The organism is Staphylococcus equorum (genome assembly GCF_001747895.1).
Lineage (GTDB): Bacteria > Bacillota > Bacilli > Staphylococcales > Staphylococcaceae > Staphylococcus > Staphylococcus equorum_A.
Map to the genome: position 1 here is coordinate 1 of NZ_LNNB01000009.1, position 230686 is coordinate 230686.

General features: G+C 32.8%; 219 protein-coding genes, 1 other RNA gene, 2 pseudogenes, 2 riboswitches and 3 other annotated features (1 of these 227 cut by a window edge). Of the genes and pseudogenes, 196 read left to right on the forward strand and 26 right to left on the reverse strand.

Going from position 1 to position 230686, the window contains the following annotated elements:
- Positions 1 to 84 precede the first annotated feature (84 nt).
- Together AST02_RS14490 and AST02_RS01895 are read left to right on the forward strand one after the other, a co-directional pair.
- Positions 85 to 443 (forward strand): annotated as a pseudogene (locus AST02_RS14490) (IS5/IS1182 family transposase); the annotation flags it as partial.
- A 91-nt stretch (positions 444 to 534) separates the two neighbouring features.
- Positions 535 to 1362 (forward strand): YtnP family quorum-quenching lactonase, encoded by an 828-nt coding sequence (locus AST02_RS01895; RefSeq protein ID WP_069816470.1) that lies wholly within the window; start codon positions 535 to 537, stop codon positions 1360 to 1362.
- Between the two features lie 161 nt (positions 1363 to 1523).
- Here the strand turns inward: AST02_RS01895 and AST02_RS01900 are convergent, their stop codons facing one another.
- Positions 1524 to 1844 carry a hypothetical protein gene (locus AST02_RS01900; RefSeq protein ID WP_046465591.1) on the reverse strand — a complete coding sequence of 107 codons (321 nt, stop codon included), beginning with the start codon at positions 1842 to 1844 and terminating at the stop codon, positions 1524 to 1526.
- Between the two features lie 115 nt (positions 1845 to 1959).
- On the opposite strand from AST02_RS01900, the gene AST02_RS01905 reads away from it, so the two are divergent.
- The 10 genes from AST02_RS01905 (at position 1960) to ccpA (ending at position 15398) form a co-directional block, all read left to right on the forward strand.
- The gene (locus AST02_RS01905) at positions 1960 to 3003 is read left to right on the forward strand and encodes a M42 family metallopeptidase (protein WP_370736901.1); all 1044 of its coding nucleotides are present in this window, start codon (positions 1960 to 1962) and stop codon (positions 3001 to 3003) included.
- Positions 3004 to 3022: 19 nt separating this feature from the next.
- On the forward strand, positions 3023 to 3331 hold the full coding sequence (locus tag AST02_RS01910) for a thioredoxin family protein (protein ID WP_069815346.1): 309 nt from the start codon (positions 3023 to 3025) through the stop codon (positions 3329 to 3331).
- Positions 3332 to 3460: 129 nt separating this feature from the next.
- Positions 3461 to 4324, forward strand: coding sequence for a DUF1444 domain-containing protein (locus AST02_RS01915; RefSeq protein ID WP_046465588.1), 864 nt, complete (start codon positions 3461 to 3463; stop codon positions 4322 to 4324).
- A 13-nt stretch (positions 4325 to 4337) separates the two neighbouring features.
- Positions 4338 to 4937, forward strand: coding sequence for a YtpR family tRNA-binding protein (gene ytpR / locus AST02_RS01920; RefSeq protein ID WP_069815347.1), 600 nt, complete (start codon positions 4338 to 4340; stop codon positions 4935 to 4937).
- A gap of 17 nt (positions 4938 to 4954) precedes the next feature.
- Complete coding sequence (locus tag AST02_RS01925) at positions 4955 to 8725, forward strand: DNA translocase FtsK (RefSeq protein WP_069815349.1); 3771 nt, start codon at positions 4955 to 4957, stop codon at positions 8723 to 8725.
- Positions 8726 to 8747: 22 nt separating this feature from the next.
- The gene (murC, locus tag AST02_RS01930; protein ID WP_046465585.1) at positions 8748 to 10061 is read left to right on the forward strand and encodes a UDP-N-acetylmuramate--L-alanine ligase; all 1314 of its coding nucleotides are present in this window, start codon (positions 8748 to 8750) and stop codon (positions 10059 to 10061) included.
- A 70-nt stretch (positions 10062 to 10131) separates the two neighbouring features.
- On the forward strand, positions 10132 to 10626 hold the full coding sequence (locus AST02_RS01935) for a DUF948 domain-containing protein (protein WP_046465584.1): 495 nt from the start codon (positions 10132 to 10134) through the stop codon (positions 10624 to 10626).
- A gap of 81 nt (positions 10627 to 10707) precedes the next feature.
- Positions 10708 to 12207, forward strand: a complete 1500-nt coding sequence (locus AST02_RS01940; RefSeq protein WP_069815350.1) for a hypothetical protein — start codon at positions 10708 to 10710, stop codon at positions 12205 to 12207.
- 695 nt (positions 12208 to 12902) lie between these two features.
- Positions 12903 to 13994 (forward strand): bifunctional 3-deoxy-7-phosphoheptulonate synthase/chorismate mutase, encoded by a 1092-nt coding sequence (locus AST02_RS01945; RefSeq protein ID WP_002507320.1) that lies wholly within the window; start codon positions 12903 to 12905, stop codon positions 13992 to 13994.
- Positions 13995 to 14408: 414 nt separating this feature from the next.
- Positions 14409 to 15398 (forward strand): catabolite control protein A, encoded by a 990-nt coding sequence (ccpA, locus tag AST02_RS01950; RefSeq protein WP_069815352.1) that lies wholly within the window; start codon positions 14409 to 14411, stop codon positions 15396 to 15398.
- Positions 15399 to 15543: 145 nt separating this feature from the next.
- Here the strand turns inward: ccpA and AST02_RS01955 are convergent, their stop codons facing one another.
- The gene (locus tag AST02_RS01955) at positions 15544 to 16698 is read right to left on the reverse strand and encodes an acetoin utilization protein AcuC (protein ID WP_069815354.1); all 1155 of its coding nucleotides are present in this window, start codon (positions 16696 to 16698) and stop codon (positions 15544 to 15546) included.
- Between the two features lie 13 nt (positions 16699 to 16711).
- On the reverse strand, positions 16712 to 17344 hold the full coding sequence (locus AST02_RS01960) for an acetoin dehydrogenase (RefSeq protein WP_069815356.1): 633 nt from the start codon (positions 17342 to 17344) through the stop codon (positions 16712 to 16714).
- Between the two features lie 182 nt (positions 17345 to 17526).
- Here AST02_RS01960 and acsA point away from each other — a divergent pair, with 182 nt between their 5' ends.
- A complete protein-coding gene (gene acsA, locus AST02_RS01965) occupies positions 17527 to 19236 on the forward strand; it encodes an acetate--CoA ligase (RefSeq protein WP_046465579.1) in 1710 nt (569 codons plus the stop codon).
- A gap of 367 nt (positions 19237 to 19603) precedes the next feature.
- On the forward strand, positions 19604 to 21271 hold the full coding sequence (locus tag AST02_RS01970; RefSeq protein ID WP_069815358.1) for a formate--tetrahydrofolate ligase: 1668 nt from the start codon (positions 19604 to 19606) through the stop codon (positions 21269 to 21271).
- Positions 21272 to 21386: 115 nt separating this feature from the next.
- On the opposite strand, the gene AST02_RS01975 is transcribed toward AST02_RS01970, so the two are convergent.
- On the reverse strand, positions 21387 to 22298 hold the full coding sequence (locus AST02_RS01975) for a biosynthetic peptidoglycan transglycosylase (protein ID WP_069815360.1): 912 nt from the start codon (positions 22296 to 22298) through the stop codon (positions 21387 to 21389).
- Between the two features lie 413 nt (positions 22299 to 22711).
- Here AST02_RS01975 and tyrS point away from each other — a divergent pair, with 413 nt between their 5' ends.
- Positions 22712 to 23974, forward strand: a complete 1263-nt coding sequence (gene tyrS / locus AST02_RS01980) for a tyrosine--tRNA ligase (RefSeq protein ID WP_069815362.1) — start codon at positions 22712 to 22714, stop codon at positions 23972 to 23974.
- A gap of 336 nt (positions 23975 to 24310) precedes the next feature.
- Here the strand turns inward: tyrS and AST02_RS01985 are convergent, their stop codons facing one another.
- Entirely contained in the window at positions 24311 to 25609 is a 1299-nt protein-coding gene (locus tag AST02_RS01985; RefSeq protein WP_046465576.1) for a S1C family serine protease, read from the reverse strand.
- Positions 25610 to 25776: 167 nt separating this feature from the next.
- Here AST02_RS01985 and AST02_RS01990 point away from each other — a divergent pair, with 167 nt between their 5' ends.
- The 3 genes from AST02_RS01990 to AST02_RS02000 all read left to right on the forward strand — a co-directional run bounded on the left by AST02_RS01990 (position 25777) and on the right by AST02_RS02000 (position 29404).
- Positions 25777 to 26397: a lysophospholipid acyltransferase family protein gene (locus AST02_RS01990; RefSeq protein ID WP_069816471.1), complete on the forward strand. Its 621-nt coding sequence runs from the start codon at positions 25777 to 25779 to the stop codon at positions 26395 to 26397.
- Between the two features lie 178 nt (positions 26398 to 26575).
- Positions 26576 to 28075, forward strand: a complete 1500-nt coding sequence (nagE, locus tag AST02_RS01995) for an N-acetylglucosamine-specific PTS transporter subunit IIBC (RefSeq protein WP_069815365.1) — start codon at positions 26576 to 26578, stop codon at positions 28073 to 28075.
- A 207-nt stretch (positions 28076 to 28282) separates the two neighbouring features.
- Positions 28283 to 29404, forward strand: coding sequence for an HAD family hydrolase (locus AST02_RS02000; protein ID WP_069815367.1), 1122 nt, complete (start codon positions 28283 to 28285; stop codon positions 29402 to 29404).
- Positions 29405 to 29518: 114 nt separating this feature from the next.
- On the opposite strand, the gene serA is transcribed toward AST02_RS02000, so the two are convergent.
- From serA to AST02_RS02015, 3 genes are all read right to left on the reverse strand, one after another.
- Entirely contained in the window at positions 29519 to 31135 is a 1617-nt protein-coding gene (serA, locus tag AST02_RS02005; protein ID WP_069815368.1) for a phosphoglycerate dehydrogenase, read from the reverse strand.
- Positions 31128 to 32288, reverse strand: coding sequence for a pyridoxal-phosphate-dependent aminotransferase family protein (locus AST02_RS02010; protein WP_069815369.1), 1161 nt, complete (start codon positions 32286 to 32288; stop codon positions 31128 to 31130). Before AST02_RS02010 ends, serA begins: the two co-directional genes overlap by 8 nt.
- 163 nt (positions 32289 to 32451) lie before the next feature.
- The gene (locus AST02_RS02015) at positions 32452 to 32892 is read right to left on the reverse strand and encodes an SACOL1771 family peroxiredoxin (RefSeq protein WP_046465571.1); all 441 of its coding nucleotides are present in this window, start codon (positions 32890 to 32892) and stop codon (positions 32452 to 32454) included.
- Positions 32893 to 32971: 79 nt separating this feature from the next.
- On the opposite strand from AST02_RS02015, the pseudogene AST02_RS02020 reads away from it, so the two are divergent.
- Positions 32972 to 33711: pseudogene (locus AST02_RS02020) on the forward strand (glycerophosphodiester phosphodiesterase).
- Between the two features lie 81 nt (positions 33712 to 33792).
- On the opposite strand, the gene AST02_RS02025 reads toward AST02_RS02020, so the two are convergent.
- The 3 genes from AST02_RS02025 to AST02_RS02035 all read right to left on the reverse strand — a co-directional run bounded on the left by AST02_RS02025 (position 33793) and on the right by AST02_RS02035 (position 35833).
- Entirely contained in the window at positions 33793 to 34320 is a 528-nt protein-coding gene (locus AST02_RS02025) for a GNAT family N-acetyltransferase (RefSeq protein WP_002507336.1), read from the reverse strand.
- Between the two features lie 189 nt (positions 34321 to 34509).
- Positions 34510 to 35112, reverse strand: coding sequence for a 30S ribosomal protein S4 (gene rpsD, locus AST02_RS02030; protein WP_002507337.1), 603 nt, complete (start codon positions 35110 to 35112; stop codon positions 34510 to 34512).
- Between the two features lie 256 nt (positions 35113 to 35368).
- Positions 35369 to 35833 (reverse strand): GAF domain-containing protein, encoded by a 465-nt coding sequence (locus AST02_RS02035; protein ID WP_046465569.1) that lies wholly within the window; start codon positions 35831 to 35833, stop codon positions 35369 to 35371.
- A gap of 229 nt (positions 35834 to 36062) precedes the next feature.
- On the opposite strand from AST02_RS02035, the gene ezrA reads away from it, so the two are divergent.
- The 9 genes from ezrA to AST02_RS02080 all read left to right on the forward strand — a co-directional run bounded on the left by ezrA (position 36063) and on the right by AST02_RS02080 (position 46094).
- Entirely contained in the window at positions 36063 to 37754 is a 1692-nt protein-coding gene (ezrA, locus tag AST02_RS02040; protein ID WP_069815370.1) for a septation ring formation regulator EzrA, read from the forward strand.
- A 226-nt stretch (positions 37755 to 37980) separates the two neighbouring features.
- Complete coding sequence (locus tag AST02_RS02045) at positions 37981 to 39117, forward strand: cysteine desulfurase family protein (protein ID WP_046465567.1); 1137 nt, start codon at positions 37981 to 37983, stop codon at positions 39115 to 39117.
- The gene (thiI, locus tag AST02_RS02050) at positions 39114 to 40337 is read left to right on the forward strand and encodes a tRNA uracil 4-sulfurtransferase ThiI (protein WP_069815372.1); all 1224 of its coding nucleotides are present in this window, start codon (positions 39114 to 39116) and stop codon (positions 40335 to 40337) included. The genes AST02_RS02045 and thiI overlap by 4 nt, the downstream gene beginning before the upstream one ends.
- A 119-nt stretch (positions 40338 to 40456) precedes the next feature.
- Positions 40457 to 41230 carry a sulfite exporter TauE/SafE family protein gene (locus tag AST02_RS02055; protein WP_069815374.1) on the forward strand — a complete coding sequence of 258 codons (774 nt, stop codon included), beginning with the start codon at positions 40457 to 40459 and terminating at the stop codon, positions 41228 to 41230.
- Between the two features lie 333 nt (positions 41231 to 41563).
- On the forward strand, positions 41564 to 42556 hold the full coding sequence (gene sppA, locus AST02_RS02060) for a signal peptide peptidase SppA (RefSeq protein WP_069815376.1): 993 nt from the start codon (positions 41564 to 41566) through the stop codon (positions 42554 to 42556).
- A gap of 8 nt (positions 42557 to 42564) precedes the next feature.
- Positions 42565 to 43107 carry an RDD family protein gene (locus AST02_RS02065; protein WP_046465563.1) on the forward strand — a complete coding sequence of 181 codons (543 nt, stop codon included), beginning with the start codon at positions 42565 to 42567 and terminating at the stop codon, positions 43105 to 43107.
- Between the two features lie 89 nt (positions 43108 to 43196).
- Positions 43197 to 43691 carry a thiol peroxidase gene (gene tpx, locus AST02_RS02070; RefSeq protein ID WP_069815379.1) on the forward strand — a complete coding sequence of 165 codons (495 nt, stop codon included), beginning with the start codon at positions 43197 to 43199 and terminating at the stop codon, positions 43689 to 43691.
- Positions 43692 to 43860: 169 nt separating this feature from the next.
- A complete protein-coding gene (locus AST02_RS02075) occupies positions 43861 to 44808 on the forward strand; it encodes a class I SAM-dependent methyltransferase (protein ID WP_069815381.1) in 948 nt (315 codons plus the stop codon).
- Positions 44809 to 44894: 86 nt separating this feature from the next.
- Complete coding sequence (locus tag AST02_RS02080; RefSeq protein WP_046465560.1) at positions 44895 to 46094, forward strand: acetate kinase; 1200 nt, start codon at positions 44895 to 44897, stop codon at positions 46092 to 46094.
- Positions 46095 to 46227: 133 nt separating this feature from the next.
- Here the strand turns inward: AST02_RS02080 and AST02_RS02085 are convergent, their stop codons facing one another.
- Together AST02_RS02085 and AST02_RS02090 are read right to left on the reverse strand one after the other, a co-directional pair.
- Complete coding sequence (locus AST02_RS02085; RefSeq protein WP_069815383.1) at positions 46228 to 47400, reverse strand: esterase-like activity of phytase family protein; 1173 nt, start codon at positions 47398 to 47400, stop codon at positions 46228 to 46230.
- Positions 47401 to 47662: 262 nt separating this feature from the next.
- Positions 47663 to 48166 (reverse strand): universal stress protein, encoded by a 504-nt coding sequence (locus tag AST02_RS02090; protein ID WP_046465558.1) that lies wholly within the window; start codon positions 48164 to 48166, stop codon positions 47663 to 47665.
- 141 nt (positions 48167 to 48307) lie between these two features.
- Between AST02_RS02090 and ald the strand changes: the two genes are divergently transcribed.
- Positions 48308 to 49423 carry an alanine dehydrogenase gene (gene ald / locus AST02_RS02095; protein ID WP_069815384.1) on the forward strand — a complete coding sequence of 372 codons (1116 nt, stop codon included), beginning with the start codon at positions 48308 to 48310 and terminating at the stop codon, positions 49421 to 49423.
- A 324-nt stretch (positions 49424 to 49747) separates the two neighbouring features.
- Here the strand turns inward: ald and AST02_RS02100 are convergent, their stop codons facing one another.
- The gene (locus AST02_RS02100; RefSeq protein WP_069815385.1) at positions 49748 to 50377 is read right to left on the reverse strand and encodes a copper homeostasis protein CutC; all 630 of its coding nucleotides are present in this window, start codon (positions 50375 to 50377) and stop codon (positions 49748 to 49750) included.
- Entirely contained in the window at positions 50374 to 51426 is a 1053-nt protein-coding gene (locus tag AST02_RS02105) for a M24 family metallopeptidase (RefSeq protein WP_046465555.1), read from the reverse strand. Before AST02_RS02105 ends, AST02_RS02100 begins: the two co-directional genes overlap by 4 nt.
- 207 nt (positions 51427 to 51633) lie before the next feature.
- Between AST02_RS02105 and AST02_RS02110 the strand changes: the two genes are divergently transcribed.
- The gene (locus tag AST02_RS02110; RefSeq protein ID WP_069815387.1) at positions 51634 to 52323 is read left to right on the forward strand and encodes a metal-dependent hydrolase; all 690 of its coding nucleotides are present in this window, start codon (positions 51634 to 51636) and stop codon (positions 52321 to 52323) included.
- 219 nt (positions 52324 to 52542) lie between these two features.
- On the opposite strand, the gene AST02_RS02115 is transcribed toward AST02_RS02110, so the two are convergent.
- Positions 52543 to 52956 (reverse strand): universal stress protein, encoded by a 414-nt coding sequence (locus AST02_RS02115; RefSeq protein WP_069815389.1) that lies wholly within the window; start codon positions 52954 to 52956, stop codon positions 52543 to 52545.
- A 228-nt stretch (positions 52957 to 53184) separates the two neighbouring features.
- Here AST02_RS02115 and AST02_RS02120 point away from each other — a divergent pair, with 228 nt between their 5' ends.
- The 8 genes from AST02_RS02120 to pyk all read left to right on the forward strand — a co-directional run bounded on the left by AST02_RS02120 (position 53185) and on the right by pyk (position 65135).
- On the forward strand, positions 53185 to 54477 hold the full coding sequence (locus AST02_RS02120; protein WP_021339078.1) for a DRTGG domain-containing protein: 1293 nt from the start codon (positions 53185 to 53187) through the stop codon (positions 54475 to 54477).
- 36 nt (positions 54478 to 54513) lie between these two features.
- On the forward strand, positions 54514 to 55449 hold the full coding sequence (locus tag AST02_RS02125) for a DHH family phosphoesterase (protein WP_069815390.1): 936 nt from the start codon (positions 54514 to 54516) through the stop codon (positions 55447 to 55449).
- Positions 55450 to 55470: 21 nt separating this feature from the next.
- Complete coding sequence (locus tag AST02_RS02130) at positions 55471 to 58674, forward strand: DNA polymerase III subunit alpha (protein ID WP_069815391.1); 3204 nt, start codon at positions 55471 to 55473, stop codon at positions 58672 to 58674.
- A 255-nt stretch (positions 58675 to 58929) separates the two neighbouring features.
- Entirely contained in the window at positions 58930 to 60162 is a 1233-nt protein-coding gene (locus AST02_RS02135; protein ID WP_069815392.1) for an NAD(P)-dependent malic enzyme, read from the forward strand.
- Positions 60163 to 60242: 80 nt separating this feature from the next.
- On the forward strand, positions 60243 to 61109 hold the full coding sequence (accD, locus tag AST02_RS02140; protein WP_046465549.1) for an acetyl-CoA carboxylase, carboxyltransferase subunit beta: 867 nt from the start codon (positions 60243 to 60245) through the stop codon (positions 61107 to 61109).
- Positions 61102 to 62046: an acetyl-CoA carboxylase carboxyltransferase subunit alpha gene (locus tag AST02_RS02145; RefSeq protein ID WP_069815393.1), complete on the forward strand. Its 945-nt coding sequence runs from the start codon at positions 61102 to 61104 to the stop codon at positions 62044 to 62046. Before accD ends, AST02_RS02145 begins: the two co-directional genes overlap by 8 nt.
- Positions 62047 to 62385: 339 nt before the next feature.
- The gene (pfkA, locus tag AST02_RS02150) at positions 62386 to 63354 is read left to right on the forward strand and encodes a 6-phosphofructokinase (protein ID WP_046465547.1); all 969 of its coding nucleotides are present in this window, start codon (positions 62386 to 62388) and stop codon (positions 63352 to 63354) included.
- Positions 63355 to 63374: 20 nt separating this feature from the next.
- Complete coding sequence (gene pyk, locus AST02_RS02155) at positions 63375 to 65135, forward strand: pyruvate kinase (protein WP_046465546.1); 1761 nt, start codon at positions 63375 to 63377, stop codon at positions 65133 to 65135.
- Positions 65136 to 65361: 226 nt separating this feature from the next.
- Here the strand turns inward: pyk and AST02_RS02160 are convergent, their stop codons facing one another.
- Complete coding sequence (locus AST02_RS02160) at positions 65362 to 66726, reverse strand: amino acid permease (RefSeq protein ID WP_069815394.1); 1365 nt, start codon at positions 66724 to 66726, stop codon at positions 65362 to 65364.
- A gap of 356 nt (positions 66727 to 67082) precedes the next feature.
- Here AST02_RS02160 and AST02_RS02165 point away from each other — a divergent pair, with 356 nt between their 5' ends.
- The 28 genes from AST02_RS02165 (at position 67083) to AST02_RS02300 (ending at position 99877) form a co-directional block, all read left to right on the forward strand.
- Complete coding sequence (locus AST02_RS02165) at positions 67083 to 68201, forward strand: citrate synthase (protein ID WP_069815396.1); 1119 nt, start codon at positions 67083 to 67085, stop codon at positions 68199 to 68201.
- A 105-nt stretch (positions 68202 to 68306) separates the two neighbouring features.
- Positions 68307 to 69575: an NADP-dependent isocitrate dehydrogenase gene (icd, locus tag AST02_RS02170; RefSeq protein ID WP_046465543.1), complete on the forward strand. Its 1269-nt coding sequence runs from the start codon at positions 68307 to 68309 to the stop codon at positions 69573 to 69575.
- A 469-nt stretch (positions 69576 to 70044) separates the two neighbouring features.
- Positions 70045 to 70755, forward strand: coding sequence for a response regulator transcription factor (locus AST02_RS02175; RefSeq protein ID WP_046465542.1), 711 nt, complete (start codon positions 70045 to 70047; stop codon positions 70753 to 70755).
- The gene (gene pnpS / locus AST02_RS02180; protein ID WP_069815398.1) at positions 70755 to 72449 is read left to right on the forward strand and encodes a two-component system histidine kinase PnpS; all 1695 of its coding nucleotides are present in this window, start codon (positions 70755 to 70757) and stop codon (positions 72447 to 72449) included. Before AST02_RS02175 ends, pnpS begins: the two co-directional genes overlap by 1 nt.
- A 179-nt stretch (positions 72450 to 72628) precedes the next feature.
- Positions 72629 to 75259, forward strand: a complete 2631-nt coding sequence (gene polA, locus AST02_RS02185; RefSeq protein ID WP_069815400.1) for a DNA polymerase I — start codon at positions 72629 to 72631, stop codon at positions 75257 to 75259.
- A gap of 15 nt (positions 75260 to 75274) precedes the next feature.
- Complete coding sequence (gene mutM / locus AST02_RS02190) at positions 75275 to 76147, forward strand: bifunctional DNA-formamidopyrimidine glycosylase/DNA-(apurinic or apyrimidinic site) lyase (RefSeq protein ID WP_069815402.1); 873 nt, start codon at positions 75275 to 75277, stop codon at positions 76145 to 76147.
- Positions 76148 to 76162: 15 nt separating this feature from the next.
- Positions 76163 to 76786, forward strand: a complete 624-nt coding sequence (gene coaE / locus AST02_RS02195) for a dephospho-CoA kinase (RefSeq protein ID WP_046465538.1) — start codon at positions 76163 to 76165, stop codon at positions 76784 to 76786.
- A gap of 289 nt (positions 76787 to 77075) precedes the next feature.
- Positions 77076 to 78101, forward strand: coding sequence for a type I glyceraldehyde-3-phosphate dehydrogenase (gene gap, locus AST02_RS02200; RefSeq protein ID WP_046465537.1), 1026 nt, complete (start codon positions 77076 to 77078; stop codon positions 78099 to 78101).
- Between the two features lie 394 nt (positions 78102 to 78495).
- Positions 78496 to 78966 carry a transcriptional regulator NrdR gene (gene nrdR, locus AST02_RS02205; protein WP_002507372.1) on the forward strand — a complete coding sequence of 157 codons (471 nt, stop codon included), beginning with the start codon at positions 78496 to 78498 and terminating at the stop codon, positions 78964 to 78966.
- Positions 78967 to 80373 carry a replication initiation and membrane attachment family protein gene (locus tag AST02_RS02210; protein ID WP_069815404.1) on the forward strand — a complete coding sequence of 469 codons (1407 nt, stop codon included), beginning with the start codon at positions 78967 to 78969 and terminating at the stop codon, positions 80371 to 80373.
- Entirely contained in the window at positions 80374 to 81297 is a 924-nt protein-coding gene (gene dnaI, locus AST02_RS02215; RefSeq protein ID WP_046465535.1) for a primosomal protein DnaI, read from the forward strand.
- A 353-nt stretch (positions 81298 to 81650) separates the two neighbouring features.
- A complete protein-coding gene (thrS, locus tag AST02_RS02220; protein ID WP_069815406.1) occupies positions 81651 to 83588 on the forward strand; it encodes a threonine--tRNA ligase in 1938 nt (645 codons plus the stop codon).
- Positions 83589 to 83659: 71 nt separating this feature from the next.
- Positions 83660 to 83832: riboswitch (Lysine riboswitch) on the forward strand.
- A gap of 217 nt (positions 83833 to 84049) precedes the next feature.
- Positions 84050 to 85534, forward strand: coding sequence for an amino acid permease (locus AST02_RS02225; protein WP_069815408.1), 1485 nt, complete (start codon positions 84050 to 84052; stop codon positions 85532 to 85534).
- Positions 85535 to 85595: 61 nt separating this feature from the next.
- Positions 85596 to 85724 (forward strand) — a sequence feature (ribosomal protein L20 leader region).
- A gap of 22 nt (positions 85725 to 85746) precedes the next feature.
- The gene (gene infC / locus AST02_RS02230) at positions 85747 to 86274 is read left to right on the forward strand and encodes a translation initiation factor IF-3 (protein ID WP_002507377.1); all 528 of its coding nucleotides are present in this window, start codon (positions 85747 to 85749) and stop codon (positions 86272 to 86274) included.
- Between the two features lie 26 nt (positions 86275 to 86300).
- Positions 86301 to 86501 (forward strand): 50S ribosomal protein L35, encoded by a 201-nt coding sequence (gene rpmI, locus AST02_RS02235; protein ID WP_002507378.1) that lies wholly within the window; start codon positions 86301 to 86303, stop codon positions 86499 to 86501.
- A gap of 50 nt (positions 86502 to 86551) precedes the next feature.
- Positions 86552 to 86908 (forward strand): 50S ribosomal protein L20, encoded by a 357-nt coding sequence (gene rplT / locus AST02_RS02240; protein WP_002507379.1) that lies wholly within the window; start codon positions 86552 to 86554, stop codon positions 86906 to 86908.
- Positions 86909 to 87027: 119 nt separating this feature from the next.
- On the forward strand, positions 87028 to 87639 hold the full coding sequence (locus AST02_RS02245; RefSeq protein ID WP_046465532.1) for an NUDIX domain-containing protein: 612 nt from the start codon (positions 87028 to 87030) through the stop codon (positions 87637 to 87639).
- Between the two features lie 12 nt (positions 87640 to 87651).
- On the forward strand, positions 87652 to 88575 hold the full coding sequence (locus AST02_RS02250) for a hypothetical protein (RefSeq protein WP_069815410.1): 924 nt from the start codon (positions 87652 to 87654) through the stop codon (positions 88573 to 88575).
- Between the two features lie 171 nt (positions 88576 to 88746).
- Complete coding sequence (gene tig / locus AST02_RS02255) at positions 88747 to 90057, forward strand: trigger factor (RefSeq protein ID WP_046465530.1); 1311 nt, start codon at positions 88747 to 88749, stop codon at positions 90055 to 90057.
- A gap of 188 nt (positions 90058 to 90245) precedes the next feature.
- Positions 90246 to 91508: an ATP-dependent Clp protease ATP-binding subunit ClpX gene (gene clpX, locus AST02_RS02260; protein ID WP_046465529.1), complete on the forward strand. Its 1263-nt coding sequence runs from the start codon at positions 90246 to 90248 to the stop codon at positions 91506 to 91508.
- Between the two features lie 300 nt (positions 91509 to 91808).
- Positions 91809 to 92396 (forward strand): ribosome biogenesis GTP-binding protein YihA/YsxC, encoded by a 588-nt coding sequence (gene yihA / locus AST02_RS02265; protein WP_046465528.1) that lies wholly within the window; start codon positions 91809 to 91811, stop codon positions 92394 to 92396.
- A gap of 171 nt (positions 92397 to 92567) precedes the next feature.
- Complete coding sequence (gene hemA, locus AST02_RS02270) at positions 92568 to 93899, forward strand: glutamyl-tRNA reductase (protein WP_046465527.1); 1332 nt, start codon at positions 92568 to 92570, stop codon at positions 93897 to 93899.
- Positions 93900 to 93920: 21 nt separating this feature from the next.
- Positions 93921 to 94757, forward strand: a complete 837-nt coding sequence (ccsA, locus tag AST02_RS02275; protein ID WP_002507386.1) for a cytochrome c biogenesis protein — start codon at positions 93921 to 93923, stop codon at positions 94755 to 94757.
- A gap of 56 nt (positions 94758 to 94813) precedes the next feature.
- A complete protein-coding gene (hemC, locus tag AST02_RS02280) occupies positions 94814 to 95740 on the forward strand; it encodes a hydroxymethylbilane synthase (RefSeq protein ID WP_046465526.1) in 927 nt (308 codons plus the stop codon).
- Between the two features lie 18 nt (positions 95741 to 95758).
- Positions 95759 to 96445 (forward strand): uroporphyrinogen-III synthase, encoded by a 687-nt coding sequence (locus AST02_RS02285; protein ID WP_046465525.1) that lies wholly within the window; start codon positions 95759 to 95761, stop codon positions 96443 to 96445.
- Complete coding sequence (gene hemB / locus AST02_RS02290; protein ID WP_069815412.1) at positions 96435 to 97412, forward strand: porphobilinogen synthase; 978 nt, start codon at positions 96435 to 96437, stop codon at positions 97410 to 97412. Before AST02_RS02285 ends, hemB begins: the two co-directional genes overlap by 11 nt.
- A 14-nt stretch (positions 97413 to 97426) precedes the next feature.
- Positions 97427 to 98710, forward strand: a complete 1284-nt coding sequence (gene hemL, locus AST02_RS02295) for a glutamate-1-semialdehyde 2,1-aminomutase (RefSeq protein WP_069815414.1) — start codon at positions 97427 to 97429, stop codon at positions 98708 to 98710.
- 96 nt (positions 98711 to 98806) lie between these two features.
- Positions 98807 to 99877, forward strand: coding sequence for an AbrB family transcriptional regulator (locus tag AST02_RS02300; RefSeq protein ID WP_069815416.1), 1071 nt, complete (start codon positions 98807 to 98809; stop codon positions 99875 to 99877).
- A gap of 606 nt (positions 99878 to 100483) precedes the next feature.
- On the opposite strand, the gene AST02_RS02305 is transcribed toward AST02_RS02300, so the two are convergent.
- Positions 100484 to 101062, reverse strand: a complete 579-nt coding sequence (locus AST02_RS02305) for a DNA-3-methyladenine glycosylase I (RefSeq protein ID WP_069815418.1) — start codon at positions 101060 to 101062, stop codon at positions 100484 to 100486.
- Between the two features lie 59 nt (positions 101063 to 101121).
- Positions 101122 to 101363: a binding site (T-box leader), on the forward strand.
- Between the two features lie 42 nt (positions 101364 to 101405).
- Between AST02_RS02305 and AST02_RS02310 the strand changes: the two genes are divergently transcribed.
- From AST02_RS02310 to AST02_RS02350, 9 genes are all read left to right on the forward strand, one after another.
- Positions 101406 to 104036 carry a valine--tRNA ligase gene (locus AST02_RS02310; RefSeq protein ID WP_069815421.1) on the forward strand — a complete coding sequence of 877 codons (2631 nt, stop codon included), beginning with the start codon at positions 101406 to 101408 and terminating at the stop codon, positions 104034 to 104036.
- 11 nt (positions 104037 to 104047) lie between these two features.
- Positions 104048 to 105310: a bifunctional folylpolyglutamate synthase/dihydrofolate synthase gene (locus AST02_RS02315; RefSeq protein WP_046465519.1), complete on the forward strand. Its 1263-nt coding sequence runs from the start codon at positions 104048 to 104050 to the stop codon at positions 105308 to 105310.
- Positions 105311 to 105628: 318 nt separating this feature from the next.
- Positions 105629 to 106447: a squalene/phytoene synthase family protein gene (locus tag AST02_RS02320; protein WP_069815423.1), complete on the forward strand. Its 819-nt coding sequence runs from the start codon at positions 105629 to 105631 to the stop codon at positions 106445 to 106447.
- 312 nt (positions 106448 to 106759) lie between these two features.
- Positions 106760 to 107464: a prepilin peptidase gene (locus AST02_RS02325; RefSeq protein ID WP_069815424.1), complete on the forward strand. Its 705-nt coding sequence runs from the start codon at positions 106760 to 106762 to the stop codon at positions 107462 to 107464.
- Entirely contained in the window at positions 107461 to 108138 is a 678-nt protein-coding gene (gene radC, locus AST02_RS02330; protein ID WP_069815427.1) for a RadC family protein, read from the forward strand. The genes AST02_RS02325 and radC overlap by 4 nt, the downstream gene beginning before the upstream one ends.
- A 204-nt stretch (positions 108139 to 108342) precedes the next feature.
- The gene (locus AST02_RS02335) at positions 108343 to 109338 is read left to right on the forward strand and encodes a glycoside hydrolase family 43 protein (protein WP_069815429.1); all 996 of its coding nucleotides are present in this window, start codon (positions 108343 to 108345) and stop codon (positions 109336 to 109338) included.
- Positions 109331 to 110590 (forward strand): oligosaccharide MFS transporter, encoded by a 1260-nt coding sequence (locus AST02_RS02340; RefSeq protein ID WP_069815431.1) that lies wholly within the window; start codon positions 109331 to 109333, stop codon positions 110588 to 110590. Before AST02_RS02335 ends, AST02_RS02340 begins: the two co-directional genes overlap by 8 nt.
- Positions 110591 to 110861: 271 nt before the next feature.
- Positions 110862 to 111710, forward strand: a complete 849-nt coding sequence (locus AST02_RS02345; protein WP_069815433.1) for an aldo/keto reductase — start codon at positions 110862 to 110864, stop codon at positions 111708 to 111710.
- Between the two features lie 150 nt (positions 111711 to 111860).
- Positions 111861 to 112142 (forward strand): hypothetical protein, encoded by a 282-nt coding sequence (locus AST02_RS02350; protein WP_046465512.1) that lies wholly within the window; start codon positions 111861 to 111863, stop codon positions 112140 to 112142.
- A gap of 139 nt (positions 112143 to 112281) precedes the next feature.
- Here the strand turns inward: AST02_RS02350 and AST02_RS14020 are convergent, their stop codons facing one another.
- The gene (locus AST02_RS14020) at positions 112282 to 112461 is read right to left on the reverse strand and encodes a hypothetical protein (RefSeq protein ID WP_071561853.1); all 180 of its coding nucleotides are present in this window, start codon (positions 112459 to 112461) and stop codon (positions 112282 to 112284) included.
- Positions 112462 to 112608: 147 nt separating this feature from the next.
- On the opposite strand from AST02_RS14020, the gene AST02_RS02355 reads away from it, so the two are divergent.
- The 24 genes from AST02_RS02355 to AST02_RS02465 all read left to right on the forward strand — a co-directional run bounded on the left by AST02_RS02355 (position 112609) and on the right by AST02_RS02465 (position 136418).
- Positions 112609 to 113067, forward strand: coding sequence for a DUF4930 family protein (locus AST02_RS02355; RefSeq protein ID WP_069815435.1), 459 nt, complete (start codon positions 112609 to 112611; stop codon positions 113065 to 113067).
- A gap of 70 nt (positions 113068 to 113137) precedes the next feature.
- On the forward strand, positions 113138 to 113296 hold the full coding sequence (locus tag AST02_RS14180; RefSeq protein WP_141714362.1) for a hypothetical protein: 159 nt from the start codon (positions 113138 to 113140) through the stop codon (positions 113294 to 113296).
- 422 nt (positions 113297 to 113718) lie between these two features.
- Positions 113719 to 114561: a rod shape-determining protein MreC gene (mreC, locus tag AST02_RS02360; protein ID WP_046465510.1), complete on the forward strand. Its 843-nt coding sequence runs from the start codon at positions 113719 to 113721 to the stop codon at positions 114559 to 114561.
- The gene (mreD, locus tag AST02_RS02365) at positions 114561 to 115085 is read left to right on the forward strand and encodes a rod shape-determining protein MreD (protein ID WP_069815437.1); all 525 of its coding nucleotides are present in this window, start codon (positions 114561 to 114563) and stop codon (positions 115083 to 115085) included. Before mreC ends, mreD begins: the two co-directional genes overlap by 1 nt.
- 29 nt (positions 115086 to 115114) lie before the next feature.
- Positions 115115 to 115188, forward strand: a sequence feature (ribosomal protein L21 leader region).
- Between the two features lie 13 nt (positions 115189 to 115201).
- A complete protein-coding gene (gene rplU, locus AST02_RS02370; protein ID WP_046465508.1) occupies positions 115202 to 115510 on the forward strand; it encodes a 50S ribosomal protein L21 in 309 nt (102 codons plus the stop codon).
- Between the two features lie 2 nt (positions 115511 to 115512).
- On the forward strand, positions 115513 to 115833 hold the full coding sequence (locus tag AST02_RS02375) for a ribosomal-processing cysteine protease Prp (RefSeq protein ID WP_002507408.1): 321 nt from the start codon (positions 115513 to 115515) through the stop codon (positions 115831 to 115833).
- Between the two features lie 11 nt (positions 115834 to 115844).
- Positions 115845 to 116129 (forward strand): 50S ribosomal protein L27, encoded by a 285-nt coding sequence (rpmA, locus tag AST02_RS02380; RefSeq protein WP_002507409.1) that lies wholly within the window; start codon positions 115845 to 115847, stop codon positions 116127 to 116129.
- 131 nt (positions 116130 to 116260) lie between these two features.
- Positions 116261 to 117556: a GTPase ObgE gene (gene obgE / locus AST02_RS02385; protein WP_069815439.1), complete on the forward strand. Its 1296-nt coding sequence runs from the start codon at positions 116261 to 116263 to the stop codon at positions 117554 to 117556.
- Between the two features lie 11 nt (positions 117557 to 117567).
- Positions 117568 to 118023, forward strand: coding sequence for an ACT domain-containing protein (locus AST02_RS02390; protein ID WP_040762881.1), 456 nt, complete (start codon positions 117568 to 117570; stop codon positions 118021 to 118023).
- Between the two features lie 12 nt (positions 118024 to 118035).
- A complete protein-coding gene (ruvA, locus tag AST02_RS02395) occupies positions 118036 to 118638 on the forward strand; it encodes a Holliday junction branch migration protein RuvA (protein ID WP_002507412.1) in 603 nt (200 codons plus the stop codon).
- Positions 118639 to 118669: 31 nt separating this feature from the next.
- Positions 118670 to 119671: a Holliday junction branch migration DNA helicase RuvB gene (ruvB, locus tag AST02_RS02400; RefSeq protein ID WP_046465505.1), complete on the forward strand. Its 1002-nt coding sequence runs from the start codon at positions 118670 to 118672 to the stop codon at positions 119669 to 119671.
- Between the two features lie 2 nt (positions 119672 to 119673).
- Entirely contained in the window at positions 119674 to 120699 is a 1026-nt protein-coding gene (gene queA / locus AST02_RS02405) for a tRNA preQ1(34) S-adenosylmethionine ribosyltransferase-isomerase QueA (RefSeq protein WP_069815440.1), read from the forward strand.
- Between the two features lie 20 nt (positions 120700 to 120719).
- Positions 120720 to 121859, forward strand: a complete 1140-nt coding sequence (gene tgt / locus AST02_RS02410; RefSeq protein ID WP_069815442.1) for a tRNA guanosine(34) transglycosylase Tgt — start codon at positions 120720 to 120722, stop codon at positions 121857 to 121859.
- 18 nt (positions 121860 to 121877) lie between these two features.
- Positions 121878 to 122138 (forward strand): preprotein translocase subunit YajC, encoded by a 261-nt coding sequence (gene yajC / locus AST02_RS02415; protein ID WP_069815444.1) that lies wholly within the window; start codon positions 121878 to 121880, stop codon positions 122136 to 122138.
- Positions 122139 to 122499: 361 nt separating this feature from the next.
- Entirely contained in the window at positions 122500 to 124776 is a 2277-nt protein-coding gene (secDF, locus tag AST02_RS02420; protein ID WP_069815446.1) for a protein translocase subunit SecDF, read from the forward strand.
- A 320-nt stretch (positions 124777 to 125096) separates the two neighbouring features.
- Positions 125097 to 127376 (forward strand): single-stranded-DNA-specific exonuclease RecJ, encoded by a 2280-nt coding sequence (gene recJ / locus AST02_RS02425; RefSeq protein ID WP_069815447.1) that lies wholly within the window; start codon positions 125097 to 125099, stop codon positions 127374 to 127376.
- Between the two features lie 12 nt (positions 127377 to 127388).
- Complete coding sequence (locus AST02_RS02430) at positions 127389 to 127907, forward strand: adenine phosphoribosyltransferase (RefSeq protein WP_021339119.1); 519 nt, start codon at positions 127389 to 127391, stop codon at positions 127905 to 127907.
- Between the two features lie 426 nt (positions 127908 to 128333).
- Entirely contained in the window at positions 128334 to 130523 is a 2190-nt protein-coding gene (locus AST02_RS02435; protein WP_069815449.1) for a RelA/SpoT family protein, read from the forward strand.
- Between the two features lie 13 nt (positions 130524 to 130536).
- Positions 130537 to 130989 (forward strand): D-aminoacyl-tRNA deacylase, encoded by a 453-nt coding sequence (gene dtd, locus AST02_RS02440; RefSeq protein WP_069815450.1) that lies wholly within the window; start codon positions 130537 to 130539, stop codon positions 130987 to 130989.
- Positions 130986 to 131858 (forward strand): N-acetylmuramoyl-L-alanine amidase, encoded by an 873-nt coding sequence (locus AST02_RS02445; protein WP_046465497.1) that lies wholly within the window; start codon positions 130986 to 130988, stop codon positions 131856 to 131858. Before dtd ends, AST02_RS02445 begins: the two co-directional genes overlap by 4 nt.
- A gap of 330 nt (positions 131859 to 132188) precedes the next feature.
- Positions 132189 to 133451: a histidine--tRNA ligase gene (hisS, locus tag AST02_RS02450; protein WP_069815452.1), complete on the forward strand. Its 1263-nt coding sequence runs from the start codon at positions 132189 to 132191 to the stop codon at positions 133449 to 133451.
- An 11-nt stretch (positions 133452 to 133462) separates the two neighbouring features.
- A complete protein-coding gene (gene aspS / locus AST02_RS02455; protein WP_069815454.1) occupies positions 133463 to 135229 on the forward strand; it encodes an aspartate--tRNA ligase in 1767 nt (588 codons plus the stop codon).
- Between the two features lie 63 nt (positions 135230 to 135292).
- A non-coding RNA gene (ssrS, locus tag AST02_RS02460) (6S RNA) lies at positions 135293 to 135482 on the forward strand.
- A 165-nt stretch (positions 135483 to 135647) separates the two neighbouring features.
- Positions 135648 to 136418 carry a tRNA threonylcarbamoyladenosine dehydratase gene (locus tag AST02_RS02465; RefSeq protein WP_046465494.1) on the forward strand — a complete coding sequence of 257 codons (771 nt, stop codon included), beginning with the start codon at positions 135648 to 135650 and terminating at the stop codon, positions 136416 to 136418.
- 90 nt (positions 136419 to 136508) lie between these two features.
- Here AST02_RS02465 and AST02_RS02470 read toward each other — a convergent pair whose 3' ends face one another.
- Entirely contained in the window at positions 136509 to 137786 is a 1278-nt protein-coding gene (locus AST02_RS02470) for a replication-associated recombination protein A (RefSeq protein WP_046465493.1), read from the reverse strand.
- An 86-nt stretch (positions 137787 to 137872) separates the two neighbouring features.
- Here AST02_RS02470 and cymR point away from each other — a divergent pair, with 86 nt between their 5' ends.
- The 3 genes from cymR (at position 137873) to AST02_RS14275 (ending at position 138811) form a co-directional block, all read left to right on the forward strand.
- Positions 137873 to 138292: a cysteine metabolism transcriptional regulator CymR gene (cymR, locus tag AST02_RS02475; protein ID WP_002507427.1), complete on the forward strand. Its 420-nt coding sequence runs from the start codon at positions 137873 to 137875 to the stop codon at positions 138290 to 138292.
- Positions 138293 to 138428: 136 nt separating this feature from the next.
- Entirely contained in the window at positions 138429 to 138611 is a 183-nt protein-coding gene (locus tag AST02_RS02480; protein WP_046465492.1) for a CsbD family protein, read from the forward strand.
- Positions 138612 to 138646: 35 nt separating this feature from the next.
- A complete protein-coding gene (locus AST02_RS14275; RefSeq protein ID WP_176721511.1) occupies positions 138647 to 138811 on the forward strand; it encodes a hypothetical protein in 165 nt (54 codons plus the stop codon).
- An 87-nt stretch (positions 138812 to 138898) separates the two neighbouring features.
- Here AST02_RS14275 and AST02_RS02485 read toward each other — a convergent pair whose 3' ends face one another.
- Positions 138899 to 139897 (reverse strand): LLM class flavin-dependent oxidoreductase, encoded by a 999-nt coding sequence (locus AST02_RS02485; RefSeq protein ID WP_046465491.1) that lies wholly within the window; start codon positions 139895 to 139897, stop codon positions 138899 to 138901.
- A 302-nt stretch (positions 139898 to 140199) separates the two neighbouring features.
- On the opposite strand from AST02_RS02485, the gene AST02_RS14495 reads away from it, so the two are divergent.
- The 34 genes from AST02_RS14495 to holA all read left to right on the forward strand — a co-directional run bounded on the left by AST02_RS14495 (position 140200) and on the right by holA (position 172201).
- Positions 140200 to 140547, forward strand: coding sequence for an ATP-binding cassette domain-containing protein (locus tag AST02_RS14495; RefSeq protein WP_069815457.1), 348 nt, complete (start codon positions 140200 to 140202; stop codon positions 140545 to 140547).
- Between the two features lie 11 nt (positions 140548 to 140558).
- Positions 140559 to 141857: a ribosomal protection-like ABC-F family protein gene (gene abc-f / locus AST02_RS02495; protein ID WP_370736927.1), complete on the forward strand. Its 1299-nt coding sequence runs from the start codon at positions 140559 to 140561 to the stop codon at positions 141855 to 141857.
- A gap of 60 nt (positions 141858 to 141917) precedes the next feature.
- Positions 141918 to 143060 carry a cysteine desulfurase family protein gene (locus AST02_RS02500; protein ID WP_046465490.1) on the forward strand — a complete coding sequence of 381 codons (1143 nt, stop codon included), beginning with the start codon at positions 141918 to 141920 and terminating at the stop codon, positions 143058 to 143060.
- Positions 143061 to 144173, forward strand: coding sequence for a tRNA 2-thiouridine(34) synthase MnmA (gene mnmA / locus AST02_RS02505; RefSeq protein ID WP_069815461.1), 1113 nt, complete (start codon positions 143061 to 143063; stop codon positions 144171 to 144173).
- Positions 144174 to 144297: 124 nt separating this feature from the next.
- Entirely contained in the window at positions 144298 to 144963 is a 666-nt protein-coding gene (locus AST02_RS02510) for a tetratricopeptide repeat protein (RefSeq protein ID WP_069815463.1), read from the forward strand.
- Between the two features lie 3 nt (positions 144964 to 144966).
- Positions 144967 to 147363, forward strand: coding sequence for an SF1B family DNA helicase RecD2 (gene recD2 / locus AST02_RS02515; protein ID WP_069815465.1), 2397 nt, complete (start codon positions 144967 to 144969; stop codon positions 147361 to 147363).
- Between the two features lie 353 nt (positions 147364 to 147716).
- Positions 147717 to 150347 (forward strand): alanine--tRNA ligase, encoded by a 2631-nt coding sequence (gene alaS, locus AST02_RS02520; RefSeq protein ID WP_069815467.1) that lies wholly within the window; start codon positions 147717 to 147719, stop codon positions 150345 to 150347.
- Positions 150348 to 150415: 68 nt separating this feature from the next.
- Positions 150416 to 150676, forward strand: coding sequence for an IreB family regulatory phosphoprotein (locus AST02_RS02525; protein ID WP_046465485.1), 261 nt, complete (start codon positions 150416 to 150418; stop codon positions 150674 to 150676).
- Between the two features lie 3 nt (positions 150677 to 150679).
- A complete protein-coding gene (gene ruvX, locus AST02_RS02530; RefSeq protein ID WP_002507439.1) occupies positions 150680 to 151108 on the forward strand; it encodes a Holliday junction resolvase RuvX in 429 nt (142 codons plus the stop codon).
- A 16-nt stretch (positions 151109 to 151124) separates the two neighbouring features.
- On the forward strand, positions 151125 to 151457 hold the full coding sequence (locus AST02_RS02535) for a DUF1292 domain-containing protein (protein ID WP_069815469.1): 333 nt from the start codon (positions 151125 to 151127) through the stop codon (positions 151455 to 151457).
- 447 nt (positions 151458 to 151904) lie between these two features.
- On the forward strand, positions 151905 to 152546 hold the full coding sequence (locus AST02_RS02540) for an O-methyltransferase (RefSeq protein ID WP_069815471.1): 642 nt from the start codon (positions 151905 to 151907) through the stop codon (positions 152544 to 152546).
- Positions 152543 to 153466: a peptidase U32 family protein gene (locus AST02_RS02545; protein WP_046465482.1), complete on the forward strand. Its 924-nt coding sequence runs from the start codon at positions 152543 to 152545 to the stop codon at positions 153464 to 153466. Before AST02_RS02540 ends, AST02_RS02545 begins: the two co-directional genes overlap by 4 nt.
- Before the next feature lie 13 nt (positions 153467 to 153479).
- Positions 153480 to 154748: a peptidase U32 family protein gene (locus AST02_RS02550; protein ID WP_046465481.1), complete on the forward strand. Its 1269-nt coding sequence runs from the start codon at positions 153480 to 153482 to the stop codon at positions 154746 to 154748.
- Entirely contained in the window at positions 154748 to 155371 is a 624-nt protein-coding gene (udk, locus tag AST02_RS02555) for a uridine kinase (RefSeq protein WP_057512344.1), read from the forward strand. Before AST02_RS02550 ends, udk begins: the two co-directional genes overlap by 1 nt.
- A gap of 27 nt (positions 155372 to 155398) precedes the next feature.
- On the forward strand, positions 155399 to 155875 hold the full coding sequence (gene greA, locus AST02_RS02560; RefSeq protein WP_046465479.1) for a transcription elongation factor GreA: 477 nt from the start codon (positions 155399 to 155401) through the stop codon (positions 155873 to 155875).
- A gap of 296 nt (positions 155876 to 156171) precedes the next feature.
- Positions 156172 to 156894 (forward strand): 5-oxoprolinase subunit PxpB, encoded by a 723-nt coding sequence (gene pxpB, locus AST02_RS02565; protein WP_080947907.1) that lies wholly within the window; start codon positions 156172 to 156174, stop codon positions 156892 to 156894.
- Position 156895: 1 nt separating this feature from the next.
- Positions 156896 to 157906, forward strand: coding sequence for a biotin-dependent carboxyltransferase family protein (locus tag AST02_RS02570; protein WP_046465478.1), 1011 nt, complete (start codon positions 156896 to 156898; stop codon positions 157904 to 157906).
- Positions 157903 to 158355: an acetyl-CoA carboxylase biotin carboxyl carrier protein gene (locus AST02_RS02575; RefSeq protein ID WP_046465477.1), complete on the forward strand. Its 453-nt coding sequence runs from the start codon at positions 157903 to 157905 to the stop codon at positions 158353 to 158355. The genes AST02_RS02570 and AST02_RS02575 overlap by 4 nt, the downstream gene beginning before the upstream one ends.
- Positions 158356 to 158377: 22 nt before the next feature.
- The gene (locus AST02_RS02580; RefSeq protein ID WP_069815472.1) at positions 158378 to 159736 is read left to right on the forward strand and encodes an acetyl-CoA carboxylase biotin carboxylase subunit; all 1359 of its coding nucleotides are present in this window, start codon (positions 158378 to 158380) and stop codon (positions 159734 to 159736) included.
- On the forward strand, positions 159736 to 160494 hold the full coding sequence (gene pxpA, locus AST02_RS02585) for a 5-oxoprolinase subunit PxpA (protein ID WP_069815473.1): 759 nt from the start codon (positions 159736 to 159738) through the stop codon (positions 160492 to 160494). Before AST02_RS02580 ends, pxpA begins: the two co-directional genes overlap by 1 nt.
- 3 nt (positions 160495 to 160497) lie before the next feature.
- The gene (locus tag AST02_RS02590; protein WP_069815474.1) at positions 160498 to 161730 is read left to right on the forward strand and encodes an NRAMP family divalent metal transporter; all 1233 of its coding nucleotides are present in this window, start codon (positions 160498 to 160500) and stop codon (positions 161728 to 161730) included.
- Between the two features lie 228 nt (positions 161731 to 161958).
- Positions 161959 to 162645 carry a 5'-methylthioadenosine/S-adenosylhomocysteine nucleosidase gene (mtnN, locus tag AST02_RS02595; protein WP_046465473.1) on the forward strand — a complete coding sequence of 229 codons (687 nt, stop codon included), beginning with the start codon at positions 161959 to 161961 and terminating at the stop codon, positions 162643 to 162645.
- A gap of 17 nt (positions 162646 to 162662) precedes the next feature.
- Positions 162663 to 163190 carry a YqeG family HAD IIIA-type phosphatase gene (locus AST02_RS02600; protein WP_046465472.1) on the forward strand — a complete coding sequence of 176 codons (528 nt, stop codon included), beginning with the start codon at positions 162663 to 162665 and terminating at the stop codon, positions 163188 to 163190.
- Positions 163191 to 164291 carry a ribosome biogenesis GTPase YqeH gene (gene yqeH, locus AST02_RS02605; RefSeq protein ID WP_046465471.1) on the forward strand — a complete coding sequence of 367 codons (1101 nt, stop codon included), beginning with the start codon at positions 163191 to 163193 and terminating at the stop codon, positions 164289 to 164291.
- A gap of 12 nt (positions 164292 to 164303) precedes the next feature.
- Entirely contained in the window at positions 164304 to 165101 is a 798-nt protein-coding gene (gene aroE, locus AST02_RS02610) for a shikimate dehydrogenase (protein ID WP_069815475.1), read from the forward strand.
- 12 nt (positions 165102 to 165113) lie between these two features.
- Positions 165114 to 165404: a ribosome assembly RNA-binding protein YhbY gene (yhbY, locus tag AST02_RS02615; RefSeq protein WP_002507455.1), complete on the forward strand. Its 291-nt coding sequence runs from the start codon at positions 165114 to 165116 to the stop codon at positions 165402 to 165404.
- The gene (nadD, locus tag AST02_RS02620; protein ID WP_046465469.1) at positions 165404 to 165976 is read left to right on the forward strand and encodes a nicotinate (nicotinamide) nucleotide adenylyltransferase; all 573 of its coding nucleotides are present in this window, start codon (positions 165404 to 165406) and stop codon (positions 165974 to 165976) included. Before yhbY ends, nadD begins: the two co-directional genes overlap by 1 nt.
- On the forward strand, positions 165966 to 166550 hold the full coding sequence (gene yqeK / locus AST02_RS02625; RefSeq protein WP_046465468.1) for a bis(5'-nucleosyl)-tetraphosphatase (symmetrical) YqeK: 585 nt from the start codon (positions 165966 to 165968) through the stop codon (positions 166548 to 166550). The genes nadD and yqeK overlap by 11 nt, the downstream gene beginning before the upstream one ends.
- Positions 166551 to 166904: a ribosome silencing factor gene (gene rsfS, locus AST02_RS02630; RefSeq protein ID WP_046465467.1), complete on the forward strand. Its 354-nt coding sequence runs from the start codon at positions 166551 to 166553 to the stop codon at positions 166902 to 166904.
- 2 nt (positions 166905 to 166906) lie between these two features.
- Entirely contained in the window at positions 166907 to 167623 is a 717-nt protein-coding gene (locus AST02_RS02635) for a class I SAM-dependent DNA methyltransferase (RefSeq protein ID WP_069815477.1), read from the forward strand.
- A gap of 50 nt (positions 167624 to 167673) precedes the next feature.
- Entirely contained in the window at positions 167674 to 168393 is a 720-nt protein-coding gene (locus tag AST02_RS02640; protein ID WP_069815479.1) for a helix-hairpin-helix domain-containing protein, read from the forward strand.
- Between the two features lie 85 nt (positions 168394 to 168478).
- On the forward strand, positions 168479 to 168940 hold the full coding sequence (locus tag AST02_RS02645; RefSeq protein WP_046465464.1) for a ComE operon protein 2: 462 nt from the start codon (positions 168479 to 168481) through the stop codon (positions 168938 to 168940).
- Positions 168941 to 169186: 246 nt separating this feature from the next.
- Positions 169187 to 171154 (forward strand): DNA internalization-related competence protein ComEC/Rec2, encoded by a 1968-nt coding sequence (locus tag AST02_RS02650; RefSeq protein WP_256092375.1) that lies wholly within the window; start codon positions 169187 to 169189, stop codon positions 171152 to 171154.
- 72 nt (positions 171155 to 171226) lie between these two features.
- On the forward strand, positions 171227 to 172201 hold the full coding sequence (gene holA / locus AST02_RS02655; protein WP_069815481.1) for a DNA polymerase III subunit delta: 975 nt from the start codon (positions 171227 to 171229) through the stop codon (positions 172199 to 172201).
- 164 nt (positions 172202 to 172365) lie between these two features.
- Here holA and rpsT read toward each other — a convergent pair whose 3' ends face one another.
- Complete coding sequence (rpsT, locus tag AST02_RS02660) at positions 172366 to 172617, reverse strand: 30S ribosomal protein S20 (protein WP_002507464.1); 252 nt, start codon at positions 172615 to 172617, stop codon at positions 172366 to 172368.
- A 321-nt stretch (positions 172618 to 172938) separates the two neighbouring features.
- Here rpsT and lepA point away from each other — a divergent pair, with 321 nt between their 5' ends.
- The 18 genes from lepA to recO all read left to right on the forward strand — a co-directional run bounded on the left by lepA (position 172939) and on the right by recO (position 189890).
- A complete protein-coding gene (gene lepA, locus AST02_RS02665) occupies positions 172939 to 174762 on the forward strand; it encodes a translation elongation factor 4 (RefSeq protein WP_046465462.1) in 1824 nt (607 codons plus the stop codon).
- 98 nt (positions 174763 to 174860) lie between these two features.
- Complete coding sequence (gene hemW / locus AST02_RS02670) at positions 174861 to 175985, forward strand: radical SAM family heme chaperone HemW (protein ID WP_069815483.1); 1125 nt, start codon at positions 174861 to 174863, stop codon at positions 175983 to 175985.
- Positions 175986 to 176084: 99 nt separating this feature from the next.
- Positions 176085 to 177065: a heat-inducible transcriptional repressor HrcA gene (hrcA, locus tag AST02_RS02675; RefSeq protein WP_046465460.1), complete on the forward strand. Its 981-nt coding sequence runs from the start codon at positions 176085 to 176087 to the stop codon at positions 177063 to 177065.
- Positions 177066 to 177091: 26 nt separating this feature from the next.
- Entirely contained in the window at positions 177092 to 177706 is a 615-nt protein-coding gene (grpE, locus tag AST02_RS02680; RefSeq protein WP_046465459.1) for a nucleotide exchange factor GrpE, read from the forward strand.
- Positions 177707 to 177761: 55 nt separating this feature from the next.
- The gene (gene dnaK / locus AST02_RS02685) at positions 177762 to 179606 is read left to right on the forward strand and encodes a molecular chaperone DnaK (protein WP_046465458.1); all 1845 of its coding nucleotides are present in this window, start codon (positions 177762 to 177764) and stop codon (positions 179604 to 179606) included.
- Positions 179607 to 179752: 146 nt separating this feature from the next.
- Positions 179753 to 180889 carry a molecular chaperone DnaJ gene (gene dnaJ / locus AST02_RS02690; RefSeq protein WP_046465457.1) on the forward strand — a complete coding sequence of 379 codons (1137 nt, stop codon included), beginning with the start codon at positions 179753 to 179755 and terminating at the stop codon, positions 180887 to 180889.
- Positions 180890 to 180892: 3 nt separating this feature from the next.
- Positions 180893 to 181831: a 50S ribosomal protein L11 methyltransferase gene (prmA, locus tag AST02_RS02695; RefSeq protein WP_069815485.1), complete on the forward strand. Its 939-nt coding sequence runs from the start codon at positions 180893 to 180895 to the stop codon at positions 181829 to 181831.
- 2 nt (positions 181832 to 181833) lie between these two features.
- Complete coding sequence (locus AST02_RS02700; protein ID WP_046465455.1) at positions 181834 to 182586, forward strand: 16S rRNA (uracil(1498)-N(3))-methyltransferase; 753 nt, start codon at positions 181834 to 181836, stop codon at positions 182584 to 182586.
- Positions 182587 to 182773: 187 nt separating this feature from the next.
- Positions 182774 to 182944: a 30S ribosomal protein S21 gene (gene rpsU / locus AST02_RS02705; RefSeq protein WP_002507473.1), complete on the forward strand. Its 171-nt coding sequence runs from the start codon at positions 182774 to 182776 to the stop codon at positions 182942 to 182944.
- Between the two features lie 261 nt (positions 182945 to 183205).
- Complete coding sequence (locus AST02_RS02710; RefSeq protein ID WP_370736894.1) at positions 183206 to 183898, forward strand: NfeD family protein; 693 nt, start codon at positions 183206 to 183208, stop codon at positions 183896 to 183898.
- A gap of 12 nt (positions 183899 to 183910) precedes the next feature.
- On the forward strand, positions 183911 to 184894 hold the full coding sequence (gene floA / locus AST02_RS02715) for a flotillin-like protein FloA (protein ID WP_046465453.1): 984 nt from the start codon (positions 183911 to 183913) through the stop codon (positions 184892 to 184894).
- A 14-nt stretch (positions 184895 to 184908) separates the two neighbouring features.
- Entirely contained in the window at positions 184909 to 185580 is a 672-nt protein-coding gene (locus AST02_RS02720) for a hypothetical protein (RefSeq protein ID WP_069815487.1), read from the forward strand.
- Positions 185581 to 185933: 353 nt separating this feature from the next.
- Positions 185934 to 186881, forward strand: a complete 948-nt coding sequence (locus tag AST02_RS02725; protein ID WP_046465451.1) for a PhoH family protein — start codon at positions 185934 to 185936, stop codon at positions 186879 to 186881.
- Positions 186882 to 187343 carry an rRNA maturation RNase YbeY gene (gene ybeY / locus AST02_RS02730; protein ID WP_046465450.1) on the forward strand — a complete coding sequence of 154 codons (462 nt, stop codon included), beginning with the start codon at positions 186882 to 186884 and terminating at the stop codon, positions 187341 to 187343.
- Between the two features lie 8 nt (positions 187344 to 187351).
- On the forward strand, positions 187352 to 187687 hold the full coding sequence (locus AST02_RS02735) for a diacylglycerol kinase family protein (protein ID WP_069815488.1): 336 nt from the start codon (positions 187352 to 187354) through the stop codon (positions 187685 to 187687).
- 119 nt (positions 187688 to 187806) lie between these two features.
- Complete coding sequence (cdd, locus tag AST02_RS02740; protein ID WP_069815490.1) at positions 187807 to 188211, forward strand: cytidine deaminase; 405 nt, start codon at positions 187807 to 187809, stop codon at positions 188209 to 188211.
- The gene (gene era / locus AST02_RS02745) at positions 188211 to 189110 is read left to right on the forward strand and encodes a GTPase Era (RefSeq protein WP_002507481.1); all 900 of its coding nucleotides are present in this window, start codon (positions 188211 to 188213) and stop codon (positions 189108 to 189110) included. Before cdd ends, era begins: the two co-directional genes overlap by 1 nt.
- Positions 189111 to 189131: 21 nt before the next feature.
- The gene (gene recO / locus AST02_RS02750; RefSeq protein WP_069815492.1) at positions 189132 to 189890 is read left to right on the forward strand and encodes a DNA repair protein RecO; all 759 of its coding nucleotides are present in this window, start codon (positions 189132 to 189134) and stop codon (positions 189888 to 189890) included.
- A 200-nt stretch (positions 189891 to 190090) separates the two neighbouring features.
- On the opposite strand, the gene AST02_RS02755 is transcribed toward recO, so the two are convergent.
- Positions 190091 to 191482 carry a glycine--tRNA ligase gene (locus AST02_RS02755; RefSeq protein WP_069815493.1) on the reverse strand — a complete coding sequence of 464 codons (1392 nt, stop codon included), beginning with the start codon at positions 191480 to 191482 and terminating at the stop codon, positions 190091 to 190093.
- 347 nt (positions 191483 to 191829) lie between these two features.
- Here AST02_RS02755 and AST02_RS02760 point away from each other — a divergent pair, with 347 nt between their 5' ends.
- The 31 genes from AST02_RS02760 (at position 191830) to gcvPB (ending at position 220354) form a co-directional block, all read left to right on the forward strand.
- Positions 191830 to 192453 (forward strand): helix-turn-helix transcriptional regulator, encoded by a 624-nt coding sequence (locus tag AST02_RS02760; RefSeq protein WP_080947906.1) that lies wholly within the window; start codon positions 191830 to 191832, stop codon positions 192451 to 192453.
- A gap of 14 nt (positions 192454 to 192467) precedes the next feature.
- The gene (locus AST02_RS02765) at positions 192468 to 193292 is read left to right on the forward strand and encodes a pyruvate, water dikinase regulatory protein (RefSeq protein WP_046465445.1); all 825 of its coding nucleotides are present in this window, start codon (positions 192468 to 192470) and stop codon (positions 193290 to 193292) included.
- A gap of 43 nt (positions 193293 to 193335) precedes the next feature.
- Positions 193336 to 195120 carry a DNA primase gene (gene dnaG, locus AST02_RS02770; RefSeq protein WP_069815496.1) on the forward strand — a complete coding sequence of 595 codons (1785 nt, stop codon included), beginning with the start codon at positions 193336 to 193338 and terminating at the stop codon, positions 195118 to 195120.
- Positions 195121 to 195257: 137 nt separating this feature from the next.
- Positions 195258 to 196364 (forward strand): RNA polymerase sigma factor RpoD, encoded by a 1107-nt coding sequence (rpoD, locus tag AST02_RS02775; protein WP_046465443.1) that lies wholly within the window; start codon positions 195258 to 195260, stop codon positions 196362 to 196364.
- Between the two features lie 67 nt (positions 196365 to 196431).
- Complete coding sequence (locus AST02_RS02780) at positions 196432 to 197109, forward strand: tRNA (adenine(22)-N(1))-methyltransferase (protein ID WP_069815498.1); 678 nt, start codon at positions 196432 to 196434, stop codon at positions 197107 to 197109.
- Positions 197110 to 198213: a Nif3-like dinuclear metal center hexameric protein gene (locus AST02_RS02785; protein WP_069815501.1), complete on the forward strand. Its 1104-nt coding sequence runs from the start codon at positions 197110 to 197112 to the stop codon at positions 198211 to 198213.
- Positions 198214 to 198369: 156 nt separating this feature from the next.
- Positions 198370 to 199710 (forward strand): DEAD/DEAH box helicase, encoded by a 1341-nt coding sequence (locus AST02_RS02790; protein WP_069815502.1) that lies wholly within the window; start codon positions 198370 to 198372, stop codon positions 199708 to 199710.
- Between the two features lie 9 nt (positions 199711 to 199719).
- A complete protein-coding gene (locus AST02_RS02795) occupies positions 199720 to 200610 on the forward strand; it encodes a deoxyribonuclease IV (protein WP_069815504.1) in 891 nt (296 codons plus the stop codon).
- A gap of 120 nt (positions 200611 to 200730) precedes the next feature.
- On the forward strand, positions 200731 to 201504 hold the full coding sequence (locus AST02_RS02800) for a metal ABC transporter ATP-binding protein (RefSeq protein WP_069815506.1): 774 nt from the start codon (positions 200731 to 200733) through the stop codon (positions 201502 to 201504).
- Entirely contained in the window at positions 201501 to 202361 is an 861-nt protein-coding gene (locus AST02_RS02805) for a metal ABC transporter permease (protein ID WP_046465437.1), read from the forward strand. Before AST02_RS02800 ends, AST02_RS02805 begins: the two co-directional genes overlap by 4 nt.
- Complete coding sequence (locus tag AST02_RS02810) at positions 202351 to 202764, forward strand: Fur family transcriptional regulator (protein WP_046465436.1); 414 nt, start codon at positions 202351 to 202353, stop codon at positions 202762 to 202764. Before AST02_RS02805 ends, AST02_RS02810 begins: the two co-directional genes overlap by 11 nt.
- A 457-nt stretch (positions 202765 to 203221) precedes the next feature.
- Entirely contained in the window at positions 203222 to 203821 is a 600-nt protein-coding gene (locus AST02_RS02815) for a superoxide dismutase (protein ID WP_046465435.1), read from the forward strand.
- Positions 203822 to 203943: 122 nt separating this feature from the next.
- Positions 203944 to 205995 (forward strand): peptidoglycan D,D-transpeptidase FtsI family protein, encoded by a 2052-nt coding sequence (locus tag AST02_RS02820; protein WP_069815508.1) that lies wholly within the window; start codon positions 203944 to 203946, stop codon positions 205993 to 205995.
- Between the two features lie 130 nt (positions 205996 to 206125).
- Positions 206126 to 206275, forward strand: a complete 150-nt coding sequence (gene rpmG, locus AST02_RS02825; RefSeq protein ID WP_002483181.1) for a 50S ribosomal protein L33 — start codon at positions 206126 to 206128, stop codon at positions 206273 to 206275.
- Between the two features lie 149 nt (positions 206276 to 206424).
- Entirely contained in the window at positions 206425 to 206964 is a 540-nt protein-coding gene (locus tag AST02_RS02830) for a 5-formyltetrahydrofolate cyclo-ligase (protein ID WP_069815510.1), read from the forward strand.
- 14 nt (positions 206965 to 206978) lie between these two features.
- Positions 206979 to 208436 carry a rhomboid family protein gene (locus AST02_RS02835; protein ID WP_069815513.1) on the forward strand — a complete coding sequence of 486 codons (1458 nt, stop codon included), beginning with the start codon at positions 206979 to 206981 and terminating at the stop codon, positions 208434 to 208436.
- A complete protein-coding gene (locus tag AST02_RS02840; protein ID WP_069815514.1) occupies positions 208420 to 208620 on the forward strand; it encodes a YqgQ family protein in 201 nt (66 codons plus the stop codon). The genes AST02_RS02835 and AST02_RS02840 overlap by 17 nt, the downstream gene beginning before the upstream one ends.
- Before the next feature lie 737 nt (positions 208621 to 209357).
- The gene (locus tag AST02_RS02845) at positions 209358 to 209540 is read left to right on the forward strand and encodes a CsbD family protein (protein ID WP_046465431.1); all 183 of its coding nucleotides are present in this window, start codon (positions 209358 to 209360) and stop codon (positions 209538 to 209540) included.
- A gap of 513 nt (positions 209541 to 210053) precedes the next feature.
- Positions 210054 to 211040 carry a glucokinase gene (locus tag AST02_RS02850; RefSeq protein ID WP_069815515.1) on the forward strand — a complete coding sequence of 329 codons (987 nt, stop codon included), beginning with the start codon at positions 210054 to 210056 and terminating at the stop codon, positions 211038 to 211040.
- On the forward strand, positions 211040 to 211363 hold the full coding sequence (locus tag AST02_RS02855) for an MTH1187 family thiamine-binding protein (protein ID WP_069815516.1): 324 nt from the start codon (positions 211040 to 211042) through the stop codon (positions 211361 to 211363). Before AST02_RS02850 ends, AST02_RS02855 begins: the two co-directional genes overlap by 1 nt.
- Position 211364: 1 nt before the next feature.
- Positions 211365 to 211988, forward strand: coding sequence for an MBL fold metallo-hydrolase (locus tag AST02_RS02860; RefSeq protein ID WP_046465428.1), 624 nt, complete (start codon positions 211365 to 211367; stop codon positions 211986 to 211988).
- A 100-nt stretch (positions 211989 to 212088) separates the two neighbouring features.
- Positions 212089 to 213063, forward strand: a complete 975-nt coding sequence (gene comGA / locus AST02_RS02865) for a competence type IV pilus ATPase ComGA (RefSeq protein ID WP_069815517.1) — start codon at positions 212089 to 212091, stop codon at positions 213061 to 213063.
- Positions 213035 to 214102: a competence type IV pilus assembly protein ComGB gene (gene comGB / locus AST02_RS02870; protein ID WP_069815518.1), complete on the forward strand. Its 1068-nt coding sequence runs from the start codon at positions 213035 to 213037 to the stop codon at positions 214100 to 214102. Before comGA ends, comGB begins: the two co-directional genes overlap by 29 nt.
- A gap of 24 nt (positions 214103 to 214126) precedes the next feature.
- Entirely contained in the window at positions 214127 to 214444 is a 318-nt protein-coding gene (comGC, locus tag AST02_RS02875; protein WP_081332954.1) for a competence type IV pilus major pilin ComGC, read from the forward strand.
- A 22-nt stretch (positions 214445 to 214466) separates the two neighbouring features.
- Positions 214467 to 214868, forward strand: a complete 402-nt coding sequence (locus AST02_RS02880; protein ID WP_256092380.1) for a competence protein — start codon at positions 214467 to 214469, stop codon at positions 214866 to 214868.
- On the forward strand, positions 214855 to 215154 hold the full coding sequence (locus AST02_RS02885) for a hypothetical protein (protein WP_069815520.1): 300 nt from the start codon (positions 214855 to 214857) through the stop codon (positions 215152 to 215154). Before AST02_RS02880 ends, AST02_RS02885 begins: the two co-directional genes overlap by 14 nt.
- Positions 215126 to 215569 carry a competence type IV pilus minor pilin ComGF gene (gene comGF / locus AST02_RS02890; protein WP_069815522.1) on the forward strand — a complete coding sequence of 148 codons (444 nt, stop codon included), beginning with the start codon at positions 215126 to 215128 and terminating at the stop codon, positions 215567 to 215569. Before AST02_RS02885 ends, comGF begins: the two co-directional genes overlap by 29 nt.
- Before the next feature lie 164 nt (positions 215570 to 215733).
- Positions 215734 to 216249, forward strand: a complete 516-nt coding sequence (locus AST02_RS02900; protein ID WP_046465421.1) for a shikimate kinase — start codon at positions 215734 to 215736, stop codon at positions 216247 to 216249.
- Positions 216246 to 216352, forward strand: a riboswitch (glycine riboswitch). It overlaps the preceding gene by 4 nt.
- Positions 216353 to 216427: 75 nt before the next feature.
- Complete coding sequence (gene gcvT, locus AST02_RS02905) at positions 216428 to 217519, forward strand: glycine cleavage system aminomethyltransferase GcvT (RefSeq protein ID WP_069815524.1); 1092 nt, start codon at positions 216428 to 216430, stop codon at positions 217517 to 217519.
- A 17-nt stretch (positions 217520 to 217536) separates the two neighbouring features.
- A complete protein-coding gene (gene gcvPA / locus AST02_RS02910; RefSeq protein ID WP_069815525.1) occupies positions 217537 to 218889 on the forward strand; it encodes an aminomethyl-transferring glycine dehydrogenase subunit GcvPA in 1353 nt (450 codons plus the stop codon).
- Positions 218876 to 220354 carry an aminomethyl-transferring glycine dehydrogenase subunit GcvPB gene (gene gcvPB, locus AST02_RS02915; RefSeq protein ID WP_002507512.1) on the forward strand — a complete coding sequence of 493 codons (1479 nt, stop codon included), beginning with the start codon at positions 218876 to 218878 and terminating at the stop codon, positions 220352 to 220354. The genes gcvPA and gcvPB overlap by 14 nt, the downstream gene beginning before the upstream one ends.
- 326 nt (positions 220355 to 220680) lie before the next feature.
- Here gcvPB and AST02_RS02920 read toward each other — a convergent pair whose 3' ends face one another.
- Positions 220681 to 221067, reverse strand: a complete 387-nt coding sequence (locus AST02_RS02920) for a rhodanese-like domain-containing protein (RefSeq protein ID WP_046465418.1) — start codon at positions 221065 to 221067, stop codon at positions 220681 to 220683.
- A gap of 171 nt (positions 221068 to 221238) precedes the next feature.
- On the opposite strand from AST02_RS02920, the gene AST02_RS02925 reads away from it, so the two are divergent.
- Positions 221239 to 222069: a lipoate--protein ligase family protein gene (locus AST02_RS02925; RefSeq protein WP_046465417.1), complete on the forward strand. Its 831-nt coding sequence runs from the start codon at positions 221239 to 221241 to the stop codon at positions 222067 to 222069.
- A 122-nt stretch (positions 222070 to 222191) separates the two neighbouring features.
- Here the strand turns inward: AST02_RS02925 and AST02_RS02930 are convergent, their stop codons facing one another.
- Both AST02_RS02930 and AST02_RS02935 read right to left on the reverse strand, forming a co-directional pair.
- A complete protein-coding gene (locus tag AST02_RS02930; RefSeq protein WP_046465416.1) occupies positions 222192 to 222410 on the reverse strand; it encodes an SA1362 family protein in 219 nt (72 codons plus the stop codon).
- 23 nt (positions 222411 to 222433) lie between these two features.
- Positions 222434 to 223021, reverse strand: a complete 588-nt coding sequence (locus tag AST02_RS02935) for a hypothetical protein (RefSeq protein WP_069815527.1) — start codon at positions 223019 to 223021, stop codon at positions 222434 to 222436.
- A 103-nt stretch (positions 223022 to 223124) separates the two neighbouring features.
- On the opposite strand from AST02_RS02935, the gene AST02_RS02940 reads away from it, so the two are divergent.
- The 10 genes from AST02_RS02940 to ahrC form a co-directional block, all read left to right on the forward strand.
- Positions 223125 to 224183, forward strand: coding sequence for a M24 family metallopeptidase (locus AST02_RS02940; RefSeq protein WP_069815529.1), 1059 nt, complete (start codon positions 223125 to 223127; stop codon positions 224181 to 224183).
- A 28-nt stretch (positions 224184 to 224211) separates the two neighbouring features.
- Positions 224212 to 224769, forward strand: coding sequence for an elongation factor P (gene efp / locus AST02_RS02945; protein WP_002507518.1), 558 nt, complete (start codon positions 224212 to 224214; stop codon positions 224767 to 224769).
- Positions 224770 to 225126: 357 nt separating this feature from the next.
- The gene (gene accB, locus AST02_RS02950) at positions 225127 to 225600 is read left to right on the forward strand and encodes an acetyl-CoA carboxylase biotin carboxyl carrier protein (protein ID WP_046465413.1); all 474 of its coding nucleotides are present in this window, start codon (positions 225127 to 225129) and stop codon (positions 225598 to 225600) included.
- The gene (accC, locus tag AST02_RS02955; RefSeq protein ID WP_069815531.1) at positions 225600 to 226958 is read left to right on the forward strand and encodes an acetyl-CoA carboxylase biotin carboxylase subunit; all 1359 of its coding nucleotides are present in this window, start codon (positions 225600 to 225602) and stop codon (positions 226956 to 226958) included. The genes accB and accC overlap by 1 nt, the downstream gene beginning before the upstream one ends.
- A 12-nt stretch (positions 226959 to 226970) precedes the next feature.
- Positions 226971 to 227333 (forward strand): Asp23/Gls24 family envelope stress response protein, encoded by a 363-nt coding sequence (locus tag AST02_RS02960; protein ID WP_046465411.1) that lies wholly within the window; start codon positions 226971 to 226973, stop codon positions 227331 to 227333.
- 122 nt (positions 227334 to 227455) lie between these two features.
- The gene (gene nusB, locus AST02_RS02965; protein WP_046465410.1) at positions 227456 to 227842 is read left to right on the forward strand and encodes a transcription antitermination factor NusB; all 387 of its coding nucleotides are present in this window, start codon (positions 227456 to 227458) and stop codon (positions 227840 to 227842) included.
- 14 nt (positions 227843 to 227856) lie between these two features.
- Positions 227857 to 229194, forward strand: coding sequence for an exodeoxyribonuclease VII large subunit (gene xseA, locus AST02_RS02970; protein ID WP_069815533.1), 1338 nt, complete (start codon positions 227857 to 227859; stop codon positions 229192 to 229194).
- Positions 229187 to 229423, forward strand: a complete 237-nt coding sequence (locus AST02_RS02975; protein WP_046465408.1) for an exodeoxyribonuclease VII small subunit — start codon at positions 229187 to 229189, stop codon at positions 229421 to 229423. The genes xseA and AST02_RS02975 overlap by 8 nt, the downstream gene beginning before the upstream one ends.
- Positions 229413 to 230294 (forward strand): polyprenyl synthetase family protein, encoded by an 882-nt coding sequence (locus AST02_RS02980; protein WP_046465407.1) that lies wholly within the window; start codon positions 229413 to 229415, stop codon positions 230292 to 230294. The genes AST02_RS02975 and AST02_RS02980 overlap by 11 nt, the downstream gene beginning before the upstream one ends.
- 340 nt (positions 230295 to 230634) lie before the next feature.
- Positions 230635 to 230686, forward strand: the 5' end (the start) of a protein-coding gene (ahrC, locus tag AST02_RS02985; RefSeq protein ID WP_002507526.1) for a transcriptional regulator AhrC/ArgR. 401 nt of this gene lie beyond the right edge of the window; only the first 52 of its 453 coding nucleotides appear in the window; its start codon is at positions 230635 to 230637; its stop codon lies off the right edge, out of view.

Sequence of the window (230686 nt, forward strand, 5' to 3'; positions counted from 1 at the left end):
AATAGAGTTGAGATATTATTTTTTTTACAGACTCCTACTATTCCCCTAGGCGTCAGCGCTTTACAAAATCGGTACAATTAAACCTTTTTAGAGTACATTAAAAATTATCATGATGACATTCCTGTATATAACGTTGCTGTAGGCTATGGAAGTGAACCAAATTATTCATCTATTCTAGATGATTTTGGTAAAACAACTTTAATTACATATGGAATGTTAATCAAAGAACAAAAAAGAAATATAAAAACGACAAGTTTAATACACAAAACTGGCCATACGATGAGGTTAACGATGAACTTATTTGTCCGAATAATTGTAGATTACCTTTTATAAGGTATGCTTATAGAAAAGATGAATAGGGTTTTAGAAGAGATTTCAAACTGTACGAAAGTGATAGTTATAACGGGTGTTTATTAAGAAATCAATGTATTAAAAATAACTCACTTCATTTCCTTTATTTTACGTAGTAAATGTATTGTATTACTATAGTAAGTAATTGACGTTGTTAAATGAAAGATGAGGAGGAATTAAATGATGAAATTAGGTAATTATAAAGTACATTATTTAAATGGGGGTATTACTCATATTGATGGGGGCGCAATGTTTGGCGTTGTACCTAAAGCATTATGGACAAAGAAATATGAAGTAAACGAAAAAAATCAAATCCCATTACCGACGCATCCGATACTTATCCAAACTGAGGACAAAAATATTGTTGTTGATACTGGTGTTGGTGTGGGAAAATTAACTGATAAAGAACGTAAAATATTTGGTGTCCATTATGAGAGTGATATGGAAAATGATTTAAAAGCATTAAATCTAACACTAGAGGATATTGATTATGTATTAATGACTCATCTTCATTTTGACCATGCAGCTGGGCTAACGGATAACGATGGGCACGCTATTTTCAGTAATGCAATCCATGTCATTCAACAAGACGAATGGCATGAGTTCCAAAGTCCAAATATACGTAGTAAATCGACTTACTGGCAGAAAAATAATGGAGATTTTAAAAATAAATTAATGCTTTTTGAGAAAGAAATAGAAATATATCCTGGCATTCAAATTCGTCATACTGGAGGACATAGTTATGGACATTCAGTAGTCACAATAGAAAGTGAAGGAGAAAAAGCAGTGCACATGGGAGACATCTTCCCGACACTGGCTCATAGAAATCCATTGTGGGTAACAGCATATGATGACTATCCTATGCAATCCATAAGAGAGAAAGAACGTTTAATTCCAAACTATATTATGCAAGATTATTGGTTCTTATACTATCATGATGCTAATTACTTTGCTGTGAAATTTGATAAGAATAAATTGAATGAAATAGAAACTTATATTTCGAGAAATTAAAAAGGTTAAAGTTATGAACGAAGAGATATGGATAATCACTGTTTTAGAAACGGATGGGTGTGGTCCTTGTGTCTATACAGTGTAAACCTTTATCTCTTGTCTTGTAATGTTTATCAGTGCTTTGAGCGATTGATACATTACATGTTCAAAACTTTAACCTTTTATGATTCACATTCAATAATATCTATAACTTCTCCACTTTTTGCATCTGCAAAAAAGTCATAATATGTTAATGTTTTATTGTTTTGTGTGGTAATACCACCTTGAAAAACAATAAAATTATCATCGGATTTTTTATACGTAATCGGTTCATTCAATATATAAGATCCTACAACATTCATAAAGTATGTTCTTACTTCAGTAATAATTTTATCTGGATCGTGATATTGTAGATCTTTTTGACGTTTATAAAAATAAGTCGCTCCGACAATTGTTGTTAGTGAAATAAATAAGATGATAAGCCAATTCTTTTTATTTAACATAACACAATCTACCTCCAATAAAGTCATATTTATAGTTTACCATAATGAAGATGATATAATAAATAGTAAGGAGTGAGAGACATTGAATATAGACAATAATAAAACATTAGCTAGAATGAAAACATTAACAGAATTACATGGGGCACCTGGTTTTGAAGATGATGTAAAAGCATACCTTAAATCAGAATTAGAACCATTTGTAGATGAGTTTGTTTATAATCGCATGGGTGGCATTTACGGTGTTAAACGTTCGAAAGTAAAGAATCCAAAGCGTGTAATGGTGGCTGCTCACATGGATGAAATTGGCTTTATGATTACAAATATTACAGAAAACGGTATGATACAATTTACAAATTTGGGTGGCGTTGCTACAGATATTTGGCAAGGTCAACGTCTTAAAGTAAAATCGCGTAAAAATGAAGAAATTATCGGCGTGGTGGCAAATATACCTAAACATTTTAGGACAGGTAATGAAGGTGCACCTAAAATAGAAGATTTACTTTTAGATATTGGCTGTGAAAATCCAAAAGAGGTAAGAAAACGTGGCATTGAAATTGGTGATTCAATTGTTCCAGAAACACCGTTCACACAATTATCAGAGCATCGTTTCTCAAGTAAGGCTTGGGACAATCGTTATGGTTGTCTGCTTGGCATTGAATTATTGGAATTATTAAAAGATGTAGAGCTTGGCTATGACTTATATGTAGGTGCTAATGTCCAAGAAGAAGTTGGTTTAAGAGGAGCTAAAGCGTCTGCTGAATTGATAGACCCTGATGTGGCCTTTGTAGTAGACTGTTCACCAGCTAATGATATGAAAGGTAAACAGAATTTATCTGGAGAATTAGGTGCTGGCACATTAATTAGAATTAAAGATGGTACGATGCTACTTAAACCAATTTTTAGAGATTACCTATTAGATTTAGCTGATCAATTTAAAATTAAGCATCAATATTATATTTCACCTGGTGGCACTGATGGTGGAGAAATCCACAAAGCAAAAATCGGTATCCCAACCGCAGTAATTGGAGTTTGTTCACGATATATCCATAGTACAAATGCAGTGTTTGATATAAGAGATTACGAAGCTGCAAGAGCATTATTAACACAAGCTACAACTCAATTAGATGATTCTAAAATTGAAGAATTACAATATAAATAACACACTAAGGAGTGATTGGATGCAACAATTAGAAACTGAACAACAATTTGATCAACTTAAAAACGAGCAAACAGTATTTTTATTTACGGCTGATTGGTGTCCTGATTGTAAAGTGATTGAACCTGAATTACCGCAGTTAGAGGAAAAATATACTAATTACAAATTCATCTCAGTTGATAGAGATAAATTTATAGATATTTGTGTGGAAAATGGAATTATGGGTATACCAAGTTTCTTAGTTTTTCGTAATGGCTCACAAATCGGTAGTTATATTGGAAAAGAAAGAAAATCCATTGAACAAATTGATAACTTTTTAGCTTCTTTATAAAAAATTTTACTTTGTAAATAATTAATGTTGAAATATAAAAATATATACCCTTAGAACTTACATTTTTTCTGTTCCTAAGGGTGTATTTATTGTAAACTATAATAAGGCACGTAAATAGGAGTGTTAACAATGAATGTCTTTCAAATGAGAGATAAATTAAAAGATCGATTAAGCAAACCAGAAGTAAAGTTTACTTTTAATCGTGAAGATGAAACGCTACGTATATCTAGAGTAGACAATGGCAAAGGTGTCACTGTTAAAGTTGCTACGATAGTAGCTAAATATAAAGAACAAAAAGAAAATATAGTAGATGAAATTGTATATTATGTAGAAGAAGCAATTGAACAAATGAAAGGGGAGGGGCTATCAGAGGTTAATAGTGCTCAAATCATGCCAGTACTGAGATCCCCAAGCTTTGATAAAAAAGATAAAGATGGTAATGCATTTGTTATAGAAGAACACACTGCAGAAACAAATATTTACTATGTAGTTGATCTAGGGAAATCATATCGTCTTATGGATGAAAAAATGTTAGAGTCAATGAAGTTATCTAAGCAACAATTAAAAGAAATGGCTTTATTTAATGTGCGAAAATTAGAAAATAAATATACTACAGATGAAGTAAAAGGCAATATATTTTACTTTATTAACTCTAACGATGGCTATGATGCGAGTAGAATCTTAAATACAACATTTTTAAATGAAATACAAGACCAATGTGAAGGAGAAATGTTAGTTGCAGTGCCACATCAAGATGTCTTGATTATTGCAGATATCCGTAATAAAACGGGTTATGATGTAATGGCACATTTAACTATGGAATTCTTTACAAAAGGCTTAGTGCCTATCACATCATTATCATTAGGTTACGACAAAGGCCATTTTGAGCCTATTTTCATCTTAGGAAAAAATAACAAACAAAAAAGAGATCCTAACGTGATACAAAGATTAGAAGCAACAAGAAAACAATACGAAAATAAAGATAAGAAATAAGGAGTATATAGATATGAATTTATTTTATAATAAAGAAGCAGTAGGAGACGTTGCATTTTTACAAGTTGAACCAGCTAGCGGTGAGTTCAACTATGAGTATAAAGGTGATGTTGTTGAAATTAAAAGTGAATCACAAGTTGTAGGTTATAACATTTTTAATGTATCAGAAAAATCAACTATAAGTGGAAATGGACATGTTAAGTTAACTGAAACATTAGTTAATGAATTTCAAAAAGCCATTGAAGATGCTGGATTTACATTTAAATTAAAGGCAGATTTATCTCCTAAGTTTGTTGTAGGCTATGTTGAAACTAAAGAAAAGCACCCAGATGCTGATAAATTAAGTGTGCTTAGTGTTGATGTAAGTACTGAAAAGTTACAGATAGTTTGTGGTGCAGCTAATATAGATGCTGGACAAAAAGTAGTAGTGGCTAAAGTAGGCGCTGTAATGCCAAGTGGTATGGTTATTAAAGATGCTGAGCTAAGAGGTGTAGCTTCAAGTGGTATGATTTGTTCTATGAAGGAACTTGACTTACCCAATGCACCTCAAGAAAAAGGGATTATGGTCTTATCTGATGATTATACAGTTGGCCAAGCATTTTTTGAAGAATAAAAGGAGGTAATGTACGAATGAGCTGGTTCGACAAGTTATTTGGAGAAGATAATGATTCTACAGAAGATTATCTTAGTAAAAGAAACCAACGACGTCAAAAAGCTACACAACAAGAAGAACAAGATTCATTACTTCCTCAGAACAATGATGTTTATGAAAGACCCAAAGGAAAATTCAGGTTTCCAATGCGTATTTTAGAAGAAGCGAATGAAGCCAAGCATCCAGAAGAAGATTCAATTTCAAAAGATAGTTCAGATTATGGTAATCAACAACATAGTGACCGTCATGCTTCAGACTCAATAAATGCTAATCATAAGCAGAGAAGACGTAGACATATGTATGATAAGACAGCTTCTAATGATGTTAATACACAAACAGAAAATCAGCCGTCACAAAAAGAAACATATTCAGAACCAAAACGAGAACCAAAATCTCATAAAGGTCAACGAATGAGAATACAAACTGATGTTTTACGTGCAAATGCTTCTAAGAAAACTAAAAGAGACATACCTATGTATCATGAGAGTGATTTTAAAGCGAGTGAAGTGCCATCTGCAATATTTGGTACTCAAAAGCCACACCCGCTGGAAAACGGTGTTATAAAACCTTCAGACGAAACTGAAAACGGAAATAGCGAGCAAGTTTCAAATGATGAAGATAACAAAACACAATCACAAACTCTAGCACAGGAATCATCTGAAATACATGACACTAAAATTTATAATGACCAATTTGTAGAACCATCAAATGATGCAACAGACGACGAAAATTTACAAGTTGATAATAAGCAACCATATTCCTTTGAAGACAATGACCATTTAGAAGCACAAGTGGAAGAAGATAATGAACAGCCACAACAACCTTCTGAACAAAAGCAGCAATCTTCAAATGAACAACCTAAAGTAAACAATACAATTAATATTGAAAATATTTACGCATCACAAATCGTAGAAGAAATTCGAAGAGAACGTGAACGTAAAGTACTTCAAAAACGCCAATTCAAAAAAGCGTTGCAACAAAAACGTCAAGAAAACCAAGATAATAACGAAGACAGCATACAAAAAGCAATAGATGAAATGTATGCCAAACAAGCACACCATTTTATTGGAGAAAGCTCTTTAGACGAAGAGAGCAAAAATAAAAATGTTTCTGAACATCAAACAGAAGCATCGATTCAAGACGCTCAACTATCCGATGATAGTCAACAAAATGAGGATGAAAGCAGCTTAGGCGCTACATCACCATTTAATTATGAAGAAATTGATTTAGATCATGTGCGTGATGTACATACAATTAATGATGAATACGTAAATGTAGATGCAGATTTAGAATCAGAATCGCCTGATAGTGACATTGAAAATCATGCATCAACTGAGTACAAATCATTAAATGATGATGTCGAAACAACTATTTCAAACGATGATACTTTAAATACAGTTGAAGATAATAATGAAAATATTTCTGATGAAAATCTTTATGTAGAAATAGAAGATAATGAAGATATATCAGACGCTCAATATAGAGAAGTGACAAGCCCACAAAATGAATTAACAGAAGCGGATAGTATTATATCTGAGGGCGAGAGCGAAATACATTGTGAAGATCAGGAGTTAGCGACTGAAACAGAACTAAATAGTGCTCAAGATATGACACAACCGTCAGAATCAGAGATGTCATCGGAATCTGTATCTAATGAAATAGCTGAAGTACAACAAGATTCATCACAATACAATACAGAGCAATCTGATACAGACCAATTTGAAATCGAAGATGAAGTGGTTGATCAAGAAACACAGCTTAATCCTAGTAGTACGCAATCAAGTGTACTAAAAAATGAAACAACTGAATCAAGTGAAGCAGCTACAAGTAGCAATCAAACATCAATTAGAAAAGGTAGCAAGCCATTTAATGTTGTTATGACACCTTCTGACAAAAAACGTATGATGGATGCTAAAAAACCTAAGAATAGTAATCAGCATTTTACAAATTCAAGTAACACATCACAATCATCACAAAATGAAAGTAAAGAAATTGAATCTAATGATCTTGGTACTGAAAGCGTAGTTAAAGATGAAACAGTTGGACTAGAGCAACAAGAGCAAAATCTGACATCAACGCCCGAAATAACAGAACATCCATCAACTTCGATGGATACATCAAATCATAGCGAACAATCTATCAATCATGGAACGTCAGAAAAACATGACGATGAAATAAATCCATCTTCAGTTGGCTCCGCTCAACATGCAGAGCATAAGAAAACTGAAATTAATAATGAACAGGCGTCACCAATAACACAAAATCAAGAGCCGAAATTAAAACCCGAGATGGCACACAATCAATTAGACGCTAACAAGACAACGGACGACAGTGGTAAGCCAACAATTAGAAGAGGTCCTAATATTAAGTTGCCTAACTTAGATTTATTAGAAGAACCTAAACAACATGAAATTGATAACGCTTGGATTGAAGATAAAAAACAAGAACTTAATGATGCGTTTTATTATTTTAATGTACCCGCTGAAGTTCAAAACGTTACTGAAGGTCCAAGTGTCACACGTTTTGAATTATCAGTAGAAAAAGGTGTCAAAGTTTCTCGAATCACTGCATTGCAAGACGACATTAAAATGGCACTTGCAGCTAAAGATATTCGTATAGAAGCACCAATCCCTGGTACTAGCCTTGTAGGTATAGAAGTTCCTAATCAGAACGCTACCACAGTCAATTTACGTTCAATTATTGAAGATCCTACGTTTAAAAATGCAGAGTCTAAATTAACTGTTGCTATGGGGCTTAGAATTAATAACGAACCTCTACTAATGGATATATCTAAAACCCCACACGCACTTATAGCTGGTGCAACTGGTTCAGGTAAATCTGTGTGCATAAATAGTATTTTAATGTCATTATTATATAAAAATCATCCAGAAGAGCTAAAATTATTACTTATTGATCCTAAAATGGTAGAATTGGCACCATATAATGATTTACCACATCTGGTAGCGCCTGTTATTACTGACGTAAAAGCGGCGACACAAAGCTTAAAATGGGCTGTAGAAGAAATGGAACGTCGTTATAAAGTGTTCGCAAAATATCACGTAAGAAATATTACTGCTTTTAATAAGAAAGCAACTTACGAAGATAGAATGCCAAAAATTGTTATAGTAATAGATGAATTAGCTGATTTAATGATGATGGCGCCACAAGAAGTAGAACAATCTATCGCGCGTATTGCTCAAAAAGCCCGTGCATGTGGGATTCATATGTTAGTAGCAACACAACGTCCATCAGTAAATGTCATTACAGGTTTAATTAAGGCAAACATACCTACAAGAATTGCATTTATGGTATCATCTAGCGTTGATTCAAGAACCATTTTAGATAGTGGCGGCGCTGAACGCTTGTTAGGTTATGGAGATATGCTTTATTTAGGCAGTGGTATGAATAAACCGATACGTGTTCAAGGCACGTTTGTATCGGATGATGAAATAGACGATGTTGTTGATTTTATAAAACAACAAAGAGATCCAGAATATTTATTTGAAGAAAAAGAATTATTGAAAAAAACGGAAGCACAACCTCAGGATAGTTTATTCGATGATGTATGTAGTTTTATGTTGAAAGAAGGTCATATTTCTACTTCATTAGTACAACGCCATTTCCAAATCGGTTATAATCGTGCAGCGAGAATTGTAGACCAATTAGAACAATTAGGTTATGTTTCTGGAGCAAATGGTTCAAAACCAAGAGATGTATACATTACAGAATCAGATTTGAATGAGAATTAAATAGAGATAAAGGAGTGTTACAATGACACATTATCATTTTGTCGGCATAAAAGGCGCCGGCATGAGTTCATTAGCACAAATAATGCATGATCTTGGAAATGAAGTACAAGGTTCAGATATAAATAATTATGTTTTTACAGAGGTAGCATTACAAAATAAAGGTATTCAAATATTACCTTTTGATGAAAACAATATAAAAGAAGACATGGTTATTGTTCAAGGTAACGCATTTCCAAATTCACACGAAGAAGTTGTTAAAGCGAATGAATTAAAACTAGATGTCATACGCTATCACGATTTTTTAGGTCATGTTATCAGTCAGTATACATCTGTAGCTGTAACAGGTGCACATGGTAAAACATCTACAACTGGTTTATTGTCACATGTGATGAATGGGGATAAAAAGACATCATTTTTAATTGGAGATGGCACTGGTTTAGGTATTCCTGCAAGTGATTATTTCGCATTCGAAGCTTGTGAATACCGTAGACATTTCCTAAGCTATCATCCTGATTATGCTATTATGACTAACATTGATTTTGATCACCCTGATTACTTTAAAGATGTTGAAGATGTATTTAGTGCTTTCCAAGAAATGGCACATAATGTTAAAAAAGCAATTATTGCGTGGGGTGATGATGATCATTTACGTAAGATAGAAGCAGATGTTCCAGTATATTATTATGGGTTTTCAAAAAATGATGATGTATATGCGGATAACCTACAAATTAGTGAAAATGGAACTAAATTTGATGTATACATTAAAAATGAATATTATGATACGTTCTTATCTCCACAATTTGGTGATCATAATATATTAAATGGACTTGCTGTAATTACAGTGAGCTATCTTGAAAGTTTGGATGTAAATAATATAAAAGAAGCCTTAGAAACATTTGGTGGCGTAAAAAGAAGATTTAATGAGACAAAAGTGGGAAAACAAGTATTAGTTGACGATTATGCACACCATCCTAGAGAAATTAGTGCTACAATTGAGACAGCTAGAAAGAAATATCCGAATAAAGAAGTTGTAACTGTATTCCAGCCTCATACTTTTAGTCGAACACAAGCATTCTTAGATGATTTTGCTGAAAGTTTAAATTTAGCAGATAAAACTTTCTTATGTGAAATTTTTGGTTCAATAAGAGAAAATACTGGTAATTTAACAATTCAAGATTTACTCCAAAGAATTGATAATGCGACATTAATTGATGAAACTACTGTGAATGCGTTAGAACAATATAGTGATGCAGTTATTTTATTTATGGGTGCGGGCGATATTCAAAAGATTCAACGTGCTTATATGAAAGAAATGGGTGTTACTACCTCATTTTAATATGTTTATGTTAAAATGATTTGGGTATTTATATTAAATAACAACATATGATTAATAGGAGGCGTTTTAAATGGAATGGATTTTACCTATAGCTGGTATTATTGCGGCGGTTGCTTTTCTTATTTTAGTAATTGGTATCGTTGTAATTTTACTTTCAGTTAAGAAAAACTTAGATCACGTTGCAAAAACTCTTGATGGTGTTGAAGGACAAATTCAAGGTATTACACGTGAATCTACGGACTTACTTCATAAAGCAAATCGCTTAACTGAAGATATCCAAGACAAATCAGATCGTTTGAATTCTGTAGTTGATGCAGTGAAAGGCATCGGTGAATCAGCTCAAACGTTAAATGGTTCAGTTGATAGAGTTACAAACTCAATCACGCACAATATTTCTCAAAATGAAGATAAAATTTCTCAAGTAGTTCAATGGTCAAATGTAGCAATGGAAGTTGCTGACAAATGGCAAAACAGAAGAAATCGTAGAGATAGTGCAAATTATAAAGCGAGCAGTGTAGCAGATGATTCTAATCATAGCTATACTACACGTGTAGATAATAAATAATTCGTATATTTAAACAAACAAATGCACTTAAATGAGGTATGAAACTTATTTAAGTGCATTTGTTATAGGAGGCATTCAATTATGAAGTACTATAACCGTGATAATTACGAAAGAAATGTAGAAAGTTATGAAGTGCCAGAATATTTTACTAAAGGTGCCAGAAATGAGTTTGTTTACGGATTTCTAATCGGTGCATTTATTGGTTCAGCTGTAGGGTTAATTTCTATAAGCAAGTCACGCACTAAAGATAAATCTCAAGTTGATTCTGAAGATGAATCACGTTTTAAATCTAGTATTATTGAGCAGTCTGAAAGCGAACAAGCAGATGCTGAACAACAAGTAGATAGTATTAAATCTACAGTCGCAGATGCGCAAAGCAAAGATACTGAAGTAACAGATTCTGAACTAGCTGCTCAAAAAGCGGCGATTCAGCAAGAAACTTCAGACAACAATTTAGCAGATACGTCACCACAAGCGCAAGATCTACAAGATGATAATAATTTGGATCAGAGTGACGATACAACAACACATATTGATCCTAATTCAGAACCGACTGAGGACGAGGTCAGTGCGCAACAGAATGCTATTAAAGAAGAAGCAGCAGATAATAACTTAGCTGATTCCACTACTACATCTTCAAATAATAAAGGTGCAAAAACTGCAGCTGCAGCAACAGGTGGTGCAATAGCAGCAAGTAGTTTAGCTAAAGTTGCACAGGATAAAAAACAATCATTAAATAATGATTCACAAGTTGCAGAAAACACTGATAATCTTTTGAAATCTGAAGAAACAGCGAGAGGTGATAATCAAAAAGATGCGCCTAACTTAGTTACTAAAGACTCAAAAGAAGATGAAAGTAAAAATAATAATCATTTGAAAGCAGGCGCTTTAGCAGGTACTGTCACAGCATCTGGATTAGCGTTAGCAGCTAAAAATAAAAACAAAGCTTTAAATGACGATAATAAAGTTGCAGAAAACACAGCAAGTTTATTAAAACCAGAAACACCTAAACAAAGCACAAAAAAAGATGTGCCTAATTTAGTAACACCTAAAGTTGGTCATGCGGTAGAATCAACTGATAAAGTAGAAAACTCTGCAGACAAAAATAAAAGTAATACGATTGCAAAACCAGAAAAAGCAGAACAACGTGTAAAACAGACACATAAAACTGTAAGTTTCAAAGATGGTATTATTGTTCATAATGAAGCAGAAACTGGTCTTAGTAATCAAACTGCAAACAAAGCACAACAGAGCGAAGCTACTACAAATGCAACAGATAAAACATCATCATTTAAAGATGGTATCCTTGTGCATGATGAAACAGAAACTGATGTTAGCAACCAAAGTGCAAGTGAAGGGCAACAGAACGCAGCCACTACTAATGCAACAGATAAGACATCATCATTTAAAGATGGCATCCTTGTGCATGATGAAGTAGAGACTGATAAAACAACAGACGATAGTGAGGCACGACAAAGTAAAGATGGACATAATGAGCCAACTTACTCTAAAAACAGATCGCAGTTGAAAAAATCAGAAAAATCTCAAAGTAAAATAGACAAAAGAACTTTTAATGATTAATCATTACTAAAACTGAAATATAATAAAAGGAATCGAACATGTTTTGTTCGATTCCTTTTTAATTTATACTTTTTATTAGCTAGGTCAGGTTAAGTGTAAGACGAATTAGAATTTATTATACTCATTGTGTCGCTTAAAACGATTATGTTGCTATTTTGAAGTATTATACTTACACAAATAACTATGATGCATCTAGAACGTTATTTAAGTCATCTAGAATGCCTACAAATACTTTATTGCATATATTTGATTGATTAGACGATATAGCTACATTTTGATGCCTCAACGTACAATGTGCTTTAAAAATTTATAATGGACGCTTAAAATTAATGACAACCCTTTTTTAGTGCTTTTTAAAGCAAAAATAATTATGAGATAAACAATGTATTTATTTAATAAATGTTTGAGTAAATCATCATTTAGAAAGTACAATTCAGCATTTATATGACAATAAATTGAATTAAATGAAACTTAAGTTAATAAATTATAGAAAATGAAAGAATAGTGTAAAATATTACTGGTAAATGACTGAAAATTCAGTTACCATTAGGGATATTCACTTACAGAAAGTGAAATTTTAACAATCATTACTTGAACTTATAAGTAGTTATTGTTAGAATTACGTTTAACAAATATTTTATCGCTTTAAAGCAGAATAAAATATCGATTTTAAATTTTTCATAGAGGTGAATAAAATGACAGATAAATTACAAGAATTCAGAAGCGAGATTGTTGATATTAATGAAGAAATTTTAAATCTTTTATCTAAAAGAGGAAAAATAGCACAAAACATTGGTGAGGAAAAACGTAAGCAGGGTACAGCAGTGTACGATCCTCAACGTGAAAAAGAAATGATTAACAAACTATTAGATAAAAATGAAGGTCCATTTAACGATAATGTGATTAAACAATTATTCAAGGAAATTTTTAAAGCCTCTACTGATTTACAAAAATCTGAAAATGAAAAACATTTATATGTATCAAGAAAATTAAAACCAGAAGATACAATAGTACAATTCGATAATGGGGGCATTATTGGAAGTGGTAATAAATCATTCGTATTTGGACCATGTTCAGTTGAATCTCAAGAACAAGTTGATGCAGTTGCAGCTAATTTACAAGCTAGAGGCGAAAAATTCATTAGAGGTGGTGCTTTCAAACCGCGTACATCTCCATATGATTTCCAAGGATTAGGTGTTGAAGGTCTTAAGATTCTTAAAAATACTAAAGACAAATACGGCCTGAATGTAGTTAGTGAAATTGTAAATCCTGCAGATTTTGAAGTAGCAGATGATTATTTAGATGTATTCCAAATTGGTGCACGTAATATGCAAAACTTTGAATTATTAAAAGAAGCAGGTCGTTCAAATAAACCAGTATTATTAAAACGTGGTTTATCTGCAACAATTGAAGAATTTATCTTTGCAGCAGAATACATTGCTTCTCAAGGTAATGAAAACATTATTCTATGTGAACGCGGTATCCGTACTTACGAAAAAGCAACAAGAAACACATTAGATATTTCTGCAGTACCTATTTTAAAACAAGGTACACACTTACCAGTAATGGTTGACGTTACACACAGTACAGGACGTAAAGATATCATGTTACCAACAGCTAAAGCTGGCTTAGCAGTAGGCGCAGATGGCATCATGGCTGAAGTCCACCCTGATCCATCAGTTGCATTAAGCGATAGTGGTCAACAAATGGATTTCGATGAATTCGAGAATTTCTATAATGAAATTAGACCATTAGCTGATATGTACAATAACAAACAATTAAAATAAGATATATAAAGCCCTTGTTACGTTACTACTTGATTAGTAATTGTAATAGGGGTTTTTTGTGTCTTTATACTATTTTTGAAATGAATGAAGCATATTGTGGTAATTTATAAAATGCTCATGCTTTGGAATGACGTGCTAACTGAATAGCATATTTAAATATAAAATATAAAATAAATGATGAATCATCAAATTACACTTGATTTTAATGAAAAACATAAAAATTTAAACGAAAAAGGTTTGTTTTCACTGAAAATAAGAAATATAATACATTTAGTAGGTTTATAATTTTATAAAATGACATAATTATGACATTCAAAACAAAACTATTTTACATTTAGTGAAAATATGGTAAACTTTGAAAATGTTATGAAAACAGAGTATAATAATAAAGAAATCGCTTTCAAGGAGGAAATTATGACTGTAACTATATATGATGTAGCTAGAGAAGCAAGAGTATCTATGGCAACTGTCTCACGTGTTGTTAATGGTAATCAAAATGTTAAACCCGAAACACGTGATAAAGTAAACGATGTTATTAATAAATTGAACTACCGTCCAAACGCAGTAGCAAGAGGATTAGCTAGTAAACGAACAACAACAGTAGGAGTTATTATTCCAGATATTTCAAATGTCTATTATTCGCAACTTGCTCGAGGGTTAGAAGATATAGCAACAATGTATAAATACCATTCAATTATTTCAAATTCTGATAATGATCCAAGTAAAGAAAAAGAAATATTTAACAACCTATTAAGTAAACAAGTAGATGGTATTATTTTCTTAGGTGGAACAATTTCAGAAGAAATCAAAGAATTGATTAATAAAACATCAGTTCCTGTAGTAGTTTCAGGTACAAATGGTAAAGATGAAGGTATTTCATCTGTAAATATTGATTTCAAATCAGCAGCTAAACAAATTACAAATCAATTAATCGAAAACGGTGCAAAAACGTTTGCTTTTGTGGGCGGCGATTATTCTAAAAAAGCACAAGAAGATGTGCTAGTAGGATTAAAAGACGTCTTAGAAGAGCATAAACTTTCATTAAATGAAGGATTGATTTTTAATGGTAATGAAACGTATAAAGATGGTCTACGTGCATTTGATGCTTTGAAATCTGCTAAGCCAGATGCAATTTTATCAATCAGTGATGAACAAGCAATTGGCCTAGTTCATGCTGCTCAAGATGCAGGGATTAATGTTCCAGAGTCATTACAAATTGTAAGTTTTAACAATACTAGACTTGTTGAAATGGTAAGACCTCAATTATCTAGTGTAATCCAACCGTTATACGATATTGGGGCAGTGGGTATGAGACTTCTTACTAAATATATGAATGATGAAGAAATCGACGAGCCTAATGTGATTTTACCTCATAGAGTTGAGTATAGAGGTACTACAAAATAAAATTTTTGTAGATATAGCAAAGTATAATTAACAATCAATGTTATTAAACTATAATGAAATACAAAAAACGAAATTCTTATTAATTAAGAATTTCGTTTTTTATTTAAATTAAAGATTTAACTCAGTATATGTGATGTAGATTTATTTAAAACCAACTCAGCACTTGTTTAGCATATTTTAAATTGGTTTCCGTAATTTCTTTTTGTCTAGGTATGATGTGATAGTCAGTTTTTTCATCGGTCCAAGTTTGTGGTAGTTCGCAAGGTGCGTATTGTTGCCATTTTGTTAACCATTTATCAGGCAAACGACCAGTTTGTGGTTTTTCTCCGATTAAAGCTAAAAAAACGTGGCTCCAAGCACGTGGGACAACTTTCCAAATATTATAGCCGCCACCACCAAACATTAATACTTTACCATTTGTGTATTTATCTGCTAAATCTTTAATGATATATGGAATTTGATATAGTGATTCAAGCGTACAGTTTAAATGCGTGAGTGGATCTAAGTAGTGAATATCAACACCATGCACACTCACAATGATATCTGGTTTAAATGAAGCTACTATAGGCTCTATCGTTTCTTTAAATATTTCCAGAAATGAATCATCTTCTGTATAAGGTTCAAGTGGAATATTTACTGTATAGCCAAAACCTTGTTCGCTACCACGTTCTGTGTAACGTCCAGAACCAGGGAAAAGAAATTTTCCAGTTTCATGTATCGAATAAATTAAGGCTTGATCATTTGTATAAAAACTCCATTGGGTCCCATCACCATGATGTGCATCTGTATCAATACATATCACGCGTTGCCCATATTTCTGTATGAGATAGGCGATTGTAACTGCAACATCATTATAAATACAAAAACCATTTGCACGGCCTGGTAGGCTATGATGTAAACCGCCACCTAAATGGCAACCATTGGTGATTGTATCATCCATGATGTGATCAGCTAAATTCAATGCGCCACCCACAATGCGTGCACTGTGCTTATGCATCATTCTAAATTGTAGGGTATCATCGCCATCTAATCCATACTTCTTAGCTTCATTGTCACTTAAAATACCATGTGAAGCACGTCTGATCGCTTGAATATAATCATGAGAATGAATTAGTGATAATTCGGTATCGTTAGCTATACGTGGTTTAATAATATGATGTGATTTTAAATATCCTAAATCTGTTAATAATTCTGTTGTTAATTTTAATCTCATTTGATTAAATGGATGGCTATTACTAAAACGATATTGCAGTATTTCATTAGAATAGACAAAGCCCGTTGATTGTTGCATATTACTCATATGTTTCTCCCCTTTAAAAGAAAAAGCGATTCATGAATCGAATGTCATCAAATGCTTGTAATTGTTCTATAGAAATTCTTGAACCAATTCTTGCCATAAGACAATTAGCAGGATGACTTGTAATTTCTGGATCATCTGTTGCAAATACTTCAAGGCCCCCATAACCCATCAATTTCTGCATTAATTTTTTATATTCATATACATCAAGCCCAGAATTTTTCAAATCCCAATGCCAATAATATTCAGTAGTTAACACAATGTAATCTTCATATTCATCAGCTGCTAAACTGACTTTGATAAGTTCACTGCCTAAATGTAAATCACGATAAGCTAGGCTTAACTCTATAGCGCCTAATTCTATTAAGTATTCCAAATTACCACTAGACCAACGTTCTAATGGGTCTGGATAATGATAAGTGACATAGCCAATAATATGCTGAGAATTACGCAGTACAAAAATTCTGCCTTCTTCTAATTCACTAATTTCTTTTATGGCTTCAAATTGATCCGCAGGTGGGCGAAATGCAAAGAGCCCATCATCAAATGTCATAGATTCAAGGTTATTTCTTGAAACAGGACCTTCTATCACAAATGTTCCTTGCTCCAAATGATAAGTTTGAGATTGATATGTTTTTATATGTTCCATTTTTTCACTCCAAACTACCGCATACGCATACAGTAAACAATCTAATATAACTCTATTATAAGTTAAAAAAGTTTAAAATAACACAATAATGTATTCGTTTACACACTATTATTTTGAAAATTTTGACAATGTTAGTTATAATAATTTTTAAGCAAGCGATTTCATTAAGAGGGGGATTCAAAATGAAAGTAGAAGTATATAAAGGGGAAAATGGAAATTTTAACCTACAAGACTATGAAAAAGAATACGCAAATTTTGACTGGAAAGAAATAGAAAAAGCATTTTCATGGTCAGAAACTGGTAAGATCAATATGGCACATGAATGTATTGACCGCCATGTGGATGAAGGTAATGGTGAAAAAATCGCATTACATTATAAAGATGATAAGCGTAAAGAAAGTTATACTTTTGAAGAAATGAAATCAAATTCTAATAAAGCTGCAAATGTATTAAAAGATAAAGCAAACATTGAGAAAGGTGATCGTGTTTTTGTATTTATGCCTAGAACACCAGAACTTTATTTTGCTTTATTTGGAATATTAAAAATAGGTGCAATTGTAGGACCGTTATTTGAAGCATTTATGGAAAAAGCTGTTGCAGATCGTTTAGAAAATAGTGAAGCGAAAGTGATTGTGACAACGAATGCATTATTGCCACGTATTCCTAAAGATAAATTACCACATTTAGAAACGATTGTAGTCGTAGATGAGGAAGTAGACAGTGAATATGTTGACTTTAATAGTGAATTTAAAAATGCGAGTGACCAATTTGAAACAGAATGGTTAAACTTAGATGACGGTTTGATATTGCATTATACTTCAGGTTCAACAGGCCAACCTAAAGGTGTATTACATGCTCAAAAAGCAATGCTCGTTCATTATATTTCTGGTAAATATGTACTAGATTTTAAAGAAGACGATGTATATTGGTGTACAGCTGATCCGGGCTGGGTGACAGGTACTTCATATGGTATTTTCAGTCCTTGGTTAAATGGTGTGACAAATTGTATCGTTGGAGGTAGATTCTCACCTGAAGCTTGGTACGGCATGATTGAAGAATATAAAGTTACAATATGGTACACGGCGCCAACTGCATTAAGAATGTTGATGAGTGCCGGCGATGATATTATCGACAAATACGATTTATCATCACTAAAAAGTATCTTATCTGTAGGTGAGCCGCTTAATCCTGAAGTTATTAAATGGTCAAAAGATGTCTTTGGTAAACGTGTCTTAGATACGTGGTGGATGACTGAAACAGGGGGCCATATGATCGTTAACTATCCATCTATGGATGTTAAATTAGGATCCATGGGTAAACCGTTACCAGGTATAGAAGCATCTATTGTTGATGATCAAGGTAACGAGTTGCCACCAAATCGAATGGGCAACCTTGCAATTAAAAAAGGATGGCCATCTATGATGGTTTCTATTTGGAAAAATCCTGAAAAATATGATTCATACTTTATTGGTGATTGGTATGTTTCTGGAGACTCTGCTTACAAAGATGAAGATGGCTATTATTGGTTCCAAGGTCGTGTAGATGACGTTATCATGACGGCAGGCGAACGTGTAGGTCCTTTTGAAGTAGAATCGAAACTAGTAGAACATGAATCGGTTGCAGAAGCAGGTGTGATTGGTAAACCAGATCCAGTAAGAGGAGAAATTATTAAAGCATTTGTTGCTTTACGCCCAGAGTATGAAGCTTCAGATGAACTGAAAGAAGAAATTCGCGTATTTGTTAAAGAAGGTTTAGCCGCACACGCTGCACCACGCGAAATAGAATTTAAAGAAAAACTTCCTAAAACACGTTCTGGTAAAATTATGCGTCGTGTCCTTAAAGCTTGGGAACTTGATTTACCTGAAGGCGATTTAAGTACAATGGAAGACTAATTAAACAAAAAAGTAGTTTTATTTTACTTAGTTTAATCATAAATATTTAACCTGTATTTCCAATATAAAATAACACAAGCTATTTTATACTTCCTTTATATTATCAACTTTAAGTATGTGCTTTATGCTACACACTAAAGATTATGATGATATTCAGGGAGTTTTTGGTGTAAAATAACAATTTAAGCGTAACATAGGTCACATAAGGTGAATATATTCACTTATTATTTTGAAAGCGCTATCTCTATTAATCGACAACACAACATAAGTTAGTTAATATTAATATGTAAGGATTTATTTTTATCAGTAGTATATATGGGAAATATATGTATTGATTTAAAATTTATTTAAGAAGGGGCGAATGAATTTGGCACACTTATCTGATTTAGATATAGCAAATCAATCAACATTAAAACCGATTGGAGATATTGCTAAGCAGGCGGGCATCCCCGCAGATGCATTAGAACCATACGGGCACTATAAAGCTAAGATTGATATTAATCAAGTTCAACAAAAAAATGGTAAGGGGAAAGTAGTATTAGTTACTGCTATGAGTCCAACGCCAGCAGGTGAAGGTAAATCAACAGTTACAGTTGGGTTAGCAGATGCATTCAACGAACTTAAAAAAAGCGTCATGGTAGCGTTACGTGAACCAGCTTTAGGTCCTATTTTCGGAATAAAAGGTGGGGCAACTGGTGGTGGCTATGCACAAGTATTACCAATGGAAGATATAAATCTACACTTCAATGGTGACTTCCACGCAATCACTACTGCAAATAATGCACTGTCAGCATTTATTGATAATCATATGCATCAAGGTAATGAATTAGAAATCGATCAAAGACGTATTGAATGGAAACGTGTTTTAGACATGAATGACCGTGCATTACGTAATGTAAATGTAGGTTTAGGTGGACCAACGCAAGGGGTTCCAAGAGAGGATGGTTTTAATATTACCGTTGCTTCTGAAATAATGGCAATTCTTTGTTTATCTAATGACCTTAATGATTTAAAAGCGAAAATCAGTAGAATTACTGTAGGTTATACTAGATCACGTAAACCTGTTACTGTAGCTGACTTAAAAGTAGAAGGCGCATTAGCGATGATTCTTAAAGATGCAATTAAACCAAACTTAGTACAAACAATTGAAGGCACACCAGCCCTCGTACATGGTGGGCCATTTGCTAATATTGCACATGGTTGTAATTCAATTTTAGCAACAGAAACTGCAAGAGACTTAGCAGATATTGTTGTAACTGAAGCTGGCTTCGGCTCAGATTTAGGTGCTGAAAAATTCATAGATATTAAAGCACGTGAAGCAGGATTTGAACCTTCAGCAGTTGTAGTAGTTGCGACAGTTCGTGCGCTTAAAATGCATGGCGGTGTAGCTAAAGACAACTTAAAAGAAGAAAATGTTGAAGCGGTTAAAAAAGGCATCGTGAACTTAGAACGCCACGTTAAAAACGTTAAAAAATATGGTTTAGAACCTGTAGTTGCGTTGAACGCGTTCGTACATGATACTGAAGAAGAAACACAATATGTACAACAATGGGCAAAAGAGAACGGTGTGAGACTTGCTTTAACTGAAGTTTGGGAAAAAGGTGGTAAGGGCGGTATCGATTTAGCGAATGAAGTGCTAGAGGTACTTGATGAACCACAAGACTTCAAACATTTATACGAATTAGATTTACCACTTGAAGAAAAAATTGAAACAATTGTTAAAGAAATTTATGGTGGCTCAAAAGTTACATTTAGCAGCAAAGCACAAAAACAACTTAAACAATTTAAAGAAAACGGCTGGGATAATTATCCGGTTTGTATGGCTAAAACACAGTATTCATTCTCGGATGATGCAACACAATTAGGCGCACCTGAAGGTTTTGAAATCACTATTCGTGAATTAGAAGCTAAAACTGGCGCAGGATTTATTGTTGCATTAACTGGAGCAATCATGACTATGCCTGGACTTCCTAAAAAACCAGCAGCATTAAACATGGATGTTACTGATGATGGACATGCAATTGGTCTATTCTAAATTTTAACTATTATATAATACAAACATATTAAAAATAGCTGTAAGGAAATCTATAACGATAGATTTCTTCACAGCTATTTTTTTAATTGTTAGAGAAGTTTATGAACTAGACACTTTATTTTGTCATTAAATGTTGTTTGATATTGTATTTTTCAGCTTTTTTAAAATCATAAGTGGTAATTTCACCTTCAACTAACATCCGTTTGAGCACATAGTGTTGGCGATCCAAACCAATTTGTATTTGAGCGTCAGATTTGAGTGAACCATCTGTTTCATAAGGGGTGTAATAATAAGGGCTTTGTAAAAGTCCAATCAGATAGGCTGATTCAGCAATATTTAAGTTTGTAGCTGCTTTTCCAAATAAACTGTAGGATGCTGAAGCGATACCTGAGATATCAGTGCCATTATAATCACGTCCAAAAGGCACGATATTTAAATAAGTATAGATAATTTCATCTTTGGTTAAAATCTTTTCAGTTCGCATAGATAGGATGAGTTCATTAGCTTTGCGATGATATGTTTTTTCGTTTGTCAGTAATTGATTTTTTACGAGTTGTTGTGTGATGGTACTACCTCCAGTTGCAGCTTCTGTATTAAATATATCTTGCCCAACAGCTCGAATAATAGCCTTTGGTAAAATACCATTATGATAGAAAAACAAGCTGTCTTCTGAAGAAGTTAACGCCTTTATCACGTTGCTATTCACATGTTTTGGTCCTACGATAAGTGAATTTGTTGATCCATTGTATTCTGTTAAAATATGTTTATTGTTATAATTTATATCTTGACTACCAGCAATGTTCAGCAATTTAGTACGTAATTCGTTATCTGACATGTTTACAGATTCATCAGTCAAACTTTGGAAGTAAAATACCGATATGGCTAATAAAATAATAAAGGTACATGCGAAAATTGCAAACAAGCCAATGAAAAGATGCTTTAATTTTTTATAGATAATTTCAAATTTAGAGAATTTAGAGTTATGTAAATGATTGTGAACATTATTTTCATGTGTTTGATTTTCCATGTCTGACCTCCTTACGTATGCAATATTATAACATAACATTTGATATTGACTTTTAAAATAGAGTTACTTATAATTAACATCAATTCGATATCGTTTTTGGATAAAGGAGAAGTAACATATGGTGTCATCTTCAGAGAGTTAGTGGTTGCTGTGAACTAACGATGATTCATATGTGAATACACCTTAATGATTTCACTCATCCAAACGTTTAAGTTAATGAACGTATCATTAATAAAGTTGTTTGACTTAAAGTATGGTGGTACCGTGCGCATGCGCCCTTACATTAATTTGTAGGGGCGTTTTTTTATTTTTTTAGTGTTATTCGGTCGCACTTGCTAAAAGTAAATTAAACTTTGGATGGTATTTAAAATCTATTCGAAACAATATCTTAATAAATATAGGAGGTATATACAATGACAAATGCATTATTAGAAGATTTAAAATGGAGAGGCTTAATTTATCAACAAACAGACGAAGCTGGTATAGAGAATGTATTGAATAAAGAACAAGTTACATTATACTGTGGTGCCGATCCAACTGCAGATAGTTTACACATCGGTCATTTATTACCATTTTTAACTTTACGTAGATTCCAAGAACATGGGCATCGTCCACTCGTATTAATCGGTGGGGGCACAGGTATGATTGGTGATCCATCAGGTAAATCTGAAGAACGTGTCTTACAAACAGAAGAACAAGTTGAATTAAACGTTCAAGGCATCAGTGAACAAATGCATAAAATTTTCGAATTTGGTACTGATAAAGGTGCTAAACTGGTTAATAATAGAGATTGGTTAAGCCAAATTTCTTTGATTGATTTCTTAAGAGATTACGGTAAACATGTTGGTGTGAATTACATGTTGGGTAAAGACTCCATTCAAAGTCGTTTAGAATATGGTATTTCGTTCACTGAGTTCACATATACAATCCTTCAGGCAATTGATTTTGGTCATTTAAACAACACTTACAACTGTAAAGTACAAGTTGGTGGTTCTGATCAATGGGGCAATATCACAAGTGGAATTGAATTAATGCGTCGTATGTACGGCCAAACAGAAGCTTACGGACTGACGATTCCATTAGTCGTTAAATCAGATGGTAAAAAATTCGGCAAATCAGAAGGTGGCGCAGTTTGGTTAGACGCTACAAAAACGAGTCCATACGAATTTTACCAATTTTGGATCAACACTACAGACGATGATGTAATCAAATTCTTGAAATATTTTACATTCTTAGAAAAAGAAGAAATTGAAGCATTAGAAAAATCGTTAAATGAAGTACCACATTTACGTGAAGCACAAAAAGCCTTAGCTGAAAATGTAACACGTTTCATCCATGGTCAAGCTGCATTAGACGATGCAATGCGTATCTCAAAAGCATTATTTGCTGGTGACTTACAATCATTGTCGGCTTCAGAATTAAAAGCAGGATTCAAGGATGTGCCACAAGTTGAATTGAGCAAAGAAATAACAAATATTGTTGAAGTAATTGTTGAAACTGGTATTTCATCGTCTAAACGTCAAGCACGTGAAGATGTGAATAACGGTGCAATTTATATCAATGGTATAAGACAACAGGATGTGAAATATGAATTAACAGCTGACGATAAAATTGAGAACGAATTTACAATTATTCGTCGTGGTAAGAAAAAATATTTCATGGTTAATTATAAATAATATATATAAAGATAGAAGAATAATGCGATATTTAAATTATCGACAAAACATCCGACAATGCCTTAGGACTTTGTCGGCTGTTTTTGTTTAGCTTGCCTCAGCCTTTATTCTTCGGCTAGTACATTTTCCCACAGGAGTCGGCTAAAGTATTGTCATTTTTTAAATGAAAATTGTCTCATGGGAAAAGTGCTTTCTGTAGGGTAGAACTGAGTTTAATTCTTATCATAATCATTAATTTGAATAAAATGGAATAGGCCTGATTGTTATGTAATAAAAAACCAACCAAGTCAGATTAATTTACTTGGTTGGTTCAAAATAGCTATTCTGTTATTGTTTTTAATTAAACGGTGAAGTATTTTCACTTTCTTTCTCAGATGACTCTGAAGATGTTGATTTTTGTTCTTTTAATGGTACTTCCACTGTTTGCTCTTTACCATTTCTTTCAATAGTCATTTCTACTGAATCACCAGGTTTTTTATTTTCATATAAATAAGAGCGTAAGTCCGTGTCTTCTTTAACTTTTTTATCGTCTATCGCAGTGATGATATCACCTTCTTTAAGCTCATTATCAGCATGAACTTTGGCAATGTAGACACCATCTTTGCGTTTTGTATTCAGTTCTTCTTTATATTGTTCTGGTATCTCACTTACATTGAGTAAACTAATTCCAATAGAAGGGCGCTCAATCTCGCCATTTTCTACAAGCTCTTTAATGGTAACTTTAACTTCATTACTTGGGATTGCAAAACCAATACCTTCAACTTGTTCACTTGCAATCTTCATTGAGTTAATACCTACGAGATTACCATTAATATCAACGAGCGCGCCACCTGAATTACCAGGATTAATTGCCGCATCTGTTTGTAATACATTTACTTTATTCGTACCAGCAGATGTTTTCGTATCAATTGTACGTTCGCTAGCAGAAATAATACCTGAAGTCACAGAGTTAGCAAATTGTAAGCCTAAAGGATTACCCATTGCAAAAACACTGTCTCCTGTTTTTACTTTTGAAGAATTAGCAAAATCAATTGCTTTAGTACCTTTTGTATCATTGATTTTTAATACTGCTATATCTGTTAACGCATCTTTCCCAACCAATTTAGCATCGACTTGTTTAGAATTATGCAATTGTACTTTAATTTCATTTGCACCATCAATGACGTGATTATTCGTTACGATATATGCAGAACCATTATTTTTTTGATAAATAACACCTGATCCAACACCAGCTTCTTCTGATTTTGAAGATTCACCTTTCAGTAAACTATCTAAATTCTGAGCTTTTTGCATATTAATAACGCCTACAATAGCAGGAGAGACATCGTTAATCATTTGATTCACAGAATCATATTTTTCACTTTTCCCATCAAGTGTATTGCCGCCATTGCTACTATTAGAAGCGTCTTGAACGGAAGACCCGTTATCATTTAAACCTGTGCTTTCCATAATTTTCCCAATGCCTAATACCAAAAGCGCACCTATAATACCAGCAACTAAGGCCACGATTATTGTTTTAAACCAGGGGAATTTGGCTTTATGTTTTGACCTTTTATTTTGAGGTTGTTGCGGTTGCTCCGGTTGCCGAGGGTTTTGAGTTTCATTAGAGTTATTATCGTTATTAAAATCTGACATACTTTACCTCCGATTTATTCTATATAACCTATTATGCTAGGTTTATACAACTTTTTCTAGTATATCACTATACAACTTTAGACTGAAATATAAATATTCTTGTCCATATGGTGACTAAATGATAGAATCAATAGGTAAATATAATGGAAAATGAAGTAGGTGGAGAAATGTATAAATTCATTAGCGGTTTGTTAGATTTAATTATTATGAAAATATGTAAATCACTAGAGGTGCAAGGTAAAGAAAATATACCTCAACTTCACAGATATGTAGTGACTTGTACTCACGAAAGCTATAATGAAGTAATCATGTTAGGGACAGCAATATACCCAAATCAAATTCATTACATGGCTAAAAAAGAGTTATTCAACAATAAATGGTTTGGGAAGTTTTTAAGTTCTTTAAATGCTTTTCCTGTAGATAGAGAAAATCCAGGGCCAAGTACATTGAAAAAACCGGTTAAATTATTAAAAGAAAATAAAACGGTAGGTATATTCCCAACTGGTCATCGTATGAAGTATGATGAGGGATCACCAATGAAACGTGGCGCAGTAACTATTGCTTTGATGGCGCAAGCTCCCATTTTACCAGCTGCATATGTTGGACCTAAAGAAATTAAGGGACTCATTACAGGTAAAGCAATTGTTAAATTTGGTGAACCTATCGAAACGAAGCATTTACCAAAAAACATGAAACGCAATGAAAAGTTAGAATATCTAACTAAAGAATTAGAAAGTAGAACGATACAATTACAAAATGAATTAAATGATTATGTGAATGATAAATAGTAAGTTTCAATATTTTTTAAAAAGTTAGACATTTTAATTTATATACGAATTTTTTTAAACTTGTGTTATTATGTAACTGTACAATGACAACAAGTAAAACGTTTACAAACACCACGTGGACAAATTGTGCATGTGGTGTTTGTTTGTGTAAATATCTATTTTGAAATGGGGAATTGTTATGTTTAGTTTCTTTCAACGTCTTGGTAGATCTCTTATGCTTCCTGTTGCAGTATTACCAGCAGCCGCGATTATTACAGGTATCGGTAACGCGTTAACAGCAATGGGAGTCTTGCCAACGGTAGCAGCGTTTTTCTCTTCTGCCGGTTCGACGATTCTTGAACAACTAGGTATTCTTTTTGCGATTGGGGTAGCATTAGGAATGGCTAAGAAAAATGACGGTGCAGTAGCACTTGCTGCAGCAGTTGGTTTCTTTTTAACGACAGTGGTTTTAAGTCCAGCAAAATTAGCACCATTATTAGGTGTTAAGGAGACAGGCGTAAACGAAGCTTTTGAACAAATGAATAATTCTAACGTTTTTATTGGTTTATTGATTGGTTTAATCGCAGCGTATACTTATAACAAGTTTAGTAAAACTGAATTACCTACAGCATTATCATTCTTTAGTGGTAAACGTTTAGTACCTATTTTAACAGCATTTTTTAGTATTATATTGGCTGTATTGATGCTATTTGTTTGGCCAGTTATCTATTCAGCAATTGTAACATTTGGGACATGGATTTTAGATTTAGGTCCAGTCGGTGCTTTCTTATATGGTTTCTTTAATAGATTATTGATACCAACTGGGTTGCATCATGCATTAAATTCAGTGTTTTGGTTTGATTTAGCAGGTATTAATGACATTGCTAAATTCCAAACTGGTGATGGTGCAGTACATGGTATTACAGGACGTTATATGGCTGGTTTCTTCCCAGTAATGATGTTTGGTATTCCTGCTGCAGCATTAGCGATGTACCATACAGCTGAATCTAAACAGAAAAAACGTGTCTATGGTTTAATGTTTGGTGGCGCAGTTTCAGCATTCTTTGTTGGTGTTACTGAACCAATTGAATTCTCATTCATGTTTGTAGCACCAGTATTATTTGTTATACATGCATTTTTAACTGGTTTATCCATGTTTATAGCAGCATTGTTTGAGTGGACAGCAGGGTTCTCATTTAGTGCTGGTTTAATAGACTATGTACTATCATTAATTAATCCTGTTTCAAGTCAACCATTCATGTTATTACTACAAGGACTTGTATTCTTTGTGATATATTACTTTGTATTTAGAATAGCGATTAAAGTATTGAAATTAAATACGCCTGGTCGTGGGGATAACTTACTACCAGATCCAACTTCTGATGAAGCGTCAACGGGGGATGCTGCAGATTCAGAAGGCGCATCTACAGCGGTAACTAATAAATATACAAATACAGCAAGCCAAATTTTAGATGGATTAGGTGGCAAAGAGAATATTGCATCATTAACAAACTGTGCTACTAGATTACGCATGGAATTACATGATAATAGTATTATTGATGAAGCTAAGATTAAGGGCGCAGGAGCTGTCGGTGTGACGAAGAGTGGTAAACATAATGCCCAAGTTATTATCGGCACTCAAGTTCAGCAAGTAGCTGATGAAATTGAAGTACAAATGGAATCAGAGCAACAAAAATAATATCTAAATAGTTTATTTTAGAATACGCCTAAGCATAGTTATCACTGAAAAAGTGGATCTTTGTAGGGCGTATTTTTTATATGAAAAAATTAAATATTTAACGATATGATTTGTTTGATAAAATGATGAAAATACATTGCTCTTTTCATGGGTAAATAGTACGATGAACTAGTATCAGAATTTTCTGATTTAAGGAGAGTAGATGAGATGAAGTCGGTATTATTTGATGTTGATGGTGTTTTTTTAAGTGAAGAAAGGTGTTTTGATGTATCTGCATTGACGGTTTACGAAATGCTTATGAGTAAAGATTATATGGGATTAGATCCATCTATACAATTTGATGATTTAAGTGATCAACAAATTACTGAAATAAGAGATATCGTATTCTATCATGATGAAATTTTAACTAAGTTAAAATCACTTGGATTAAATTCAAATTGGGATATGTTATTTGTAGTAGTTGCCATTCACTTTATTGAAATTTGTAAGACATTACCCCAAGAAAAATTAGTAGAAGTTTTAAACTCAGAAAGCTTTAATCAAGAAACATTGCAACAGATTGGTGAAAATATTTTTGATATAGAATTGAACTTTGAGTCACCATTATCGTTTTTAGATGGTATAAGTTCAGGAAAAGATAATATTTATCAAACACTTGTTACGCATGCTGGTGATCAGTTAAATACAAAACAAACAGCACTATTTGAACTGAAAAGTCCGTTTTGGACGCTTGCGCAAGAAGTTTACCAAGAGTGGTACTTAGGCTCCCAGTTATTTAATGAAGTAGAACAAAAGCCTAACCGTACAGAATTTAAAGAAGGTTACATATATAACGAAGTCGTGTTAAGACCTGTATCTGAAATTAAACAGTTATTAACAGATTTGAAAGCTGCTGGCTATCATATAGCCATTGCAACTGGTAGACCTAGAACAGAAACAATAGTGCCATTTGAAGCAATTGGTATCAAAGATTTATTTGATGACTTACATATTGTTACCGCAAGTGAGGTATTAATCGCTGAGGAACAATATCCTGAGTTAAAGCCATTAGGGAAGCCTAATCCCTTTAGCTATTTAGCAACATTAGAAGGTAATCATTTAAACAATTATGAACGATATGCTACAAATCAAGAAAATCGTGTTAATAAAGATGATGTTTTTGTGGTAGGAGATTCATTAGCAGATTTATTAAGTTCTAAAAAAATAGGGGCGACTTTCATTGGTCCATTAACAGGTTTGAAAGGTCAGAATGCTCGTGAAGAATTAGAGTCCTATGACGCTGAATATATCGTAGACCATGTAGGAGATATCAGAGAAATATTATTGTAATTAAAAAAGATACTACGCATTATTATTTGATGACTAAATAATAATGCGTCAGTATCTTTTTAATTTGAGAAATAAACTATTTATGTTCCGGGTTCTTTTGTAATGATTCACTATTTAGATGTTGTAGTTTGCATCACTTTGGATATCAAGTTCAACGCTTCGTATTAAATTAAATCCTTCAATTTGATATAAAGCATCAATAACATCTGGTGTAACAGGATGATCTATTGATAATACCATTAGCGCATTACCACCTTGGTTTGTACGACCAAGATGCATAGAAGCGATATTGATATCATATGTGCCAAGAATTTGTCCTGTACGGCCTACAATGCCTGGTCTATCGTTATGATTTATTACCAGTTGGTGATGTTCAGGTTTAAAGTCTACTGGATAGTCATTTATACGTACGATTCTTGGACCATAACCATTGAGTACAGTTGCACCAAGTTTAATTTGAGTATCTTTATTGATTAATGTTAATTCTATATAGTTACTAAAACCACGATGTTTTGTGTTTTTTTCAATATTATAAGATACACCTTGTTCATTTAAGAGTACTAAAGCATTGATTAAGTTTACACGCTCTGCTAAATCTTGACGTAAGACACCAGATACAAGTGTTCTGGTAATCAAACTTGTATCATCTAATGCAATGTCACCTTCGTATTTGATTTGTAGTTCGCGCGGTGCTTTTTCAAGTAATTGAATACCCACTTCACCTGTCATTTTACTTAATTCAATATAAGGCTTCAATTCATCATTGATTTCACTGTAAGTCATTTTTGGTGCATTAATCGCATTTAAGACGTTACCATTTTCGAAAATATCCACGATTTCATTTGCTACTGAAACAGCTACTTTTTCTTGTGCTTCAACAGTGGATGCACCTAAATGTGGCGTAACAATAATTTTATCGTGCTCAACAAGAGGGGACTCAGTTGCTGGTTCGCTTTCAAATACATCTATTGCTGCACTTTGAATTTGATCATTGTTCAAAGCGTCTAATAGCGCTGCTTCATCAATAATACCACCACGTGCTACGTTAATAATCTGTAACGTCGGTTTTGCTTTTTCGAAAAATGCTTTACCGACGATACCTTTAGTTTTTGGAGTTAATGGTGTATGTACAGTAACGAAATCTGCCTGTTCAGCAATTTCTTCAACTGTTGCACGTGTTACATTTAGTTCTTTTGCTTTATCTTCAGATAAGTAAGGGTCAAAAGCTAAGATATGCATACCGAAACTTTGTGCGCGTTTTGCAACACCTAAACCAATTCTACCAGCACCAATGACGCCAAGCGTTTTATTATAAAGTTCTGTACCTCTATATGTTTTACGGTCCCATTTTCCATTTTTTAATGACTGATGTGCTTGCGGGATATTACGCGCCATTGATAAAATCATGGCCATAGAGTGTTCAGTTGCAGAAATAGTATTACCATCTGGTGCATTAATTACAATAACACCATTTTTGGTAGCTGCATCGACATCAATGTTGTCAACGCCGACCCCAGCTCTAGCAATAACTTTTAAATTTGGCGCTGCTTCAATCATCTCTGCAGTGACTTGTGTCTGGCTTCTAACGATTAAGCCTTGGTAATCACCAATTTTTTCAACGAGTTCGCTTTCATTTAATTCTGTATTGATTTCGACTTCGAAGTCTTTATGGTCAATTAAACTTTTTAAACCTTCTGGTGAGATTGGATCAGATACTAAAATTTTATACATATGCTTTTACGACCTCCATGTACTGAGTAATTGCTGTACCAATATATGATTCTTTTCTGAATTCTGTTAATAGAATTTCTAATGCTGATACGACTTGTAAAATATCAAAAGGTGAAATTTGACCCATATGACCTATACGTAGAATTTCTCCTTTTAGATGACCTTGTCCACCTGCAATTGTTATAGCAAAACGGTTTTTAAGTTCTTTTTTTATGAAGTTGAGTTCTTCTTTTGATTTAGGTACAAAAGCTGTAACAGTAGGTGAGGCATACTCGTCTTGTACCAATAATTCTAAGTCTAATGATTTGAGTGATTGTCTTAAAGCATCACGTATTGCATAATGACGTGCAATAACTTGGTCTAATCCTTCTTCTTCAACTAATTTGGCATATGCATTCACACCTCTAAATAACGAAACGTTTGGTGTGAAAGGTGTTGAATTTGCTTCTAATGATTTCAAATATTTATTTAAATCTAAATAAAACCTCGGTGTCGTAACTTGGCTAAATCGTTCTTTAGCACGATTATTATAAGCTACAAATGCTAAACCAGGAGGCAACATAATGGCTTTTTGACTACCAGATATAAGAACATCAATCTGATCTCGTTGTAAGTCTACATCAACTGCACCGATACAACTCACACCGTCAACGATAAAGTAAATCGATTCGTCGTAGGCTTTAAGGGCATGTCCTAATTCATGGACAGGGTGCAAAACTGCAGTAGATGTTTCACAATATTGACTATAAACTGCTGTAATATCTGTGTTCAATGATTTTAAGAAGTCAATAAATTCAGGCACGTTTACAGCTTTGCCCCATTCGACTTCAAAAATATGTACGTTATCGTAATATGTTTCAGCAATTTGTTTAAAACGATTACCGAAAGCACCTGAAACAATGATAACAATATCGTCGTCAGGATTTGCAATATTTAACATACTTGCTTCTAAAGAACTTGTCCCGCTAGAAGTTAATATCATTACGTCATTTTGCGCACCGAATATTGGTTTTAGTGCACGAAACGCTTCTTCAGCAATTGTTTCAAAGTCACTTGATCTGTGTCCGACCATTGGTGACTGTGTTGCGTGTAAAATTTCTTCTGGTACTGGCGTTGGTCCTGGTGTAAGTAACATAGGACGATAATATTTCATGTGTGATTCCCCCAATGCTTATGATTGTCTTAGTTTAGCAAATTTTCAGAAAATATAAAAGTGCAAAAGTTAAAAGATAATGTAAATAAACAAAATAAAATATCATGAAAGGGCATACATTGTTATCACATTCATATTCCGTCATATATAAAATTTTTTTAAATTATTTTATTTTTGGTTCTATTTTTACAGTGACATTACCTTTAATTGAGTTTGAAATCATACAATTATTGTCCGCAACCTTTAAGAGTTTAGGTAGTTTTCTAACTAAACTATCTTTTTGTGCAGTTTCAACTTCAATAACAGGGTAATGGATAATGTTGTCCATACGAAATTTTGCATTTTCAAAAATAGCTGTACCTATAGATGATTGTTGAATTTCTATATTATTAAAACCAGAACGTTCGAGTACAGCTGCAAGTGAGATAATATAACAAGAAGATGCAGCTGAAACTAACAATTCATCTGGATTTGTACCAGTTCCATTGCCACCTAAACCTGATGGTATAGATATTTGTTCATCTAATACGTCTCCGTGAAGTTGACCTACAGCTTCGCGACCGCCAGACCATTGTGTGTTTACTTTGAATTCATGTTGAACCATAACGATTGACCTCCAGTTGATTTGTGATAATTTAAGTTTAGATGAAAATAAGCTATAAAGAAAGAGGAGAGCAATTTTAATGACAATATATACTTCTGACAACAAGCTCATATTAGTGGCACATCGTGGTATTGCTACATATTTTCCTGAAAATACGATGATTGCTTTTAAAGCTGCACTTATAAGTAATATTGATATATTAGAAATAGATATACACAGGACATTAGACAATCAACTTGTAGTTATTCATGATGATTCGATTGACCGTACCTCAAATGGATCAGGAAAAATCAAGGATATGACTTTAGCAGCTTTGCAGCAATTTGATTATGGTATAACTAAAGATAATAAATTTGAAGGAGAGACATTACCAACATTGGATGAAGTAATTAAATTAATCCAAGACTATCCTCAAAAATTATTAATAGAACTAAAACAACCGCAGAATTATCCTGAAATTGAAAACGAATTAATAGATGCATTAAATGCTTGGAATTTACCAAAAAACAAAGTCATCATACAATCATTCAATCAAAAAAGTATGAAAAAATATTTGATATGAATGAAGGATATGAGCTAGGTGTATTGATTAGTAAAAAGAAGTATTGGTATAAATTACCTCCATTTAAAAGCATTGCGGCCTATGCCAATTATGTAAATCCCAATTATGCATTAGTTACAGAGAAGTTTTTAAAAAGTGCACATCAGTATAGATTGTCAGTGATGCCCTATACAGTTAATGAACATGAACAAGCAAAATCATTGCAGAAATTAGGGGTAGACGGACTGATTTCAGATAACCCAAATGATATTTTGTAAAATGAAAAAGTTAAAAAAGCTTAAATGAATAGTAAAGATTCATTTAAGCTTTTTATAGTTTTAATAAATAGGCAAGACATATTATTTAATATGAGATAAATCATTATCGTGATGATTTACCCAATTCTTTTTTAATAACCCCATCACATGACAATCACTATATTCACCGCGAGTATAAAAATGTTCTTGTAATGTACCTTCAATGGAGAAGTTTTGTGCTTTATAAATATGAACGGCTTTTTCATTGTTTACATCAACAAATAAATATATTTTGTGGAGATTAAGTACTAGGAATGCATAATCAATAGCCATTTTAAAAGCGCTTTTAGCGTATCCTTTACCACCATATTCGGAATCAATGATAATTTGAATTTCACAATTACTATGTATAAAGTCAATTTCAACTAATTCAACGACACCGATACGCGTTTGATCTTTTTCAATAATAAATCTACGTTCAGTTTCATCTAATAAATGTTTTTTATATAATGATTGAAGCTCGCTTAATGATTGATAAGGTTCTTCAAACCAATAAGACATAATGGAATATTCATTATTTAAGTGATGTACAAAATCTAAATCTGTCTCCTCTAATGCTCTAATAATCAAATTTAACACTCCTTTACCCATAGCATACAGTAATTATTATAAGAAAGTAAAAAGATATTGTGCTTTAAAGTGGGGGAGTTAAAAAGATTTCTATTTATACTTTAATAATAGGGTGCAGTTTATTACTTTTATAGAAATAAAAAAACCAAGAAATCCTTGAAAGGACTTCTTGGTTTGAAATTAAAACGTTTATCTTGAGTAATACTCAACGATAAGTTGTTCGTTGATTTCAGCAGGTAATTCACTACGTTCAGGAACGCGTACATATTTACCTTTTAAGTTGTCTGCATCAAATTCTAAGTACTCAGGTACGAAGTTGTTGATTTCAACAGATTCAGCAATGATATCTAATTTTAAAGATTTTTCACGTACTGAAATTTCTTGACCAGGTTTTAAAGTATATGATGGAATGTCAACACGCTTACCATCTACTAAAATATGACCGTGGTTAACAAGTTGGCGAGCTTGGCGACGCGTACGCGCTAAACCTAATGAATATACAACTGCATCTAAACGAGCAGCTAGTAATTGCATGAAGTTTTCACCATGGACACCGTGTTGGTTACCAGCAATTTCAAATGAGTTACGGAATTGTCTTTCAGTCATTCCGTATAAATAACGTAATTTTTGTTTCTCACGTAATTGTAATGCATATTCTGATAATTTTTTACGTTGGTTAGGACCATGTTGGCCTGGAGCGTATGGACGCTTCTCTAATTCTTTACCAGTACCACTTAATGAGATACCTAAACGACGTGATTTTTTCCAGTTCGAACCTCTAAATCGAGCCATAATAGACTCCTCCTTTTTCTCTTTTGTTGTTATGAAAAAACAAAAAAGAGTGTTGCATGCTTATTTGGATATATTGTTTTATGTATCCTCACCTCATAGCTACGGTTACACGACACGTCCGCGTTGGGAACAACATAGAGCCAACTAATACGCAACTGCTAATTTCGTTTATTCACACAAAGTACATTGTACCTTTGTTATAAATGACTGTCAACAGTAAACAAAGATTTACTTATAGAAAGGCAAGTGTTAAATGTTAAGCTATTTGTTGTTCAATAATGCTTACGATTTCTTCTAAAGCAACTTTATCTGTGTTTGAAAAGCGATTTATAATAGGGGCATCAATATCTAAGACACCAATGACTTGATTGCCTTTATGAATAGGAACAACAACTTCTGACTTACTATTCGCATCACATGCAATATGTCCTGGGAAAGCATTAACGTCTTCAACGAGTTGTGATTCATTTGTTTCTACAGCTGTGCCACATACGCCTTTGCCGATAGCGATATGTACACAAGCAGGATGACCTTGGAATGGTCCTAAGATTAATTCATTATTTTCTATTAAATAGAAGCCAACCCAATTAATTTGATCTAATGAATCATTTAGTAAAGCAGAGACATTGCTAAGTATAGCAATTAAATTTGATTCATCTTCGATTAGACTAGCAACTTGCTTTTGTAATAAATCATAATTTGTTTCTTTTACCTCTGTCATATTAATAAAACCTCACTTTTTACTTTTCATTTAGTATAAAGACTGTTTTAATAGTAATCAATCAAATGATTTGTAAGGGCTTTTTTTAGTAGCAACATGATACATAATATTAACAGAGATAGATTTACTATGAAATTTAAAATATTATCATTGATTAATTCATTTTCTCTTTTAATGCATGGGTAAATTACGTTATAATGAATAGTGATAAAATAGGAGGAGAAAACATATGGTATTGTATATCATTCTAGCAATTATTGTTATTATACTGATTATTGTCGGTGTATTATTCTATATGCGTTCGAATAAAAGCCAAATGATTGAGAAGGCTGAAGAACGAAAATTACAAGTAGAGCAATTACCCTATGATGAAAGTTTATCTCAATTATCTGATTTAACTTTAACAGGTGAAACAAAATCTACTTATGATAGATTAAAACAAACGTCTTTAGATAGTAAAAATCAATATTTGTTACCATTAGAAGAAAAGATTCACAATGCGGAAGGTTTACTTGATAAATTTAAATTTTCGCAAGCGCAAACTGAAATTGATGAAGCACATGAATTAATGGATAAATACGAAGAAAATTATAATGTATTAACTACAGATGTTGAAGATGTTATGGGCGTACATAAAGAAAGTGATCACTTATATGAAGCATGTAAAGTAGATTACCGAGAAATGAAGCGCGACGTGTTAGCGAACAGACATCAGTTCGGTGAAGCAGCAGCGCCATTAGAACATGAAATTGAAGCATTCGTACCAGAAATGGAAAGCTATGAATCATATAAAGCAGAAGGTAATTATGTTTACGCACATGAACATATCAAAACTTTAAATGAAGATATGAACTTTTTAAAAAAGGATATGTCAGAAATTCCTGAGTTAATCAGAGAAGCACAAAAAGAATTACCTGGACAGTTCCAAGATATGAAATACGGATGTAGAGATCTCAAAGTAGAGGGCTATGATTTAGATCATGTCAAAATTGATAGTACTTTACAAACGCTTAAAACAGAACTTAGCTTTGTAGAACCGATGATTAGTAGATTGGAACTTGATGAAGCGAATGAAAAATTAAATAATATTAATGATCGTCTTGATGAAATGTATGAATTAATTGAGCATGAAGTTAAAGCGAAAAATGAAGTAGAAGAATCAAAAGAAGTTATTACAGATAATTTGTTTAGAGCGAAAGAAATGAATTATACATTACAAACTGAAATTGAATATGTACGTGAAAATTACTATATAAATGAAAGTGATGTACAGAATGTAAGACAGTTTGAAAATGAAATTCAAAACTTAATAGCTGTTTATGATGAAATTCTAAAAGAAATGGCCAAATCTGCAGTACGTTACAGTGAAGTTCAAGATAACTTGAAATATATCGAAGAGCATGTAGCTGTAATTAATGAAAAACAAGAAAAATTACAAAATCACTTAATTCAACTACGCGAAGATGAAGCGGAAGCAGAAGAAAATATCTTACGTGTACAAAGTAAAAAAGAAGAAGTTTATAGAAAGCTATTAGCTTCTAATTTACCTAGCGTACCGGAACGTTTCATTATAATGAAAAATGAAATTGATTATGAAGTGCGTGAAGTAAACAAGAAATTCAGTGTACGTCCGATACATGTTAAACAATTGAAAGATAAAGTATCTAAAGTAGTGCTACAAATGAATAAATTTGAAGATGAAGCTACGGATGTACTCGTTAATGCAGTTTATGCTGAGAAACTTATTGAATATGGTAACCGTTACCGTAAAGATAGTTCGAATATAGATAAAAGCCTTAATGAAGCTGAAAGACTATTTAAAAATAATAGATATAAACGTTCAATTGAAATATCTGAACATGCTTTAGAAAGTGTGGAACCAGGAATTACAAAACAAATAGAAGATCAAGTTATTGGTTAAATTATTTAATTATTAAAAATAACACGAGTAAGACACGAAATGAATTATGATTTCGTGTCTTTTCTTTTTATTAAAAGCGCGTATAATGCTTAAAGGGAAAGTATAAAATTAATTTTTAAAATGACAGAAAAGTATTGTTGTTGATGTAATAACTTAAATATAAATATAAAATTAGTGTCACTTCTTATATAAGTGTGTATGATAAAAATGAAATGGAGTGAAAGAATTGATATATCTTGATAATGCCGCAACGACAAAGCCAAACCAAGACGTGTTGGATACTTATGTAAAAGTAAATCAATCATTGTATTTTAACCCTAATAGTCCACACCAAGCCGGCTTACAAGCAGACCAATTGTTACAACAAACTAAAAAACAAATAAAAGATTTGTTTAATTTAGATGAAAAATTTGATATTGTTTTTACAAGTGGTGCGACTGAATCTAATAATATGGCGCTTAAAGGCGTAGCATATAAGAAAAAAGCATTTGCTAATGAAATAATCACTTCAGTACTTGAGCATCCATCTGTATTAGAAGTTGTACGTTCATTAGAAGCAGAAGGATTTATTATTAAATATGTTGATGTTACTGACGAGGGTCAAATCGACTTGGACCATTTAAAAACATTGATGTCAGATGATGTTGCTATAGTAACCTGTATGCATGTTAATAATATTATGGGTCAAATCCAACCAATAGAAGAAGCAGCAAAAATTGTGCACCAATATCCCAAAGCACATTTTCATGTAGATGCAGTACAAGCAATTGGTAAAGTGCCATTATGCTTTGAAGGTGTAGATACGTTGAGTTTGAGTGGGCATAAATTTCACGGTTTAAAAGGGCAAGGTATATTATTTGTTCGAAATATTCATCAACTTGAACCTATTATTCATGGTGGTGGACAAGAATATGGTGTGAGAAGTGGTACAGTTAATTTACCAATGGATATTGCAATTGTTAAAGCCATGAAAGCAGCTGTGAATCATACCACAGAACTTAACCATGCTTTAAGTGAATTTAATGCTGACTTATGCCAATTTCTTACAGGTTTTCACGGCATTAAACTGAATTCACCTCAAAATTCGGCGCCACACATTCTTAATGTTGGGTTACCAGGCGTCAAAGGCGAAGTATTGGTCAATGCTTTTTCAAAACATAGTATTATGTTGTCTACAACAAGTGCATGTTCATCTAAAAAAGCGAGTCTAAACGAGGTGCTTTTAGCGATGAATATACCAAGAAAACAAATTGAAGGTAGTATTAGAATTTCAATGGGAGCCAATACGACTCAAGAAGATATTCAAATATTTAAAGATAATTTTTATAAAGTATATGAAGAAGTAAGGGAGCTGTTAGTATGATTTATGATCATATATTAGTTAGGTATGGTGAATTAACATTAAAAGGCGCCAATCGTAAAATGTTCGTGAATAAATTGCGCGCAAATGTAAAGCGTTCATTAATGCCATTGCAAGGTTATAAAGTAAAAGCGAATAGAGATAGAATGTATATTGAATTAGACGAAGGCGCAGATATAGATGAAATGTGTAATAGACTTAAAAAAGTATTCGGCATTTATTCTATTAGTCCAGTGTTAAAAATTGATAAAACTGTAGAAGCGGCAAATGAACAAGCCATTCAATTTGCAAAAGACTACGCAAACGGAGATACATTTAAGATAGACGTGAAACGTTCAGATAAAAACTTTCCTTATGACACTTATCAATTACAACGTGGCATTGGTGCTGCGGTATTAAATGCAACAGAGGATTTAACTGTTGATGTCCACAATCCAGATCACAATATAAAAGTAGAAGTCCGTTTAGATGCCATTTATGTTTATGACAAAACCATAGCTGGACTTGGTGGCTTGCCAGTTGGAACAGGTGGCAAAACATTACTTATGCTCTCAGGTGGTATAGATTCTCCTGTAGCAGGTATGGAAGTCATGCGTAGAGGTGCAATGATTGAAGCCATTCATTTTCATAGTCCGCCATTTACAAGTGAAAAAGCTAAAGAAAAAGTTATTGAATTAACACGTGTTTTAGCTTCTCATGTAGGTCCAATTAAATTACACATTGTGCCTTTTACAGATTTACAAAAACAAGTTAATAAAGTTGTACATGAACGTTATACAATGACATCTACACGTCGTATGATGATGAGAGTGGCAGACAAACTTGTTCATGAAATTGACGGGCATGCCATTGTAAATGGTGAGAATCTTGGTCAAGTTGCGAGCCAAACGTTAAAAAGTATGTACGCAATCAATAGCGTAACTTCAACACCAGTGTTACGTCCATTACTCACATTAGATAAAGAAGATATCGTGAAAAGAGCTAAAGAAATTGGAACTTTTGATGTCTCTATTCAACCTTATGAGGATTGTTGTACTATTTTCACACCAAAAAATCCGGTAACTGAACCTGATATTGAAAAAGTGGAAAAATATGAAAATATTTTTGATTTTGAACCATTAGTACAACAAGCTGTAGATCAAATCGAAACAATAGAAATTTCAAATGACTACCAAAGTGATAAAGACTCAGAGACACAAGCTTTGGCAGACGATTTATTTTAAATATAAATATAAGTTTAAATTATAGTAAGCATCATTTAAAAAATAGAAAACTTAGTTTTAGATGTTCAATTTATAATGAATAATCAGTTAACATGATTTAAACAGACAGGGGTTGGCGCATGTTAGAGTGGGACATTTCAATTGTAATTATCATCATACTTCTTGGATTTTTAGCAGCGTTTATTGATGCAGTCGTCGGCGGTGGAGGGTTAATTTCTATCCCTGCACTTTTAGCAGTGGGTATGCCACCAGCTATGGCTTTAGGTACAAATAAATTAGCCAGTGCATTTGGATCGATGACTAGTGCATTTCGTTTTTTAAGGTCAGGCAATGTTGATTTGAAAATTGTTGGAAAGTTATTTCCATTTGTATTCCTAATGGCTATGGGTGGTGCGAGTGTTGCGACATTTTTACCGTCTGAACTTTTGAAGCCAGTCGTAATCATTATCTTAACACTTGTCATGATTTATACATTAATGAAAAAAGATTGGGGTAGTATACGTACTTTTACAAAACTTACTACCGGTAAAGCCATATTATTTGCCGCGTTAATGTGCTTAATTGGTCTATATGATGGATTTTTAGGTGGCGGCACAGGTTCATTTATGCTTTTTGTTTTATTAATGTTTGGATTTGATTTTCTAGGTGCAGCAGGCAATGCTAAAGTGTTAAATTTCGCATCCAATTTAGGGGCATTAATATTATTTATATTTTTAGATCAAGTCGATTATTTTTATGGTTTTATCATGGCTGGTAGTATGATTTGCGGATCATATTTGGGTGCTTTATTCGCAATTAAAAAAGGCGTTGGTTATGTCAAAGGTCTGTTTATTGTAGTTACTGCTATTTTAATTTTGAAAAATGCGTATGATTATTTAATGCAAATCATGTAGCACTTAAAAATAGATTAAATTAAAAATTATATAACAATCTCATGCAAGATCTTCAGCGCTTATCTTCCTTTTTTAGTCCAGCCTTATAGGAGCGGAAATACGAAATCAAATTTTGACTTCGTATTTCCGCTCTTTTTTTGTATATGATTTTCGAAAATATAATATAATGTCTGTTCATATTTTAGTATCTTGTTACTACAGTTACGATAAAGCATTATTATTATTTTAAAACTCTTTTATTTTATATTTGAGATAAGGTATACATAGCTTAATTGATTATGGTTAAATTGAGGATGGAGTTAAAAGGAAAATAAATTATGGGAGTGAGTGTAAATGTCGAAGAAAAGGATTATCGCAATCATACTTGCGGTTGTCATCGTGTTAGGCGGCATCGTGATGAGTTCAATTTCAGCGGTCTTTTCATCTTTATTTGATGAACAAGCTACATCTAAAATGGACCCATTTACAGAAAAAGTAGAAAAAGAGGGCAATTCAAGTAAACGAATTGCACATTTAACATTAGATGGCCAAATAGCTGAAGGTACAGGCGGGGGCATGTTTGGTGGCGGTGGTTACAACCATGAGGCGTTCTTAAAACAATTAGAAAACGTAAAAAATGATGACACAGTCAAAGGTATGTTGTTATCTGTAAATACTCCTGGTGGTGGCACGTATCCAAGTGATGAAATTTATCAAAAGATAAAAGAAATTAAGCAAAAAGATAAAAAGATTTATGTACATATGGGTAGTATGGCAGCATCTGGTGGATACTACATTTCAGCACCAGCAGACAAAATATACGCAGGTCCTCAAACAATGACAGGATCAATCGGTGTTATTATGTCTAGTGTTGATTATTCAGAATTACAAGAAAAAATAGGCGTTAAAGAAAATGTTATAAAATCAGGGGATCATAAAGACATATTAAGTAGCTCAAGAGCTATGACAAGTGAAGAAAAAGATATTTTACAATCTGTATTAGATGATAGTTTTGATCGATTTGTGAATATAGTTAAAGATGGTAGAGATATGTCTGAAAGTAAAGTTAGAGAGTTAGCTGATGGACGCATCTACAGTGCACAACAAGCGGAAGATAATGGTTTAATTGACGAAATTGGTTATGAAGATGAAACTTTAAAAGCAATGAAAAAAGATATGAAAGCAAAAGATGCAGAAGTGTTTGAATATAGTGAAGAAGGTAGTTTCTTCTCATCGTTTAGTAATGCAAAAGCGAGTATTGGTCAGTTTAAAAATGAATTCAATGAAGTTAAATCAATAATTAAAAATGATACTGAAGCTGAACCTATGTATCTATACGAAGGTTAGGTGTAATAATGGATAATATGAAACAAGATGATACTGCACATTCGGTTGCAGATTCAAACGAAGCACAAACAGAGTCAGATGTACTTGCTCATAATCAATTAGCAAAAGCACTATATGCAGGATTTGGTATAAGATTTTGTAGTTTTCTCATTGATTTGCTCATCATTTTTGGTATTCAAAGTATTATATTGAAACCAATCTATCATTTTACACATATAGATAATGCAAAGTTATGGATTGATTATTTTAGTGTAGGTCACGTATTAGATGCACTCGTATTTTATTTGTACTTTGTGTTATTAACGAAATATTTTAAACAAACTATTGGTAAAATGATTTTGAATATAAGAGTGGAACGTGCGGATAGACAACCATTAACTTGGGTAGACGTATTATTTAGAGAATGGATTGGTCGCATTATCAGTGGCGTATTTGCTAATTTACCTTATTTAGTAACAATATTTACAGATAAACACAAAGGTATACATGATTATTTTGCTGATACTGTCGTAATAAAAAACAAATTCGAAAAATTGTTTTATTTGAAGTAGATTGTTATGTTTCAAAGGGTTTAAGGTTTATTTCATCAGATTAAACAGTTATAATTATTGAGTAAGCACTTTTTATAGGAGGCATTCAAATGGCGCAAATTACATTTAAACAAGAACCAATTACATTATTAGGATCACAAGTAAAAAAAGGTGAAACAGCACCAGATTTTACAGTGTTAGACAATGATTTAAATGAAGTAACTTTATCAAACTATGATGGTCAAAAGAAATTGATCAGTGTAGTACCATCTATTGATACAGGTGTCTGTGATAAACAAACACGTAAATTCAACGAAGAAGCAGCGCAGGAAGATGGCGTCGTGTTAACTATTTCTGTTGACTTACCATTCGCACAAAAAAGATGGTGTGCATCAAATGGCTTAGATAACGTGGTTACTTTAAGTGATCATAAAGAACTTTCATTTGGTAAAAATTACGGCGTAGTTATGGAAGAATTACGTTTACTTGCACGTTCAGTTTTTGTTTTAGATGAAAATAATAAAGTAGTATATACTGAAGTTGTTTCTGAAGGCACTGATTTCCCAGACTTCGACGCTGCTTTAGAAGCATATCGTGCTATTTAAATTAAATATAGGTAATATAAAATTTGTCATTTGATTTGAAGTTAAACAATCAAACAGTATCATTGACATTATAAAGTATACTGTCCATAATTATTTGGTAATATAAGTTAGCATAAACTGACTTAATTTCAAACAAATTATGGACAGTTTTTTTAGAAAGGACTATTAAATGACACAAGAAGAAACAGTAATGGAAAAGTTATTCCAAACACTCGACGAAAAAGCTAAAGCTTTAAATGAAAATAACGGTCAAAGTTTTATTGAAAACTTAGGACTAGCAATGGAACATATTTATACAAGTAAAAGAGACTTGTTAGAACAAGCTACATTGCAAGATAGAAGAAAAGCATTTCAGTTTGCTTACTTAAGCTTAATGCAAAAAGAAGATATCCAAGCAAATCATCAAATTACACCAGACTCTATTGGCTTAATTTTAGGCTTTTTATCTCAACGCTTCTTAAAAAACAAAGAAGAATTACACGTTGTAGATATCGCAAGTGGGGCAGGTCATCTAAGTGCGTCTGTACATGAAGTGTTAACTGAACATACGGTAATGCATCATCTTATAGAAGTTGATCCAGTATTATCAAGAGTTAGCGTTCATTTAGCCAACTTTTTAGAAATACCATTTGATGTTTACCCACAAGATGCAATTATGCCATTACCTTTTGAGGAGACAGATGTTATTATTGGCGATTTACCTGTTGGTTATTATCCGGCAGATGAGAGAAGTAAGGAAATGGCTTTAGGTTTTGAAGAAGGTCACAGTTTCTCTCACTTTTTATTAATTGAACAAGCTGTTGTAGCCTTAAAACAATCAGGTTATGCTTTTTTAGTTGTTCCAAGTAATATTTTCGAAGGTTCAAATGTGAAACAGTTACAAAACTTCATTGCTACAGAGACAGAAATGCAAGCATTTTTAAATTTACCCTCGACATTATTTAAAAATGAAAAAGCACGCAAATCTATTCTTGTACTACAGAAAAAAGAAACAAACGTTACTAAACCAGTAGAGGTTTTATTAGCGAACATTCCTGACTTCAAAAGCCCTCAACAATTCCAAGCATTTTTACAAGATTTAAATGTGTGGATGGAAGAAAATCATCCTGAAAATTAAACTGTATTATTCTTGAAAATAAACTGTATTAATGATTAAATAGATAGGTATATTAAAACTTAATTGAAAATGGAGGCAACAAGCTTATGTCAAAATTAGTTTTGGCCATTAACGCTGGTAGTTCATCACTGAAATTCCAACTTATTGAAATGCCGGAAGAAAAAGTTGTTACTAAAGGACTAATTGAACGTATTGGTTTAAAAAATTCTGTCTTTACTATTGAAGTGGATGGAGAAAAAATTACTGATACCAATGATATTGCTAATCACGAAGTAGCAGTAAACATTATGTTAGAAAGCTTTAAAAAACATGGTATCATTGAAAGTATTAATGATATTGATGGTACGGGTCACCGTGTTGTTCATGGTGGAGAATTATTCCCAGAATCAGTTTATATAACTGATGAAGTAGAAAAGCAAATTGAATCGTTGAGTGAATTAGCTCCGTTACACAACCCAGCAAACTTAATGGGAATTCGTGCATTCCGAAAACTTTTACCAGAGACACCACATGTCGCTGTGTTTGATACTTCATTCCATCAAACAATGCCAGAGAAATCTTATTTATATAGTTTGCCATATCAATATTATGAAGATTTTGGAATTCGTAAATATGGTTTTCATGGCACGAGTCATAAATATGTTTCACAACGTGCAGCTGAAATTTTAGGTAAACCAATTGAAGAATTACGTATTATCTCGTGTCATATTGGTAATGGTGCTTCAATCGCTGCTATTGATGGCGGCGAATCTGTAGATACGTCTATGGGCTTCACTCCACTAGCAGGTGTTACAATGGGTACACGCTCAGGTAATATTGACCCAGCTTTAATTCCATTTATTATGGAAAAAACGGGTAAAAATGCAGAAGAAGTATTAAATACACTTAATAAAGAATCGGGATTATTAGGTATTTCGGGTACTTCAAGTGACTTAAGAGATATCATTGAAGACTCTAAAGAGGGTAAAGAAAGAGCGCAATTAGCACTTGATGTCTTTGCATCTCGTATTCACAAATATATCGGTTCATATGCGACACGTATGCATGGTGTAGATGTTATTGTATTTACAGCTGGTGTAGGTGAAAATTCTGACCCTGTAAGAGCAAAAGTCTTAGAAGGTTTAGAGTTTATGGGTGTTTATTGGGACGCTAAGAAAAATGAAATGATTCATGGATCTGAAGGTTTCATTAATTATCCACATTCACCTGTAAAAGTTATCGTTATTCCTACGAACGAAGAAGTAATGATTGCTCGTGATGTTGTTGATTTTGGAAACGTAAAATAATCTGGAAGTAAACCCAGATTCATTAAATAAGTATGAGTTGTAAATATTTATACTTAAATTAAAAGCACCCATTCATTAGAAAAATAATGAATGGGTGCTTTTATTATATTGTTAATCCATTTTAGCAAATGGATTATTTTTTCTCTGGTTTAACCTCAAAAGCAATAATTTGAGATTGTTGTGTTTCATTAAAGTTATTATCAGCTGTCAATACTAGACTGTCATTACCGTTGGGTAGCTTTTTACCAAAGGTCATACCTTCAATATTATCCACTTTACCAATGTCTTGTTCATTTAAATCAGCAACCAGCGTTTTGTTTAAAGGTTTTGAGTTTGTTTCTTTGAGTGACTCTATATCCTTGATATCAGTTCCTTTACTCACATCAATTTTATATATACGCACATAATTACTAAATGAGCCATCTTCTGCTTGTACAGATGCACGCTCTAAAGTAAGAAATTCATGATCATTGAGGGCTAATATTTCTGTGATGCCATTATCAGCTTGTTTATCTTTGCCAGGCTTTTTAGGAATCGCATCAAGTGGATATGCAAATTCAGATAATACGTTGCCTTCACGGTCATATTGTGTGATGCGTGATAAGGCGCCTGACTCAGGCGTAGGTTTTTGGCCATCTTGTATTAGTGGACCTTCCATAGAAGTCCATAACGTATTACCATCTTGAGAAAAAGTGCTACCTTCAATAGCTTGATTATTGCGGAAACCTTTCTTATTTTGTTTGTCCATTTTTATTGTATCTTTAATAGGAATTTCAGCTGAGTATTTACCATCTTCAGTTGCTTTACGAATAAATGGATTCAATCCTAAGGAACGATCTCCTTCACTAGTATATAGAATCTCATTAGTTTGTGGATCGAACCGTATCGATTCTGGGTCAGCGACAATATTATCATCGTCGTTCTTATATTGCTCTTTATTGATGTAATCTTTGCCATTCGGTTGTTTTAACTTGTGAACGCCATTAAATTTGACGTCTTTGAATTCATTACTATTATAGTCGATATCAGCTTCATAGAACCTTGCTGGATTGTGTTCTGATCGGTCATCGCTCATAAGTAGCCATTTATCATTTTTAGGGTCATACGTTATACCAGATAACCCACCAACTTTCGTATCTTTGTAAGTTTTATCGAACGGTAAGATTTTGGTGTCTATTAATTTGAGATGATCTGCGGTACGTGTTGTATTGTCTTTTTCTGTAGCAATTATTTCACTATGTAATGTTGTGCTCGAAATGAATAATGTAAACATGCTTGTTATAAGTGCTTTGTGCATCGGTTTCATAAGTTGTTCATACTCCTTTCATTATGCTTTTCAACTTCAATCATATATCTTTTGTTTAAAGTGCATATGAAGTTTTGATAAGGAGTTTGTAAAACTCACTTTGAATGCGCAATATAACTTTGCAAGTTCATTTCTTTGGATATTAAAAAGGATAGATTGCTCTAAATAAATGAACAAACTATCCTAACGAAACAAGCGAATTATCTTTGTTTCGATTTTAAATGTAACTAAATTATTTTTATGAAATTAAACTAGTGAATTTTTATTGAGCTTGGTGTTGCGATCTAAGTTCGTCTGTTGCAACTTGTGGTTGGAAATCTTCTGGCAGTTCTTCAGTACGTACAACAAGTACATCACAAGGTGAGTGGCGTACGATTGCTTCAGATACAGAACCAACAATAAATCTTTCTACAGCATTTAAACCAGAAGTACCACACATAATTAAATCAGCTTCTACTTCAGTTGCTAATTTTTTTGGAATAATTGCTTTTGGAGAACCAAATTCTAAGCGAGTTTCAACATCTTTAATACCAGCGTTTGTTGCAACTTCTTTATAACCTTTTAACAAGTCGTCAGAGAAATTTTTTGATTTTTCAGTGAACTGTGCATCATAAACCTCGTATGATGAATATGTTCGTGAATCAATGACGTTCACAACTGTTAATTTTGCTTCGTTACGATTTGCAACATCTACAGCTTTATTAAACGCCCATTCAGCCTCGTGTGAACCATCTACCGCAATTAAAATATTTTTATAAGTTAGCATATCAATGACCTCCTTATTCTTCTTATTTATATTATACCACCATTTACAGAATATTAACATAATTCGCTGTTGTAAAAGTACCCTATTCTTTGATTGCGCTTTCATAGAATACACGTTACTATAAATTTGGAGGTGGATGAAATGATTATAGGTATTCCTAAAGAGATTAAAAACAACGAAAACAGGGTGAGTTTGTCCCCAAGTGGTGTGCATGCATTAGTTGAGCAAGGTCATAATGTTATTGTTGAAAAATCTGCTGGTTTAGGCTCTTATTTTGAAGATGTGGACTATACTGAAGCTGGTGCAAAAATTGTAAATGAACAAGCTGAAGTATGGAACGTAGATATGGTTATGAAAGTTAAAGAACCATTGGAAGAAGAATTCCAATTCTTTAAGGAAGGATTAATTCTATTTACTTATTTACATTTAGCAAATGAAGAGAAATTGACTAAAGCTTTATTAGAAAACAAAGTCATTAGTATCGCTTATGAAACAGTGCAATTGCCAGATCGTTCTTTACCATTATTAACACCAATGAGTGAGGTGGCAGGTCGAATGTCTGCTCAAATTGGTGCTGAGTTCTTACAGAAATATAAAGGCGGCATGGGTATTCTACTTGGTGGTGTTCCTGGCGTAGAAAAAGGACGCGTAAGTATTATTGGTGGTGGTCAAGCTGGTACAAATGCTGCAAAAATCGCTTTAGGTTTAGGTGCTGACGTTACAATTTTAGATGTTAACCCTAAACGTTTACAACAATTAGAAGATTTGTTTAGTGGCCAAGTACATACAATCATGTCAAACCCATTAAACATAGAGCAATGTGTTAAAAACAGTGACTTAGTCATTGGTGCAGTGCTTATTCCAGGCGCAAAAGCACCAAAACTCGTTACTGAAGAAATGGTTAAACAAATGAAAGATGGGGCAGTGATTGTTGATATTGCGATCGACCAAGGTGGCGTTTTCGAAACAACAGATCGTATTACTACACACGATGACCCAACGTATAAAAAACATGGCGTAGTACATTATGCAGTAGCTAATATGCCAGGGGCAGTGCCGCGTACGTCAACAATCGCATTAAACAATGCGACGTTACCATATGCGCAACAAGTAGCTGGAAAAGGCTATTTAAAAGCACTACAAGATAATCCAGCATTATCTTTAGGCTTAAGTACGATTAATGGTGAATTAACTAATAAAGGTGTTGCAGATGCATTAAACTTATCATATACCGATATTGAAAGTGCATTAAAATAAAAATACCTATAATACAACTCAACCATAACGAATTGATTGTATTAAATTGATGTAAATAAAATGGGAGTAGGACATGTATTTATGTACCTCACTCTAGAGTGCCGACAAAGTCAGATACTTTGTTGGCACTTTTTATACATGATTGTCTAGTGGTGTTATAGGACCAGTAGTAGTTCTTTAAATGCTTGTTATAAGCGCATTTTTAATTCAGTCAGCTACTGCTAATATAATAAAACAGGCTGAGACATGTAATTATGTCTCAGCCTGTTTTATTGATGCTAAAAGATTTTATGTCTCAAGCAGTTAAACTATAAATGACATGTTTTAAACGATTCTTGTACCATGCACTTCTTGGAAAGGGAAAGAAGATATTAAATCTTGTAAATTATCTTTATTTAATCCACCACCAGGCATAATTTCGATACGGCCACCTGTATTAACCACAAGTTTGCCAAGATGATTTAAATTATCGAAAATATCAGTGTCTGAAGGGCCGCCATGTGTTAGTAATCTGACAAAGCCAATATCAATCAGCTGATGTAGTGCTTTGATTTGACCATGTATATGAATTTCATCAAATGCCATATGGCATACGGCCGGTACAGGTGCCGCTAGGTTTTTCAAAGTCTTCATTTGCCATTCATTTAAGACATTATCCTCTGTTAAACATCCAAATACAAAGTAATCTACGTTGAGTTGCTTGATTGCTTTCATGTCTCGTTGCATGATCTCAAAGTCATATAAATTATATACGAAATCACCGCCGCGAGGGCGAATCATTACTGCGATTTCAACATCGTTGGTATGACAAATTTCTGTCGCGATTTCAATCATCCCGATGCTAGGTGTCGTCCCGCCGACACTCAAATTATCACATAATTCTATACGATCAGCACCATTGCTTATTGCTTGTTCAACTTGTTGAATCGTTTCAACAACCGCTTCTTTTATCATTTTTCGTAACCCGTTAAACTTTCATTACCATCTTCAGTTACTAAAATATCGTCTTCAATACGCACACCTGCAACGCCAGGAACGTATATGCCTGGTTCAACAGTGATAACCATTCCAGCAACAAATTGGTTGGTATTTGAACTAGAAACATCTTGATACTCATGTTCTTCCAAGCCTAATCCATGTCCTAAACGATGAGGGAAATAATCACCATAACCTGCATCACTGATAATATTACGTGCAATATCATCTACATCTTTAATCGTAACGCCTGGTTTGATTGCTGCAATCGCTTCTTGTTCAGCTTTCAAAACCACATTATATATTTCTTGGGCTTTATCATTTGGTTCGCCAAATTTAACGGTTCTAGTCATATCACTACAATAATTGTTATAAATAACACCAAGATCAAATAATACATATTCATCTCTTTGTAATTGACGATCACCAGGCGTACCATGTGGTGAAGCAGCGTGATCACCGAAGAGTACCATCGTATCGAAACTCATTTCATTTACACCGTAATCTTTGATTGCATTCTCAATATGATTAACAACTTGGCGTTCCGTGACACCTTCTTTTAAAAAGTCTACGCCGATTTCAATGCATTTGTCAGCAAGTTCACATGCTTTTTTAATAGTAGCAATTTCATTTTCGCTTTTTACGTTACGTAAGTCTTTAATTGTTTGGTCAATATCACCAAAAGTTTGTACATTAAATGCTTCAACGAGTTCGCGTTGACGTTTTACTGTTAAATGTTCAGCTTCAACTAATAATTTATTTACAGTGAACGTATATTTATCTAATGCATTTTCTGTGTCTAAATATCCAACTACTTCACCTTCAAAAGGAGAGGCTTTTACTTCATCAACTTCTAATTGTGGACAAAATAATACTTGTTCACCATTTTCTTTGATTAATAATGCGAGTAAACGTTCATGAGGATCACTTAAATAGCCTGTAAAGTAAAAAATGTTTAATGGTGTTGTAATCCATGCTGCTCCAGCTTGTTGTGATTTTAATTCTGCGGTAATCTGTTCTAATTTCATTTATCATCATCCTCCTAAAAATACTATCATTCTAAGTTTATGTTAGTTCATGACGGAATTCAAAAATAAAATATTAGAATGATGCTATTTTAGCTAAATGTTTTTAAAATAAGCATAAAAGAGCTATATAAAATGCACGGATATGTTATAAAATGGTATGAATGTGGTATGTAGTAAATAAACAGATTTATGGGAGGAATTCATATAATGAACTTATCATTTCATGGACAATCAACGATTTATTTCGAAGCGAACGGTAAAAAAGTAATTGTAGATCCATTTATTACTGGCAATGGTCAGTCAGATTTAGATGCAAATGCTTTAGAAGTAGACTATATTATTTTGACGCATGGCCATGGTGACCATTTCGGAGATACAGTCGAGTTGGCTAATAGAAATAATGCAACTGTAATTGGTTCAGCAGAACTGGGAGATTATTTAACTACAAATAAAAATGTTGAAAATGTAAGACCAATGAACATTGGTGGTAAAGCTGAATTTGAATTTGGTACAGTGAAATTTGTGCAAGCTTTTCACAGTTCAAGTTTAACTGATGATAATGGTATACCGGTTTATCTTGGCATGCCGATGGGTGTTATTTTAGAAGTTGAAGGCAAAACAATTTATCACACTGGAGATACAGGATTATTCAGCGATATGAAATTAATTGCAGAACGTCATCCTGTTGATGTTTGTTTTGTTCCTATTGGTGATAACTTTACTATGGGTATCGATGATGCAAGTTATGCTATCAACACATTTATTAAACCTAAAATCACTGTCCCTGTGCATTACGATACATTTGAATTGATTGAACAAGATCCAAACAAATTTAAATCTGCTGTTACAGTAGGAGAGGTGCAAATTTTAAAAACTGGAGAATCAGTTAAGTTTTAAATTATTTAAAGGCTTAGGATTTGCAATAAATTAAAAATAGCGACAAAATATTATTATTTTGTCGCTATTTTTATGTTTTTATAAGAAAAATTCAAACTATTCATTTATATTTCATGTTTTTTAAGGATACAAATTAAAAAACAAACCCAATGCATTTGTGCGTTAGGCTTGTTTAGGCGTGTAACTCAAATGAATACAAAAGCTTTTTTGAGTTTTATCTTATTTTACGATAAGAACAGGGATGTTTGCTCTTTTAGCCACCTTATGGCTGACACTACCTAGGACAAATTTTTTCTTTTCCTCAGCTTTGCGGTTACTGAGTACGACGATTTCATATTTGCCACTATTAGCTTGTTTAACTAATTGTTCTTTGGCACTGCCACGAACAATAATTTCATCATATTTGATACCATATTCATCTAAAGCTTCACGTGTAGGCTCAAGTCCTTTGCTACGCTTTTCAACTAGTTTATCTAAATGAACACCAGATTTAATTGATGATTGTGCATCTTGTTCACTAATTGAATTTAAAATAGTGACCGTCGTTCCTTCACCGGCTAGTTTTGATACTTCTTTAAGTGCTTTTTCATTAGTAAGTGTTGTATCTACACCAAGTAAAATATTTTTGAACATTGTTCATCCCTCCTTGATATCATTCTAATCAAAATTTCTTGATAAATCCAATTATAATATAAAATCTTACATATTAATTTCTTAAAAAGAATTATTTATATTATTTAAAAGGTGCAGTTCAACATTATAAAGTTATAATCTACCATAATTTGAATTGTGACATCGCAATTTTATATATAAGAAGTTATAATGGCATAGAAACTGTTCAATATAAATGAGGTTATTTAAATGACAAAGCATGAGCAAATTTTATCATATATAGAATCTCTAGCAGTAGGACAAAAAATTTCTGTTAGAAAAGTGGCGAAAGATTTAAGTGTATCTGAAGGTACAGCTTACCGAGCGATTAAAGATGCTGGTCAAATTGGCTTGGTAGCAACAATTGACCGCGTAGGTACTGTTCGTATAGAGAAGAAAACACGTGAGCAAATTGAACAACTTACATTTGGTGAAATTGTAAAGATTATAGACGGTCAAGTGTTAGGCGGCAGAAACGGTTTAATTAAAACACTAACTAAGTTTGCCATAGGTGCGATGGAGATTGACGATGTAGTAAAATATTTAAGTACGCATACATTATTGATTGTAGGTAATCGTAAAGATGTACAATTAGCAGCTTTAAAAAGAGGAAGTGCGGTGCTGATTACAGGTGGTTTTAGAACATCTGATGAAATTATAAAGTATGCAGATGAACATGATCTACCAATACTTTCTTCTAATTATGATACATACCTAGTAGCAAACATCATTAATAGAGCAATGTATAACCAAATGATTCGTAAAGAAATATTGGTCGTTGAAGATATTGTGAAGTCAGTAAAAGAGAGCACAGTAATCTTTGAAAATATGAAGTTGATTGATTATAAAGAAAAAGCAAGAGCTACTGGACATTCAAGATTTCCAGTTATTGATGAACAGTGGAAACTAGTAGGTATTATTACGAGCAAAGAAATTATTAAAATGGATGATTATGATACGATAGCTCAGTTTATGACGAAGGCTCCTATAAATGTCCAATTAACTACCACAGTAGCAAATTGTGCGCATATGATGATTTGGGAAGGTATAGAACTGTTACCAGTGACTACAAGTAGCAAAAAACTTATAGGTGTTATTACGAGAAAAGATGTATTAACAGCGATGCAATTATTAAGCCGACAACCTCAAGTGGGTGAAACTATTAATGATCAAATTGCAAAACATATCAACATTACAAATAATGGCATTCAAGTACAAACAACCCCGCTATTAACGAATCAATATGGTACTTTAAGTAAAGCTGTATTCGTCGCTATAATTGAAGAAACAGTACGCTATGAAATGAGAAAGTTAAAAAAACTTGAAGTCATGATAGAAAGTTTGAACATTATATATATTAAGACAGTACAAATCGAATCAGAAATCGATGTGCATTATGATATGTTAGATGTAGGGAGAAACTTTGCTAAACTAGAAGTGACAATGTCTACTGATGAGCATCATGTCGCGAAAGCAATGATTATCTGCCAGATGATAGATTAAACGAATTTTATATAACTAATGAAAAGGAAGATATAAATGACTAAAGAATTCAATCAAATTATGAGTGAAATTAACGAAGCTGAAACAGTTATTATACATAGACATGTCAGACCTGACCCAGATGCTTATGGTTCACAGCTTGGTTTGAAACATTACTTAACATTAAAATTTCCAGATAAAAACATATATGCAGTTGGGGAATCAGAGCCTTCGTTAGATTTTATAGGAACTTTTGACGAAATTACAGATGAACAATACAAAGATGCATTAGTGATTGTCTGTGATACGGCTAATTCGCCAAGGATTAGTGATGCACGCTTTAATAAAGGTCGTTCCCTAATTAAAATTGACCATCATCCTGCAGTAGATCAATATGGTGATATTAATTATGTGAATGCACAGGCTTCTTCTACAAGTGAAATTATCTTTGACTTTATTGCGCATTTTAATGACACAACTGTGATAGATGCATCTGTTGCACGTGTACTATATTTAGGAATTGTTGGTGATACAGGTCGTTTCTTATTTAATAATACGACGTCCCATACGATGGAAGTCGCAAGCCAGTTACTTAAATATCCATTTAATCATAATGAAGAGCTTAATAAAATGGGCGAAAAAGACCCAAAACTCTTACCATTCCAAGGATATGTATTACAGAACTTTGAGTTAGATGAAAATGGATTTTGTAAAATAATAATTACACAAGATGTGCTTAAGCAGTTTAATATTGCTGCTAACGAAGCTTCATTATTTGTAAATGCGATTGCAGATATTCAAGGCTTGAAGATATGGGTCTTTGCTGTTGATGAAGGTTCTGAAATAAGATGTCGCATCCGCTCAAAAGGCATTGTGATTAATGATATTGCAAGTGAATTTGGTGGCGGAGGTCATCCAAATGCATCAGGTGTTTCTGTTGCTAACTGGAACGAATTTAATACATTAGCCGAAGCTTTAAATAATAAGTTATAAGTATATAGGAGGTGTTTGCTGATGGTTACGCATTTAAATATTCATACAACATACGACTTATTACATTCTAGTTTGAGAATAAAAGATGTTGTTGCTAAGGCCGCTAAAGAAGGGTATACCGCGTTAGCGATTACAGACACAAATGTCTTATACGGTTACCCACAATTTTATGACGCGTGTATTGCAGCAAATATTCATCCTATATTCGGTATGACAATTTTTGTGACAGATGGATTAGAGTCAGTGGAAACGATAGTGCTAGCGCAAAATGAACAAGGACTAAAAGATATGTTTAAGCTGTCGTCTGCTATAAAAATGAAAGAAAAAACTGAAACACCTATAGAGTGGCTAAAAAAATATCTACAGCATTTTGTTGTTATTTTTAAAGATGTATCATCATCAAATGAAGCTATTGTAGCTAAATTTACCGATGATACACATGTTTATGTGAATCATACGAGTGAAGTAACATTGGAATTACCAATGGTTTGGGCACAAAGTACACGTTATCTTAATCAACAAGATGCTGATACACTGACTGCACTTGCTGCAATCAGAGATAACGATAAACTAGATTTAGTAAGTGAACAACCTGATTATAATGCACATTTATACGATAATAATGATTTAACTACACTTCATTTAAGTAAGGAAGTGTTGGATAACACAAATCAACTTGCAACAGTATGTCAGGCTGAAATGATTTATCATCAGTCATTATTACCTAAATTTAAAACGCCAGATAATCAGCAATCAAAAGATTATTTATGGCAAATATTACAAGAAAACTTAAGCCAACTCAGTTTAGATCATAGTCAATTCGAAACGTACAGAGAAAGGCTTGCCCATGAGTATCAAGTCATTACTCGCATGGGTTTTGAAGATTACTTTCTTATAGTAAGTGATTTAATACATTTTGCGAAAACACATGATGTATTAATAGGGCCTGGTCGTGGTTCTTCCGCAGGGTCATTGGTAAGTTATCTTTTAAACATTACTACGGTTGATCCCATACAATATAATTTACTGTTTGAGCGTTTTCTTAATCCGGAACGTGTAACAATGCCGGATATTGATATTGATTTTGAAGATACGCATAGAGATAAAGTAATTCAATATGTTCAAGAAAAGTATGGTGATAATCACGTTGCAGGTATAGTAACGTTTGGTCATTTGTTAGCTAGAGCAGTAGCTAGAGATGTTGGTAGAATTATGGGATTTGATGAGATTACTTTAAATGAAATTTCTAAATTAATACCACACAAGTTAGGTATAACTTTGGATCAAGCATATGAACAAAATGATTTTAAACAGTTTGTGCACCGAAATCATAGGCATGAACGATGGTTTGAAATTAGTAAAAAATTAGAAGGTTTACCTCGTCATACTTCAACACATGCTGCAGGTATCATTATTAATGATCATCCATTATATGAATATGCACCGTTGACGTTAGGTGATACTGGATTATTAACGCAGTGGACGATGACAGAAGCAGAGAGAATAGGCTTGCTGAAGATTGACTTCTTAGGGTTACGGAATTTATCCATTATTCATCAAATTGTGAAACAAGTAAAAAAAGATATGAATACACATATTGATATAGAGCAAATACCTTTTGATGATAGCAAAGTCTTTCAATTATTGTCACAAGGTGATACTACAGGTATTTTTCAACTAGAATCAGATGGTATTAGAAATGTATTGAAAAAATTACAACCTGAACATTTTGAAGATATTGTAGCCGTAACGTCTTTATACAGACCAGGTCCTATGGAAGAAATACCTACCTATATTACGAGAAGGCATAATCCATCGAAGGTGCAATATTTGCATAGTGATTTACAGCCGATATTAAGTAACACTTATGGCGTTATCATTTATCAAGAACAAATCATGCAAATTGCCAGTAAGTTCGCAAACTTTAGTTATGGAGAAGCGGATATTTTAAGACGTGCGATGAGTAAAAAGAACCGTGCTGTATTAGAAAGTGAACGTCAACACTTTGTGGATGGTGCTTTAAATAATGGCTATGATGAAAATTTAAGTAAGCAAATATTTGATTTGATTCTAAAATTTGCAGACTATGGCTTTGCACGTGCCCATGCTGTAAGCTATTCTAAAATTGCTTATATTATGAGCTATTTAAAAGTACATTATCCTAACTATTTTTACGCTAATATTTTGAGCAATACTATTGGAAGCGAGAAAAAGACAGCACAAATTATTGATGAAGCAAAGCATCAATCAATCAATATTTTAACGCCGAATATAAATCAAAGTCATTGGTTCTATAAAGCAACTAAACAGGGTATATACTTGTCAATCGGTGCGATTAAAGGTGTAGGTTATCAAAGCGTTAAGTTAATTGTTGACGAACGCATAACGCATGGTCATTTCAAAGACTTTTTTGATTTCACAAGACGCATTCCTAAAAGGATTAAATCTAGAAAATTACTTGAAGCGCTCATATTAGTAGGCGCTTTCGATACCTTTGGTAAGAATCGTGCTACGCTACTACAGTCAATTGATCAAGTACTGGATAGTTCATCTGATATTGAACAAGACGGTTTTATATTTGATGTATTAACGCCTAAAGCGACATATGAAGACAAAGAGGAATTGCCAGATAAAGTATTAAGTGATTATGAAAAAGAATATTTAGGCTTTTATGTTTCAACACATCCTGTCGAAAAAGCCTTTGAACAAAAGCAATATCTTGGTATATATAAACTCACTAATGCACGAGATAATCAACCGATTTTTGTTCAAATTGATAATATTAAACGTATACGTACAAAAAACGGTCAGAATATGGCTTTTGTAACATTAAATGACGGAATTAATAGTTTGGATGGCGTTGTTTTTCCAGATGCATTCAAAAAATATGAAACAGATTTGAAAACGGATGAGACATTTATCCTAAAAGGTAAGTTTGAAAATAGGAATAATAAGAAGCAACTTATTATTAATCAAATAGAGACGATTGATGCATTCGAAGTGAGTACATTTGAACATGCGAAACAAATTGTGATTAGAAACCTTAGCGATGAAACAGAAGTAAAGCAATTTTTAACACAAACAGAGCACAGCAATTATATTCCAGTTAAGTATTTTCAAGAAGAGCAAAATAAGTTCAAAATCATAGGTTATATCACACGAGATAACGACGTATTAAATACATTTATACAACGATTTTCGCCTTGGGATATAAGAATTATTTAACTTTAATAGCGCTATGAACTATGGTATAGTAAACTGATGGTTAAGCATAAACTTGCCGTCAGTTTTAATTTTAACTAAATTAAAGATAAGAATTATTTAATGTCAAATCAATCTATATATTTTTATTACAAATATTAACTGTAAGGGTGAATTCGACATCTTGTTAGCAATATCATTTGTAATTTAAGTTAGATTGTAATAAAAATATATATGAACTGATTTTTATACTAGTTGAATGTAAAGGGGTAGATTTACATGACATTGAGAGACGAAGCATTAGAAATGCATAGACGAAATCAAGGAAAATTGGAAGTAACGCCTAAGGTTCAAGTTACCAATAAGGAAGAATTAAGTTTAGCTTATTCACCAGGTGTCGCAGAGCCTTGTAAAGAGATACATGAAGATTCTAGGAAAGTTTTTGAGTATACCATGAAAGGCAATACTGTTGCTGTTGTAACAGATGGCACAGCTGTTTTAGGATTAGGCAATATTGGTGCAGAAGCGAGTATCCCAGTAATGGAAGGGAAAGCAGTACTATTTAAAAGCTTTTCTGGTATCGATGGTGTACCTATTGCATTAAACACTACAGATACAGATGATATAGTTAACACTGTGAAATTATTAGAACCGAATTATGGTGGCATAAACTTAGAAGATATTTCGGCACCGCGTTGTTTTGAAATTGAAGAACGTTTAAAAAAAGAAACTAAAATACCAGTATTTCACGATGATCAACATGGTACAGCAATTGTAACAGTAGCCGGTATGGTTAATGCCTTAAGAATAGTGGATAAAGATTTATCAGACATTAAGGTCGTTCTCAATGGTGCTGGGGCAGCTGGTATGGCTATCGTTAAATTATTATATTCTTATGGTGTTCGAGATATGATTATGTGTGATTCTAAAGGTGCTATTTTTGAAGGACGCGCTTTTGGTATGAATGATACAAAAGCATACGTAGCTAAGTGGACTAATAGAGAAAAAATTGAGGGCAGTTTAAATGATGTCATCAGAGATGCTGACGTATTTATAGGTGTTTCTGTTGCAGATTTATTAACAAAAGAAATGGTTGAATCTATGGCCGATGATCCAATTATCTTTGCTATGGCAAACCCTAACCCAGAAATTCAGCCAGATGTTGCAAAGGCAGCAGGTGCAAAAGTAATAGGTACAGGTCGTTCAGATTTTCCAAATCAAATTAATAATGTCTTAGCATTTCCCGGTATATTTAGAGGTGCTTTAGATGTAGAAGCAACACAAATTAATGAAGCAATGAAGCAAGCTGCGGTTGAAGCGATTGCGAATTTAATTAATCCAGAAGAATTGAATCCTGATTATTGTATTCCTGGTCCGTTTGATAAGCGAGTGGCACCGTCAGTTGCTAGAGAAGTTGCAAAAGCAGCGATGGAGTCTGGCGTTGCTAGAAATGATATGGATTCAGAGGAAATATATGAAAAGACAATGAAATTAACAGATTTAGATAAATAATATTCGTTAATACTAAACTCAATACGTAACTTACAGTTAAGTGTAGAGACAGATTGCGATATTTATGTGGAGGTTTACCAATGTTTAAAGATTTTTTCAATAGAAGTAGTAAAAAGAAAAAGTATGTAACCGTATCGGATTCAAAACAAAGCGATGTTCCAGCAGGTATTATGACGAAATGTCCTAAATGTAAAAAAATTATGTATACGAAAGAATTAGCTGAAAACTTAAACGTTTGTTTTAACTGTGATCATCATATTGCACTTACAGCTTATAAACGCATTGAAGCTATTTCTGACGAAGGCACATTTAAAGAATTTGATAGAGGCATGACTTCGGCAAATCCATTGGACTTCCCAAGTTACGAAGAAAAAATCCAAAAAGATCGACAAAAAACTGATCTAAACGAAGCAGTAGTAACTGGAACTGCAAATTTAGAGGGTATAAGTTATGGTGTTGCTGTTATGGATGCTAGATTCAGAATGGGCAGCATGGGTTCTGTAGTAGGCGAGAAAATTTGTAGAATTATTGAGCACTGTATTGAAAACCGTTTACCATTTATTTTATTTTCAGCAAGTGGTGGAGCTAGAATGCAAGAAGGTATTATTTCGTTAATGCAAATGGGTAAAACGAGTGTGACACTGAAGAAACATGCGGACGCTGGGTTATTGTATATTTCTTACATTACTAATCCAACTACAGGTGGTGTTTCTGCAAGTTTTGCTTCTGTAGGTGATATCAATCTTAGTGAACCCAAAGCGTTAATTGGATTTGCTGGGAGACGTGTCATTGAACAAACAATTAATGAAAAATTACCAGAGGATTTCCAAACTGCAGAATTTCTATTAGAACATGGCCAATTAGATAAAGTAGTACATAGAAAAGAAATGAAAACAACGTTATCTAGTATCTTAAAAATGCACCAAGAGGTGAAAACAAATGCTTGATTTTGAAAAGCCGCTTTTTGAAATAAAAAATAAAATTGAATCATTAAAAGAATCTCAAGAAAAAAATGATGTAGATCTGCAAGAAGAAATTGATATGCTTGAAGCTTCTTTAGAGAGAGAGACTGAAAAGGTATATACAAACCTTAAACCTTGGGATCGTGTGCAATTAGCACGTTTACAAGAAAGACCTACATCTTTAGATTACATACCTTATATATTCGACTCATTCATGGAACTCCATGGTGATAGAAATTACAGAGATGATCCTGCAATGATTGGTGGCATTGGTTATTTGAATGGCCAAGCAGTTACTGTAGTTGGACAACAACGTGGTAAAGATACCAAAGATAATATTTATCGTAATTTTGGGATGGCCCATCCAGAAGGTTATAGAAAAGCAATTAGATTGATGAAACAAGCAGAAAAATTCAATCGACCTATTATTACTTTTATTGATACTAAAGGTGCTTATCCAGGTAAAGCAGCAGAAGAACGTGGACAAAGTGAATCTATTGCTAGAAACTTAGTCGAAATGGCTGCGTTAACAGTACCAGTCATTTCTATTGTGATTGGTGAAGGCGGTAGTGGCGGAGCTTTAGGTTTAGGTATTACAAATCGTATATTGATGCTTGAAAATAGTACGTATTCAGTTATTTCCCCTGAAGGTGCCTCTGCACTGTTATGGAAAGACAGCAATCTTGCAAAAATTGCTGCAGAAACAATGAAGATTACTGCTGAAGATTTACGTGAACTCAATATAGCTGATGATGTAATTAAAGAACCATTAGGTGGTGCGCATCATGATGTTGAAATTCAAGCACAAAATATCAAAAAAGGGTTTGAATATTATTTAGCAGAATTAAGTCAGTTAAATAAACAACAACTTGTTGATGACCGATATGCTAAATTTAGAAATATTGGAACATTCCACGAATAATAATAAATATACTAAGATTAGCTGTACAGAAATTTATGACGATAGATTTCTGCACAGCTATTTTTTATAGTTGTAGAGAAGGAGATTGAGTAAATGCAAACCCTTAACTTATTTAAAAAATAAATATATTGTTTAAGAAATATAATTTAAAGGTAAATATAAAAGAGTGCTCATTTCATTTTTGCCGAAAAATTATAGTAAACGCTTACTAGTTATAATTTAATAGCTTAGATTACTTTAAAACGTTTACATTCGGCACAAAGCCTTATTTTAATGGCACCATTGTATTATTTATGGTATTTTTAGAATAAGAAATACATGTTAGAAAGGTTTGTCGTCATGAAAAAAATTGCAGTGTTGACAAGTGGTGGAGATTCTCCAGGCATGAACGCAGCTGTAAGAGCTGTAGTTAGAAAAGCGATTTTTAATAACATTGAAGTCTATGGTGTTTACCAAGGCTATCAAGGTTTATTAAACGATGATATCGAAAAGCTTGAACTCGGTTCTGTAGGGGATACAATTCAACGCGGAGGCACTTTTTTATATTCAGCAAGGTGTCCTGAATTTAAAGAAGTAGAAGTGCGTAAGAAAGGCATAGAAAACTTACGTAAAAGAGGCATCGAAGGCCTTGTAGTTATCGGTGGAGACGGTAGTTATAGAGGCGCGCAACGTATAAGTGAAGAATGTGAAGAAATCCAGACAATTGGAATACCTGGTACGATTGATAATGATATTAATGGTTCAGATTTTACAATTGGATTTGATACAGCATTAAACACTATTATTGATTGCGTTGATAAAATCCGCGATACAGCATCGAGTCATGCTAGAACCTTTATTATAGAAGTTATGGGACGTGATTGTGGAGATTTAGCATTATGGGCAGGTATGTCTGTAGGTGCAGAAACAATTATTGTTCCAGAGGTAGAAACAGACATTAAAGATGTAGCTGAAAAGATCGATAATGGTATTAAAAGAGGTAAAAAGCATTCAATCGTCATGGTTGCAGAAGGTTGTATGTCTGGAGAGGCTTGCGCTCAAGAGTTAACTAAGTATATTAATGTTGATGCGCGTGTTTCTGTATTAGGTCATATCCAACGTGGTGGTAGCCCAAGTGGAGCAGATCGTGTGTTAGCGTCACGTTTAGGTGGTCATGCAGTAGATTTATTATTACAAGGGAAAACTGCTATCGGTGTAGGCATCCGTAATAATGAATTAACTGACACACCGTTTGAAGAAATATTCAGATCAGATCAACATGAGTTTGATTTTGAAACTTATGAATTAACAAATGAATTATCTATATAAAATACTTGGAGGCATTATTAATGAGAAAAACTAAAATTGTTTGTACTATTGGACCAGCGTCAGAATCGGAAGAAATGCTTGAGAAATTAATGAAAGCTGGAATGAACGTTGCACGTTTAAACTTTTCACATGGTGATCATGCAGAACATAAAGCAAGAATTGATTCAATTCGCAAAGTATCTAAAAAATTAGGTAAAACTGTTGCAATCTTACTAGATACTAAAGGCCCTGAAATTCGTACACATAGTATGAAAAATGGCAAAATAGAACTTGAAAAAGATACTGAAGTCATTGTAAGCATGACAGAAGTAGAAGGTACACCTGAAAAATTCTCAGTAACTTATGATAATTTAATCAATGATGTAGAAGAAGGTTCATATATTTTATTAGATGATGGCTTAATTGAATTACAAGTTAAAAGTATCGACAAAGATAACGGCGAAGTTGTTTGTGATGTACTAAACACTGGCGAATTAAGCAACAAAAAAGGTGTTAACTTACCTGGCGTTAAAGTAAGTTTACCTGGTATCACTGATAAAGATGCTGAAGATATTAATTTCGGTATTAGCGAAGGCGTTGATTTTATCGCAGCTAGTTTCGTACGTCGTCCAAGTGATGTACTAGATATCCGTAAATTACTAGAAGCACAAAAAAATACAACAATCAGTATTATACCTAAAATTGAAAATCAAGAAGGTATCGATAATATCAAAGGTATTCTTGAAGTTTCAGATGGTTTAATGGTTGCACGTGGTGATATGGGTGTTGAAATCCCACCAGAATCAGTACCTATGGTGCAAAAGGATTTAATTAGACAATGTAATAAATTAGGCAAACCTGTTATCACTGCGACTCAAATGCTTGATTCTATGCAAAGAAACCCACGTGCTACACGTGCCGAAGCAAGTGATGTTGCCAACGCAATTTATGATGGTACTGATGCAGTTATGCTTTCTGGTGAAACAGCTGCTGGACTTTATCCTGAAGAAGCAGTTAAAACAATGCGTAATATTGCAGTTTCTGCTGAAGGTGCACAAGATTATAAAAAATTATTATCAGACCGTACTAAATTAGTAGAAACTTCACTTGTTAATGCAATTGGTGTTTCAGTTGCACATACAGCATTAAACTTAAATGTAAAAGCAATTGTTGCTGCTACAGAAAGTGGTTCTACTGCACGTACGATTTCTAAATATCGTCCACAATCAGACATTATCGCAGTAACACCTAATCCAGAAACTGCACGCCAATGTGCGCTAGTATGGGGAATTCACCCAGTAATCAAAGAAGGACGTAAAACTACAGATGCATTATTAAATAATGCTGTAGCTACTGCAGTTGAAACAGAAAAAGTTCAAAATGGTGATTTAATTATTATCACTGCTGGCGTTCCAACAGGTGAAAAAGGTACTACTAACATGATGAAATTACATTTAGTAGGCGATGAACTTGCAAAAGGACAAGGTATTGGTAGAAATTCAGTTGTTGGCCAAACACTTGTTGTTAATAATGCAAGTGAGTTAGAAGGTAAAGATTTATCTGAAACTATTATTGTAACGTCTTCAGTAGACGAAACGCTTGTACCTTATATTGAAAATGCAATTGGTTTAATCACAGAAGAAAACGGCATCACTTCACCAAGTGCGATTATTGGTTTAGAAAAAGGTATTCCTACAGTTGTTGGTGTTGAAAACGCAACTAAAGAAATACAAAATGATGTTTTAGTTACTATTGATGCAAATCAAGGTAAAATCTTCGAAGGTTATGCTAACGTTCTATAATAAATTTACGAATATAAACAAATAGGCAGTTGTAAATTCCTATTTGAAATAATAGAAGACATTGAGAGTTAATTGAATTTTAAATTCAGTTAACTCTCTTTTTAATTTTCACTCAATCTTATATAAAATCACTAAGATTACTATTTTTAATCATAATAAAAAACTATCCATACACATTGGTTCGCGAGCAATGTGTATAGATAGCTTATTTTGAAAATACCCTCTTTTATTTATCTTGAGTACGTGCTACTTTTTTATATCTTAAGTACATTAAACTTAAGGCAACGAACCATATCGGTGTTAAAAATACTGCTGTTCTTGTAACCTCATTTACGAATAATAGACAAAATACTAAGAAGAAAAATATTAAGATGATATAACCCATATATTTACCGCCTACTAATTTAAAATTAGCCTGTTTGTGGCCTTCTGGGTTACGTTTAGTATAATTGATATAAGCAACGGTGATTAACGCCCAAACGGCTAAAAACAACACTGTAGATACAGTTGTGATATAAGTGAAGACGAGTGTTGCATTCGGTACAATATAATTTAATAAAGCTGCGATCATCAGTAAAGCGCATGAGACAAATATTGCAATGTGCGGCACACCATTTTTATTCGTTGATGCAAAATAAGGTGGTGCTTGTTTTTGATTAGAAAGACCAAAGAGCATACGACTGTTAGAAAAAATACCACTGTTACAAGAAGATGCCGCTGCAGTTAGTACAACGAAATTAATAATGCCTGCTGCAAATGGAATACCGATTAGCGCGAACAATCTAACAAATGGACTATCGTCAGGATTTATGGCATTCCATGGGATGATTGACATAATCACAGCTAACGCGCCTACATAAAAAACTAATATACGTAAAGGCACACTATTAATTGCTTTCGGTAAGGTCTTAGTCGGATCTTTAGTTTCGCCCGCAGTCACACCTATTAATTCGATACCGACAAATGAGAATACAGCCATTTGGAATGACATTAAAAACCCATTAACCCCTTTAGGGAATATACCATTAGTGTATAAATTAGATAATGAAGCATGTCCAAATTGTGTGTCATAGGCCATAATAATCATAATTGCACCAACAACAATCAAAGCGAGAATCGTTACAATTTTTATGATTGCAAACCAAAATTCTAACTCCCCAAATAGTTTAGCGCTTAATAAATTAAGTGACATAAGTACAAGTACACAGAACAAAGCACTGATCCAATTTGGAATGTGAGGAAACCAAAAACTTACATATTTAGCTACTGCAGTAACCTCAGCCATACCAGTAATAATCCAACATAACCAATAAGTCCAACCAGTTACAAAACCTGCAAATGAACCAATGTATTGATTCGTGACATCGGCGAAAGACTTGAAATTAGTATTTGTCACAAGCATTTCTCCTAAGCCACGCATAAACATAAATAGCATAAAACCAATGATAATATATGTAAGTAAAATAGAAGGGCCAGTTAACGCGATGGTTTGGCCAGCTCCTAAAAATAGACCTGTACCAATTGCGCCACCAATTGCAATCAACTGGATGTGCCGATTACTTAGTTCTCTCTGTAATTCATTGTTTGACATAATCTACTACTCCTTCATTTTGTCGTTTTATTATTATGCAACTGTCTTTAAAATATTACAACTGTTTTTTAACTGAATCATAAAAAAAGTTAAGGATAAAACTACATTAATAATTAGTTATTAATAATGATAACCAAATGAAAAGTAATAAAAATTGAACTGTAAGGCTTTCCATACTAAAATGAGATTATAACACCGTTTCATATCATGACGTGTTTAAGGGTATATAAACAAATACTTATTTCTTAGTGTTTTGGCAAGAGGATTAAACTTTAAATATTCACAAAAGGGACGAAATTGGATATAATGGTTAATGAAAGCCATTTCATAACGAAATAGAAAAGGGGAATTTATATATGGCAGAGTTACAAAAAGGTTTAGAAGGGGTAATTGCATCTCAAACTAAAGTAAGTTCTATCATTGATAGTCAATTAACATATGCAGGTTATGATATTGATGATTTAGCTCAAAATGCTGAGTTTGAAGAAGTTGTCTTCTTATTATGGCACTACCGATTACCTAATGAAGAAGAATTAAAAGAATTAAAAGAAAAGCTTTTTGAACACATGACACTAAATCCTAGAGTGTATAATCACTTTAAAGAATACGCTACTAGTAATGTGCATCCAATGACAGCGTTAAGAACTTCTGTGTCTTATATTGCCCATTTTGATGAACATGCTGAAACTGAAAGCGATGAACAAACAATGGAACGTGCAATACGTATTCAAGCTAAAATAGCTTCTCTTGTTACAGCATATGCAAGAGTTAGAGAAGGTAAAGAGGTTGTAAAACCCAATAGTGAATTAAATTATGCAGGAAACTTCTTATATATGTTAAGAGGGGAACTACCTACAGATATCGAAGTTGAAGCGTTTAACAAAGCGCTTGTATTACATGCTGACCATGAGTTGAATGCCTCAACATTTACAGCAAGATGTGCTGTTTCATCATTATCAGATATGTATTCAGGCATTGTTGCTGCAGTTGGTTCATTAAAAGGCCCACTTCACGGTGGCGCAAATGAACGTGTCATGAGCATGCTAGCTGAAGTGAAATCAATTGATGAAGTTGATAATTACATCGATAAAAAAATTGAAAATAAAGAAAAAATTATGGGCTTCGGACACCGTGTATATAAAGATGGTGATCCAAGAGCGAAATACTTAAAAGAAATGAGTAGAAAAATCACAGCAGAAACAGGTCAAAGTCAATTATTTGATATTTCCGTTAAAATTGCTGATAAGATGAAAGAAGAAAAAGGCTTAATAGCCAATGTGGATTTCTTTAGTGCGACAGTTTATCATAGTATGAACATTGAGCATGATTTATTCACTCCAATTTTTGCGGTAAGTAGAACTTCTGGTTGGATTGCACATATCTTAGAACAATATAGAGATAACAGAATTATGCGTCCAAGAGCTGAGTATATTGGTGAAACAGATAGAAAATATGAACCAATAGAAAAAAGATAATAAGTTTAATCATTTTCATTACAGTTTTTATTGTAATAATGAATGTATAAACAATATTTTTGAAAAGTATTTAATCAATAAAACAAAACACGGAGGTTTTTTTACATGTCAGGAGAAAAAATAGTAAAATCACAAGAAGGTTTAACAGTTCCAAATAATCCAATCATCCCATTTATTATCGGTGATGGTATTGGACCAGATATCTGGAATGCGGCAAGCAGAGTAATCGATGCAGCTGTTGAAGAAGCTTATAACGGTGAAAAGAAAATCGAATGGAAAGAAGTATTAGCTGGACAAAAAGCTTACGATGAAACTGGCGAATGGTTACCTAAAGAAACACTTGATACAATTAATGAATATTTAATTGCTATTAAAGGTCCTTTAACAACACCAATTGGTGGCGGTATCCGCTCACTTAACGTTGCTTTACGTCAAGAATTAGATTTATTTACATGTTTACGCCCAGTACGTTGGTTCCAAGGCGTTCCTTCACCAGTTAAACGTCCTGAAGACACTGATATGGTTATTTTCCGTGAAAATACTGAAGACATTTATGCTGGTATTGAATTCCAAGAAGGTACTCCTGAAGTTAAGAAATTAATTGAATTCTTACAAAATGAAATGGGCGCTAAAAATATTAGATTCCCAGAAACATCAGGTATTGGTGTGAAACCAGTTTCTAAAGAAGGTACAGAACGTTTAGTACGTGCTTCTATACAATACGCTTTAGAAAATAATCGTAAATCATTAACTTTAGTGCATAAAGGTAATATCATGAAATTTACTGAAGGTGCATTTAAACAATGGGGTTATGATTTAGCACATAACGAATTTGGTGATAAAGTATTTACTTGGCAGCAATATGATGAAATTGTTGAAAAAGAAGGTAAAGACAAAGCAAACGAAGCGCAAGAAAAAGCAGAAAAAGAAGGCAAAATTATCGTTAAAGATTCAATTGCTGACATTTTCTTACAACAAATCTTAACACGTCCATCAGATCATGATGTAGTGGCTACAATGAACTTAAATGGTGACTATGTATCTGATGCATTAGCAGCACAAGTTGGTGGCATTGGTATTGCACCTGGTGCAAACATTAACTATGAAACTGGACATGCTATTTTTGAAGCTACACATGGTACAGCTCCAAAATATGCTGGACAAAACAAAGTTAACCCATCATCTGAAATTTTAAGTGCAACACTAATGTTAGAACACCTAGGCTGGCAAGAAGCTGCAGATAAGATTACTGAATCAATTGAAAAAACAATTGCTTCTAAAGTAGTAACTTACGACTTTGCCCGTTTAATGGATGGTGCTAAAGAAGTTTCTACTTCTGACTTTGCAGATGAACTGATTAAAAACATCAAATAATATAAATTCGTATTGAATCGTTAAAGATTCAATATGAATTGATTTTAAAGTTACCAACAATATCTTAGGATTTTGTTGGTATTTTTTTGTTTTCACGATTTAGTAAAAATGCACCACAAAGAGTATTTAATTCATATGGTTTTGCATGTAAATTGTAAATTTAAGGATAGTATTTAATGTGAATTAACACGAAAGATTTCAAGGAACTGCATATTTTCAATGATATAAGTGTTCATCTTGTTAATTAAATGTTAAGATTTTGTTAACGTATAATTTCAAGAAAATTCAGTAAAACGAAATCAACAGCACAATAGATTGTTAACAGTACAATTACATTAAATTCATGAATACTTAATTTGTTTCTATAATATAGGCATTGTAAAGTTTATGTGAAAAGAATTTAAAGTATGTTATTTTTATTTAAATATAAGTTATAATTAATTTGTAAACACAAATATGGAGGTATACTATGTCACAAAAAGTACTTGTAGTAGATGATGAGCAATCAATCGTAACCTTATTAAAATATAATTTAGAGCAAGCTGGATATATAGTGGATGTAGCTTATGATGGAGAAGAAGCACTGGAGAAGGTTAATGCTACAAACCCCGAATTAGTTGTGTTAGATGTCATGCTTCCAAAAAAAGATGGGATAGAAGTGTGTAAAACGATCCGTTCTGATAAAAACCTTGTACCCATCTTAATGCTGACAGCTAAAGATGATGAATTTGATCGAGTACTTGGACTAGAACTTGGCGCAGACGATTATATGACTAAACCATTTTCACCAAGAGAAGTCGTAGCAAGAGTCAAAGCTATTTTAAGAAGATCTGCCATGGTTACAGAAGCAGCTCAAATTGAAAATGATGAAGATGACATACTTATTGGTGCAATCAGAATTAGACCAGAATATTTTGAAGTGTATAGAGAAGATGAACTATTAGAATTAACACCAAAAGAATTTGAACTGTTATTATATCTTATCGAAAGACAGGGTAGAGTAATCACACGTGAACATATGTTAAATTCAGTATGGAATTATGAATTTGCGGGTGACTCTAGAATTGTGGACGTACATATTAGTCATTTAAGAGATAAATTAGAAGAAAACCCAAAACAACCTAAACTTATCAAAACAGTACGAGGTTTAGGATATAAATTGGAGAGACCTAAGGTTTAATGCTGAAGTTTCATCACCGCCTCTTATTTTTATTATGTACCATCGTTATCATTAGTTTTATTATGCTAGGCGCAATCATAACACATGTTATTTATAACACGGTTACTACGGGTCAAGAAGGCGACCTAGAGCATCGTTCGAAGCATTTCGTTAGTTTGTACAACCATGATAAAATAGCTGAAATCAAAGATATTGCTGAAAGTGAGAAACTTACTGTAGTCATTGAAAAAGGTAACGATGTCTTGTTGTCCACAAAACAAGGTACTGAGATAAATGAAGATATAAGAAATGAAGCTATTCCTTCGAAACTAATTTATGATAAAGTAGCCGATGATCGAAGATATACATTTAAAACTTCAATCAAAGATCAAGACGTTTTGATAAGTGGTGTAAACAATGAAATCTTAGAATTGCAAATTGAAATATGGAAATACACTGCTTTAATTGGTTTAATTGTTTTAGTGATTATTTTCTTTGTAGTTCGAAGTATCAATAGAACATACATTAGACCTATTAATGAAGTAACTTATGCCACGAACCTTTTAGCTGAAGGTTATTATCACGTGAGGGTACCTGAAAGTAACGTTAAAGAGACGAGAGAGTTGTTCGTTACTACAAATGAATTAGCTAGACGTTTGCAACGTTTAAACCATAAGCAAAAACTACAATCCAATAGACTAAAAACAACTGTAGAAAGTATTCCAAGTTCCATATTAATGATTGATAAATATGGTGAAATTGTTGTAGCAAATAAAGCATATTATGAGTTGTTTACGCCTGAAGAAGCAGTAGAACATAAAAGTTATGTTGAGTTTATCGATGTTAAAATTCAAAAACTTATTGCTGATGCTTTTAAAGTAGAAAAACCTATTTATGATCAAGTGGAATTAACCATAGATCAAGTGCATCAAAAATATTTTGATACTGCTTGTGTGCCAATTTTGTCAAAAACAAAGAAAAATTTATATGGCATGGTTATTGTTATGCATGATATCACGAACCTTAAAAAGCTTGAAAATTTGCGTCGTGAATTTGTAGCGAATGTATCACATGAACTAAAAACACCTATTACTTCAATAAAAGGATTTGCTGAGACATTATTAGATGGGGCGAAAAATGATGAACAGGCATTAAATGATTTTTTACAAATCATTTCTAAAGAATCTGATCGCATAGAAACCTTAGTTTTTGATTTACTAGATTTATCTCATGTCGAACAACAATCTGAAATAGAAACTGAATATATCAGTTTGTCTGACATTGCTGAGTTAACGATAAAAAATATGCAGACGATTGCTGAAAGTAAAGATATAACTATTTTAAATGAAGTGACGCCTGATATTGTCATTGATGCAAATAAGGATAAAGTTTCACAAGTTGTTATCAATTTATTATCAAATGCAATTAGTTATTCTAAGGAATCGGATGAGGTCATTGTACGTGTATATAAAGAAGGTAATAAACGTATACTAGAAGTAGAAGATTTTGGTATGGGGATCAGTGAAGAAGATCAAAAACATATTTTTGAACGCTTCTATAGAGTAGATAAAGCACGTAGTAGAGATTCAGGTGGTACGGGCTTAGGACTATCGATTACAAAACATATTATGGAAGCCCATAATGGTAGAATTAACGTCATTAGTAGTCCAAATGAAGGCTCGACGTTTAGAATTACATTTTTTGAAACAGAGTAAGTATACTTTAAATGAACAATTGTTGTATAATATCAAATTGATAGTCGATCTAATTAACTTAATGTTGTTAGGTCGACTTTTTATATTGCTATGAAAATCAGAAGATATGTCGTATCAATACGAATAGCGTCATAATTTATGATAAAATGGATAGTAAATATGTGTTGGAGGTTAAAACATTGAATAAATTAATCTTAGTTGATGGTAACAGTCTTAGCTTTAGAGCTTTTTACGCTTTGCCATTGTTACAAAATAAAGCAGGTATTCATACCAATGCCGTGTATGGTTTTGCGATGTTGCTTGAAAAAATTATAAAAGAAGAACAGCCTACACATTTCTTAGTTGCATTCGATGCTGGAAAGACAACGTTCAGACACTCACAATATAGTGAATATAAAGGTGGACGTCAAAAAACACCACCTGAATTAAGTGAACAATTTCCTTATATCAGACAATTATTAGATGCTTATCAAATTAAGCGCTATGAGTTAGACAATTATGAAGCGGATGATATTATCGGTACGCTGAGTAAACAAGCAAATGAAGAAAAATTCCAAACGATTATCGTAACTGGTGACCGAGATTTAACACAACTTGCTACAGATGACGTGACAATCTATTATACTAAAAAAGGTGTAACAGACGTTGATCATTACACGCCGGAATTTATAGCCGAAAAATATGATGGTTTGGTTCCAGAACAAATTATTGATATGAAAGGCTTAATGGGTGATGCTTCAGACAATATTCCAGGTGTTGCAGGTGTTGGCGAGAAAACAGCAATTAAATTATTGAAGCAATTTTCAAATGTTGAAAATGTCTATGAACACCTAGATGAAGTATCAGGTAAGAAATTAAAAGAGAAACTTGAAAATAGTAAAGATGATGCTTTAATGAGTAAGGAACTTGCGACAATTAATTGTGAAAGTCCAATTGAAGTATCCTTAAACGAGACTAAGTTACAAGAAAATCCAGATACAAATGATAAAATTGAATTATTTAAAAAATTGGAGTTCAAACAATTGTTGGACCAAATAGATGTTGATGGTAGTAGCTCAAGTGTTGAAGAAATGGAAATCAATACAGTGAGTGATTTTGCACAGGTTGATTTTAACAACTTGGCTGCCGCAGCTATACATTTTGAGTTAGATGGTTCTAATTATTTAAAAGATGACATATTAAAATTTGCTTTATATGATGGCACACACCATGTTGTTATTGATGCACATAAGATGCATGATTATCCAGAACTTATTGCATGGTTAGAAGATAGTACTACAGAAAAGAATGTATATGATGCTAAAAAATCATATGTCGTCGCACATAGATTAGATATCGCGATTAAGCACATTGTGTTTGATGTGATGTTAGCAAGTTATATTATTGATCCATCCCGTACAATAGATGACGTCAATTCAGTTGTTACGAATTATGGTCAGTATTACGTACAACAAACCATCGCTATTTATGGTAAAGGTAAAAAAAGACAGTTGCCTGAAGATGAAGTTCTGAATCATCATGTAGCAACTATTATAGAAGCAATTAGTGCGACTAAACCTAAAATGGCAGAACAACTAGATGAATATAACCAAACAGATTTACTATATGATTTAGAGTTACCATTGGCACGCATTTTAAGTGAAATGGAAGAAACAGGTATTTATACAGTTGCCGATGATTTAAAAGAAATGGAAAAAGAGATTCAAAGTAAATTAGATGTGTTAATAAAAAATATACATGAAGCTGCAGGAGAGCCATTTAATATCAATTCACCAAAACAGTTAGGTGTTGTATTATTTGAAACGTTAGAGTTACCTGTAATTAAAAAAACGAAGACTGGTTATTCCACAGCAGTAGATGTGTTAGAACAATTACAAGGTGAACATCCAATTATTGAACATATCCTTGAATATAGACAACTTGCTAAATTACAATCTACGTATGTAGAAGGATTACAAAAAGTAATAGCTGAGGATAATCGTATTCATACACGTTTTAACCAAACGCTAGCACAAACTGGTAGATTGTCATCAATTGATCCTAACCTACAAAATATACCTGTTCGTTTAGAAGAGGGTAGAAAAATTAGAAAAGCGTTTAAATCTACAGATGAAAACAATGTCATATTTGCAGCCGATTACTCACAAATTGAATTAAGGGTATTGGCGCACATCACGCAAGATGAAAGTATGAAACAAGCATTTATTAATGATGAGGACATTCACACAGCTACAGCTATGAAAGTATTCAATGTGCAACCAGATGAAGTTGATGGCACGATGCGTAGACAAGCGAAGGCAGTGAATTTCGGAATTGTTTATGGTATAAGTGATTATGGTCTAAGCCAAAGTTTAGGCATAACAAGAAAACAAGCCAAACAATTTATTGATGATTATTTAGATAGTTTCCCTGGTGTTAAACAATATATGGAAGATATTGTTAAAGACTGTAAAGCTCAGGGCTATGTTGAAACATTATTACATCGTCGTAGATATATACCTGATATCACAAGTAGAAACTTTAATTTAAGAGGTTTTGCAGAAAGAACCGCAATGAATACACCAATTCAAGGTACAGCTGCAGATATTATTAAATTAGCCATGGTTAATTTTGCAAATGAAGTTAAAGATACGGATTTCCATGCGCAACTTTTATTACAAGTGCATGATGAATTGATTTTTGAAGTACCTAAAGAAGAAGTAGAAGCATTTGAAAAATTTATTGAAAAGATTATGGACAATGCGATAGAGTTAGATGTACCATTAAAAGTTGAATCTAGCTATGGTCAAACATGGTACGACGCAAAATAGAAAGAGGGTATTATATTGCCTGAATTACCAGAAGTAGAACATGTAAAAAGAGGTATTAAACCTTTTGTTAAAGGACAAACAATTGAATCAGTTACTTTTTCTGACAAAGTGCATGAAGGTAAAGCAAACAAACGTGAAACAATAATTAAAGGTTTAGAATTAGATACGTTTAAACGCTTTACTGAGCATTTTACAATAAATGATATAGAAAGACGAAGTAAGTATATCGTTTTCTATTTAGAGAAAGACGGTGAAGAAAGAATACTCATTAGCCATCTGGGTATGGCTGGTGGTTTCTTTGTAGTCGATAAAATAGAAGATATTAGTGTTCCAAATTATCGTAAACATTGGCATGTTATATTTAAATTAAATAATGATAAGTTGCTTGTCTATTCTGATATTCGCCGCTTCGGTGAAATTAGAAATGTGCCATCATTTGAAGCGTATCCATCATTTTTAGAAATCGCTCCAGAACCATTTGATGAAGAAGCAATGCCACATTACTTATCATGGTTTAATAAAAAACTTTATCAGGACAAGCCAATTAAACAAATGATTTTAGATCATCGGGTCATTTCGGGCTGTGGTAACATTTATGCGTGTGAAGCGCTTTTTAGAGCAGGTATCCATCCAGCGCGTCTATCAAAAGAGTTAAATAATCAAGAACGAGAAATATTATTTTATTATGTTCGAGATGTATTAGAAGCGGGTATAAAATATGGTGGAACGAGCATATCTGATTATCGTCATGCAGACGGTAGTACAGGTACGATGCAATTACATCTTAATGTTTATAAACAAAAGATATGTAAAGTGTGTGGAAGTGATATTGAAACTCAAGTTATTGCAACGCGAAATAGTCATTTCTGCGCTACATGTCAAAAATAAAGGAAGAGTGATATTATGCCAAAAGTTATAGGACTAACAGGTGGTATCGCATCAGGTAAATCTAGTGTTTCGGAATTATTAACCGTACATGGTTTTAAAGTTGTAGATGCAGATGTTGCATCACGCCAAGCAGTAGAAAAAGGTACCAAAGGACTAGAACAAGTTAAAGAAGCATTTGGAGAAGAAGCAATAGATGAAGATGGCAATATGAATAGATCATATGTAGGAGATGTCATATTTAATCATCCAGAGAAAAGATTGGAATTAAATGAAATTGTTCATCCTATTGTTAGAGATATCATGGAACAAGAAAAAGAAGCTTATCTTGAGCAAGGCTATAACGTAATTATGGATATTCCGTTATTATTTGAAAATGACTTACAAGATACTGTGGATGAAGTTTGGTTAGTATACACTTCTGAAAGTATACAAATTGATAGATTGATGGAACGTAATGATTTATCAATGGAAGATGCGAAGGCACGTGTTTATAGCCAAATTTCAATTGATAAAAAACGTAGAATGGCGGATCGTGAAATTGATAACCGTGATACGAAATTAGAATTGAAACAGAACTTAGAACAATTGCTCGTAGAGGAAGGTTATATTCACAACAATACTGAAGAAGAAGCACAATAAATCATGAGTCTTTAAATGATGATTATCGTAAGCTTGATTTAATATACATTAGTATGGTTTAATAAGTATATTCTGAAGTACTACTCAACTTATAATTTAAGTTTGAGTGGTACTTTTTCAATATGAAGTTAAATTATTTGGATAAACTTATTATGAAAAGGGCTCTTTAAGTTCATAGGTATGCGGAATTTAAATTTTTTTAAATTTATTTTAGAAAACGCTTTCTTGTACTTTTATTTATGTTATACTATTTCCATAAAGTATAACACAAAAACAAGGGGTGCTTTGAATGACGACAAATATTGCAATTAATGGAATGGGTAGAATAGGAAGAATGGTATTAAGAATCGCTTTGAAAAATAAGGATTTAAATGTAGTAGCAATTAATGCGAGCTACCCTCCTGAAACGATTGCCCACCTAATTAATTATGATACAACTCATGGTGCTTATGATTTAAAAGTAGAGCCTATAGAAAATGGCGTCAAAGTTGATAATCATGAGATTAAGCTTGTAGCGGAAAGAAATCCTGAGCACTTACCTTGGGAAACGCTGAACATCGATATCGTTATTGAAGCTACTGGAAAATTCAATCATGGAGATAAAGCTGTTGCACATATTAATGCAGGCGCTAAAAAAGTATTGCTTACTGGCCCATCTAAAGGTGGAGAAGTCCAAATGATTGTCAAAGGTGTTAATAATGAGCAATTAAACATTGAAGAGTATGACATATTTAGCAATGCTTCATGTACTACAAACTGTATTGGTCCAGTTGCAAAAGTATTAAATGACCAATTTGGTATACAAAACGGTTTAATGACAACGGTTCATGCCATTACGAATGATCAAAATAATATAGATAATCCGCATAAAGATTTAAGACGTGCGCGTTCTTGCAATGAAAGTATTATTCCAACTTCAACAGGTGCTGCAAAAGCACTAACAGAAGTTCTACCTGAATTAGATGGTAAATTGCACGGTATGGCATTAAGAGTGCCGACGAAGAATGTTTCATTAGTGGATTTAGTCGTTGATTTAGACACGAATGTAACGGCTGAACAAGTCAATCAAGCATTTAAAGATAATGACTTAGACGGTGTGATTGCAACTGAAGATGCACCTTTAGTATCTATGGACTTTAATACAAACCCACATTCAGCAATTATTGATACACAAAGTACAATGATTATGGGTGATAATAAAGTTAAAGTAATCGCGTGGTATGATAATGAATGGGGTTATTCAAATAGAGTAGTAGATGTAGCTGAACAAATAGGTCAATTACTCAAAAATGATGTTGGTGCTGTCACAAATTAAAGTACACATTTATAACAGTTAATAATGATCTATTTGATTAAATTTTAAGAAACTACCATGTTTAGACTATACGACATTATAATAGAAAGTATTATGTATACTCCTTTTGAAGTGATGCACATTGATAGTGCCTACTTTGAAAGGAGTTTTCATTTTGTCGTTTAAACCTATATAATAGATGATTGTAGAAATAGACAATGGTGAATTTACTGAGCATGTTAAACTTACTGTCAGAGAGACGTAATAAGTATTTTAATTTCTAACAATATTTGGGATGTTAGTGATAAAAATTACATAATGCATTAAGTATTTTACATGTATCATAGTGATTCTTTTGTGACATACATATTTATAGTATAATGATAAGTAATCAAAACGAGAGGGTGATAATTCGATGAAATGCCCGAAATGTAATTCGACTCATTCTCGTGTTGTAGACTCTAGACATGCAGATGAAGTTAATGCGATTCGACGTAGAAGAGAATGTGAAAAGTGTAGTACGAGATTCACAACTTTTGAACATATAGAAAAAAGACCACTTATTGTGGTGAAAAAAGATGGTACGCGGGAACAATTTTCACGTGAAAAGATTTTAAATGGATTGGTACGCTCATGTGAAAAAAGACCAGTACGTTATCAACAATTAGAAGATATTACGAATAATGTTGAATGGAAGTTACGTGATGAAGGACATGCAGAAATTTCTTCAAGAGAAATTGGAGAACATGTGATGAATTTGCTTATGCACGTAGATCAAGTATCATATGTTAGATTTGCATCTGTATATAAAGAGTTTAAGGATGTAGATCAACTATTACAATCTATGCAAGGTATTTTAGCTGGAAATAAACGGAGTGATTCTTAAATGGGGTTACAATCATATGATTATGGTTTGAGACCACATGATAATTTTACTGTTGTGCGAAATTTCTATTTGAACAGTAAGCATCTAGAAATTTTAAATAGATTGTTCACACCAATGATTGGTGCAAATGCAATTGGTTTATATCATTATTTGAATCAGTTTGTAGAATATGAAGCGGATTCTGTATTGACGCACTATATAATTATGAGTGAGTTAAAGATTAATTTATTAGAATTTAGAAAAGATATGGACTTATTAGAGGGTATTGGTTTAGTTAAAACATTAGTGAATCATGATGCACAGCATTCGTCTTTTGTTTATCAGCTTGTTCAACCACCCTCAGCAAAACAATTTTTCAGTGATCCAATGTTATCAGTGTATTTGTTTAGTGAAGTAAGCAAACAACGTTATCAACAATTGAAACGCCATTTTGAACATAAAAAGCAAATTGACTTTAATAAATATCAAGATGTGACACGTAATTTCACTGATGTGTTTAAGGTACCTAATAAGTCCTTAGATAACGATACAAATGAAATCCAAAGTGAAACGGCATATGAAGGTTTAAACTTGTCACAAGTGCACTTTGATTTTGAAACACTATATGATTTATTACAAAATCACTTTATTAGCACAAAAATTATAGATAAAGAAGCAAAAGCTTTAATCACACAAATCGCGACCCTATATGGTTTAACGCCTGAGCCGATGAAGCGCATCATTTTAAAATCTATAACAAGCGCACAAGAACTTTCGTTTGAAGAATTAAGAAAACATGCAAGAACTTATTATTTGATGGAGCATGAACAACAAATGCCATCTTTAAATATAAAAACTAACAATTATGCAGATAACACAACCCAAGTTGATCAAACGCAGAATGATAACCAAACTCAAAACCAAACACCAAATGAGGATAACTCTGCTACATGGTTAAAACAGTTAGAAGAAACAAGTCCAATAGATATGTTAGCATCTTGGTCAGAATCTGAACCGACAACACAACAAAAATATATGATTGAAGAGTTAGTAGAACGTGAACAATTGTCATTCGGTGTCATTAATATACTGTTACAATTTGTGATGCTGAAAGAAGACATGAAGCTACCTAAGTCTTATATTTTTGAAATAGCATCCAATTGGAAGAAAAAAGGCATCAAAACAGCGGAACAAGCATATCATTACGCGATAAAAGTGAATCAACCTAAGACTGAAAACAAGTCATCTAAACCTTATTATAAACAAAAACAACTGGCATCGAGAGAGATGACGCCTAAATGGTTAGAAGAGCGAGATAACAAAGCAGAAACTGACACTTCAAATAATAATGAAGATGATGAAAAATTGAAGAATGATAGAGAACAGTTTTTAAATCAACTTAAAGATAGATGGAAGGAGGACAAATAAATGAAACCTTTTAATCAAATTATGGGCGATTCAAACGATTTATCAAAAAAAATTGCCAAAATAAAAAAAGATGTCGTCAATGATCCAGACGTTAAACAGTTTCTAGAGTCACATAAAGCTGAATTGACGAATGCAATGATAGATGAAGATTTGAATATTTTACAAGAATATAAAGATCAAGAAAAGCGTTATGATGGTCATAAATTAAAAGACTGTCCCAATTTTGTTACAGGTCATATTCCTGAATTATATATCGAACATAATCATATAAAAATTCGCTACTTACCTTGTCCTTGTAAAATTAAACATGATGAAGAACGGTTTAATAAACATTTAATTACGTCGCACCATATGCAACGTGACACACTAGATGCAAAACTTGAAGATATATATATGGATAGAAGAGATAGATTAGATGTCGCAATGGCTGCTAACCAAATTTGTGAAAAAATAACAAATAAAGAGACCCAAATTAAAGGTTTATATTTACATGGTCCATTTGGTACTGGTAAATCATTTATCCTTGGCGCAATTGCAAATCAATTAAAAACTGAAAAGATACCATCTACAATTGTTTATTTACCAGAATTTATCCGTTCGCTTAAAGGCGGGTTTAAAGATGGTACTTTTGAAACGAAACTCTCTAGAGTGAGAGAAGCAAATATATTAATGTTAGATGATATAGGCGCTGAAGACATCACGCCATGGGCACGAGATGAAGTGATTGGACCATTGCTACATTATCGTATGGTTCAAGAGTTACCTACATTTTTCAGTTCTAATTTAAGTTTTGAAGAATTAGAATATCACCTCTCTGTTACACGAGACGGTACAGAAAAAACAAAGTCCGCAAGAATAATGGAAAGAATCAAAACATTATCGACACCTTATTTCTTAGAAGGAAAAAATTACAGGAACGATTGAAATCTAAAATAAATGTTGTATAATAAACTTAAATCTAAATCATAAAAAATGAAATGAAGACGAGATGAATAAACCACTACTTCACAGAGAACCAGTAAAAGATGAGATGCTGGTAAGTAAGTTAATTCGTTACTACTTTATAATTGATGTTGTAATGAACATCCGGCTCAAGACCGTTATCTTACGTAGAGTAAAGTTATGTATATCAAATACATCATAACTTTAATTTAGGGTGGTACCGCGAAGACCTCGTCCCTTTTTAGGGATGGGGTCTTTTTGTTTTTTTGAGTCTAATTCAGTATAAACGTCATTTCATTTTGATTTAAGTGCTTGAATAAATAGGAGGGTTTTTTATGGAGCAAATAAATATTAAATTTCCAGATGGCAATTCAAAAGTGTTTGATAAAGGTACAACTACAGAAGATATTGCACATTCTATAAGTCCAGGATTAAGAAAAAAAGCTGTAGCTGGTAAATTAAATGGACAACTCATAGATTTAACTAGATCAATTGACGAAGATGGATCAATTGAAATCGTTACACCTGGTTCTGATGAAGCGCTAGAAGTGTTACGTCATTCTACTGCACATCTTATGGCTCAAGCTTTAAAACGTCTATATGGCAATGTTCATTTTGGCGTTGGCCCGGTAATTGATGGTGGGTTTTATTATGACTTTGACATGGAAGAAAGTATTTCATCAGATGATTTTGAAAAAATAGAAAAAACAATGAAGCAAATTGTTAATGAAAACTATCCAATTGAACGTAAAGTCGTTTCGAGAGATGAAGCTAAAACATTTTTCTCAGACGACCCGTATAAGCAAGAATTAATTGATGCTATTCCAGAAGATGAAAATGTGACGCTATATTCACAAGGAGAGTTCACTGATTTATGTCGTGGTGTTCATGTGCCATCTACTTCTAAAATAAAAGAATTTAAATTATTATCAACAGCTGGTGCATATTGGCGTGGAAACAGTGATAATAAAATGTTACAACGTATATACGGCACAGCATTTTTCGATAAAAAAGAACTGAAAGCGCATTTGAAAATGTTGGAAGAACGCAAAGAACGTGATCACCGTAAAATTGGTAAAGATTTAGAACTGTTCGCTAACAATCCTTTAGTAGGTGCAGGTTTGCCACTTTGGTTGCCTAATGGTGCTACAATACGTCGTGAAATAGAACGTTATATTGTAGATAAAGAAGTAAGTATGGGTTATGACCATGTTTATACTCCTGTGATGGCTAACGTTGATTTGTATAAAACATCAGGCCATTGGGATCATTATCAAGAAGACATGTTCCCAACAATGAAATTAGATGAACACGAAGAAATGGTCTTAAGACCAATGAACTGTCCACACCATATGATGATTTATGCAAACAAACCACATTCATATCGTGAATTGCCTATTAGAATTGCTGAATTAGGTACTATGCACCGTTATGAAGCGAGTGGTGCGGTTTCTGGTTTACAACGTGTCCGCGGAATGACATTAAATGATGCGCATATTTTTGTACGTCCGGACCAAATTAAAGAAGAATTCAAACGTGTTGTAAATTTAATTGTTGATGTATACAAGGATTTCAACTTTGAGAATTATACATTCCGTGTAAGTTACAGAGATCCCGAAGATAAAGAAAAATACTTCGATGACGATGACATGTGGAACAAAGCAGAAAGTATGTTAAAAGAAGCGGTAGATGAACTCGGCTTAGATTACGAAGAAGCAGTAGGCGAAGCAGCATTCTATGGTCCGAAACTTGACGTACAGGTTCAAACTGCTATGGGTAAAGAAGAAACATTATCTACTGCCCAATTAGACTTCTTATTACCAGAAAAATTTGATTTAACTTATATTGGTAATGATGGGGAACAACATAGACCAGTAGTCATTCACCGTGGTGTAGTATCTACTATGGAGCGTTTCGTTGCATTCTTAACTGAAGAAACAAAAGGCGCATTCCCTGCTTGGTTAGCACCAAAACAAGTAGAAATCATACCTGTTAATGTTGATTTACATTATGATTACGCTAGACACATTCAAGACGAGCTTAAATCTCAAGGTGTTAGAGTTGAAATTGATGACCGTAATGAAAAAATGGGTTATAAAATCAGAGAAGCGCAAATGCAAAAAATCCCTTATCAACTCGTTGTAGGGGACAAAGAAGTAGAAAATAATGAAGTAAATGTACGTAAATATGGTTCCCAAGATCAAGAAACATTAGAAAAAGAAGAATTCATTTGGAATTTACTTGATGAGATTAGATTGAAAAAACAAAGATAGTCTTGAAACTCTTGAGGAAATCATGTATATTACAGAATAGTGAAGTAAGTTCACATTCATATAAAAATTAAATTTGAGTTAGAGGTTGCATATTCAATCAGTAATTATTCAGAAGCCAAATGGGGCATATGTTGAATAATAGAAAGGTGAAGATGCCGAAACTTGTATTGTCCATTAACTATACAGGTTGGGCCAGTTATCGAAAGAAACTGGACTGTCACATACGTGATGTGCTACCTATATAAATGCTATTATTAAAATGGTTGCATATCTAATAGGTATGCAACCATTTTATTTTTAGTCGAATGATTATCATAAATACGTTAACGGGAAAGAGCGAAATTTATAATTGTTGTGTAATTTATATACCTAATTACAATGAAGCACTGCTCAAACTATAAATAGTATGAATCTTAATCATATAGTAAGTTAACCTCTATATTTAAGGAAGGGAAGCGTCTATGGCAAAAAAAGTGAATCAAAATGATGGAGTTCAAAGGGGTCTGAAAGATCGCCATATATCCATGATTGCAATTGGAGGTTGTATTGGGACTGGTTTATTTATGACTTCTGGTGGTGCAATCCATGATGCAGGTGGTTTAGGAGCGCTTTTAGCTTTTGCAATCATTGGAGCGATGGTATTCTTCCTTATGACTTCTCTAGGAGAAATGGCAACATATTTACCTGTGTCAGGCTCATTTAGTACATATGCTACACGTTTTGTTGATCCATCTCTAGGATTCGCATTAGGTTGGAACTATTGGTTTAACTGGGTAATTACAGTTGCAGCCGATGTAACGATTGCAGCACAAGTGATACAGTATTGGACACCAATGTCAGGTATTCCAGCTTGGAGTTGGAGCTGTTTATTCTTAATTATCATATTTGGACTGAATGCATTGTCCGTTAGAGTATTTGGCGAAAGTGAATATTGGTTTGCTTTAATTAAAGTAGTTACCGTAATTATCTTTATTGCTATTGGTTTGTTAACAATAGTTGGTATCATGGGTGGCGAGTTTGTTGGTTTTGACACGTTTACTCAAGGTAATGGTCCTATTTTAGGTGATGGTTTTGGAGGAAGTATCCTAGCAATTTTAGGTGTGTTCTTAGTAGCAGGCTTTTCATTCCAAGGTACTGAACTCATTGGTATTACAGCAGGAGAGTCTGAAAATCCAGAGCGCGCAGTTCCCAAGGCAATTAAACAAGTATTCTGGAGAATATTAATATTCTATATTCTTGCAATTTTTGTAATCGGTATGTTGATACCATATGATAGCCCATCACTTATGGGTGGCGGAGATGATATTTCAACTTCACCATTTACGCTTGTATTCCAAAATGCAGGACTAGCATTTGCAGCATCATTCATGAATGCTGTTATATTGACTTCAGTATTATCAGCAGGTAACTCAGGTATGTACGCTTCAACACGTATGCTATATTCAATGAGTAAAGATAAGCTTGCATATCCTATATTTGGTAAAACAAATAGAAGTGGTGTGCCATACGTATCATTACTTGCTACAGCAGTAGTCGTAGTAATTATCTTTGTACTACAACATTTGAGCGGTGATGCTTATGAGTATATCGTTGCTGCAAGTGGTCTGACTGGTTTTATTGCATGGGTTGGTATTGCAGTCAGTCATTACAGATTTAGAAAAGCTTTTGATAAACAAAACTATGATAAATCGAAATTAAAATATAAAGCTAAATTATTCCCATTTGGGCCTATTTTTGCAGGTGTCTTGTGTGTACTTGTAATTATTGGACAAGATGTTGATTTCATTCAATCAGGAGAATTTGATCTCAATAGATTTGTTATCACATATATGGGTATTCCGGTATTCTTAGCATTCTTCATTTATCATAAGCTACGTTATAAAACAAAAATTGTACCATTAGAACAAGTGGATTTAAGACAAAATGTTAAAATGGACGATAAATAATAAGAAAAGCTATTGACTTGCTAATGAATTGTTGCTAAGATAGGTAATGTTGAATACGAAACGAACCAAGTAGAAGCTCCCGCTTCTCACCTGTTGCGACACTGATAGTAGTTGGCAGGTCTATATATACACGACATTGTTGTGTGTAAAGAAGAGCGGGTATATTATATACCCGCTCTTTTTCTTGGGATAATTTCGTAAAAATCTTGGAGGTGTCAACCATAGCAAAAGATCAGACTCAAGTTAACGAGAAGATTCGTGCAAAAGAATTACGTTTAATCGGACATGACGGAGAACAGATTGGTATTAAATCTAAAGCAGAGGCTTTAGAAATGGCAGAGCGCGTAGAACTCGATGTAGTTATTATGTCGCCTAATGCTAAACCACCTGTTGCGAAAATCATGGATTATGGTAAGTACAAATTCGAACAACAGAAAAAAGAAAAAGAAATGAAGAAGAAACAAAAAGTTATTAACCTTAAAGAAATTCGTTTAAGTCCTACAATTGAGGAACATGATTTCCAAACTAAATTGAAGAACGGACGTAAATTCTTAGAAAAAGGCGACAAATGTAAAGTTTCAATTCGTTTCAGAGGGCGTGCTATTACGCATAAAGAAATAGGTCAACGCGTATTAGAGAAATTTGCAGAAGAATGTAAAGATATCGCTACGATTGGGCAAAGACCTAAAATGGATGGACGCCAAATGTTCATTATGCTTAACCCACTCAACGAAAAATAAAAAGATACTACAGGAGGAATTGAATCATGCCTAAAATGAAAACACACCGTGGAGCAGCAAAACGTGTTAAAAGAACTGGTTCAGGTAAATTAAAACGTTCTAGAGCTTTCACATCACATATGTTTGCAAACAAAACAACTAAACAAAAACGTAAATTACGTAAAGCTTCATTAGTGAGCAAATCAGATATGAAACGCGTTAAACAATTATTAGCTTATAAAAAATAAGTAACGACAGATAAAATAAAGATTGAAGATATTTTGAGGAGGAATTTATTATGCCACGTGTTAAAGGTGGAACGGTAACAAGAGCTCGTCGTAAAAAGACGATTAAATTAGCTAAAGGTTACTTTGGTTCAAAAAGAACTTTATATAAAGTAGCAAAACAACAAGTAATGAAATCAGGACAGTACGCATTCCGCGACCGTCGTCAAAGAAAACGTGATTTCCGTAGATTATGGATTACACGTATTAACGGAGCTGCACGTCAACATGACATGAGCTATTCAAGATTAATGAACGGTTTGAAAAAAGCTGGAATCGATGTTAACCGTAAAATGCTTTCTGAAATTGCTATTTCAGACGAAAAAGCATTCGGTGAATTAGTTGCTAAAGCTAAAGACGCTTTAAAATAATTCTCAAATAAAGAGATGTACAAATTCGTACATCTCTTTATTTTTGTATCGATTAACATTTTGATAAATAACTATCATTTGATAAAATGGCTAAGAAGTCATATATGAAGGAGAAACTTATGTCTAAATTTGATGAAATGATTACAGTAGTACCGAGAACAATTTTATTTAATAGTGAAAAGAATCAATTCAACGGTTTTCTTGATAAAAATTCTGAAAAGGGTCAAGACATCTTTGACGCACTTTCAAAGTATGAAATTAAGCGTCGTGGAGATATGGAGGAAGATCCGACATATAAACAATTGGTATCTTATTGTATTTTAGAAAATGAGAATGATGAAATTTTAGTGTATGAGCGATTAGCAGGTGGTGGAGAATCACGTTTGCACGGTCAATCTTCAATCGGTGTTGGTGGACACATGAACGATGTTAAAGGTGCGGAATCTATCAATGAAGTCTTGCGCATTAATGCACAAAGAGAACTTGAAGAAGAAGTAGGTCTGTCAGATAGTAAATCACAAAATTTAGCATACATAGGTTTTATTAATGATGATACTAATGAAGTTGGCGAAGTTCATTTAGGCGTAGTGTTTAAAATTAAAGTGAATAGTAATGAGGTTGAAGCTAAAGAAACAGATACATTAAAAATAAAATGGGTGAATCAAAGTAAAATAGATAACTATGATGACTTTGAAACATGGAGTACATTAATATTACAGTCAATACAATAGAGGTGCATAAAAATGTCTGATATCATTCCATTTCCACGTTCAAAAGATAAGTTAATAAGAGAAATCAAACAATCTTTTAACAATAATGAATTAGATCAAATGTATGAACTGTTTGAAGATTTTGAAAAGCAATTTGAATTGGATGAGCAAATGTCTCTATTGAAATGTGCCATGTTATATAAGATGGGGCATTATCTTGAGTTGCGTGAAGAAGCTATCATATTACTAAAACAAGGTATTACTAAGTATGACGATCTTATGGTTTATTACGTGAAAAGTTTAAACGGATTAGGACAATATTTCGAAGTCGTTGATGTCATTAATCAAATTATTGATGAAGTCAATGATCATAAAACAAGAATGGAACTATTTCCATTAAAAGAATATGCCTTAAGTCAAATTGATAAACATAATGCGCATGCAGCAGAAATGCTTCGTGATTTTGAGTCGTTGTCACTACGTGAACAAATTAGTACAATCTTAACTTTAATAGATCATAATCAGTATCGATATCAAGAAACTGTGGTAAATATTATTAATGAAATTGAACTTGCACCGAATGTTGTGAGTATAATGCTTGAATATTTACGTTTTGCCGGATACAATCAAAACATTCGTGTTCAGAAATTTGGTTATACAGTTGAAGTAAATCCAAATCATCTATCTGGTCTTGAACAAACACTGTTTAAGATTAAAATTATTCCAGAAGTTATTAAGCAAATAGAAGATGATGCGGCACAAATTGTAGAGGAAGCACTTCACCTGATGAACAATCATGCTATTTTACTTTATCCATTAGATATAGAAAGCATAGCATCTGAAGATGAATGGATTGAAGCTTACACAAACTATTTCAAATCAATGTTAGGCTTAGAAAGTTTAGACACAACAAATACTATTGTTAACTTAATTACTTCAATTGATATGCATGAATAATTAATTTTTAAATTTTTGGGTAATTAATAATAGTAGTAAAATAATAATTAAATTAATTTCAATTATTCATTCAATATGATTTGTAAACTCAGTGTTTGTGTAGAGCATTGACGTATGATATAATAATGAAGTTGAAAAAATAAAATAGGATATTCATGGAGGTTTTTATACATGACAGCAACTTGGGAAAAAAAGGAAGGTAACGAAGGCGTTTTAACCGTTACAGTTCCAGCAGAAAAAGTAGACAAAGCAATTGATCAAGCTTTCAAAAAAGTAGTTAAACAAATAAACGTGCCAGGTTTCCGTAAAGGGAAAGTACCTCGCCAAATTTTTGAACAACGCTTTGGCGTAGAAGCACTATATCAAGATGCCGTTGATATCTTATTACCAGAAGCTTATGGTGAAGCTATTGACGAAACTGGAATTAAACCAGTTGATCAACCAGAAATCAATGTAACTACAATGGAAAAAGGTAGCGATATGACATTCGAAGCGAGTGTAGTAGTTGAACCTGAAATTGAGTTAGGAGACTATAAAGGTCTTGAAATTGAAAAACAAAATGTTGAATTAACTGAAGAAGAATTACAAGAATCAATTGACCACCAATTAGGCCACTTAGCTGAAATGGTAGTTAAAGAAGATGGCGCTGTTGAAGACGGCGACACAGTTAACATCGACTTTGATGGTTACGTTGATGGCGAACAATTTGAAGGTGGACAAGCTGAAGGCTATGACCTTGAAATTGGTTCAGGTTCATTTATTCCAGGATTCGAAGAACAATTAGTTGGTGTTAAAATTGGAGAAGAAAAAGACGTTACTGTAACTTTCCCAGAAGAATACCATGCTGAAGAATTAGCTGGAAAAGAAGCTACTTTCAAAGCTAAAGTAAATGAAATTAAATATAAAGACGTTCCAGAATTAACAGATGAGATTGCGAATGAATTAGACGCTGAAGCAAACACTGTTGATGAATACAAAGAAAACTTACGTAAAAAACTAACTGAGCAAAAAGAAACTGACGCTGAGAATAATCAAAAAGAAGAAGCAATTAGCAAAGCATCAAATAATGCTTCAGTTGAAATTCCAGACGCTATGATTAACACTGAGTTAGATCGTATGGTTCAAGAATTTGGGCAACGTATGCAACAACAAGGTCTTAATTTAGAAACATATTACCAAATTTCTGGTCAAGATGAGTCGCAATTAAGAGAACAAATGAAAGATGATGCAGAAGAACGTGTTAAAACAAACTTAACATTAACTGCTATTGCTGATGCTGAAGAAATTGAAGTAACTGAGGCTGATATCGATAAAGAATTAGAAAAAATGAGCGGACAATTTAATATGTCAGTAGAAGATATTAAACAAACGCTTGGTAATACTGATATCGTTAAAAATGATGTTCGTATCCAAAATGTTATCGATTTATTAGTTAAAGAAGCAAAATTAGTAGAACCATCTAAAGATGACTCTGAAGCGTAACTAAATATAAAAAGAGCAAATTATTTTGTGAATTATATGTTGGTCGTTTAATATAGTAAACCAGTAGCAGATGCATTCAAATAATGTATCTGCTACACTATTTTTAAAGCAAATAACTTGTGAAAGTTGTAAGTTGCATATTAAAATGCTATTTAGTATAGTCTTTAGGGAATAGGGGTGTAAATAGAATGTTCAAATTCAACGAAGATGAAGAAAATTTAAAATGTTCTTTCTGTGGCAAAGACCAAGATCAAGTTAAAAAGCTAGTTGCAGGAAGTGGCGTTTATATTTGTAATGAGTGTATTGAGTTATGTTCAGAAATTGTAGAAGAAGAATTAGCTCAATCGGAACCTGAAGGGTTAACTGAATTACCGACTCCAAAAGAAATTATGAACCAATTGAATGATTATGTAATCGGTCAAGAAAAAGCTAAGAAATCATTAGCTGTAGCTGTTTACAATCATTATAAACGTGTACAGAATTTAGGACCAAATGAAGATGAAGTTGAATTACAAAAAAGTAATATCGCTTTAATTGGACCTACTGGTAGTGGTAAAACACTTTTAGCACAAACATTAGCTAGAACATTAGATGTACCTTTTGCAATTGCTGATGCTACAAGTTTAACTGAAGCTGGTTACGTAGGTGACGATGTTGAAAACATCTTACTACGCTTAATGCAAGCAGCTGATTTTGATATTGATAAAGCTGAAAAGGGTATTATTTATGTCGATGAAATTGACAAAATAGCTAGAAAATCAGAAAATACATCTATTACACGTGATGTATCTGGTGAAGGTGTACAACAAGCATTGCTTAAAATCTTAGAAGGCACAACTGCAAGCGTGCCACCTCAAGGCGGTCGTAAGCATCCTAACCAAGAGTTAATTCAAATTGACACAACAAACATTTTATTTGTTCTTGGTGGTGCCTTTGATGGTATAGATGAAGTAATTAAACGTAGATTAGGTGAGAAAGTAATCGGATTTGCAAGTAGTGAAGCTTCAAAATATGATGAAGATGCAATACTTGAACAAATCAGACCTGAAGATTTACAATCATATGGTTTGATTCCAGAATTTATCGGTCGTGTACCTATTGTTGCTAATCTAGAAACATTAGATGTAGATGCACTGAAAAATATTCTAACTCAGCCTAAAAATGCTTTAGTGAAACAATATACTAAAATGTTAGAACTTGACGATGTAGAATTGGTATTTACTGATGAAGCATTATCTGCAATCAGTGATAAAGCAATTGAACGTAAAACAGGCGCACGTGGCCTTCGTTCAATTATAGAAGAAGCTTTAATTGATATTATGTATGACGTGCCTTCTTCTGAAGGTGTTGTAAAAGTCGTGATTACAGAAGAAACAATTAATGATGAAAAAGATCCTGAACTATACGATAAAGAAGGTAACCTTGTAAACAAGGAACAAACTTCTGCTTAAATTAGGTGAATCAAATGAGGCTGGGACATATCACATGTCTCAGCCTCATTTTTTATATTGGCAGTGGCTGACTGAATTGAAAATGTACTTATATCAAACTTTTAAAGAGATTCAGCTCTTGTATTCCAATTTATAGTCATTCTTGCCGGGGTGGGACGACAAAAATTTATTAGAAAAATTAGATTTCTGTCTTAGTCCCATTTTTTAAAAAAGAAAGCATGGATAAAATAAAAATACATATTCATATAAGCCATAGTGTAATATAATAAACAATGAGTTCAGAAGAAAAGAGGGACGATAATGAAAGTTAATCCTAATGAAATAGAATTATTAATTAGTGCAGTAAAACCGGAACAATATCCAGAAACCGGTTTAAGTGAAGTTGGCCTAAGTGGCAGATCTAACGTAGGTAAGTCAACGTTTATCAATAGTATGATTGGTCGAAAGAATATGGCAAGAACATCTCAACGACCTGGTAAGACACAAACACTTAATTTTTATAATATAGATAATCAACTTGTATTTGTTGATGTACCTGGTTATGGCTATGCGAAAGTAAGTAAATCACAACGTGAAGCATTTGGTAAAATGATTGAAAGATATATTTCACAAAGAGAATCCTTGAAGCTTGTCATTCAACTTGTTGATTTACGACATAACCCAACCGAAGACGATATCATTATGTACAATTATCTTAAATACTATGAAATTCCAACCCTTATTGTAGCGACGAAAGAAGATAAAATTGCTAAGGGTAAAGTACAGAAGCATTTAGCGAAGATTCAGCAAAAATTAGAAATGGAAGCTGAGGACGAGATTATAAGCTATTCTTCAATTAAAAAAGACAAACAACAAAAAATATGGAATATGATTGAAAGTTATTTGTAATGATTACATTGAAGTAATATGTTTTGCTTTAAATAGGTTGAATTTAGTACAATTATGACAACATTTTGAATGTAAATTAGAAGAATTATAATTTACTCGAGCAAGATGGTTAACTCATGATGTAATTGTGTTATAATTTACTTATTGTAATATGTATGGAGGGCGTTATAAATGCATTTAATTGCGGTTAGCATAAATCATCGTACAGCAGATGTAGCATTGAGAGAAAAAGTTGCTTTTAAAGATGATGCCATACGTTCAGCCAATGTTGATTTATTTGAAACAAAATCTATTTTAGAAAATGTTATATTATCAACTTGTAATCGCACAGAAGTATATGCAGTTGCGGATCAAATTCATACTGGTCGTTATTATATCCAACGATTTTTAGCGAGATCATTTGGGTTTGATGTTGAAGATATTAAAGAAATGACTGAAGTAAAAGTGGGGGACGACGCAGTAAATCATTTATTGCATGTTACTTCAGGCTTAGATTCTGTTGTTCTTGGGGAAACTCAAATTCTTGGACAAATTAGAGATGCATTCTTATTAGCTCAAGAAGAGGACACAACAGGTACTATATTTAATCATCTTTTCAAACAAGCAATTACATTTGCGAAAAAAGCTCATAGTGAAACTGATATTGCAGACAATGCAGTAAGTGTTTCTTATGCGGCTGTTGAACTAGGTAAAAAAGTATTTGGCAAAATTGACAACAAGCAAGCTTTGATTATTGGTGCAGGGGATATGAGTGAATTATCACTCTTAAATTTAATTGGTTCTGGTGTCACAGATATAACAGTTGTTAATAGAACATTGAGTAAAGCTCAAAAATTAGCAATGAAACATCATGTGAAATTTGAATCAATGGAATCATTACCAAAACTTTTAGCTAATGTGGATATTGTTATCAGTTCAACAAGTTCAGACGAATATATTGTGACAAACGATATGATGCGTTCTATTTCAACAGAACGTAAAAGTGATTCACTTGTTTTAATAGACATTGCGGTTCCAAGAGACATTGAGCCTAATATTAATACAATTCAAGACGTATTTAATTATGATGTAGATGACTTGAAAGGATTAGTGGATGCTAATCTCAGAGAACGTCAAATAGCAGCAAATGATATTATGCAACGAATCCCAGGAGAAATTGTAGCACATAATGAATGGGTAAGTATGTTAGGCGTTGTACCTGTTATTCGTGCCTTAAGAGAAAAAGCAATGAATATTCAGGAAGATACTATGGATAGTATTGATAGAAAATTGCCTGCCTTAAGTGAGAGAGAACGTAAAATCATTTCAAAACATACTAAAAGTATTATAAATCAAATGTTGAAAGATCCAATCAAACAAGCAAAAGAATTGAGTAATGATAGAAATAGTAACGAAAAATTAGAGCTGTTTCAAAACATTTTTGACATTGAAGCTGAACAGGCTTATGAACCTAAAAAAAGAAGAAGTGAAGTGCCAACTAGTCAAATCTTAAGTTTTGAATAAGCACATGCAAATGGTGATAATATGCAAGAATTTTCATTTATAAGATTAAATGAACTTATATTATTAATTTATTTATTTAGTATTGCTTGTTACTTTTTTGATTTTGTGAAAAAGCATTATAAAGTTAGAAAAATTGGTTTTGTTACATTAGGGATTGTTTGGGTGTTACAAACAATCTCTTTATCTATTTATGCTAATGTAACGAAACAAATTCCGTTAGGTAATGTTTTTGATGTGTTTTTTGCATTAGCTTGGTTGATTATTTCTATTTCTATAGTGATTAGTGTCATCAAGCAAATAAATTTTTCGATATTTTTATTTAATTTAATTGGTTTTGTACTAATTGCTATAAATACATTTCAACCTATGCATTATCAGAGTGCAGGAGATAAATTAAGTATTATAAACGAATTGTTAATAGTACATATTGCCTTTGCAATTATAAGTTATGCCCTGTTTGCTTTTGCATTTGTTAATTGTATATTATATTTAATACAGTATAAAAATTTAAAGCAGAAACGTTTTAATCAAAAATATTTTAGAATCGGTAGTGTAGCTACACTAGAGCAAGTTGTGTTTTATAGTAGCCTAATCGGTTTTATATTTATCATATTAAGTATCATTTTAGGTACACAATGGGGTATAAATACTTTAGGTTTACACATATTGAATGATCCTAAAGTAGTGATGTCTATAATTATTGCATTGCTGTATGGTATATATATCATCTTTAGAGTAAGACATACGTTAAGTAAACATAATTTGATTTATTTTAATCTCAGCTTATTTTGCTTAAGTATGATTAATTTGATTTTTGCTTCTCATATATCTGATTTTCATCAATGGACAGGAATATGATTACAGATAGAAAAGGTTAATTGTTAAATATAGTCATTTCTAGGAGGTTGCGCCTAATGCGTAAGTTAATCGTTGGTTCACGTAGAAGTAAGTTAGCTATAACTCAAAGCCAACAATTTATTGAAAAATTAAAAGCTGTTGATCCAGAATTAGATATTGAAATTAAAGAAATAGTAACAAAAGGTGACCGTATTGTAGATAAACAATTATCTAAAGTAGGCGGTAAAGGGCTTTTTGTTAAAGAAATTCAAAATGAATTATTTGATCATGGCATAGATATGGCGATACATTCTTTAAAAGATGTCCCTAGTGTCATACCAGAAGGATTAACTCTAGGTTGCATACCAGATCGTGAAAATCCATATGATGCGTATATTGCTAAGAATCATGTTCCTTTACATGAACTTCCTGACAATAGTATTGTAGGTACAAGTTCTTTACGCCGTGGTGCTCAAATACTTGCGAAATATCCTAAATTACAAATAAAATGGATACGAGGCAACATTGATACACGTTTAAGTAAGTTAGAAACTGAAGATTTCGATGCAATTTTACTTGCAGCTGCTGGTTTGAAACGTATGGGCTGGTCAGACGATATCGTGACAACTTATTTGGATAAAGAGACTTTAATACCAGCCATCGGACAAGGCGCTTTAGGTATTGAGTGTCGTGCGGATGATGAAGAGCTGTTAGCATTACTTAAGCAAGTTCACAATGAAGATGTAGCGGATTGTGTTACTGCTGAAAGAACATTCTTAGAGCGTATGAACGGCAGTTGCCAAGTTCCAATCGGTGGCTACGCTACGAAAAGTAGTGATGGTACAATCGAATTCACAGGCTTAATTATGTCTCCTGATGGTAAAGAACGTTATGAGCATACTGAGCGTGGAGAGAATCCAATTGAAATCGGTGAAAAAGTAACTGAAGTTTTAAATGCACAAGGTGCATATGAAATAATAAAGGCACTAAACGAAGAACAATAATCGTTTGAGGTGAAAATAATGAGACCAGTGATAGTAATGACACAAACTAGTGAATTTAACAAAGAAGATACATGTATTCTACACAAGCCCTTCATAGATGTAGAGCCGTTATTCTTTGATTTGAATTTGCTGGATGTTAACTATGACTGGCTTATTTTTTCGTCTAAAAAAGCTGTGAAACATTTTCAACCATATTTACCTAAGTTAAATATACAAAAAATTGCAGTAATAGGTGAAAAAACAGCTGATTATTGCAAAACTTTAGGTCTAGATGTTTCGTTTTGTCCCACAGATTATTCACAAGAAGGCTTTCTTGAGGAGTTTGAAGCGATAAAAGGCAGTCGCATTTTATTACCATCAAGCGCAGCAGCAAGAACGTTATTACAAAATGGTTTAAAACAACAAGGGTATTTAGTTAGAAAAATTGACTTATATAAACCTGTTCCACATACTGAGAATATAAATGAAGTCTTAAGTCTCATAGCTGAAAATAAAGTAGATGCTATTACTTTTGCGAGTTCATCAGCTGTGCGATATTTTTTTGAAAGTCATCAACATATACCTTTTAATAATTATTTTGTCATCGGCCAACAAACATTGGACACATTAAATACATTTAATGTTCAGGGCACGATGTCAGAAATCCAAACCTTAGAATCATTAGTTCAAAAAACTTTAGAAAGTTGGGAAGATAATGCAATTTGATAGACACAGAAGATTACGTAGTAGTAAATCACTGAGAAACATGGTGAGTGAAACGCACGTTCGCAAAGAAGATTTGATTTATCCAATATTTGTAGTTGAACGTGATAATGTGAAAACAGAAATTAAATCTATGCCTGGCATTTACCAAATCAGTTTAAATTTATTAGGTGAAGAAATTAAAGAAGCGTATGATTTAGGTATAAGAGGCATCATGTTTTTTGGTGTGCCAAATGAAAAAGATGAAGTTGGTACAGGTGCGTATGATCATAATGGCATCATCCAAGAAGCAACAAGAAAAGCGAAGTCTATGTACAGTGACTTATTAATCGTTGCGGATACGTGTTTATGTGAATATACAGACCATGGTCACTGTGGTGTGATTAATCATGAGACGAAAGATGTTGATAATGATAAATCACTACCATTACTCGTTAAGACTGCAATTTCTCAAGTTGAAGCTGGTGCTGACATTATTGCGCCAAGTAACATGATGGACGGATTCGTTGCAGAAATTAGAGCGGGTCTAGATGAAGCTGGTTATTATAATGTGCCAATTATGAGTTATGGTATTAAATATTCTTCTAGTTTCTTCGGTCCATTCCGTGATGCAGCAGAATCTGCACCACAGTTTGGTGATCGCAAAACATATCAAATGGATCCTGCAAATAGAAGAGAAGCACTTAGAGAACTTGATAGTGATTTAAACGAAGGCGCAGACATGATGATTGTTAAACCTGCTCTAAGCTTCTTAGATATCATTAGAGATGTTCGAAATACTACAAACGTACCTGTAGTCGCTTATAATGTAAGTGGAGAATATAGCATGACAAAAGCAGCCGCACTTAATGGCTGGATTGATGAAAAAGCGGTAGTTATGGAACAAATGATTTCAATGAAGCGTGCAGGCGCAGATTTAATTATTACGTATTTTTCAAAAGATATTTGTAGATATATTGATGAACAATAAGGAGGTTATTTAGAATGCGTTATACTAATTCTGAAAAAGCGATGGTAAAAGCTGAACAATTGATGCCCGGTGGTGTCAATAGTCCAGTAAGAGCTTTCAAATCAGTAGATACACCAGCAATATTTATGGACCATGGTGAAGGTTCAAGAATATATGATATTGATGGTAATGAATACATCGATTACGTTCTAAGTTGGGGGCCATTAATTTTAGGACATAAAAACAAGCAAGTAATTGATAAAATTCATGAAGCAGTGGATAATGGTACAAGTTTCGGTGCTTCCACACTACAAGAAAATAAATTAGCTGAACTCGTTATTGATCGTGTGCCATCTATTGAAAAAATACGTATGGTTTCATCAGGTACTGAAGCAACCCTTGATACATTACGCTTAGCACGTGGTTATACTGGTCGTAATAAAATTATTAAATTTATCGGTTGTTATCATGGTCATAGTGACTCACTATTAATCAAAGCAGGATCTGGTGTCGCAACGCTTGGTTTACCTGATTCACCAGGAGTGCCTGAAGGTATTGCGAAAAATACAATCACAGTTCCATATAATGACTTAGATGCGCTAAAAGTTGCATTTGAAGAATTTGGTGACGATATTGCTGGCGTTATAGTAGAACCTGTAGCTGGTAATATGGGCGTCGTGCCTCCAGTTGAAGGATTTTTACAAGGCTTAAGAGACATCACTACAGAATATGGTTCATTACTTATTTTCGATGAAGTGATGACAGGGTTTAGAGTGGGATACAACTGTGCGCAAGGTTACTTTAATGTAACACCAGATTTAACTTGTTTAGGTAAAGTAATCGGTGGTGGCTTGCCAGTTGGTGCTATTGGTGGTAAGAAAGAAGTTATGGATCAAATTGCGCCAGCTGGTGATATTTATCAAGCTGGTACGTTATCAGGTAATCCATTAGCTATGACAAGTGGTTATGAAACACTAAGTCAATTAACTCCTGAGTCATATGATTATTTTAATAAATTAGGTGACAAATTAGAAGAAGGATTGAAAGCGGTCTTTGCAAAACATCATGTGCCAATCACTGTAAATCGTGCTGGTTCTATGATAGGATATTTCTTAAATGCAGGGCCGGTGACAAACTTTGAACAAGCAAATAAAAGCGATTTAGAAATGTTTAGTCAAATGTATAGAGAAATGGCAAAAGAAGGCGTATTTTTACCGCCTTCCCAATTTGAAGGAACATTTCTTTCAACAGCGCATACAGAAGCTGATATTGAACAAACAATACAAGCATTTGATACCGCTCTAAGTCGAATTGTATAAAGTTTATTTTTAGCCCGAACAACCATGGTGTTGATCGGGTTCTTTTATATGTAAAGTACTATGAAGTATAATGATACCTATGAAAGTTGTGAGTACATGAGTAAGCAATTAAGAAACAATATCATCGTTTTAGTGTTAGCTTTATTTTTAAGTTTTATACTTAATGCAGCCAATATATTATTGCCATTTATGTTTGGTCCTATTATTGCCAGTATAATTTGTGTGAGATATTTGCATTTAGAAATAAATTGGCCATTTTGGCTAAGTCAAATTGGTTTAGTGTTACTAGGTGTTCAAATTGGATCTACTTTCACTAAAGAGGTTATTTTAGATATTAAAGATGATTGGTTTACTATTGTAATAATTACAGTGTTATTACTTGGGCTCGCGTTAATCATTGCTTATTTTTTCAAAAAAATAGCAAAAGTAAATATTGAAACAGCAATACTTAGTGTCATTCCAGGTGCATTGAGTCAAATGCTGATTATGGCCGAAGAAAATAAAAAAGCGGATATTATGGTAGTGAGTTTGACTCAAACTTCGAGAATTATATTTGTGGTTATTCTTGTGCCTTTTATTTCTTACTTTTTTAAAGACTCACAAGAATTAGCGACCGGTGGAACTGGAGTAACAGCAACGTTGACTGAAGCTTTATCGATGCCTAGTATTATCTTTTTGACATTAGCTGTAATCGCTGTATATATCGTAATGGGTAAAATTAATTTTCCGACAAAACAGATACTTGCACCGATTCTTGTATTAATATGTTGGAATTTGTTAACAGGTGCTAACTTTACATTAGATAATTATATTATTGCAGCTGCACAAGTCATATATATGATTAGAATTGGCATTCAAATTGCGCTCTTATTAGATCAGATGAAAGGGCGAATTGCCGTCGCAATTGCTTTTCAGAATACATTACTCATATTGTTAGCTTTCGTAATGGTGCTAATCATTTCTACATTTTCGACGCATTCAGTAAATGAATTGTTCTTAGGCGCTGCTCCAGGTGGTATGAGCCAAATTGTTATTGTGGCGTTAGAAACAGGTACGGATGTCGCATTGATTTCTAGTTACCATATCTTTAGAATATTCTTTATTTTATTCTTAATTGCGCCAGCGATAAACGTGTTCTTGAAACATCGTGAAAAAAAACTTAATTAAACTGATGATATTTTTAATTAGAAAATTGAACAATTACATCACAATTATATATTACGACTGTTATACACAATATTATGATATAGAGAGGGTGAGACCGTGTTAGAAAATGTGATATAGGCATATCAAATCACTTTTCAGTTAAAGTGACACGACTTTTTGAGCGAATAAGGTGAACCAAAAGTCACAATTAGCAAAGTGTTTCTAACATATATTATGAAAATTATTTATATCATGGTCATCATTCTTCTATGGATTAATGTCATACTGACCTACGATATTGTAAAGGGTATCGTTGCAGTACTATTGACTTTACTTATAATCAGATTGTATAAAAATAAAAAGATTGTTAAAAATAGTCACAAAAAACGAGATTTATAAAAGTTTTAAATTTTACAACACTTTTCTATTTATTTAAAATTAAAAATGTAGAATCGCTACTCTGTGCATTGCCAATATATAAAATAAGGCCGAGACAAAATACATGTCTCGGCCTTATTTTATATATATTCTATTGAAATATTTTGAGTTTTGAGCGGGGGGCATTTTGTTGATTCATGGTGAAAAATATCGAAAAATGAAATTTTCTCAAAAGGGAATGATCTATGGCTAATTAAAGCCTTTGCCTCGATAATGCTTTGGATTATTAGGACATGATTGCATATGTGCATTATACAAACCGGCAGCTTCTAAAAATGAATAAACTGTCACTGGCCCTAAAAATTTAAAACCATAACGCTTCAATGTTTTCGATAATTCTGTTGCGCGTGTGTCTATAGTAATACGATCACTTGGATGTGTATAGCCACAATCGATAGGTTGGTGATCTACATATGACCATAGAAAATCACTGAAACTTCCGAAGTCTTTTTCTATTTCAAAATATCCTTTTGCTTGTCCTACAATAGCTTCTATCTTTTTTCTATTATGAACGATATTAGGAAATGTCATCAAGCGGTCTATATCATCTGGTGTCATTTTGGAGATAAGCACTGGATCAAAGTCATAAAAAGCTTCTTCGTAAGATGCTTTTTTCTTTAAAATTGTTAACCAGGAAAGACCAGCATGTTGTGATTCTAAAGCCATCAGTTTAAATAATTTCAAGCTATCATAAAGTGGTTGGCCCCATACTTCATCATGATATTCGAGATAGGTTGGATCTTTTGTGCCAAATGCGCATTCATTCATATATTTTCACTCCATTCCATTGACTTATCTTAACATCCATTATACTATAATTAAGTAAAGAGATATTGTCTACTGGGAAGAGTAAATAGGCTTAGATTTAACAGAGAGTACATGTATGCTGAGAATGTACAGTTTAACTTATTGAAGGTAGCCCACATTGAACTTTAGCTGAAATACTACAATGTAATTGTATGTAAAATAGGTTAAAGCGTGTTTGAGCGTTAATCATAATTTTAAGTGCTTGAAATTAGTGAACTAATTTCTTGAATTTAGGTGGTACCACGGGAAATCCGTCCTATATATTTATAGGGCGGATTTTTTATTTTAAGGAGGATTTTAACGAATGGAAATGAAACCAAAATATAATCCGAACGAAGTTGAGTCAGGGCGCTATGAAGAATGGCTTGATAAGGGCTATTTTAAAGCGTCTGAAGATAATACAAAAGAAACATACACAATTGTTATCCCACCACCAAATGTAACGGGTAAATTACACCTAGGACATGCATGGGATACAACGTTGCAAGATATATTGACACGTATGAAACGTATGCAAGGTTACGATACTTTGTATTTACCTGGTATGGACCATGCTGGTATAGCAACACAAGCCAAAGTAGAAGCTAAATTGAATGAGCAAGGATTATCTCGTCATGATTTAGGTCGTGAAAAATTCCTTGAACAAGCCTGGGATTGGAAAGAAGAATACGCTACATTTATTAGAAAACAATGGGCTAAACTAGGATTAGGTTTAGATTACAGCAGAGAAAGATTTACATTAGATGATGGATTGAGTAAAGCAGTTAATAAAGTATTCGTTGATATGTATAAGAAAGATTTAATCTATCGCGGAGAATATATTATTAATTGGGATCCCATCGCTCGTACTGCGTTATCAGATATTGAAGTTATTCATGAAGACGTACAAGGTAAATTTTATCATTTTAAATATCCTTATGCAGATGGCGAAGGCTATATAGAAATCGCTACAACACGTCCTGAAACAATGTTAGGTGATACTGCGATTGTTGTGAATCCTAATGATGATCGTTATAAAGATATCATTGGCAAAAAAGTTATATTACCAATCCTAGGTAGAGAATTGCCTATCTTAGCAGATGATTATGTAGATATTGATTTCGGTAGTGGTGCTATGAAAGTAACACCTGCGCATGATCCAAATGACTTTGAAATAGGTAACCGTCATGACTTAGAACGCATTATTGTTATGGATGAATCTGGTAAAATGAATGACAAAGCTGGTAAATACGAAGGTTTAGATAGATTTGACTGTCGTGAACAGCTTGTAAAAGATTTAGAATCTGAAGGTTTAGTTATTAAAATAGAAGAGCATGAACATTCTGTTGGTCATTCTGAACGTTCTGGTGCAGTTGTAGAACCTTATTTATCTACACAATGGTTTGTAAAAATGAAACCTTTAGCAGAGCAAGCATTAGATAATCAAAAAACAGATGATAGAATCGATTTTGTACCTGCAAGATTTGAAAAAACATTTAATCGTTGGATGGAAGAAATTAGAGATTGGACAATTTCACGTCAATTATGGTGGGGACATCAAATTCCTGCATGGTATCACAATGAAACTGGTGAAATTTACGTCGGTGAAGCAGCACCAGAAGATATTGAAAATTGGACACAAGATGAAGATGTATTAGACACATGGTTCTCTAGTGCATTATGGCCATTCTCAACGTTAGGTTGGCCAGACGTTGAAGCTGAAGACTTCCAGCGCTACTTCCCAACGAATGCATTAGTAACTGGTTATGACATCATCTTCTTCTGGGTGGCAAGAATGATCTTTCAAGGATTAGAATTTACTGGAAAACGTCCTTTCGATGATGTATTATTACATGGATTGGTCCGTGCAGAAGATGGACGTAAAATGAGTAAATCTCTAGGTAACGGTGTTGATCCAATGGATGTTATCAATGAGTATGGTGCAGATAGCCTAAGATATTTCTTAGCAACTGGTTCTTCACCAGGTCATGATTTACGTTACTCTACTGAAAAAGTTGAATCTGTATGGAATTTTATCAATAAAATTTGGAATGCAGCTCGATTCAGTTTAATGAATATTGGGGATGACTTTAAAGTTGAAGATGTAGACTTATCAGGTAATCTATCATTAGCAGATAAGTGGATTTTAACGCGCTTAAATGAAACGATTGCTAACGTTACAGATTTAAGTGACAAGTATGAGTTTGGTGAAGTTGGTCGTACGCTTTATAACTTTATTTGGGATGATTTCTGTGATTGGTATATTGAAATGAGTAAAATACCAATGAATAGCGATGATGAAGCACAGAAACAAGTAACGCGTTCTGTACTAACTTATGTGTTAGATAATACAATGAGAATGTTACACCCATTCATGCCGTTTGTTACTGAACAAATTTGGCAAAATCTGCCACATGAAGGTGAAACAATTGTTAATGCACCTTGGCCTAAAGTGAACGAGGCATTGATTTTTGATGAAAGTAAAGAAACGATGCAACAACTTGTTGAAATAATTAAATCTGTTAGACAATCACGCTTGGAAGTAAACACACCATTATCTAAAGCAATACCTATTTTCATTAAAGCAAAAGATGAAAATGTTAAAGATACGCTAGTAAATAATTCAAATTATATAGATAAATTCTGTCATCCTAGCGAACTTACAATCGATACAGCAGTTGAAATACCTGAAAAAGCGATGACATCTATTACTACAGCTGGTGAAGTTGTTTTACCACTTGAAGGTTTAATCGACATGGATAAAGAGATTGAGAGATTAGAAAACGAACTTGGGAAATGGGAAAAAGAATTGGATCGTGTTAATAAAAAATTAGCAAACGATAATTTCGTTAATAAAGCACCTGAAAAAGTAATCAATGAAGAACGTGAGAAAAAACAAACGTATCAAGAAAAATACGAGGGTGTTAAATTACGAATTAATCAATTAAAAGCATAGGAGTCCTAAACATGAATTACCTAGATAGCTTATATTGGATACATGAAAGAACTAAATTTGGCATTAAACCAGGCATTAAGCGTATGGAATGGATGTTGGAACGATTAAACAATCCTCAATTTAATATAAATGGTATTCATGTAGGTGGCACGAATGGAAAAGGATCCACAGTTGCATATTTAAGATCAGCGCTTGTTGATAATGGATATGAAGTGGGTACTTTCACTTCGCCATTTATTGAAACCTTTAATGAGCGTATAAGTTTAAATGGGATACCGATTAGTGATGACAATATTGTTGAATTAGTTCAAAAAGTAAAGCCAGTAAGCGAAGCATTAGAAGTTGAAACAGAGCTTGGAACAGCCACTGAATTTGAAATTATTACTACGATGATGTTTTTATACTTTGGTGAATTACACCCAGTTGACTTTGTAATAGTTGAAGCGGGATTAGGGATTAAAAATGATTCAACGAACGTTTTTAAACCGATATTAACAATTCTCACAAGTATAGGACTAGACCACATTGAAATTCTAGGAGATACTTATACGGATATAGCAAAAGATAAAGGCGCAATCGTCAAACCTAATACACCAATTATCTATGCAGTGAAAAATGAAGATGCGCTTAAAGTAATTCGTGGTTGTGTTGAGCAACAGAATACTGAAGGTATAGAGTTTGATCGCGATATTAGTATCGTTTCACAAGAAGAAGAATTTACTTATCGTTATAAAGACTATGAATTAGAAACCTTACTATTAAATATGTTGGGTGAGCATCAAAAAGAAAATGCAGCTTTAGCAATAACTGCACTTATTGAACTAAACGAATCAGGCATTGTTGATTTAGATTTCAATAAGATGATAGATGGTATTGAATCAGTAAGCTGGACTGGGAGAATTGAGCAAGTTAAAGAAAAGCCTTTGATGATTGTTGATGGCGCACATAATGTTGAAAGTGTTGAAGCTTTGATTAGTACAATGAAGGATTATTATCACATTGATAGTCTAGATATCTTGTTTTCTGCAGTAAAAGGGAAGCCAATTAATACGATGGTAGACCAACTTAAAACAATTGCTTCAACGTTTTATGTTACTGATTTTGATTTTCCTCGAGCATTAACTAAAGACGCTATTTTTGAAGAAATACGATTTGACCAAAAAGAACTTGTTGATGATTATGTGAAGTTTATTGAAACATATGAAGGTGATGGATTAATTATAACTGGAAGTTTATATTTCATTAGTGAAGTTAAAGCGAAAGTTAATTTTTAGATTTTATTAAACAACAGTGAATCTGTGCTGATTTTAATTAAATAAAGAGTTATTCAATAAGAAAGCTGGTTATTATTTAGCGTTATTGAGTCAGGGTTAATGATTTATTCTGACTTTAATGTAAAAGTAACTGGCTTTTTTATATAATAGTTTTATGAAAGTTTTTGAAAAGTGAAGACTTGTTTGATTATTTGTGTAAATTGTAATTAATGTGTCGTTTAACGCGAATAATTATTGTTGCTTTTTTAGCTATTTAGCAATTCCTATTTTAATTTGTAATAATATGATAGTATTTAAAAAAGGGAGGGAAAGATTAACATGACAGAAAAGAAATTTCCGAAGGATGCAATGCGCGTACTGAAAGAAACAAGCCGTACGTTTTATATTCCGATTACCTTTTTAGAAAAAGAATTAAAACATTCAGTAGCATCTGCATATTTAATACTACGAGCAATTGATGAAATTGAGGATCATGAAGAAGTAGATAATGATTTAAAATATACAATTTTAATGCAAGTGAGTGAATTGTTTAAAGAAACTTTTGATGAAGAAAAATATCTAGAGATTCTTGGCCCTGTGAAAGATATTATGCCTGAAGTTACACTCCGTTTAAGTGAGTGGATAGACGCATGTCCCGACAGAACTTTGCCAATCGTCTTAGATTGTTCGAGCGAGATGGCATTCGGTATGGCTAAATGGGCGAAAGCAAACTGGGATGTTCATACACGCGAAGATTTAGATGAATATACATATTACGTTGCAGGGCGTGTTGGTGTCATGCTATCAGAACTATGGGAATTGTGTGCTGGTGAAAAAACAGACCGCGATTTAGCCATTGGTTATGGACGTGGACTTCAAGCTGTTAACATTTTACGAAATGAAAAAGAAGATTTAGATGAACGTGGTGTGAGTTTTGTACCGGATGGTTGGACTCGTGCAGACCTGTTTGATTATGCAGATGAAAACTTAGCAAAAGCAGATGCATATATCGATTCAATCCATAAGAGAACGATTATATTATTCGCACGTTTACCTTTAGCGCTTGCACATAAATCTTTAAAAGCTATGAAAAATGGCCGTGAAAAAATAACACGTAAAGAAGTCGAAGAAACAGTAGAAGAAGTTAAGAAAAAATAGTATCGAAAAATAATGATTTACTTTATTTTTAAAAGTAACAACAACAAATAACATATTAATTAATGAATACAAAGTGGCTGATTGTGTCTTTCTGTATTCCCTAGTTAAATGTGCATATAATTATTACACATACATAAGCGCGTAATATCTATTTTATTTAAATGCTTTTCCCTTTAAATTTTAGAGATTACAGCGCTTTTTGTGTACTGAAAATTTATTTTAACAAACTTACAATTAAAATTTTTAACTAAGTGATAATTTTGTTATTAAATTAAAACGGACGTGCTATAATTTTTATAAGGAGGCACATCATTGATTAAACAACTTTTATTATGTCCAGTTCTATTTAGTTATTTGTACCAGTTGAGCCATGTAAATCAATTAAGGTTAAATTACTTTACCTTACGTTCTCGTTGTGATTATTGTCATAGCGTGCTTAAATTTACCGAAATGATACCAATTATAAGCTTTTTGTGTTTAAAAGGAAGAAGCAGTTGCTGTCAAAGTAAGTTGAGTTCTTTATATTTAATTGGAGAATTATTATCTATTGTTCCTGCATTTATACTTTCTTACTTATCATTTCCTTTAGATCACACCACCTTTATACTTATATATATATTCCTACTTGTATTTACTATGTATGACATCAAAACTTTTGCACTGCCACTCCATCTGTACATTATATTTTCGTTATGTGCCTATTTTATTGCACAAGGAAATGTATACCATTTCTTAATCATGACTACGATATTACACCTTTTTTATTTTCTAATACGTCACGGCATTGGTTACGGTGACATACTCCTTTTTTCATTGCTATCTTATTTACTACCATATCCAGACTTTGTGTTAACAATGTTTTTTACGTTTATTTGTGGGGGTATTTTTGCTTTAGTTAGTATGATACTTTTTCGTAATTTAAAGCAAAGAATACCACTTATACCTTTTATTTTTGTTGCTTTTAATTTAGCGATGGTGTCTCATCAATATTTAACTTTAGGAGAGGGTCTAATTTGAGAATAAATGAACTTGCAGATAATCAGAAACCGAGAGAACGTTTGTTAAGCTATGGTGCCTCGCATTTATCGCATGCTGAGTTATTAGCTATACTCATTAATACTGGTCGAAAAGGGAGTTCCAGTTTAGATATTGCAAACGAATTGTTGAAGACAGTTGACAACTTAAAAGAATTAAAAAGGCTATCTATCAGTGACTTAAATAAAATCAAAGGTGTAGGTTTATATAAAGCGCTTATTTTGAAAGCAGCATTTGAGTTAGGAGAACGCATGCATTCAGGTAGCGTAGACGATAAGATTCAAATTTCAAACCCTAAAGATGTCGCAGATTTCATGATGGGCAAAATGGAGCATTTGACACAAGAAAAATTTATAGCGTTGTTTTTAAATTCTAAAAACGTAATTATTAAGCAAAAGACCATATTTATTGGCACTTTAAATAGCTCAATTGTACATCCACGAGAAATATTTAGTGAAGCTGTTAAATGTGCGAGTAACGCCATTATTGTATTACACAACCATCCTTCAGGTGATGTTACGCCTTCAACCGAGGATATTAAAACTACTGAAAGGTTAAAAGAGTGTGGTCAAGTGCTAGGAATTGACTTATTAGACCACATTATTATAGGTGACCATACTTATTTAAGCATGGTTGAAGAAGGGTATTTTGACTGATACATAGTAGAAAATTAAATTTATAGAAACGTCCGAATCCAAGAATGAAGTTTTATGAGTCATTATGTAAAATAAACAGTTCTATTTAAGCGTTATATCCTCGATACATATACGGACACATTTTAAATAAAATTGACATGTACGGACATATATTCTATAGTTATATTGAAAACGTTTTCAATATATTTTTGGAGGTAGAATGTTATGGTTAAAATAAATAATCCTATTGTATTGCAAAGAGCGGATCCTTTTATTCACAAAGAAAAAGAAAAATATATTTTTACTGGTTCGCATCCTAATTATGATCGAATTATATTGAGAATTTCAGATAATATAAATGGGCTAAACGATGCAAAAGAGCATGTGATTTGGGAGAAACATGAAAAGGGGGGGCAAAGTCATCTAATTTGGGCACCTGAAATTCATAAAATAGATGATAAATGGTATATATATTATGCAGCCTCTCCTAATGAAAAAATTGAAGATGATACTTTTAATCACAGAATGTTTGTATTAGAAAATAATTCTGATGATCCTTTATCTGATAACTGGATAGATAAAGGACAGATAGATACAGGTTGGGAGTCATTTGCTTTAGATGCTACGGTTTTTATCTTAAATGATGTTGTATATTATGTTTGGGCGCAGCAAGATATAAATATTCCGGGTCATTCAAATATTTATATTTCAAAAATGAAAAATCCTTGGACTTTGGAAGGAAAAATATCTATGATAACTTATCCTGAATATGAATGGGAAAAACAAGGGTTTTTAGTGAATGAAGGACCATCAATACTTATAAAAGAAAATTATATTTATTTAACATATTCAGCAAGTGCAACAGGTATAGAATACTGTGTTGGACTATTATATGCTGATATTACTAGTGATGTGTTAGACACTAAATCATGGAAGAAAGTTAAAAAGCCTATTTTTAGTAGTAGTAATATTAATGGACAATATGGGCCTGGGCACAATTCTTTTACAGTTTCAGAAGATGAGCAGCAAGATATTATTGTTTATCATGCGAGAAATTACCAAAATATTGATGGTGATCCTTTATATGATCCTAATCGTCATGCAAGAGCCCAAATTATAAAATGGGATAAAGATGGCATGCTAATACTAGATGAACCGATGCCAGATGAACGATGGACTCCAAATTCACCACGAATATTGGAGGATGAGGACTATGATTAATATTAAAAGTAGTGTGTTTTGGCGTTTTGGTGGTATAAACTTTTTTTATTTTGCAATTTGGACATTAATAATTACTTTTTTACCACTATGGTTAAATAGGGTAGCAAACTTAGACACAGCTGAAGCTGGTATTGTTTTTGCTACGATGTCTATAGTTGCCATAATATTAGAGCCAATTTATGGCGTTATCCAAGATAAATTAGGTTTGAAGAAATACTTGTTTGCTTTTGTCATTTTATGCTTACTTTTTATTGGACCTTTTTTCGAATATGCATTTATACCATTACTTGAAACAAATGTGTTTTTAGGTAGTGTAATAGGAGGCTCTTTTATAAGCTTATGTTTGTATAGCGGAGTTGGAGTTGTAGAATCTTATTGTGAAAAGTCTAGTAGAGCTAATGGATTTGAATATGGACATACTAGACTATTTGGTTCTTTAGCAGGTGGTGCTTTTGCTTTTATTGGTGGTATTATGTTTGTGCATAATACTAATAGTATTTTTTGGATATGTTCTATATCAGCTATATTACTAGGTATAATACTTTGGAGTATTAAGGTTAAAAAACTAAATTATCAAAAAAACGATAATATCAAAAATGAAAAAGAATATGTAAATAAAGATAGTATTTTTAAACTATTCAAAAATAAAAGTTTTTGGGGACTTTGTTTATTGATTATTGGTAGTGCAAGTTTATACGACGTATTTGACCAACAATTCCCTAATTATTTTGTACAATTTTTCCCTGACAGCAGCACTGGTGAATCCTTGTTTAGTAGACTGACTTCAACACAGATTTTTATTGAAGCGGGTGTAATGATTTTTATGCCATGGGTTATAAATAAAATCGGTGCAAAAAATGGGTTGTTTTTATATGGTTTAGTATTATTTGTAAGGGTTATAGGGACCGCTTATACAGATGAGGTTTGGCTGCTATCATTTTTTAGGTTATTAGCAGCTATAGAAATGCCATTATTACTCATATCAATAATGAAATATATAGTGAGTATATTTGATATAAGACTTTCAGCAACAGTTTATATGCTTGCTTTCAATGTTGCCAAGCAACTTGGAGTAGCATTCTTTTCGGTAATAATGGGCAAATTATATGTGGAGATAGGTTTCCAAAATACATATTTAATTATGTCAGTTATTATAATCGTTTTAGTTAGTATTGGAGCATTTTTAATGAAGAGTGATAAACCATTATCTAATTTAAATAATTCAAAAGAACAAATAAGTAATAGCAATTAGAAATGCCAATTACTAGAATAAGTAAATATCATCATAAAAAAGTATGCTATTAGCATGCTTTTTTATGATGATATTTTGACTGAAGATTATTGTTAAGTGAATTTATTATCAAGATTGGTATTAAACTTAACTTTTATAAACTTACTCAGAATAATAATATTTCCCCAGATTATTAAAGTATTAAAACGGGTAGAAATAGAAAGTAACGATTATATATAATCAGTTTATTTAGGCTGATTTTTAAATATATGGAAGAAGGGTAGGATTATTAATGACGATGTATGATGAGTTTCGTTTAAATGATGGATCAACTTTACCTCATATAGGATTAGGAACGGTTAATATTCAAGGCGGAAAAGGCGTTAATCAAGTAATGAATGCAATTGATATAGGCTACAGCTTAATAGATACTTCAACTAATTATAACAATGAAGGTATGGTAGGCGAGGCAATTCGTCGTTCGTCAATACCTCGAGAACAAATTTATGTAAGTGCTAAATTACCTGGCGCTGCACATGAATATGATAAAGCTATTAATCTTATTCAAGAGTCACTTTATCGTACAGGCTTAGACTATTTTGATAAATATTTAATACATTGGCCGAATCCCAAACAAGGTAAATACGTTGAGGCCTGGAAAGCATTAGTCGATGCACAGAAATATGGTTTAATTAAAACAATTGGTGTTTCTAATTTTATGCCTGAACATTTAGATGAAATTATTGAAGCAACAGGAGTGACGCCAGCTACTAATCAAATAGAAATTCACCCGTATTTCAATAATAAAGATTTAATAGCAGAAAATGATAAAAGAGGTGTTTTATCAGAAGCTTGGAGCCCTTTAGGTCGTGAAATTAATGATGTTCTTACGAACGATACGATTAAGGCTATTGCTGATAAATATGATCGTACACCTGCTCAAGTAATTATTAACTGGGTTAATCAAAACCATGTATTTCCAATTGTTAAATCAAGTGATGACGTACATCAACAAGAAAACTATAATTATCTTGATTTTGAATTAGAACAAGAAGACTTGGATAAGATTGATGACTTAGATCAAGGTGAAAGCGGTCGTGTTGAAAATCAAAACCCACTTGAATATGAAGAATTTGTTTAAGCATTTAAAGTAACATTATACATTAAAGACATCCTGATATTGAAAGGGTGTCTTTTTACATATGATTGATTTGTTTTATGAGACACATTAATCTTCCGGTATGCGTCAAGGTAATGTATAATCAAGTTGTTATATAAGGAGGATTATATATTGGGAAGTATCTTATTAATCGGGTTATTGTTACCTGTAGTGTATCTTATGCAACTCACAAAAAAGCGCCAAGCAATTAATTTGAAAAAAACAGGTATTGCCATAGCTGTTTCAGTTATCGGAGTTGTTATTACAACTATATTATTCGTTGTATTTAATCATACATCAACTTCAATTTGGATTTATTTATTGAGTGCTATAGCGGTAGCGATAATATGGGCACTATTATTAAGTGGCTGTTATTATGTTTATCAGGTGTTAAGTAATGGTGTAGGAAAGTAAGTAAATGACAAGTTTCTATAGTATATGTTAAGTTTTGCTAGTAGTACTTTATGTTTTTTACATATTTTAAGTGAAAGTATTAAATCTAATAACAAAAAAATGCGCTTAATGGATAATTTAATCCTTAAGCGCTAAAATTTTAATTTATGAAATTGAAATAAGTGTTAAAATTCTCCATTAACCAAAGAATACCTTGGTAACCCAAATATATACATAACACAATAATTCCAATATATATTATAAATCTTAAAATTGATAAACCTACTCTAAATAGTAGTATGACTAAGAGTGCAAGCAGGATTATAGATAAAATACTCATTCTGTATTCACTCCCTTTAAAAACATTGTACTATGAAAATAGGGCGTATGCATCAGTCTATAGATAAGTTTTAAATACTTCTAGAGACTGATGATAATTCGACTGTGAAAAATTATAATATAGAGTGACTTAATAGGAGGATGGTTCATGCGGTTTATTTTCAGTATTGTAAAAAACATTATAGCTGTCATAGCGATAGTAGCAATTGTACTTTTCGCATTAAAATATGCACCTTTTTTAAAAGACCAAGAATGGAACCCAGTACATGATGATAAGCCATCTATGAATAATGAAGCACCTCAACAAAATTTGACTGGTGGCAAACGGTATTCAGTAGAAGATAATGACATCCTTAATAATGTACCGTTTAGTCAAACGAAAAATGTGTTTGATTGGATTAATAAAAAAGAGTTTATGTCAGTCTCAGGTTTAGAAAGAATGGGTTATACTGATGAATACTTGGCTGGTCAACGTGGCGATGAGTTTATTATCTATGAATTTGGCTCAGATTCACTTCGTGTTTATAAGACGGAAATTGAAATGGAACAAGATTTAAATCAATTAGGAGTGCATATTGAACTACAACCACAATCTAGCTACGAGTAATGCGTTTGAATTATAGGGTGAAATGCGTTAGCCTTAAATAAGTAAAAACGTTAAAGGTTGGTGTCCAATTATGAGTGAACAGTCTAAAGATAAGAAAATGGCTGAGCAAGCAAAAGCACAAAATTTATTTGCACGTTGGCGTAAAAAAGAAACATTATATGAAGAAGATGAGAAAAAAGCTAAAAAATCAACTGACGACAACAAATCAGATGAAAAAGAAAATGACTAAAGTAAGTTCACGTCTCTTATAGTAGAGGCGTTTTTTTTATGGTTTGAAACTTGAAGACATTTTGAATGCTTATATGAGCGTATATAAAAAGATTAAACATATAAGATATAAATAAATGTGTTTGCCTCAAAAAGTATTTAATATTAATTTTTAAACAAAAATAATATATTGAATTACTATTCGCAAAATCAAAACTTTTTAATACACTATTGACTATAAGTATTGTTATAATACAATGTATCGTTTAATTTATTACATTTTAATCAAATCTTGAAACGTATCCGTTTAATCTAGTTAAACTGTTGATTTAATATAGGATAAATTTTGTTATGGAATATCAGGGTTCGTGCTTTATTTCGTAACACTAGTGATATAAAATGGTAATAAGAATATAAAATAGTTGGTTAATAGAGGTGTTCAGGTTGTCAAAGTTTTTTAAAAACAACAAACTGATTGTTATACTGTGTGCAATCATTGTGTTTATAGCCTTAATTGGTGTATCTTTGCGTTCACAAACGCAATCACCAGTAGAACAGTATGTTGGAGATACTGTTGCTTTTGGTCAAAAAGCAGTTAGCTATCCTGTACATTTTATAACAGGATCTATCGGTAATCTCTTTGCAAAAGATAGTTCAGAAGAACAAAGTAGTAAGGTAAAACAATTAGAAGCTGAAAATGAAAGACTAAAAGCTGAAAATAAAACTTACAAAAAAGAATTAGATGTTGAAGATATTTCAAAATATGAACCGATTTCTAGCACAGTATTATCTAGAAATCCTGATCAATGGATGAATACATTGGTTATAAACCAAGGTTCTAAAGATGGAATAGAAAACAATATGGCTGTGATGACTTCAGAAGGGTTAGTTGGCCGCATCTCTAAAGTGAATCAATTCTCGTCTCAAGTGGATTTAATCTCAACGAACACACGTGCTAATCGATTGTCTGTAAACATTCAACATGATGGAGAAAACGTTTTTGGTTTAATAGATCATTATGATGCTAAGAATGAAGAACTTGTAATTACAGATATAAATAATAAAGATAGTATTAAAAAAGGAGATAAAGTTGTTACGAGTGGCTTAGCAGATCAACTTCCTAGCAGTATTTACATAGGTGAAGTATCTAAGGTTGAAAATGATGAGTACGGTCTATCTAAAGAAGTAAGAGTGAAAACAGCTGCAAGTTTAGCAGACTTAAACCACGTCTATGTTGCTAAAAGAGACCCAAAAACAATGCCAGATAATGAAAGCGGGGATAATTAATGCGCGCATTATACTACTTTCTTATTGGTATTGTATTGTTTTATATTGATACTGCAATTGGGCTTGTTATACCAATGCAAATAGGAGATAAAGATATTATTTTCGTGCCACATTTAACGATCATGTACATATTGATGCTAAGTGTGTATAGAAGTTTTGGTGTAGCGCTGGTTTTATCAGTAGTATTAGGTCTAATTACAGATTTATATTTCGGCAGTTTTTATGGTCTATACCTATTTGGCTATATTTTATTTGTAGTCATCACGGACTTTTTCTTCAAAACATTTTATAGAGATCATACAATGCTGTTTATCATTATTTTACTGAGTACAGTTTTCTTAGAAATTTATGTAGCAATTATGTATAGTATTTTAGGGCTTATTAATTTTGAGTTTATAGATTTTATTATATTTAGATTAATACCTACATTTATATTAAATTTAATTTTACTTACAATTTTATTCCCAATTATTATGAAATTCCTAAGAAAAGTGCAATTGAAGATTGACAGTAAGAAATCCTAATGCTAAAATGCAGTAGTTGAGTAGTTCATAGCTACATACAACCGCTCAGATTCAGGTTCAAGTACATTTATGTCACCTGCATTTGGCGTGACTTAAAATTATAGGAGGTGCAAAGTATGTTTGCTATTATCGAAACAGGTGGAAAACAATTAAAAGTTGAAGAAGGACAAGAAATCTTCGTTGAAAAATTAAATTTAAACGAAGGTGAATCATTCACTTTTGACAAAGTGTTATTTGTAGGTGGAGACTCAGTTAAAGTTGGTGCGCCAACAGTTGAGGGTGCTACTGTTACTGCTACTGCTAATAAAGAAGGACGCGGTAAAAAAATCACTGTATTCACTTACAGACGTCGTAAAGACTCAAAACGTAAAAAAGGTCATCGTCAACCTTATACTAAATTAACTATCGACAAAATCAACGCTTAATTATGATTACTGTTGATGTTACATTGAACGAAGCTGGTCAAGTAACTGATGTTATTATGGATGGTCATGCAGAACATGGCGAATACGGGCATGATATAGTTTGTGCTGGTGCATCCGCAGTTATTTTCGGAAGCGTTAATGCTATCATGGGATTAACAAGCGAAAAACCAGACATTGATTACAATGATGACGGTGGACATTTCCACGTAAGAAGTGTCGATGCTACAAATGAAAAAGCGCAATTAATTCTTCAGGCAATGTTAGTATCATTGCAAACAATTGAAGAAGAATATAAAGAAAATATCAGACTAAATTATAAGTGAGGTGCAACCCAATGTTAAAATTAAACTTACAATTCTTCGCATCTAAAAAAGGGGTAAGTTCTACAAGAAACGGCCGTGACTCTGAGTCAAAACGTTTAGGAGCTAAACGTGCTGATGGTCAATACGTTACAGGTGGATCAATTTTATTCCGCCAACGTGGTACTAAAATCTATCCTGGTGAAAATGTTGGTCGTGGTGGCGACGATACATTATTCGCTAAAATCGACGGCGTTGTTAAATTTGAACGTAAAGGTCGCGACAAAAAACAAGTTTCTGTTTACGCAGCAGCTGAGTAGTTTTTGTCACCATTAACACCAGAAGTTATGACTTCTGGTGTTAATTTTTTTGTCTTTATTTTCTAGTAGGCAAGATAATGATATAATATAAAAGATATGGAAATTAAGTTTTTAGAAAAAGAGGTGAAATCATGTTTGTCGATCAAGTTAAAATATCACTTAAAGCAGGTGATGGCGGTAATGGTATAACAGCCTACCGTAGAGAGAAATATATTCCATTTGGTGGTCCAGCTGGTGGCGACGGTGGTAATGGTGCGTCAATTATATTTGAAGTTGATGAAGGATTAAGAACTTTATTAGACTTTAGATATCAAACACATTTCAAGGCTAATAGAGGTGGCGCTGGTCAAACGAGTAATATGCATGGTAAAAATGCAGACCACTTAGTTCTAAAAGTACCGCCAGGCACAATTGTGAAAAATGTTGAGACAGAAGAAGTTGTTGCAGATTTAGTTGAAGATGGTCAACGTGCAACTGTAGCTAAGGGTGGTCGTGGTGGCCGAGGTAATTCTCGTTTCGCTTCTCCAAGAAACCCTGCACCTGATTTTAGTGAAAATGGTGAACCAGGTGAAGAAATAGAAGTTACGTTAGAATTAAAATTACTAGCCGATGTAGGATTAGTAGGTTTTCCTAGTGTAGGTAAATCTACTTTGCTCTCAATAGTATCTAAAGCCAAACCGAAAATTGGTGCTTATCATTTCACTACAATTAAACCTAACTTAGGTGTTGTTTCTACAAAAGATCAAAGAAGTTTTGTAATGGCAGATTTACCTGGTCTTATTGAAGGTGCGTCTGAAGGTGTAGGATTAGGCCATCAATTTTTAAAACACGTTGAGAGAACAAAAGTTATTGTTCATATGATTGATATGAGTGGCTCTGAAGGTCGCGATCCATTCGAAGATTATAAAGTAATTAATGAAGAATTAAGTGCTTATGAACATCGTTTAGAAGAGAGACCTCAAATCGTTGTAGCAAATAAGATGGATATGCCAAACGCTGAAGATAATTTAGAAATTTTCAAAGAAGAATTGAATGATGATAGTATTCATATTATTCCTTTATCTACAGTAATGCATGATCATATTGATGAACTTTTATATGCAGTTGCAGATAAATTAGAAGAAGTAAAAGACATTGACTTTAGTAAAGAAGAAGAGGAAGACTTGGGTGTTAACAGAGTGTTGTACAAACATACGCCGAGTCAAGATAACTTCACAATTACTAGAGATGATGATGCTGCATACGTTGTAAGTGGTAAAGCAATTGAAAGAATGTTCAAGATGACTGACTTCAATAGCGACCCTGCAGTACGTAGATTCGCACGTCAAATGCGTTCTATGGGCATTGATGAGGCCTTGAGAGCACGTGGCTGTGAAAATGGTGATATTGTAAGAATACTTGGTGGAGAATTTGAATTTGTTGAATAGGAGTGCTTAATTTGGACAAAAAAGACTATAAAAAGTTTTATTTAATTAGAGAAGATGTTTTACCAGAATCAGTTGTAAAAACTTTAAAAATTAAAGATGTATTAAAAAACGATCCGTCATTGTCCATATTTGAAGCAGTCAAACAGTTCGATTTATCTAGAAGTGCATTTTATAAATATCGAGATACTATATTTCCGATTGATGAAAAGATGGAATCAACGAGAGAGTTTACGTTAATATTGTATGTCAATGATATTGTAGGCATGTTGGCACAAGTATTAAATACATTATCTAGTTTACAGTTATCTGTGTTAACAATTCACCAAAGTATTCCAATGGATGGTAGAGCAACAATCACACTTTCATTAGATGCCAAAGGCACGGATTTGGAAATTGATGATGTAATGGAAGCTTTAAAAATTATTGATCATATTTCTAAAGTAGAATTAATTAGTATGACTATATAAGGAAGTGTAAACGTGTACGCATATATTAAAGGCACATTAACAGTATTGAATCCTACGCATGTAGTAGTTGAAGCATCAGGTGTAGGATACGAGATTCAAACACCTAATTCTTATCGTTTTCAAAAACAAATGGATCAAGAAGTCGTGATTCACACTTCACTTATCGTAAGAGAAGATGCACAGTTGCTCTATGGTTTTATAAATCAAGAAGAAAAAGATATGTTTTTAAGTTTGATAAAAGTAACTGGCATTGGTCCGAAATCTGCATTAGCAATTTTAGCAAGTAGTTCTCCGAATGACGTCAAAATTGCCATCGAGAACGAAAATGATGCTTACTTAACACAATTCCCTGGAATAGGTAAAAAAACTGCGCGCCAAATTGTATTGGACCTTAAAGGTAAAGTACAGATCAACGAAGTAGATAGCAGTCAGCTATTAAATATGGGAATTGATAGTAATGGTGCAACTGCAATTGTTAAAGAAGCAATGCTAGCATTAGAAGCATTAGGTTATTCTAAACGTGAATTGACTAAAGTCGAAAAAACATTAACTAAAGAATCATTTGAATCTGTCGATGATGCAGTTAAAAGAGGATTACAATTACTTATATCATAAATATTACTATATTTAAAAAGGGGGGAATGTAATGGATGATAGAATGGTAGACCAATCAGTACATGAAGAGGAAACTTCATTTGAACTTTCTTTACGACCAGCAAGGTTACGTCAATATATTGGACAATCAGCGATTAAATCGAATTTAGAAGTGTTTATTAAAGCAGCTAAAATGAGACAAGAACCGTTAGATCATGTCCTATTATTTGGTCCCCCTGGATTAGGTAAAACGACTTTGTCTAACATCATTGCGAATGAGATGGAAGTAAATATTAGAACGATTTCTGGACCATCTGTAGAACGACCAGGTGATTTAGCTGCGATTCTTTCTAGTTTACAACCAGGAGATGTTTTATTTATTGATGAAATTCACAGGTTAAGTAGTGTTGTTGAAGAAGTATTATATCCTGCAATGGAAGATTTCTTCTTGGATATCGTTATTGGTAAAGGAGAAGAAGCGAGAAGTATTCGTATAGACTTGCCACCTTTTACTTTAATAGGTGCTACTACAAGAGCGGGTAGTTTAACAGCTCCTTTACGCGATAGATTCGGTGTTCATCTTAGATTAGAGTATTACGAAGAACCTGAATTGGAAGAAATCATTGTGCGTACCGCAGAAGTATTAGGTACGTCCATCGATGAAGAAAGTGCAACAGAATTAGCTAAACGTAGTCGCGGAACGCCAAGGGTAGCCAACCGTTTGTTAAAACGTGTACGTGATTTTCAACAAGTGAAAGAAGATGAATCAATCAGCATAGATACTACAAAGCAATCTCTGCAGTTATTACAAGTAGATGATGAAGGGCTAGATTACATTGATCATAAAATGATGAATTGTATATTGCAGCAGTATAAAGGTGGACCTGTTGGTTTAGATACGATTGCTGTTTCTATTGGTGAGGAACGCATTACGATTGAAGATGTATATGAACCCTTTTTAATACAAAAAGGATTTATTGAGCGTACGCCAAGAGGACGGAAAGCGACACCTTATGCATTTGAACATTTTAGCAAGAATGGAAAGAGGGAATAAGTTTGGATATTGAAGCATTTGATTATCATTTGCCTGAAGCATTGATAGCACAAACACCTCTGAAAAACAGAGATGAGAGTAGATTATTAGTTCTTGGCAGACAAACTGGTGATATTGAACATAAACATTTTAAAGATGTCATTGATTACTTAAATAAAGGTGACACGCTTGTATTAAACGATACAAGAGTAATGCCAGCTCGTTTGTTTGGTTTAAAAAAAGAAACCGGTGCAAAAGTAGAAATGCTAATGCTGACACAAATCTCTGGTAATGATTGGGAAGTATTATTAAAGCCTGCAAAAAGAATTAAGGTTGGTAATAAATTAACGTTTGGTGACGGTAAGATAGTTGCTGAATGTATTGAGGAGTTAAACCAAGGTGGTCGTATAATGAGACTACATTACGAGGGCATATTACAAGAGCGCTTAGATGAGCTTGGTGAGATGCCGTTACCTCCTTATATAAAAGAACGCTTAGACGATCAAGATCGTTATCAAACTGTTTATGCCAAAGCATCTGGTTCTGCAGCCGCACCAACAGCAGGGTTACATTTTACTGATGAATTATTAAATCGTATAAAAGCAAAAGGTATTAACATCGCATTTATTACGTTACATGTTGGTTTAGGTACATTTAGACCTGTAAGTGTAGATAATATTGACGATCATGAAATGCATAGTGAATATTATCAAATGGATCAAGAAACAGCAGAGTTGTTAAATGAAACCAAGTCTAAAGGACATCGTGTGATTTCTGTAGGTACAACATCAACTAGAACACTTGAAACGATTATGCAAACGAATGAGATATTTAAAGCTCAAAGTGGCTGGACAGATATCTTTATCTTCCCAGGCTATACATTTAAGGCAATTGATGGTTTAATTACAAACTTTCATTTACCAAAATCAACGCTTGTTATGCTAGTATCTGCTTTTAGTAGTAGAGATTATATTTTAAATGCATATCAGCAAGCGGTAAAATCAGAATACAGATTCTTTAGTTTCGGAGATGCAATGTTAATTATTTAGGGAATGAAAGGAGATTTTATATGCCAGCAGTAACGTATGAGCATATTAAAACTTGTAAGCAATCGGGTGCTCGTTTAGGTATTGTACACACACCGCACGGATCATTTGAAACGCCGATGTTTATGCCAGTAGGTACAAAAGCTACTGTAAAAACGATGAGTCCAGAAGAATTACATCAAATGGAAGCGAAAATCATTTTAGGGAACACTTATCATTTGTGGTTACAGCCAGGAAATGATATTATCAAAAAGAGTGGGGGCTTACATCAGTTCATGAACTGGAATGGTCCTATACTGACTGATTCTGGCGGTTTCCAAGTATTTAGCTTAAGTAATTTGAGAAATATTACTGAAAAAGGCGTAGAGTTTCGTCATCATAAGAATGGGTCGAAGTTATTTTTGAGTCCTGAGAAAGCTACAGAGATTCAAAATGATTTAGGTTCAGATATTATGATGGCATTTGACGAATGTCCTCCGATGCCTGCCGAATATAAATATGTGAAAGATTCTATTGAAAGAACCACTAGATGGGCTGAAAGATGTTTGAAAGCACATAAGAGACCTGATGATCAAGCTTTGTTTGGTATTATACAAGGCGGAGAATATAAAGATCTTAGAAAACAAAGCGCTGAGGAATTAGTTGCTTTAGATTTTCCAGGATATGCAATAGGTGGCTTGTCTGTAGGAGAGCCTAAGCCAGTGATGTACGATATGGTGACACACACAGAACAATTTATGCCGAAGGACAAACCACGTTATTTAATGGGTGTGGGTTCACCAGATGCATTAATTGAATGTAGTATTCGAGGTATAGACATGTTTGACTGTGTACTACCAACACGTATCGCGCGTAACGGTACTTGTATGACTTCACATGGACGAGTGACTATTAAAAATGCTAAATATGCAGAAGATTTAGGACCACTTGATGAAAATTGTGACTGCTATACTTGTAAAAATTATAGTAGAGCTTACATAAGACATTTAATTAAAGCAGAAGAAACTTTTGGTATTCGTCTTACTACTTATCATAATTTACATTTCTTGCTAAAATTAATGGAAAATGTACGACAAGCTATTCGTGAAGATCGTCTTCTTGATTTTAAAGAAGAATTCTTTGAACAGTATGGACTTAATGTAGACAACCCAAAAAACTTTTAACAAGGGAGAAATAAAATAATGCAATTTACTTCATTAATATTACCAATTTTATTATTAGCATTAATGTGGTTTTTCTTAATCAGACCACAACAAAAAAGAGCGAAAGAGCATCGTCAAATGATTAGCCAAGTAAGTTCTGGCCAACATGTAACTACAATCGGTGGTATCAAAGGTACTGTTCGTGCAGTAGATGAAACTACAGTAGTATTAACTTTAAATGGCAATGGTACTGAAATTACTTTAGAAAAACCTGCTATAAAACAAGTTGATCCTTCATAATAAAGTAACGAACTGATATGAAAATATCAGTTCGTTTTTTTATTAACATATTCTACTGAAACATTAATAGAAATCATATATACTTTCTTAAACAATATGTTGATATAGTGTTATAATTTAAATTGACCTAGTATATAATCATAACTTAACGTATAAACGAGTAATATTTTTGTAACAATTCAAAAAGTTAATAACGCTTACAATTAAGTTATGAATACAAAATAGTTGAGTTAGTTTTTACACACGTTGTAATATGTTAAGATAATAAGGTCGTTTAGAAGAAAGTATAGATTGTATAAAATTGCATTAAAATGATTTAATCAAGTATTCTTATAACATAAGCTTACAATGAGGTGTTCAAGTGAAGAAGAGTAGTAGAATAGTTGCATTCATAGTGCTCGTAGGTCTGTTGTTGGGAGCTATGGCATTTACTTATAAGAGTGTAGTTAAAGACGTTAGCCTTGGTTTGGACTTGCAAGGTGGATTTGAGGTCTTATATCAAGTAGATCCTTTACAAAAAGATGATAAAATTGACGATAAAGCGGTTAAATCAACAGCGAAAACGCTTGAAAACCGTGTCAACGTCTTAGGTGTTTCTGAACCAAAAATTCAAGTCGAAGATAAAAATAGAATTCGTGTTCAACTTGCGGGTGTTAAAAACCAATCTGAAGCTCGAGAGGTCTTATCATCACAAGCAAATTTAACAATTCGTGATGCCGATGACAATATCAAATTGACTGGTAAAGATATCCAGCAAGGTTCAGCAAAACAAGAATTTAAAGAGAATACGAATCAACCAGCAGTTACTTTCAAATTAAAAGATAGTGATAAATTCAAAAAAGTAACTGAAGAAATTTCGAAAAAAGATGAAAACGTCATGGTTGTTTGGTTAGATCACGAAAAAGGTGATTCTTACCATAAAGAAGTGACTAAAAAAGATCCGAAATTCGTTTCAGCTGCTTCAGTAGATAAACCGATTAATTCTGATAGTGTTGAAATTTCAGGTGGATTTAATGGTGAAGAAGGCATCAAAGAAGCAAAACAAATTGCTGATTTATTGAATGCAGGTTCCTTACCAGTAGATTTAAATGAGATTTATTCTAATTCAGTCGGTGCCCAGTTTGGTCAAGACGCATTAGATAAAACAGTGTTTGCTGCTATAATTGGTATTGCAGTAATTTATCTATTCATGTTAGGTTTCTACCGTTTACCAGGTTTAGTAGCAATTATTGCGCTAACGGCGTATATATACTTAACGATGGTAGCATTTAACTTTATATCTGGTGTACTTACATTACCAGGTTTAGCAGCCCTAGTCTTAGGTGTAGGTATGGCTGTCGATGCGAATATTATAATGTATGAGCGGATTAAAGACGAGCTCAAAATTGGACGGACACTCAAACAAGCTTATAAAAAAGCGAATAAGAGTTCTTTCTTAACCATTGTCGATGCACAGTTAACAACTGTGATTGCAGCCGCAGTGTTGTTCTTCTTTGGTGAAAGTTCAGTTAAAGGTTTCGCAACTATGTTACTCATCGGTATCTTAATGATCTTTGTAACAGCAGTGTTCTTATCAAGATGGCTATTATCATTACTAGTGTCATCTAATTACTTCAAAAAATCATATTGGTTATTTGGTGTAAACAAAAAAGATATTCACAATATCAATGAAGAAAAAGACGTACATGATTTGAAAACGCCATATGAACGTTGGGACTTTATGAAATTGGCTAAGCCATTGTTATCATTTAGTGTCCTTATTATTATTGTCGGTGCCATTATTCTCTTTATTTTCAAATTAAATTTAGGTATTGATTTCACAAGTGGTACGAGAGTTGATTTTGAATCTGATAATAAAGTGTCAGAGGAAAAAGTGACTCAAACACTTGAAGATAAAGATTTCAAACCGACTCAGGTTTCACTTGGTGAAAATGGTCAAAATGCTACTGTACAATTTAAAAATGATTTATCTAAAGATGAAGTTGCTAAAATTAAGAGCACTATAGATAATGAGTTTGGTAATGATCCAACAGTCAATACAGTTTCACCAGTGATTGGTCAAGAACTTGCTAAAAACGCCATGTTTGCACTTATATATGCTGCTATTGGTATTATTATCTATACTACATTTAGATTTGAATGGCGTATGGGACTATCATCAGTACTGGCACTACTACATGATGCGTTTATCATTGTTGCTGTATTTAGTTTATTTAGATTAGAGGTAGATATTACCTTTATCGCAGCAGTATTAACGATTATTGGTTACTCTATCAATGATACGATTGTTACATTCGATAGGGTCCGGGAGAACTTACACAAAGTAAAAGTGATTACGAAAAAATCTCAAATAGACGATATTGTTAATAGATCGATTCGTCAGACAATGACACGTTCTATTAATACAGTTTTAACAGTAGTTATCGTAGTTATTTCGTTACTAGTATTGGGTTCACCAAGTATCTTTAATTTCTCATTAGCATTACTTGTCGGTCTGATTTCAGGTGTGTTCTCATCTGTATTTATCGCAGTACCGTTATGGGGCATTATGAAGAAACGTCAACTTAAAAAATCTGATGATCATAAGATTGTCGTTTATAAAGAGAAAAAATCAAATGATGAAAAAATCTTAGTATAACTTGCACAGGATGTATGTACTTTGAATTCTAGTGTCAATTATAGCTAAAACATTTCAAATAAAGTGAAACAGCTCGAATTAAAAATTCGGGCTGTTTTTTTATGAGTTTAAAAAGGTATTAACGAATAAAGTAATTTTAAATACGAATTATGGTTATTAAGCTAAAGTAGATTGCTTTTCATGTTAAGATGTATTTGTGAATTTTTTAAAAAACATGGTATTCGCTTTATAAATATAATAGAAAGTCTTGTTTAAATGTAAGTACTTTTTATTTTCGAATATCTTTTGTATAATTGCTTGTGGAAATGAGGGAGAATAGTATGATTAAATCCAAGTATACTTGGGATGTTAACGCACCAGAAACTGAGATTACAGAGGAAGTTTCATCAGAATTAAAGCTAACTCCTATTGTAAAGAAAATCTTAGAAAGTAAAGGTTTAACTGATAAAGCATCAATTGATGCTTTGTTAAAAGGCACTCAAGTCACACATGATCCATTGTTAATGAGCGATATGACTAAAGCTGTCGAACGCATTAATTTGGCGATAGATCAAAATCAAAAGATTTTAGTATATGGTGATTATGATGCAGATGGTGTAACGTCTACAACTATACTCGTAAATACGTTAAAAGAGTTAGGCGCACACGTAGGTTGGTATATACCGAATCGTTTCTCTGAAGGTTACGGCCCAAATGAAATGGCTTTTAAAAATGCTTATGAAGAAGAGATTTCACTCATTATTACTGTAGATAATGGCATACAAGGCCATGAAGAAATACAAATGGTACAAGATTTAGGCGTTGATGTGATTGTGACAGACCATCATGAAATTGGTAGAACGATGCCTAATGCCTATGCAATTGTACATCCAATGCATCCGGAATTTGATTACCCATTCAAATACTTATGTGGTGCTGGCGTAGCTTATAAATTAGCACAGAATTTATTGGATGAACCACCTGCATATTTCCTTGGCTTAGTTGCTATAGGAACAATTGCTGATTTAGTCTCTTTAACGGATGAAAATCGAACTTTAGTCCAAAAAGGATTAGAAGTTCTTAACAATCATTGTCCACCATCTATAAAGGCGATTTTAAAACAAGCTGGTTACAGTGATGAAATTAATGAAGAAACAATCGGTTTTATCATCGGCCCTCGTTTAAACGCAGTAGGTAGACTAGAAGATGCTGCGCTTGCTGCAGAATTATTAATGGCTGAAACAGATGAAGAAGCAGATTTTCTAGCTGAACAGGTCGAATTCTTTAATCAAGAACGTAAAGATATCGTTGCACAAATTTCTGAAGAAGCATTACAAGTAGCTGAAGCACAAGTACAACAAGGCGCTAAATTCTTATTATTAGCTGAACCCAATTGGCATGAAGGTGTTTTAGGCATCGTGGCATCTAAAGTTGTAGAAACGTATAGTTTACCAACGCTTATATTAAATATCGATGAGGCGCAAGGCCATGCAAAAGGCTCAGCTCGTAGTATAGCGCAAGTCTCAATGTTCGAAGTTTTGAATGCACATGGTGATTTAATATCAAAATTTGGCGGTCATCATATGGCTGCAGGTGTGACGATGCCAATAGAACACATTGAAACACTGAGACAAGGATTAAATGATTGGATGACTCAACTTGCTGAAACAACATCACTTGAGCCACGTAAAAAAGTAGACGTTAAAATATCAGAAGCTGATATTACAATAAAAAACATTCAAGATATTCAAAGATTACGTCCTTTTGGCACAGACTTTTCTAGTCCATGCTTTGAATTACAAGATGTCATTGTCAATCAAGCAAAAGGGATTGGCCAAGAACAGAAACATCTCAAACTCGTAATGGGTGAAAGTCAATTACAGGCTATCTTTTGGCAAAACGGGCACCTTGTTAAGGAATTAGGGGAACAACAACCAATTAATTGTATTGGGACGTTGCAGATTAATGAATGGAATGGTTTTCAATCACCTCAATTCATGATACAAGACTTATCAAGTAATAATTTACAAATTCTTGATTATAGAAGTAAAAGTAAAGTGAGTGGCTTTGAGCAGAATTCAACGGATGTAGCTTACCTTATTCATAAAAAAAGTGAAAAACTAGGCGAAAATTATTACTTTTATGGTGATGAAATTCAGCAAAATTATGATAAATATGTTTTTCGTGATTTGCCTGCTTCTATACAAGAAATCAAAGATACTTTGAAAACCGTAGAAGTTTCACAAATTTACCTTGTTTTAAATCATGAACGCTCGATTTATTTTGAAGGCATGCCAAAAATGGAAACGTTCAAACAATGCTTTAAAGCATTAGCTACGAAAAAGGAAACTAATTTAGCTAAAGATGGTATGCAACTTTGCCAATATTTAAATATACAGTCTAGTATGCTTAAATTCATCTTGAAAGTTTTCCTTGATTTAGAGTTTATCAAAGATGAAAATGGTATAATCAAGATAAATAGCGACTCTACTAAGAAAGCGATTGAATCGAGTAAGTATTATCAAGGTCGTTTAGAAAGAATTGAAGTTGAAAAAATGTTGCTTTATGAAGATTTTAATAATTTAAAGCAATGGATTAAGTCTGAACTGGTAGATAAATAGGAGGAAGTTTGAATGGATTTAAAACAGTATGTGTCGGAAGTAGAAGATTGGCCAAAGCCTGGAGTTAACTTTAAAGATATTACAACAATTATGGATAACGGTGAAGCATTTGGTTATGCTACAGATCAAATTGTTCATTATGCTAAAGACCGTGATGTAGATGTTATAGTCGGACCTGAAGCACGTGGCTTTATCATAGGGTGTCCAGTAGCGTATTCAATGGGTATTGGTTTTGCACCAGTTAGAAAAGAAGGTAAATTGCCAAGAGAAGTGATTCGCTATGAATACGACTTAGAATATGGTACAAACGTGTTAACAATGCATAAAGATGCGCTTAAACCAGGTCAACGTGTGTTGATTACGGATGACTTATTAGCTACAGGTGGAACAATTGAAGCGGCAATTAAACTTGTTGAACAATTAGGTGGCATCGTTGTAGGTATTGCATTTATCATTGAACTTAAATATCTTAACGGTATTGAAAAAATAGAAGATTACGACGTAATGAGTTTAATCTCATACGACGAATAAAATATAAAAGTAATATAACAAAAGAAGCTCAGACATATATTTATGTCCTGGCTTCTTTTTTAATTTAAAATAGATCCAATTTATTACAATAGGGCATATTGTTGGTTAGTTATCTGAGACCCTTGATCCTAATCTCTAATCTATTTTATTTTTTTATTGAATTTTCAAAACATTTGTCTCTTTGTTATGAATATCATACACTTGAACACACTATATAATATTTAAAAATAAACTTTATTTCCCCAATACTCACATGAACTCATTTATTTATTTAATAACATGTAGTATCATATAACTATTATACAAAATTTGACCTAATAAAATGAAAATACGTTACAATCGTAGTTAAATAAGATTAGATAAAACTAACGAAATATAATACTGGGTATCTAATAGCGATTAATATTTAGTATAGGGGTGTCTTAAGTGAACAATGAATATCCATATAGTGCTGATGAAGTACTATCCAAAGCCAAATCATATTTGTCAAAAGAAGACTATGAATATGTGTTAAAAAGTTATCATATTGCTTATGAGGCACATGAAGGTCAATTTCGAAAAAATGGTTTACCATACATAATGCATCCAATTCAAGTTGCTGGCATATTAACTGAAATGCATTTAGATGGACCAACAATTGTTGCAGGGTTTTTACATGACGTAATCGAGGACACACCATATACATTTGATGATGTTCAAGGTATGTTCAATGAAGAAATTGCAGTTATTGTAGAAGGCGTAACAAAATTAAAAAAAGTGAAATATCGTTCAAAAGAAGAACAACAAGCGGAGAATCATCGAAAACTATTTATCGCAATTGCTAAAGATGTACGTGTGATTTTAGTTAAATTGGCAGATCGTTTACATAATATGAGAACAATCAAACCGATGCCAAGAGAAAAACAAATTAGAATTTCTAAAGAGACGCTCGAAATTTATGCACCTTTGGCTCATAGATTAGGTATCAATACCATTAAATGGGAATTGGAAGATACAGCGCTTAGATACATTGATAGCGTTCAATATTTCAGAATTGTTAATTTAATGAAGAAAAAACGTAGTGAAAGAGAAGATTACATTCAAAATGCTATAAATCGTATACAAGCAGATATGTCTAGCATGAATATTGTTGGGGAAATCAATGGTCGACCTAAACACATATATAGTATATATAGAAAAATGGTTAAACAAAAGAAACAGTTTGATCAAATTTTCGATTTGTTAGCTGTTAGAATTATCGTGAATTCTATCAATGATTGTTACGCTGTACTGGGCTTAGTACACACGCTTTGGAAACCGATGCCTGGTAGATTTAAGGATTACATTGCGATGCCAAAACAAAATATGTATCAGTCATTACATACAACGGTTGTTGGTCCAAACGGCGATCCACTTGAAATACAAATTAGAACTTCTGAAATGCATGAAATCGCTGAACATGGTGTAGCAGCGCACTGGGCATATAAAGAAGGTAAGAAAGTAACAGAGAAAGCACAAAACTTTAATAAAAAGTTAAATTGGATTAAAGAGTTTGCAGAAACAGACAATACTACGTCAGATGCTGAAGAATTTATGGAAACACTTAAATTTGATTTACAAAGTGACAAAGTATATGCGTTTACGCCAGAAAGTGACGTTGTAGAATTACCTTACGGTGCGGTCCCTATTGATTTTGCATATGCAGTTCATAGTGAAGTAGGTAATAAAATGATAGGTTCAAAAGTAAACGGTAAAATTGAACCTATAGATTATGTCTTGCAGACTGGAGATATTGTTGAAATTAGAACAAGTAAGCATTCTTATGGTCCAAGTAGAGATTGGTTGAAAATTGTTAAATCATCAAGTGCTAAAAGTAAAATTCGCAGTTTCTTTAAAAAACAAGACCGTTCTTCAAACATTGAAAAGGGTAAATTTATGATTGAAGCGGAAATCAAAGATCAAGGTTTTAGAGTAGACACGGTATTAAATGAGGAAAATATCGCCGTAGTAAATAATAAATATAATTTTGCTAACGATGATGATTTATTTGCTGCAGTTGGTTTTGGAGGAGTAACAGCCTTACAAATAGTGAATAAATTAACTGAAAAGCAACGTATTCAAGATAAGCAAAAAGCATTGAATTCGGCACAAGAAATTTCTAAATCAGTACCTATTAAAGATGACATTACAACGGATAGTGGCGTTTATGTTGAAGGTATTGAAAATGTCTTAATCAAATTATCAAAATGTTGTAATCCAATCCCAGGTGATGATATTGTTGGTTATATCACTAAAGGACACGGCATTAAAGTACATAGAACAGATTGTCCTAATATTAAAAGTGAAAAAGACCGTTTGATTCACGTAGAATGGGTACGTTCTAAAGATGCCACTCAACGTTATCAAGTAGATTTAGAAGTTTCTGCTTATGATAGAAATGGGCTATTAAATGAAGTATTACAAGCTGTAAATTCAACTAAAAGTAATTTAGTGAAAGTATCTGGCAAGTCAGATATAGATAAAAATGCTGTGATTAATATTAGTGTTATGGTAAAAAATGTTAATGAAGTTTACCAAGTTGTAGACAAGATTAAACAACTCGGCGATGTATATACTGTCACAAGAGTTTGGAATTAGAGGTGCATCATACATGAAAATAGTCGTACAAAGAGTAAAGGAAGCTTCGGTTTCTAATGAAAATATAGAAAATAAAATAAAAAGAGGATATTGCCTATTTGTTGGTGTTGGTAAAACATCTACAGAGGCCGATATTTTAGCATTAGCAAAAAAAATTGTGAATGCACGGTTATTTGAAGATAATGATGGCAAGCTTAACTTAAATATTCAACAAGTAGAAGGTGAAATCTTATCTATATCACAATTTACATTGTATGCAGATGTTAGAAAAGGGAACAGACCAGGATTTTCTCATTCTATGCCTCCAGAACAGGCAAATGAATATTATGAAATATTTAACGATGCATTACGTTCTTATGGAATAAACGTGTTAACAGGCGAATTTGGTACTGATATGTTAGTGAATATTGCTAATGATGGACCCGTAACAGTGATTTATGAAAGTCAGGATGGCAAAATAGTATGAAAAAACTCGATACTTGGTTAGAAAAACATAATCTCAGAAATATCCCCACATTTATTGTCATAGTAGCATTTATTATTTTCATCATTATGATTATTGCTTTCTTAAATCATAGTGATGAAAACAGTAGTACGATTTATATTACTGAAGATGCAGAATTAAGAACAGGTCCTAACGCTGTTTATCCAGAAATTAATTCTATCGACAAAGGACAAAACTTCCATAAAATTGGTGAATCTGGTAAGTGGATTGAAGTAGAATCCGGTAATAATGAAAAAGGTTGGGTAGCAGGTTGGCATACGAATTTAAATATTCAAGCTGACGCTAACAAAAATGCTAAACCTTTAAAAGATAAAATAATTGTACTTGATCCTGGTCACGGTGGACGTGATCAGGGGGCATCAAGTAATACAAATAAACATAGTAAAGAGAAAGTATACACTTTAAAAACCGCTCAAGAGCTTAAAGCACTTTTAGAAAAAGAAGGTGCAACAGTGAATATGACACGTAGTTCAGATGAATATGTCAGTCTTAGCGATAGAAATATTAAAGGTGATGCTTATATTAGTATACATAATGATTCATTAAAATCAGCTAAAGCAAATGGTAGTACCGTTTATTGGTTTAAGAAAAATCAAAAAGCATTAGCAGAGACATTGAGTGCGAGCCTACAAAAGAAAGCATTATTAACAAATAAAGGCGCACGACAAGAAAACTTCCAAGTATTGAGACAAACAGATGTACCAGCAGTATTATTAGAATTAGGTTATATTAGTAATCCTACAGATGAAGATATGATTAGAGACCAATTACATCGACAAATTGTAGAAAAAGCAGTTGTTGATGGACTACGTGCATACTTCTCAGAATAAAAAGGTTGCATATTAGTCGTAAACTCGTTATTATTAAATATGAATTCTATATTAAAACCGCTATAATTCTTGAAAGTTCTAAACGAAATGGTAGCATTTAAACAATGCGAAGAGACATAATTCCTGGCTGAAAAATTATGCTTAGTAATTTAGAAATTTAACACAAGAAGAGGTGCTTTAAAAATAAAGCCGTGTAACGAACGTTATTCGTATGAAGTGGGTTATAAATTTAAATATTTATAACCAATTAGGGTGGCAACACGGAAATTCGTCCCTTGTATGACTATTAGTCATGCAAGGGTTTTTTTATTGCTTAAAAGGAGAGGTTCTATGATAAATATACCTAGAGGGACTCAAGATATTTTACCAGAGGAAACAAAGAAATGGCGTTATATTGAAGCAAAGTTAGATCAACTCATGGAATTGTATAATTACGAAGAAATTCGTACACCAATTTTTGAAAGTACTGAATTATTTGCACGTGGTGTAGGTGGTTCAACGGATGTTGTTCAAAAAGAAATGTATACCTTTAAAGATAAAGGTGACCGAAATATCACATTACGTCCAGAGGGTACAGCAGCAGTTGTGCGTTCATATATAGAAAATAAAATGCAAGGTATTCCGAACCAACCTATTAAATTATATTATAACGGACCAATGTTTCGTTATGAACGAAAACAAAAAGGTAGATATCGCCAATTCACTCAGTTTGGTGTAGAAGCTATTGGCGCTGAAAATCCAGGTGTAGATGCAGAAGTACTAGCAATGGCAATGCATATTTATCAGTCATTTGGATTGAAGCACTTAAAACTTGTTATTAATAGTATAGGTGATATAAATTCTCGTAAAGAATATAATGATGCACTTGTGAATCATTTTGAACCTGTAATCGAACATTTTTGTAGTGATTGTCAATCACGATTACACACAAATCCAATGAGAATTTTGGACTGTAAAATCGATAAAGACAAAGAAGAAATAAAAACAGCTCCAAGCATTACAGAATTTTTAAATGAATCATCAAAAGCTTATTATGCAGAAGTAAAACAACATTTAGATGATTTAGGTATTCCGTACGTAGAAGATCCGAATTTAGTCAGAGGATTGGATTATTATACACATACTGCTTTCGAGTTAATGATGGATAATCCTAATTATGATGGTGCGATTACTACACTGTGTGGTGGCGGACGATATAATGGTTTATTAGAATTGTTAGATGGACCAAGCCAGACTGGTATAGGGTTTGCGTTAAGTATTGAAAGATTGTTACTTGCACTAGAGGAAGAACAAATTGAACTTAATGCCAATCATGAATTTGATTTATTTATTGTAACAATGGGTGATAAAGCGGACCGTTATGCTGTGAAACTATTAAATGATTTACGTAAAAATGGTGTGAAAGCAGATAAAGATTATTTACAACGTAAAGTTAAAGGCCAAATGAAGCAAGCAGATAGATTAAATGCGCGATATACAATAGTCGTAGGCGAACAAGAGCTAGAAGAAAATAAAATAAATGTAAAAAATATGGAGTCAGGTGAAACTGAAACTATTAAATTAGATGAAATGGTTAATTATTTCAAAAATTAAGGAGAGATATCATGAGTAAACGTACAACATACTGTGGTTTAGTAACAGAGTCGTTATTAGACCAAGAAGTAACATTAAAAGGTTGGGTACACAACCGTAGAGATTTAGGTGGCTTAATTTTTGTTGATTTACGTGACCGTGAAGGTTATGTTCAAATCGTATTTAATCCAGATTTTTCAGCAGAAGCATTACAAATTGCAGAAACTGTTAGATCAGAATACGTGGTAGAAGTTAAAGGGATAGTTAAGCAACGTGATCCTCAAACGGTAAACCCAAAAATTGAAACTGGTCAGGTTGAAGTACAAGTTTCAGATATTCAAATTATCAATAAATCTGAGACACCTCCATTTGCATTAAATGAAGAAAATCAAAATGTTGATGAAAATATCAGATTAAAATATAGATATCTTGATTTACGACGCCAAGAGCTAGCACAAACATTTAAAATGAGACACCAAACAACACGTTCTATTAGACAATATTTAGACCAAGAAGGTTTTTATGATATAGAAACACCAGTATTAACGAAATCTACGCCAGAGGGTGCCCGTGACTATTTAGTACCATCACGTGTACACGATGGTGAATTTTATGCATTACCTCAATCACCCCAAATATTCAAACAATTATTAATGATTAGTGGTTTTGACAAATATTATCAAATTGTTAAATGTTTCCGTGATGAAGATTTACGTGCTGATCGTCAACCAGAATTCACTCAAGTGGATATTGAAATGAGCTTCGTAGATCAAGAAGATGTGATGGATATGGGCGAAGAAATGTTACAAAATGTTGTTAAAGATGTGAAAGACGTTGAAGTACCACGTCCATTCCCAAGAATGACATATAACGACGCTATGAGTCGTTATGGTTCAGATAAACCAGATACACGTTTTGGCATGGAATTAATCGATGTTTCAGAACTTGGTGAAATTATGGACTTTAAAGTATTCAAAGATGCTATCAATAAAGATGGTCAAGTTAAGGCAATTGTAGCTGAAGGCGCTTCTGATAAATATACAAGAAAAGACATAGATGCTTTAACAGAATTTGTAAACATCTACGGTGCTAAAGGCTTGGCATGGGTAAAAGTTGTAGATGATGGTTTAAATGGACCAATCGCTAAATTCTTTGAAAATGATCATGTTGAAAAGTTACAATCACTAACTGGAGCGCAAGCAGGTGACCTGGTATTATTCGTAGCAGATAAACCAAGTGTTGTTGCACAAAGTTTAGGCGCTTTACGTCTTAAACTTGCAAAAGAATTAAACCTGATTGATGAAACGAAATTGAATTTCTTATGGGTTACAGATTGGCCATTACTTGAATATGATGAAGAAGTTAAACGCTATACTGCAGCACATCATCCATTCACTTCACCAAAACAAGAAGATATTGAAAAATTAAGCACTGAGCCTGAGAATGTTCAAGCTAATGCATATGATATTGTTTTGAATGGTTATGAATTAGGCGGGGGTTCTATCAGAATTCATGATGCTGATTTACAAGCTAAAATGTTCGAAGTTTTAGGTTTCACAGACGAACAAGCAAGAGAACAATTTGGTTTCTTACTAGATGCCTTTAAATATGGTGCACCACCCCATGGCGGCATCGCATTAGGATTGGACCGTTTAGTTATGTTATTAACGAATCGCACAAACTTACGTGATACAATTGCCTTTCCTAAAACTGCATCTGCGACATGTCTATTAACAGATGCACCAAGTGAAGTATCAGAAAATCAATTAGAAGAACTTTCATTACGTATTCGTCATTAATTAGCGCAAGAAGTTTTAATTCTTGCTAATTTGAAATTATGTGTTATGATGTTCACATAAGATAGTCATCTGAAGTGTTCGTAAGTTTGCTTCATATTTGGGCCTAACACTCTTTGATCCGGGAGCCCAATGGGTTTTCTTGCAGCGCACACGCCTCAAAGGAGGACTTGCAAAACAAGAAACAGGGCACCCACCTGTTATAAGCAGGCCGAATGATCAAGCACTTTATAACTACGGCACTAACGGACTCTATCGTACGCAAGACTTCGGTCTTGCGTATTTTTTTTGCTGAAATTTAAAATGTGAATGCTACGATTTCAAATAATGTAAGATAAATAATGCATTTTGTAAATATAAATATATGATAATGTTATAATAGTTTTGTTATAGCATATTAATAATAATAAGGAGTATTTAGATGAGACATCAATTTTCTAGAAATGAATTAGCCTATGGTCAAGAAGGCTTGGAATTATTAAAAGAAAAGACAGTTGTTGTGCTTGGCGTAGGTGGTGTTGGTTCATTTGCTGCTGAAGCTTTGGCACGTACAAATATTGGTCATATCATTCTTATTGATAAAGATGATGTTGATATCACTAACGTCAATCGTCAATTGCATGCGCTTACTACTACAATCGGACAGAGTAAAGTGACTTTGATGGAGGAACGCATTAAATTAATTAACCCTGATTGTAAAGTGACTTCATTGCATATGTTTTATACGGAAGAGACTTATGAAGCATTATTCAGTGAGTATGATATCGATTATTTTGTAGATGCAAGTGATACAATCATTTATAAAGTACACTTAATGAAAGAGTGTTTAGATAGAGGAATTTCCGTAATTTCAAGCATGGGTGCTGCCAATAAAATAGATCCAACACGTTTTGAAGTAGCAGATATTTCTAAAACACATACTGATCCTATGGCTAAAATTATAAGACGTAAATTAAAAAAATTAGGCATTCATAAAGGCATACCTGTTGTTTTTTCAGATGAAAGTCCAATTGTAATTAGAGAAGATGTTAAAGATACAGTGGGGGATGCTAACGCACCAACGAGAAAAGGACAAATGCCACCATCTTCAAATGCTTTTGTACCTAGTGTAGTTGGATTAATCAGTGCGGGTTATGTAATTAATGATATTCTAAAAGACATTCCTGTTACGCGTATTAAAGACAAAAAATAAAAAATGCTCATTTATCAATAACTATTTTAAAAGGTAGCTTTCCGTTTTGGAGAGCTACCTTTTATTGATTATAGTGATTTAAATTACATTTTATTTCTTTTTTTGTGAATGGTTAATATTGTCATAAACAGACTTAAATTGTTGTTCGCTTTTAGAAGTTGTTTTGGGCTCATAATAAATTCTATTTTTAAGTTTATCAGGTAAATATTGTTGTGAAACGAATCCGCTCTCATAACTATGCGGATATTTATAACCGATTGCACGACCTAATTCTTTAGCACCTGCATAATGACCATCTTTTAAGTGGTCAGGAATCTGACCAACATGCCCCTTACGTATATCTGATAAAGCAGCATCAATAGCTGAAATACCTGAGTTAGATTTTGGTGATAAACAAAGTTCTATTACAGCTTGGCTCAAAGGAATTCTAGCCTCTGGGAAACCTAAACGCTCAGCTGACTCTATTGCTGCTAATGTACGTTGACCAGCTGCTGGTGACGCTAATCCAACATCTTCAAAACTAATCACTAACAAACGTCGAACGATTGTTGGTAAATCTCCAGCTTCGATTAAACGTGCTAGGTAATGTAATGCAGCATTGACATCGCTACCTCTAATTGATTTTTGAAACGCACTCATCACATCGTAGTGCATGTCTCCATCTTTATCACTTACAAAAGCCCCTTTTTGCAAACAATCTTTTGCATCTTCTAGTGTGATATATCTATTGTCATCAGTCACTTTAGAACTTAATACAGCCAATTCTAAAGCATTGAGCGCACTTCTTACATCGCCTTGACTTTGTGTAGTAAAGTAAGTCATTGCTTCATCATCAACAATAGGGTTGTAAGTAGCGAGCCCACGTTCAGCATCATTGATTGCTCTCTCTAATGAGACTCTGACATCATCGTCATCTAATGGGTATAATTCGAAAATTTGAGCTCTCGAACGTATAGCAGGATTAATTGCATGGTAAGGATTAGATGTTGTCGCGCCAATTAATACAATTTTTCCATTTTCTAAGTGTGGCAGTAAAAAGTCTTGTTTGGCTTTATCTAAACGGTGTATTTCATCTAATAGTAGAATTACTTGTCCAGACATTTTTGCTTCTTCAACAATCAACTGCATATCTTTTTTGGTATTGGTTACGGCATTGAGTTGTCGAAACTTGAATTGTGTACTACCAGATATCGCTTTTGCAATACTTGTTTTACCTATACCGGGAGGGCCAAAAAATATCATTGAAGATAATCTTTTCGTTTCAACCATTCTTCTAATAATCCCTTTTGGACCTACTAAATGTTTTTGAGAAATAATTTCATCTATGTTATTCGGACGCATTCTCGATGCAAGTGGTTCGTTCGTCACAATCTGTCACACCTTTCTAATTCTATATTAACGTAAAAAATGATAGAATGTTAATATATAGTATTCGAATTAAGTGAGGTAATATAATGAAAATTTCAACAAAAGGAAGATATGGGTTAACATTAATGATTTCCCTAGCTAAAAAACAAGGACAAGGGTGCGTATCATTAAAATCTATAGCAGAAGAAAATAATTTAAGTGATCTATATCTAGAGCAATTAGTTGGTCCTTTACGGAATGCTGGGTTAATTCGAAGTGTTCGTGGTGCAAAAGGCGGTTACCAATTAAGAGTACCAGCGGAAGAAATTACAGCTGGTGATATTATACGTTTATTAGAAGGTCCAATTACATTTGTAGAAAGTATTGAATCAGAGCCACCTGCACAAAAAGAACTTTGGATTAGAATGAGAGATGCTGTAAGAGAGGTACTTGATAATACAACTTTACAATATCTAGCTGATTTTAAAGAAACTGATGATTTAGACGGTTATATGTTTTATATTTAAATTGAACTATAATTTATAAATTTATAGTTCACAATGATTTCTTTTAAAGAAAATATTGGATTTATTTTCTTTATCATGTTTAGACACAATGATTAGTGGTATTTAACTTATATACATTGCTAAGGAGGTAATTTACATGGCAGATGAAAATAAATTCGAACAAGCAAAAGGTAATGTGAAAGAAACAGTCGGTAATGTAACTGACAATCAAGATTTAGAAAATGAAGGCAAGGAAGATAAAACTTCCGGTAAAGCTAAAGAATTCGTAGAAAATGCAAAAGATAAAGCGAATGACGCTATTGATAAATTCAAAAAATAATTAAGTTTTAATTAACTTTCAAAGGAGTAATTATTATGGCTGAAAATTTCTTAGATAAAGCAAAAGACACTGCAAAAACTGTATCTGAAAAATTAAAAGGTTCTGATAACGAAAAAGCACAACAAGCTTCAGAACAAATTGATAAATTCACTGGTGGTAGTGACGATAAAAAAGATGAAGACAAAAAAGACGAAAAATAGTCTTCGCTAAATTTATTTTGTAAAATAACTAAAATCCCAATCTACAAATTTGTAGATTGGGATTTTAACGTTTCATTAACTTGAATTTTACAGCGTATCTATTACATTTTTTAGTTTACGATAAGAATCAAGTTGAGCTTCTTGATCATAAATATAGCTGATAGCCATTAATTCATCAATATCGCCATGCTCATCTATAAAGGTTTGGATTTTATTTTTTACAGTTTCTTCTGAACCGATAAGTGAAGAGCCCATACGTTGTTGCGCAACTTCAAATTCAGTCGGTGTTAAAATACCTTTTAAATCATCAGTAGGTGGTTGAAGTGGTTGCATTCTACCTCTAGTTATACTAACCATTACTTGTGCTTGAGTTGTTGATAAGTATTCAGCTTGTTCATCCGTATCAGCAACAATGGCATTTAAACAAACGATGACATAAGGTTTGCTAAGTGCATCAGAAGGTTCAAATAAATCTTTATATATTTCAATTGCATCTTTCATTTGTTGTGGTGCAAAATGACCAGCAAATACATAAGGAAGTCCTTTTCGTGCTGCTAAATGGGCAGAGTCAGTAGATGAACCTAGGATATAAAGTGGTACATGTTTATCTACAGCGGGATAAGCTCGCACATATGCTTGTTGATTACCAGGACCAAAATATGTAGCGAGTTGCTCAACTTCTTCTGGGAATTCATAAACACCATTATGTTGATCTCTACGTAAAGCACTAGCTGTCATCATATCAGTGCCAGGAGCACGTCCTAAACCTAAATCTACACGTTCTGGAAATATTGTTTCCATCGTACCAAACTGTTCGGCAACTACTAATGGTGCATGATTTGGTAACATAATACCACCTGAACCCACTCGGATTTTAGATGTGTGCTCTAATGTATGTTGGATTAACAAAGCAGTAGCAGAACTTACTAAGTTTGGGGCATTGTGATGTTCTGCAATCCAATAGCGATTATAATCTAACGTTTCTAAATTTTGAGCTAATTTGACCATATCTTTAATTGCAGCTTGATCATCTTCTCCTTCTCGAATAGGTACAAGATTAAGCGCTGATAGTTTTAAATTGTACATGTTTATCGTTGTCCTCCTTAGTGATTGTTATTACCTTGAAGTATAACAGTCGCTATAAAACTTGCGTAAGAAACTGCTCACTGTTATAATGAGTGAAATTAAAAACGTTAGGTGGCTTAATTAAGGCGATGAAGACATTGGATAAATATCAAGAGAATAAATTAACAAAACTACATTTAAATGAAAAAGTTACAGGATATGACCATGTCGTAAATAATATAAGCTATTATTAAGCAACCGCATAGATTGATTGCAGTATAATATTTATGGCATGTCATGTCCTCGGAAGCGAGGAAATTGATATGTCTTTTTATTATGTTCAAAAACCATTTGAAAAATATGGTAAAACGCTGATAAATCACGTGAATATAAGTGTTGAAACAGGAGAACACATAGCTTTCGTGGGTGATAATGGTGTTGGAAAAACAACCTTACTAAATGAACTATACTTAAAGTATAGAGACAATGCGTATCTTATGAAACAAGATATGACAGATTATTATTATGAAACTGGAATGGAATTCATTTTATCTTTATTTCCAGAAATATTAAAATTAAAAAAAGAAATACCTTATAATTATGAAAAAATAGCTGATTTCATAGCATATAATGGCTATGAATTAGAACAAAAAATTAGAACAAAAAATTAGAACAAAAAATTATAACACAAGCGAATTTATTTAATTTAAGCGAAACTGATTTAGACAAGGAAATCAACCTTTTAAGCGGAGGTCAACAAACACGCGTCGCATTATTACGTTCAATTATTTCAGAAAAAGATTTAATCCTATTAGATGAACCAACTAATCATCTTGATCAAACGATGCTAAATGATTTAATAACGAACATGAATAAATCAAAACGTACAATCATTTATGTATCGCATCACCGTGGATTTATCAATGCAACTGCTAGTCATATCATAGAGATAAATCGAACGCAAACAAGGAAATTTACGGGTAATTATAACCAGTACAAAGAAATTATAGATTTAGAGTTTCAAACACAAGTGAATGCTTATGAAAAACAGCAGAAAGAAGTTAAGCAGCTTGAGCATACTATCAAGAGAGTTAAAGAATGGCATGCTGCTTCTAAGCAAACAACAAGTGTTCGCGATCCATCTGAGCAAAAGCGATTAAGTAAATTAGCGCAAAAATCAAAAGTAAAAGCATCACAATTAAATCAAAAATTAAACGAAAATAAACTAGAAGAACCTGAAAAAGATGGCAGAAGGTTTTATTTTGACCAACATGAAAACATGCGCAAACGCTACTTATTAAGGCTAGAAAATTTCAGTATTTCAATAAATAACCTTTGTATTTATGATCAAGCGAATTTCGAAATTAAGAATAATGAAAACATTTTGCTTACAGGACGCAATGGTAGTGGGAAATCACTATTAATCAGCTTGATTAGACAAACATTAAAACCTGATCAAGGTCATATTTATATTACACCTTCACTCAAAATAGGTTATTTTGACCAACAAAATGATAATTTAACATACTGTGAGACCCCTTTAAATACTTTGTTAGATTTAGAAGGTATGACACTTAGTCACGCTCAAACGATTTTAGCTTCATTTGGTTTTGACCAAGATAAAATTAAGGAACCCATTACTTATTTATCAATGGGAGAAAAAAGCAGGCTACAGTTTGTATTATTATTTTTCTCGAGACCCAATTTATTGATATTAGATGAACCGACAAACTATTTTGATATCGCAACACAGGACTTGATTATGGACATGATTCATAGTTTCACTGGTCAAGTGCTTATCGTCACACATGACCAGTACTTACAATCACGATTTACAGCAACACATTGGGAAGTATCCAATAAACAACTTCATAATTTAACGCTTACTCAATATTGCAGGTCAAATACAGACGATACATTGAAATTAATAGATGATTACAAAACAATTGATGAAAGTGGACATTTTGAAACAGACAACTAGAAAATTTAATTAGATGGTGCTATCATTGGAACATTGATAAAATTGTTAGGAGTGTCAAACATGGAAGTATATGCAGATTATGCTGCAACAACACCAGTCAAACAAGCAGTTATAGATAAGATGATGGATGTTTATAGCGTTCATTATGGTAATCCCTCTTCTATTCATAGTATGGGAAGAGATGCAAGAAAATATCTCGATGAGTCGCGTAGAACTGTAGCGAAGATATTTAATGCTAAGCCAAGTGAAGTTATATTTACAAGTGGCGCTACTGAATCTAATAATACTGCAATAAAGGGTATTGCGTACGAACATCAACATAAAGGTAAACACATCATCACATCTAAAATTGAACATCACTCTGTACTCCATGTATTTGAACAACTTGAAAAAGAAGGCTTTGAAGTCACTTATTTAGATGTAGATCACGAAGGCTTAATACAACTAGACCAATTAAAAGCAGCACTTACGGATGAAACAATTTTAGTGTCAATCATGTTTGTTAATAACGAAATTGGCACAGTCGAACCTATGTATGACATTGACGACATCATCGCTGAATCTAACGCTTTGTTTCATGTTGATGCAGTTCAAGCAATAGGCCATCTTGAAATAGATTTTCATGAATTCAACATAGATGTGATGAGTATTACTGCACATAAATTTGGAGGCCCTAAAGGTGTGGGCGCGTTATTAGTCAAAGATGAAACAATATTGCAATTCCCACAATTAGGCGGAGAACAAGAAGCAAAACGAAGAGCAGGTACAGAAAATCTTCCACAAATTGTAGGATTAGCTGAGGCTTTGGCTTTAGCCAATAACCATATAAACGATAATAACGTTCATTTAATGAATTTGAAAAACCAATTTCTCGTGACATTACAAGAGCGATCGGTTCCATTTGAATTGAATGGTTCTATGACAGATTCAACAGGACATATCGTTAATTTATATTTGCCTTTCGTTGATGTAGAAACGATGCTTACCTTATTGGATTTATCTAATATATATGTCTCGTCAGGCTCTGCATGTACAGCAGGAACAACAACACCATCGCACGTATTAATAGCAATGTATGGCAATGAAGAACGCGCAAAACACTCTGTAAGATTTAGCTTTAATGAACAAACGACTGAACAAGAAATTAAATATATAACTGCAGAAATACACAAAATTTATCACAAATTTAAGGAGGAAATATAGTTGTCAAATCAAGATACACGTGTGGTAGTCGGTATGTCAGGTGGCGTAGACAGTTCTGTAACGGCACACATATTAAAAGAACAAGGTTACGATGTCATAGGCATTTTTATGAAAAACTGGGATGATACTGATGAGAGTGGGTTTTGTACGGCTACAGAAGATTATAACGATGTAATCGCCGTATGTAATCAAATTGGGATACCTTATTATGCTGTTAATTTCGAACAAGAATATTGGGATAAAGTATTTACTTATTTCCTAGATGAATATAAAAAAGGGCGCACGCCTAATCCAGATGTAATGTGTAATAAAGAAATTAAATTTAAAGCATTCTTAGAACATGCATTAAAATTAGGTGCAGATTATGTTGCAACAGGTCATTACGCTCGCATACGACGCCATGAAGATGGTCATGTTGAAATGTTACGTGGTGTCGATAATAACAAAGACCAAACTTATTTCTTAAATCAATTATCGCAAGATCAATTATCTCGTGTTATGTTCCCAATAGGTGATATTGAGAAGAAAGAAGTACGTCGTATTGCTGAAGAACAAGATTTAGCTACTGCGAAAAAGAAAGATTCTACAGGTATTTGTTTTATAGGAGAACGTAATTTCAAAGAATTTCTATCACAATATCTACCAGCTCAATCTGGTGATATGGTTACATTAGCAGGGGATAAAATTGGTACACACGCAGGACTAATGTACTATACAATTGGTCAACGTCACGGTCTTGGTATTGGCGGAGATGGAGATCCATGGTTTGTAGTAGGTAAAAATCTAGACGACAACGTGTTATATGTAGAACAAGGTTTTCATCATGAGGCACTATACAGTGACTATTTAATCGCTTCTGACATTTCATTTGTGAATACGGTTGATTTAGAAGAAGGCTTTGAATGTACTGCTAAATTTAGATATCGCCAAAAAGATACTAAAGTATTTGTTAAAAAAGAAAATGACAATGCAATTCGCGTTTCATTTGCTGAACCAGTTCGTGCAATCACACCGGGTCAATCTGTCGTACTTTACGATGGTGATGTATGTTTAGGTGGCGCTACAATTGATGATGTATTCAAAGAATCAGGTCAGTTAAGTTACGTCGTTTAATACATTTTACTTAGAAATCGTTAGTAAGCTATATATTATAGTAACTAACGATTTCTTTTTCTAAAATATGATTTAAAAAAGATGAGCAAATGTTATAATGAATAGTCAGAAATGAGGGTTTAAATTGGATCAAGAACAAATATATAAATTAATTAAACAAGGTAATATTGAAGAAGCATTAACAGCATTATTTGCAAATATTGAAGAAAATCCTAAAGAAGTTGAAAATTACATAAATGCGGGTATTCTAATCGCTGAAGCGGGTGAAGTTGAAAAGGCTGAAAAGTTTTTTCAAAAAGCAATAACACTCGACCCAGAGAATGGTGCGATTTATTATAATTTAGGTAATGTATATTATAATGAAGGACGTTTTAGTGAAGCAATCAAACTATATCAGCAAGCGCTAAAATACAAAGTAGATTTAGTGGATACGAATTATATGATTGGTATGTCATTTAATCAACTAGAGGCATTTAAAGAGGCATTACCGTTCCTAATGACTGCTGCTGAAAAAGATGACCGTAAAGACGTGGAAGTTCAATTTCAATATGGTCTTGTATTATGTCATTTAGAAATGTTTGAACAAGCAATGACTCAATTGAACCATGTATTAACTTTAGATGAAAAGCATTCAGATGCTTTATATAATCTAGGCTTAGCTACTTATATGCAAACTGAAGATACAACACAAGCAATTCAAATTTTTGAACGTGCAGTAGAGGCTAATCCAGGACACGTGATGAGCCAACACGCAATTAAAACTTTTAAATCTATAGCAGAGGAGGAATAACTAATGGAAGACCCTACATTATTTAATAATTCAATGATTAAAGGAACCGTAGATGCCATTTTATTTCAAAATAAAGAAAACTTTTATACGGTTTTAAAGGTAGATACAATTGAAACAAATGAAGATTTCGATTCAATGCCTACAATTGTAGGGTTTTTTCCGGAAATTGCTGAAGGTGATGTCTATACGTTTAAAGGTCAAGTTGTAACACATTCTAAATATGGTAAGCAACTCAAAGCTGAAACGTTTGAAAAAGAATTACCACAAACAAAAGAAGCAATCATTAGTTATTTATCCAGTGACCTTTTTAAAGGTATTGGTAAGAAAACGGCGCAAAGCATTGTAAATAAGTTAGGCGAGAATGCCATAAGCGATATACTCAATGACCCTGCCGTTTTAGAAAAAGTACCGAGTCTACCGAAAAAGAAACAAAAGCAAATTGCAGAACAAATCGCCAGTAATCAAGAAACAGAACAAATCATTATACGCCTTCACGATTTAGGTTTTGGTCCGAAGCTCGCTATGGCAATATACCAAGCCTATTTAGGTGAGACACTTAAAGTTGTTGAAAATACACCTTACCAATTGGTTTATGATGTAAAAGGAATCGGTTTTAATAAAGCTGATACTTTAGCGCGCAACGTGGGTATTCAATTTAATGATGATGAACGTTTAAAAGCGGGTTTGTTATATGTTTTAGAAGAAGAATGTATTAAACAAGGTCATACATATTTACCTACAAATAATGTTCTGGAAATGACACAAGATATGTTGTCTCAACCACCAGCAGAAATGATTGATGCACAACAACTTATCAATGTATTGCAAGATTTAGTAAATGATACGAAATTAATCCAACAAGAAAATGAAGTTGCTATACCAAGTTTGTATTATTCAGAGTTGAAAAGCGTTCAAAACTTATATCGCAATTTTACGCATACAAATAAATTAAAAGAAATTGAGCAATCAGAATTATTACTTGAGATTGGTGAAATAGAGAACCGTAATGAAGTAACATATGCCGACTCACAAAGAGACGCGCTGCAAACTGCAATCAATACTAAAATCATGCTACTCACTGGGGGCCCAGGTACTGGTAAAACGACAGTAATCAAAGGTATCGTAGAGTTATATGCAGAAATCCATGGATTATCGTTAGACTATGATGATTACCAGAATGACGATTACCCAGTTGTGCTTGCCGCACCTACCGGCAGGGCATCGAAGCGGCTTGCAGAATCTACAGGCTTAGAAGCAATGACGATACATCGCCTAATTGGTTGGAATCAAGATACACAACCTGAAGACATATTAGAAAATGAAATATCTGCAAAACTTATTATTATTGATGAGATGTCGATGGTTGATACATGGCTATTCCATCAATTTTTGAGTGCAGTACCTATAGACGCACAAGTTATATTAGTAGGTGATGAAGATCAATTACCATCTGTTGGTCCTGGACAAGTGTTTAAAGATTTAATCGATTCAAAAGTCATTCCTCGTGTTAATTTAACTGAAGTATACCGACAACAAGACGGTTCTAGCATTATTGAGTTGGCACATAGAATGAAATTGGGCGAAGCAATTGATATCACACAGCGTTTCCATGATCGTAACTTTATCAAATGTACGACTGAACAAATACCCATAGTAGTTGAAAAAGTAGTGACAAGTGCAGTAAATAAAGGATATGACATGAGTGATATTCAGGTGTTAGCACCTATGTATAAAGGTTCCGCAGGTATTAAAAAACTTAATACAGTCTTGCAAGATATATTGAACCCTAAAGACAAAGATACTCGAGAAATTGAGTTTGGTGATGTTGTTTTTAGAAAAGGTGATAAGGTTTTACAACTTGTGAACCGACCAAGTGATAATATTTTCAATGGTGATATCGGTGTAATCGTAGGTATATTTTGGGCGAAAGAAAATGCATTAAATAAAGACATACTTGTCGTTGATTTTGATGGCAATGAAATAACGTTTGTTCGAAAAGATTTATTAGAATTAACACACGCATATTGCACATCTATTCATAAGTCTCAGGGTTCTGAATTTCCTATAGTCATTATGCCAATGGTCAAACAATATTTTAGAATGTTACAAAAACCTATTTTATACACAGGGCTTACCCGAGCTAAGCAGTCGCTTATATTTTTAGGTGACCCACAAGCATTTGATATTGGATTGAAAACACACGGTCAAGTGAGAATGACACAATTATGCACATTTCTGAAAACTTATTTCAACAACGAAGTAACTGAAGATACTGAAGATAGTATTGCAATCAGTAAAACAATTGATGCAGACATCATTTTGACTGAAGATAATATCTTTAAAATTAACCCTATGATCAACATGGGAGACATTTCACCATACGACTTTGTAGAAGATTGACATTAGTAACGAAAGTAAATACAATATAATTAACTTAGCATAAAGGTGAGTAGACTGTGTTAGACAACAAGAGATGTACTGGTTGGTGGAAAGTACAGATAATACAGTTGAACGCTGCTTTATGTCAGTATAAATATTAACTAATTAAGTGATAAGTGTGAGTTAGTAAATTTTAAGAATAACTATCGTCTGATATGTAAATCTTTAAAGTTTAGATAGAAATAGATTTACTAATGCTTATAACCAGGGTGGTACCGCGAAACGTTCGTCCCTTTTATGAGGATGGGCGTTTTTTATTTTCAATTTTTTCTTATAACTGTTATAACTTGATTTGAGATGGAGGAATTTTAAGGATGAAAAACTTAAAAGCTAGTGAAATTAGACAAAGTTTTATTGATTATTTCGTTGAACAGGGACACATGGTTGAACCTTCAGCGCCGTTAGTGCCTATTGATGATGATTCTTTACTATGGATTAACTCTGGTGTTGCTACATTGAAAAAATATTTTGATGGTAGAGAAACACCGAGAAAACCACGTATAGTGAATTCACAAAAAGCGATTCGTACTAATGACATTGAAAACGTAGGCTTTACTGCACGACACCATACGTTCTTTGAAATGTTAGGAAACTTCTCAATTGGTGATTATTTTAAAAAAGAAGCAATCCAATTTGCGTGGGAATTTTTAACAAGTGAGAAATGGATGGCAATGGATCCGAAATTACTTTATGTCACAGTTCATCCTGAAGATGTGGAAGCATATAGAATCTGGAATGAAGAAATGGGATTAGAAGAAAGTAGAATCATCCGTATTGAAGGTAATTTCTGGGATATAGGTGAAGGTCCATCTGGTCCCAACACTGAAATATTCTATGATCGTGGCGATCAATTTGGTCACGATGATCCTGAAGAAGAAATGTATCCTGGTGGAGAAAATGAACGCTTTTTAGAAGTGTGGAATCTAGTGTTTAGCGAGTTTAATCATAATAAAGATCACACTTATACACCATTACCAAATCAAAACATTGATACTGGCATGGGTCTAGAAAGAATGGCTTCTATCGCCCAAAATGTACGTACAAATTATGAAACTGATTTATTTATGCCTATTATTCATGAAGTTGAAGCAGTTTCTGGCAAAAAATACTTAGAAAAAGACGTTTATGATGTTGCCTTTAAAGTGATTTCTGATCATATACGTACAATTGCATTCGCAATTGCTGACGGCGCATTACCTGCTAATGAAGGCAGAGGTTATGTATTGCGTAGATTGTTACGCCGTGCTGTAAGATTTAGCCAATCTCTAGAAATTAATGAACCATTTATGTACCAGTTGGTTGATATTGTTGCGGATATTATGGAACCTTATTATCCAAACGTAAAAGAAAAATCAGATTTTATTAAACGTGTTATTAAATCTGAGGAAGAACGTTTCCACGAAACTTTAGAAGAAGGACTTGCGATATTAAATAATTTAGTTGCAAAAGCTAAAGATTCAACTCAGGAAATCAATGGTAAAGATGCGTTTAAATTATATGATACTTATGGCTTCCCTGTTGAATTAACTGAAGAGATCGCAACACAAGAAAACCTTTCTGTTGATATGCAGACTTTTGAAATTGAAATGGAACAACAAAGAAATAGAGCAAGACAAGCACGTCAAAGTTCTCAATCTATGCAGGTTCAAAGTGAAGTATTGAAAAAAATAACTACTGAAAGTCAGTTTGTAGGTTACGACATCATGGATAAAGCAACAACGATTACTGATATTATCTATAACGGAGAATTAGTAGATACAGTTGAAGCTGGAGAAACAATTCATTTTGTATTAAGTGAAACACCTTTCTACGCTGTAAGTGGTGGACAAGTTGCAGACCAAGGTATAATCAGTAACGAACAATTTGAAATTGCCGTGACTGAAGTAACGAAAGCACCAAACGGGCAGAACTTACATACAGGTGAAGTTCAGTTTGGAACAGTTAGAAAAGATGCTGAAGTTTCTGCAAGCGTGAATCACGAAGACCGCCGTGCAATCAAGAAAAACCACAGTGCCACGCACTTATTACATGCTGCTTTAAAAGAAGTTTTAGGCGATCATGTTAATCAAGCTGGTTCATTGGTTGAAGCAGACCGTTTAAGATTTGATTTCTCACATTTCGGTCCTATGAGTCAAGCAGAAATTGATCGTGTTGAACAACGTGTTAACGAAGAAATTTGGAATAGCATCGATGTTAATATCCAAGAAATGCCAATTGATGAGGCTAAGCAAATAGGTGCTATGGCACTATTTGGTGAAAAATATGGTGATGTAGTAAGAGTTGTAAACATGGCACCATACTCTATTGAATTATGTGGTGGTATCCATGTGAATAATACTTCTGAAATTGGATTGTTTAAAATTGTTAGTGAATCAGGTACAGGTGCAGGCGTGCGTCGTATCGAAGCATTTACAAGTAAATCAGCATTTCTATATTTAGAATCTGTACAAGAGAAATTTAATGCTGTTAAGACTCAAGTTAAAGTTAAAACAGATGAGCAAGTGTTAGAAAAAATAGTGCAAATGCAATCTGATGAAAAAGAACTTACAAAACAATTAGAGCAAAAAAACAAAGAAGTTACAGCCTTGAAAATGGGTGATATCACTAACCAAGTTGAAGATATAAATGGCTTGAAAGTTTTAGCAACAGAAGTTGAAGTTGCAAATGCCAAAGCAATTCGTGAAACGATGGATGACTTTAAATCGAAATTACAAGATACAGTAATCGTATTAGTAAGTAACGTGGATGGAAAAGTATCATTAGTTGCCACTGTACCAAAAGAATTAACTGCTAAAGTGAAAGCAGGAGATATTATTAAAAACATGGCACCTATTGTAGGAGGAAAAGGCGGAGGCCGTCCTGACATGGCTCAGGGTGGAGGTACTCAACCTGAAAACATCACAGAATCATTACGTTTCATTAAAGATTACATTAAATCTCTATAACTTCAGTGCATAGTAATGTAGAATGTAAATAAGAACTTTTTTACTTGATACGAAGGAGTGCTAAAAGAATGGAAAATTTTGATAAAACAATGAAGTTTAATTACGATGAAATTCCAAAAGAAGATGTCAAAACAGTATTGCAAAATGTCTATAATACGTTGGAAGAAAGAGGATACAATCCTGTAAATCAAATCGTAGGTTATTTACTATCAGGTGATCCAGCTTATATACCTCGTAATAACGAGGCCAGAAACCAAATACGCCGCATAGATCGTGACGATATTATGGAAGAACTTGTTTCGAATTATTTACAAGAGAATTCAAAATAATATATGTTAAAGCATAAAATATTAGGTTTAGACGTTGGAAGTAAGACTGTTGGCATTGCAGTAAGTGATTTAATGGGTTGGACAGCCCAAGGATTAGACACACTCCGTATAGACGAAGAAAACAATGAACTAGGTATTGAACAATTAGTAAAAATTATAAAAAAAGAGAATGTTGGCTCTGTTGTTATAGGTTTACCTAAAAACATGAACAATTCTATTGGATTTCGAGGCGAGGCTTCGTTACAATACAAGGAGCAACTTCAAGAAGCACTGCCATCTGTAGAGATAATTATGTGGGATGAACGATTAAGTACCATGGCTGCAGAACGTTCTTTACTGGAAGCAGATGTTTCTAGACAGAAACGAAAAAAAGTAATAGACAAAATGGCAGCAGTTTTTATACTGCAAGGCTATTTAGACTCTATTCAATAAAAAGGAGCGTTTAATAATGACAGAACAAAATAAAGATGCAGAATTAGAAATTAACAACGAAGAGGAATTATTAACACTATATGATGAAGAAGGTAATGAAGTTTTATACCGTAAAGTTTTAGAATTTTTCCACCCAGAATTCAAGAAAGAATATGTTATTCTTGCTGAAGAAGGCGCTGAATCTGATGATGAAGATTTAGTTGAATTAGTACCAATGATCAATGAACCAGACGAAAATGGTGAAGGTGGTAAATTCTTACCAGTTGAAACAGATGAAGAATGGGACATGATTGAAGAAGTAGTTAATACTGAAATGGATGATCATGGCCACGATCACGACCACGAATAAAATCACTGTAGAGGCCACATATAGCCTCGTATAGCGACGAATAAATAACTAAAGGATGATTTCACTAGAAATCATCCTTTCTTGCTGTCAACAAACGTGTGAGGTTTTGTTGACAGTTTTTTATATTGTTGGCATAAGTCCCTGTTCAGCTCATATTCTAAACAGAGGTTTCCGTTTTGGAAAACAACTATATAAAGCTCAGCACAGCTTTGAAACACAATTTACACTTATATTTTGTGCTAGTTTATGGTAAAATATATAAAGTTAATTTCAATCGTACGTTATGTATATTGATGATATATTTAAATATCAATAATTGAACGCGTACCCTTATAAAAAGCGAGTTACCAATTACTTTTATTACAGACAATCAGTCAATTTATTCTGACTGATTTATTTTATTATTTAAACAAAAAGTATCATTTTACAACAAAGGAAGTTATGAAAATGGATAATAATCAGTTATATTTGTTAAATTTGCATAAGCAAACTGATAAAAATATTGAATCATTAAGAACCTATGCAGAGGAATATCAAGTGCCCATCGTTGATAAGCTCACTTTAGAAATGATAAAACAAATTATTAGATTACATAAACCTATTAATATTTTAGAAATTGGAACTGCAATTGGTTATAGCGCAATGCAATTTGCTTCTATTTCTGAAAAAATTAATGTGACTACAATTGAACGTAATGTAGAAATGCAAGATAAAGCGAAAGAAAATATTGAGTTATTTCAATATTATAACCAAATCAGATTAATTGAAGGCGATGCATTAGAGCAAGTTGAAAATGTGAGTGATCGCAGCTATGATATGATATTTATTGATGCAGCGAAGGCACAATCTAAAAAGTTTTTTGAACTTTATACGCCTTTATTAAAAGTAGGGGGCGTCGTTGTTACTGACAATGTACTTTATCACGGCTTTGTATCTGATATCTCTGTCGTTCGTAATAGAAATGTCCGACAAATGGTAAAGAAAGTACAAGATTACAATGAATGGCTAATGAATCACACAGATTATACTACTAATTTTTTAAACATGGATGATGGTTTGGCAATTTCAATTAAAGGGGAATCAAAATGACAGAATTATTAGTAACACCAAAGTCTGTTGAACATATTGAAATATTAATTGAAAAAGGTGCTGATGCTTTTGTAATTGGCGAACAAAAATTCGGCTTAAGGCTCGCAGGTGAATTTAATAAAGATGACATGATAAAAGCTGTGGATTTAATACACAGTCAAGGTAAAAAAGCTTATGCTGCAGTTAATGGCATTTTTCATAATTATCATCTGAACGCATTGGCGTCTTATATTAATTTTTTGCATGAAATTAAAGTAGACCGTATTATATTTGGTGACCCAGCAGTGGTTATGTTTGTAAAACAACAAGCCCATCCAATTCCATTAAATTGGGATGCTGAAGCACTAGTTACCAATTACTTTCAATGTAATTATTGGGGTAAAAAAGGTGCACAACGTGCTCAATTAGCTAGAGAACTTAGTTTAGAAGAGATTATTAACATTAAAGAAAACGCTGATGTTGAGATTGAAGTTCAAGTGCATGGTATGACTTGCATGTTCCAATCTAAACGAATGCTATTAGGTAATTATTATACATTTCAAGAACGACAAATGAAAATTGAAAGAAATAAAGAAGCAAATGAATTATTATTATACGATGAAGAACGTGATAATAAATATCCCGTGTATGAGGATTATAATGGCACACATATCATGTCACCTAATGATATATGTCTAATTGAAGAGCTAGAACCACTTTTAGCAGCAGGTATAGATGCATTGAAAATAGATGGTGTATTACAGTCAGAAACGTATATTAACGTATGTACAGAACAATATAGAGAAGCCATTGATTTATATAATGAAGATCCTGAAGTTTATGAAGATGAAAAATTTATGCTTGTCGATCCAATTGAAGCTATACAACCAGAACATCGTCCGTTTGACGAAGGCTTTTTATTTAAACAAACAGTATATTGATGGAGGTTTAACAGTGAAAGTTTTAGAAGAAGTTAAATTACATAATAAACCTAAAATGAATAAACCTGAACTTCTGGCACCCGCTGGTAATTTAGAAAAATTAAAAATTGCAGTACACTATGGGGCAGATGCTGTGTTCCTCGGTGGACAAGAATACGGTTTAAGATCAAATGCAGATAATTTTACAATGGATGAAATTAAAGAAGGCGTTGAATTTGCTCAACGCTATGGTGCTAAAATTTATGTCACTACAAATATCATTGCGCATGACGAAAATATAGATGGATTAGATGATTATTTGCGTGATTTGGCCTTAACTGGTGCAAGAGGCATTATCGTTGCTGACCCTCTGATTATTGAAACATGTAAACGAGTGGCTCCTAAATTAGAGATACATTTATCTACACAGCAATCTCTTTCAAATTATAAAGCCGTTGAATTTTGGAAAGAAGAAGGCTTAGATCGAGTGGTATTAGCTCGTGAAACTGGAGCAATGGAAATGAAAGAGATGAAAGAAAAAGTAGATATTGAAATTGAGTCTTTTATACATGGTGCGATGTGTATTGCTTATTCAGGAAGATGTACTTTAAGCAATCATATGACAGCGCGCGATTCCAATAGAGGTGGCTGTTGTCAAAGTTGTCGTTGGGATTATGACTTGTTACATATAGATCAAGACGGCGATTTAGATTTATTCTATGGCGATGATGAAGTTGCGCCATTTGCAATGAGTCCTAAAGATTTAAAACTAATCGAAGCTATACCAAAAATGATGGATATTGGTGTTGATTCTTTAAAAATTGAAGGACGTATGAAATCTATTCACTATATTGCAACAGTTGTTTCTGTGTATCGCAAAGTCATCGATGCTTATGCGGAGGATCCAGAACATTTTAAAATCAAGCCAGAATGGTTAATCGAATTAGATAAATGTGCCAATAGAGATACGGCTTCAGCGTTTATTGAAGGTACGCCAGGTTATGAAGAACAAATGTTTGGGCAACAAAATAAAAAGAATGCTTCATTTGACTTCTGTGGTTTAGTATTAGATTATGATAGTTCTACCCATATAGCTACAGTGCAACAACGTAATAAATTTGAACCTGGACAAGAAATCGAATTTTTTGGCCCTGAAATTGAAACATTTAGACAAGTTGTGGATACAATTTATGATGAAGAAGGTAATGAACTTGATGCTGCACGCCACCCATTGCAAATCGTGCAAATCAAAGTCGATCATCCAATTTATGCCAACAACATGATGAGAAAGGAAATTGGATAATGAATAGTACGACAATTATAGGAATTGCAGGCGGTTCTGGATCAGGGAAAACATCAGTAACAAATGAAATTATGAAGAATTTAGAAGGTCATAGTGTTGCACTATTGGCTCAAGACTATTATTATAAAGACCAATCGCATTTAACTTTTGATGAACGCTTGGAAACCAATTATGACCATCCATTTGCATTTGATAATGATTTGTTAATCGAGAATTTAAATGATTTGAGAAATGGGAAACAAATTGAAGTTCCAACGTATGATTATTCAAATCATACGAGAAGTGATAAAACGATTGCATTTGAGCCAAAAGATGTTATTATCGTGGAAGGTATATTTGCGCTTGAAAACAAAACATTAAGAGATTTAATGGATGTCAAAATTTATGTTGATACTGATGCTGATTTGCGTATCTTAAGACGGTTACTTCGAGATACTGAAGAAAGAGGCCGTACTATGGATTCTGTTATAAATCAGTATTTAAATGTGGTGCGACCAATGCATAATCAATTTATAGAACCTACTAAAAGATATGCAGATATTATTATTCCAGAAGGTGGCAGTAATAAAGTAGCAATCGATATAATGACGACAAAGATTCAAACTTTAGTAAGTAAACAATAGTATGTATATGTAAAGGAAGATGACATAATGGAAAATCAAAAACAATATCCAATGACTCAAGAGGGTTTTGAGAAACTAGAACATGAGTTAGAAGAATTAAAAACAGTTAAACGACCAGAAGTCGTTGAAAAAATTAAGGTAGCACGTTCTTTTGGTGACTTATCTGAGAACTCAGAGTACGATGCTGCAAAAGACGAACAAGGATTTATCGAACAAGATATTCAACGTGTAGAACATATGTTACGTAATGCACAGATTATCGAAGATACTGGTGATAACAATGAAGTTAAAATTGGTAAAACAGTAACAATTGTAGAATTACCAGGCGAAGAAGAAGAAGAATACCAAATTGTTGGTTCGGCTGAATCTGATGCATTCAATGGTAAGATTTCTAATGAATCGCCAATGGCTAAAAGTTTAATTGGTAAGAAATTAGAAGATGAAGTACGTGTACCGTTACCTAACGGTGGCGAAATAAACGTTATTATTAAAAATATTAAATAAAATGAATCCCCCTAAATATCTTCAAGGATGTTTAGGGGGATTTTACACTATGCAAAATTATTTATGTACTTGATGGTAACATTTTGTTAACTTAATGATAAGAATAAAATTTTAGAATAATATTGCTATTTTATTTACTAATATACTTTGTTTAATAAACGTTTAGTTATTATTAGTAATAACTTTTTCTATTAAACACAATTTTAAAATAAATGATATACTATCAATAGCATGTGCACAATATAGTTTATCTGAAGATAAACTATATTGTAAATGTAATAAAGGGGGCATAATCTTTGAATTATAAATTAATTAATGAACAAACGATTATGATTTATTTTGAAGAACGTATTGATCCTGATACGTTTCAAAAGGTACAACGCGTTGAACAATATATTAAAGCACAAAACAATCCAGCTATTATTGAAGTAGTTGCTTCGTATCGTGCAATTATGTTAACTATTGATATCAGTAAAAGTGATTTAACCCATATAATTAAAGCGCTTAATTTAAATCAAATGGAGATAACAAAATTTAATGATACAGCTACACCAACACAAACGATTAATATACCAGTGTTATATGGTGGAAGTTATGGACAAGATATTCAAGAGGTAGCATCACATAACAATTTAACTACTAAAGAGGTTATACGAATACATACTGAAAATGCTTATTTAATTTATATGCTAGGTTTTATGCCTGGTTTTCCTTTTTTAGGAGGATTAGATACACAATTACATACGCCAAGACGACAAGAACCAAGGACAAGCATTCATGCAGGCTCTGTAGGTATTGCTAATAATCAAACAGGACTATATCCAAAACAATCGCCTGGTGGTTGGCAAATTATAGGACGCACGCCAATTAAAGTGTTTGATATTCATAGAGAACCTATGTGTTTATATGGCGCAGGAGACTATATAAAATTTTATGCTATTGAAGAAGAAACATACCATCGTATATTAGATGAACAACAACATGACGATTTTGATATAGAAAAGTGGGTGAAAATTTAATATGTCTATAAAAATTTTGAATCCTGGACTATTTAGCACAATACAAGATCAAGGTAGAATTGGTTATCAAAACCAAGGATTTTCAAATGCAGGCGTGTTAGATCAATATGCATATAGATTAGGTCAAACACTTATTGGAAATGAGGGGCCTGCAATTGAATGCACAATCATTGGGCCAACACTTCAATTTTTAGAAGATAATTCTTTTATTATCACTGGTGCACAATTTAATGCCAAGATAAATGATAAAGTGATTGATGTTCAAACAGTAACTTCAGTAAAAAAAGGCGATATATTGGAACTAGGTGCCGTAGTTAATGGTGCGAGAGGTTATATTTTGTTAGGTAAACCCCTGGAGGTTCCAATTGTAGCTGGTAGTTATGCTACTCATACACGTAGTCATATCGGAGGATATAAAGGACGCGCCTTAAAACGAGACGATGTAATTTTGTGTAAACAAGATGATACATACCATTCTAAAGTAGGCTACAGTTTAGAATTAAATACTGAACCATTTAATAAAGATACAATTCAAATTATCGAAGGACCACAAATAAATCGTTTCACTCAAGATGCGCAAGATAAATTAACAACAGTTGATTTTAAAATTTCTGAAAAATCAGACCGCATGGGATATCGCTTACAAGGTGAGATAATTTCACCAACAGATTCAGCGGATATCATTTCTGAACCAGTAGCTTTAGGTAGCATTCAAGTTCCAAACGATGGCAATCCAATTATTTTATTGAATGATAAACAAACAGTTGGTGGTTATACAAAAATTGCTACTGTATGTGCTTCAGATTTACATATTTTAGCACAAAAACAACCAGGGGACGTGCTACATTTTGAATGGACAACGATTGAAGCAGCAACAAAAAAATTAAAACAACAAGAATTAGATTTCAAGAAAGTATTAGAAAATACAATCGATACACCTATTTATAATACGGCTCAATTCAGACCAACGGCTTCACGTATCAAAAAATTACTAAAAGGGGAATTAAAATGAATCTTGAAAAAATCGAGCAATTAATAAAATTAGTAAAAGAAAATGAAGTTAAGAAATTTGAATACAAAGATAGTAAAAGTGAAATAGCGATAGATTTTAATGATAATAAAGTGCATTCATTTTCTTCCGATAATAGTTCACAAACTGTAGCAAACCAAGCGTTCAATCAAAATCAAAGTGTAGCAGACGGTCAAGCAGAGGACCATGACAACTTTAAGGAAGTTAAATCACCAATGGTAGGTACGTTCTTCCAACAAGATGAAAAAGAGCTTACTGAGCCAATCATTCATGTTGGTGATGAAATAAATAAAGGTGATACGATTGGTTTTATTGAAGCGATGAAAGTAATGAATGAAGTGAAAAGTGACGTAGATGGTGTAGTGAAGGAAATCGTAGTAGAACATGGTGCGAATGTCGAATATAATCAGACGATTATTAAAATAAAATAAGTGAAAGAAAGGGGCGTTTGCTGTGTATCGTTGTTTAATAGCAAACAGAGGAGAGATAGCTGTTAGAATTATCCGAGCATGTAGAGAGATGGATATTGAAACAGTAGCTATATATGCATTAGGGGATGAAACGAGTTTACATGTGAGTTTAGCAGATCAAGCTATTTGTATAGGTGACGCAAATCCACTAGAGAGTTATTTGAATCAAGACAGAATTATTAGCGCCGCCAAAATCAGTGGTGCTACTGCAATACATCCAGGCTATGGCTTTTTATCAGAGAGTACTTCTTTTGCACAAAAAGTAGAAGAAAATAATATTGATTTCATTGGTCCAACACAATTGACGATGGAAATGATGGGTGATAAAATCACTGCACGTCAAACGGTTGATGATGCGGGTGTGCCAATTATTCCAGGTTCTACGAATGCTGTGGAGTCAATTGAAGAAGTGAAACAAATATCAAAAGATGTTGGCTTCCCCCTAGTTTTAAAAGCAGCTAGCGGTGGCGGTGGTAAAGGCATTAGAATTGTTAAAACAGTTGAAGAATTGCCTAAAGCTTTTAAAGAGGCCAAGAGTGAAGGCGAGAAGTATTTTGGTGATGATCGTATTTATGTTGAATCGTTCATTCCTGTAGCGAAGCATGTAGAAGTTCAAGTCATTGGTGATGGTAAGAATAATTACATACATTTAGGAGAAAGAGATTGTTCTGTACAAAGAAAAAACCAAAAATTAATTGAAGAATCACCATGTGCAGCAATATCAGAAGAAACTAGAAATGCAATGTGTACTGATGCTGTCAAAGTAGCAAAGGCTTCAAATTATAGAAGTGCAGGTACAATCGAATTTTTAGTAACAGACGAAGCATATTATTTCATTGAAATGAATGCGCGTATTCAAGTAGAACATACTGTGACTGAAATGAGAGCGAATAGGGATTTACTACAAGCTCAACTATACTTGATGATAAATGGCAAATTGCCTTTCACACAGGAAGATATAGTTTTTGATGGACATGTAATCGAAGCACGAATTAATGCAGAGAACCCAGAACGACAATTCCAGCCTTCACCAGGCAAAGTAGAAGCATTACACTTACCACAAGGATTTAACGTACGTGTAGATAGCTTACTTTATCAAGGTTATACTGTCTCTCCTTACTATGATTCTTTAGTAGCAAAAGTGATTGTCAAAGCACCCGACAGACAACGTGCAATTAAAAAATTAAAAGTCACTTTAGATGAAATGGTGATAGACGGTTTTACAACAACTGCTGACTTTTTATACGCAGTATTATCTTATCCATTGTATGCAGATGGAGATGCAAAAGAAGTAGATATAAAATTTTTAGATAGGCACCAAATTATCAAGGGGGTATCTTAATGCAAGTAGACTTAAATTGTGATCTCGGTGAAGCATTCGGTAATTACTCATTTGGAGGGGATGAACATATCATCCCACTTATTACTTCAGCAAATATTGCTTGTGGTTTCCATGCCGGGGACCAACATGTAATGAATGAAACGATAAAATTAGCCAAAGCACATGATGTAGGCATCGGTGCTCATCCAGGATTACCAGACTTACAAGGATTTGGACGTAGAAATATGGATTTATCACCAAGTGAAATTTATGATATTGTTGTTTATCAAATTGGTGCGTTAAGTGGATTTTGTAAAATTCATAACGTGAAGATTAATCACGTAAAACCGCATGGCGCCCTTTATCAAATGGGAGCTAGAAACAAAGATATAGCGCGTGCAATTGCACAAGCAGTATTTGATATTGACAACACCCTAATATATGTGGGATTATCTAACACGTCATTAATTTCTGAAGCTAAATCAGTTGGTTTAACAACAGCCTCAGAAGTCTTTGCAGATAGACGATACGAAGATGATGGCCAACTCGTAAGTAGAAAAGAACACGATGCATTAATTACGGATACAAATGAAGCAATTGAGCAAGTAGTTAACATGGTGAAATCACAAACCGTTGTCGCAAAAAGCCAAAAGACCATCAGCATAGAGGCTGATACAATTTGTGTGCATGGAGATGGTGCACATGCTCTCGAGTTTGTAACACAAATTAGAGAAAGATTAACGAAAGAAGGCGTTTCTATAAAAAGTCTAGGGGGCTAACCTATGAAAGAAAGATTAAGTTCTGAAGAAAAAGATTTTGAGTTCACAAAAAACCATAAAAGGTTACTATTAGGTTCGGTATTTTTAATGGCAACATCTGCTATTGGACCAGCATTTTTAACTCAAACCGCAGTATTTACTGCACAATTTACTGCAAGTTTTGCATTTGCTATCCTATTATCTATTATTATAGATATTGGTGCACAAATAAATATTTGGAGAGTATTAGTAGTTACAGGTAAACGTGGTCAAGAAGTAGCAAATGAGATTTTCAGTGGGCTAGGTACAATTATTTCGATACTGATAGCCATTGGAGGATTAGCTTTCAATATCGGTAATATAGCAGGAGCTGGACTTGGTTTAAATGCCATTTTCGGTTTAGATGTGAAGATTGGCGCTGCAATTACAGCAGTTCTAGCTATCGGTATCTTTATTAGTAAAAGTGGCCAAAAAATTATGGACGTTGTTACAATGTTTTTAGGAATGCTTATGATCGTAGTCATAGCGTTTGTAATGTTTAAGGCCAACCCGCCATATGCAGAAGCGGCTAAGCATTTAGTCATGCCAGAACAACCATTGGCGCTTGTATTACCGATTATTACTTTGGTAGGTGGTACAGTTGGTGGTTATATTACTTTTGCAGGGGCACATAGAATTTTAGATTCTGGAATTAAAGGCAAAGAATATTTACCATTTATTAACAAAGCCGCGATCTCAGGCATATTGACTACCGGCGTTTTAAGAGTTTTATTATTCTTAGCGGTATTGGGTGTAGTTGTTACAGGTGTTACTTTAAGTTCAGAAAACCCACCAGCTTCAGTCTTTGAACATGTACTTGGACCAGTTGGACGTAGTATCTTTGGTGTCGTATTATTCGCAGCTGCAATGTCATCTGTAATTGGTTCTGCTTATACGAGTGCGACATTTTTAAAAACACTACATAAATCGATATACAATAAAACCAATATAATTGTAATTAGTTTTATTGTAGTTTCTACGCTAGTATTTTTATTCATAGGTCAACCAGTTACTTTATTAATCGTTGCTGGAGCACTTAACGGATTTATTCTACCAATCACTTTAGGTACAATTTTAATAGCGAGTAAACGAAAATCGATTGTCGGAGATTATCATCATCCAACATGGATGTTACTCTTTGGTATATTGGCAGTAATAGTTACAATTGTTGCAGCGTTATTCTCTCTACAAAGCTTATCAGGCTTATTTGGTAGTTAATATATAAATGTTTTAATACTCTGAATGATACATACTGCTCATGTGTTGTTCAGAGTTTTTATATGAAAAAAATCAGGAATTTAAATGTATAAAAAATATTATTAATTACTTAAAAATAGGGAAAATAGCATAGAGAATTTAATAATAAAAAGTTGAACAATGATCGAGCTATGAACATAAATGTGGTAGAATAACTAAGGCTAGGATTTTAATATGAGGTGAATTATAATGATAGGTATTATAGGTGCTATGGAAGAAGAAGTAGCAATCTTAAAAGATAAACTTGTAACATTAGAAGAAATAAAAATTGCGCATGTAATATTTTATAAAGGTCGTCTACATGATAAAGAAGTAGTACTGTCACAAAGTGGTATAGGTAAAGTGAACGTAGCAATCTCTACAACATTATTAATTGAAAAATTCAGACCTGATGTAATTATTAATACGGGCTCTGCAGGAGCGTTAGATAAATCATTAAATGTTGGTGATGTTGTAGTCAGTGATATGGTTACTTATCATGATGCAGATGCAAGAGCATTTGGTTATCAATTAGGACAAATACCACAAATGCCAGCACAATTTGTTGCTGATGAGCATTTAATTCAAAAGGCAACAGATGCAATTAATGAACAACAACTAGTAGCTAAAACTGGCTTAATTGTGAGTGGAGATAGCTTTATTGGTACAACTGAGCAACGTACAACGATTAAAACGAATTTTCCACAAGCAATGGCTGCAGAAATGGAAGCTACTGCAATTGCACAAACCTGCTATCAATTTAATTTACCATTCATAATTACGCGCGCAATTTCAGATTTAGCTGACGGCGATGCTGGTATTACGTTTGATGCATTTTTAGAAAAAGCAGCAATATCTTCTAGTGAAATTGTTGAGCGTTTAATTAAAACTATATAAAAAGGTGAAAATAAATAATGGGTATAATAAAAAACTATTTTATGCCAAACGAATATGTGCAGTCCGTTTTTCAAATAGATATTGATAAACTTGCAGCATCTGGCGTGAAAGGAATTATTACAGATTTAGATAACACACTTGTAGGATGGGACGAAGCAGACCCTACTACAGCAGTGAAACAATGGTTTGAGAAAGCAAATGCATTAGGCATTACAATTACGATTGTTTCTAATAATAATGAAAAACGTGTTGGTAGTTTTTCAAAATCATTGAATGTTGATTATATTTTCAAAGCCAAAAAACCAAGAGGTCGCGCTTTTAATCAAGCTGCACAATTAATGAACCTAAAACCTGCTGAAATTGTAGTGATTGGTGACCAAATGCTTACAGATGTATTTGGAGGTAATAGACGTGGACTCTTCACAATTATGGTGGTTCCCGTGAAACAAACGGATGGGTTTATTACGAAATTCAACCGAATGATAGAACGAAGATTACTACAACACTTTAGAAAAAAAGGCTATATCAAATGGGAGGAAAATTGATTGACTGAAATTTTAAAATGTATCGGATGCGGCGCACCACTTCAATCTGAAGATCCAGATGCGGCAGGCTATGTGCCAGAACATAATTTACATCGTGAAGATGTCATATGTAAAAGATGCTTTAGACTAAAAAATTACAATGAAGTTCAAGATGTTGGTTTAGATAGTGAAGACTTTTTAAATTTGTTGAATGGTTTAGCAGATGAAAAAGGGATTGTAGTAAATGTTGTAGATGTCTTTGATTTTGAAGGGTCTTTCATTAATGCAATCAAACGTATCGTGGGTAATAAAAAAATCATTTTAGTAGCCAATAAGTTAGATTTATTGCCTAAACAGATTAATAAACGACGTGTTAAAGAATGGCTGAAGAAAACAGCTAGAAAATATGGTTTGGAAACTGAAGATGTTGTATTGATATCTGCAGAAAAAAATGAAGGTATAGATGATTTGTTAGCATCTATTAACACATTACGTAATAACGATAATGTTTATATTGTAGGAACTACAAATGTTGGTAAATCTACGCTTATAAATAAATTGATCGAACGCAGTGTTGGTGAAAAAGATGTCGTTACTACTTCTAGATTCCCAGGCACAACGCTAGACATGATTGACATACCGTTAGATGATACATCATTTATGTTTGATACTCCAGGCGTGATTCAAGCACATCAAATGACACATGTGGTAACGGATGATGAGCTTAAAACGATTATGCCTAAAAAAGAAGTTAAACAGCGCGTATATCAATTGAATGAAGGTCAAACTTTATTCTTTGGTGGAATAGCGCGTATTGACTATGTTAGTGGTGGCAGACGTTCGTTAGTGTGTCATTTTTCAAACGAACTCAATATCCATAGAACTAAAACTGAAAATGCCAATGAATTGTGGAAAAATCAGTTAGGTGCACTATTGTCACCACCTCATAACCCTGATAATTTTGATTTACAAAATGTTAAAGCAGTACGATTAGAAACAGGTAAAGAGAAGCGAGATGTGATGATTTCAGGATTAGGTTTTATCACGATTGATGAAGGTGCCAAAGTTATAGTTCGAGTACCGAAAAATGTAGATGTTGTATTAAGAAATTCAATAATGTAAGGTGTGTTTAATATGAAATACGCAGTAATAGGCAATCCTATAGATCATTCTTTGTCACCCGTTATGCATAACGCTAACTTTGAGACTTTAAATGATGATTCAACATATGAAGCGATTAATATTCCTGAAGCACATTTTCATCTTATTAAAGAAATCATAGAAGACAAAGCGCTTTCTGGATTTAATGTTACAATACCTCATAAAGAACGTATTCTACCTTATTTAGATGAAATTGATGACCAATCTAAAACGGTTGGTGCTGTTAATACAGTGAAAATTGAAGGCGGAAAATGGATAGGCTACAATACAGATGGCATAGGCTATGTTACAGGTCTTAAACAGGCTTATCCGGATTTACAAAATGCTTATATACTCATTTTAGGTGCAGGCGGTGCCAGTAAAGGTATTGTAAATGAACTGAATAAACACGTTCGACCTAAATTAACCGTTGCTAACAGAACTATGAGTCGCTTTGATAACTGGGATTTGGATATAAATAAGATTAATTTATCAGACGCAGAAAAGTCATTGTCTGAATTCGACATTATTATTAATACTACACCTGCAGGTATGAATAAAAACAAAGATGTAGCTATAAGTCTCGATCAATTAGCTTCACATACATTAGTAAGTGATATTGTTTATATTCCTTTTAAAACGCCGATTTTAGAAATAGCAGAAGAAAAAGGCAATCCTATACACAATGGATTGGACATGTTTGTTTACCAAGGCGCAGAAAGTTTTGAGATTTGGACCGAACAAACACCAGACATTCAAGTAATGAAAGAAGCAGTACTAAAACATTTATAAAAGGAGCATATTATGCTAACAGGTAAACAAAAAAGATTTTTAAGAAGTAAAGCAAATAACGTAGATCCAACTTTCCAAATTGGGAAATCAGGTATTAATGATAATATGGTTAGTCAAATTAACGATATTTTAGAAAACAGAGAATTAATTAAAGTACATGTTTTACAAAATAACTATGAAGATAAAAATGATTTAGCACAAAGCTTAAGTGATGCGACAAGAAGTGATGTCGTACAAGTAATCGGGTCTATGATTGTATTGTACAAAGAATCTCAAGACAACAAACAAATTCAATTACCATAATGACTGAATCAATTGTATTATATGGTGGGCAGTTTAACCCGATTCATACAGCTCACATGGTTGTTGCAAGTGAAGTGAATAACGTAATAAAACCTGAGAAGTTCTATTTTATACCGAGCTATATGTCTCCATTAAAAGAGCATAATGATTTTTTAGACGCACAGTATAGAATAGATATGATTCAGTGTGCGATTAATGAACTTGGATTTGGAACAATTTTTCTTGATGAAATTGAACGTAAAGGGCAAAGCTACACTTATGATACAGTAGAGCATATTTTAAAGCAGCATCCTCGATCTAAGCTATACTTTGTTATAGGTACTGACCAATACAATCAACTTGAAAAGTGGTATAAAATTGATGAGTTAAAATCATTAATTACTTTTGTAATTGTTAACAGAGATAAATCAGCTCAAGAAGTAGAGCCTGGTATGTTAGCAATCAATATACCGCGTATTGATATTAGTTCAACATTAATCAGAGATAGAATTAAAAACGATGAAAATATTCAAGTTTTAGTTCCTCCTAGTGTAGAACAATATATCCGAGAGGAAGGATTATATGAAAATTGATCAAGCAGTTACTTTAGTTAAAGATAAATTACCTGAGAAAAGGTTTAACCATTCACTGAGAGTTGCTGAAACAGCTGTGAAATTAGCAGAAATCTATGATGGTGACAAAGATAAGGCTGAACTTGCAGGTATACTACATGATTACTGTAAATATGATGATTTAGGATCAATGTATCAAATTGTTACACAGAATGAATTAGATAGTAATTTACTGAGTTATGGCTCTGAAATTTTACATGGCCCAGTAGCAGCTATAATAATGAATCAACAGTTTAATGTCACTGATGAAGAAGTCTTGCTAGCGATTAAAAATCATACAACTGGACGCGCTCAAATGACGAAAACTGAGAAATTAATATTCATAGCTGATTATATAGAACCAGGTCGTCAGACCCCAGGCGTTGAAGAAATTAGAGATTTAGCATACAATCAAGGTAGCTTAGATAAAACCATTTATGAAATTTCTAAGCGAACAGTTTTATACTTAATTAATAAAGATATTAATGTTTATGATGCCACGATTGCATGCTTGAATTATTACAATTACAGTGACGAAAGAGTAAAGGATGATTAAATGAATTCAGATCAATTATTAAACATTGCTGTCGAAGCAACAGAGAATAAAAAAGCAGAAGATATTATTTCTTTAAAAATGAAAGGCATTAGTGACATGACTGATTATTTTGTAGTTTGTCATGGTAATAACGAAAAACAAGTCCAAGCTATAGCACGTTCGGTAAAAGATGCAGCAGGTGAAGCTGATATCGAAGTAAAACGAATGGAAGGTTTTAATGATGCCAGATGGGTCCTTATTGATCTATCTAATGTAGTGGTTCACGTATTCCATAAAGATGAACGTGATTACTATAATATTGAGAAATTATATCGTGATGCGCCTCTTGAGAGTTATAGACAGGTTGTTTATTAATTATGGTGCAATATGAAGAAATGAGCTTGTTCTATGATCAATTAACATTAGATCAACCCTATGAATCATGGTTAGAAATTGTAAACCATTTTGCAAAAAATAGGACGTCTATATTAGATATTGGTTGTGGTACAGGAAGTTTAACATCATTGCTAACAGACTTTGACCAAATCACAGGTATGGATTTGAGTGTTGATATGCTTTCGATAGCAACTCAGAAATCTAACAAAGTGAATTGGATAGAAGGTGATATGACTGAATTTGAGTTGAATCAAAAATTTGATGTAATTACGATTTTCTGTGATTCATTAAATTATTTACCTGAAAAAGATCATGTTTTCACCACATTTAGTCATGTTTTTAACCATTTAGAAACAGATGGTGTATTTATGTTTGATGTTCATACACCTTTTAAAATGAATACATTATTTAATAATCAAAGTTATATCGATGAATCTGAAAAAGTTTTTCTTGGTTGGGAAGCTGTGCAAGGCGAGGAACCACTGAGCGTTTGGCATGATATGTCATTCTTTATTAAACAAGATGATAATCAATATGCAAGGTTCGATGAATCACACTATCAACGGACTTACACAGAAGCAGAATATATTGAAATGCTTAATAATGTAGGGTTTAGCCGAATCACTACGTTTGTCGATTTTGATATTAAGAATAATAGCAATGAAGGTCATCGACTGTTTTTCATTGTCAAAAAATAAAAGTAAAATCACTCCTTTATACGTGTATAGTATAAAGGAGTGATTTTTTCTTGTTAGATCAGTGGAACAATATAAAAGAAATCATTTGTAAGTACAAAGCAGTTGCTATAGCAATTTTAATTTTCGTGGTCATTTTAATCACTTGGTTGCTGCAAAGTACTTTTACAAACGAAGATAATCATAATATAGTAAATTCGAATGATGATATTACCACAGCTACACAAACACAACTAGAGTCCAATGCAAAGCATATGAAAAATAGTAATGAACAACCAAAGCAGATTAAAACAGAAGACATTTTTGTGGACGTCAAAGGTGCAGTGAAGCATCCTGATATTTATAAAATGAAATCTTCTGATAGAATTAAACAACTTTTAGATCGAGCAATCGTGACTGATGATGCTGATTTGTCGAAAATAAATTTAGCTGAAAAGTTAGTAGATCAAAAGTTGATTTATATACCAAAGAAAGAGGAAACGATAAATTCAAATCAACAAACGACTGAAAATATTAATAATAGTATTAATAGAAGCACAAACTCAAACTCAACAAAAGTCATTGACAATAGCACTAATAAAGAAAAAATAAATATTAACAGTGCTACAGAAGAGGAACTGTTAACAGTTCCAGGCATAGGACCTTCAAAAGCTAAATCTATTATAGAATATAGAGAACAAAATGGTGCTTTTGAATCTATCGAACAATTAACAGAAGTTAAAGGCATTGGAGCAAAAACGCTTGAAAAATTAGGCTCATATTTTACAATATAGATTTTTTATTGCAATATAACTCAATACAAATTAACCTATAGTTACTTATAAAATAAATAATTACTATTAATGGAGGTATAACATCATGGATCGCATTAAATGGGAAGAATACTTTATGGCACAAAGTCATTTATTGGCGTTACGTTCCACTTGTCAACGATTATCTGTTGGCGCAACAATTGTTAAAGATAATAGAATCATCGCTGGTGGGTACAATGGCTCAGTTTCAGGAGAAGTTCATTGTATAGATGAGGATTGTTTATTAGAGGATGGCCATTGTATACGTACAATTCATGCTGAAATGAATGCATTACTACAATGTGCCAAACAAGGGGTGTCAACAGACGGAGCAACGATATATGTCACACATTTCCCTTGCTTAAATTGTACGAAATCAATTATCCAAGCTGGTATTCAAACAATTTATTACGCTGAAGACTATCACAACCATTCATATGCGTTAAAGCTTTTACACCAATCAGGTATCGATTATAAAAAAATACCATTTAATCAAGAACATGTAGCACAATACCTTACCAATAAATAAGCACTGATTTACTATGCAATTGCTTATTTAGTCGGTCTACTATGGCTACATGTTAAGTTATTATCGATATTTTTATGTGGTATCTTAATTTTTTTAGTGATACGCAAAAGGTTAAAGTGGTTTCAAATTTTATTTGTTTTAATCATACCATTCATTAGTTATATGATGTTTCAGAGTAATTTCGTAAGTGAGAATAAAGCACGTGCAGTGTACTTAAATCAAAATATTGAAGTAGATGCACAATTTGTGACAAAACCTATTCTGAAACATCAAAAGCTACATGGTAAAGCTAAAATAAATAATAAAAAATATAACTATTACTTTTTTGTTAATAAAAACATTAACAGTTATAAATACATACAGCTCTATCAAAAGACATGTCATGTGAAAGCAATATTTAAACCATTAAATCAGTCCCCATATAGCCCCGTTTCACTTTTTATTAATACAATTGACTTCGAAAGTTGCAAACTAAATAATTCGAGATATAACGCTATCTTAGATAAGCATAAACAATATATTTTCGAACGTTTAAGTCACACCAATATCAAGTATCCGGAGAAAGTTATTGCATTAATTAGTGGAGATACCTCGAAAATTGATAATAATGAATTATATAAATTCAAAGAAATTGGTATCTATCATTTATTAGCAGTAAGTGGCACACATATTGCAGCAATTATAGGTATTTTAATATACGTATTAAATATTTTTAAGTGTCCGTTAGCCTATATCAAAATGGTATTATTTATCTTTCTACCGATATATGCTATTTATACTGATTTAGCTCCTAGTGCTGTGAGATCAATTTTAGCAGCATTAATAATCATTTTAATTCCTAAAACTATTATAAAGAATTCAATGAACATTCTCGCACTTTTATTTATAATATTAACGATTATATATCCTGCTTATGCCTATAATATAGGCTTCCAATTTTCTTTTTTAATTACATTCTTCATACTTTTTTCATTACCCTCAATAGCTCAATCCTCACCGATAAAATCGCTTCTAATTATTACTATAATAGCTCAGTTAGGCTCATTTATGATTAGTGCTATTAATTTCAACCAGATTCAATGGCTTGGTTTTTTAGCAAATCTTATTTTTGTTCCTTTTTACACCATCGTACTATTTCCGCTAGTAATTTTCTTTTTTATTATAAGCCACTTTCCATTTGAAATAACGCCTTTAACTTATTTGCTTAATTTAATTTTAAAGCTACATGATTTTATTTTGGAAATGTTTATTTATTTAAGTTCATACAAATGGTATGTACCAGAGTTAAATGACTTACATATCACTTTAGGATTTGCCCTCTTATTAGCGTGTTTAATATTATTTGCACATAAATTTTATAGTTTATTTATTTGTTCATTTGTTTTATTGTATATAGTCGTTACGGTGTTGCCACTATCTAATGATTATAAATTGACAATGCTTGATGTTGGGCAGGGAGATGCCATTTTATTTGAGACAAATAAGCAAGAGAGTTTATTGATTGATACGGGGGGCAAGTTATTACAAGAAGGAGAGTCAAGCCAACATAATATATCAAAATTTCATATACTACCGACTTTGAAAAAACATGGTATTAAGAAAATAGATTATTTAATTGTTACTCATCCACATATAGATCATATGGGAGAACTTAATTTTTTGATTGAAAAATATCCTATCAAAAATATAATAATTAATAAAAGTAGTTACCATTTGAAAGAACTGAAATCATTAGTTAATATATGCAAAAGTTTTAACATAAAGCTATTAGACTTTAAATCAATACAAAGTTTTTCACTTAACAAAGCGAAAATTAAATTATTAGATGCCACAATTACAACATCAAATGATTTAAATGAACAATCAATTATTACATTAATTGAATATGATAAATTCAAGATTTTACTTATGGGAGATGCTTCAAAAAATAACGAGCAGTTATTGTTAAATAAGTATCACATTGAAAATATTGATATCTTAAAAGTAGGACACCATGGTAGTAAAACGAGTTCTAGTGCATCTTTTATAAATACACTTCACCCGAAAATAAGTTTGATTTCTGTTGGTCAAAATAATAGATATAAATTACCCAATGAAGAAATAGTGGAACGCTTAAAAAATATTAATTCTCAAGTTTTACAAACAAGTGAAAACGGAGAAATTTCTATTACATTAAATTCGAATTTTGGGCTTAGTGCTAATCTAAATCAATGATTTTATGTAGAGAGATAAAGCACTGCATGATATAATGATTAAATGTGTAATAGTGATGAAAGGGTGCTACATATGAGCAATAATATAATTACAATATACGGAGAAGTGCCTGAATTAATTGAAAAGAAATCTACAGAAGTAATAGAGAAATATTTAGATACTCCAAAAGATGATTTCAATTTTGTTAAATACAACCTATATGAAAGCGATTTAGCTCCAATTATAGAAGAAGCTTTAACGATGCCATTTTTCTCAGATAAAAAAGCAGTATTAGTACAAAATGCATATGTATTCACTGGTGAAAAAGCGCCTAAAGATGTAAATCATAATATAGATCAACTCATTGAATTTATAGAAAAATACGATGGCGAGAGTATGATTGTATTCGAAGTTTATCATTCTAAACTTGATGAACGAAAAAAATTAGTGAAGACTCTGAAGAAGCATGCTCAATTGAAAAAAATTGAACAAATGTCTGAAGATGAAATTAAAAATTGGGTTAAAAATGAATTACATGGAAATTATAAAGATATAAAACAAGATGCTTTAGATTTATTTATAGAATTAACAGGTATTAATTTCAATATAGTAAAGCAAGAAATTGAAAAATTGATTCTTTTTCTAGGAGATAGACCAACGATAAACAAACAAGATGTCCAACAAATTGTAAACAGGAGTCTTGAACAGAATGTGTTTTTACTGACAGAATACATCCAAAAAAATAATAAGGCTAAAGCAATACGATTAGTAAAAGATTTGATTGCAATGAAGGAAGAACCTATTAAATTATTAGCACTTATTACGAGTAATTATCGTTTGTTTTATCAAAGTAAAATATTGAGTCAAAAGGGTTATAGTGGACAACAAATTGCAAAAACAATAAGTGTACATCCTTATAGAGTGAAATTAGCATTGAATCAGGCAAGACATTATCAATTGGAAAGTTTATTGAATATTATTGATAATTGCGCAGAGACAGACTATAAATTAAAATCTTCTTATATGGATAAACATCTAATATTGGAATTATTTATTCTATCACTTTAATTTTAAATGCTTGTGCTAATATTATTTGAAAGTTAATACAAGTTTGAAAACCCATAATAATACAAAAAAGCCTGAAACCACAGTGGCTCAGACTTCTTTGTTATTCGTATATTCATTTGTTTACGCAAATAAAAAAAGTTCAAGCCTTAGCTTGAACTTTTTTATTATTTAGCAGCTGTCATAAGTGAAGATTTGATACGATCAGCTTTGTTTGAGTGGATTAAGTTGCGTTGAGCAGCTTTATCTACTTTTTTCAAAGCGAAGTTTACTAAGTCAGCTTTGTTGTCAGCATTTGATTCAATTGCTGTGTGTGCTCTTTTAACTGCTGTACGCATTTCATTTTTTTGTGAAATGTTACGCTCTTCAGCAGTACGGTTTGTATTAACACGTTTAATTGCAGATTTGATGTTTGGCATGTGTGTCACCTCCTAATAATGATTTCGCTATCAAAATGAATTTGATTACAACAAGAAATATTTTATCAAAACGAGCGCCTTTCTGCAATCATTTATTTATCGCAGGCGCATAGAATCGATGAAAATGGTACAATACTATTTGGAAAAGAAGAACATTCACTCTATAATGCAAAGTAGAATACAATATCAAGTATATCAATTATTTACGGAAAATAGTAAAAAATCGTAGTAAGTTTGCAATTACCTACTAAAAACGTTATTATATCAAAGAATGTCATACATATTTACGGGCTAGAATTATGAAAGTGAGAAGGATAATACATGGATAAACAAGACCGTTTCAATAAACGCGAAAATATTAGAAACTTTTCTATTATCGCACATATAGACCATGGTAAATCTACGTTAGCTGATAGGATTTTAGAAAACACGAAATCAGTTGAATCGAGAGATATGCACGCACAATTGCTAGATTCCATGGATTTAGAACAAGAACGTGGTATAACAATTAAATTAAATGCTGTTCGCTTAAAGTATGAAGCTAAAGATGGTGAAATATACACATTCCATCTTATTGACACACCTGGACACGTAGATTTTACATACGAAGTGTCTAGATCATTAGCCGCTTGTGAAGGAGCAATCTTAGTAGTTGATGCAGCGCAAGGGATTGAAGCACAAACTTTAGCTAACGTTTACTTAGCTCTAGATAACGAATTGGAGTTACTGCCTGTAATTAACAAGATAGATTTACCTGCAGCAGAGCCAGAACGTGTGAAGCAGGAATTAGAAGATGTCATCGGTATCGATAAAGAGGATGTTGTGCTAGCAAGTGCAAAATCTAATATTGGCATAGAAGATATACTCGAAAAAATTGTTGAAGTTGTTCCTCCACCGCAAGGCGACCCTGAAGCACCGTTGAAAGCACTTATCTTTGATTCTGAGTATGATCCTTATAGAGGCGTTATTTCATCTATAAGAGTTGTGGAAGGTACGGTTAAACCTGGAGACCGCATTAAAATGATGGCTACAGGTAAGGATTTCGAAGTTACTGAAGTTGGTATTAATACGCCAAAACAATTAGCTGTAGAAGAACTTACTGTCGGTGATGTAGGATACATTATAGCTAGTATTAAAAATGTTGACGACTCACGTGTTGGTGATACAATCACGCATGTAAAACGTCCTGCAGAACAAGCACTACAAGGTTATAAAAAAATGAACCCGATGGTATTCTGTGGTTTATTCCCTATAGATAACAAAGATTACAATGACTTGCGTGATGCATTAGAAAAATTACAATTAAATGATGCCTCATTAGAATTCGAACCTGAATCATCACAAGCATTAGGTTTTGGTTATCGTACCGGTTTCTTAGGTATGCTTCATATGGAAATTATTCAAGAACGTATTGAACGTGAATTCGGTATTGCACTTATTGCAACAGCACCGTCAGTAATCTATCAATGTATTATGAAAACAGGTGAAGAAGTTACTGTTGATAATCCAGCTAATATGCCTGAAAGAGATAAAATTGATACGATCTACGAACCATTTGTTAGAGCTACTATGATGGTACCTAATGATTATGTTGGTGCTGTAATGGAATTATGTCAGCGTAAACGTGGACAATTTGTAAATATGGAGTACATGGATGATATTCGTGTAAATATTATTTACGAAATTCCATTATCAGAAGTAGTTTTTGATTTCTTCGATCAACTTAAATCTAATACTAAAGGTTATGCTTCTTTTGATTATGAATTTATTGATAACAAAGAAAGTGACTTAGTAAAAATGGACATATTGCTAAATGGCGAAAAAGTAGATGCTTTAAGCTTTATAGTACATAAAGAATTCGCATATGACCGTGGTAAAATGTTAGTCGAAAAATTAAAAACACTTATTCCAAGACAACAATTTGAAGTTCCTGTTCAAGCAGCAGTTGGCCAAAAAATTGTTGCGCGTACAAATATTAAATCGATGGGTAAAAACGTATTGTCTAAATGTTACGGTGGAGATATCAGCCGTAAGAAAAAATTACTAGAAAAACAAAAAGCCGGAAAAGCTAAAATGAAATCTGTAGGTAACGTTGAGATTCCTCAAGATGCATTCCTAGCAGTTCTTAAGATGGATGAAGATTAATATAAATTAAACATTGGGGCCTTAAATCCATTCGATTTATGCCCCAGTTTTTTGTTGTGTGCTCACATCTTCAAAAAATGAAAGTAGGTGAACGCAATATGGAAGTGAAAAGTGCTTATATCCATATTCCTTTTTGCGTGAGGATTTGTACGTATTGTGATTTCAACAAGTACTTTATACAAAACCAACCAGTTGATACGTATTTAGATTGTTTAATCACTGAAATGCAACAAAGTGAAGTAAGAAAATTAGAAACAGTTTTTGTTGGCGGCGGTACGCCCACAGCACTTGATTATCAACAACTCGAAAAATTATTAGTAGCTATTACAGATACTTTTGAAATAAAAGGCGAATTTAGCTTTGAAGCAAATCCCGATGAATTAACAATTGAAAAAGTTCAATTACTTAAAAATTACGGTGTCAATAGGTTGTCTATGGGTGTTCAAACATTTAAACCAGAATTATTAGACATACTTGGTAGAACACACAAAACAGAAGATATTTATCAATCTGTTGCTAATGCTCGTCAAGTTGGCATTCCATCTATTAGTTTAGATTTAATGTATCATTTACCAAACCAGACTCTAGAAGATTTTCAAGATAGTCTAGAAAAGGCTTTGTCGATGGATATTGATCATATATCTAGTTATGGTTTGATATTAGAACCCAAAACAAAATTTTATAATATGTATAGAAAAGGACAATTGAAAGTTCCTAATGAAGATATTGGTGAAGAAATGTACGAATATCTATTAGAAAGAATGGAACAATCAGAGATGCATCAATATGAAATATCCAATTTCGGTAAAGTTGGACATGAATCCGAACACAATAAAGTGTATTGGAAAAATGAAGGCTATTATGGCTTTGGTGCTGGTGCAAGTGGTTATGTAAATGGAGAGCGTTATAATAATGTAAATCCAGTAAACCATTACATTAAAAAAGTACAAAACAATGAAAGACCCATATTAGATTCAACATTTCCTACTGAAACAGAACAAATGGAAGAAGAAATGTTTTTAGGATTACGGATGAATATAGGTGTGGATAAAGACAAGTTTTCACAGAAATTTGGAAAAACCTTAGAAGAAGTCTATGGTCAAACTATAGAAGACCTAATTCAACGTGAACTTTTAATTGATCAAAACGGTCATATCACGATGACTGAACGTGGAAAAGTGATTGGAAATATTGTCTTTGAAGCATTTTTATTAAATGTATAAAAAAATTTAAAATTGAATGCTTTAACATTGACTTACTTTGACCAATTTGATAAATTATAATTAGCACTTGGAACAAAAGAGTGCTAATGAGGTGAAAACATGATTAGCGATAGACAATTGAGCATACTTAATGCAATTGTTGAAGATTATGTTGATTTAGGTCATCCAATTGGTTCAAAAACACTGATTGAACGACACAAATTGAATTTTAGTCCTGCAACTATTCGAAACGAGATGAAACATCTCGAAGATCTTGAATTGATTGAGAAGACACATACTTCATCAGGGCGATCACCATCACAGTCAGGCATCAGATATTATGTGAATCAATTATTGCAACAAACATCTCATCAACAGCAAACAAAAATTCAACGTTTGAGTGATTTACTAGTTGATAATCATTATGACATTTCCTCAGCATTGAGCGAATTTGCAAATGAACTTTCAATTGCATCTCAATATACAACGTTGGTAATGCGTCCAAATCACAAAAAAGATATAATTAATAACATTCATTTGATTCGAGCAAATGCCTATTTGGTTATAATGGTAGTCGTGTTCACATCCGGTCATGTAGAACATCTGCATTTAGCATCTGAAGTTCCGTTATCTAATGATGAACTGACAAAAATTTCGAATTTTGTTACTGCTAAATATGATGAATGGAATCATCATCGTTTTGAAAATGAGTTAGATGCTTTTGTTAATTCTGAATTAGAGAAGCATTTTATCAAAGATATGCTAAGCACAATCGAGATTCATTTTGATAATCAAAGTAATGGCATTTTTATGGGCGGAAAGGTTAAACTAATTGATGCGTTGAATGAAACGAACGTGTCATCGATTCAACCTATTTTGCAATATATAGAATCGAATAAAATCACGCAATTACTTGATGATATGTCTAATTCGACAATAAACGTCAAAATTGGACATGAAATAGAATCAAGTTTGAGTGGCATTTCTATCGTCACAAGTCAATATCACATTGACGATAGATTAAAAGGCCAAATTGCGGTTATCGGACCAACAGCAATGAATTATCAGAACGTAATACGATTACTAAATACGATTTGGTAATTAAGTATTGTATTGGAGGGCGGAAAATGACAGAAAAAAATGAATCAGTATTTGATCAAGAAGCAAATGAAGATGTAACTGATAACGAGCAAAATACATCTTCTGTAAATACTGATGAAACTACAGAAGCATCACAAGATAATCTGCAGGAGGATGATTCACAAGAAACTACAGAAAATGTAGATCCTAAAGATGAAGAAATTCAACAATTAAAACAAGATGTTCAAGAAAATGAAGAAAAGTATTTAAGATTATACGCAGAGTTTGAAAATTATAAGCGTAGAATCCAAAAAGAAAATCAAACAATGAAAGCATATAAAGCGCAAGATGTACTTAATGATATTCTACCAACAATAGATAACATTGAACGTGCGCTACAAATTGAAGGCGAAAATGAACAATTCCAATCACTTAAAAAAGGTGTGGAAATGATTCATGAAAGTTTAATTAATGCATTAAAAGAAAATGGTTTAGAATTAATTGAAACAGAAGGTCATCAATTTGACCCGAACATTCATCAAGCTGTAGTTCAAGATGACAATCCTGATTTTGAATCAGGCGAAATCACTCAAGAGCTACAAAAAGGTTATAAACTAAAAGAACGTGTATTAAGACCTTCAATGGTTAAAGTAAATCAATAGGTTTTAGTATTGATGAAAACACCAATTTATATAAACAAACAGGAGGAAATTATTTATGAGTAAAGTAATAGGTATTGACTTAGGTACAACAAATTCATGTGTTTCAATTTTAGAAGGCGATGAGCCAAAAGTAATCCAAAACCCTGAAGGTGCAAGAACTACACCATCAGTAGTTGCATTTAAAAATGATGAAACTCAAGTAGGTGAAGTTGCTAAACGTCAAGCAATCACAAACCCTAATACAATTCAATCAATTAAACGTCATATGGGTACGAATTACAAAGTTGATGTTGAAGGTAAATCATACACACCTCAAGAAATCTCAGCAATGGTATTACAAAACCTTAAAGGTACAGCTGAAGATTACCTTGGTGAAAAAGTAGAAAAAGCAGTTATTACTGTTCCTGCATATTTCAACGACAGTGAACGTCAAGCAACTAAAGATGCTGGTAAAATCGCTGGTTTAGAAGTAGAACGTATTATTAACGAACCAACTGCAGCAGCTTTAGCTTATGGTTTAGACAAAACAGAAAAAGAAGAAAAAGTATTAGTTTTTGACTTAGGTGGCGGTACTTTTGACGTTTCAATCCTTGAATTAGGTGACGGCGTATTCGAAGTACTTTCTACTGCAGGTGACAACAAACTAGGCGGAGATGACTTTGATGAAGTAATCATTAACTATTTAGTTTCTGAATTCAAAAAAGAAAACGGCGTAGATTTATCAAAAGATAAAATGGCTTTACAACGTCTTAAAGACGCTGCTGAAAAAGCTAAAAAAGATTTATCTGGCGTTTCTCAAACTCAAATTTCACTACCATTTATTTCAGCTGGAGAAAATGGCCCATTACACTTAGAAATTAATTTAACTCGTGCTAAATTTGAAGAATTAGCTGACGATTTAATCAGAAGAACAATGGTACCAACTCGCCAAGCAATGAGCGATGCAGGCTTATCAAGTTCAGAAATTGATGAAGTTATCTTAGTTGGTGGTTCAACAAGAATCCCAGCAGTTCAAGAAGCTGTTAAAAAAGAAGTAGGTAAAGAACCTAATAAAGGCGTTAACCCTGATGAAGTTGTTGCTATGGGTGCAGCGATTCAAGGTGGCGTAATCACTGGTGATGTTAAAGACGTAGTATTATTAGACGTTACACCATTATCATTAGGTATTGAAATCATGGGCGGACGTATGAATACACTTATCGAAAGAAATACGACAATCCCAACATCTAAATCACAAGTCTACTCAACAGCAGCAGACAACCAACCAGCAGTTGATATTCACGTGTTACAAGGTGAACGTCCAATGGCATCAGACAATAAAACACTTGGTAGATTCCAATTAACTGATATTCCAGCAGCTCCACGTGGCGTACCTCAAATCGAAGTTACTTTCGACATCGATAAAAATGGTATTGTAAACGTTACTGCTAAGGACTTGGGAACAAATAAAGAGCAAAATATCACAATCCAATCTAGCTCTTCACTATCAGATGATGAAATCGATCGTATGGTTAAAGACGCTGAAGAAAATGCTGACGCTGACCAAAAACGACGCGAAGAAAGTGATACAAGAAACGAAGCAGACAGCTTAGTATTCCAAGTTGAAAAAACAATCACTGATTTAGGTGAAAACATCAGCGAAGAAGATAAACAAAATGCTGAAGATAAAAAAGAAGCATTAAAATCAGCACTTGAAGGCGAAGATATTGAAGATATCAAAGCTAAAAAAGAAGAATTAGAAAAAGTAGTTCAAGACTTATCAACAAAAGTATACGAACAAGCTGCTCAAGCTCAACAACAAGCACAAGGTGAAGAAGCAAATGCTTCTCAAGATAGTGATGTTGAAGATGCTGATTTCAAAGAAGTAAAAGATGACGACAACCAAGACAACCAAAAATAAGTATAGTCATTGACTAATTAATTGTTATTAATAGAAAAATATGACACAATTGCTTAGCCAAATTAAGTCAAAGTCAATTGAACATTGGCTTTGACTTTTTCCTTTTTTAAAAATGATTCAATAAAACAGTAAAAGGAGAGATATTAGTGGCCAAAAAAGATTATTATGAAGTCTTAGGTGTCAGCAAAGGCGCTTCTAAAGATGAAATTAAAAAGGCTTATCGTAAATTATCAAAGAAGTATCACCCGGATATTAATCAAGAAGAAGGTTCTGATGAGAAGTTTAAAGAAATCTCTGAAGCCTATGAAACATTAAGCGATGAAAATAAACGCGCAAATTATGACCAATTTGGACATGATGGTCCTCAAGGTGGCTTTGGCGGCCAAGGATTCGGTGGCCAAGACTTTAGTGGATTTGGTGGCGGCGGTTTCGAAGATATATTCAGTTCATTCTTTGGTGGCGGCCGTCAACAACGTGATCCTAACGCCCCAAGAAAAGGCGATGACTTACAATATACAATGACAGTTACGTTTGATGAAGCTGTTTTCGGTAGTGAAAAAGAAATTTCAATTCGTAAAGATGTGTCTTGTCACACTTGTGATGGTGCAGGCGCTAAGCCAGGTACTAAAAAGAAAACTTGCGAATACTGTAGTGGTGCTGGACATGTGTCTGTAGAACAAAATACAATACTTGGCAGAGTTAGAACTGAAAAAGTTTGTCCAGTATGTAGTGGTTCTGGACAAGAGTTTGAAGAACCATGTCCAACATGTAAGGGTAAAGGTACTGAGAACAAAAATGTTAAAATCAGTGTCACAATACCTGAAGGTGTAGATAATGAACAACAAATTAGATTAGCTGGTGAAGGTGCTCCTGGAGAAAATGGCGGACCTCAAGGTGATTTGTATATTGTATTTAGAGTTAAACCTTCAGAAAAATTTGAAAGAGATGGCGATGATATTTATTATTCACTTGATATCAGTATCGCTCAAGCATCACTAGGTGACGAGGTTAAAGTGCCGACGCTTAACAGCAGCGTGATGTTAACAATTCCAGCAGGTACGCAAACTGGAAAACAATTCCGTCTAAAAGAAAAAGGAATTAAGAATGTTCATGGCTACGGCTATGGCGACTTATTTATCAATATAAATGTCGTAACACCAAGTAAAATGAGTGATCGACAAAAAGAATTATTAAGAGAATTTGCCGAAATTGATGGCGAAGAAATTTCTGAACAAGCATCAAATTTTAGAGACAAAGCTAAAAGATTCTTTAAAGGAGATTAGAATATGAATTGGACCGAGATATCAATCATTGCTAATCATGAAGTAACGCCTATAATTACTAATATATTGGAAAATTTTGGTTCAAATGGTGTTGTTATAGAGGACTCTCATGACTTAAATCACGACTTTGAGGATAAATATGGCGAGCTATATGCGCTTAATGCTAGTGATTACCCTAAACAAGGGGTCAGGCTAAAAGCGTATTTCAATGAACTGAAATATACTGAAACGTTTAGAAAAGCGCTTTTAAATGAAATTTCGCAAGTAGAATCTTTAGATAACTCTATTTTTAACTACGAAGAACAAATGCTTCAAGAACAAGATTGGGAAAATGAATGGAAAAATTATTTTCATCCATTTCGTGCATCAAAACAATTTACGATAGTCCCTAGTTGGGAAACATATCAAAAAGAAGATGATAGTGAATTGTGCATAGAATTGGATCCAGGTATGGCATTTGGTACAGGCGACCATCCTACAACGAGCATGTGTTTAAAAGCAATTGAAACTTATGTGAAGCCGAGTGATTCAGTTATAGATGTTGGTACAGGTTCAGGAATATTAAGTATTGCTGCACATCTTTTAGGTGTTAAACGTATTAAAGCATTAGACGTTGATGAAATGGCAGTGAAAGTTGCTAAAGAAAATTTCATGAAAAATAATTGTGCTAAGGCAATTGAAGCTGTTCCTGGTAATTTACTAACAGAAGAAACTGAAAAATTTGATGTTGTTGTCGCCAATATTTTAGCTCATATTATTGAAGAAATGATCGAAGATGCTTATAACGTTTTAAATAAAGATGGTTATTTTATAACTTCTGGTATTATAGAAGAAAAACATGAATCTATTATAAATCATATGAAGCGTAGTGGTTTTGAAATTGTTTCTATTAATCACGATAACAGTTGGGTTTGTATCGTTGGACAGAAAGTGAGCGAATAACGATGCAAAGATACTTTATTGACCAAAACGCTGATGTAAATCAGCGTTTTTTCATTACTGATAAAGGTGACATACACCATATATCCAATGTGATGCGTCATCAGACTGGCGATAAAATAATTATTACATTTGTGGATCAGAACGTATATAAGTGCCAGATTATCGATATAGCTACTGAAGGTATTGAACTTTCGTTAGTAGAAAAAATTGATATTGATACTGAATTACCTCAACATATTACGATTTGTAGTGGTTTAATTAAAGCTGATAAATATGAATGGATGCTCCAAAAATCGACAGAATTAGGTGCTAATCATTTCATAGCTGCTGGTATGAAACGTTCAGTGGTTAAATTAAATGATAGTAAGATTGATAAAAAATTAGAGCGCTGGCAAAAGATTATTAAAGAAGCAGCTGAGCAAAGCTACCGTTTAGCTATACCGTCCATAACTTATGAACCAAGTTTAAAAGTAGTTTATAATCATATCGATGAATACGATTATGTACTCATCGCTTATGAAGATGCTGCTAAAACAGGTGAAACGCACAATTTTAAGTCTGTAGTTCGTGAAATGAAATCTGGTGCTCGTGTGTTAGTTATATTTGGGCCAGAAGGTGGCTTATCAGAAGAAGAAGTAGCATTATTCGATGGTAAGGCGTATCAAATTGGTCTAGGTCCTAGAATTTTAAGAGCAGAAACTGCACCACTTTACGTATTAAGTGCTGTAAGTTTTGAAAAAGATTTATTAGATTAATGTTAAAATAATCATGTGTTAAGTAATACAATGTATACATTTTAGTACAAATTTTTGCTTTAAATTAAAAAATTGTAAATTTTACTAATTGACCGCTTTAATCAGATATATTATACTGATTAATACATGGTCATAACCATGAAATGATAATAAAGTTTCGTTGATATTTGGAGGGAGGGAAATACACATGTCTAAAACAACAGTTAAGAGTAATGAATCACTTGAAGATGCGTTACGTCGTTTCAAACGTACAGTTTCTAAAAGCGGTACAATTCAAGAAGTTCGTAAGCGTGAATATTACGAAAAACCTAGTGTTAAACGTAAGAAAAAATCAGAAGCTGCGCGTAAACGTAAATAGTATTTACTAACGGTAGCTTGCACGTAAACGAATATTCTAATAATTAATTGTGTCGTTGACTCCCTCAACACCAACATTAATTATAAATAGTAATAGTCTTAGTTGTTCAACAGCTAAGACTATTATTTTTTTATAAATTCAGGTTCATGATTTGAAAAAATTAATATAATTAACATTTATGCTATAAACGCTATAATCATACATTCATTTCATGTATAATCAAGTTGAGAGCGAGGTGATAGAGTGATTCCTTCGAGTAGTATACATACAATATTTTCAGTCAACTTTGTTGAACAAGGAAATTGGATTGATAATGTTGCAAGCGTTATCGTCAGTCCGTTTGGAGCTTTAATTTTAACTTGTATTATCTTCCTAGGATTTTTATATCAATTATACTCTAATAAGATAAATATTGTGGGTATCGTTGCCACATTAGCTTTATTGATACTCTTTTTAGGGTTTTTTGTAAAAGGCGATGTCAACTTGTACTCAATCATCTTATTTGGAATCGGTGTCATATTGGTAATAATAGAACTTTTTGTTGTTGGTGCGATTATCGGTATTATCGGTATGGGGCTAATAACTTTTAGTATTATTACTTTAGGTGACAATTTAATTTATATGATTGCTAGTGTAGTTGTAGCATTGATATTATCAATCATAGAGTGGGTGGTACTAGTGAAAATTTTCAAACGTAAGATACCGTTTTTAGATAAAGTAGTTTTGAAGGATTCTACAAATGCAGAGGCAGGCTACACTTCACATGAAGATCGCTCTCATTTAGTTGGGCTTACTGCTACTACATTAACAGATTTAAGACCAGCAGGAATCATTACACTCAACAATGAACGTATCGACGCAGTTTCTGATGGATCATTTATTTTGCGAAATAAAGCAGTAACCATTTTAGAAGTTGAAGGCACGAGAGTTGTTGTTAGAGAAAACGAATCATAAAGGAGAGAAAGTATGATCGGATTAGTTGTTATCGTCGTCATAGTAGTAATAGCTTTATTATTACTATTTTCATTTGTTCCAGTCGGATTATGGATTTCAGCAATAGCTGCAGGCGTTAAAGTAGGTATTGGAACATTAGTTGGTATGAGACTTCGTAGAGTTTCACCACGAAAAGTTATTTCACCATTAATTAAGGCACACAAAGCTGGTTTGAATTTAACAACAAACCAACTTGAATCACATTACTTAGCAGGAGGAAACGTCGACCGTGTTGTTGATGCTAACATTGCAGCACAAAGAGCGGACATCAACTTACCATTTGAACGTGGAGCAGCTATTGATTTAGCTGGCCGTGATGTATTAGAAGCTGTTCAAATGTCAGTTAACCCTAAAGTAATAGAAACACCATTTATCGCAGGTGTAGCGATGAACGGTATCGAAGTAAAAGCTAAAGCGCGTATTACTGTTCGTGCTAACATCGCTCGTTTAGTAGGTGGTGCTGGTGAAGAAACAATTATTGCACGTGTCGGTGAAGGTATCGTATCAACAATTGGTTCTAGTGAGCACCATACACAAGTTTTAGAAAACCCAGACAATATTTCTAAAACAGTACTTAGTAAAGGTTTAGATTCTGGTACAGCATTTGAAATCTTATCAATCGATATTGCTGACGTTGATATCAGCAAAAACATTGGTGCAGACTTACAAACTGAACAAGCACTTGCTGACAAAAACATTGCACAAGCTAAAGCAGAAGAACGTAGAGCAATGGCTGTAGCTCAAGAGCAAGAAATGAAAGCTAAAGTTCAAGAAATGCGTTCTAAAGTTGTTGAAGCAGAAGCAGAAGTACCACTTGCTATGGCAGAAGCGTTACGTTCTGGCAACTTAGGCGTTAAGGATTATTATAACCTTAAAAATGTTGAAGCTGATACTGGCATGAGAAACTCAATCAACGAACGTACGAACCCAAAAGATGATGAATCACCGGAAAATTAATTAGGGGTGATTAAATGAATATAGCTATTATTATCTTTGTAATATCTGTGATTGTTACAATAGTCACTGCTATTAGCGATAATAGCCATAAAGATAGAAAAAACCAAAAACCACCAATAAACAATCAACCTAATCGAAATGATCAGCCACCTAAAAGAGGCGGTTTCCTTGATGAAATTGGTAAAGCATTCAAAGAAATCGAACAACAAATGAATGAAGGACCAACGAGGAAAGATATTGAACAACAACCGCAAAAGCGTGCAGAACCTGCAAGACCAGTTGAAACTAGAGCTGAAAAAATGGAAACGCCAAATCCTCAACAAACGACTCGAACAATGCGTACAGACAACGAGACTGAAGCAGAAAAGTTAAAACGTTCGCAAGAGCAAAAAGAGGATAAACTGCAAAAAGAACTTGAAGCAGATTTAATGGGCGAATTACAAGATGTGCGTACAGAAATTGATCGTGAAAACGAGAAAAAACTGAAGAGAACTGAAAGAAGAGCACGTGCTATTATTTCAGATAAATATTTATCTGAGAGAACAAAACGTTTCCGTTTAAAACAGTTAATGGATGCACAGGCAATTCAGAGTCCAGTTACTAATGAAAAATATAGGTTTGCAGAAGATGAAGTTGTAAATGGTATTATTTGGTCGGAAATATTAGAAAGACCCAAAAGATTATAGCGCAGTATAGTCTATAAATTAAACGCCTTATGGAGTCGATATATGATGACTTTGTAAGGCGTTTTTGTGTATTTGCAATAATTTCAATGAAAAAATAACCATAATAAATTAAACTAATAGCTCACGACTAATAAGAATGTAAACATCATGTAAAATTTGATAAATGAGCCTCTATTTAATACTCTTTGAAATAATATATAGTTAATTCGTGATATAATGATGGTGTAATCATCATTATATGATTGAATTGTTAAATGCTTAAAATAATTTAATGAACGATAATAATTTTTGTAAGTTAAAATCTAATAGGATAAAATAAGATGAAACGAATATATTTGTAAAGGAGCACCTATATGCCTGGAATTATTCAAATAGATGACATCAATGAAGCTCAAGCGCTCATTGGTAATAACGATGAACACCTTAAATTAATTGAGGAAGGGTTTGATGTCATTGTACATGCTCGAGGTCAAGAAATCTCTGTAAAAGGAGAGCAAGTAGAGCATGTTAAAAAAGCAGAATCAGTACTCATTAACCTTTTGAAAGTCATTCAACAAGGTATTTCAATCTCTTCAAAAGATGTTGAAGCAGCAGTGAAAATGGCAAATAATGGTACGATTCAATACTTATTAGATTTATATGAAGAAGAAATAACTAAAGATGCATACGGAAAGACCATCCGTGCAAAAACCATGGGTCAACGTATGTATGTAAATGCTATGTATCATAATGATTTAGTATTTGGTGTAGGACCAGCTGGTACAGGAAAAACCTTCTTAGCTGTTGTGTACGCTGCGAAACAGTTAAGAAAAGGAAATGTTAAACGAATTGTGCTAACAAGACCTGCAGTGGAAGCAGGAGAGTCACTAGGCTTCTTGCCAGGAGACCTAAAGGAAAAGGTTGATCCATACTTAAGACCTCTATATGACGGTTTAAATACTGTTTTAGGAAGAGAACAAACGGCGCGCTTTATAGAAAGAGGCATCATAGAAATTGCGCCCCTAGCTTATATGCGCGGTAGAACATTAGATGATGCTTTTGTTATTTTAGATGAGGCACAAAATACAACACAAGCACAAATGAAAATGTTCTTAACTCGACTAGGTTTTGATTCGAAAATGGTAGTTACTGGAGACCAAACTCAAGTAGACTTACCTAAAGGAGTTAAAAGTGGTCTAAAAGAAGCAGTTAAAAAATTAAAAGAAGTTAAAGGCTTAAGCGTACATTATCTTGATCAAAGTGATGTTGTACGTCACCCATTAGTAAGTAAAATTATTGACCGTTACGAAGGAGAAGAGTAAATGTTTACAATAGACTTTAGTGATCACACTGAAATAGTTAAAAGTGAATGGTTAACTCAGATTGATAAACTCCTCACTTTTGCAAAAGAGCAAGAACAAATTGATAGCGATGCCGAGTTATCTGTAACTTTTGTAGATAAAACCGAAATTCAAGAAATTAATAAAATGTATCGTGATAAAGATAAAGTAACAGATGTTATATCATTTGCTTTAGAAGAAGATGAACCAGAAATTATTGGACTTGATATGCCAAGAGTATTAGGCGACATTATTATTTGTACTGACGTAGCTCAGGAACAAGCTGATTCTTACGGTCATTCTTTTGAAAGAGAATTAGGCTTTCTTGCACTCCATGGTTTCTTACATCTATTAGGTTATGATCATATAGATGAAGAGGACGAAAAAGAAATGTTTGGGCGACAAGATCAAATTCTAAATGCTTATGGTTTAACAAGAGATTAGAGGTAGACATGAAACGTTTTAAATACGCTTTTCAAGGTATGTTAGTACTATTAAATAAAGACAGCAAATTTTTAATGCATCTTTTATTAGGGCTTGCCACTGTTATTTGTGGTATTGCTTTTGGTATTAGTCAATTAGAATGGCTTTTTATTATTATAGCGATAGGTGTTGTACTTGCTTTCGAAGCTATCAATACAGCAGTAGAATATGTGGTTGATTTAGTTACAGGTGATTATCATATATTAGCAAAAAAGGCTAAAGATATTGCTGCTTTTAGTGTTGTGCTAGCTTCTATTACTGCACTTGCTATTGGTCTCGTTGTTTTTTTACCATATGTGTTCTAAATTGTAGTGCAATTTTATAGAATTTGTTTATACTTAAAGAACAGAGTAATTAAACATTAAATCGATAATTAAGTGGATTTTTTTAATAACCCTTAATATTGAATAGGAGCGTGTTAGCTATGGCTTATCAATCACACTATTTTACAGAAGTAAGAAATGCTCAAGCCAATTCATATTCACCATATAGTAATTTTAAAGTTGGTGCATATTTAAGAACGAAAGACGGTAAAGTTTATCATGGAGCAAATGTTGAAAACGCAGCATACTCAATGGCAATTTGTGCAGAGAGATCAAGTTTGGTTGCTGCAATATCAGATGGTTATAGACCAGGTGATTTTGAATCAATTACAGTTACTGTTGATGCAGATGCGCCATCTTCACCATGTGGTGAATGTCGTCAGGTGTTAAAAGAACTATGCGATGACGATATGCCAGTATATATGACTAATCATAAAGGCGATATGATAGAATCAACCGTAAATGACTTATTACCATTAGGATTTTCTGGAAAGGATTTAAATTAATGACAGGACATAAATCAGGATTTATATCAATTATAGGTAGACCCAATGTTGGGAAATCTACGTTTGTTAATCGTGTAATTGGACATAAGATAGCTATTATGTCTGATAAAGCACAAACTACAAGAAACAAAATTCAAGGCGTTATGACACAAGAAGATGCTCAAATTATTTTCTTAGATACACCTGGTATTCATAAACCGAAACATAAATTAGGCGACTACATGATGCGTGTCGCTACAAACACGTTATCTGAAATAGATGCTATTATGTTCATGGTAAATGTAAATGAAGACATAGGTCGTGGTGATGAGTATATTATGGATATGCTTAAAACGATTAAAACACCTGTCTTTTTAGTATTAAATAAAATTGATTTAGTACACCCAGATGAACTTATGCCAAGAATTGAAAAATACAAAAAATATATGGATTTCACTGAAATTGTACCAATTTCAGCACTGGAAGGCTTAAATGTAGATCATTTTATAAATGTAATAAAATCTTATCTACCAGAAGGACCTAAGTACTATCCAGATGATCAAATCTCTGATCATCCAGAACAATTTGTTGTAGGCGAGTTAATTCGTGAAAAGATTTTACATTTAACAAGTGAAGAAATCCCTCATGCCATTGGTGTAAACGTAGATCGCATGGTTAAAGAAGATGAAGACAGAGTTAGAATTGAAGCAACAATATTTGTTGAACGAGATTCACAAAAAGGTATTGTTATTGGTAAAGGCGGTAAAAAACTTAAAGAAGTTGGTAAACGTGCACGCCAAGATATCGAAATGTTACTAGGATCTAAAGTTTATTTAGAACTTTGGGTAAAAGTCCAAAAAGATTGGCGAAATAAAGTTAACTTCATCCGTCAAATGGGTTATTTAGAAGATCGAGATTAATTTGGGAGTCGGTGAGCTAATGTGTTAATCAAACAAAAAGGTATTATTATTAAAACGGTTGATTATGGCGAATCCGATAAAATTATCACAATTTTAAATGAGCATGGTGCAAAAGTACCACTAATGGTGCGAAGAGCTAAAAAAAGCAAAAGTGGTTTACAAGCTAATACACAGTTATTTGTGTATGGCTTATTTATTTATTCTAAATGGAAGGGTATGGGAACACTGAGTTCTGTCGATGTAATAGACCAAAATTACAACCTTCGTTTAGATATTTATGAAAGTAGCTTTGCGAGTTTAAGTGCAGAAACAATTGACCGCTCGATTGAAAGTGATGAAATTTCTCAATATAGCTATGATTTATTACATTTTGTATTGTCGAAAATTAAAGATGGTGTATCTGCCCAACTCATGTCAGTCGTTGTTTTATTAAAATGTATGACAAAATTTGGCTTCAATGCTATTTTTGACAAGTGTGTAGTTACTGATAGTAATGATCAATCTCGTTTAATTGGTTATAGTTTTAAATTTGATGGTGCTATTTCTGCGAATGTGCGACATCAAGATCCACATGCACTTATTTTAATGAATAAAACACTTTATCTATTGGATATATTGCAAAAATTGCCGATTGGTCAAATGAGTTCTTTGAGTATTCATGATGATGTAGTAGATGAAATGTCAGAGTTAATGATTATGCTCTATAGCGAATATGCAGGTATGTTTTTTAAAAGTCAAAAGTTAATTAACCAACTACATAGATTAGATAGTAATCTGTAATTATCTATGTATTAGGAAAACGTAAATTTTAAAAAGAGTGCACCTTGGATTTTATACAAGGTGCACTCTTTATATATTGATAATATGAATTATTTCAGTTTGTTGAATACATGAAAAATGATGAATTCTATTGAATTAAAATAGAATTCATCATTTTATTATTTATCTGCTAAATCACAGCAGTGTATTTTATTAAAAAATTAGAATTTTACTTTTTCAGTTAAGAAAGCTTCTAATTCTGAAATTGGCATACGTACTTGTTCCATTGAATCACGGTCACGTACTGTAACTTGTTGATCTTCTAATGAATCAAAGTCAAAAGTTATACAGTAAGGTGTGCCGATTTCATCTTGACGACGGTAGCGTTTACCAATAGATTGTGATTCATCGAAATCTATTGCAAAGTTAGTGCTTAGCTCTTCAAATATTTTGATAGCGTCGCCAGATAATTTTTTGCTTAATGGTAAGATAGCGGCTTTATATGGTGCTAGAGCAGGGTGGAAGTGTAATACAGTTCTAGAATCTTTACTTCCTTCAACGCCTTCCTCACTATATGCATCACATAAGAAAGCTAATGTAACACGATCAGCACCTAATGAAGGTTCGATACAATATGGAATATATTTTTCGCCTGATTCTTGATCGTGATATTGGAAATCTTCACCTGAATGTTCACTGTGTTGTTTCAAGTCGAAGTCTGTACGACTTGCGATTCCCCATAATTCACCCCAACCGAATGGGAAACGATATTCAATATCTGTTGTAGCATTAGAATAGTGAGATAATTCATCAGCGTCATGATCACGTAAACGTGTAGCTTCTTCGCTTAAATTTAAGTCTTTTAACCATTGACTTGCAAATGTTTTCCAGTAGTTATACCATTCAATTTCTTCACCAGGTTTACAGAAGAATTCTAATTCCATTTGTTCGAATTCACGTGTTCTGAATATGAAGTTACCAGGTGTAATTTCATTACGGAATGATTTACCAACTTGGCCAATACCAAATGGTAATTTTTTACGCATTGTACGTTGTACATTTTTATAGTTTACGAAAATACCTTGTGCAGTTTCTGGACGTAAGAAAATTTCATTTGTTGAACTTTCAGTTACGCCTTGGAACGTTTTAAACATTAAGTTGAATTGACGAATATCAGTCCAATTGGCTGTACCACTTACAGAACAAACAATACCTTCTTCATCGATAATACGTTTCATTTCGTCGAAACTTAAGCCATCAGCTACAAAGTTTTCATCGCCTTTAACATTTGCCATATGATCTTCGATAATTTTGTCAGCACGATAACGAATCTTGCTGTCTTTGTTATCGATCATAGGATCGTTAAAGTTACCTAAGTGACCTGAAGCTTCCCAAGTTTTTGGGTTCATTAAAATAGCTGCATCAATACCAACGTTATATGGTGATTGAGTGATAAATTTTTGCCACCAAGCTTTTTTAATATTATTTTTTAATTCTACTCCTAGTGGACCGTAATCCCATGTATTTGATAAACCACCATAAATATCACTACCAGGGAATACAAAACCTCTATGTTTTGCTAATGAGACAATTGTTTCCATATCTTTTGTCATAAAAAAACACTCCTTTTTAACATAAAAACGCCCCAAGACAAAGAAAAAGCCAAAAAAACTTAATCATTGTCTTGGGACGAGTTAATCATTTTTAATCACATATAAAATATACATGTTTATTTAAATTATTCTTGATAACCCGCGGTTCCACCCAACTTAGTGTGTACACTCGCTTTTATCTATCATTTAATTGTGGCCAATGAGTCTTGTTAGGCTTTCACTGTCCCCAACTCGCTTTAATTTTAATATTAATGTATTGTGCGTTTATTAGCAAGTAATTATATGTATTTGTAGCAATTAAAAATTCCATGTATAATTAAGAAGAATGAGTGAAGGGGTGAAGTACAATAGAACTAAGTAAAAGACAACAGCAAATAGTTGAAATTGTCAAAAACAACGGTCCTATAACTGGTGAGCATATAGCAGAAAGACTTAGTTTGACACGTGCAACATTAAGACCTGACTTAGCCATTTTAACAATGTCCGGTATTTTAGAAGCTAGACCACGTGTAGGTTATTATTATTCTGGTAAGCCAAAGAATAAATTACTAGCTGATCAATTAAAACAATATATAGTGAAAGATTATGCATCACATCCTGTTGTGGTTAAAAATGAGATGTCAGTTTATGATGCAATATGTACAATATTTTTAGAAGATGTCAGTACGTTATTCGTAATCAATAGTAATGGAGATTTTATTGGTGTTTGTTCGCGTAAGGATTTACTACGAGCATCTATGATTGGTGAAGATATACACACAATGCCTGTAAATATTATTATGACACGCATGCCGAACTTAAGCTTTATTCTTGAAGATGAAAGAGTCGTTTTTGCAGCCAATTTAATGATTGAAAAAGAAATTGATTCACTACCCATCGTAATCAAAAAAGAAAATGGCAAATATGAAGTCAAAGGACGTATATCAAAAACTACAATTACAAAAATCTTTGTATCATTATTAAACGAATAGGTGGTATTTAACTTATGGAAAATATAAAAATTATAGTCGCATCGGACTCGGTAGGAGAAACAGCTGAACTTGTGGCAAGAGCATGTATTTCACAATTTAATCCAAATCAATGCGATAGTGAAATTAATAGATATCCGTATATTGAAACTTTAGAAAATGTAGATGAAGTTATCCAAGTAGCTAAAGATACAGAAGCTATTGTTGTCTATACACTAGTTAAACCGGAAATAAGAAAATATATGGAATCAAAAATCAAAGAGGATGCAATAAAATCCGTAGATATTATGGGTCCGCTAATGAATATCCTCTTAGACAAAATTGATGAACAGCCTTATTTTGAACCAGGGCTAGTACATCAATTAGATGAGGCCTATTTCAAAAAAATTGATGCAATTGAATTTGCTGTAAAATACGATGATGGCAAAGATCCTAAGGGACTAACAAAAGCAGATATCGTGCTACTCGGAATCTCTAGAACTTCAAAAACCCCACTATCACAATATCTTGCACACAAAAGTTATAAGGTGATGAATATACCTATTGTCCCAGAAGTAACACCACCGGATGATTTGTTTAACGTTGATCCATCAAAATGCATTGCTTTAAAAATAAGTGAAGAAAAATTAAACCGTATTCGTAAAGAACGTTTAAAACAACTCGGTTTAGGTGACAGTGCAAGATATGCGACTGAGCAGCGTATTGAAGAAGAATTAAATTACTTTCATGAACTCGTGGATAAGATAGGTTGTCCAGTTATTGATGTTTCTGATAAAGCGATAGAAGAAACTGCAAATGATATTATTAGCATTATTGAGCAAAATAGTTTCAAAAACCAATGAAAAAAGCTATAATATTGTAATTAATGTCTAATAGGTGATTAAGTTGCGAATAGAACAATCAACAATAAATGAAATAAAAGATAAGACTGACATACTCGACTTAGTAAGCGAGTATGTCAAATTAGAAAAAAGGGGACGCAATTATATTGGTTTGTGTCCTTTTCATGATGAAAAAACACCGTCATTTACAGTGTCAGAAGACAAACAAATTTGTCATTGCTTTGGTTGTAAAAAAGGTGGCAATGTTTTTCAATTTACTCAAGAAATAAAAGATATTCCTTTTACAGAAGCAGTAAAAGAATTAGGTGAACGTGTAAATATTGAAGTTGAAACTGACCAAAGTGCTTCAGGGCAAGATGATAAACATCAGGTTGCATCAGAAGATTTGCAAATGATTGAAATGCATGAACTGATGCAAGAATATTATCACTATGCATTGAAGAAAACAGTTGAAGGTGAAGCAGCTTTAACTTATTTAAAAGAACGTGGATTTACAGATGCATTAATTGATGCAAGAAAAATTGGCTATGCACCAAAGAATTCTCACTTTTGTCATGATTTTTTACAAAAAAAAGGTTACGATATTCAATTAGCCTATGAAGCGGGTTTATTGTCTAGAAATGAAGAGAATTTCAGTTATTATGATCGCTTTCGAGATCGAGTGATGTTTCCGCTGATGAACGCTCAAGGTAGAACAGTAGGTTATTCTGGTAGAACATATACGAATCAAGAGCCTAAGTACCTTAATAGTCCTGAAACGCCCATCTTCCAGAAACGAAGATTGTTATATAATGTTGATAAGGCGCGAAAATCGATACGCAAAAATGATGAAATTATCTTATTAGAAGGATTTATGGATGTCATTAAAGTTGACCAAGCTGGAATCAAACAAGTCGTTGCTAGCATGGGTACACAAATTTCACAAGAACATATTGCTTTCATCAAGAAACTCACATCTAATGTAACGTTAATGTTTGATGGTGACTTTGCAGGTAGTGAAGCAACATTGAAATCAGGTCAAGCGTTATTGGAACAAGGATTTAATGTATTTGTGGTACAACTTCCAAAAGATATGGATCCAGATGAATATATTGGAAAACACGGCGCTGATGCATTTAACTATTATGTAGAACATGAAAAGAAATCATATATTTTATATAAAGTGCATATACATCAAGATGAAATAGACAATAACGATTTATCATATGAAAGATATTTAAAAGAGATAACAAATGATATATCACTCATGAAGTCATCAATACTTCGTAAAAAGATATTGCAAGAAGTATCGGAATTGTTTAAAGTTAGCTTGGATAGTCTAAATAATGAAGTAGGACACCAACAAGATTATTATCAACCTCAAGCGTATCAATTACCAACAGTCCCACAATTTAATAACTTAAACAAAAACGAAAAAGCAGAACGTGCTTTATTAAAACATTTTATGAATGATAAAGACACTTTCTTGAATTATCACAAATTACTTCAAGTAGAAGACTTTACAAATGAGTATTTTAAGCGTATATTTAATGTTTTACACCAGTTTTACTCTGAGCATGATACATTTAATATTAGTGACGTTTTACAGTACATTGATTCCAATGAAATCAAGGAAGCATTTATATCATTAGATAACTATATGATAAATGAAGAACCATTTGAATATGAAATTGATGACTATGTAAATACACTAACATCTAATAGAAATGAAGAAACGATAGAATCGCTTAATCATAAGCTACGGGAGGCTTCGAGGTTAGGTGATTTAGAATTGCAAAAATATTATTTAGAAAAAATTGTAAATCATAATAAAAATAGGATGAATTAATTCAATAATGAATGTATGTGTATATTAATAGGATTAACAGCCTGTATACTAGAATGTTATTTTAATTCAGTTTTATAAATTTTGACTATAAAATATTTTGGTATCAAGTTGATATTATATATTCGGGAGGCCTTTTCATGTCTGGAAATAAAGTTAAAGTTAAAAAACAAACCATCGACCCATCTCTAACTTTAGAAGATGTAAAAAAACAATTGATTGAAAAAGGTAAAAAGCAAGGACACTTGAGTCATGAAGAAATTGCTGAAAAAATGCAAAACTTCGAAATGGATTCTGATCAAATGGACGAACTTTTTGACCAATTAACAGATAACGACATAAGTTTAGTTAATGAAAAAGATAGTTCAGACAAAGATTCAAAATTAAATCCAAATGATTTAAGTGCGCCTCCAGGTGTGAAAATAAATGATCCAGTCCGTATGTATTTAAAAGAAATCGGACGCGTAAATTTATTAAACGCACAAGAAGAAGTTGAATTGGCTAAAAGAATTGAAAAAGGCGATGAAATTGCTAAATCACGTTTAGCTGAAGCGAATTTACGTCTTGTAGTAAGTATAGCCAAAAGATACGTAGGACGCGGTATGCTGTTCCTTGACCTGATACAAGAAGGTAATATGGGACTTATTAAAGCCGTGGAAAAATTCGATTTCAATAAAGGTTTCAAATTCTCCACATATGCAACATGGTGGATACGTCAAGCTATCACGCGTGCGATTGCTGACCAAGCACGTACGATTCGTATACCGGTTCACATGGTTGAAACAATTAATAAATTAATCCGTGTACAAAGACAATTATTACAAGATTTAGGCCGTGATCCAGCACCAGAAGAAATTGGTGAAGAAATGGATTTACCACCTGAAAAAGTAAGAGAAATACTGAAAATAGCTCAAGAGCCAGTTTCTTTAGAAACACCAATAGGTGAAGAAGATGACAGTCATTTAGGTGACTTCATAGAAGACCAAGAAGCCCAAAGCCCTTCAGATCATGCAGCTTATGAGTTGTTAAAAGAACAGTTAGAAGATGTATTAGATACACTAACTGACCGTGAAGAAAATGTATTACGCTTACGTTTTGGATTAGATGACGGTAGAACTCGTACATTAGAAGAAGTTGGTAAAGTGTTTGGTGTAACTAGAGAACGAATTCGTCAAATCGAAGCTAAGGCACTTAGAAAATTAAGACACCCAAGCAGAAGTAAACGTCTAAAAGACTTTATGGACTAACTTTTTAGCTCTTTTGTACAACGATGTACAAAAGAGCTTTTTACATATACATAGAGGAGAACTTTTTATGATTCCATTAAATCAAAGATTAAAAAAAGTAAGTACTTATATACAAGGCGATTGTCTAGCGGACATCGGTTCGGACCATGCATATTTACCAATTTTTGCAATTGAAAACAACTTAACGCAAAAGGCAATTGCTGGTGAAGTGATCAAAGGACCGTTTGAAGCATCAAAGCGCAATGTCATTGAACAACAACTACATTCAGTTATTGATGTTAGACTCGGTGACGGTTTATCTGTCATACAAAAGAGTGACAATATTTCATCGATTACGATTTGTGGTATGGGCGGGCCTTTAATTGCTAAAATACTAGATGAAGGTTCTGAAAAATTAACAAATCAACCGAGATTGATTTTGCAAAGCAACATCCAATCTAGTGCCATACGAAAACAACTTGTGAAGATGAATTACAGTATTATAGCTGAGGATATATTAGAAGAAAAAGGTCATATATATGAAATTATTGTTGCAGATTATTTAGAAAGTGTTGAACCTTTATCATCACAAGCATTAAAATTTGGCCCTGAATTATTGAAAAATAAAAACAATTTGTTTTTCAAAAAATGGGAACGCGAACGAGATGCATTATATAAAATACAACAGAATTTAAATCCACAACAGCACGCCGAACGCTTAAATGAAATCAATAATGAAATTAATTTAATCAATGAGGTGATATAAATGAACGTTGAACAATTTCTTCGCATTATTAATCAGCATGTACCATTGAATACGGCAGAATCATGGGATAACGTAGGCTTACTTATTGGTGATACATCTTCTACAGTTACAGGGGTTCTGACTGCGCTTGACTGTACTGATGATGTAGTTGAGGAAGCAATGACGAATCAATGTAATACAATAGTTTGTCATCACCCGCTAATATTTAAAGGGGTTAAAAACATTACACAGCAAGATGGCTACGGAGCTATCATAAGGAAGTTAATTCAAAATAATATTAACCTTATCGCCTTGCATACAAATTTAGATGTTTATCCAAAAGGTGTTAATGCGATGCTGGCTAATAAAATCAAATTACACAATCAACATATTCTAAATCCAGAAACAATTCCATATTTTAAAGTCCAGGTGTTTATTCCAAAAGTAAATTTAGAAACTTTCAAAAAACGTCTGAGTGAAGCAGGTTTAGCACAAGAAGGCGAGTATGAATATTGCTTCTTTGAAAGCCCTGGTAACGGACAATTTAAACCTGTAGGTCATGCAAATCCACATATTGGTGAATTAGGATCTGTGGAACATGTTGAAGAGTATAAATTAGAATTTATGATTGAAGCCAATCAACGCGTTTTAGCACAACAATTAATCACACAACATCATCCATATGAAACACCCGTTTATGATTTTATAAAAATGGAAAAAGAAGCAAATTATGGTTTAGGTATGATCGGTGAACTTAAAGCATCTATGTCAGCAGAATCATTTGTGAAGCACGTTAAAACACAATTGCAAATGCCTAGTGTCCGATTTACTGGTGACAAAAACGCACAGATCAAAACAGTTGCTGTTATTGGTGGTTCTGGTATTGGTTTTGAGTATACTGCAGCTAAAAAAGGTGCAGATATATTTGTGACTGGAGATATTAAACATCATGATGCTTTAGACGCTAAAATTGCAGGTGTTAATTTATTAGATATTAACCATTATAGTGAATATGTGATGAAAGATGGATTGCGTCAACTTTTAATAACATGGTTAAACGACGAAGAATTTAATTTTAATATAAACGCATCCCAATTAAATACAGATCCATTTGAATATATATAATACGTGAATAACTCGAATTTACTTATGACAGGTAGGTTCGAGTTATTATTATGTACAATGAATGAATAACATATGCAATATGATTAAATAATTTAGTTCAAAATTATAAGCTAATGCTTTATAATAGATAAGATGAAGATTTAAGGAGGCCAAGACATGGCGAATCACCCATTTGAGAAATTTAATTTAGAACCAAGTCTATTAGACGCTGTGAAGGATTTGAATTTTACTCAACCAACTGAAATACAAAGTCGAGTAATACCAAAAATAATGAAACAGGTAAATTTAATAGGCCAATCACAGACTGGTACAGGAAAATCACATGCATTTTTATTACCATTAATGAATTCAATCAATACAGAATATAAAGAACCACAAGCAATTATCGTAGCCCCTACAAGAGAGCTAGCACAACAATTATTTGATGTAGCTAGTCACTTAGCCAAATTTAAAAATGAAGTCTCTGTAAAGCTATTTATTGGTGGTACAGATATAGAAAAAGACCGTAATCGAGCAAAAAACCAACCACAACTTATTATTGGTACGCCAACACGTATAAATGATTTAGCTAAAAATGGGGATTTACATGTTCATTTAGCTTCTTATTTGGTTATTGATGAAGCAGATTTAATGATTGATTTAGGTTTAATTGAAGAAGTAGATTATGTGGCTACAAGATTAGATGAAAATGCGCATATTGCAGTTTTCAGTGCTACTATACCAAAATCACTGCACCCATTTTTAAACAAATACCTAGAAAATCCCGAGTATGTCGAAATCGAAAATACTCAGAAAAATAAAAAGAATATAGAATTCTATTTAATTCCAACAAAAGGTGAAGCGAAAGTTGAAAAAACTTTAAAGCTAATTGATATTTTAAATCCTTATCTATGTATTATTTTTTGTAATAGTCGTGATAGTGCGGACGAATTAGCAAAACAATTAGCTGCGTCTGGTTTGAAATTAGGTATGATTCACGGTGGATTAACACCGAGAGAACGTAAACAACAAATGAAACGTGTTAGAAACTTAGAATTCCAATTTGTTATTGCGAGTGACTTAGCTTCACGTGGTATAGACATTGACGGCGTGAGCCATGTAATTAACTTTGATGTACCAAGAGATATTGATTTCTTTACTCACCGTGTTGGACGTACTGGACGTGGCCAATATAAAGGTGTCGCAATTACATTATACAGCCCAGATGAAGAAGAAAATGTTACTTTGATTGAACAACGTGGCTATGAATTTGAAAATGTTGACATCAAAGATGGTGAATTAAAAGCAGTAAAAGCCCATAATACCCGTCGAAAACGCAGAAATAAAGATGATCACTTAACAAACGAATTAAAACATAAAGTAAAAAGTAATAAGAAAAAAGTTAAACCTGGTTATAAAAAGAAATTCAAACGTGATTTAGATGATTTAAAACTTAAAGAACGTAAACAATTTAGTAAACAACAAAGTCGACAACAGAGGAAAAATAAAAAAGGATAGGTGACTACTATGTTATTGGGATCTCATGTATCTATGAATGGTAAAAAAATGTTAGAAGGTTCAGCAGAAGAAGCACATAAATTGGGCGAATCAACTTTTATGATTTACACAGGTGCGCCTCAAAATACTAGAAGAAAACCCATCGAAGAATTAAATATTGAAAAAGGTCATGAAATTATGGAGCAACATGGTCTTTCAAATATTGTTGTTCATGCACCATATATTATTAATATTGCTAACACTATAAAACCACATGTTTTTGACCTAGGTGTGGAATTCTTACAAAGTGAAATTGAACGTACACAAGCGCTAGGTGCAAAAGATATCGTGCTTCACCCTGGATCACATGTAGGTGAAGGCGCTGATGTAGGTATTAAAAAAATCATTGAAGGCCTTAATGAAGTGCTAACTAATGACAATAATGTAAGAATTGCTTTGGAGACAATGGCTGGTAAGGGTTCAGAAGTTGGAAGAAATTTTGAAGAAATAGCTCAAATTATCGATGGCGTTAATCATAATGAAAGATTATCAGTGTGTTTTGACACGTGCCATACGCACGATGCAGGTTACAATGTTAAAGAAGATTTTGATGGCGTATTAAACGAATTTGATAAAATCGTTGGTGTGGATAGAATTAAAGTTGTACATGTGAATGATAGTAAAAACGATATTGGTGCTCATAAAGATAGACACGAAAACATTGGTTTTGGTTATATCGGCTTTGACGCTTTAAATTATATCGTTCATCATGATGCCTTTAAAGATGTACCTAAAATTTTAGAAACGCCTTTTGTAGGTGAAGACAAAAAAAGTAAAAAGCCACCCTACAAACTAGAGATTGAAATGTTGAAACAACAACAATTTGATCCTGAATTACAAAACAAACTTTTAAATCAATAAAATAAATATAAAACACGAACACTTTTATTTAACAAAAGTGTTCGTGTTTTTTGATAAGTCGTAAAGATTACTATTTACATAATTGCATCTACGTTGTATAGTATAAAACGAGGTGAAAACATGTCTACGCCAGTATTCGAATTAAAAAATATTGATTATTATTTTGACAATAAACAAGTACTAGAAAATATAAATATTAAAATTAATCGTGGAGAGTTTCTAGCAATTGTTGGCCCAAATGGAGCAGGGAAATCAACTTTGCTAAAAATTATACTCGGGTTATTACCTATACAAAAGGGACGAATTTATGTTGATGGTAAAGATTACAATGGTAAACAGTCTATGCTTAAAATCAGTTATGTTTCCCAGAAAGCACAAGCTTTTAAAGCTGGGTTCCCAGCGAGCGTTAAAGAAGTCGTAATTAGTGGTCTGACTAAACGTAAAAAATTGCTGCAATGGTTTAATAAAACTGATGAAAGCAAAGTGAAAGAAGTATTGAAAAGGCTGAATATAGAACACTTGATAGATAAAAACATAGCTGAACTCTCAGGAGGACAACAGCAACGTGTATTAATAGCTAGAGCCTTAATTAGCGAGCCATCGGTATTGATTTTAGATGAACCTACAAGTGGTATCGATGCCAAACATGTAAGTGAGTTTTATGAAACACTAGAGACCCTTAAATATGAAGGCGTAACAATCATTTTAGTAACCCATGATATTGGTGTTGTTGCTGATACAGCTACCGAAGTAGCGTGTCTGAATAAACATTTACATTTTCACGGTTCTACTGAAGATTTCAAATCGTTGGATGAAGTTGAAATATCGAAAATATATGGACACCCTATTCAATTTGTAGATCACCAGCATAGTAGGGAGTGTTGTTCATCATGATAGAAGCATTACTTAATTTTGATTTCATGCGGTACTCCTTAATTAGCGGTGTGCTTATTGGTCTTATTGCACCATTAATCGGTGCTTTTATTGTTGTACGCAGGTTATCACTTATTGCTGATGCATTAAGTCACGTCACTTTAGGTGGTATTTCATTTGGCATGTTTGTCGTTACTATTATGCCAACTTTAGCATTTATAAATTCTATGTGGTTTGGTATTCTTTTTGCTATTATAGGAGCACTATTAATTGAAAATCTTAGAACTTCTTACAGTAATTATCAAGAGATTGCGATTCCTATTATTATGAGTGCAGGTATAGCACTGAGTGCGATTTTTATTTCTCTTGCGGATGGTTTTAATCAAGAGATTGTTGGTTTACTCTTTGGTTCAATTAGTGCAGTAACTGAAAGTGATTTAATTACTATTATTGCTATTGTAATTATTGTAATTGTCTTTATATTATCCTTTTATAAAGAATTATTTATATTGTCATTTGATGAGGAATACAGTAAAGTCATCGGCATTCCTAATTGGATACAATACCTATTTATTATTATTGTAGCTATGGTCATATCAGCTTCTATGCGTGTTGTAGGCATCTTATTGGTAAGTGCATTAATCACACTACCTGTAGCTATTGCTATGCGCACGACGAAAGGTTTCAAGCAGTTAATCATCCTAAGTGTTGTTATTGGAGAACTGTCAGTTATCGGTGGATTAGTTTTAGCGTTTTATATGAACATTTCTCCTGGTGGTGTGATTGTAGTATTACTTGTACTTATCCTTGCAATAACGATGATGTACCAAAAATTTAAAATAAGAATGGTAAAAGGGGCTGTTAAAAATGAAAACTGAGGAAGCCATTGATATAATCAAAGCAAACGGTCATAAATATACAAATAAAAGACGAGAAATGGTAGATATCTTCGTTGCAGAAGATAAATATATTAATGCAAAGCATATTCAACAAAAAATGGATGAAAATTATCCTGGCATTTCTTTTGATACCATATATCGAAACTTACATCTTTTTAAAGATTTAGGCATTGTAGAAGGTACAGAACTTGATGGAGAGATGAAATTTAGAATTGCTTGTACAGATCATCACCACCACCATTTTATTTGCGAATCATGTGGTGACACTAAAGTGATAGATTTTTGCCCAATTGAACAAATTAAAGCTTTTCTACCACAAGTAAATATTCATACACATAAATTAGAAGTTTACGGTGTTTGTGAACTTTGTCAAAAAGCTTAAGTTGTTTAAACTAAGCGCAGAATATAAAAAATGAGCCGACGTTAATAAAGACGTTTGGCTTATTTTTTAAGTTTTAAATAAATATGATAAGTTGATTTATAACGGCCGTAACGGTCTCTATATTGAATTAACATCATTTATGTACTAGGTAAACGAGCATAATAGAACAGCATACAAAAAAAACATTATTCTATAACTTGTAAAACATCACAAAATAATTCTTTCTACTAAAAATGAGTTGATTAAACATAGGCCGTTAGTATGAATTAAATTGAATTTTTAAAATAGTTCGTCAAAGATGTTTAAATAGGTCTGATTTGAGATATACTAATAAAGGAACTAAAGATGACAAATAGTATTTTATGACTATATGTATTGCTTTCACAAGCATATTAATTGTTGTCATTAATATAACTTGTTATGCTTTATTTAAGATTAATTAGGAGGATGATTATTTATGGCTTTTGAATTACCAAACTTACCTTATGGTTTTGATGCATTGGAACCACACATTGATCAACAAACAATGGAGATTCACCATGACAAACACCATAACACTTATGTAACTAAATTAAACGCTGCAGTTGAAGGAACTGATTTAGAATCTAAATCAATCGAAGAAATTGTTGCAAACTTAGACAGTGTACCAGAAAACATTCAAACAGCTGTTCGTAATAATGGTGGAGGACACTTAAACCATTCATTATTCTGGGAATTATTAACTCCAAACTCTGAAGAAAAAGGTACTGTTGTTGATAAAATTAAAGAACAATGGGGTTCTTTAGATGCATTCAAAGAAGAGTTTGCTAACCAAGCTGCAGCACGTTTCGGTTCAGGTTGGGCATGGCTTGTTGTAAACGATGGCAAATTAGAAATCGTTACTACACCTAACCAAGACAACCCATTAACTGAAGGTAAAACACCTATCCTAGGCTTAGATGTTTGGGAACATGCTTATTACCTTAAATACCAAAACAAACGTCCAGACTATATTAGTGCATTCTGGAACGTTGTAAATTGGGAAAAAGTTGACGAATTATATAACGCTGCTAAATAATTAAGCAGGCGATTATGACGGCCTTTTCAAAGGTCGTCATTTTTTTTAACTAAAATAATAGAAATATTGTCTGATTTCATATATCATTTGTAGTGAGAACTTTTGAATAGAGGTATGTTGTTTTGCTAAAAAGACTAAAAGAAAAATCAAATGATGAAAAGATTAGAAATACAATGAATAAAAGAATTAGTTTTATTTTTGGTGTTATTGTATTCATTTTCGCAGTAATTGTTTTAAGATTGGGTTATTTACAAATTGCTGAAGGATCTCATTATGAACAGCTTATTAAAAATAGTGAAAATTTAACTGTTAATGAAGCTGTGCCAAGAGGCCGAATTTTAGATAGAAACGGTAAAGTTCTCGTTGATAATGCATCTAAAAAGGCGATTACATATGCAAGAGGCAGAAAAACATCCCAATCAGAAGTTTTAAAAATTGCTAAAGACTTGTCTCGCTTAATAGAAATGGATACAGATAAAATTACAGACAGAGATAAGCAAGATTATTGGATTCAAATTCACCCTAATAAAGCTGAAGATTTGATGAAAGAAGAACAAGCATTATTAGAAGATGGCAGTATTTCTCAAGATGATTATGATGAATCATTGTATAAAAAGATTGGTGCTAAACAAACCGATACATTAACTGATGAAGATTTGCAGATACTATCTATTTATCGAGAAATGATGTCTGGATCGGCTTTAGATCCACAAATGATTAAAAACGAAGACGTTAGTGACGAAGAATATGCAGCAGTATCTCAAAAATTATCAGAATTACCAGGAGTCAATACTACAATGGATTGGGATAGAAAATACCCATATGATGATACGTTGAGAGGTATATTTGGTGACGTTTCTACAAGTGAAGAAGGAATACCAAAAGAATTAACAGAAAAGTATTTATCTAAAGGGTATTCACGTAATGATCGAGTAGGTAAATCTTATTTAGAATATCAATATGATGACATTCTAAAAGGTAAGAAGAAAGAAATGAAATATACTACGGATAAATCTGGAGATGTTATTGACTCGAAAGTTATAAATCCAGGCTCACGTGGTGATGATTTAGTTCTTAGTATCGATATAGAACTCCAGAAAAAAACTGAAGATTATCTAGAAAAACAAATTGACAAATTGCGTAGTGAAGGCGCTAAAGATATGGATAATGCTATGATTGTAGTCCAAAATCCAAACAATGGCGATGTCTTAGCAATGGCAGGTAAACAAATTGATAAGAATGGCGATTTAACAGATTATGATATCGGAACATTCACTTCACAATATGCAGTAGGTTCTTCTATAAAAGGTGGTACACTGTTAGCCGGATACCAAAACAATGCAATTGAGGTAGGCGATGAGATGGTCGACCAACCATTAGAATTTGCTGGCGGACTTAAGAAAAGTTCTTACTTTAACCAAGATGGTAAAGTGACTATTAATGATAAAGAAGCATTGATGCATTCTTCCAACGTTTATATGTTTAAAACAGCATTGAAAATCGCTGGATCTGCATATACACCAAACATGACATTGCCTTCAGATATTTCAGAAGCGGGTCAAAAATTGCGTAAAGGTTTAAACCAAGTTGGTTTAGGAGTTAAAACAGGTATTGATTTACCTAATGAGACAAGTGGACAAATTGAACCTTTAACTGATAATCCAGGTAACTTCTTAGATTTAGCAATTGGTCAGTACGACACATATACACCGTTACAATTATCACAATACGTTTCTACCATTGCTAACGATGGTTATAGAGTACAACCACATATCGGATTAGAAGTAAGAGATGCTACTAATAAAGACACACTTGGTCCAGTAAAAGAGAAATTCAAAGGCGATGTGCTTAACAAGGTTAATAACACTGAAGAGGAAGTTAACCAAGTGCAAGAAGGATTTGAAATGGCCTTTAATGAAGTAGAAGGAACAGGATATGAAAGCTTTAATGATACTGAAGTGCCTTCTGCAGGTAAAACAGGAACAGCCGAAGTATTCCAAGATGGCGATCCTAAAGTAAACGCAACATATGTTGGCTATGCACCAATTGAAAATCCACAATTAGCATTTTCAATCGTATATACCAATCAACCCGTGCCTGAACCTTGGTTAAATGGCGGAGATTTAGGTAAAGATGTTATAAACTATTATTTTAAAGAAAAAGACAAAGATTAAATCATTTTAAGGCACTATTTATTAAAAATACCGACATAGTGGTGTTTATTGAAAAATTAATACTTTTCAATTTTATAACTAAATGGTATGATTAGTAGGTCGTATTTTGAAAAGGTAAGGAGGAATTAGCATGCGCGTAAACGTAACTCTAGCTTGTACTGAATGTGGAGAAAGAAACTACATTACTACAAAAAATAAACGTACTAATCCTGAACGTATAGAAATGAAAAAACATTGTGCTCGTGACAACAAACACACTATGCACCGTGAAACAAAATAATTTATATTTTGAACCAGATTCTTTTAATAGAATCTGGTTATTTTTTTTGGAAGACTACATTAATTATTTTTTAAAAATTGCAGTTTAATGACATTGTAATTCATTAACGTTATAATAACAGAAGTATAATTAACGGGAAGGTGTATGTTATGAGTAAAAAAGTATTACGCCAAGATAAAATTGAATTAATGAAATCTTTTATGTCTAATGACCATAAACAAGTTTCAGATGAATATCTTGCTCACCATTTATTTGATACGAGTGAATATAAATCAGCTAAGCGTGTAGGCGTTGTATTATCTATGCCACATGAAGTAAATACATATGCTATTATTGAGCAAATGCTTACTGAAGGTAAGACTGTTTTTGTACCTGAAACAAATTATCAAAGTAAAGAAATGACATTTAAACATGTAGATAAACTTGACCATATTGGACCAGATGATAAAGGTATTAATCATGTGGAGGCTGATACGGAAATTTCAAATCAATTAGATTTATTAATTGTACCTGGCGTGGTATTTAATCATAGTGGATATCGCATTGGATACGGTGGTGGATATTTTGATAAGTTTTTAAGTCAAAATACACAACCAACGATAAGTTTGCTTTATGACTTCCAACTTGGTGACTTTGAGGTTGAATCACATGATCAGCCCGTTGAAAAATTAATAATAGCAACAACTTAATTATGGAGGCAGAAATGATTACAGAAAAACATTATTGGAAGTGTATCTACACTTGGATTAAATATTTTAATTATCATGTTGTTCATCGTAATCAAGATGATAGTGAAATTTGGTTAGCAAACAAGAAAAAACAGTCTGTTGCTATCTTTGAATTTGGTGCTAATTCCACTCAAGAAGTTAGGTTTGCTAAAAGTAGGATTCAAGAAAACGAAGAGAATATCGTTTCATTTTTAGATTTTTCACCTAAAAATTATGAATTATACATATTCACGGATAAAGCTTTTACTGATGAAAATTTAAATGAATTACAACCACTTAAATTTAAAGTGAAAATTATTAGAGAAGCAAGTCACGCTGAAAGAATTATGCCGAATTTCATAATGAAGAAAATTTATAATAGAGATACTAAACTTACCAAATATCAATATAAACAACGAGCGTTAAATAATAATCCCATTGAAAAACATATGTTGAAGTTTTCTCCTGTGACCTACACATTAATTGCAATCAATATTATTATCTGGCTTGCAATGGTACTGTTTTTAAATCGTTTTTCAGATTTGAAAATGTTAGATGTAGGTGGACTTGTGCACTTTAATGTTGTGCATGGTGAATGGTATAGATTGATTTCATCTATATTTTTACATTACGATTTTGAACATATTTTAATGAATATGCTAAGTTTGTTCATTTTTGGTAAAATTGTAGAATCAATCGTAGGTCATTGGCGAATGTTTGTCATCTACATTGTTGCTGGACTATTTGGTAACTTTGCATCATTGTCATTCAATATTGACACTGTTTCTGCAGGTGCAAGTGGTGCAATATTCGGATTGATTGGTGCTATATTTGGATTTATGTATGTAGGTAAACAGTTTAATCGTAAGCTTATCGGTCAGTTGCTTATTGTTCTTGTAATAATGATAGGGTTATCCTTATTTATGCAAAATATTAACATTGTCGCACACATAGGTGGCTTTGCAGGTGGTCTATTAATTACATTAATTGGCCACTATTATAAAACAAATCAAAATCGTTTTTGGTTTTTATTAATTCTTATGCTTGTATTATTTATTGCAGCACAAATTCGTATTTTTACGATTAATGAAGATAACATATATAATACAATTATTTCGAATGAAATGAAGCAAGGACAATATAATGAAGCCAAAGATATGGTTGAAGATACGATAGATAAGAACTATGCAGATGATGAAACGTATTATCTGCATGGACTCATCAATGCAACTCTAAACTCAAAATCTGAAGGTGTTGCAAGTTGGAAAAGAGGCCTAAGGTATTTTCCTGACTCCGGTCTATTAAATTATCAACTAGCGATTGCAAGTAGGTCTCTTGAAGATGATGATAAAGCAAAAGAATATATAAAAGCTGCACTAAAGGCAGATCCAAGCAATAATGATTATATTAATTTAAATAAAGAATTGAGCGATAATAGTGAATCAAAAGATTAATAATTTTTATGATGTACTTCAGCTTTTAAAAAAGTTTGGCTTTATTATATATTTTAAAGACAAAAATGATATGTATGAAATGATGGAACAAGAAATAAAATCATTGTACGATTATAAATTATTAACAAATGATGAATATTTGAAATGCATATTAATTATTAATCAAAGAAGAATAAATAAATAAATAAATAAATAAATAAAACAAAATATCCCCCTGTAACTATTGTGTTTACAGGGGGATATTTTGTTTTAAGTATTAAAAAGGATAGAAAAGTGCGGATTTTCTAATGAGATATGTTTGTTAATCAAAGGTTTGTCTATTTTTCATGAAATAGAAGTATATATTTATGACGTTGTATTTCGCCTGCAAACCCAACACGTTCCATAATGTTTAAAGTGAAATGTGCGTTTCTACAAGTGAATTAATATAAGTGGGTTGAATGTAGATAATGTAACTTCTTACGTATTCCTAATTTCAACACATCCTCTTTTTGAGAGGCTTTAGTATTTTTATTTAAAACAATACTCATATATTGCCATTTGTCTACGTATGGGGCTTTAAGTTTCACGTAATAGCAATATTTTATATCGTCTTGTTTATACTTGAATTTTTTCTGTCGACATTCCGATTCTCTCCTTAAAAAATCAGATGATTCAATATAAGGTCTTCGCGGCTCAACCGTAAATGAGCTATTTTATTAATAGTAAGTGGTAGGCGTACCATGGATTGTAACTTATAATATGACAAATACTTCAGACATATTGGTGGTGCACCTATGTATGTTGCCCTTGTTATAATTTATAAGGTAGTACAGTACATTATGTCTACTATTTTTATTTAAATTAGTTGCAGAAAATAAGATAAAATAATATTATAATAGTAGTGATGTTTGGTTAAATTATTTAATGGAGGTGCGTCTCATGGCAGACGAAAGTAAATTTGATCAATTTAAAGGTAATGTGAAAGAAACGGCTGGAAACGCAATTGGAAATGATGAGTTAGAAAAAGAAGGTAAAGAAGATAAAGCTTCTGGTAAGGTCAAAGAAGTCGCAGAAAATGCAAAAGATAAAGTTAATGATATCGTTGATAAATTCAAAAAATAATTTTTGATTAATATGAATTGTACTTGTCATACATTTAACAAAGAGGTAGTCACTTTAAGTGTCTACCTCTTTGTTATGTTAAAGTTCTTGCATAGATTTACTACAACGCTAAATCAACGTATGAGATTTAACAAATACAGTATTAGAATATGAAAGAAAGACTCATATTGAGCAATAGAAGATAGTTATTTTGTAAAAGGTTATATACGAATGGAAATGCATATCAGCAACTATTTTGTTTATAAGGAATGATATATATTAGGAAGTCTTATTTAGATAGATAGGTTTTGTTCGTTATAATTGCAATTGAGAATTGATTAAGATTAAAATGTATATAAGGAAATATCTTGCAATATTTTAAGGGTATAAAGGGTGGGTTATTTTAAAAACGGTGAAAAAACATGAATTATATATTGGTGTAAAATCTCCAAAACCCTTGATATATAAGCATTTTTGAACTACAGTGAAAGACAGCAAACCCTTTCAAAAAAATAGAGAAGGATGAATAAATTAATGAATAAAATCATATTAGCAGCAGATATTGGTGGAACAACATGTAAATTAGGTGCTTTTGACGAAAATCTTGATCGCTTAGCAAAATGGTCAATTGATACTGATACGTCTGATGCTACTGGCTATTTACTACTAAAAAAAGTTTATGATTCTTTCGTAAATTACATAGATGAATCTGAATATGCTTTTTCAAACGTCATCGGTATCGGCATAGGTGTCCCTGGCCCAGTGAATTTCGAAACGGGCGAAGTAAATGGAGCAGTTAATTTATATTGGACTGAAAGTGTTAATGTACGACATATATTCCAACAATTTGTAGATTGTCCAGTTTACGTTGATAATGATGCGAACGTTGCAGCCTTAGGTGAAAAACATAAAGGCGCTGGAAATGGCTCAGATGATGTTGTGGCTATAACACTAGGAACTGGATTAGGTGGCGGTATTATTTCTAATGGAGAGATTGTACACGGTCATAACGGTTCTGGCGCAGAGATTGGACACTTTAGAGTAGATCATGATCAGCGTTTCCGTTGTAATTGCGGCAAGTCAGGTTGTATTGAAACCGTAGCCTCTGCAACCGGTGTAGTTAATTTAGTCAATTTTTATTATCCTAAATTAACGTTTAAATCATCAATTTTGCAGTTAATTAAAGATAATGAAGTAAGTGCAAAAGCAGTATTCGATGCGGCTAAGGCTGGAGATCAATTCTGTATTTTCATTACTGAACGTGTAGCAAATTATATTGCCTACCTATGTAGTATTATTAGCGTTACAAGTAATCCTAAATATATTGTTTTAGGTGGTGGCATGTCCACTGCTGGTTTGATATTAATTGAAAATATTAAAACAGAGTATCATAATTTAACATTTACACCCGCACAACAAGGTACAGAAATCGTTCAAGCACAACTTGGAAATGATGCTGGTATTACCGGAGCAGCCGGGTTAATTTATACTTATATAATTGAAAAGGATGGTGTTAAATAATGGCTATTGTTGATGTAGTTGTTATACCAGTTGGTACAGATGGTCCGAGTGTTAGTAAATATATTGCAGAAATACAAACAAAATTAAAAGAATTTAAAGCGCAAGGCAAAATAGATTATCAATTGACTCCTATGAACACTTTAATCGAAGGTGACTTAAAAGATTTATTTGAGGTTGTTCAAGCAATTCATGAATTACCTTTTGATAAAGGCTTAGACCGTGTCTGTACGAATGTAAGGATTGATGATCGTCGTGATAAGTCTCGCAAAATGAATGATAAAGTGAAAGCTGTCCAAAATCATTTGGAAAATGGAGGCAACTAGGGTGAGGATTTCGAGTTTAAGTTTAGGTTTAGTTGATACAAATGCATATTTTATTGAAAATGATAAGCAAGTCATTTTAGTAGATCCTGCTAGTGATAGCGAGTTAATTATTAAAAAACTAAATCAAATTAATAAATCACTAAAAGCGGTATTGTTAACACATGCACATTTTGATCATATTGGTGCTTTAGATGATATTGTAAAAAAATATGATGTGCCAGTCTATATGCATAAATCAGAATTTGATTTTTTAACAAATACAGAAAAAAATGGTTCTGAAAAGTTCAAACAATATGGCATGCCAATTATAAAAAGCAAAGCAACACCAATAGAACTTAAAGAAGGTAAAATGCAAATCGCTGACTTTAATTTCGAAGTCCTTCACACACCAGGACATTCTCCAGGTAGTTTGTCATTCGTCTTTAATGAATTTGCAGTTGTTGGTGATACTTTATTCAATCAAGGTATAGGCAGAACTGATTTATATAAAGGTGATTATGAAACTTTAGTTAATTCAATATTAGATAAATTGTTCAAACTAGACGATGATTTACCATTATTCCCAGGTCATGGGCCGCACACTACAGTAGAGGATGAGCAATTAAATCCATATCTACACGGTTAATGTATCGTCATCTCAATTAAGATTATAAAAATGATTGAAAAATAAAATAAGTAAAGTAATTCTATCACCTCCTACGTGTTTATAAGTAGGAGGTGATTTTTTGAAGTTATTATTTAATAACATACTTGAGAAAGCAATTCAGAGCAATGCTACTGATATACACTTTATACCTTCTGAAAAGGAAGTGCATATCAAATTTAGAATTCAGGATGATCTAACTTTTATTGAGTCGATTCAGATACATGTTTATAGAAAACTGCTTACTTATATGAAATATCAAGCTGGATTAGATGTATCAAAACATAATTCGGCACAAAGTGGAAGATACATATATAAACTAAAACAAATATTTTATTTAAGAATCTCAACGTTACCATTGTCTCTCGGTAATGAAAGTTGTGTCGTTAGAATCATTCCTCAATACTTTCAAAAGCAAAGTATCTCCCATAATATTGAAAAATTGTATACATTAATGAATAAAAAGCAAGGTTTAATATTGTTTAGTGGTCCAACTGGATCTGGTAAAAGCACGTTAATGTATCATATGGTTATATATGCAAAAGAAAAGTTAGGCTTAAATATCATAACAGTGGAAGATCCGGTGGAACAGTTAGTTGAGGGTATTACTCAAGTTTCTATCAATGAAAAAGCAGGTATTAATTATGAGAGTTCTTTTAAAGCGATACTAAGGTGTGATCCAGACATTATACTTATTGGTGAAGTTAGAGATTCTACAATAGCAAAATATGTAATACAAGCAAGTTTAAGTGGTCACTTGGTACTTACTACAATACATGCTAACAATTGTAAGGGCGCGTTATTAAGATTATTAGAAATGGGCATAACCAAACAAGAAATTAATCAATCTATTTTGAGTGTATTAAACCAAAGACTGATTACAACGTATAACAGTGAAAGAAAATTGATTTATGAACAGTTACTACAACATGATATAAGTTATTTTTTTAATAATGATTACACATTACCGAAGCATTTTCATAATTTATCCTTTCATTTAAACCAAATGTCTAAAGAAGGTGTGATATGTGAAGAAACAGTTGATCGCTATATTTAAAACACCTAAATATAAGATAATAACCGAGAAAAATCAAATAGAACTTTTAATAAGATTAAAAGATTTACTAGAACATGGATTCACACTTTCTGAAGCCTTTAGCTTTTTATTAAAACATATTAAAGTTAAATCACCTAAAGTAACCGCATTAATTGAAGAAGAAGTAAAAAATGGTGCAAACTGTCATCAAATACTTCACATATTAAAATACCCGCAACCTGTTGTGATGCTTATTTATTTCTCAGAGCTATTTAGTGATTTACCTATGAGTTTAGCGCATGCACATGATTATTTATCGAGAAATTATAATGCTAAAAAAGCGTTATTTAAAACACTTCAATATCCTTTACTATTATTAACAATCTTTATAACAATGTTAATCGTTCTAAATCACACTATTATTCCAGAATTTCAAAATTTATATAACAATATGGATGTCCAAATATCGACTTTACAACTATTTTTATCGACATTTATTGTTTGTTTTCCTACCTTCATTACTTACCTCATTATATTTCTATTTATTACCTCAATAGCCTTTATCCTTTATTACAATACTTTATCAATACAGCATAAACATAAGTTTGTTTTAGCAGTACCTATCATACGTAAATTTTTCAAACTTTATAAAACGTATCGAATTGCCTCTGAATTCTCATTGTTTTATAAAAATGGTGTGAACTTACAAAAAATAGTGGGAATTTATGCTCAACAACAGGATGATAAATATTTAAAATTTTTAGCTGATCAAATAACACGCGGAACACAAAATGGATTAACACTCAGTGAAATTTTAACTAGCATCGCTTGTTTTGAAAAAGGATTAACAGAATTTATAGAAGAAGGTGAGAAAAAAGGTAGAGTTGAAATAGAATTAAAATTATATAGCGAGATAGTCATTGCACAAATAGAACGTTATTTGCAACAACTCATAAAATTCATTCAACCTTGTATATTCACATTATTAGCTTTTCTTATCATATCTTTATATCTCGTTATTATGTTACCAATGTTTGATTTAATGCAAACAATAAAATGAAAAGGAAAGGGGCATATAATTTTTTTGAAAAACCTTAAAAAACAGTTTAATAAAGAAGCGTTTACACTTATTGAAATGTTGCTTGTTTTATTAATCATAAGTTTATTGCTTATCTTAATCCTACCTAACATTGCAAAACAGTCATCACATATACAAGCTACTGGTTGTGAAGCTCAACTAAAAATGGTAGACAGCCAAATTGAAGCTTATTCATTAAAATATAATAAAAAGCCAACATCAATTGATGATCTTGTATCAGAAGGATATATTAATGAAAGTCAAAAGCAATGTAAAACTGGTTCCACAATTTCAATAAATAATGGTGAAGCAGTTGCTAACTAGTAAGGCATTTACTTATATAGAAATGCTATTGGTTTTAGGTATAATAAGTTTGTTATTATTTTTGCAAGTAAGACACATCTCTATAAATGCTTCCTCACTCCAATCAAATAATCATTCTATGACGAATCTTATTATGCAATTTAACTATTTAAAATCGAAAGCAATTAAAGATAATAAACCAATTACTTTAATATTCAACACTTTTTCATCAAAAATTATTGTTAGAGAACCCCAACATGAAAATCCTCCTATAAAGTTAACTCATAATACTTATATTCATCCTAGAACAAATGTGAATTATTTAACCTTTGATAAAAATGGTGATACTAATAAATTTGGAACTCTTTACCTATCAAGAAATAACCGTTTATATAAAATTGTTTTCCATATTGAAAAAGGAAGGATGAGATTTGAAAAAATATAATGTCACTGCTTCTTTATTTTTAGATGCTATTATTTCTTTCTCAATTATCACTATGGTCTGTGTATTGTTTTTACCAATGTTATTACAATTAAATCAATCTACAAAAGAAAAACTGTCAGAAATAGAAATGAAAAGAATCCTACTTCTTTCAATGCATAACTACAGCAAATCTGAATTGAAAAAAGGTTTGATTTTGGATGGCTATAGTTTAACTCTCAAAGCGAATAAAATTTGTATAATAAAAAAGGAAACAAAAAATGAAATTTGCTATTATAAAAAAGATTAGTGCTTTCACTTATATCGAGATGCTTTTTGCATTAATGATAACTGTATTGTTACTAACTATAATTCCTGGAATATTTAAATCGACTACAGCCTTGGGTTTTCTAGCAAATGATCATCTAAATATAGAAAGTGAATTTTTTGCGAGAGATTTAACTCAAGACTTAATGAATAAAAAGGCAAATATAATCATAGATAAATCAAAAGAGACTCAACTTTTGATTAAAGAGGAAAATAAACTTATATCTTATAACTTTAAAAATAATAAAATTATTAAGTCTATTAATGGAAAGGGAAATATCACAATACTTAATAACGTAAAGGCGATAAAATTTCGAATACTAAAAAATAAATCTTTACTTGTTAACTTGAAAATATTTGATAAGGATAAGACATTTGAAAAACAAATACTTTTTTAATATATCGGGCTATATATATCCTTTTGTGATGGTCATATTTATGCTATATTTATCTTTAATAACAAACTACACGTTCCAATTTAGCGTTCAGCTAAAAACGTTAGATAATATTGAAGCTTATTATGAAAAGCAAATTAACTTATTTATAAAAAAGGAAGATATTTTTGAAAAATAACAATTTAGAGCCAATAATCCTTATAGGATTTATGGGTACTGGCAAAACAACTTTAGGTAAATATCTTGCTAAAGCTGAACACCTCACTTATGTCGATTTAGATGCCTATATCGTTCAACAAGAGAACAAAACAATTCCTAATATTTTTAACCAACTAGGTGAAAGTGGTTTTCGAGCACTAGAATATAAGTATTTAAAACAGTGTATGGATCGTTTTGATATCATTTCTACTGGTGGTGGCATTATAGAAAGTGATAAGTCATTTGACTTTTTAAAACAACAAACCAAAATTATTTGGTTAGATTGTGATTTGACAATTGTTTACAATAGAATCAAGAATGATAGCAATAGACCAAATGCTAATAATAAATCACTTTTTGATTTAAAAAGCTTGTATTCATCTAGGGTTTCAAGATATAATGAAATCGCATTCATAAAAGTGAATAGTAGTAATTCTCTTTCAGATTTACACAAAGAAATCAAGAAAGAGTTAACATGCGAATGACCAGTATTAGAGAGAATGGCAGGTTATATTATATATAACATTAGACCATCGCCGAAGGTGCAAGTTTAACGAAACTCTCAGGCAAAAGGATAATACTGTGACGCATTCCTGGAGTGTCATAAACAGGGTAGATTAGTCTACTCTGTTTTTTTTTATAAAATTTTTAGGAGGTTTCTTCATGTCTAACGAACTTAAACATACACCGCTTTACCAAAATTTTGTTGATAGCGGGGCTAAAATTGTGGAATTTGGTGGCTGGGCAATGCCAGTTCAGTTTTCAAGTATAAAAGAAGAACATAATGCAGTAAGAACTGAAATTGGCTTGTTTGATGTAAGTCATATGGGAGAAATTATTATTAAAGGTTCTGAAGCAGATAAATTAGTACAATATCTTCTTTCAAATGATATTGAAAACTTAACTACTACTAAAGCTCAATATACCGCGCTATGTAATGAAAATGGTGGGATTATTGATGATTTAATTACTTATAAATTAGATGAAAAAGTTTATCTATTAGTAGTAAATGCTGGAAATACAGATAAAGATTTTGAATGGATGAAAGAAAATGCTATAAATTTTGATGCAGAAGTAATTAATGCATCAAATGACTATGGTCAATTAGCAATTCAAGGCCCGAAAGCACGTGATTTGGTTAAACAACATGTTAACGTTGACGTAGCAGAAATGAAACCTTTTGATTTTAAACAAAACGTTGAATTCTTTGGAAAGAATGTAATCCTTTCACAGTCAGGTTATACAGGTGAAGATGGCTTCGAAATTTATTGTAATGCAGAAGATACACCTGACTTGTGGGAAAAAATTCTTGAATTCGATGTACAACCTTGTGGACTAGGTGCAAGAGACACGTTAAGACTTGAAGCTGGACTGCCGCTACATGGTCAAGACTTAACAGAGTCTATAACACCATATGAAGCTGGTATCGCATTTGCTGCAAAACCATTGATTGAAGCTGACTTTATTGGTAAAAGTGTACTAAAAGATCAAAAAGAAAATGGTTCTAAACGTAGAACTGTAGGTTTAGAAATGATAGACAAAGGCATTCCAAGAACTGGTTACACAGTCTATGATTTAGATGGCCATGAAATTGGTGAAATCACTTCTGGTACACAGTCGCCATTAAGTGGTAAATCAATTGGGTTAGCTTTAATCAATCGCGATGCTTTTGAAATGGGTAAAGAAGTGATTGTACAAGTTAGAAAAAGGCAACTTAAGGCTAAAATTGTTAAGAAAAACCAAATTACTAAATAATCCAAAGGGGTGTTACTATGAGTCATCGTTATATTCCATTAACAGAGCAAGATAAAAAGGAAATGTTAGATACTATTGGAGCTAATTCTATTAAAGAACTTTTTGGAGACGTTCCAAAAGATATTTTACTGGGAAGAGAATTAGCTATACTTGATGCTGAATCAGAAACAACATTAAGTAAGCGATTGAGCAGAATCGCAAACAAAAATATCACCAAAGAAACGCATTCATCATTCTTAGGTGCAGGGGTATATGATCACTATGCTCCAGCTGTTGTTGATTCAATGATTTCACGTTCAGAATTTTATACTGCTTATACACCTTATCAACCAGAAATTTCTCAAGGTGAATTACAAGCGATTTTCGAATTTCAAACGTTAATTTGTGAATTAACTGATATGGATATAGCAAACTCGTCAATGTATGATGGTATTACAAGTTTTGCAGAAGCATGTATTTTAGCTTTCAACCAAACACGTAAAAACAAAGTTGTTGTATCAAAAGGACTACATTATCAAGCTTTACAGGTATTAAGAACTTATGTTAAAACACGTGAAGAATTTGAAATCGTTGAAGTTGATTTAGATGGCACGATTACAGATTTAGAAAAGCTTGAAGCAGCGGTTGATGATGATACAGCAGCTGTTGCTGTACAATATCCAAACTTCTATGGTTCTGTTGAAGATTTAGAAAAAATCAATTCATTCATTGAAGACAAAAAGGCTTTAATGATTGTATACGCAAACCCGCTTGCATTAGGTTTATTAACACCTCCAGGTAGTTTCGGAGCAGACATAGTTGTCGGAGATACACAACCATTTGGTATACCTGCACAATTTGGTGGGCCTCATTGTGGGTTCTTCGCAACAACTAAAAAATTAATGAGAAAAATACCTGGCCGTTTGGTAGGACAAACCGAAGATGGAGATGGCAATCGTGGTTTTGTATTAACTTTACAAGCACGTGAACAACATATTCGTCGTGATAAAGCGACATCAAATATATGTTCAAACCAAGCATTAAATGCTTTGGCTTCCTCAATTTGTATGTCAGCTTTAGGTAAACAAGGTATTTATGATATCGCGGTACGAAACTTTGAAAATGCTAACTATGCAAAAGATCAATTCAAACAAGCTGGTTTTGAAGTTGCTAATGGCACATCTTTTAATGAGTTTGTAGTTAAATTCGACAAACCAGTTAAAGAAGTTAATGATGCTTTAATTGAAGAAGGAATTATTGGAGGATTTGACTTAAGTGAAGCTTCTGAAGACTTTAATAATCATATGTTAATTGCGGTAACAGAATTAAGAATGAAAGATGAAATAGACACATTTGTTAAGAAAGCGGGTGAATTAAATGGTAGTAAGTAAATCTAGTCCACTAATTTTTGAACGTTCTAAAAAGGATCGTTATGCATACTCGTTACCTCAGAAAGAAATTGATAATGGTGCTGTAGATAAATTACTAGATGATAAATTCATCAGAAAAAACAAAGCAGAATTACCAGAAGTTGCAGAATTAGATTTGGTTCGCCATTATACCGAACTCTCAAACAAAAACTTTGGCGTTGATTCAGGATTTTATCCATTAGGTTCATGTACGATGAAATATAACCCTAAAATTAATGAGAAAATTGCAAGAATACCAGGATTTGCAGAATCACATCCATTACAAGATGAATCACAAGTACAAGGCTCATTAGAAATTATTCATAGCTTGCAAGAAGAGTTAAAAGAAATTACAGGTATGGATGAAGTTACATTACAACCAGCTGCCGGTGCACATGGTGAATGGACTGCATTAATGATTTTCAAAGCCTATCATCAAAAAAATGGCGAAGGTCACCGTGACGAAGTTATTGTTCCTGATTCGGCTCATGGTACCAATCCAGCTTCAGCTGCATTTGCAGGATTCAAAGCAGTTACTGTTAAATCAAATGAGCGCGGTGAAGTTGATATTGATGATTTGAAACGCTTAGTTAATGAAAAAACGGCAGCAATTATGCTAACTAATCCTAATACTTTAGGGATTTTTGAAAAGAATATTATGGACATCAGAAATATCGTTCATGAAGCAGGCGGCCTATTATACTACGATGGTGCAAATTTAAATGCAATTATGGATAAAGTAAGACCAGGTGATATGGGATTTGACGCTGTACACTTAAACTTACACAAAACATTTACAGGTCCTCACGGTGGCGGTGGACCAGGTTCAGGTCCAGTCGGTGTTAAGAAAGAACTTGCTAGTTTCTTACCAAAACCTATGGTTATTAAAGAAGATAACGAATATAAATATGATAATGATATTGAAAATTCAATCGGTCGCGTTAAACCGTTCTACGGTAACTTTGGAATTTATTTAAGAGCATATACTTACATTCGTACAATGGGTAATAAAGGTCTTGAAGAAGTTTCAGAAGCTGCTGTGTTAAATGCTAACTATATTAAGGCTCGATTAAAAGACCACTTTGAAATACCATATGAACAATATTGTAAACACGAATTTGTGCTAAGTGGTTCTAAACAAAAAGAACACGGTGTGCGTACATTAGATATGGCTAAACGTTTGCTAGACTTCGGTGTTCATCCACCTACAATTTATTTCCCACTTAACGTGGATGAAGGTATGATGATTGAACCGACAGAAACTGAGTCAAAAGAAACTTTAGATTATTTCTGTGATAAAATGATTGAAATAGCTAATGAAGCTAAAGAAGATCCAGACAAAGTATTGGAAGCACCTCATACTACAATTATAGATAGATTGGATGAAACGAAAGCTGCACGTCATCCAGTATTGAAATTTGAAAATCTACGTTCAGAAAAAGAATAAAATATTTGAGTAATGAATACCCATGCTCATAACAAAAGTACTACTCCGTTGAAATTATAATCGGAGTAGTACTTTTTTATATTAAATTCTTATGATTAATCAAAATTGTTTCATTATGTCAAAGTATCTTATATCAAATAACCATAGTCATTTTAAAAAGCAATAAATCCAGTAAGGAAACCGTGACTAAATATTTGGATACATTTGTAGATATAAAAAATAGCGAATTATTCACCCATTAAGGTCAATAATCCGCTATAAAAATGAGTATGTAGAGTTAAGCTAATGTAAATCAAGTTTTATAAACACAATACTTATTTATACATTTATTTTTTTGACTTAATCTTACCAGTCCACTTTTTATACCCACCTTTTAACATGTAGATATCTTTATAACCATTCTTCTTTAATGTTCTAGCAGCACGATAACCCGCAATGCCGTTTGCATCACATAGATATATAGGTTGATCTGTTCTCAATCCCTGATATCTTTGCTTAAACGTTGTAATTGGAATGTTACGTGCACCGTTTATGTGTCCGTAATCATAATCCACTTTTTCTCTTACATCAATAACTTGAGCTTTGCGCAGACCATTATGAAATTCATTTTGGCTTAATTCTGTGACTGCTCTCTTGTTAAGAAGATAATTGATTAGCATGTAAGCGATGATTATTATTAATGCTGCTAACGCTATAAACCAAAAATTACTCATCTTGCATCCTCCCTAATTAACCGATATTATATATTATAAGACTGTTAGCACAATTTATCAAAATTTTTTATTTAATTTATTGGATAATGCTGACAAACTTAGACAATTAGTGCAAACGATAACATAAAATGAATATTAAAACAATTTAATTTATTGATTGGGGTTTTTAGTGTGACTGAATCTTGGAATTTTATAAATACAGGAAGTAACGATCCATATTTCAATATGGCAATGGACGAAGCGCTGCTTAATTTTGTTTCTAGGGGAGAAATTGATCCAGTTATTAGATTTTACACGTGGAATCCAGCAACATTATCTGTTGGTTATTTCCAAAGACTGACTAAAGAAATAGATATAGAAAAAGTACAAGAAAAGGGATATGGTTTAGTCAGACGTCAAACAGGTGGCAGAGGCGTGCTACATGACAAAGAACTTACATATAGTGTTATTGTACCAGAATCTCATCCGGAGATGCCCTCGACCGTAACAGAGGCATACAGAGTGATATCTGAAGGTTTGTTAGAAGGATTTCAAGCTTTAGGCTTTGAAGCATCCTTTTCAATCCCTCGTTCAAAAGAAGAACGTGAGAAATTAAAACAACCAAGAAGTGCTGTATGTTTTGATGCTCCTAGTTGGTATGAGTTAGTTGTAGAAGGGCGTAAAATAGCGGGTAGTGCGCAGATACGTCAAAAAGGCGTTATTTTACAACATGGTTCATTGTTACAAGACGTCGACATTGATGATTTATTCGATATGTTCATTTTTAAAAACGAGCGTTTAAAAGATAAAATGAAACAATCTTTCGTAGAAAAAGCAGTGGCGATTAATGATATTTCAGACCGACATATTACAATACCCGAAATGGAAGAAGCTTTTGAGATAGGTTTCAAGAAAGGATTGAATATTGATTTTAAACCACTAAACTTAACGCATAAACAACAAGAAGAAGTGAATGAACTTATTGAAAAATATAAAGCTGACGAATGGAATTATCGTAAATAAAATTATCGAAATCAAAAAATGGGAGGATACAGTCTTTAATGACTGTATCCTCCCATTTTTTGTTACATATAAAGTTAGATAGATTTAAATAAAAGTTTTAAGAGTAAGATAGCACAATAAAATTATTTTTTTCTATTGCGTCTTTTATATTTTCTTTGTGCGCGTTTATACTTTCGTTGATCTTCTGTTAAAAAGAAGAAGTAATATATCGCATATATAATCCCTGCAAATACAGCAAAACTAATTGCCATACTAACAAAACTGAATATAAATGAATCTAAATTGAGGATTAACCCAATTGCTGCGATTGCGATTATTATATAAAATATTGCTCGTTTCAATTTATAACACTCCTATTTAGTTGTTAACTCTGTTTATTATCGATACTAATGGTTGATAGGGCTTTTTGTCCTTTTTTAAGTTTCTTCTTATCTTTCTCGCTATAACCATCTCTAATGTCATTTATTGCCGAACTAAGGTCCTTATTTAATTTAGTGATGTTTTTCTTTTTACTCTTATCTTCATCACTCATTTTATCTTTATCAATATCATTCTCATATGTAGAGTGCGCAGAATCGATTTTATTCGTTATGTCAGTCAACTTGCCAAGAATCTTTTTATCATTTTTATTTTTTGTTACATCACTTTCAATATCATTATATTGATCAATTGCTTTTGCTATATTTTGATAATATTTGGATGATGCTTTTAAATTTGTTACTTTCTTTTTATTGTTTTTAGCCTGTTTAATGTTTTCTTTGTCTTTCTTAAGTGAAGCAACGTTTGTTTTTTCTTTGTCGATAGTTTGTTCTAATTCTTGAATACTACTTTTTAATTTATGATTTTCATCACGAAGTTGTGTGGTCTTTTCTTCTAAAGGACCTAAATTTTGACTACCACAACCTACTAGTAAACATGAAGCACTTAATATAGCTATAATTTTTTTCTTCATAACTCTCTCCTAATTCAAAAACTATATATTCACATAATAATTATGCTATCATTTTAATGTATAAAAAGAAAATGTACAAATTTATTGAATAGGAGGAAGACAGATGACTAGAATAGAAAAACTGAATTCTGCCTTAGAAACAAAACATTTGGAAGCGATTGTTGTATTAACCGATTTTAATAGAAGGTATTTATCAGGATTCACAGGTACAAGTGGCGCGCTTGTTATTACAAAAGATAAAAACTTATTGATTACAGACTTTAGGTACATAGAGCAAGCAACTTCCCAAGCTACTCAATTTGAGATCATTAAACAAAAAGGTGGTCTCATAGAAGAAGTGAAAGCACAATTGGAAAAGTTAAACGTCCAGAATGTAGGCTTTGAAGGTGATTTAGTCAGCTATGATACATACTTACAATTAAGCAAATCCTACATTAGCTTAATCAGTGTTTCTGGTTTAATTGAAAAAATCAGAGAAGTAAAAGATGATAGTGAAATTAAACTTATTCAAAAAGCTGCTGAAATTGTTGATGAGACGTATGAGTATATCTTAACTGTTGCAAAAGCAGGTATGACTGAACAGCAATTAAAAGCTAAATTAGAAAGTAAAATGTTAGAACTAGGCTCAGAAGGTACTTCATTTGATACAATTGTTGCCTCAGGAGTCAGAGGTGCGTTGCCACACGGTGTCGCAAGTGAAAAAGTTATTAATCAAGGTGAACTGATTACTTTAGATTTCGGTGCATATTATAAAGGTTATTCTTCTGATATCACACGTACGTTTGCTATAGGTGAACCAGATGCTAAACTTAAAGAAATATACAATATTGTCTTAGAAGCTAATATTAAAGGCATTGAAGCCGCTAAACAAGGTATTACAGGCAAAGCTTTAGATGCTATCGCTAGGGATTATATTACTGAACAAGGATATGGTGAAGCGTTTGGCCATTCTCTTGGACATGGGATAGGGTTAGATGTACACGAAGGACCCAATCTATCTAGAAAATCTGAAGCTAAATTAGAGATAAATAACTGTGTTACAATTGAACCTGGTATTTATTTAGACGGATTAGGCGGCGTTCGCATTGAAGATGACGTTTTAATTACAGAAAATGGTTGTGAATGCTTTACTAAATGCGCTAAAAACCTTATTATTTTATAGAAGACCTTATAATTGAGGAGGAAACTGAATGATTTCGGTTAATGATTTTAAGACAGGCTTAACAATTGCAGTAGATAATGGTATATGGAAAGTATTAGATTTCCAACACGTAAAACCAGGTAAAGGATCTGCATTTGTGCGTTCAAAATTACGTAATTTAAGAACTGGTGCTATTCAAGAGAAAACATTCAGAGGCGGCGAAAAAGTCGAAACTGCTATGATTGAAAATCACCGCATGCAATATTTATATGCAGATGGTGATACACATGTTTTCATGGATAATCAAACTTTTGAGCAAACAGAATTAGCAGCCGATTATTTAGAAAATGAATTGAATTTCTTAAAAGCTAATATGGAAGTTCAAATTCAAACTTACGAAAGTGAAACACTTGGCGTTGAATTGCCAAAAACTGTTGAACTTACAGTAACAGAAACAGAACCTGGTATAAAAGGTGATACTGCTAACGGAGCAACAAAATCAGCTACAGTAGAAACTGGTTATACACTAAATGTGCCGTTATTTGTAAATGAAGGCGACACACTTATAATTAACACAGGCGATGGTAGTTATATTTCAAGAGGTTAACACTTATAAAAATAAACATATTTATTATTTTTAGTTTAGCCATATTTATTAATAACCTTTCCAATTCACGAAACGTTGGAAAGGTTATTTTATTTTTTCATTTTATAATAAACAAACGACTGTTATAGTAGTATTATTCAAAAGAATTTAAACTTTATATCAATTAATTACAATAACATGGCCCCATTCCATTAAAAAAACGTTATAATAAATAGAATTATCATTAAATTATATCTATATAGAACTTTATAAAGAATAAACACTTTATTATTGAAAGCATGTATATGCTTGAATTGAACATTTCACTAAAGTAAAATAAACTAGGTAAATGAAAACAATCTGAAGGAGTCAGTACTTATGAATTTTAAAGAAATTAAAGAATTAATAGAAATTCTTGATCAATCTAGCTTGACTGAAATCAATATAGAAGATAAAGGCAACGTTGTTAATTTAAAAAAAGAAAAAGAAACTGAAATCATTACACCTCAAATTTCACAACAACCAATGCAACAAGTTTCACCGCAACAAGGTGTAATGTCAGCTCCTGTAAACACGCAAAGTTCAGAGGAAGTAAATACAAACGCAGTGGAAGACAACTTACAAACAATTAATGCACCAATGGTAGGGACATTTTATAAATCACCATCACCTGAAGAAAGCGCATATGTACAAGTTGGAGATTCAGTTACAAACGAATCAACAGTGTGTATCTTAGAAGCAATGAAATTGTTTAATGAAATACAAGCTGAAGTAACTGGAGAAATTGCTGAAATCCTAGTAGAAGACGGTCAAATGGTAGAGTATGGCCAACCGTTATTCAAGGTGAAATAATGAATAAAATATTAATTGCAAATAGAGGAGAGATTGCGGTAAGAATCATTCGTGCATGTCATGATTTAGGATTACAAACTGTGGCTATATACTCTGAAGGAGATAAAGACGCTTTACATACTCAAATTGCTGATGAAGCATATTGCGTTGGCCCAACACAATCTAAAGATTCTTATTTAAATATCCCAAACATTTTATCTATCGCAACATCAACAGGTTGTGACGGTATACATCCTGGCTACGGATTTTTAGCGGAAAATGGTGATTTCGCTGAACTATGCGAGGCCTGCCAACTGAAATTCATTGGACCAAGTTACGAATCTATCCAAAAGATGGGTATTAAAGACGTTGCTAAAGAAGAAATGAAACGCGCGGAAGTGCCTGTTGTCCCAGGCAGCGAAGGTCTTGTAAAGGATATCGACGATGCAAAAGGCATTGCCGATAAAATTGGTTATCCAGTTATTATTAAAGCAACTGCTGGCGGTGGCGGTAAAGGTATCCGTGTGGCTCGTGATGAAAAAGAATTGGAAACTGGCTTTAAAATGACACAACAAGAAGCGGAAACTGCGTTCGGTAATGGTGGTCTATATCTTGAAAAATTCATTGAGAATTTCAGACATATAGAGATTCAAATCATGGGTGATAGTTTTGGTAACGTTGTCCATTTAGGTGAACGCGATTGTACAATACAACGTAGAATGCAAAAACTTGTTGAAGAAGCGCCATCTCCAATTTTATCTGAAGAGAAACGTCAAGAAATGGGTAATGCTGCAGTCAGAGCAGCAAAAGCTGTTAATTATGAAAACGCAGGTACAATTGAATTTATATATGATTTAGATTCTAATGATTTTTACTTCATGGAAATGAACACACGAATCCAAGTTGAGCACCCAGTAACAGAAATGGTTACAGGTGTAGATTTAGTTAAATTACAATTGAAAGTTGCAATGGGCGAAAAATTGCCATTCAAACAAAAAGATATCAAAATAGAAGGTCATGCGATGGAATTCCGTATCAATGCTGAAAATCCATATAAAAACTTCATGCCTTCACCAGGTCAAATCACCCAGTATTTAGCACCAGGTGGCTTCGGCGTAAGAATTGAATCAGCATGTTATACTAATTATACGATTCCACCATATTATGATTCTATGGTTGCTAAGCTCATTGTGCATGAGCCAACTAGAGAAGAAACGATTATGACAGGTATACGTGCGTTAAGTGAGTATCTCGTTTTAGGTATAGATACTACGATTCCATTCCATATTCGTTTGTTAAATAATGAGATTTTCAGAAGCGGAGAGTTTAATACTAAGTTTCTTGAAAAATATAATATCATGGATGATCAAACTAAATAGGAGGTATGTGAAATGGTCAAAGTATCAGAAACCTCACATTCCAATTTAGGAAAAATAGAAATTGCACCTGAGGTATTAACAGTTATAGCAAGTATTGCAACAGCTGAAATAAAAGGGATACAAGGTCATTTTAAAGAATTAAAGGATAGTAGTATTGAAAGGTTTACTAGAAAGCAACTGAGTAAAGGTGTTAAAGTTGATACAAGAGAAGATGGTATCTATATTGATGTCTATTGTTCATTGTCCTACGGTATCAATATTTCAGAAACAGCAAAAACAATCCAAAGTACTATTTTTAATTCTGTAACAACGATGACCACAATTGAACCTAGCCAAATCAATGTTCATATTACACATATTGAACCAACCAATTAAAATTATATAAGCAAATTTACTTTTAAATACATTTGTAGATATGTAATAACGAATATTTCAATGTATTTGTTATTACGTTTCTCAAATGATTTACAAAAATACAATGCTTGAAGGAGTTTATAATGAGTCGAAAAGAATCCAGAACACAAGCCTTTCAAACTCTTTTTCAACTTGAAATGAAAAATAGCGAATTAACAATTGAAGAAGCAATTAGTTTTATTACAGATGAAAACCCAGACTTAGAATTCGATTTTATCAACTGGTTAGTAACTGGAGTAAAAGATCATGAAACGATTTTAGATGAAAAAATCCGACCACATTTAAAAGATTGGACACTAGACCGTTTATTGAAAACAGATCGCATTATTTTAAGAATGTCTACTTTTGAATTGTTACATAGTTCAACGCCACAAAAAGTAATTATAAATGAAGCTGTTGAATTAGCGAAACAATTCAGCGATGATGATCATTATAAATTCATCAATGGTGTATTGAGCAATATTGAATAAAAGAGTGATATAAAATGGCAGACTATTTAAGTGTTTCCGCATTAACTAAATATATTAAATACAAATTTGACCAAGATCCCCATTTACAATCTGTATTGATTAAAGGGGAATTGTCTAACTTTAAAAAGCATAGCAGTGGTCATCTTTATTTTAATGTGAAAGATAAAAACAGTGTCATTAGTGCAATGATGTTTAAAGGCAATGCTTCTAAAATTGATTTTGATCCTAAAGAAGGTGACGAAGTATTACTAGAAGCACGCGTTTCTGTTTATGAGCGTAGAGGGAATTATCAAATCTATGTTAATAAAATGCATATTGATGGGGTAGGTAATTTATACCAAAAATTAGAACAATTGAAAAAGAAATTAACTAAAGATGGTTTTTTTGATCAAAATCATAAAAAGTTAATTCCTAAATTCCCCAAAAAAATAGCAGTGTTAACTGCAGGTACTGGAGCGGCAATTAGAGATATTCATACGACGATAAATAGTCGATATCCACTAGCTGAACAAGTTCAAATTAATACTTTAGTACAGGGTGAACAAGCTAAAAATGATATCGTCGAAAAGATACAACAGGCTGATCAATTAAATGTTGATACAATTATCATAGGTCGTGGTGGTGGTTCTATAGAAGATTTATGGAACTTTAACGAAGAAGATGTAGTAAAAGCAATATATTTTTGTGAAACACCAATCATATCCGCAGTTGGACATGAAACTGATTTTACATTAAGTGACTTCGTAGCTGATGTACGTGCTGCTACACCAACACAAGCAGCAGTAATGGCAACACCCGATCAATATGAATTACGTCAATATTTAAAGCAAACGAACCTTTCACTCACTCGTTTTATTAAACAACATATGCAACAACAAAGAAAACACTTGGAACATGTATCTTCATATTACAAGTTCCAAACACCAACTTTGTTATATGACCAACAAATTCAAAAACGTGATGATTTAGAAAAGCAGTTAAGCCTATCAATGAATTTAAGAATTAAAAATGAACAGCAACAATTACAACTATTAACTAATAAGTTTAACTTGAAAAATTTCAAACAAAATATTAATAGAGAACAATTAACAAATAATCAAAAGCGTACAGATTTAAATAAAGTCATGAATAATTTTATTACCAATCAACGAAATAAACTTGCTAGTAAACTAGAAAGCTTAAATAATCTAAGTCCAACAAACACAATGTTACGTGGCTATACAATTGTGAATAAAGATGATGATGTAATAACGAGTACGAATGACTTAGCTGAAAATGATAACATTGTATTAACAATGAAAGATGGCGTTGTTGATGCACAAGTTAAGAAAGTAAGGTGTAAAGATGAGTAATAGTAATACACAAAGTTTTGAAGAAATGATGAAAGAACTCGAAGGTATCGTTCAAAAACTTGATAATGAAAATGTATCATTAGAAGAATCTTTAAATTTATATCAACGTGGTATGAAATTATCTGCAACTTGTGATGAAACATTGAAAGATGCTGAAAAGAAAGTTAATGAGCTCATGACTGATGAAAATGTTGAAAATGAGGAGACGATTGATAACGATGGCGAATAACAAGATGAATAATTTAATAGAAGAAATTAATCAAAAGTTATCTACAACTGTTCCAGAGTCTTCACTCAACACTAATATAGAAGAGAGTATGCGTTATTCTTTAGAAGCAGGCGGTAAACGAATAAGACCTGTCTTATTATTATTAACTTTAGATATGTTATCAAATGAATATAAATCCGGATTATCATCTGCCTTAGGATTAGAAATAGTCCACACATATTCATTAATTCACGATGATTTGCCACCGTTAGACAATGATGATTATCGTAGAGGTAAACTTACAAATCATAAAGTTTTTGGTGAATGGAAAGCGATACTTGCTGGAGATGCACTACTTACCAAAGCTTTTGAAATCATTACCAATGACTCAGATCTAACTGATACTGTTAAAATTAAGCTGGTTAAACGTTTATCATATGCGAGCGGACACTTAGGTATGGTAGGTGGCCAAGCTTTAGATATGCAAAGTGAAGGCTCATCAATAGATTTAAATACACTTGAAAAAATTCATAACGCTAAAACGGGTGCGCTACTTAAATTTGCAGTTATGGCTGCAGTTGATATTGCTGAACCAGAACAATCTGTGGCAGATCTGTTAGAAACATACAGTGAACATTTAGGTTTAATGTTTCAAATTAAAGATGATTTGCTAGATATCTATGGCGATGAAGCAAAATTAGGAAAAGCAGTAGGTAGTGATATCGAAAATGATAAAAGTACTTACGTATCTTTATTAGGCCAAACTGGTGCAGAAGAGAAGTTGAAGTTTCACGCTGATGCCGCTTATCAGTGCTTAAATGAATTACCGGAATCATATAATACTCAAGACCTTGAAGGTATTATTGAATTATTTAATAATCGTGAATCATAATACGATGCTTTAGAACATTATTTATAACTTTTTCCATCTTTAAATAATGTTCAGTTAATAAAATACTTAATAGCTCAAAGAATCATGCTACGTATATGTAGTGTGATTTTTTATTGAGTGAAAATATATTATTCAATAATTATTCATCAATTTAATGATTCTTTACATAATTTGCTGAAATTTTACAATTCATATTTGTATACCTTATAGTGACATTTTACTGATATATAGCATAATTAACGTGATATATTTAGTGATATTTCAAATTAACTTTAGTAGTAGAATTCTTATGCTTGTGGTAAAATAAATGTATAAATATTCGTTTACAGAGGTGCTATACATGGCTAAAAAATCAGTGAGACATATAAAAATACGAGAAATCATTTCAAATG

What these genes read in the sequence shown, in the direction of transcription:
- AST02_RS01895 (WP_069816470.1), top strand. Translation starts at nt 535, where the DNA reads ATGAAATTAGGTAATTATAAAGTACATTATTTAAATGGGGGTATTACT.
- AST02_RS01900 (WP_046465591.1), bottom strand. Translation starts at nt 1,844, where the DNA reads ATGTTAAATAAAAAGAATTGGCTTATCATCTTATTTATTTCACTAACA.
- AST02_RS01905 (WP_370736901.1), top strand. Translation starts at nt 1,960, where the DNA reads ATGAAAACATTAACAGAATTACATGGGGCACCTGGTTTTGAAGATGAT.
- AST02_RS01910 (WP_069815346.1), top strand. Translation starts at nt 3,023, where the DNA reads ATGCAACAATTAGAAACTGAACAACAATTTGATCAACTTAAAAACGAG.
- AST02_RS01915 (WP_046465588.1), top strand. Translation starts at nt 3,461, where the DNA reads ATGAATGTCTTTCAAATGAGAGATAAATTAAAAGATCGATTAAGCAAA.
- ytpR (WP_069815347.1), top strand. Translation starts at nt 4,338, where the DNA reads ATGAATTTATTTTATAATAAAGAAGCAGTAGGAGACGTTGCATTTTTA.
- AST02_RS01925 (WP_069815349.1), top strand. Translation starts at nt 4,955, where the DNA reads ATGAGCTGGTTCGACAAGTTATTTGGAGAAGATAATGATTCTACAGAA.
- murC (WP_046465585.1), top strand. Translation starts at nt 8,748, where the DNA reads ATGACACATTATCATTTTGTCGGCATAAAAGGCGCCGGCATGAGTTCA.
- AST02_RS01935 (WP_046465584.1), top strand. Translation starts at nt 10,132, where the DNA reads ATGGAATGGATTTTACCTATAGCTGGTATTATTGCGGCGGTTGCTTTT.
- AST02_RS01940 (WP_069815350.1), top strand. Translation starts at nt 10,708, where the DNA reads ATGAAGTACTATAACCGTGATAATTACGAAAGAAATGTAGAAAGTTAT.
- AST02_RS01945 (WP_002507320.1), top strand. Translation starts at nt 12,903, where the DNA reads ATGACAGATAAATTACAAGAATTCAGAAGCGAGATTGTTGATATTAAT.
- ccpA (WP_069815352.1), top strand. Translation starts at nt 14,409, where the DNA reads ATGACTGTAACTATATATGATGTAGCTAGAGAAGCAAGAGTATCTATG.
- AST02_RS01955 (WP_069815354.1), bottom strand. Translation starts at nt 16,698, where the DNA reads ATGAGTAATATGCAACAATCAACGGGCTTTGTCTATTCTAATGAAATA.
- AST02_RS01960 (WP_069815356.1), bottom strand. Translation starts at nt 17,344, where the DNA reads ATGGAACATATAAAAACATATCAATCTCAAACTTATCATTTGGAGCAA.
- acsA (WP_046465579.1), top strand. Translation starts at nt 17,527, where the DNA reads ATGAAAGTAGAAGTATATAAAGGGGAAAATGGAAATTTTAACCTACAA.
- AST02_RS01975 (WP_069815360.1), bottom strand. Translation starts at nt 22,298, where the DNA reads ATGGAAAATCAAACACATGAAAATAATGTTCACAATCATTTACATAAC.
- tyrS (WP_069815362.1), top strand. Translation starts at nt 22,712, where the DNA reads ATGACAAATGCATTATTAGAAGATTTAAAATGGAGAGGCTTAATTTAT.
- AST02_RS01985 (WP_046465576.1), bottom strand. Translation starts at nt 25,609, where the DNA reads ATGTCAGATTTTAATAACGATAATAACTCTAATGAAACTCAAAACCCT.
- AST02_RS01990 (WP_069816471.1), top strand. Translation starts at nt 25,777, where the DNA reads ATGTATAAATTCATTAGCGGTTTGTTAGATTTAATTATTATGAAAATA.
- nagE (WP_069815365.1), top strand. Translation starts at nt 26,576, where the DNA reads ATGTTTAGTTTCTTTCAACGTCTTGGTAGATCTCTTATGCTTCCTGTT.
- AST02_RS02000 (WP_069815367.1), top strand. Translation starts at nt 28,283, where the DNA reads ATGAAGTCGGTATTATTTGATGTTGATGGTGTTTTTTTAAGTGAAGAA.
- serA (WP_069815368.1), bottom strand. Translation starts at nt 31,135, where the DNA reads ATGTATAAAATTTTAGTATCTGATCCAATCTCACCAGAAGGTTTAAAA.
- AST02_RS02010 (WP_069815369.1), bottom strand. Translation starts at nt 32,288, where the DNA reads ATGAAATATTATCGTCCTATGTTACTTACACCAGGACCAACGCCAGTA.
- AST02_RS02015 (WP_046465571.1), bottom strand. Translation starts at nt 32,892, where the DNA reads ATGGTTCAACATGAATTCAAAGTAAACACACAATGGTCTGGCGGTCGC.
- rpsD (WP_002507337.1), bottom strand. Translation starts at nt 35,112, where the DNA reads ATGGCTCGATTTAGAGGTTCGAACTGGAAAAAATCACGTCGTTTAGGT.
- AST02_RS02035 (WP_046465569.1), bottom strand. Translation starts at nt 35,833, where the DNA reads ATGACAGAGGTAAAAGAAACAAATTATGATTTATTACAAAAGCAAGTT.
- ezrA (WP_069815370.1), top strand. Translation starts at nt 36,063, where the DNA reads ATGGTATTGTATATCATTCTAGCAATTATTGTTATTATACTGATTATT.
- thiI (WP_069815372.1), top strand. Translation starts at nt 39,114, where the DNA reads ATGATTTATGATCATATATTAGTTAGGTATGGTGAATTAACATTAAAA.
- AST02_RS02055 (WP_069815374.1), top strand. Translation starts at nt 40,457, where the DNA reads ATGTTAGAGTGGGACATTTCAATTGTAATTATCATCATACTTCTTGGA.
- sppA (WP_069815376.1), top strand. Translation starts at nt 41,564, where the DNA reads ATGTCGAAGAAAAGGATTATCGCAATCATACTTGCGGTTGTCATCGTG.
- AST02_RS02065 (WP_046465563.1), top strand. Translation starts at nt 42,565, where the DNA reads ATGGATAATATGAAACAAGATGATACTGCACATTCGGTTGCAGATTCA.
- tpx (WP_069815379.1), top strand. Translation starts at nt 43,197, where the DNA reads ATGGCGCAAATTACATTTAAACAAGAACCAATTACATTATTAGGATCA.
- AST02_RS02075 (WP_069815381.1), top strand. Translation starts at nt 43,861, where the DNA reads ATGACACAAGAAGAAACAGTAATGGAAAAGTTATTCCAAACACTCGAC.
- AST02_RS02080 (WP_046465560.1), top strand. Translation starts at nt 44,895, where the DNA reads ATGTCAAAATTAGTTTTGGCCATTAACGCTGGTAGTTCATCACTGAAA.
- AST02_RS02085 (WP_069815383.1), bottom strand. Translation starts at nt 47,400, where the DNA reads ATGAAACCGATGCACAAAGCACTTATAACAAGCATGTTTACATTATTC.
- AST02_RS02090 (WP_046465558.1), bottom strand. Translation starts at nt 48,166, where the DNA reads ATGCTAACTTATAAAAATATTTTAATTGCGGTAGATGGTTCACACGAG.
- ald (WP_069815384.1), top strand. Translation starts at nt 48,308, where the DNA reads ATGATTATAGGTATTCCTAAAGAGATTAAAAACAACGAAAACAGGGTG.
- AST02_RS02100 (WP_069815385.1), bottom strand. Translation starts at nt 50,377, where the DNA reads ATGATAAAAGAAGCGGTTGTTGAAACGATTCAACAAGTTGAACAAGCA.
- AST02_RS02105 (WP_046465555.1), bottom strand. Translation starts at nt 51,426, where the DNA reads ATGAAATTAGAACAGATTACCGCAGAATTAAAATCACAACAAGCTGGA.
- AST02_RS02110 (WP_069815387.1), top strand. Translation starts at nt 51,634, where the DNA reads ATGAACTTATCATTTCATGGACAATCAACGATTTATTTCGAAGCGAAC.
- AST02_RS02115 (WP_069815389.1), bottom strand. Translation starts at nt 52,956, where the DNA reads ATGTTCAAAAATATTTTACTTGGTGTAGATACAACACTTACTAATGAA.
- AST02_RS02120 (WP_021339078.1), top strand. Translation starts at nt 53,185, where the DNA reads ATGACAAAGCATGAGCAAATTTTATCATATATAGAATCTCTAGCAGTA.
- AST02_RS02125 (WP_069815390.1), top strand. Translation starts at nt 54,514, where the DNA reads ATGACTAAAGAATTCAATCAAATTATGAGTGAAATTAACGAAGCTGAA.
- AST02_RS02130 (WP_069815391.1), top strand. Translation starts at nt 55,471, where the DNA reads ATGGTTACGCATTTAAATATTCATACAACATACGACTTATTACATTCT.
- AST02_RS02135 (WP_069815392.1), top strand. Translation starts at nt 58,930, where the DNA reads ATGACATTGAGAGACGAAGCATTAGAAATGCATAGACGAAATCAAGGA.
- accD (WP_046465549.1), top strand. Translation starts at nt 60,243, where the DNA reads ATGTTTAAAGATTTTTTCAATAGAAGTAGTAAAAAGAAAAAGTATGTA.
- AST02_RS02145 (WP_069815393.1), top strand. Translation starts at nt 61,102, where the DNA reads ATGCTTGATTTTGAAAAGCCGCTTTTTGAAATAAAAAATAAAATTGAA.
- pfkA (WP_046465547.1), top strand. Translation starts at nt 62,386, where the DNA reads ATGAAAAAAATTGCAGTGTTGACAAGTGGTGGAGATTCTCCAGGCATG.
- pyk (WP_046465546.1), top strand. Translation starts at nt 63,375, where the DNA reads ATGAGAAAAACTAAAATTGTTTGTACTATTGGACCAGCGTCAGAATCG.
- AST02_RS02160 (WP_069815394.1), bottom strand. Translation starts at nt 66,726, where the DNA reads ATGTCAAACAATGAATTACAGAGAGAACTAAGTAATCGGCACATCCAG.
- AST02_RS02165 (WP_069815396.1), top strand. Translation starts at nt 67,083, where the DNA reads ATGGCAGAGTTACAAAAAGGTTTAGAAGGGGTAATTGCATCTCAAACT.
- icd (WP_046465543.1), top strand. Translation starts at nt 68,307, where the DNA reads ATGTCAGGAGAAAAAATAGTAAAATCACAAGAAGGTTTAACAGTTCCA.
- AST02_RS02175 (WP_046465542.1), top strand. Translation starts at nt 70,045, where the DNA reads ATGTCACAAAAAGTACTTGTAGTAGATGATGAGCAATCAATCGTAACC.
- pnpS (WP_069815398.1), top strand. Translation starts at nt 70,755, where the DNA reads ATGCTGAAGTTTCATCACCGCCTCTTATTTTTATTATGTACCATCGTT.
- coaE (WP_046465538.1), top strand. Translation starts at nt 76,163, where the DNA reads ATGCCAAAAGTTATAGGACTAACAGGTGGTATCGCATCAGGTAAATCT.
- gap (WP_046465537.1), top strand. Translation starts at nt 77,076, where the DNA reads ATGACGACAAATATTGCAATTAATGGAATGGGTAGAATAGGAAGAATG.
- nrdR (WP_002507372.1), top strand. Translation starts at nt 78,496, where the DNA reads ATGAAATGCCCGAAATGTAATTCGACTCATTCTCGTGTTGTAGACTCT.
- AST02_RS02210 (WP_069815404.1), top strand. Translation starts at nt 78,967, where the DNA reads ATGGGGTTACAATCATATGATTATGGTTTGAGACCACATGATAATTTT.
- dnaI (WP_046465535.1), top strand. Translation starts at nt 80,374, where the DNA reads ATGAAACCTTTTAATCAAATTATGGGCGATTCAAACGATTTATCAAAA.
- thrS (WP_069815406.1), top strand. Translation starts at nt 81,651, where the DNA reads ATGGAGCAAATAAATATTAAATTTCCAGATGGCAATTCAAAAGTGTTT.
- AST02_RS02225 (WP_069815408.1), top strand. Translation starts at nt 84,050, where the DNA reads ATGGCAAAAAAAGTGAATCAAAATGATGGAGTTCAAAGGGGTCTGAAA.
- rpmI (WP_002507378.1), top strand. Translation starts at nt 86,301, where the DNA reads ATGCCTAAAATGAAAACACACCGTGGAGCAGCAAAACGTGTTAAAAGA.
- rplT (WP_002507379.1), top strand. Translation starts at nt 86,552, where the DNA reads ATGCCACGTGTTAAAGGTGGAACGGTAACAAGAGCTCGTCGTAAAAAG.
- AST02_RS02245 (WP_046465532.1), top strand. Translation starts at nt 87,028, where the DNA reads ATGTCTAAATTTGATGAAATGATTACAGTAGTACCGAGAACAATTTTA.
- AST02_RS02250 (WP_069815410.1), top strand. Translation starts at nt 87,652, where the DNA reads ATGTCTGATATCATTCCATTTCCACGTTCAAAAGATAAGTTAATAAGA.
- tig (WP_046465530.1), top strand. Translation starts at nt 88,747, where the DNA reads ATGACAGCAACTTGGGAAAAAAAGGAAGGTAACGAAGGCGTTTTAACC.
- clpX (WP_046465529.1), top strand. Translation starts at nt 90,246, where the DNA reads ATGTTCAAATTCAACGAAGATGAAGAAAATTTAAAATGTTCTTTCTGT.
- yihA (WP_046465528.1), top strand. Translation starts at nt 91,809, where the DNA reads ATGAAAGTTAATCCTAATGAAATAGAATTATTAATTAGTGCAGTAAAA.
- hemA (WP_046465527.1), top strand. Translation starts at nt 92,568, where the DNA reads ATGCATTTAATTGCGGTTAGCATAAATCATCGTACAGCAGATGTAGCA.
- ccsA (WP_002507386.1), top strand. Translation starts at nt 93,921, where the DNA reads ATGCAAGAATTTTCATTTATAAGATTAAATGAACTTATATTATTAATT.
- hemC (WP_046465526.1), top strand. Translation starts at nt 94,814, where the DNA reads ATGCGTAAGTTAATCGTTGGTTCACGTAGAAGTAAGTTAGCTATAACT.
- AST02_RS02285 (WP_046465525.1), top strand. Translation starts at nt 95,759, where the DNA reads ATGAGACCAGTGATAGTAATGACACAAACTAGTGAATTTAACAAAGAA.
- hemB (WP_069815412.1), top strand. Translation starts at nt 96,435, where the DNA reads ATGCAATTTGATAGACACAGAAGATTACGTAGTAGTAAATCACTGAGA.
- hemL (WP_069815414.1), top strand. Translation starts at nt 97,427, where the DNA reads ATGCGTTATACTAATTCTGAAAAAGCGATGGTAAAAGCTGAACAATTG.
- AST02_RS02300 (WP_069815416.1), top strand. Translation starts at nt 98,807, where the DNA reads ATGAGTAAGCAATTAAGAAACAATATCATCGTTTTAGTGTTAGCTTTA.
- AST02_RS02305 (WP_069815418.1), bottom strand. Translation starts at nt 101,062, where the DNA reads ATGAATGAATGCGCATTTGGCACAAAAGATCCAACCTATCTCGAATAT.
- AST02_RS02310 (WP_069815421.1), top strand. Translation starts at nt 101,406, where the DNA reads ATGGAAATGAAACCAAAATATAATCCGAACGAAGTTGAGTCAGGGCGC.
- AST02_RS02315 (WP_046465519.1), top strand. Translation starts at nt 104,048, where the DNA reads ATGAATTACCTAGATAGCTTATATTGGATACATGAAAGAACTAAATTT.
- AST02_RS02320 (WP_069815423.1), top strand. Translation starts at nt 105,629, where the DNA reads ATGACAGAAAAGAAATTTCCGAAGGATGCAATGCGCGTACTGAAAGAA.
- AST02_RS02335 (WP_069815429.1), top strand. Translation starts at nt 108,343, where the DNA reads ATGGTTAAAATAAATAATCCTATTGTATTGCAAAGAGCGGATCCTTTT.
- AST02_RS02340 (WP_069815431.1), top strand. Translation starts at nt 109,331, where the DNA reads ATGATTAATATTAAAAGTAGTGTGTTTTGGCGTTTTGGTGGTATAAAC.
- AST02_RS02345 (WP_069815433.1), top strand. Translation starts at nt 110,862, where the DNA reads ATGACGATGTATGATGAGTTTCGTTTAAATGATGGATCAACTTTACCT.
- AST02_RS14020 (WP_071561853.1), bottom strand. Translation starts at nt 112,461, where the DNA reads ATGAGTATTTTATCTATAATCCTGCTTGCACTCTTAGTCATACTACTA.
- AST02_RS02355 (WP_069815435.1), top strand. Translation starts at nt 112,609, where the DNA reads ATGCGGTTTATTTTCAGTATTGTAAAAAACATTATAGCTGTCATAGCG.
- AST02_RS14180 (WP_141714362.1), top strand. Translation starts at nt 113,138, where the DNA reads ATGAGTGAACAGTCTAAAGATAAGAAAATGGCTGAGCAAGCAAAAGCA.
- mreD (WP_069815437.1), top strand. Translation starts at nt 114,561, where the DNA reads ATGCGCGCATTATACTACTTTCTTATTGGTATTGTATTGTTTTATATT.
- rplU (WP_046465508.1), top strand. Translation starts at nt 115,202, where the DNA reads ATGTTTGCTATTATCGAAACAGGTGGAAAACAATTAAAAGTTGAAGAA.
- AST02_RS02375 (WP_002507408.1), top strand. Translation starts at nt 115,513, where the DNA reads ATGATTACTGTTGATGTTACATTGAACGAAGCTGGTCAAGTAACTGAT.
- rpmA (WP_002507409.1), top strand. Translation starts at nt 115,845, where the DNA reads ATGTTAAAATTAAACTTACAATTCTTCGCATCTAAAAAAGGGGTAAGT.
- obgE (WP_069815439.1), top strand. Translation starts at nt 116,261, where the DNA reads ATGTTTGTCGATCAAGTTAAAATATCACTTAAAGCAGGTGATGGCGGT.
- ruvB (WP_046465505.1), top strand. Translation starts at nt 118,670, where the DNA reads ATGGATGATAGAATGGTAGACCAATCAGTACATGAAGAGGAAACTTCA.
- tgt (WP_069815442.1), top strand. Translation starts at nt 120,720, where the DNA reads ATGCCAGCAGTAACGTATGAGCATATTAAAACTTGTAAGCAATCGGGT.
- yajC (WP_069815444.1), top strand. Translation starts at nt 121,878, where the DNA reads ATGCAATTTACTTCATTAATATTACCAATTTTATTATTAGCATTAATG.
- recJ (WP_069815447.1), top strand. Translation starts at nt 125,097, where the DNA reads ATGATTAAATCCAAGTATACTTGGGATGTTAACGCACCAGAAACTGAG.
- AST02_RS02430 (WP_021339119.1), top strand. Translation starts at nt 127,389, where the DNA reads ATGGATTTAAAACAGTATGTGTCGGAAGTAGAAGATTGGCCAAAGCCT.
- dtd (WP_069815450.1), top strand. Translation starts at nt 130,537, where the DNA reads ATGAAAATAGTCGTACAAAGAGTAAAGGAAGCTTCGGTTTCTAATGAA.
- AST02_RS02445 (WP_046465497.1), top strand. Translation starts at nt 130,986, where the DNA reads ATGAAAAAACTCGATACTTGGTTAGAAAAACATAATCTCAGAAATATC.
- hisS (WP_069815452.1), top strand. Translation starts at nt 132,189, where the DNA reads ATGATAAATATACCTAGAGGGACTCAAGATATTTTACCAGAGGAAACA.
- aspS (WP_069815454.1), top strand. Translation starts at nt 133,463, where the DNA reads ATGAGTAAACGTACAACATACTGTGGTTTAGTAACAGAGTCGTTATTA.
- AST02_RS02465 (WP_046465494.1), top strand. Translation starts at nt 135,648, where the DNA reads ATGAGACATCAATTTTCTAGAAATGAATTAGCCTATGGTCAAGAAGGC.
- cymR (WP_002507427.1), top strand. Translation starts at nt 137,873, where the DNA reads ATGAAAATTTCAACAAAAGGAAGATATGGGTTAACATTAATGATTTCC.
- AST02_RS02480 (WP_046465492.1), top strand. Translation starts at nt 138,429, where the DNA reads ATGGCAGATGAAAATAAATTCGAACAAGCAAAAGGTAATGTGAAAGAA.
- AST02_RS14275 (WP_176721511.1), top strand. Translation starts at nt 138,647, where the DNA reads ATGGCTGAAAATTTCTTAGATAAAGCAAAAGACACTGCAAAAACTGTA.
- AST02_RS02485 (WP_046465491.1), bottom strand. Translation starts at nt 139,897, where the DNA reads ATGTACAATTTAAAACTATCAGCGCTTAATCTTGTACCTATTCGAGAA.
- AST02_RS14495 (WP_069815457.1), top strand. Translation starts at nt 140,200, where the DNA reads ATGTCTTTTTATTATGTTCAAAAACCATTTGAAAAATATGGTAAAACG.
- AST02_RS02500 (WP_046465490.1), top strand. Translation starts at nt 141,918, where the DNA reads ATGGAAGTATATGCAGATTATGCTGCAACAACACCAGTCAAACAAGCA.
- recD2 (WP_069815465.1), top strand. Translation starts at nt 144,967, where the DNA reads ATGGAAGACCCTACATTATTTAATAATTCAATGATTAAAGGAACCGTA.
- alaS (WP_069815467.1), top strand. Translation starts at nt 147,717, where the DNA reads ATGAAAAACTTAAAAGCTAGTGAAATTAGACAAAGTTTTATTGATTAT.
- AST02_RS02525 (WP_046465485.1), top strand. Translation starts at nt 150,416, where the DNA reads ATGGAAAATTTTGATAAAACAATGAAGTTTAATTACGATGAAATTCCA.
- ruvX (WP_002507439.1), top strand. Translation starts at nt 150,680, where the DNA reads ATGTTAAAGCATAAAATATTAGGTTTAGACGTTGGAAGTAAGACTGTT.
- AST02_RS02535 (WP_069815469.1), top strand. Translation starts at nt 151,125, where the DNA reads ATGACAGAACAAAATAAAGATGCAGAATTAGAAATTAACAACGAAGAG.
- AST02_RS02540 (WP_069815471.1), top strand. Translation starts at nt 151,905, where the DNA reads ATGGATAATAATCAGTTATATTTGTTAAATTTGCATAAGCAAACTGAT.
- AST02_RS02545 (WP_046465482.1), top strand. Translation starts at nt 152,543, where the DNA reads ATGACAGAATTATTAGTAACACCAAAGTCTGTTGAACATATTGAAATA.
- udk (WP_057512344.1), top strand. Translation starts at nt 154,748, where the DNA reads ATGAATAGTACGACAATTATAGGAATTGCAGGCGGTTCTGGATCAGGG.
- greA (WP_046465479.1), top strand. Translation starts at nt 155,399, where the DNA reads ATGGAAAATCAAAAACAATATCCAATGACTCAAGAGGGTTTTGAGAAA.
- AST02_RS02570 (WP_046465478.1), top strand. Translation starts at nt 156,896, where the DNA reads ATGTCTATAAAAATTTTGAATCCTGGACTATTTAGCACAATACAAGAT.
- AST02_RS02575 (WP_046465477.1), top strand. Translation starts at nt 157,903, where the DNA reads ATGAATCTTGAAAAAATCGAGCAATTAATAAAATTAGTAAAAGAAAAT.
- pxpA (WP_069815473.1), top strand. Translation starts at nt 159,736, where the DNA reads ATGCAAGTAGACTTAAATTGTGATCTCGGTGAAGCATTCGGTAATTAC.
- AST02_RS02590 (WP_069815474.1), top strand. Translation starts at nt 160,498, where the DNA reads ATGAAAGAAAGATTAAGTTCTGAAGAAAAAGATTTTGAGTTCACAAAA.
- mtnN (WP_046465473.1), top strand. Translation starts at nt 161,959, where the DNA reads ATGATAGGTATTATAGGTGCTATGGAAGAAGAAGTAGCAATCTTAAAA.
- AST02_RS02600 (WP_046465472.1), top strand. Translation starts at nt 162,663, where the DNA reads ATGGGTATAATAAAAAACTATTTTATGCCAAACGAATATGTGCAGTCC.
- aroE (WP_069815475.1), top strand. Translation starts at nt 164,304, where the DNA reads ATGAAATACGCAGTAATAGGCAATCCTATAGATCATTCTTTGTCACCC.
- yhbY (WP_002507455.1), top strand. Translation starts at nt 165,114, where the DNA reads ATGCTAACAGGTAAACAAAAAAGATTTTTAAGAAGTAAAGCAAATAAC.
- nadD (WP_046465469.1), top strand. Translation starts at nt 165,404, where the DNA reads ATGACTGAATCAATTGTATTATATGGTGGGCAGTTTAACCCGATTCAT.
- yqeK (WP_046465468.1), top strand. Translation starts at nt 165,966, where the DNA reads ATGAAAATTGATCAAGCAGTTACTTTAGTTAAAGATAAATTACCTGAG.
- rsfS (WP_046465467.1), top strand. Translation starts at nt 166,551, where the DNA reads ATGAATTCAGATCAATTATTAAACATTGCTGTCGAAGCAACAGAGAAT.
- AST02_RS02635 (WP_069815477.1), top strand. Translation starts at nt 166,907, where the DNA reads ATGGTGCAATATGAAGAAATGAGCTTGTTCTATGATCAATTAACATTA.
- AST02_RS02645 (WP_046465464.1), top strand. Translation starts at nt 168,479, where the DNA reads ATGGATCGCATTAAATGGGAAGAATACTTTATGGCACAAAGTCATTTA.
- holA (WP_069815481.1), top strand. Translation starts at nt 171,227, where the DNA reads ATGAGCAATAATATAATTACAATATACGGAGAAGTGCCTGAATTAATT.
- rpsT (WP_002507464.1), bottom strand. Translation starts at nt 172,617, where the DNA reads ATGCCAAACATCAAATCTGCAATTAAACGTGTTAATACAAACCGTACT.
- lepA (WP_046465462.1), top strand. Translation starts at nt 172,939, where the DNA reads ATGGATAAACAAGACCGTTTCAATAAACGCGAAAATATTAGAAACTTT.
- hemW (WP_069815483.1), top strand. Translation starts at nt 174,861, where the DNA reads ATGGAAGTGAAAAGTGCTTATATCCATATTCCTTTTTGCGTGAGGATT.
- hrcA (WP_046465460.1), top strand. Translation starts at nt 176,085, where the DNA reads ATGATTAGCGATAGACAATTGAGCATACTTAATGCAATTGTTGAAGAT.
- grpE (WP_046465459.1), top strand. Translation starts at nt 177,092, where the DNA reads ATGACAGAAAAAAATGAATCAGTATTTGATCAAGAAGCAAATGAAGAT.
- dnaK (WP_046465458.1), top strand. Translation starts at nt 177,762, where the DNA reads ATGAGTAAAGTAATAGGTATTGACTTAGGTACAACAAATTCATGTGTT.
- prmA (WP_069815485.1), top strand. Translation starts at nt 180,893, where the DNA reads ATGAATTGGACCGAGATATCAATCATTGCTAATCATGAAGTAACGCCT.
- AST02_RS02700 (WP_046465455.1), top strand. Translation starts at nt 181,834, where the DNA reads ATGCAAAGATACTTTATTGACCAAAACGCTGATGTAAATCAGCGTTTT.
- rpsU (WP_002507473.1), top strand. Translation starts at nt 182,774, where the DNA reads ATGTCTAAAACAACAGTTAAGAGTAATGAATCACTTGAAGATGCGTTA.
- floA (WP_046465453.1), top strand. Translation starts at nt 183,911, where the DNA reads ATGATCGGATTAGTTGTTATCGTCGTCATAGTAGTAATAGCTTTATTA.
- AST02_RS02720 (WP_069815487.1), top strand. Translation starts at nt 184,909, where the DNA reads ATGAATATAGCTATTATTATCTTTGTAATATCTGTGATTGTTACAATA.
- AST02_RS02725 (WP_046465451.1), top strand. Translation starts at nt 185,934, where the DNA reads ATGCCTGGAATTATTCAAATAGATGACATCAATGAAGCTCAAGCGCTC.
- ybeY (WP_046465450.1), top strand. Translation starts at nt 186,882, where the DNA reads ATGTTTACAATAGACTTTAGTGATCACACTGAAATAGTTAAAAGTGAA.
- AST02_RS02735 (WP_069815488.1), top strand. Translation starts at nt 187,352, where the DNA reads ATGAAACGTTTTAAATACGCTTTTCAAGGTATGTTAGTACTATTAAAT.
- cdd (WP_069815490.1), top strand. Translation starts at nt 187,807, where the DNA reads ATGGCTTATCAATCACACTATTTTACAGAAGTAAGAAATGCTCAAGCC.
- era (WP_002507481.1), top strand. Translation starts at nt 188,211, where the DNA reads ATGACAGGACATAAATCAGGATTTATATCAATTATAGGTAGACCCAAT.
- AST02_RS02755 (WP_069815493.1), bottom strand. Translation starts at nt 191,482, where the DNA reads ATGACAAAAGATATGGAAACAATTGTCTCATTAGCAAAACATAGAGGT.
- AST02_RS02765 (WP_046465445.1), top strand. Translation starts at nt 192,468, where the DNA reads ATGGAAAATATAAAAATTATAGTCGCATCGGACTCGGTAGGAGAAACA.
- rpoD (WP_046465443.1), top strand. Translation starts at nt 195,258, where the DNA reads ATGTCTGGAAATAAAGTTAAAGTTAAAAAACAAACCATCGACCCATCT.
- AST02_RS02780 (WP_069815498.1), top strand. Translation starts at nt 196,432, where the DNA reads ATGATTCCATTAAATCAAAGATTAAAAAAAGTAAGTACTTATATACAA.
- AST02_RS02785 (WP_069815501.1), top strand. Translation starts at nt 197,110, where the DNA reads ATGAACGTTGAACAATTTCTTCGCATTATTAATCAGCATGTACCATTG.
- AST02_RS02790 (WP_069815502.1), top strand. Translation starts at nt 198,370, where the DNA reads ATGGCGAATCACCCATTTGAGAAATTTAATTTAGAACCAAGTCTATTA.
- AST02_RS02795 (WP_069815504.1), top strand. Translation starts at nt 199,720, where the DNA reads ATGTTATTGGGATCTCATGTATCTATGAATGGTAAAAAAATGTTAGAA.
- AST02_RS02800 (WP_069815506.1), top strand. Translation starts at nt 200,731, where the DNA reads ATGTCTACGCCAGTATTCGAATTAAAAAATATTGATTATTATTTTGAC.
- AST02_RS02805 (WP_046465437.1), top strand. Translation starts at nt 201,501, where the DNA reads ATGATAGAAGCATTACTTAATTTTGATTTCATGCGGTACTCCTTAATT.
- AST02_RS02810 (WP_046465436.1), top strand. Translation starts at nt 202,351, where the DNA reads ATGAAAACTGAGGAAGCCATTGATATAATCAAAGCAAACGGTCATAAA.
- AST02_RS02815 (WP_046465435.1), top strand. Translation starts at nt 203,222, where the DNA reads ATGGCTTTTGAATTACCAAACTTACCTTATGGTTTTGATGCATTGGAA.
- rpmG (WP_002483181.1), top strand. Translation starts at nt 206,126, where the DNA reads ATGCGCGTAAACGTAACTCTAGCTTGTACTGAATGTGGAGAAAGAAAC.
- AST02_RS02830 (WP_069815510.1), top strand. Translation starts at nt 206,425, where the DNA reads ATGAGTAAAAAAGTATTACGCCAAGATAAAATTGAATTAATGAAATCT.
- AST02_RS02835 (WP_069815513.1), top strand. Translation starts at nt 206,979, where the DNA reads ATGATTACAGAAAAACATTATTGGAAGTGTATCTACACTTGGATTAAA.
- AST02_RS02845 (WP_046465431.1), top strand. Translation starts at nt 209,358, where the DNA reads ATGGCAGACGAAAGTAAATTTGATCAATTTAAAGGTAATGTGAAAGAA.
- AST02_RS02850 (WP_069815515.1), top strand. Translation starts at nt 210,054, where the DNA reads ATGAATAAAATCATATTAGCAGCAGATATTGGTGGAACAACATGTAAA.
- AST02_RS02855 (WP_069815516.1), top strand. Translation starts at nt 211,040, where the DNA reads ATGGCTATTGTTGATGTAGTTGTTATACCAGTTGGTACAGATGGTCCG.
- AST02_RS02880 (WP_256092380.1), top strand. Translation starts at nt 214,467, where the DNA reads ATGCTATTGGTTTTAGGTATAATAAGTTTGTTATTATTTTTGCAAGTA.
- comGF (WP_069815522.1), top strand. Translation starts at nt 215,126, where the DNA reads ATGAAATTTGCTATTATAAAAAAGATTAGTGCTTTCACTTATATCGAG.
- gcvT (WP_069815524.1), top strand. Translation starts at nt 216,428, where the DNA reads ATGTCTAACGAACTTAAACATACACCGCTTTACCAAAATTTTGTTGAT.
- gcvPA (WP_069815525.1), top strand. Translation starts at nt 217,537, where the DNA reads ATGAGTCATCGTTATATTCCATTAACAGAGCAAGATAAAAAGGAAATG.
- gcvPB (WP_002507512.1), top strand. Translation starts at nt 218,876, where the DNA reads ATGGTAGTAAGTAAATCTAGTCCACTAATTTTTGAACGTTCTAAAAAG.
- AST02_RS02920 (WP_046465418.1), bottom strand. Translation starts at nt 221,067, where the DNA reads ATGAGTAATTTTTGGTTTATAGCGTTAGCAGCATTAATAATAATCATC.
- AST02_RS02935 (WP_069815527.1), bottom strand. Translation starts at nt 223,021, where the DNA reads ATGAAGAAAAAAATTATAGCTATATTAAGTGCTTCATGTTTACTAGTA.
- AST02_RS02940 (WP_069815529.1), top strand. Translation starts at nt 223,125, where the DNA reads ATGACTAGAATAGAAAAACTGAATTCTGCCTTAGAAACAAAACATTTG.
- efp (WP_002507518.1), top strand. Translation starts at nt 224,212, where the DNA reads ATGATTTCGGTTAATGATTTTAAGACAGGCTTAACAATTGCAGTAGAT.
- accB (WP_046465413.1), top strand. Translation starts at nt 225,127, where the DNA reads ATGAATTTTAAAGAAATTAAAGAATTAATAGAAATTCTTGATCAATCT.
- accC (WP_069815531.1), top strand. Translation starts at nt 225,600, where the DNA reads ATGAATAAAATATTAATTGCAAATAGAGGAGAGATTGCGGTAAGAATC.
- AST02_RS02960 (WP_046465411.1), top strand. Translation starts at nt 226,971, where the DNA reads ATGGTCAAAGTATCAGAAACCTCACATTCCAATTTAGGAAAAATAGAA.
- nusB (WP_046465410.1), top strand. Translation starts at nt 227,456, where the DNA reads ATGAGTCGAAAAGAATCCAGAACACAAGCCTTTCAAACTCTTTTTCAA.
- xseA (WP_069815533.1), top strand. Translation starts at nt 227,857, where the DNA reads ATGGCAGACTATTTAAGTGTTTCCGCATTAACTAAATATATTAAATAC.
- AST02_RS02975 (WP_046465408.1), top strand. Translation starts at nt 229,187, where the DNA reads ATGAGTAATAGTAATACACAAAGTTTTGAAGAAATGATGAAAGAACTC.
- AST02_RS02980 (WP_046465407.1), top strand. Translation starts at nt 229,413, where the DNA reads ATGGCGAATAACAAGATGAATAATTTAATAGAAGAAATTAATCAAAAG.